Genomic DNA, 230,686 nt, shown 5'->3' with positions numbered 1-230,686 from the left:
CAACTGGCGTCTTGGCTTGCAGCGACGGTATCTGAAATAACGATGAGCAAATTAGAAAAAAACATCATTTGGGGCATGGGCCTGATTGCTGCATTTGGTGCGCCAATTTTTCTCCCCTTCATGACAACCCAAATCGCCTTTTTATGGATGATGGTGGTGTTTGCCCTTTGCTGGGACATCATGGGCGGCCAGATGGGATATAATTCCTTCGGCAATATCTTTTTCTTTGGCATCGGTGCCTATGTGTGTGCCGTGATCCAGCGCGATTCTGGCCTTGATTGGTATGTCGCTTTCTTCTTGGGCTTTGGCGCAGCCGCCATCTTGGGTGTACTCTGTGCCGCCATTTTGGGGGCTGGCATTCTAGGGTTGCGCGGCCAGTATTTTGCCATTTGTACCCTTGGTCTTGGCATTGCAGGCGGCGAAATAGCATCGGGTTGGGATTACATCGGTGCCGGATCAGGCTTGTCTCCGCCATTATTTCCGGGCGCATTGGGTATGCGAGAGATGTTCTTTAATTATCTGTTTCTGACCTTGGCGCTGGTGTGTTTTTTCACGCTTAAACGGGTTTATTCTGGCCGGTTCGGCCTGGCCATCAATGCTATCCGTGACGATGAAGACAAGGCCGAAGCCATGGGGCTTCGAACCACACGCTACAAGATCGTCGCTTGGTGTATATCGGCATTCTTTGTTGCCATGTGTGGCGCGGCGGCGGGCAACATGATTGGCTTCATTGATCCCCGTGACGTTGCTTTTGCCGGTGTCACCTTTGGCGTCTGGATGGTTTTAATGGCAATCCTTGGCGGCAAGGGCACGTTATGGGGGCCGGTGCTTGGCGCTTTGGTATTCCACATTACCCAGGAATTATTCTGGACCTATTTATTGGGGTGGCAACGGGTTGCCCTTGGGCTTTTGATTGTTGTGATCGTCGTTTTCTTTCCAACGGGTATTCTGGGCTGGTTGCGTGAACGGCGCACCATGTCCACTTCGGGGGGATCGGAACAATGACCGCACTTCTGGAGGTCAGGGGGGTATCAAAACGGTTTGGCGGCGTTGTTGCCAATGCCAATGTCTCCCTCAATGTGCCCGAAGGTGCCATTATTGGATTAATCGGCCCCAATGGGTCTGGTAAGACAACCCTGTTTTCTTCCATTGTTGGTCAGCACGCCATTGATAGCGGGTCTATTCTTTTTCAGGGCAATGAAATTTCCAAATTACGAGTATCAGAAATTGCGCGCAGCGGTCTGTTGCGAACCTTTCAGCAAACGCGCATTTATGGCCAGATGGATTGCATGCGTAACATGCTGATCAGTACCCCCGATACAAGTGCGGGCCTGCTTTCAATGCTGTCACGCCACAGTGCCGAAGAACAAGAAGAAGCAGAACGGTTGCTGGATTTTGTTGGCCTTTATGAAAAGCGTTTTTTGATGGCCGGCGATCTTTCTTTTGGCCAGCAAAAGCTTTTGGAATTTGCCATGGCCTTGATGAACAAACCAAAGATTCTATTGCTCGATGAACCCACCGCTGGCATCAACCCAACCCTGATCAATGGCTTAATCGATCGATTGAAACGCGCCAACAAAGAAATCGGCATTACTTTGTTTGTTATTGAACACAACATGCGCGTGATCATGAATTTGGCGGATCATATTTATTGTCTGGCCCATGGCGAAATTCTGGCAGACGGCAGCCCTGAGGCAATCAAAGATGACCGCCGCGTCATCGAAGCCTATCTGGGGGCATCTTGATGACAGATGACAAAAAACCTGGCATCCGGGGTTACGGCGAAGGCACAGCTGATGTTGTGATGTCTGTCGATGATGTCACCCGTGAAGCCCAGCGCCTGAAAGAAACCGTACCACCCGAAAAGATATCCAGCCTTAGTAATGACGTGCCTTTTGTGAAGATTGAAAATCTTGTTGCCGGATATGGCGAAATGGAAATCCTGTACGGATTTTCGCTTTCTGTAGCCAAAAGCCAATCGCTTTGTTTGATTGGCCCCAATGGTGCGGGCAAATCGACGGTGCTCCATTCTATCTTTGGCTTCACCCGAATTTGGTCTGGTTCCATCATGGTGGACGGTCGTGATGTAACCAGCCTTACTCCCAGTCAGAAATTAAAAGCCGCTGGCATTGCCTACATTCTTCAGGACAATTCTGTTTTTCCTGACATGACCGTCACTGAAAACCTTTTGATGGGTGGTTTTTTGCTGAACGACCGCGCCGCAGCCAAACAAGCAGCGGAACGTGTCTTTGATAAATACCCGCGTCTGGCAGAACGCCGCAACCAAAGGGCAGGGGTGTTATCAGGAGGGGAACGCAGGCTTTTGGAAATATCACGCGCGTTGATGATGAACCCCGATGTTCTATTGGTTGATGAACCCAGTATCGGGCTGGAGCCGCGCTTTATTGATATGGTTTTTGAAATTCTGGATGATCTTCAGAAACAAGAAGGCAAGACCATCATCATGGTCGAACAGAACGCCAAAAAGGGTCTCGAATTTGCCGATATTGGCTACGTTCTGGTCTCAGGCGAGTTGGCCATGGCAGATAAGGGCGATGCGCTTTTAGAAAGCGATGATGTCGGGCGGTTGTTCCTCGGCGGCTGAGCTACAGGTAATAGAATACCAACATCACACACAGCATAATAGCGATCCACAGAACCATGGACCCAATAGGCCAGGTGCGTGCCAGCGTGCCCTGGGGGCCGTGGTGTCGGTGAACGGAAGTGATGAAGCGCTGTAAGCGCACTTGTGCACGCATTAACGTGCGCAGATGCAAGTGGGTAATGATCCCCGACGCCCATGTTAATAAAGCGGGCAGGGCGCGCCGATAAATCCAGTCGCTGTCAATGTTTGTGGATTTGAGTTCCGGCGGATAAAGGCCGTGACGCATAAGTACCGAAAATGCGAGTGCTGAGAACATTAGTAGCTGCAATTGGGTGATCACATGGGTCGTTGTATAGGGCTCAAAACCAACCTGATTGGGCAAGATGGCGTAAAGTGCAGCCGGATAGACACCAATCGCAATACATAGAAAGGCTGCAATTCCCATGGCGATGAGCATATTCCTCGGGGCCTCTTTACAGCGGATGCCTGAATCATGAGCAAAGAAAGCAAAGAAGGGAATTTTGATTCCTGAATGATGGAATACGCCAGCAGAGGCAAACAATAGTACAAGCCAGGTGATCCAATGACCTTCATCTGCAGCAGCGGCAATAATAAGGGACTTGGAGATAAAGCCCGAAAACAGCGGGAAGGCTGAAATGGAAGCGGCGCCAACAATGCAAAAGCTCGCCGTCCAAGGCATTGACTTCCATAGGCCACCCAGTTCGGATCCTTTTGCCGTGCCGGTTCTATATAGAACCGCCCCCATGCTCATGAACAACAGCCCCTTGTAAAGAATATGACAGAAAGCATGGGCTACAGTGCCATTAAGTGCCATGGGCGTACCAATGCCAATACCGACGACCATGAATCCCAGTTGGTTGTTGAGGCTATAGGCCAGCACGCGCCTGAGGTCATTTTCGATCACCGCGTAGAAGATCGGGAAGGCTGCCATGGTGGCGCCAATCACAATCAATATATCTGTGCCTGGGAAGCCACGTGCCAGTGCATAAATAGCCAGTTTGGTGGTGAAGGCCGACAGGACCACAGTGCCAACCACGGTAGCTTCTGGGTAGGCGTCCTGTAGCCAATTGTGGAGTAAGGGAAATGCGCATTTGATTCCAAAGGCAATAAAGATCAGTGCCGTTGGGAAGCTGACAAGGCCGAGATTATCAAAGGCAATCGAGCCAGTGGCCTGATAATGCAAGATCACGCCAGCTAACAGAATGACGCCGGAACCAATTTGGATTACCAAATAGCGCATGCCAGCCCGAAAGGCGCGCTCATTACGGCTTGCCCAGATCAGAAAAACAGAGGCAATAGCGGTGAGTTCCCAAAAGATGAACAGCGAAATCAGATCGCCGACGAACACAGCGCCCACCCCCGCACCTGCATAGATCAAGCTGGACACTTGTTGAACCGGGTCTGGTTCATGCCAGCCATAAATAACGTTGAGAGTGGTAGCAATTAGAAAAATCAGGCCAAAAATGAAGGAAAGGCTATCAACTCTCAGGAATACGAGTGTATGGCCAAACATATCGACTTGGGCTTGGTTGCCATCAGGCAACAGCAGCAGGTGGATAAGGGACAGCACCGGTAGTGCGAGCATGAAATAGGGGCGCAGGCGCAACTTTAGGAACGGGATCACCAACGCACCTATGATTAAAATCAGGCCGGGTGGGAGATCAGCGATCATAGTAATTCTCATCCTGTTTCAGAACCTTGCGGAGCTCTTTTGCACCGAGAACGAGTCCGACGCAGACAATGAAACCATAGAGTCCATAAAAGGCCGGGAAACCTTCGACCTTAAAAACTATGTGCTTGTGGTACAGAAAATCGGTTAAGGCCAGGAGCCCGCAAATGACCCAAACACCACGATAGATGCGGGTGATGTTTTCTTTGCGTTCGAACCAGCTAGGTTGTTCTTTGCCGTTGGTCATCGTTTCATCCTTAAGGCCGCACCATAGGCTCGAGCAACCGATAGAGCTTGTCTGCATAAAAGAACAGGGCTAAACAACCTGCCGCTGTGAGCATGGGCGGGATGACGCAAAACAGAGGTGCTTCCCTAATGCTGCCGAGACCTGTGCCCTGGGCTTCAAATTCTTTGTTGCTGATAAAGAAGCCACGTCCAATGATGGGCAACAGGTAGGCCACATTCAGCAACGAGCTTAACATCAAGATGCCAATCAGGATGTATTGATCCGTATCAGCGGCACCCATCATCAGATACCACTTTGACCATGAACCGCCCATGGGGGGCAGGCCAATAATGGAAAGTGCCCCGATTAAAAATGCCCCATAGGTGAAGGGCATGATCCTTCCAAGGCCATCCATATCTGAAATTTCGGTTTTGTGAACGGCGGTGTAAATGGCACCGGCACAGAAAAACAGCGTGATTTTGCCCATGGCGTGCATGGCGATGTGCATGGACCCACCAATGACTCCCATGGACGTTGCCATGGCAGCCCCCAGCGTTACATAGGCCAACTGGCTGATGGTTGAATAGGCCAGCCTTGCTTTCAAATTGTTCTTTGTTAACGCAATGACAGACGCCGTAACCAGCGTAAAGGCCGCCACCCAGATCAGCCATTGTGACGCACCGGTCTTTGACAAGGTATCAATGCCAAAGATGTAGACGGCCACTTTCATGACCGTAAAGACACCGGCCTTCACCACGGCCACGGCATGAAGCAGCGCGCTGACAGGGGTTGGGGCAACCATGGCTGCGGGCAGCCAGCGATGGAAAGGCATGAGTGCTGCCTTGCCAATGCCAAACATATAGAGCCCAAGAAGGATGGGCATCACGCTTGCCGATACATGGCCGTTGATAATGCCGCCCTTGGTGAAATCAAGGGTGCCGGTCGCCAACCATGTCCAGATGATGGCTGTCATCTGCAGGCCAATGGAAGTGCCAATCAAAAGCCCTAGATAAATGCGCCCGCTGCGTCGTGCTTCGTCGTTGCCTTTGTGGGTGACAAGCGGATAGGTGGAGATGGTCAGGACTTCGTAGAAAATAAACAGGGTGAACATATTGGCCGCAAAGGCAATGCCGATAGCCGAAAAAATGGCAATGGCAAAACAGACATAAAACCGTGTTTGATTTTGTTCATTGTTGGCGCGCATGTAGCCGATGGAATAGATCGAATTAACAATCCACAATCCTGATGCAATCAGCGCAAACATCATCCCCAGCGGTTCAATGCGAAGGGCGATGTTTAACCCGGGCATCACCTGGCCCAACGTTAACGCCATTTCATGGCCGGCCAAAAAGGGCTGTAAAATCCACAACACATCGATAAACAACAACACGGCTGTTACCAGTGTGATGGATTCCCGAATATTTTGGCGTTTGCCATTGAAGGCAATCAGCACAGCGCCAGCCATGGGAATAGCCAAAGAAAGCATCAGGGCAAGGGAGATGGTCATGATCCAACCTTCAGCAAAATACGTGCTGCTTGTCCGGCAACGGATGTGGTCAGACTGGCATCAATTCCGAAATAAACATTGGCGCCGATCAGTGTCCATGTTGGGATCAACATAGAAAGTGGGGCTTCTTCAACGTTACTGCCCTCAGGGGCTTCCTCAAAGTAAGCGGCTTCGACGACGCGCCAGATATAGATGACCGCCAATAGGGAGCTCGCGACAATCGCAACCGCAATGGGCCAATATCCAGCTTCCAGTGCTGCGACGATTAAATACCATTTGCTGATAAACCCGACTGTTAGCGGCACCCCAATTAAGCTTAAACCACCGACAACAAAGGCTGCCATGGTCCAGGGCATCTGGCGGCCAAGACCCCGCATGCTATCGATGCTGGCGGTGCCAAGGCGCAACACAATGGCACCCAGCGCCATAAACAGGGCACCCTTCATCAACGCGTGATTAAACAGGTGAATGATGGTGGCTGTCAGACCAGCAACGGATGCAAAACTGATGCCCAGCACCATGTAGCCCAATTGTCCTAAGGACGAATACGCCAGCATCCGTTTGATATCGACCTGAAAGATGGCGACGGTGGATGCTGCAAACATGGCAATGATGGCCAGAGGCATCAACAAATAGGTGAGCGTTGGACCAAGAATGGGGAAATCGGCACCAAAAACGGTAAACAGGAAACGCAGCAACAAGTAGGCCGCAGCCTTTGTTGCCGTTGCTGCCAGAAAGACGGTCACCGCCGATGGCGCATAGGCATAGGCATTGGGCAACCACAAATGCAGCGGGAACATCGCCAGTTTCAGGCCAAGCCCGGTAACGATGAAGGCAAAGGCCACAACCACTGTCCGGTTTGAGCCAATAGCAGGAATCTTCTGGGCCAGATCAGCCATGTTCAGAGTTCCGGTCATCATATAAAGAAGCCCGACACCGATCACAAAGAAGGTGGCCCCGATGGTCCCCATGACCAGATAATTATAAGACGCGGTCAGCGCACGGCGGTCTTGTTTTGCCCCAAGGGCAACCAGCACATAGGTGGAAAGGGATGATATTTCCAGAAACACAAAAATATTAAAGGCATCGCCCGTGATCACCATGCCCAGCAATCCGGTGAAGCATAAAAGGTAGCAGGTATAAAACAGGGATTGGTTGTGTGGCTCAATTTCATTGGCAACACTGACCCGGGCGTAGGGCAGGACAATGGTACCAATGGCAGAGATGATCACCAGCACAAAGGCGTTAACGGCATCAATTCTGTATTCAATGCCAAAGGGTGCCGCCCAGTTACCAAGCGCGTACGAAATGACGCCCTGATCCAGGGTTTGTGCCAAAAGGGTGATGGAAATGGCAAGCGTAATGATGCTGACGATCAGCGTCAGATACCAAACAATGGCCGCGCGGCGAAAAAACACACTGATGGGCGCGGCCAGCAAGGGCACAACAATTTGGAGAATGGGAAGATGGGCTGAAATCACGGCTTGGAATCCCCGCTTGGTTTGCCAAATTCCATTTCTTCATCGGCTTTCTGAATTTCGTCTTCTTCGATGGTGTCGTAGGACTGTTTGATCCGCACCACCAAAGCCAACCCCAATGCCGTGGTGGCAATGCCAACGACAATGGCTGTCAGGATCAAGACATGGGGCAGGGGGTTTGAAAACACTTCTGGTTTTCCGGTCAAGATTGGGGCCGTGCCACCAGAAACCTTGCCCATAGAGATATAGAGGAGAAAAACTGAGGTCTGGAAGATGTTGAGCCCGACGATCTTTTTGACAAGATTGCCGCGTGACACAACAATATACAGGCCCATCATCATCAAAATGATGACCATCCAGTAATTGAATAACCCAAGGACGTCGTTCCAGTTCATCACCATTCCTCATCGCTAATGGGAGGAATTTGTCCTGAGAAGACGTAATAGGTCGAAACCATGACGGCTGCGACCGTCATGCCAACCCCGAATTCAACCAGTAGAATGCCAAGATGCTGGCCGGCAACAGCAGTGGAGCCCAGGACGCTGTAATTGAGATAGTTTTGGCCAAAAAACAGGCTGATTACTCCAACGCCGCCATAAAGAAGGACGCCGGCAGCCAACATAATTCGGATGACCCGTCCGGGAACGACCCGCCTGGCTGTTTCAAGACCAAAGACAAGGGCGTAAATGATAAAGGCCGCTGCAAAAATGACCCCTGCCTGAAAGCCCCCACCAGGGCCATAGTCACCATGGAATTGAACATAAAGGGCAAACAATAAAATTGGGCCAATCAGAAGCTTCGTCACCAGGCGCAACACTAGATGATGTTCCATTGTCTGGATCGTGTTGCCATCTGGTTCGCGGATAAAGGCGCCTATCAGAAGCAAAACACCAATGCCTGCGGTAAAGATCACGGTTACTTCGCCCAGCGTATCAAAACCACGGTAGCTGGCCAAAATTGCGGTGACAATATTAGGCATGCCAATTTCGCTGCCGGTATCATTGATATATTTAGGGGCGACATGGTGATGGATGGGGGCTGATGGGTCCCCGAAACGGGGCATATCCAGCGTGCCATAAACCAGAGCAATTCCTGTCAGAAATACAACAACAAGGGGCAGCAGACTGGTGTGGGTTGGCTCTTTTTCATGGCGCGTGGTCAGGGCCAGGGTCGCCAGCATCAAGACTGTTGAGATGCCCGCACCCACGGCTGCTTCTGTAAAGGCGACATCGACAGCATCGAGATGAACCAAAAGGGCCGCTGACACCAGTGAATAGACACTGGACAACATCACCACGGCAAACAGGGCGCGCAGCCGCAAAATAGCAAAGGCGGTTAGTCCCAGAAACAGCAAAAGTGCAATGTTAATGGCGTTTTCTATGACCCGTCTCCATCTGGCCCATCATCGGGGGCTACCTGTGGGTTCAGGCCCGCCGTAAAGGCCGCATTGGCAATGGCATGGCTGGATGACGGGCTGGTGATCAACAGGAATGCCCCGATCAGGAACAGTTTAACCGTCACCAGTGTGAAGCCCGCCTGCAACATTAAGCCAAGCAAGATAAGGTCTGCGCCCAATGTATCTGTGATGCCGGCCCCATGCATCCGGGTATAAAAATCGGGTAGACGGATGAGCCCCGTGGCGCCGATCAGGACAAAAAATGCCCCGCCCATCAAAAGTGCCCAGCTAAAGCTATCGATGATGAGCTGGATCATTGATCGTCCCCTGAAGAAACAGAGGGTGGTTCAATGTGATCCCCCAGGGTGCGGTATCTAAAGAATTTCAAGACAGCGATGGTGCCAATGAAATTCAACAGGGCATAGAGCAAGGATATGTCGAGAAAATCCGGGCGTTCGGTCAGAAAACCCATAACCCCGATCAAAAGCACTGTTTTTGTCCCGAATGAATTTGCGGCCAATACCCGGTCATACAGGGTGGGGCCGGCATAAAGCCGTGCCATGGCCAGTACCATGGCTATGATTAAAGCAATTGCGGCGGCGGCGAACATGCTCATCGTGTTTCGATCGCATCAACGCGGCGGTCCATATCGCCATCCGCAAGGCCAGCGGCTGCATCGCGGGTAATGGCATGGACCAGAATTTCGTGGGGTTCGACTTCTACAGAAATGGTGCCGGGTGTCAGGGTGATAGAATTGGCATAGATCACCTTTCCCATGTCGGTGCTCTGCGTTGCAGGGACACGCACCATGACAGGGCTGATAGGCAATTTAGGGGCTAAAATGATGCGGGCGACATCAATGTTGGCTTTGAATATTTCTTTTCCCAACCAAGCCGTATAAGCGAACCATCCAAAACTGATGTGAAGGGGAACGGCTTCGTGATCAATGAAGTCAAGGCGCATGCCAATCATGACAATAACCACGCAGGATGCGACCCCAAACCCGAGAATCAGGGGGGTATAGTGTCCTGATAACAAAAGCCACAGGACAAACATAGAAAGCCCCAGGCCAATTGCATGCGTGATAGAGGTGCCGTTTTTCACCGGTTTTTGATGCCTTCACCTGTTTTTGTGCCATTTTTTGATTGTTGGCACCTGAATAGGGGATACAAATTTGCCCGTCCCCAGTCAAGCCCCGTGGCAGCCTTTACTTTAAGGGCCCAATATTGGCGTTGTCCGAGTGCATCACCGGGTTTCAAAAAGTTAAATAATTAACGGTTTCGCCTCTCAATGTGGCTTGATTTATAAACCTATGGTGGAAGGTTTGTCAGTTCTGAAAAAAGATGCTAACGTTTCGCAACTAGTTAGTCAGTAGGGAGGCCAGTTAGACAATGAGTGATAGTCATGTCGATCAAGAGCCCTGTGAAGAACGCGAAATAAGTGGCGTCATAAAGTGGCTCAATGTTGTTAAAGGATTTGGTTTTGTAACCGTAGCAGACAGTATGGCGGATGCTTTTCTCCACCTTTCTGTATTACGTGATGCGGGTTATGAAAACCTTCTTCCCGGGACCACCGTGCAAGTTCTTATTGAGGACCGTGCCAAGGGGTTGCAAGTCACCAAAATTCTGGAAGTTGACGAAAGCACGGCTGTCGCCGAGGACCCAAATGCGATTGAACAACCAGATTTAGGCCCAGGCGATGATTTTACCGATGCAACGGTCAAATGGTTCAACGCAGATAAAGGGTATGGGTTTGTTTGCCAAAATGGAGTCGAACGCGATGTTTTTGTCCATATGGTAACCTTGCGCCGTTCCGGTCTGGGAGAACTTGAAGAGGGCCAAAATGTCAGGGTTCGTGTTGCCGATGGTCCTAAAGGACCACAAGCGACCGAAATACAGGCCGGCTAAACAGGGGGCATTCTGCGGGGATGCCGTTATTGCATGCCAATGGTTGTTGGCGTGCGGGGTTTTTTATTAATTTTATTGCCCATCAATCCGCTCTATTCTTTCCAAATGATTTTTCGTGCCAAACCCTTTTTTCGCCGTTTGTTGGTTGCACTCATTGCGCCATGCGTGATGTTTGCTGCATTGGCTGTTGTCGATAATAACAAGTCTTTAGGGCAAGGCTTTGATACGGCCCCCCTTTGGGTGCGCTCTGATGGGAAACAACACCGCTTCACCGTCGAAATAGCAAAAAGTGAGCCCCAAAGACGCCAAGGGTTGATGTTTCGACGCTCTCTTGCACCTGATCGTGGGATGTTGTTCATTTATGGCCGTGAACAAATGATCAATATGTGGATGGCGAATACGCTGATCCCCTTGGATATGCTTTTTATTAACGACTCCGGGGTTATCACACATATCCATGAACGTGCGGTCCCTGGCTCAAAGCGCATCATTTCATCAAGCAGACAAGCCAGTTATGTATTGGAACTGATCGGTGGGTCTGCATCGCGTCTTGGCTTTAAACCGGGTGACAGGGTTATAGTCAAAGTCGCTGGTACAAAGGCGCCCAATGGCGTTAGATAAATATGCAGGCAACTGTCGTGGCAATGGGTGGGGTATAAATTATGTCTTTTAATCTTTCTGGCAAACGCGTCTGGGTCGCGGGGCATACCGGCATGGCGGGTTCGGCAATTATGCGCGGCCTGCAATCAGAACCCTGTGAGATATTGACCGTTGGTCATGACAAACTGGATCTGCGCAGGCAAGCCGATGTTGAAACATGGATGGCACACAATAAACCAGATGCTATTTTTGTTGCAGCGGGCAGGGTTGGCGGCATTCATGCCAATTCGACCTATCCGGCAGATTTTCTTTATGACAATCTTGCGATGGAAATGAACGTCATTCACGGTGCCAAAAGCATTGGTGTTGAAAAACTTCTTTTTCTGGGTTCAAGCTGCATTTATCCCCGCGAAGCGCCTCAGCCTATACAAGAAGAATCGCTGCTGACGGGTCCGCTGGAATCGACAAACCAATGGTATGCCATCGCCAAGATTGCAGGCATAAAATTATGCCAGGCCTACCGCCAACAATTCGAATGCGATTTCATCACGGTGATGCCGACTAATTTATTCGGTATCGGGGATAATTTTCATCCTTCCAACAGCCATGTTGCTGCAGCCCTGTTGCATCGTTTCCATGAGGCAAAACTGGCAAACGATGCCACGGTTTCTGTCTGGGGATCAGGCACGCCGCGGCGCGAATTCTTATGGGCGGATGATTTGGCCGATGCCTGTATTTTCTTGATGAAAAATTATTCCGGTGATGTGCACCTCAATATTGGTCAGGGACGCGATGTTACAATTCGTGAATTTTCTGAAATGATTGCGGCCGTTGTTGGCTTTAAGGGAAACCTAGAATTTGATGCTACCCGGCCCGACGGGTCGCCTCAAAAGCTTCTGGATGTTTCTCGACTGACAGCTTTGGGGTGGACAGCACCGACGTCCCTTAAGGACGGTTTGGAAAAATACTACGGGTGGTATCTTGAAAATGAACACGTGCTTCGTGAAAGATAATTCTGGGATAAATTAGATGACAAAACGCGCATTGATCACGGGTATCACAGGCCAAGACGGGGCTTATTTGGCGGAATTTCTTTTGGCCAAAGGCTACGAAGTTTGGGGCATTAAACGGCGTTCATCTTCATTTAATACGGCAAGGGTGGATCACCTTTACCTTGACCCGCATCAGGATTCCCAGAATTTTCGCATGGTCTACGGTGATATGACCGATGCAACCAATTTGATCCGTGTTGTTCAGGAAACGGAACCCGACGAAATTTATAATTTGGCAGCCCAAAGTCATGTTCAAGTTAGTTTTGAAACCCCTGAATACACGGCCAATGCCGATGGGTTAGGCGCGCTCCGACTGCTGGAAGCCATGCGCATATTGAAGCTGGAAGAAAAGACCCGTTTTTATCAGGCATCAACCTCTGAACTTTATGGGCAGGTTTAGGAAACCCCGCAAAGTGAAACCACCCCGTTCCGGCCGCGTTCCCCTTATGGATCAGCTAAACTTTATGCTTATTGGACAACGGTGAATTATCGCGAAGCCTATGGCATGCATGCATCCAACGGCATTTTGTTTAATCACGAAAGTCCGATCCGGGGTGAAACATTCGTAACCCGCAAAATCACCCGCGCCGTTGCGGCCATGTCTTTGGGGATGCAAGATACCCTTTATTTGGGGAATATGGACGCGACCCGCGATTGGGGGCATGCCCGTGATTATGTCGAAGGCATGTGGCAGATGGTTCAACAAGATGTTGCCGATGATTATGTGTTGGCAACAGGCGAAACACATTCTGTTCGAGAATTTGTAGAGTGTGCATTTTTAGAAATTGATCGCAAAATTGAATGGCAGGGAAAAGGGGTTGATGAAACCGGTGTCGATGCCGCAACCGGCGATGTCCTGGTTCGTATTGATCAGCGTTATTTCCGCCCAACAGAGGTTGAATCCTTGCTTGGGGACCCCAGCAAGGCCAAGAAAATTCTTGGTTGGCAACACAAGACGACTTTTTCTGAATTGGTGAAGGAAATGGTGGCCGGGGATTTAGAAATAGTGGCCATGGAACAAAACCGAATTGATCGGGCGGATTAGAGATGCCGAACATTCTGGTTACAGGTGGTGCTGGCTATGTCGGGAGCCATGCCTGTAAAGCGCTTGCCAAAGCCGGGTTCACCCCTGTTTGCTATGATAATCTTAGCCGGGGTCACCGCTGGGCCGTCAAATGGGGGCCATTGGAAGAAGGCGATATCTTAGATGGTGATCGGTTGCGCGATGTTATCGGGCGCCATGACCCGGTGGCCGTATTACATTTTGCAGCCTTTGCGTATGTTGGCGAATCAGTATCGCAGCCTGACCTTTATTATCGCAATAATGTTGGGGGCTCCATGAGCCTGCTTGGTGCGGTTAAGGATACGGGCATTGATAAGTTTGTTTTTTCCAGTACCTGCGCCATTTTTGGCGAGCCCGAGACGGTTCCCATAACCGAAGATCACCCAAAAGCGCCCATTAATCCCTATGGGCGCAGCAAATTGATGATCGAAGACATGCTTGGTGATTACGGTGCTGCCTTTGGTTTGCGATCGGTCAGCCTACGGTATTTTAATGCTGCAGGTGCCGATGGGGACGGGGAAATAGGCGAGGCCCATGACCCTGAAAGCCACCTTATTCCTCTGATATTTGATGCCGCATCTCAAAAGTCTGATGGCATTTCAGTCTTTGGTGATGATTACGACACCCCCGATGGCACCTGTATCCGCGATTATATTCACGTCACTGACTTGGCCGATGCCCATGTTTTGGCCCTTAAAAAGCTTCTTTCAGGATTTGAAGGGGGTGTTTTTAACCTAGGTACCGGGCAGGGTTATTCCGTGCGTGAAGTGATCGACAAAACAGGTGAAGTGACGGGATGTGACATTCCCCTAACCCATGCGCCGCGCCGCGCCGGTGATCCTCCTCGGTTGGTTGCTGATTGCAGCCTTGCCCGCAAGGTTCTGGGCTGGGAACCCGCTCGACAGGATATAGGCACAATCATAGAAGATGCCTGGCGTTGGTATCGAAACAGGCCCTAAACGCCGCGCTTGAAGAGAAATAACGAATTATTTTGGAATATCCAGAGCCTTGTACTGTACAGGCTTCCATTCTTTGATATAACCCCTCGATGCAACTCAGAAATTGGCAACAAGAAATCATCGACACCTTTCCGTCGATCGTTCAAAAAAACCGTCGGTTTATCCTAAAAGCGCCCACCGGTGCCGGGAAGACCGTGCTTGCTAGTGAAATCATCGAGCGGTTTTACAAGAACAAGAAGATTATCGTGCTTTGCCACCGGCTTGTTCTACTGGAACAGCTGGAAGCCGCATTGCGCAAGAAGCATAAAGTCAGAAAGCTGACAGTTTCAGATAAAGGCCCCGCCTTTAAAGATTATGACATTTTGCTTTCAACTAATATGCGGGCAAAAGACGTTTTGTCGGATGCTGTGCCAAAGGCCGATCTTATTATCGTCGATGAAGCCCACCGGGTATCGCCAAATGGCAGGGGCTACAAACGCATTATCGATGATTTCAAAGAAAACGGTAAACCAGAAGCCCAGTTCATGGGGTTAACGGCTTCGCCGGAGCGTCGCACGGGTGATCAGCGGGACCAGCTCAATTTGGCCTTCGATGCCATTATTGATTGCGCCAATATTGAAAACCTGATCGAAGAAGGCGTTTTGGTGCAGCCAGTTTACCGCCCGCATTTTGTCCACGACCTTAATTTGAAGGGCATTGATATCAGTTCAGGTGACTTTCCAGTCGCAAAACTGGCCCCGGCAATTATCAAATCTTCAATGATTGATTATGCCACCTGGAGCTACATGGAAGAGCGCGAGAAGCTCGGCATCCCGCCTGTATCTGCCTGGTTCTGTGCAGATGTCAGTGTTGCCGAGGCAACGCTTAACTGCATTCAAAAACTGGGCATCAATGCGGCCATCGTTACGGCCCAGACCCCGATCAAACAGCGAATGAAATTACTGAAGCAACACGAAGATGGTGAGGTCGAAGCCATGGTGTCTGTTGGCGTGCTTGCTGAAGGCTGGGACAATCCCCATTGCAATATTATCGTTCACCTGCGTCCGACCTTATCAAAGGTTTTGTGGGGACAATCGGTGGGCCGTGGGTTGCGGTCAGCACCCGGAAAAGACAAATGCGTTGTTATTGATGTCAGCTCCAATTGGAGCACATTTGGGCCGGTAGAAAAGCTGGAATGGAGTCTCTGGAGCCACCGGGGGTCTTATCTTCAATTCATGAACCGTTTCAACTGGATTGGCCAACAGCAAGATGATGAAGACGCCAAAGAAATTTATCTGCTGTGCAACAACAAACTGCCATCTGGTACACGGTGTTCACATATTTATAAAAAGAATGCCTATGAAGATGACACCTGTCCGGTTTGCGGTACCTATGCCGCCATCGATATTTACAAGGAACAAAAGCTCGATAGTCTGTTAAATGAAAACGGGCTGCATCGTTTGTTCTTTGAACGGGTGCCAAGGGTTTTCGATGAAATGGACCTGTCGGTTTGGACACGTCTTGGTGGCACAGCATGGAAATCGGCCAATGCAAAAGAACAGGTCTTTCTTGCGTTCTGTATGGCATTTGTAGAAGTCTCTGGCGATCCGACGCAATCTGAATCAGATTATTGGGATGAAGCCCTGGCGGCCGAAGCGCGCATTCGTGGCTATTTAGTCAAAAACAAAATCCAGATTGTTAAACAACCCGATTTTGATCTTTCCCTGATTGCCGATGGCATGTTGGCCGGTAGAATCATCCGAACCTTGCAGGCCCATTACGGCATATCACTTTGTGGCACGGTTTTTCAAACCCACAGCCTGGATGAAAGCGAACGCAAATATCAAAAGGCCATCAAAATTGCTGAACGGTTGGCAATTCTTGGCTGTTCAGTTCAGGATAATTTGCCCTATTTCAATGCCGCCGATCATTTGAAATCATTGGCGTCGGTATCGTCTTAGCCCCAAGTTTTTTTAACTTATTCAAAATGATTATGATGATATGCCAATCACCCCTGATTCGCAGTCATAGCGGTCACTTTTGACCACATACTCATTTTTATGCTTAACGATGGGCTTTATATATGATGAGGTTGAATCTTGTACGATAGATGAGGTGAGTTTTTGTGAAATTATCAAGAGGACTGATCGCCTTACTGTTCGCTGCTTTTTTTCCCTTCAAAGCTTTAGCCCTGGATAAAAAAGTCACATTGCAATTGCAGTGGGATCATCAGTACCAGTTCGCAGGTTACTATGCCGCACTTTGGAAAGGATATTATGCCAAACAGGGGTTGGATGTAACCATCCGTTCAGCATTTGAGCCCGGTGGCAAATTTCACAAATCAGCCAAGGAAGTTTCAAACAGGCGTGCAGATTTCGGGGTTGGCGCGATTGATATTCTGAAAGCCCGGGATGCCGGAAGCCCACTTGTTATTCTATCGTCTGTTTTTCAGCATAGCCCCGTCGCATTTTATTCCCGTGTCCAAACCGGGGTTCAATCTGTCTCAGATTTGTTGCGATACCGCATTGCAACCCGGGGAAAAACTGGCCGCGCCTATCCTGAACTGATGGCGATGCTGCGGGCAGAAAACATCAACACCACATTCATCAACACGCAGCCAATCCGTAACAAACTGGGTCTTAGAGATCTCGCATTGGGGCATGCAGATATTGCAGCCGGATTTACAATTTCAGCAGGCTGGTTGGCCAAGGAGTTGGGGCTAAAATTAACAATGCTGCGTCCCTCAACCTATGGTGTTGATTTCTATGGCGGGTCAATTTTTACCCACGAAGATTTGATCAAAGAAAGTCCAGGTGTTGTTGATGGGTTTATCCGTGCCAGCTTGCAAGGTTGGAAATATGCACTTCAGAATTCAGATGAAATTGCTGTTCGAATTGCCGGAAAATTGCGCCGTAAAATCCCCCTTAAAGATGCTGTCGGATTTAATCTTGCTCAGGTAGGACCGGTAGAAAACCTTATCAAACAAAATGTCATTACGCTTGGCCACACCAATCCTGCACGCTGGAGCAGGATGCACAAGGCCCTTAAAGATTCTGGTTTGGTGAAAAATTCTTTCGATGCCAATGCGGCAATTTATGATCCTAACAAGTATGCCCAGGATCGTTTGCAGAAGGCGTTCACAATAAGTATTGGGATGTTGTTGATTCTTCTCGTTTTAGGGTTTGGCATCTGGATTTATACACAGCGAAAAAATGCCCGATTAATGAAAGAACAATCAGAACTGCTGGAGGCAACATTTGAAAATATGAACCAGGGAATTGCTGTTTATGATGCTGATACCAGGCTGGTTGCATTCAACAAGAAAATGGATGAATTCTATGGCTTCCCACCCGGAGTTTTTAAAGTTGGGATCAAACATGAAGATATCATTCGGTACCGTGCTGAATCTGGATATTACGGGGATGCAGATGTACAGGAAGCCACAAAGCAAGCAATTTTACGGTCTAAAAATAATGCTGAACGAAGGATTGAAGTCCAATCGCATTTCGGGAAGACTTTTATCTATCATCGCCGCCCAATGCCCAATGGGGGGTACATGAATACATTCGAGGATGTTACGGAACAAAAACAGACAGAAGAAAACCTTCGCCAAGCCAGTAAAATGGAAGCCGTTGGCCAGTTAACCGGGGGCATTGCCCATGATTTTAATAATTTACTCGCCGTCAGCATTGGCAATCTGGAACTTGCCGATGAAATTGCAGAGTCCGGGGGGGATGTTCGCCCATATTTAAAAACAATTATGCGTGCCAGTGAACGGGGCGCATCTCTTACCAATCAGCTGTTGGCATTTTCACGAAAACAGACATTGAAGACAGAGGCGATCGATGCCGGTGCATTGATTGATAACATGCAGGGCTTGTTGCGTAGTGCCCTTGGGGAAACAATTGAAATTATGATCGCAAACGATAGCAATCTTTGTCAGTGTCTGGTTGATCCTGTCCTGTTCGAAAATGTTATCTTGAACCTTGCCATCAATGCCCGGGATGCAATGCCGGGCGGGGGGACATTGAGCTTACATACCAGCAACGCAACCCTGGTTGCCGATGATGCATCAATGGAGGCTGAGGTTACCCCAGGTGACTATGTCATGGTTATGGTGACCGACACGGGCAAGGGAATGCCAGCTGATGTGGCAGAGCACGCGTTTGATCCCTTTTTTACAACAAAAGAGGTGGGCGAGGGGAGTGGTCTTGGCCTTTCCATGGTTTATGGCTTTATCAAGCAATCAGGGGGGCACGTGGTATTGCATTCTGTGGAATCCGAAGGGACGACCATAAAAATATACCTGCCACAAACAGAACAAATTTCATTAAACGGATTGCCCACTCCGGAAAAAATGCCCAAAGGGCGTGGAGAAACCATCTTGGTTGTTGAAGATGACCCAGACGTTCGGGCTATGACGGTCAATATTTTACACAGTTTGGGCTATCAAACGATGGAAGCATCAGATGGCAATACTGCCCTTCAAGTATTTAAGAAAATGGACCCAGAAAGTCTTTTGATCACAGATGTTGTTCTGTCAGGTGGGATGAGCGGGCCGGAAATTGTTGCTGAAGCTAAAAAGCTAAACCCGAATATCAGGGTGCTCTACACTTCGGGGTACAGCAATCTTGCAAACATCGATCAGAAATTTTTTGATAAAGATGTGGAATTTCTTCAAAAACCCTTTCCCAAGGTAAAACTTGCCCAAAAAATTCGTATGATACTGAACAAGCCTGTACAGTAATTGCGCAATTAAATGAAGCAGGAATCAGTTCATGCCCGATGATGTCATTATCGCCCGTGCACTCCATGTGCTTGGTGTTGTGTTGTGGATTGGCGGGGTCGGTTTTGTGACCACTGTTTTATTGCCATCTATCCGGCGCAACATCGAAACCGGGAACCCGGTGGATTTATTTGAAATCATAGAGGGCCGGTTCGCGTGGCAAGCCCGGGGGACGACTTTGCTGGTCGGCCTGACCGGGTTTTACATGGTCCACACCATGGATTTGGCATCAAGGTTTTCGACGCTCGATTATTGGTGGATGCATGCCATGGTGTTTGTATGGCTGGTTTTCTCATTCATGTTGTTTATTGCCGAGCCGCTGTTTTTGCACCGGTTCTTCATGGCCCGTGCCCAAAGCCATCCCATTGAAACCTTTCGCATGATCCAGCGTCTGCATTGGGTTTTGCTGATCATCAGCTTAGGCACAGTTCTGGGTGCGACCATTGGCGGGCATGGCGGGTAGCACGTTAATTTGCCAATGCCTGACCGGCCACCCAGCCGCTAGACCATGCCCATTGAAAATTATATCCCCCAAGCCACCCTGTCACATCGACCGCTTCACCAATAATGTAAAGCCCGGGCACCGCATTGGCTTCCATGGTTTTTGATGAGAGCGCAGCCGTATCAATGCCGCCGACCGTGACTTCTGCCTTGGCGTAGCCTTCTGACCCGGAGGGTTCCAAAAGCCATTGGTTGATGGTTAGGCCAAGATGGTTCAGGTCCCGGTCTGCAATCTCGCCAATCATTCTGGGTGTTTCATATTCAGGAAGGTGTGCCATGGATATGGCATGGGCGAGCCGGGTTGGAAGATGGGCCGTTAAAACAGTCTTTGGCTCTGATTTCGGGTTTGATTTTTTCTGCGCCAGCAAAAACGTTGATGCATCAATTCCAGGCAACAGATCGATGTGTAATGGGTCACCTATTCGCCAATAGTTTGATGCCTGAAGGATTGCCGGGCCAGATAACCCACGATGGGTGAACAGCATGTTTTCCTGAAATGCAGTTTCCCCAACGCGTGCGATCACATTCAAAGCGATCCCGCTAAGCGGCGTCATCAGTTGAAGGTCTTGATCGCTGAATGTCAGTGGCACCAGTCCGGGATAGGTCTGGGTCTGGGATAGTTTAAACTGCTTTGCGATTTTATGGGTGAAACCGGTCGCGCCCATTTTAGGAATGGATAACCCACCGGTTGCCAGCACGCAGGATCGGGCCGAAAAGGTGCCGTAATTGGTGGTAATTTGAAAGCGATCAGACTTTGTGATGTCGGTGATGACATGGTTCAAACGAAGATCAACGGAGGCCGCCTTGCATTCACCCAAAAGCATTTGAAGGATCAATTTTGCAGATCCATCGCAAAACAATTGGCCCAGTGTCTTCTCATGGTATGCAATTTTGTGTTTTTGAACCAAGTCTATGAAATCATATTGGGTGTATTGGGCCAATGCAGATTTGCAAAAGTGCGGGTTTTTTGAAAGAAACCGGTCCGGGGTACTCTCAAGATTGGTAAAATTACATCGCCCGCCACCCGATATTAGAATTTTTTTACCCGGTGTGTCTGCATGATCCAGAACCAAAACCCGCAAGCCCCTGGCACCTGCCGTCATGGCACAAAATAGCCCGGCCGCCCCGGCGCCAATAATAATTGCATCAAAGTCTGTATTCGATTTTGTGTTCACTTTATCAATCCAAATAATATCTGCGATGGGTTCTTATACGTGTTGGTTTGAATTTACACCCGTCCATAACCACCCAAACATGCAATCTTGTTGCATTTTAAATAAAACAAACCCAGAATTAACCCTAATGGATACGTTCTTGAATTGCTGGAACGCTTTTTAAAAAAATTAAAAAAAGGGGGTAGGGCAATGTCATCAATAGGAAAAACAACAACACTTTTATCTGGTTTAGCAATCGGCCTGGCAATCAGCGCGGTGCCAGTTTCTGGCGCAAGTGCTGCTGATTTTTATAAGGGTAAACGCATCAGCGTGGTTGTGGGGTCATCACCGGGTGGGGGGTTTGATACCTATGCCCGGTTGGTTGCAAAGCACATGGGCGATCATTTGCCCGGAAACCCCAAATTTATTGTTCGCAATATGCCGGGGGCTGGTTCCATCATTTCGGCCAATTATGTTTACAATGTCGCCCCACAAGACGGCACGGTTCTAGGCGCCCCACAACGCGGCGCGCCGTTTGAGCAAATTCTTGGTAACAAGGGACCAAAATTTGATCCCATCAAGTTCCAGTGGATTGGCAGCCTTAATAATGAAGCGGGGATTGTCAAAACATGGCACTCCAGCCCTGTCAAAACCATGGAAGATGCCTTTAAAACGTCGGTAATCATGGGATCATCCGGTCCCAATGATTCAGAGGTTTATCCGGCCCTGATGAACAACACCATTGGCACCAAATTCAAAATCATTTCAGGCTACCCATCTTCAACAGCCATTGATTTGGCCATTGAACGGGGTGAGGTTTCTGGCGAATCCCATTCGTTTTCGTCTGCCATTCAGGGCCATCCTGACTGGAAGCAGAAGTATAATTTCCTGGTTCAATTATCCCTGAAAAAACATCCAAAAATCCCCAATGTTCCGATGATTTTTGACTATCTTGATGCCAAACATGTGGTGCCCGGTGTCACGGTCGAAGAAGCCAAAACCTATTGGCGGTTGATGTTGACCCAAAAGGTCATGGGCAGGCCCTATGTCATGGGCCCGGGCGTACCAGCAAAGCGGGTTAAGCTCGTGCGTACCGCGTTTAATGCCATGGTCAAGGACACGTCATTCCTTGCCAGTGCCAAAAAACAAAACCGCGACATTGTTGTGGTCACGGGCGAAGAAATTCAGGACATGATCAAAACGGTTGCCGCCGCCCCCAGACACATCATCAACAAGCTTAAGGGGTTCATTCGCTACAAGGGCAAAAAGGTCAAAGTGACCATCAAACTTGCCAAGCACACCGGAAAGGTGACCAAGACCAAACGCGGTGGCCGCCGGATTTACATTATGTACAAGGGCAAAGAAGTGAAGGCCAAGGTTTCTGGGTCCCGTACAAAGGTCACGCTCAATGGCAAAAAAGCCAAACGCAAAGCTATCAAACCCGGCATGACGTGTACCTTTACCTATCTCAAGGCTGGTACTGAGGCGCAATCTGTGGCGTGTAAATAGCGTTCCAACACATAGAATATGGGGCAGGGATAGCGATATCCCTGCCTTTTTCTTGGTCTTTATCCTAGATGCTTGGGCCTTTGGCCAACCGGGGCATAAGCTGTTCCCAGTTTTCACCGCCGGCAATCAAGCACGCCGTGCCGTTGGGCATGGTCAGGATCATCGTCCAGGTCGATCCCTCATGGGAACGGAGCAGTTCCATAACCCCGCCATTGCTGGCAAGGCCCATGGCCACGGGGGATTCTTTGAATTTATGGGATAACTGGCTGAGAACCTTGTTTCGGGCGTCACATGCTGAATTGGCCGCTTTTGGTTCCATCGTGGGCAGCAAAAATAGCCCGCCGATGATAATGGCCATCAAAATTTTGGTGTTCATTCTGTTCAACATGATACGACCTCCCGGCCTTGCTTTCAGAACTTCCTGTTCATGAACATGCAAAGGCCACCGTATCTACATATTTTCGGGGATCGGGCTTAAAAATAGTTTAACAAAACGCCCTTTTTTGGGGTATTTAATAACTTAAGAACCCATCATATCCAATTGATATTTATGAATTAAATATAATTTAATTATAATAGGGTCGTTTCCGCCTTGCAGGGGCGGTGCTTCATGCCTAGATTGCGCGCATTCGGGGAGTAGCGCAGCCTGGTAGCGCACCTGCTTTGGGAGCAGGGGGTCGGAGGTTCGAATCCTCTCTCCCCGACCAAGTTTACTTGATAAAGATGATGATGCCGAGCACCAGGGCGGCAATCCAGAGCGTTTCTGAGATCATCATCGCCACAGGTTTCCACCCCACACTGGCCAGTTCGCGGAAGGATGTTTTCATCCCCAACGCAGATATGGCGGTCACCAGACACCAGCTTGAGGTTGTCGTGGCGGCCTGTTTGATGGATTCCGGAATAACCACAAAGCTGTTCAAGGCCACCAGCACACAAAAGGCGATGAGAAAGAACGGCAAAATGGTGGTCCGTTTCGTTTCTTCGCCTTGGCGGCGTTTCATATAAACAAACGACAAAAGCACCACAACGGGGACCAATAACCCGACCCTGAGCAATTTAACGTAGGTCGATACCTCTCCCGTTTCATTCGAGATGATATAGCCTGCCCCTACCACCTGGGCCACATCATGGATGGTGCCACCAATAAACACGCCGGCTTCTGTATGGGTGAGCTCCAGCCATGCCGCGAGAGACGGGTAGAGAACCATGGCAATGGTCGATAGCGATGTCACCCCAATCACCGTCAAAACAGTGTCGCGTTCTTTCTTGATGTATTTGGGCAAGGTAGAAGAAATCGCCAGTGCAGCAGAGGCCCCGCAGATGGCCACGGCACCGCCGGTTAACAGGCCAAATTCAGTCCCCAGCTTCATTTTTTTGGAAATCAGAAAGCCCAAACCCATTGTTGTCATCACGCCAATGACCACGGTTGCAACCGGCATAAACCCAAGATCAACAATTTGCGCCCCGGATATGCGCAACCCCAGCAAAGCAACGCCGATGCGCAATACCGTTCGTGAGGAAAAATTAATCCCCGGACGACAGCGTTCATTTTCAGACAAAAAGGCAAGAGCAATGCCAAGCAAAAGCGCAAATAGCATGACCGGGGCATTATAATTAGTAGATAGCCAAGAGGCCGCAATGGCAATGGTGCCCGCAGCAAGGACACCTGGGTAGGTGGAATAAACAAGCCCACCAACGCGGGTTTTCATAAACCAATTCGTTGGCCCCGCTTCAGGGGTGGCTTCAACGCCCTCCATACTGTCCAGCGACTGGTAATGGCTCAACCGGTTTTTAAACGATTGGTCTTCATCTAATTCCATTGGTGATCTCAAGCCCTGAACACGGCCATATAGGAAGGGTTTCGGTAACGTGTGCCATGGTAGCCTGAAAATCTATATTTGGTAGCCCTTTTAAATTCCCTGACTTGACGGAATATCATCCGCCCTTTACCTATATCTCGAAGAATCACCCTGTTTTCTATTGGATATGACAATGCCTGATGCCCGTATATATCAACCCAGCCGTACTGCGATGCAGCAGGGCTTGGCCAAAACAAAATATTGGCTGTTGGAATTTGCGCCATCTGGTCGGCGCGAACAGGACCAATTGATGGGGTGGACGTCATCGGATGATGCCCGCGCCCAGTTGCGCATGAAATTTGATACCTGCGAAGAAGCCGTGGCCTATGCCACCCGTAACGATATCGCCTATAAATTGGTCGAACCCCAACAGCGAAGACCGCGCATTAAAAGCTACGCTGATAATTTTCGGTTTGACCGGGTCATTTAATCCGACCCTTACCCCGATACCCCTCAGTTATGGTATGCGCCCTTAGCTCAGCTGGATAGAGCAACGGCTTTCTAAGCCGTGGGTCGGAGGTTCGAATCCTCCAGGGCGCACCAAACCTCTTTCAAAACCGCAGACAGCCTGTAACCCTGAATTCCTTGAGTTGCAGACATCTTTAAGCACGCCTCTTCGTGGCATCAGGGGGCAAAAAAACTGTTCTTCTCATTTGTGCTTGGGTAAAGTTTATCTAAGAACCAAACCACTTCGGTAGCAATCAAATGACAAGCCTGCTTGACCACGTCACTAAAAAGCGAACCATACCCCTATCTGACCACCACTGAAGCGCTGGAACCCAGCTATTACGAAACCCTGGCTGCCCGTTTTCCTTCATACTCTGATATCCTCAGCATGAAAGGATACAAAGATCCCAAGCAAATAATTGGGAGAAGCAACATTCTGCTGCACATGGGGGGAATCCGCGCTTTTGAAGACAACACGCTGATAGATCCCGTGTGGCAGGAATTCTTGCGTGTACACTACTCCTACGACTTCTTTCGCCAAATCATTGACCTTCTCGGCGACGGCATTCGCCAGAGCTATCCGGATATGGAACAGCGATTGGGGAAAAACCTTGAAGAACTGACGTTTCAGCACCGAGACATCGAGGACAAGGGCGCCGATTTATGGGTAGACATCCAATTCTCCATCAATACACCCGTCCGGGAACCGTCGCGCGTGCGGGCACGTCATGTTGATGATCCGAACAAGCTGTTCGTGGGACTTTTTTACTTGCCTACGCCCGAAGACGATTCCATAGGCGGGGACCTCGAAATTTGCCGCTGGCGGGGTGAGCCTCTGTTTAAAAATCCCTATGTTCCGGGGCAGGGGATAGCCAACACGCATATCCATGATGAACAGTCCGATCTGGTTAACACTGTAGAATATAGTGCCAATACGCTGGCTATGTTCGTCAACTCGCCAATGGCGATACATGGGGTAACCGAACGCCAGCCGACCCCCCATATCAGGCGCTACATCAACATTATCGCCGGGTTCAACGAGCCCCTCTATGACTTCGATCAGTATCAGGAGAAGCTCAAGCCTTGGGCGCTGACCATGGGGGGCACCGGTAGAAAGTGAACCGGATAAATCCCTGTTTTTTTATATACAATTTGAAATGTAATTGAGGCGTAACTGCTTCGTGGTTTTTGTTGTCTTTGATACGCTAGGTGCCCTTATTCAGGAATTGGATTGGAGCGCACATGACACCCCAAGAACTTGTCGAGACCCTTGCATCCCATGAAGAATGGCTCAATGGCGTGAGTGGAGCCAAGCGCGCGGATTTGTCTGTAGCATCCTTAGAGGGGCTGGATTTCAACACCATTAATCTACATTCGGCCAAGCTGGCCGGTGCCTTGATGAATGGATGTGACATTTCCAATTCCAATCTTTCCAGTGTTGATGCGTTTGGCGCGGACTTTCATGGCGCGGATTTAACCAACAGCAAATGCCACCGTGCCGATTTTCGGGGTGTAAATTTCAAGGGTGCCAATTTACAAGGTGCCAATCTACGCGAAGCCGATATTCGCCGGGGCTACCTGATGAATGTCGAAGGCCAGGATGTTACATCCCAGCCCGCAGACCTGAGCAATGCAGACCTGCAAAAGGTTACCCTGTGTGATTCCCAGGCATCTGGTGCGGTTTTTGAATCTGCAAACATGATGGATGCCGATTGCAGTGGCGCATTTATGGATCATTGCGATTTTTCCAATGCCCAGTTGGGCAATGTTAAATTTGATAATGCCAATCTTAAAAATGCGAATTTCAGAAAGGCTGATCTTAGGGGGGTCAGTTTCAAAAATGCAGACCTGACCGGCAGCAATCTTGAAGGCCATGATTTGTCCAATATTGATTTCACCGGGGCCGAGGTTCAAAACGTAAAAGTGGATGAAGGCCAAATCTTTTTCCGCAATGACGGTGACCCGCCAGCACCTGTAAACAATGAAGAATTAATCACCTACGCGTTGCATGATCACCGCATCTGGATGGACAGTGACGGCAGGTTGGGCAAACGGTGCGAACTACAAAATGCCGAAATGTCTGGTTACAATTTAAAAGGAGCCAATCTGGATGGCGCAAATTTACGCGGCATTAATTTACAAGGTGCAAACCTGAATGGTGCGCAGCTATCCATGGCCGATCTTTCCGGTGCTGATCTCAGGGGATGTGACCTTCGGGATGCAGTGATGAGCGGCATCAATTTACGCGGTGCCATCATGACCAATGCCACGCTTACCGGGGCCAGCCTGGTGCCGGTGCAACTGGTTCAAAATGATGGCAATCTTTCCGGGCGTTCCTGGCCAGCAAATTTATCCTCAGCAGACCTAAGTGAAGCCAACCTTACCGATGCTGATCTTTCTTATGCCAATCTGAATGATGCCAATTTTACGAAGGCCAACCTGATTGGGTCCAACCTTATGGAAGCCAGGACTGAGTCGACCATCTGGACCGGTGCCAAACTTTCCGGTGCCGCCGTGCCCATTGGGATCAAAGATAAAGAACAATCCAGCAGACATGGATAAAGGACATTTTATTCAAGTTTGATTTGATGACGCTGTCAAACCACTGAAGCATCCTTAAAATCATACCATAATATTCAACGATAATAATTCAGGGAATACACATGACACCGCAGGAACTCGTGACCATTCTTAAATCCCATAGAAAATGGTTGAAAGGGATTACGGGTTCCAGGCGCGCAGACCTTACAATGGCAACCCTAGAAGGCCTTGATTTCAACACGTCCAACATGGGGTCTGCCAAACTGGTTGGTGCCTTGATGGATGGGTGTGACATTTCCAATTCCGATCTCAGCAATGCCGATGCGTTCAGTGCTTCTTTTCGTAGCGCAGACATGACCAACAGCAAATGTATTCGTGCTGATTTCAGGGGGGCTGATTTCAAGGGTGCCAATTTGCAAGGTGCGAATTTACGCGAAGCTGATATCCGCCGGGGCAGTCTGATGAATGCCGATGGGGACAAGGCAAAATCCCAAAATGCAAATCTCATCGGGGCAGATTTACAAAAGGTCACCCTGTGTGATGCCATGGCAACTGGCGCAGACTTCACGGACGCAAACCTGATGGATGCAAATTGTGAGGGCGCGTTGCTGGATCATTGTAATTTCAGTAACGCCCGCATGGGCAATAGTATGTTTAATAATGCCAACCTTAATAATTCTGACTTTGATCGGGCCGATATAAGGGGTGCCAGTTTTCGAAATGCCGATATGTCTGGTTGCAACCTTGAAGGTCATGATCTGAGCACGGTTGATTTAACCGGGGCCAATTTGGCCAATGCCAGGATTGATAAGGGACAAGAAATAACCGATGCATCCGAAGAAGAAGAATCTACCGGAAATCAAGATGAAGCGATAAACCTCTCGCTTCATGATCACCGTATCTGGATGGACAGTGATGGCCGTGCGGGAAAACGGTGCGAACTACAAAATGCCGATATGTCTTATTATGATTTGAAATCAGCACTGCTTGATGGTGCAAACCTGCGCGGGGTTAATCTGCAAGGTGCAGACCTTCGGGGGGCACATTTAATCATGGCTGATCTTTCCGGGGCTGATCTTCGCGATTGTGATTTTTCAGGTGCCGTTCTGGATGGCATTAATTTGCGCGGCGCAATCATGTCGGAAACGTTGTTGGTTGGTGCCAACATCATCCCTGTCCAGTTAATTGGCGATGATGGCAAATACTCTGGCCGTGTTTGGCCCGCCAATCTGTCATCCGTGGAACTCACCGGGGCCGATTTGACAGGGGTTGATCTTACCGGTGCCAACCTTAATGACGCCAATTTTACCAAAGCAAACCTGACCAGCGCCATCCTGACCGACGCCAGAACAGATTCAACCACCTGGAACGGTGCTGTGTTCACCAGTGCTGTGCTGCCAATTGGCATGGTTCACCCCCCCCACGCACTCACGGGCTAAGCCGGGCGATAGCCGCTTTGAATACAGAAGGATGGGATGCTTGATTGGGTTGCTTGCTCAACGCTACAATCCATCCCATGAGTGTTCCCACAATCGATAAATCATCTTTCAAGACCATCTTGATCTATACCGGCATGGATACTGTGGGCGATGGATTGGTCAAGCTGCCCTTTGTCCGCGAATTGCGCTGCCGGTTTCCGGATGCCCATATCACATGGTGTGCGGGCATCGGCCCATGTTCTTACGCGGGTGCTTTGGCACCACTGGTGACCGGCCTGATTGATCGGGTGATTGAGAATGCCCGCATTGGTACGGGGGTTTTACAATTCCTGATTCCCACCAGACCGCTATCAGGTGAAAGCTTTGACCTGATCATCGATACCCAACGCGCAATGATCAGAACCTTGATTTTGAAACGTATCCGCCATGGGGTGTTTATCTCTGGCACATCCAATGACCGGTTTTCAGATATGGCACCGGTTTCTTCTACATCGCGCGCCGTAAACTTTGTTAAAGGCCTGATCGGCCTTCTGGACCGGGTTACCCCCGAAACAAAAGACACCGCAGCCCTGCCGGAATTAGGGGCAGATGCAGCCCGTGATGCATTGGCTGCTAACTTGTTGCCAGCAGGGCCAGATTATGTGGGATTTGCACCGGGCGCTGGGGACAAGGCAAAAATTTGGCCACTGGATCGTTTTATGACCGTGGCCTGTGATCAGGTTGAAAAGGGGCGGGTGGCGGTTTTCTTTCTTGGCCCCGATGAAGAAACATGGATCGAACAAATCAAGGCCCGCGTCCCTGACGCGCTGTTTCCGGAGTCTGAAATCCAAAATGATGCGCTGGGAGGGCCACTGTTGGCCATCGCCCTTGCTAAACGTCTAAAGGCTGCTGTTTCCAATGATTCAGGGACCGGTCATATGCTGGCTGCGGGCGGTGTTCCGCTGGTGTCTTTGTTTTCAAAGCACAACCCAGCCAAATATGCGCCCACAGTGGACCGGTTGGCGATTATCGATTCAAAAGATTTCGGAGGCGTTGATCCAGCCTTGATTGCCGTGCCCACCGTGCTCGATGCTCTGGAACATTTGCTGTCCGGCGGCACGCATTTTTCAACCGGTTAATAGCCCTCAGACTTATCGACAACCCGGGCCAATGGCTTGCCCGCGCGCATATCCTTGATGGCATCAATGATCACCTGGGCCCCATAGACCGCGCGCCCGGCACAGGCATAATGGGGGGTCAATGTGATCTTTGGATGATCCCAAAACGGGTGATCATCAGCAGGGGGTTCCACTTCCAAAACATCCAATGCAGCGCCAGAAAGCGCGCCTGAATCAATGGCCTCCATCAATGCAGTTTCATCCAGCAATGTGCCGCGCCCGGCATTGATGACGTAAGCCCCCTTTGGCAAAAGCGCCAATCGTTCCCGGTTCAAAAGCTTAAACGTGCCTTTGGTATTGGGCAGAATAGAAATGACAATGTCTGAACGTTTGAGAAAATCTTCAAATGCTTCCGGTCCGGCAAAGCTTTCAATACCCGGAATATCCTTTTTGGATCGTGCCCACCCAGCCACATCATAGCGAAGGTCAACCAATGTCCGGGCCACGGTGCCGCCAAGATTACCAAGTCCCATAACACCAATGCGCACATCTTCGGGTGGCAGATATTTCAGATGTTCCCAAACTTTGGCGGTCTGATTTTCTTCATACTGGGCAAAATGACGGTGATGGCGAAGCACATGATGCAACGCCCAGCCGGTCATGGTTGCCGCGCGTTCGGGGTTGGCGGCACGGATGACAGGAATATCGGCGGGCAGGGACTTGTTTTTCAAAATTCGTTCAACCCCAACGGCCGTGCCTGCAACAAATTTCAGGTTGGGAAATTGCGCAAAGGCATCATCGGGCAATTCATTGGCCAAAACGTATTTGACCTCTTCTGGATCACCGATATCAGGCCAAATGCGACAATCCAGATCGGGGATTGCTGCTGTTATGGTTTTAATCCAGTTTTCTGCCGCATCCCGTCCGGGCTTGATCAGTAAGGCCATGCTTGCTCCCTGTTTTATTGTTTTTAGCCGCTGGTGCTGCGGTCAATTGCGACGGATTTTATCAAAACATAGACCACTTGTCCCACTGTCAAAGATAGCTCGCTCGTTGAGCGCCGGGTAATTCTGGCCCAAAGGTCAGCGCCGATATCGATCATAATATCGCTGTGGGCATCGCCTTGGGGGGAAATGGCCATGATTTTACCGGCCAAAACATTCAAAATGCTGAGGTCTTTTGGCTTTGATGTGGCAAGGGCGACGTCTCTGGCCCGAATGCGAAGCCGGATGCGATCATCGGGGCTGCATTGGAATTGGGGGACATATAGCTGTCCGCCTGAAACCTTGCCATCTTTGCCCTCAACATTGAGGATCGTCAGCCCATCGTAGCTGTCTGCGGTCTCAACCCGGGCTTCAATCACCGATCCGGGCTCAATCCCATTGTTTGCCCTATCCCCATGAACGATGGTTTCGCTGTTCAGGGTTTCCACGGCAGGGCCGGCGCGCACAACGGAGCCCCGGTTTAACACCACCACATCATCGGCAAGGCGCAGGATTTCATCAATGCTGTGACTGACATAGATCATGGGAATGGAGAGTTCATCGCGCAGACGTTCAATGAAGGGCAGGATTTCTGCCTTTCGGGCACTGTCCAAAGACGCCAATGGCTCATCGAGAATTAACAATCTGGGGCTGGTTAGCACGGCCCGGCCAAAGGCAATGCGTTGTTTTTCACCCCCCGAAAGCGCTTTGACCGGCCGGTTCAGCAAATCTTTGATATCCAGAATATCCACAACCTGATCCAGTTTGACGTGGCGCTGTTCTTTTGGGGTGCGGGAAAGCCCGTAATTCAGGTTGCCTGCGACGCTTAAATGCGGAAACAGACGCGAATCCTGAAACACCGTGCCAATGCGCCGCTGTTCAGGGGGCACCCGGGTGTTGCTTTTGGAATCATACAACACGGTGCCATCAAACTTGAAATGGCCCTCATCTGGATCAATTAATCCCGCAAGACAGGATGCCAACGTGCTTTTCCCGGCCCCTGAAGGCCCAAACAGAGCTGTCACCTGACCCGCACCGGCAAACAAACGCGCATCAAGGGTGAAATCCCCCAGGGTCTTTTTGAAATGGGCCTCCAACATCCCTAGCCCCCCATCCGTTTTCGGATACGCCGTGCGGTCACTTCCGATGCGATCAGGGCGGCAAAGGCCAAAACGATGGAAATGACCACCAATCGAAGGGCAGCATCTTCGCTGCCGGGGACCTGGGTCAATCCAAACAATGCCAAGGGCAAGGTTCGGGTTTCGCCCGGAATGTTGGAAACAAAGGTAATGGTTGCGCCAAATTCACCAAGGCTTCGAGCAAAAGCCAAAACCATGCCCGTCAAAATACCCGGCCAGGCAAGGGGCAGGGTGATCGTCATGAACGTATTGAAGGGACCGGCACCAAGGGTGCGTGCGGCCGCTTCAAGACCGGGGTCAACGGCCTCAATCGAAAGCCGGATGGCGCGCACCATTAAGGGAAACCCCATGATCGCCGATGCCACAACGGCACCTTTCCATGTAAAGGCGACCGTAATTCCGAACGTGTCATACAACCAGCTACCAACGGGCCCTTGCTGGCCCAACACTAAAAGCAACCCATAACCAACCACCACAGGCGGCAAAACAAGCGGCAGATGAACAATGCCATCCAGCAACGCGCACCCCGGAAAATCTAGCCGCGCCAAAACCCATGCAACAAGAATGCCCGCCGGCAGGCTGAAAGCAACACACCAAAGTGCTACGCGCAGGCTTAATTTCAAGGCTTCCAGTTCAGCCGCGCTCAGGGCAAAGATATCCATGGATTTATTTTACCTGAAAACCCGCGTTGGTGAAAATTTGCTTCGCCGCAGCACCTTTAAGCCATTTTAAAAAGCGCAAAGCTGCCGCATTGTTTGCAGCCCTTTGAAGCAATGCAATTTCGTAATGAATGGGCGGATGATCATGCGTATCAAACCGAACTGCTGCGCGCAGCTTCGGGTTTCCCTTGATGTCACTGGCATATAAAATGCCGGCTACGGCTTCGCCGCGCTCGACAATCACCCGGGTCCTTGCCGCATCGCTCAGTCGCAAAACCCTGTCTTTAACCCCATTCCAAACACCAAGTTTTTTTAATGCCGCACGACCATAGGTCCCAAGGGGCACATGATCGGGATCGGCCATGGCAAGGCGGCCCATTCCGAGCGCCCGGATAAAATCACCCCCCACCAGAGATAGTTTTAACGTGCTTTTACGCAGAACCGCGATCACAAGATGGTTTTCCAGAAACACCCGTCGGCTTGGCCTGTTGATGCGTCCCCGTTTGGTCAGCCAATTCATCCAGTGTTGATTGGCAGACAAAAAGATATGCCCGGGCATGCCAGAATCGATATGGCGGGCCAAGGCACCGCTTGATGCAAAAATCGGCACTATTTTTATGGCGTTTGATTTTGAATAAACTGCTGCCACCCTGGTCAGTGCCGAAATGGTCGAAGCGGCCGCAAACACACGGATGCTTTTTGTGTCCTCTGCCTTTGCAGCATTAGGGAAAAGGCAAAGGACAGAAAAAAGCACAAGGGTAACCACACCTCGGGGGCGCCCCATGGCTTTAGTCATTCTGTTTGCTGTCTTTGGCGCCATACAGAGTGGCCGGGTCTTTGGAAACGGGGTGTATGTCTGAAATGATCCCGTCTCTTGGGGCGCGGAAAAAACAATTGTGCCGTCCGGTGTGACAAGCAACGCCTAATTGATCAACCGCAAGCAAGACCGTGTCGCCGTCACAATCAATCCGAAAATCGTGCATTTTTTGCACCTGACCAGAGCTTTCACCTTTTTGCCAGAGCTTGCCCCGAGACCGGGACCAGTAATGGGCTAACCCCGTATCCAGTGAGGCCTCAACCGCTTCACGGTTCATCCAGGCCATCATCAACACCTCACCGGTATTGAATTGCTGGGCAATGGCTGGCACCAGACCACGATCATCGAAAGTTATGGCTTCGATGATTGCATCTTTTGCGCCCGACAAATCCCGGACTTCTGTTTCTTTATCTGGCGTCATTTGATCATGCCTATAAGGGTTCCCCCTTGTTAGAACAGTGCTTTAGGGGGTCTGTCAATATATGCAATCAGGCCTTGAACTGGCTTAGGCGCGGTTCAGACGTGCAAAACCGCAATCCAGGTCCTCAATCAGGTCATCGGGATCTTCCAGACCCGCATGAAGCCGGAGCAGGGTGCCATCGGCCTGCCATGGTGACGCCGTGCGAATGGTTTCCGGGTTTGCCGGCAGGATTAAGCTTTCAAAGCCGCCCCAGCTATAGCCCATTTTGAACAGCGCCATATTATCCAGCATGGCAGCCAACGCCTTTTTGCGGTGATGTTTGGCCAACACGATGGAAAAAAGGCCCGATGCGCCCGTAAAATCACGCAGCCAGAGCTTATGCCCGGGGCAATCGGTAAAGGCAGGATGGAGTATGCGCGAGACTTCTGGTCGGCGTTTAAGCCAATGGGCAAGCTTTAGGCCGGTTTCCTGATGCCGATCAAGACGAACCGCAAGGGTGCGGATGCCGCGCAACGCCAAATAACAATCATCGGGTGACGGCGCACCACTGGTCATCGTCACGGATGCTTTGATGCGTTTGTATAGTGTTTCTGAATTGGTGGTCACAGACCCAATCATGGCATCGGAATGGCCAACAAGATATTTGGTGCCAGCCTGAATGGAAACATCCACCCCATGATCAAAGGGTGCAAAATAAATCGGCGTGGCCCAACTGTTATCCATCATCACCACGGCCTTTGCCGCGTGTGCGGCCTTTGCAATGGCCGGAATGTCAGACACTTCAAAGGTGAGGGAGCCGGGCGCTTCGGTGAAGACAACTTTGGTGTTTTTCTGGATAAAACCCTTGATTTTAGTGCCAATCAGGGGGTCGTAATAGGTGGTCTCAACCCCAAACCCCTTTAAAATGGTGTCGCAAAATTTGCGTGTTGGGCTGTAGGCGGAATCTGGCACCAAAACATGATCGCCGGTGCGAACGAATGCCATCAAAGCCCCCGTAATGGCTGCTAATCCGGAATTCGTGGCGATGCTTCGGTGCCCCCCTTCCAATTCAGCCACGGCTTGTTCGAAAGCAAAAGAGGTTGGGGTGCCATGGCGACCGTAATAGACATGATCAAAGGGTTCTTTGGAAATGCGTTCCAGGTCAGCCAGCGTTGGAAACAGCACGGTCGATGCGTGATAAACTGGCGGATTAACAACGCCAAAATTGGCGGTTGAATCGCGCCCGACCTGCGTTACCGCAGTTGCAGGGTTCACCCTTTTTTTTGAGGCACGCTTCTTTTTTGCAACGGGTCGCTTTTTTTTGTCTTGGGCCACAGGTCCTTACAGCCTCATTTAATTGATAAGATACACAATACAAGACATTGTTTTTATTACTTATCAAGCCATTCTGGAATGGGAAGATTACGTTCTTTCAGGAAGGCTGGATTAAACAATTTTGACATGTAGCGCTGCCCAAAATCTGCTAGCACCGTCACGATTGTATGGCCCGGGCCCATTTCCTTGGCCATTTGAATGGCACCGCCAACATTGATCCCGGTGCTGCCACCCAGGCAAAGCCCTTCATGCTTTAAAAGATCAAACACAATGGGCAACGCTTCTTCGTCCGTGACCCGGTAAGCCGTATCGATGGGTGCGCCTTCCAGATTGCCCGTAACGCGTCCTTGGCCAATGCCTTCGGTGATAGAGGTGCCTTCGGACAGCAATTCGCCGTTTTTGAACCATTCATACATGGCCGCACCGCCCGGATCAGCAGCGGCAATCTGGATATTGGGATTGCGCTCCTTCAGAGCCATGGCAACACCTGCCAACGTGCCGCCGGTGCCAATGGCGCAGGTAAAGCCATCGACTTTGCCATCGGTTTGTTCCCAAATTTCAGGCCCTGTGCCCTGAATATGGGCTTCACGGTTGGCAACATTATCGAATTGGTTGGCCCAAACGGCGCCATTTTCTTCCGAATTATTCAATTCATCGGCCAAACGCTGGGATACTTTGACGTAATTGTTGGGATCAGAATAGGGAACGGCTGGAACTTCCACTAATTGCGCCCCACAAAGGCGCAACATGTCCTTTTTTTCCTGACTTTGGGTGTCGGCAATGACAATAACGGAGCGATACCCACGGGCATTGCCCACCAGCGTCAGCCCAATGCCGGTATTACCAGCCGTGCCTTCGACCACAACACCGCCCGGTTTCAACGCACCGCGCTTTTCTGCATCATTGATAATGTACAACGCTGCCCGATCTTTGACCGAGCCACCGGGGTTGAGAAATTCTGCCTTGCCCAGAATTTCACAGCCCGTTTCATCTGACGCCTTGTTGAGCCGGATAAGGGGGTTATTACCAATGGTTTCTAAAAACCCGTCACGAATGTCCATGAAATTTTTCCGTTCTGCCCTGTGTCTGTATTGTTTTTATAACTTTTTGTAGCTGCCCCCGACAAACCAATCAAGGCGAATCAAGGGTCCCGTTAAGGCCGCCATCGCGCAAGCACGGCCTTGTGGTTCAATGCCAGCCATTGCAAGGCTATCAAAGTCATGGAATTGTTGATTTTTCCATCCTTCAAAAGCGTCATGGCATCTAAAAAGGGTAGGGGAAATACGCGGATATCCTCGTTTTCATGGTCCAGACCAAACACGCCTTCTTCTTTTGGGCTATCAACCCTCGCAAGAAAGACTTCCACCGTTTCCGATGTGCCGCCGGGGGATGCCAAATAGCGCACCATTGGCCATAATTCTAATGCTTCAAGGCCTGCTTCTTCCTTGGTTTCCCGCATTGCCACCTGTTCATTGGTTTCACCGTCTTCGATGATACCAGCAACAATTTCCGTCAACCACGGATTTTGGCCTGCCGCATAGGCGCCAACGCGAAATTGTTCCTGTAACACAACCATGTCGTTGATGGGATCGAACGGTAAAACCGCAACGGCGTGGCCGCGTTCAAACACTTCACGCATGATCTGTTCGCTCATGCCACCCTTGTGCAAGCGATGGCTCAGCCGATAGCGTTCAACCTGAAAATAACCGTCATAAACAGTTTCTTTCTGCGCGACGACGACATCCTCATCTTTGGTCATTTAATATCCGATTCAAGTACTTTTCGTACCGTCCCAAGACGACCAACCACCCAAAACCAGACCAGAACACATAACAAGCCACCACCCGCCACAGGCCAACGCAACCCGGTCCATTCGGCGATCCAACCCATGGCCAATCCACCAATGGCAGGGCCACCCCGGAAAATAATGCCATAAACTGCAATCACACGCCCGCGCATTTCGCGTTTTACCGATGTTTGAACCAGGGTCAAAACCCCCACGGCCGATGTCGACAACCCGGCACCCACAAAGATCAACACGAAGGTTGCTATATAAAAATTATCAATAGAGGCAAAGGCGATTAATCCTACCCCCACCAGCATGGACGCAGCCATAGAAACGGTCGCCAAACCCTTGGTGGTGGACCGCATCGCAAGATACAAAGCTCCCGAAAACGCCCCCACTGCCGTGGCGGAGGTCATCATGGACAATGCCTCTGGTCCGCGACCAAACACCTGATCGGCAAACCCCGGCAACAGGTCCATGAAAGCCCGGGTACCAAAGGAGCTGGCGATTAAAACGATTAACAATGGCCCGATGCCCGGATGGGTGATGGCATAGGTCAACCCTTCCCAGGTTTCTGACAGGATGTGTTTTTTCTTTCGCGGTGCCAGCGCTTCATCACGAAGGGTCACGAAATGAAGGATGAAAGCAAACAAAAGATACGAAAAAACATTGACCAAAATGGCATAGCCGACGGAGGCCACCATGACGATCAGGCCAAACACAGCAGGACCGATAAATCGCGCCATATTGAAACAAATGGAATTGAGCGGTGTTGCCCGGGGAATATCCTTTTCCGGCACCAAAAGCGGCACAATGGCAAGGCGCACGGTTTGGTTGAAGGCATGGACCGTGCCCAAATAAACCGTGGCCACCAGCAATATCCAGATGTTCAACGCATCCGTAAAATAAAGCGCGGCCAAAGTGGCGGGCTGAACAACCGATGCCCATAGTGTCATCTTGGTCAGGCGCAATCGATCCATACGATCGGCCAGCGCACCCCCAATGGGGCTGATTAGAATAGTCGGTGCCAGATCGGCAAACAGGATGACACCAAGCCAGAATGGGGATTTGGTCAATTCCCATGCCAACCAGCCCACGGCCAGACGTTGGGACCAATCCCCGATCTGTGAAAGAACATTGCCCAACATGTAGATGGCATAATTGCGATTGCCGAAAACCTTGAGGGCTTCGGTTAAAGATAAACTGCTCATATAAACCTTCAAAATTTGCCGAGAATAAAGGCAAAGATGCCCTAACAGGCCTAAGTTATAGGGCGCAATGCGTGTCTTTTCCAACCTTATCAATGCAAGACAAGCACACCGGAACCAATGATCTGCTAATGTTTTCAGGATTTTAAATAATTTGGGATGGGCGCAATGGCAATAACCAGCGAACGCGTTGAATTTTTGGGCCATGATGGCAAAAGCCAGCTGGCCGCAAGACTGGACAGCCCCGATACCGGGGTCCGGGCCACAGCCCTGTTTGCCCATTGTTTTACCTGTTCCAAAGACATTCACGCGGCAACACGGATCGCTGCGGCGCTGACGGAGCATGGCTTTGCCGTGCTGCGATTTGATTTTACCGGGCTTGGGGCATCAGAGGGCGAATTTGCCAACACAAATTTCTCATCAAACGTTGGCGATCTGATCGCAGCGGCTCAGTTTATGGAAAAGACCCTTGGTCATGGGCCAGAAGTCCTTGTCGGCCATTCCTTAGGCGGGGCAGCCGTGCTAGCCGCTGCCCACAGCATTCCATCTGCCCGCGCCGTTGCGACCATTGGCGCACCGGCAGATCCCGGACACGTTGCCCATCTGTTTGATGACCAAACAGATAAAATCGTGGCCGAGGGTGAGGCCCGGGTTAAAATTGGGGGCAGGGGTTTCACCATCCAAAAGCAATTTCTGGATGATATTGCAGAACAGAAAGTTCATGAAAACCTGTCAGATTTAGGCAAAGCATTGCTGATTTTTCATGCCCCGGGGGACGCAACCGTTGGCATTGATAATGCGGCAACCATTTTTGGAGCTGCCAAACACCCCAAAAGCTTCGTCTCCCTTGATGATGCCGATCATCTAGTGTCCCGCCCCGAAGATGCCACGTATGTTGCCAATGTCCTCAGTGCCTGGGCCGGGCGCTACATCACTGAGCCATCAACAGACGATGCCCCCATCAAAACAGACAGTGCCGTTTTGGTGACAGAAATAAACAAAAATGGTTTGGCCCAATCTATCACCGCCGGAAACCATAGCTTGATTGCTGATGAGCCTGAAAAGCTTGGGGGCACCGATAAAGGGTTTGGGCCTTATGATCTCTTGTTGTCAGGCCTTGGGGCTTGCACCGCCATGACATTACGCATGTATGCAAATCACAAGGGATGGCCGCTCGAAGGCGTTTCTGTGGCGCTCGATCATGGCAGGGTTCATCGCGATGATTGTGACCAAACAGATGGCGGGGACGGCAAAATCTATCGCATTGTGCGCAAAATCACCCTGACCGGCAGCCTTGATGGCGAACAGCGCATAAGATTGCTGGAAATTGCCGATAAATGTCCTGTTCACAAAACCCTTTCGGGTCCTTTGGAGATTGTCACCCTTGATGCACAAAAAACACCATAAAAACCGTGCGTAAGGGCGTTTCCTGCGCTAAATTGCGCGCCTTCTAGAGAAAATTTCAAAAAGTGAGCAATCGATATGTCCGACAATGCCAGTGATAATTTCAAGGTCAACGTTCCCTTTGATGATCTGCGTGGGTGGATTGAAGAAGCCGATAAATTAGGCGAGCTGAAGGTCGGGCAAAATTATACCTGGGAAGATGACATCGGCATGGCCGCAGAATTGCTGCAGCATGATGAAAATGCCCCGGTGGCTTTGTTTGAAAAGATTCCGGGCGTCGAAGACGGCATGCGTGTGCTGACCAATTTCTTTGGGGCCAGCCGCAAGAACATGACCCTGGGCCTGCCGACAGACCTTGATAAGGTTGGCCTGTCCGAAGCCTTTCTGACCCATTTCAGGGAAATCGCCAAAAAGCCGTTGGCCCCCGAAGAAGTCACCGAAGGCCCGATATTGGAAAACATTTTAGAAGGTGATGACATCGACATCACCAAATTCCCAACCCCGGTTTGGCACGACCGCGATGAAGGGCGGCGCTACATTGGCACCGGGTCTTTCAATGTCACCCGCGACCCAGACGAAGACTGGATCAATGTCGGCACGTACCGCGTGATGATCCAGAATAAAAAACAAGTTGGGTTCTATATTTCACCGGGCAAACATGGCCGCATTCATCGCGATAAATACGAAGCCCGTGGCGAAGCCATGCCGGTTTGTATCGTTGTCGGCGGTGATCCATTGACCTTCCTGATGGGGTGTACTGAAATCCCTTATGGGGTGTGCGAATTTGATATTGCCGGCGCCTATCGCGGCCGCCCCATGAAAGTGATCAAGGGCAAACACACAGGTCTTCCTTTCCCCGCCAGTGCCGAAATGGTCATCGAAGGGTTTGTCCAGCCCGGCAACCGCGCACCCGAAGGCCCGTTTGGTGAATGGACTGGTTATTATGGATCAAAGATGCGGGCCGAACCTGTTCTCGACATCAAAGCCATCTATCACCGCAATGATCCGATCATTTTAGGCTGCCCCCCGCAACGCCCCCCGGAAGAACAGGCCCGCTATCGCGCCGTCATGCGCTCGGCCATTTTGAAAGACGAAATGCAAAAAGCCGGTGTCCCCGATGTGGTTGCCACCTGGTGCCATGAAGCGGGCGGTTCGCGTCAATTGACCGCCGTTGCCATCAAGCAACGCTATCCCGGCCATGCCCGCCAGGCGGGCCATGTTGCGGCCCAGTGCCGATCAGGCGCATATGCCGGTAAATATGTCATGGTGGTCGATGAAGATGTCGATATTGCCAATCTGGAAGAACTGATGTGGGCGGTCACCAGCCGGAGCAATCCTGCAGAATCCATCGATATCATCCACAATGCCTGGTCCACCCCGTTGGACCCGTGCATTTCACCCCAAGATAAAGCAATCGGCAATTACACCAATTCACGCTGCATCATCGATGCCTGCCGGCCGTTCCATTGGAAAGACGATTACCCAATCGTCAACATGCCCTTGCCCGAAACTGCCATTAAAACCAAAGAAATGTTTTCCTGGCTCCTGAAAGAAGGCAGAGAAAAGTCCAAGGCCTAAGCCGGGTCAAATAGAGTTTAAAAGCGGGGGCAGGGGTGCCCCCGTTTTTTATGGCCCGTGATGGGTGGCCAGCGGGCTGGTGTCGACCATATTCATGACCTGGTGCAGCAATTGATCGGTAAGTTCTGCCCGGATGGCTTGATGGTCTGGATCATCAAACAGGTTGATCTGTTCCAGGGGATCATTTTCCAGATCGTATAATTCGCCAAGCCCCGATGCGCCAATTTCACCATCATCATAGACCGTAAAGCGCCAGCGCCTGCCCATCAGGGTGCGCGCCCGGAAGCCATCCCCCAGCCCCATATAGCCGTAGCGTTGATGTTCTTCGATGATCACCGGGGTATCGGGGTCGCGGGCATCAGGGTTCATCAGATCGCGCCCCTGATTGCCATTTTGTGGTGCCAATCCGGCACGGGCCAAGACGGTGGCGGCAATATCCACGGTGCCTGACAGGTCTTCGCGGACCGAACCTGCATCTTCGGTTTTTGGATCGGCCATGATAAAGGGCACCCGCACCAAACCCTGATAATGCAGGGCGGCTTTCAAAAGCAATTGGTGGTCGCCTAGGAAATCACCGTGATCGGTGGTGAAAATAACAACCGTATCTTCATCCATGCCAAGCTCTGTTAGCTTTGTCAAAATACGGCCGATGCAATCATCAACCATGGTCACTTGGCCATAATTTAGCGCCATAGCTTCACGGGCGTCGGTTTCATTAATACCAATGGCGCGTTGCCCATCCCGGTTGTCCTTGCCGTCATCACGCAATTTATGAATGGCCGCCAAATGGCTGGGCAATTCGTGATTGGAATAAAAGCTTTTGGGCAATGGCATGTCCTGGGGATCATACATGTCCCAATATTTACCGGGCGGTGTAAATGGATGATGGGGATCGGGGAAGGAGCATTGAATAAAGAACGGCTTGGCGTCTTTGTCTTTTGCGTGTTCGTCTAGATAATCGCAGGTACGTTCCGCCACATATGACGTTGGGTAAAGTTCTTCGGGGATCGCCGTGCGCCAGGCTTGGGGGGCGGAATAGGTATTGCCCGGCAATTGATTATCGGGCCCCCGCAATGATTTGGACCCCGGATGGCGTTCCTCCAGCCAACGGCCATAATGGCCGACGACTTTATCGCCATGGCCGACGCAAAGTTCGACATGTTGAAAACCGTAATAGGGCAGGTCCAATTCGTGATCAGGATCGGCCCAGCTCGATGTCAATTCCTGGGTGTAGCTGCCTTGGGACAGAATGGTTTTATCGGCTTCGCGTAAATCTGCCGGCGGCATCACCAGATCGGGATCGACATTGGGCATGCCAAGGGTGGGCTTTTTGGGTGACATGCTTTGTAAATGACATTTCCCAATCAACGCCGTGTCCCAACCGGCAGCTGCCAAAATATCGACAAAGGTGGTGGCAGATAACGACAAGGGAATGCCGTTATGGCGCGACCCATGGAGCGACGGCATGCGCCCGGTCATCAAGGTGCCCCGATTGGGCATACAGATGGGGGTGGCGACATAAAAATGATCAAACCGGGCACCGCGCGCCGCGATTGAATCGATGTTGGGGGTTTTGACAATATCATTGCCGTAACACGCCAATTGGTCGGCACGATGCTGGTCCGAAATGAACAGGATAAAATTCGGGGATTTTGCCACGGTGAAATTATTCCTTTTTTGCTTTTGACCCTTCAGGGATTTTGATCTTGTCTGGATTTTTGAGGGCATAGTCGTTTTCACCCACGGTTTCGCCCTCTACCCCAAAGCGCGGGTTGCCTGCGGTCTCTGCCCGGCCGCCCAAAAGGATCAAGTATTCATCGCCCGTGTTATCGAGCTGATAATGATGGCCCTTTGGGATCAATGCCAATTGGCCGGGGCCAATGGCATGAGAGGTATCATCTGGAAAATGAAAGGTGCATTCACCCTGAACACAATAAAAGGTCTGATCCGCCGTGTGGCTGTGCATGGGGCCTTTGGTGCCGGGGTAATCGCCATGAACCCAGGTGTGATAATGATCAGAACTGAACAGTACTTTTTTGGAATGACCGACCTCAAGCTCAGGCGCTTCAAGTAAATCCATGAATTCTACTGCCATTTTAAGCCCTCCCATGGCCCCCAAAAGGGCAGGTTGTCCAATTGGAAAATTTATCATAGGATGCCTCGTTTCTTGGGCTACGTCCACTGACGGTATCCATTTAAAGTATAAAAAACTTGGGAGAACTTCATGACTTTTTCTATTAACAAAGCCAGCAGGTTTGCACTGCTGAGCGGTGCCGCACTTGCACTGTCACTGAACAGTGGCGTGGTTAATGCAGCACCAATTTACAAAGGCAAAGATGTCGAACTGACCATCGGGGCCAATCCCGGCGGCGGCTATGACAGCTATGCCCGTGTAACCGCACGTTTCATTGCCAAGAACATTCCTGGCGAACCAACCATCATCCCCCGTAACCGGCCCGGAGCCGGCAGCCGCAAAGCGCTCAATTGGTTCTTCACTGCAGCGCCCAGGAACGGCACTGTGTTTGGTGCATTTTTCCCATCATCCCTGATTGACCCCTTGATGCGGCCTAAACGGTCTAAATATGACATCACCAAGTTGAATTTCCTTGGTTCCGTTAACAAGACCGCGCGCCAGTGTGTTGCCCGCAAAGATTCAAAGGTTCACACCTTTACCGATTTGCTGAAACATGAACTTCTTGTTGGTGCGACGGCCCGCGGTGGGTCAACACGCGATTACGCCATCGTGCTGAACAAATTGTTTGGCACAAAGTTCAAGGTGATCTCTGGCTATAAGGGTTCCAAGGGCATCGTGCTTTCGATTGAGCGCGGAGAAACTCAGGGACTTTGCGGCTATGCATGGTCCAGCCTGAAAAAAGCCAAGCCTACTTGGGCCAAGGGTGAATTCATTGATGTTGTCGTGCAGTTGACCATGGAGCCTCATGCGGCCATGACCAAGCTTGGCGCACCAATGATCTGGGACTTCGTCAAAACCGATCGCCAACGCAAGATCCTGGAATTCATGATCAAGCAGCAAGAATTTGGCCGGCCCTATGCCATGCCTCCCGGAACACCGATGGCAAACGTCAAAATCTTCCGCAAGGCAATCATGAAAACCTGGAACAGTGCTGAATTCAAGGCCGGTGCCGCTCGTGCCCGTCTCGACGTCAATCCTATTTCAGCAAAACAGGTTAGCAAATTGGTCAACGAACTCTTTGCCACCCCGAAAAACCTTTTGAAGGAAATCGGGCAGATGACAAAGAAGCCAAAGCGTAAAAAGAAGAAGAAAAAGAACTAGGCTTTATGCCAGTTTAATTTTTTAAAACCCCCGGCTTCGGTCGGGGGTTTTTTTATGCCTGCATCTATGCCCGGGATCATTGTTGATGGCATCCCCTGCCTGTAAGATGATGGCTGGTTTATTATTTTAACAAGGGGTGCATGCATGTCTGATATCGATCTTTCCGGAAAGGTTGCCATTGTTACTGGCGGCGGGCGTGGCATGGGCCGTTCCATGGCCATTGCGCTGGCCAAAGCAGGGGCGGGCGTCACCATCATGGTCGCCCGCGAAGCAGCAGAGCTGGAAGCCGTCGCCCAAACCATTCGCGATGAAGCAGGGGCCGATCATGTCCATGCCATTGTTGCCGATGTCACAGACGAAGCAGCCTGCATTCGGGCGCGTGATGAAACCCTGGAAAAATTTGGCGGCTTGCATGTGTTGATCAACAATGCGGCCCGGGGACATAAATTTATTCATGATGCCAATCCCGGTGTGCCGATGGATTTCTGGGTGGCAAACAGCGATGCATGGCGCCTGATGACGGACACCAATATCAACGGGCCATTCTTGATGGCCAAGACCGTCACGCCGCATTTTCTGGAACAGGGTTATGGCCGTATCATCAATATTGGTGCCACAGAAAACACCATGGTCAAGGGGCGGAATTCGCCTTATGGGCTGAGCAAGGCAGCGCTCGAATCAGAAACCGCAAGCTGGGCGTGGGATCTGGAAAATTCTGGCAAGAACGTCACCTGCAACAGCCTGTCGCCGGGCGGTGCCACGCTAACGGGGATGATCTATGAAGATTATGGGGATCGAAAATTGATAGACCCAGACGTTATGGGCCCACCGGCTGTGTGGCTGGCATCCAATGATTCTGATGGGTTCAATGGACGCCGTATTCTGGCCAAAGGCTGGGATGGAAGCATCGATCCTAAAATAGCTGCCGAAGGTGCGGCCATTGGGCCAGCCTTTAACATGGCCTCCGGTGACGGTGGTACCCAGCGCTAAACAGGGTTTATACCCATAAAAAAACCCCGGCGGCACAGCGTGCCAGCCGGGGTTTAATGTGAACGCTTGAGACTTAGCGTTTGATGTCGAGCCCGTAGAGATCGATGCAATTCTGGCTCAACACGTTTTTCAGTTTATCCGGCGCAAGATCGCCAACCTGGCGGGCGATGAAGGCACGGGAATTTGGCCAGGTCATGTTGGAATGGGGGTAATCACTGGACCACATGCAATTCTTGTCACCCCAATAATTGAGCGCCTGTCCGCCAACATAATCATCCATGAACGTCAGATGCATGTTGTCTTTGAAGATTTCACTGGGCAGACGGCTGATCTGGAAGTCCTTGTTGCCTTCCTTCAGATTACGCATGTAGTAGTAATCCCACTGCTGGAAGACAAACGGTGCCCAGCCAATTTCGCCTTCGACAATCACCGTCTTCAGTTTCGGGTGACGTTCAAAAACACCGGAAAAGATCATGTCGTAAACTGTGGTGAAAATATCGTGGGTTTTGGTGTTCACAGAACCGCGCAAACGATCCAGACCTTCGCGTTTGAAGCGGAAATAATTGAACCCGGTCAAGATATGAAAATGGATTGGCTGGCCCAATTCAGCAGCAGCCGCCCAAAGCTTTTCATAATGCGGCGATGTCAGCGGCAGATCGGGGTGGGGCACCTGCCAGATAAGGCCGCCAAGCAGCCCCATATCGTTGCAGCGGTGCATTTCAGCAATGGCAACATCAATGTCGTAGGTCGGCAGACAAGGAATGGCAAATAACTTACCCGGTGCCGTTTTACAGAAATCTGCAATCCAGTCGTTATAAACCCGGAAACCGGCTTCTTGTTCCCGTTGTTCCTGAGAAAACAGGCCAAGGGTAAAGGTTGGGTACAACACTTCGGCGGCAAGCCCATCAAGTTCCATATCCGTGATCCGAACTTTGGGATCAATCCCACCTTTGGGCCGGGTATCCTGCATGATCTTGGGCCGTTTAATGGCATCCCTGATCTCAGCTGGCAATTCAGCGAACATGTCGACGGGTTCATCGACATGGCCATCAGCCGAAACGATGAATTCAGGTAGCTTCTCTGCAGCTTTCCTCATTTCATCTGTGGCGTAACGCGCAGACATATCATCTAGAACTGAATTCATTGGGTCTTCTCCTTTTGGGCTATCGTGCGGGTTAAATCATGCACGATTTATTATTCAAACCTGTTGGTTTTATTATAAATCATGTCATTGTCCGGGTCAAAACCCTTAGATTTATAATTGTTCTTTTCAGGCCAGCAAAATATCTGTGAAAACGAAGCCATCCCGTTCAACCGTTTCGCCGGTTTGTGTGCTGATTTCATTCGAAAACATCGGCCCATTGGTAACAACGGTATGAAATTCACCATTTTCACCACAAGGATCAACGCCTTGGGGCAGGGCCGCCAAAAGGGCATGATCAAAGGTAGCACCGGCAAATTCCAATGGCATAACGCGGGGATCAAGGCAGGCAATTGTGGCCTCCATGCCAGAAGCAATCATTTCCCGGGCAAGATCGGGGGTATTTGAGGTCCATAGCGGGAAAATTGCACCCATCCCAACCGCCAACAGGCGCGTTTCTCGCCACTGTCGCAGGTCTTCAAGGAACAAATCGCCAAAAATAACACCCGTAACGCCATTTTCGCGATGCAATGCCAGCGCATCCGCCATGGCGCGCTCATAAATGTCATTGGGACACGGTGCAGGAATACGGACCTTGGTCAGTGGCAGGCCCACGCGCTTTGCCTGTAGATCAAGAATTTCTTCACGGACCCCATGCATAGACACACGATTGTAGGTATCCGTGACCGTGGTCAGAAGCCCTGTGATCTCCACTTGATCATCCAACCGTGCCCTATGCAGGGCATAGGCACTGTCCTTACCGCTGGACCACGCCATAAGGGCCTTTGGTTTTACTTTATTTTGTGTCGTCACTTTCCCATCGCTTCCCTGGAATGATATAAGCACATAGATAAATATAAAAAATGAAACGTGACCAAACCGGGGGAAAACATCAATGACAGATTTCACTTTATTAAACTATGCAGGCGAAAATGGCGCGCCCATTCCGGCCATCTTGGTCGGCGACCAGGTCCTTGGCATTCAGGCGGCCCTGGATGGGGCAGGGATGGACGAAGCAACAGCCGGGTTCAATGCCACCACCACGAAGGATGTGTTGTGGCAATGGGAAGCTGCATACCCTGTCCTTGGCGAATTGGCAGCAACCCATGAAAATGACCCAGCCGGTGTTTTGGCAAAGGCCGCACAGCCACTTGATCAGGTCCGTCTGTTAGCACCCATTCTTTATCCCGACGCCATTTTTTGTGCCTTCGCCAATTTTACTGATCACATGAAAGAAATGTCGGATCGCTCGCCGCCGGATAAAAACGAAGTCAACCCGATGCATTTTGTAAAACTGGGTGCCCATTGCGTTGTCGGACCAGAAGCAGAGGTCAAGCTGCCAAAACATTCACAAAAAGTGGATTGGGAAGCAGAACTGGCCGTGGTCATTGGCAAACCGGCACGCAATGTTGCGGCCAAAGACGCCATGGATTATGTCGCAGGGTTCACCATCATGAACGATCTGTCGCTCCGTGACTGTGGGTCGCGCAAGGACTGGAATGTCCGCCATGATTTTCTGTCTGGAAAAACCTTTGACACCGGCGCTCCGATGGGACCTTGGATAACACCAAAAGAACAGATCAAGGATGTCTACAACCTGACCATGAAACAATGGATTGATGGCACATTGCGCCAGAATTCTGACACCAGCTATATGCATTTCACCATCGAAGAACAGATCGAATGTCTATCGCATAAATTTACGCTGCGCCCGGGCGATGTCATTGCCACAGGGTCACCATCGGGCAATGGCCGGCCGCTGGATATTTATCTTGAACCGGGCCAAGACCTAAAAATTGAAATCCAAGACCTTGGCATTTTGCATAATCCTATTATCCAGGGCGAGTAGGGGATAAACACTTTTCTCATAAAGAAAAAAGGCCCGCTCAACTGAGCGGGCCTTTTTAACGATTAAACTTCTAACAAATTATTAGATAGCCTTTGCTTCATCAAGGTAAGACTTGATATCGCCACGCAGCTTTTCTGCATGGGATGACACTTCGTTAGAGGCTTCCAACACCTGTCCAGCAGCATGGCCTGTTTCACCGGCGGCCTGGGTCACGCCGCCAATGTTGGTTGACACTTCCTGGGTGCCTGTGGCCGCTTCTTGAACATTGCGGGCAATTTCCTGGGTGGCCGCACCTTGTTCCTCAACCGCAGAAGCAATGCCGGTAGAAATTTCATTGAGTTCAGTGATCACGTTGGTGATCTCTTCAATGGATGTCACGGACACATTGGTTGCCGCCTGAACGGCAGTAACCTGTGCCGATATTTCTTCGGTAGCCTGTGCCGTTTGCGTGGCCAAACTTTTCACTTCTGATGCGACAACTGCAAATCCTTTGCCGGCTTCACCCGCACGGGCCGCCTCGATGGTGGCGTTGAGCGCCAGAAGGTTGGTCTGGCTGGCAATGTCATTGATCAGTTTGATCACATCACCAATCTTTTGGGCTGTGGTTGCCAGTTCCTTGATCTGTCCATTGGTTTCCGCCGCCTTGGCCGCCGCTTCCTGAGAAATTTGGGAGCTTTTGGACACTTGAGCAGAAATCTCGGAAATCGACGAAGAAAGCTCTTCAGTCGAGCTGGCCACAGTTTGGACGTTGCTGGTGGTTTGTTCCGCAGCCGCTGCGACAACGGCCGATTGATTGTTCGTTTCTTCAGCCGTCGACGACATGGATTCTGCGGAAGAACGAAGTTCGGTCGCAGATGCCACAACAGATTCAAGAACAGTCGTGACCTGCATATCAAACGCTGCGTTTAATTTTTCAAGCGCTTCGGCACGCTTGGCTTTTTCAGCAGCTTCCTCTGCTTCTCTTGAACGAATCGCATCATCTGCCTTGCGTTTCTGTGCAGCACGATCTTCTTCTTCCAAACGCGCTGCTTCTTCGGCTGCACGTTCATCAGCCGCACGTTTTTCTGCTGCTGTGCGTTGCTCTTCTTCCGAACGCTTTTGTTCGGCAGCCATTTCTTCGTTCTTGATCATGTTTTCCTTAAACACCTGAACAGCAGCAGCAATCTCGCCGATTTCATCTGTACGATCTGTGCCTGGAATTTCCACAGTTTTATCACCACCGGCTAACAAACCCATGGCAGATGTCATAGAAGCAATGTGGGGAACAATAGAGCGCATGGTCAGGATGGTAACGGCAATACCGGCAGCTATACCCAAAAACAATAGAACCCATTCAATAAATTTGAGTGACGCTATTTCATCATTGACCAAGATGGCATCATTGTCGGCCAATCTTTTTTGGTTCACCACCATGCCGCTTATGCGCGACCCGTCTGCTTCCTTTGGACCGGCAATAATGGTGAGCAGTTTACCCGCGCGCGGGGCTGCTTCGGAAACCAATAAATAATTTGCCATGTTCCATTTTTTCGAACCACGAATGGCAAACATCCGAGGGGGCATGGTTGCAAACCCTGCACGGGCTTTGCTCATTTTTTTGAAATTAGATTTCTGGCTTGCGGTCATGACCCCTTGCACTTTTTCAAGAGATGCAAACCGCGCCTTGTTTTTAGCCCATGCTTTGGTGAAGCCGTTCTTGAACTTAACGTCACCCGATAACAAATAAGCTCGAATATTGGCAAGACCAATAGCCATGGAGCCCCGGAAATCAGCCATCAAACCAAAAAGCTTTTTTCGGTCACTTGATGCAGGTAGTTTAACTTCTTCATCGATCATGGCCGTGATGGATTTCAGCACGATGCCGGCAACCGGTGCCGCATCTTTGAACAAAATCTTGTTCGCAGGCTGTTCATCAATCGTATGAGCGATATTTTCCACTTTTTGCTGGGCTATTTTAAACTCAGCAAGAATGCTTTTAAACTCTCCCCATTTGGCCCTATTTGCGGGGTTTGTCCAGGTGGCAGACAATTTGTCCATATCGTTTGAGACTTTGGCAATATCATCCCAGACCACCTTACGACTGACCTTGAACACTTTGTTCCCGGTCAACATCCAACCCCGAAGGGCCGCTAAAGACGAGTTGATATTGTTCAACATCTTGGAACTGGCCGCTGATGTCGGCATACGCAGCTCAACAATACGGTTCATGCCCGTATTAATGATACTCAATTCCCATAATGTGATCATGACCGCGAGGGCAAGGACCGTTACAATTGCTGCAAAACCCATGGTTAGTCGACCACCGATCTTTAGGTTCATAAGCTTGTTCATATTCAGGCCCTTTAATTGGTCAATCATTGTCGATGCTCCTGATCCCTAATGGTTCAAAATATTTTGATATGTTTCCTCTTTTATATTTGTCTCTCATTTTCCTAAATTTTTAATTAATTTTCCCCGCCTAAGGCATTGAAATATTTCATGTATCGTATTGATACTTAGTCGCAACAATGTGGTGCGTTTCAAAAGAAAAAAGGTATTTAAAAAGCAGAAACAAAAAAGGATTAAGGAATAAAAAAAAGGCCGCTGAATTAATCAGCGGCCTTTAAAGAACTTAGTGAAAAAAACTTATTTAGTGCATTCAACCCGGCCGGCAGTTGATTTGTTGCCTTCGTACCAAATTTTGCAAACCATGCCTTTTTTGACTTTTTTGCTTTTGGCTTTTTTGCCGTTGATCTTAATCTTGGTATAGCGCTTCTTCATTTTGCTTTTGTAGGTCTTTTTCTTGCCCGCAATTTTGAAGGTAAACTTGCCACGGTTTTTGATCTTGGTGATGGTGCCCGTAACGATCTTCCAGTTAACCGTACGGCTTTCCAGCTTTTCTTTGCTGTTGATGATTGCGCGTACCATTTTCAGGACTTTGGGTGGGGTCGCGTAGACCTGTTTCACCAATTTCGCTGCGGCTTTACCAGACAAGGGGGAAATTGCCAGATGCATCGTTTTTGCATCTTTCAACAATTTAGGATCGCTCAAAGCGGCCATAAATGCCGCTTGAAGAACCTTTACCCGGTCTGCAGGAACCCCTTCACGCATGAAGAAAGGCCGGCCCATTTCATTAGGCGTGGTGAACATGCGAAGCATTTGGCGTTCTTCTTCGTTCTTCGCAAAATCCATGATGAACGGCACGTTGGGAAGATCGGGGTGCTTTTTATTGGCAAGCTGCACCAACAGATTGATCTTCTTGTTTTTGACCCAACGGTAATAGCGCGACACAATGGATGCCCAACCAAGACCACAACGGCCCGTCACTTCACCCCGTTCCATGGCCAGATGAACTTCCGTTGATCCGGGATAGCCCAAAATCACCTTGATCTTGCTGCCGGCAACCTTGTTCAACACACGGGCCATCAACGTATCTGTTGCATTAGGCCCCGAAGAACCAATCACCATGCCTTTGGTCCCGGTCTCGCTCAGGTTTTTGATGCCAGAAGCGCGCCAGCTAACGCAAAGGGATACTTCGCTGTTGGCACTGCCCAGCCAAACCATCTTGGTTGGGTCCACCTTGATAGATTTGTGGGCTTTGCCACGCATCAGAGCATCGAAATGGGCATTACGGCCGATGATGCCAATGGTCGCACCATCAGCAGGGGCGACATTAACGATATAAGCCAAAGCACGACGGCCCGATGCACCCGGTAGGTTTCTCGGAACAAATTCCGGATTGCCTGGAACATGGCGGCTAATATGTTTCGCAATCAGGCGACCATATTGGTTGTAACCACCCCCGACCGAAGAGCCGATGACCATGGTACCCTTTTTATTTTTATAAAAATCTTTAACCGCATCCGCATTAGCAGGCGTTCCACCCGCAAAGCTTGATGCCAATCCAAAGCCCAGAGCCAAAAGCCCAAGACGCAATTGTTTTGAAAACTGCATTTACCTCTCCCTATGTTAAGAGGGCGGGCCACCGGATGTTTAGAAACTACGGTTTTGTATAAAGCTCCCGGCCAACTCATTCTAAAATCTCTGCAATGTGCACGGCTATTATCGGCCTATTTGGATATTTTGTCACTTCAAACGTACAAAAAATAAAGGGTTCGGCCAAAAAAGACCGAACCCTTTATCTTGAAGTGGCTCCCCGGGCCGGACTCGAACCAGCGACATGGTGGTTAACAGCCACCCGCTCTACCAACTGAGCTACCGGGGAATAAACACATTGTATAACTGCGCGGCCTTATACCAAAAGCCCTGAGCTGATGCTAGTCCAAACGTCGTCATCGGCACAAACATCGTCAAAACATGTCAATATCTTACGCTTAACAAGTCTCAACTTGTTTAATTTTTCAAAAAGCCCGGGCTTTATATCCGGCTTTTTTTATATGTCAGAGCGGGGGGAATTGGAGGCCGGAGCCGGAATCGAACCGGCGTAACAGGATTTGCAATCCCGTGCATCACCACTATGCTATCCGGCCGCCTGATAGACCGTACGTTGCCAAAAAGGGCAGGCAACAATTGGGCCCAGAGATATAGGGCCCGGCCTGTTTATGGTCAAGCCCCGTAAGTCACCCGACACTGGCCAAGCACAGATAAGACGCAACATTTCATCAACCATTTCATTGTATTCACGTGTGTTGCCAAGTATATAGGCCGGGGTGGGGTTTGTGGCCCCTTAAGATTAATGCTGCTGATTGGAAGACTGGGTCTCACATGATAAATTTTGATGTTGCCCGCCAAAACATGGTTGAAAATCAGTTACGCCCCAACGGGATAACTGATGAACGTGTGCTTACCGCGATGGGTTGCGTTGCGCGTGAATGTTTTATCCAACCATCCCATCAGGGCATTGCCTATGTGGACGAAGACATTTCCCTTGGGCAGGGCAGATATTTGATGGAACCCATGGTTATGGCCCGGCTGCTCCAGGCAGCAAATATTGGCCCCGATGATGTTATTTTGGATATTGGCTGTGGATCCGGATACACAGCGGCTGTCTGTGCCAACCTTGGTGCCACGGTCGTGGCCCTGGAATGCGATCCCACCCTTGGGGCCAATGCCACCCGCATCATGGAAGAAAAAGAAATAGACAACGTTGTTGTCATCGAATCCCCACTAAATGAGGGCTTTGCGGCACAGGCACCCTATGACGTGATTATATTCAGCGGTGCGGTCCCGGAAATTCCTCCGGCAATTTTAAATCAATTGTCTGATGGCGGCCGGCTTGCAGCAATTGTGTCAAAGTCTCAGGGTTTGGGACATGGCACTTTGGCGCAAAATGAAAATGGAACCATCGGACAGCGTGTTTTGTTCGATTCAGCTCTGCCCCTTTTGCCAGATTTTGAACCCAAACCCAGTTTTGTTTTTTAGGTGAGTTGATGAATGCATGTGATCGTTTTGCGGGCAGCCTTCTGATAGCCGGACTTATTTGGGCGAGCCCCATCTCCAATGCCGGGGCTGAAACCATTATTGAATCTCTGGCCAAGGCCTATGCCACCAACCCTGAACTCCTGAGCCAACGCGCAGCGCTTCGCGCCGTTGATGAAGAAATTCCCCAGGCTTTAGCCAATTGGAAACCGACCATCGAGATTACCGGTGAAACCGGCGTTGAACAGGTTGATTCGAACACATCGACGGCAACCCGCCACCCAAAAACAGGGACGCTGTCCATCACCCAACCCCTGTTTCGTGGCTTTCGCACCCTAAGTGAGACCCGCCGTGCCAAAGCGCGGGTTGCATCGCAACAGGCCAATCTCCATGCCACAGAACAAAGCCTTTTGATCAAAGCGGTCGGGGCTTATATGAATGTTGTTCGTGATAAAGCCGTTTTGGAATTGAACCAGCGGAATGAACGCCGGGTTGCCCGCCAGTTACAGGCTGCCAAGGATCGCTTTCAGGTAGGCGAAATCACCCAAACTGACGTTGCCCAAGCCGAAGCGCGCCATGCAGGTGCGAAGGCCGACCTGATTAGGGCTCAAGGCACCTATGTCAGTGTTATTGCCAATTATAAAAGAATTATCGGTGATGCGCCGGGCACTTTGAAACAGCCGACCCTTAAACTTGAGCTGCCAAGCAATTCAGAAGAAGCCATAAGCCTTGCAGAAAATATCAATCCAAACGTCATCCAGGCCCATTACAATGTCTTGTCGGCCGAACACAATATTGGCTTGATCAGAGGCGAATTATTTCCGGAACTGGAACTGGAAGGTACGTACACCAAAGAAGAAAACACATCCTCTTCTGTCACAAAGCGCGATACAGCCGAGCTGATGGCAAAATTGACCATTCCCCTGTATCAGGCGGGGGATGTCTATTCGCGGTTACGGGCATCCAAGGAAACCGCCATCCAGCGTCGGGAAGAACTGGACAATGCCAAACGCGTTGCCATTGAAGGTGCGGCCACTTCATGGATCAAGCTGCAAACGGCACGGGCGATTGTCGACTCTTTCCGGGCCGAGGTGCGCGCCAACAAAATTGCGCTGGACGGCGTGCAACGCGAAGCACTGGTCGGTTCGCGCACCGTGCTTGATGTTCTTGATGCAGAACAAGAGCTGCTGGATTCAAGGGTCAGCCTGGTGCGATCAGAACGCGAAGAACTGGTTGCCCGGTTCGAGCTGAAACAATCCGTCGGAACGTTGACCGCAGAAAATCTTCAGCTTCCCGTTACGTTCAATGGTGAAAAAAAAGGAAAATAGGAAAATGCTGGTTTAATGCCTGAAAATCGCCTGAATGATTGGGGTTTTTCAGAATTTCCGGCATCATTTTGGAAATAAAATGACATATCAAATGGTTGATGCGCCTAAATGTTTACGATCCTTTTATTATTTTGTTACATTGCTTTAGGGGCATTAACCATAATACCTTCACAAAAGGACACTCTACGCCACGTTTCAATTGATCTTCGATTGATGTGTGGCAGCGACCGGACTGGAATATGAGCGAAAAGGAAACAGATCAAGAGCCGACGATGGAGGAAATCCTTGCCTCCATCCGCCGCATCATTTCTGAAAATGATGAAGAAGGTGGAGAAGGCGAAGCGGCTCCTGAAGGCGAGGGCGAAGCAGCTGTAAAAGCAGAGGCCGCACCCGAAGACGCTGAAGCTGCGCCTGAGGCTGAAGCTGCCCCTGAACCCGAAGCCGCCGAACCAGCAGAGGAAGCCGCCCCTGAGCCAGAGCCAGAACCCGAAGTTGCTGAAGCAGCACCGGAAGCAGCCCCAGAGGCCGCAGAAGAAGAAGTTCTTGAATTAACAGACGTTGTTGAAGAAGAACCAGAAGCAGCAGCGGAAGAAGAAACACCAGAGCCGGAACCTGAACCAGAAGCAGTCGCTCCTGAACCTGCGCCTGAACCAGCACCAGCACCGGTCCCTGATCAGCTTGAAGCCGGCATTATATCGATATCGGCGGCAACGGCTGTGGCTTCGACCTCAGCCCTTGGCCAATTGGCCCAAGCCCTTGACCAGGAACCCCAGACCACGGGCAATATGGGCATCACGGGTCGTGGAAATACCCTTGAGGACCTTGTCCGTGACATGCTAAGGCCCCTGTTGAAGGATTGGCTTGATGCTAATCTGCCGGAATTGGTGGATCATCTTGTCAAAAAAGAAATCCAGCGGATGGTCAACCGGGCTGAAGACACGTAAAATCAGCCCCTTTGCACCACCCGTCCGAGGTGGTGTTTATTAATTTTTAAAAAGACTGGAACCCCCAGCAATGCTGGAAAAAACTTATCGGCCAAACGAGGTCGAGGCACGACATTACGCACAGTGGGAAAAATCCGGCGCCTTTGCTGCCAACGGTTCCGCGTCTGGCGATCCCTATACCATCATGATGCCGCCTCCCAATGTGACGGGCAGCTTGCACATTGGCCATGCACTGACCTTTACGCTGCAGGATATTCTAACCCGCTACAATCGCATGCGTGGGCGCGACACGCTGTGGCAGCCCGGCACCGATCATGCGGGGATTGCCACCCAAATGGTGGTGGAACGCCAATTGGAAGAAAACGGTATTTCCCGCCACGATTTAGGGCGCGGTGGCTTTGTCGACAAAGTCTGGGAATGGAAGGCCCAATCGGGCAATACCATCACAGAACAATTGCGCCGTCTGGGCGCATCGCCTGACTGGGCACGGGAACGCTTTACCCTTGATGATGGCCTGTCAGAAGCCGTGCGTGAAGTCTTCGTAAAACTTCATCAAGAAGGGCTGATTTATCGCGATAAACGTTTGGTCAATTGGGATACCAAACTTGGCACCGCTGTCAGCGATCTAGAGGTTCAGCAAGTCGAGACAAATGGCCATCTATGGCACTTTAAATACCCCGTAGAAGGCATTGATAATAAACATATAACCATTGCCACAACTCGGCCTGAAACCATGCTGGGTGACAGCGGCATTGCGGTTCATCCCGATGATGATCGGTACAAGGATTTAATCGGCAAAAACGCCATTTTGCCCATTGTTGGCCGGACCATTAAAATTGTTGGCGATGACTATGCCGATCCGGAAACTGGCTCTGGTGCCGTCAAAATCACCCCGGCCCATGATTTCAACGATTTTGAGGTCGGCAAGCGTCATGATTTGGAACGGATCAACATCCTTGATGCCAATGGCTGTCTCAACGATGGCGTCCCCGAAGCTTACCGGGGCATGGACTGCTTTGAAGCCCGCAAAAAAATCGTCGCTGAAATGGAACGCCTTGGTTTGGTTGAAAAAATCGAAGACCACCAACATGCGGTGCCCCATGGGGATCGGTCTGGAACCGTGTTGGAGCCGTGGTTGACCGATCAATGGTTTGTCGATGCTGAAACCCTGGCCGGACCTGCCATCAAGGCGGTCGAAGACGAAAAAATGCGGTTTGTGCCAAAACATTGGGAAAACACGTATTTTGAATGGATGCGCAACATCCAGCCCTGGTGCATTTCCCGCCAAATTTGGTGGGGACATCAAATCCCGGCATGGTATGGCCCGGACGGCACCGTTTTTGTGGCCAAAGACGAAGCAGGTGCCCAAACCCAGGCAGATGCGCATTATGGAACCCAAACCCCCATCATTCGTGATCCTGATGTGCTTGATACATGGTTTTCATCCGCCCTTTGGCCCTTTTCTACGCTGGGCTGGCCGGAAAAAACAGATGCGCTGGAACGCTATTATCCAACAGACGTTTTGGTAACAGGGTTCGACATTATCTTTTTCTGGGTTGCCCGCATGGTGATGATGGGCCTGCACTTCATGGACGAGGTCCCGTTCAAGGATGTCTACATCCATGCCCTGGTGCGTGATGACAAGGGCCAAAAAATGTCAAAATCAAAGGGCAATGTCGTTGATCCGCTGGAACTGATCGATCAATACGGCTGTGATTCCTTGCGCTTTACCATGTGCGCCATGGCGGCACAGGGGACAGACATCAACCTGTCAGAGGCAAGGGTTGAAGGATACCGGAATTTCACCACCAAACTTTGGAATGCCGCCCGTTTTGCAGAAATGAACGAATGCCGCCCCATTGATGGCTTCGATCCGGGGTCCGTCACCCAACCGGTTAACCGCTGGATCATCACGGAATTGATGGACCGCGAAAAAGACATTTCAGGCACGATTGAAGCTTACCGGTTCAACGAAACTGCGAATGCGCTCTATCATTTCACCTGGGGCAGCTTTTGTGACTGGTATCTTGAATTGATCAAACCCGTGCTGATTGGCGATGACGAAGCCGCCAAAGCGGAAACCCGCGCCACCTGCGCCTGGGTTCTGGATCAAATTCTGAAAATGCTGCACCCCGTTATGCCCTTTGTCACAGAGGAACTCTGGGAAAAACTGGGGACCAACCGGCAATCTGCCCTGATATCGGCCGACTGGCCCGAATTTCAAGACTCATGGCGTGATCCTGTTGCGAATGATTCAATCAATTGGCTGATAAAGCTGGTTTCTGAAATTCGCACCGTTCGGTCTGAAATGAACGTGCCCGCAAAAGCCAAAATTCCCCTGCTGGTCAAAGATGCCAATGGGACCACCCTTGAACGCCTCAACACCCACGAAACCGCCATCTGCCAATTGGCGCGTATTGAAACGATTGATGCGCTTGATGGGGACGTTCCCAAAGGGGCCCTGCAATCTGTTCTGGACGAAGCAACCCTTATCCTGCCCATTGCCGGCATCATTGATCTTGATGGGGAAGGGGACCGGTTAAAGAAGGAAATCGCCAAGGCCGAACAAGAAATGGCGCTGGTTGAGAAGAAACTCGCCAATAAAGGCTTCGTTGAAAAAGCCCCGGAAGCGGTGGTTGCAGAAAACCGCGAGCGTCTGGCTGAATATACCGCCCAGAAAGAAAAGCTGACCGAAGCGCTGGTTCGCCTGAAATCACTTTAAAGTCGTTATTTGCGCATGTTTTTGCGTGACAGGTTTCCCAATCAGGCGTAGCGTTTTGACCATAGAAGCGGGGGTTAACCCGCGTCGGTCGCGGGGAGACCTAAAAGCATCCAGTTTGCTTTGTTTTCAGTTTTTTATTTCACGACCTCTCTGATGAACCGTTAAAATTGACTCAAAAATTGGGTTATGGGGCTGCGCTTGCGTGGCGGAGACAAACATTCAGATGAGGCATTCAAACATGGTGGCATTTACCCTGAACGGCAGAAAGGTATCGGTTAAAACCGAACCTGAAACGCCGCTGCTTTGGGCAATCCGTGAACACCTGCAACTAACCGGCACAAAATACGGTTGTGGTGCAGGTCTCTGCGGGGCTTGTACGGTTCACGTCAATGGCAAGGCGGTTCGCTCTTGTCAGACGGAGGTTTCTTCTATCGCTGGAAAGCGCGTCGTGACCATTGAGGGATTATCTGAAACATCGGACCATCCTTTGCAAAAGGCATGGGTCGCCGAAGAAGTTCCCCAGTGTGGCTACTGTCAATCGGGCCAGATCATGAAGGCCGCAGAGCTTTTGGCCAGCAACGCCAAGCCCAGCCGCGCCGAGATCATTGCCCATATGGATGGCAACATCTGTCGTTGTGGCACCTATACACGCATCATCAGCGCCATCGAGCGCGCATCGAAGGGGGCCTAGATTATGACCGACACATTAATCAAAAAATCCGCCCTTAAAAATGCCCTCCCTGAACTGAACCGCCGTGGTTTCATGAAAGGCGCCAGCGGGCTTAGCTTCGCACTTGCCTTTGGTGCCGGTGGCACGGCGCACTTGCTAACCCCGACAGAAGCCAAGGCTATCCCCGGGCATCTGGATATTTCCGCATGGGTTCGCATTTCGCCTGACAACACCATCACCATCAAAACGCCTGGTGCCGAAATGGGCCAAGGGTCCATGACCAGCGTGCCGTTGATGCTGGCCGAAGAAATGGATGCCAATTGGGATCATGTTTTCCTTGAATGGGCTCCGGCCAATCCAAGGGTCTATGGCTATTCCCGCATGCGACGGGGAAAAATTCAATATGGCATGACCATTGTCGGGTCACGGGCCGTGATGATGTATCACAAGCCCATGCGCATTGCCGGTGCTCAGGTTCGCAAGGTTCTGATGGACAGTGCCGCCAAAGAATGGGGCGTGCCTGTGTCACAGGTTCGCACAGAGCCCAATCTGGTGATCGGGCCTAAGAAAGAACATCGTCTGACCTATGGCCAAATCGCAGCCTTTGCCAAACCACCAAGGCAAATGCCAAAGATTTCAAAATCAGACTTGAAGAAAAAGAGCGACTTCCGCCTGATCGGTAAATCTGTGCCCCGTCGCGACACACCGGAAAAGGTCAATGGCACCGCACAATACGCCATCGATGTTCAGGTTCCGGGAATGGTTTACGCATCAACGGTGCATTCACCCATTCAAGGGGGCCGGCCAAAAAGTTGGAACGAAGCCGCACTTAAAAAATTGCCGGGCTTTATCCGCACGGTGAAACTGAAAGAAGGCGTCGCAGTCATTGCTGATAATTATGAACATGTGCTCGCTGCCCGGGTTGCCATTGAGATCAAATGGTCAAAGGAAAAGGCAAAGGGTTACGATTCAGAATCCACCCTTGAAAAGGATTACGCTAAAAAATTAATGAGCTCTAAAACCAAGAGCAAAAAAATCGTGTCCAAAGGCAAAGATAGTGCAACGTTCAAAAATGCGGCCAAAACCTACAGCGCTGATTTCCGTAGCGATTACGGCTATCACGCCCAGATGGAACCGCTTAACGCCGTTGCCCATGTTCAAGGCGACCGGGTTGAAATTTGGGAAGGCACCCAGGGACCAGGACGGTCTGTTTCGGCCATTGCGCGGGCCTTAAAATTCAAGAAACACCAAGTCACCCACCACCAGCAATATATGGGTGGCGGTTTTGGGCGACGCTCCAAGGGCGATTACACCATTGAAGCGGCACTGATTTCCAAAGCCATCAAAAAACCGGTCAAGATGATCTGGACCCGGGAAGAGGACATCAATTACGGCATGTTCCGGCCCCAGTCCTTTCAGCATCTTGAAGCGGCACTTGATGGATCAGGAAATCTGGTTGGCTGGCGGCACGGGATCATCGGTGATGGTCGCAGGCTGCTTTCCGGTGGTGCTAAAATTAGCAAGTACTACAAAGTCCCGAACCAATTGGTCACCGAAAAATCCAGTGGCAAACACGGCATCCGCACCAAACATTGGCGCGCCGTGGCCCATGTCTTCAACGTCTATGCCATCGAATCATTAATCGATCAAATTGCTGTTGGCCAAGGCGTTGACCCGCTGGAATATCGCCTCAAACATGTGCCCGTCAATAAAAAGGCCCGGAGTGTTTTGGAGAAAGTCGGCAAGATGTCTGACTGGAAAGCCAAACGCCCCAAAGGACGTGCCATCGGCCTTTCCATGACGGAACGTTCTGGATCACTGGGCGCACAGGTTGCGGAAATTTCCGTTGATCGGAAATCAGGCAAGATCAAGGTCCACAAGGTTTGGTCGGCCGTTGATGGCGGGGTTGTGGTTCAGCCAGATGCAGCCACCCGCAACATCGAAAGTGGCGTAATGTACGCCATGTCTTCTTTGTTGAAGGAACGGGCCACCATCAAAAATGGCACTGTTGAACAGTCCAATTTCAACGATTATCACGTGTTGCGCATGTCTGATGCGCCAGAAGAACTGCACGTGGAATTCCTGGATCGCGACACCAAACCCACAGGCCTTGGCGAAATCGGGGGTCCCGGAATGGGGGCTGCCATCGCCAATGCGTTCTTTGCACTGACTGGAAAGCGGCTTAATCATATGCCGTTTACAGAAGAACGGGTATTGGCTGCCTTAAAAAGTTAGAGGAAACGCCAAAATAATGGCAAAAGGGTCGCAGATTAATCTGCGGCCCTTTTTTTATTCTGACTTTTTTATATGCTATGAACCAACACCTAACGTTTTGCTTAAAGAGGATTTCCCATGCCTGATGATACCAACCCGCGCTTCGACAAAAACAAACTGCCCTCGCGCCATGTGACCGAAGGCCCAGAACACGCACCACACCGGTCGTATTATTACGCCATGGGGTTATCGGAAAAAGAAATCCACCAGCCATTCGTTGGTGTTGCCACCTGCTGGAACGAAGCAGCCCCTTGCAATATATCGCTGTCGCGCCAGGCACAGGCCGTTAAACGCGGCGTCGCCGGCGAAGGCGGCACCCCGCGTGAATTCACGACCATCACCGTCACCGACGGCATCGCCATGGGCCATGAAGGGATGAAATCATCTCTGGTGTCCCGTGACGTGATTGCAGACTCGGTCGAACTAACCATGCGTGGGCATTCTTATGACGCATTGGTTGGTCTTGCAGGGTGCGATAAATCCCTGCCCGGCATGATGATGGTGATGTTGCGCCTGAACGTGCCCGCCGTATTCATGTATGGCGGCACCATTTTGCCCGGTAAATTCAAGGGCAATGATGTCACCGTGGTCGATGTCTTTGAAGGGGTCGGCCAACACGCCGCTGGCAACATGTCTGATGAAGACCTCCATGAACTTGAATGCGTTGCCTGCCCATCTGCCGGGTCTTGTGGGGGTCAGTTCACGGCCAACACCATGGCCTGTGTTTCCGAAGCCATTGGTCTGGCCTTGCCGGGATCAGCGGGCGCACCCGCACCGTATGAAAGCAGGGATGAATATGCCGAAGCATCGGGCAAGATGGTGATGGAACTTTTGGAACGCAACCTTCGCCCGCGCGATATTGTCACCCGCGCAGCACTGGAAAATGCTGCAAAGGTCGTCGCCGCCACTGGGGGGTCCACCAATGCCGGGTTACATCTGCCCGCCATGGCCCACGAAGTGGGGATTGAATTCAACCTTGATGATGTCACCAAAATCTTCAAAGAAACCCCCTACATTGCCGATTTGAAACCGGGCGGGCGTTACGTTGCCAAAGACCTGTTCGATGTCGGCGGCGTGCCTGTGGTCATAAAAACCTTACTCGATGCTGGCATCCTTGATGGCAGTTGCATGACTGTCACGGGAAAGACCTTGGCCGAAAATCATGCGGACGTCGAATTCCCTACAGATCAAGATGTGATCTATCCAGCCACCAGCCCCATCACACCAACCGGTGGGGTGGTCGGGCTAAAGGGCTCCCTTGCGCCTGATGGTGCCATCGTAAAAGTAGCCGGCATGAAGACCCACGTCTTTGAAGGCCCTGCGCGGTGCTTTGATTGTGAAGAAGATACCTTTGCCGCCGTGGTCGAAGGCCGCATCCAGGACGGCGACGTGATCGTCATCCGATACGAAGGCCCAATAGGGGGCCCCGGCATGCGTGAAATGCTTTCCACGACTGCTGCGCTTTATGGTCGCGGGATGGGCGAAAAAGTCGCACTCATCACCGATGGTCGCTTTTCCGGAGGCACCCGGGGTTTTTGTATCGGCCATGTCGGGCCTGAAGCCGCCGTTGGCGGCCCCATTGGCCTGTTGGAAGACGGCGATATCATTTCCATCAATGCCGATATCGGAACCCTTGATGTCCAGCTGTCTGAAGCCGAACTGGCGGAACGCCGCAAAAAATGGAAGCCACGGGTGAACAATCATCAATCCGGCGCGTTATGGAAATATGCCCAACTGGTTGGCCCTGCACACGAAGGGGCCGTAACCCATCCGGGTGCAGAAAAAGAAACTCATGTTTACGCAGATATTTAAGGGGGAGCGCCAAATTGTCCGCATCACTTTTATCAACGCTTGAGAACTATGGCCGCTATAACCGAATGGCCAATGAGCTGCTCTATGAATACTGCTCTACCATTCCAGAAGATGTTCTGAACAAGGAACGTCCCAACACAAAACACAGCATCTTTGGCATTCTGAATTATGCCATGGTTGTTGATCGCGACTGGATGAACCGGTTTCGCGGTGATAACATTGAAAATGTCGCCCGCGATGAAATCCTTTATTCAGACTTTAAAACGCTAAAACATGCGCGCGCCGAAGAAGACGAAAGAATTGAAGACTTCGTCCAGAACATCACAATCGTCTTTCTGTCTGCACAGTTCCAATACAAGGATTCCGAAGGACAGTTCCGTCGTGATGCATCCGATCATCTGGTGCTTCATATGTTCAATCACCAAACCTATCATCGGGGCCGGGTGGCACAAATATTATCAGAAATGGATGAGGGCGCTCCGGTGCTCGATTACCATATTTTGTTAAACGGCCGACGGCGGGACTAGCACCACATACTGGTTTATTTGGGCGTGAGTTCACAAATATTATTTGGGCGTGAGTTCACACCACACAGGCGTATGATCCGATGCCCGTTCCAGACCACGGGGTTTTTTGTCGATATCGCATGCGGTTAACAAATCGGTTGCTTGCGGGCTTAGCAACAAGTGGTCGATGCGAATACCATAATCCTTCTGCCACGCACCCCTTTGGTAATCCCAAAACGAATAACGCCCCAATTCTGAATGCAGGGCACGGAAGGCTTCTGTGTAGCCAAGGTTCAAAATGGACCGAAATTTTTGTCGGGTCTCCATCCTGAACAAGGCATCATCGCGCCACGCTTCTGGGTCCCACACATCGGCATCTTCCGGGATGATATTATAATCACCCGCCAACACGACCACTTCTTCATCCGCCAACAAATTTTTGGCATGGGTTTGCAACCGATCCATCCAGGCCAGTTTGTAATCGTATTTTTCAGTATCCACCGGATTGCCATTGGGCAAATAAATGGACCCCACACGCAAAACGCATCCATCAACGTCCGTGACAGCCTCAACGTATCGGGCCTGTTCGTCCTGATCATCGCCGGGCAATTCCGTGATCACATCTTCCAGCTGGGTTTTAGAAAGGATGGCAACGCCGTTATAGGTTTTCTGACCCGCAACGGCGACCGAATAGCCTGCATCTTCAATTTCCATGCGCGGAAAATTGTCTTCAATGCATTTCAGTTCTTGTAACAACAAAATATCGGGCTCAGCCGTCTTCAACCAATCGAGAACATGGGGGAGGCGAACCTTGATGGAATTAACATTCCAGGTGGCGATCTTGACCAAAAAACAACTCCGAATTTGATACCAAAAAAAAGGGCCTGCACATGCAGACCCGTCACTGTAGCAAGCCAGCCCCGATCAGCCCACGGAAAAGGAATTCCCGCAGCCACACGATGAAACAGCATTGGGATTGTGTACCTTGAATGCCGCCCCAACCATTTCTTCCAGATAATCTATTTCTGAGCCGCTCAAGAACCCAAGAGAGGTTTTATCAACAACCAAGGTGATGCCGTCTTTTTCAATGATGATGTCATCTGCTTTGGCACCATCATCGAATGAAAATTCATAGGCAAAACCGGAACAACCGCCACCATCAACCGCAACCCGCAATACGCGGCCCACATGTTCTGGTTCAACAAGCAGCTCTTTGATGCGTTTTACGGCACCCGCACTGACGACTACAGACTCAGGATTGCCCGTTGGATTGCCAGATGAATGAGAGGTTGGTTCCATTTTGATCTCCGTTCTAATCCTTTATCTAATAATCATTCGCAATTTGTCAATTAACAATTTTTGGCAAGCTTGGTTTTTCCCGGTTTTCTCCCATTGCGCCGACGCACTCAGCGTGTGAAATTAAGGAAAACACGTGGCGCGTAAAAAAATGCTAAAAATTGTGCCCAGAGGATAAATGGCAACAAAACCCGACCCAAAATCGAAATCAGCATCCTTTGGCCCCCCCTTTGGGCCAAGACTTGCTGAATACGCCTGCGATCCAGCCCAAAGCAGGGGGCGGCTCCATTCAGAACCCCCCAGTTCCGGGCGTTCCGAATTTCAGCGCGATCGCGACCGCGTCATCCATTCCACCGCATTTCGCCGCCTCAAGCATAAAACCCAGGTTTTCGTGTATCACATCGGGGATCATTACCGGACCCGGTTGACCCATTCTCTGGAAGTCAGCCAAATCGCGCGCTCTATTGCCCGCGCATTGGGGCTCAACGAAGATTTGGCCGAAGCCTTGGCGCTGGCCCATGATTTAGGCCACACCCCCTTTGGCCATGCCGGGGAAGATGCCCTGAATTCGGCCATGAAGGACTATGGCGGGTTCGATCACAACGCGCACACGTTAAAGATTTTGACCCAACTTGAATGCCGCTATGCAGAATTTGATGGCATCAACCTGACCTGGGAAACCCTGGAAGGGGTCGTCAAACATAACGGGCCGCTGGTTGTGTCCCATGACCCGGAACATGAAGTCATCAGTGATGCCATCCTTGGGTTTGATGCCAAATTCCCGCTGGATCTCCATACCTTTGCCAGCGCAGAAGCACAAGCTGCCTCCCTTGCCGATGATATCGCCTATAACAACCATGACATTGACGATGGCTTGCGCGCCGGATTATTCACAACCGAAGACATGGCCGACACCCCCTTGGCCGGGCCGATTTTCAAAAAAGTTTCAGAAAAATGGCCGGGGCTAGAGCAAACACGGTTGATCCATGAAGCAGTGCGCCGCCTGATCAACGCGATGGTATCAGACCTGATCGTTGAATCCAGACACAGGATCGAGGCCGCCCAGCCCCGTTCGGCTGATGAAATTCGCAATTTGGATCATCCTGTCATTGCTTTTTCCGCCCCAATGGCTGAAAACGACCGGGCGCTGAAGAAATTCCTGTTTCAGCGCATGTATCGCCATGAAAGCGTCAACAAAATGACCGAAGCCGGGGCCAAAATCATCCGTGACCTGTTTGACCTCTACCTTAGCAATCCTGATCAATTGCCTGAGGAATGGCGCACATCAGGGAAACAAGAGAGCGCCCGGGTGGTCGGGGATTACATTGCCGGAATGACTGACCGATACGCCATCAGTGAACATGACCGCCTGATCGGCGGCGTTGATATGAAGAATTAAAAATGAATTTATTCAGTAACTTCCAGTGTGAAATTATCAAAGTAGTTAAAGACCTGTCAGAAGAAGGTCTGCTGCCCGATGGCATCGCGCAAGACCCTGTTTGCGCACGCGTTACATGCGAACCCCCGCGCGATCCTGCCCATGGTGATATTTCAACCAATGCGGCCATGGTTTTGTCAAAAGTGGCTAAAATGAAACCGCGCGATGTGGCAGAATTGCTGGCAGGTCGCCTTGGCACCCACACATCGGTCACAGAGGTCAGTGTTGCAGGGCCCGGTTTCATCAATATGCGCCTTGATCGCGAATTCTGGATGGGTCGTCTGCGCGATGTGCTTGAAAAGGGCATAACGTACGGCGATTCCAATCTGGGGGACGGCAAAAAAATCAATATCGAATACGTTTCTGCCAATCCCACCGGCCCCATGCATGTGGGCCATGCCCGAGGCGCCGTGGTGGGCGATGTATTGGCATCGTTGTTGGAAAAGACCGGGTTTGATGTTTGCCGCGAATATTACATCAACGATGCAGGCGCACAGGTTGATCAATTGGCGCGCTCAGTCCATTTGCGTTATCGCGAGGCAAATGGCGAAGCCATCGGAGCAATACCCGAAGGCCTGTATCCCGGTGACTACCTGAAAGACGTTGGCGCAGCCTTGGCTGCGAAATACGGCGATCAATGGATGGAAGGGGATGAAGCCACATGGCTTGCCGATATCCGCACCTTTGCCATTGATGCCATGATGGACCTGATCAGAGACGATCTTGCCAGTCTGGGGGTAAACCACGCCGTCTTTTCATCAGAAAAGGCTTTGGTGGATGGGGGCAGGGTGGATGAATCCTTCGCTTTGCTGGAAGGAAAAGACCTGATCTATACCGGTGTTCTGGAACCGCCAAAGGGCATGAAAACGGATGATTGGGAACCAAGGCCACAGGTTCTGTTCAAATCCAGCGAATTTGGCGACGATATTGACCGGCCGCTTAAGAAATCCGATGGGGGCTGGACCTATTTTGCATCAGACACCGCCTATCATCTGGATAAATTCCGCCGTGGGTTCGATACCATGATCGATGTCTGGGGGGCAGATCACGGTGGCTACGTCAAACGGATGGCGTCATCGGTGAAGGCATTGACCGATGGCCAAGGTGCACTGGATGTCAAACTGTGCCAATTGGTGCATCTTCTGGACGGCGGCGAACCGGTTAAAATGTCCAAGCGCGCGGGCACCTTTGTCACCCTTCGCGAAGTGGTCGATGCAGTGGGGTGCGATGTGGTTCGCTTCATCATGCTCACCCGGTCAAACGATGTGACCCTGGATTTTGACCTGCAAAAAGTAACCGAACAAACCCGCGACAATCCCGTTTTCTATGTTCAATATGCCCATGCCCGGGCATTTTCTATCCTGCGCAACGCCTTGGAAGCCTTCCCCGATCTTGACACCAGTGTTAAGGCCTTGAGCCAGGGATCATTTGATGCGTTGGTCGATGATTCTGAAATTGCCCTGATCAAACTGATGGCAACCTGGCCACGGATCGTTGAAAGTGCCGCCCAATCCCATGAACCCCACCGTGTGGCATATTATCTTCAGGAACTTGCCGCTGCATTTCACGGGCTTTGGAATCAAGGCAACACGGATGCGGAACGCCGATTTATTGTCGATGACAAAGAGACAACCCTGGCAAGGCTTGCGCTGGTTCGTGCCATGGCCCTTGTCATTGCATCGGGGCTTAAGGTATTTGGAGTAAACCCTGTCGAGGAGATGCGCTGATGAGTGACAACAACGCTGGTGGGTCAGAAAGCCCTGAACCCACTCGAAACGCGCTAAATTTGGAGACCATCAACGTGCCACCTGAATCAGATAGAGAACAATCAAGTTCGCAGCCTGCACCACTGCGCAACAAAATGCTGGGCATTGCAGCCGCTGTTGCCGCCGTTACCGGCTTTGCAGGCATTGCTTGGTATGCCACCAATCAAGGGCAAAAAGATTCAGCAACGACCGTGCCCATCATTCAGGCCGATAAAGCCGCGATCAAAATTCGCCCGGAAAAACCCGGGGGCTTAAAAATTCCCAATCGTGACAAACAGGTCTTTGCCCGGATCAACCCCGATGGTGCGACTAAAAATGTGGAGCGCTTGATGCCGCCCCCTGAAAAACCGATGGCGAAACCCGCCGCACCGGCACCTGCCATGGCCGAAACAGAATCCACCCCACCGGTTGGACCTTTGGTGCCAGAAAAGCCTGAGATGCGCCCAAAGCCAGCCGCGCCGCAAAAAGCACCAGAGATCAAAGCCAGCCCCGCCCCTGCGCCAAAGACCGTGGTTAAGGTAGCCGCCAAACCTGTTAAGCCTGCTGTCAAAAAATTGGCCCTGAAAAAGCCTGCCAAACCTGCCGCCAAGACAAAGATTATGCCAAAGGGCGCGTTTCAAATTCAGTTGAGTGCCGTTCGTTCCAGCAAGGGTGCAAAGGCCCTCGCAAAACGCACCCGCACGGCCCACAATAAAATTCTGGGCAATGTGAAAATTTTTATTGTTCGCGCCAACCTTGGCAAACGCGGCACCTATTACCGTTTGCGTGCAGGGCCTTTCTCAACGCGTGCAAAGGCCGCCGCCGTTTGCGGCAAACTTGCTGCCCGTAAAGCAAGTTGCATCGTCGTTAAACCCTGATGCTTGGCTGATCTATGCCCCGCGCTGCAATCCTTGGTCTTTCAGGACTTGATCTCACAGAGGCAGAAAGAGACTTCTTTCACCACGCCGATCCTTTGGGATTCATTCTGTTCGCGCGCAATTGCGAAACACCTGACCAAATCAGGTCTCTTGTCGTCAGTTTGCGCGAAGCCGTGGGCAGGGATGATGCGCCGGTCCTGATTGATCAAGAGGGTGGGGCCGTCGCACGGCTTCGCCCGCCCCATTGGCGCGAAGCACCACCTGCAGAAAAGTTTGGAGCACTTTGGGATAAAAACCCGGCCGATGCACAACATGCAGCCCGGCTAAATGCCCAATTGATCGGGATGGAACTGATTGATCTTGGAATCACGGTTGATTGCGCCCCGGTACTGGACATTCCGGTTAAAAATGCCGATGCCATCATTGGCAATCGCGCATTTGGTTCAGAGCCAGAGCGGGTTTGCGCCCTTGGCGCTGCATTCTGCCTTGGCCTGATGGATGTCGGTGTCTTGCCAATCATCAAACACATCCCCGGCCATGGCCGAGCCACCAATGACAGCCACAAGGCATTGCCTTTGGTTGACACCGAGCGGGCGGTTTTACAACAAAGCGATTTTATTCCGTTTGCAGCCATTGCCAGGGCTGCGGGGAAAGAGGGCATTCCAATGCCTTGGGCCATGACGGCCCATGTGGTTTTCACAGACATAGACCCCGACCATCCAGCAACCCTTTCAAAAACGGTTATTGAGACCGTGATCAGAGGGGATATCGGGTTCGGTGGCATCTTAATTTCCGATGATCTATCCATGAATGCCCTGTCAGGCCCCATGGGACAGCGCGCCATTGATGCCATTCAGGCTGGTTGCGATCTAAACCTGCATTGCAACGGAGACATGATGGAAATGGTGGCGGTGGTAACCAACACGCCGGAAATCAGCACGGCCACTGCGGAAAAGCTGGCCCAATCTTCTGGCATCATGGGGCAACCGCCAGTTGGGTGCGAGCTTGAGGGCGTGGAAGCGGAACTGAACGATATGCTTGAAACGCTGGGAGAAGACCAATGATGGGTGGCCACTGGGATCAGGCATTGTACACAGCCTCTATCTGGATTTTGCCCCTTTTGCTGGCCATTACCCTGCATGAAGCCGCCCATGGCTATGCCGCACTACGTTTGGGCGACGATACCGCGCTCCGTGAAGGACGGATTAGCCTCAATCCACTGCGCCATGTTGATCCATTCGGCACGGTTCTGATCCCCGCCTTGCTTCTGATATCAAGCGCGCCCTTCCTGTTTGGCTATGCCAAGCCCGTTCCCGTGAATTTTTCCAGGCTGAACCGCCCGCGAACTGACATGGTATGGGTTGCCGCTGCCGGACCTGCCACAAATTTTGCGCTAGCCATTATCTCGGCACTTTTGATGCATCTTATCTTTTTGGTGCCTGCATCCGCTGCACCCTGGATCGCTGACAACTTATTAAATTCCTTTTATATCAATATTATAATTGCCATCTTTAATCTTATACCTTTACCACCACTGGATGGGGGAAGGATCGCAGTTGGAATCCTTCCTGACCCGATTGCCATGCCGCTGGCACGGCTGGAACGGTTTGGCATGATGATCTTGATTGGTGCCTTGTTTCTTCTGCCCTATATCGGACGAACGCTGGGTATTAATCTCAATATTTTTCCATGGCTGATTGGCACGCCGGTGCAGTTTTTTATGAAGCTGATCGGCACCATGACGGGGCATGGCTAAGACCTGACACGGGGCCGGTTTACGGTTAATATAACACCATGAATGAACCAGAAAATTTCAAAGAAGTCCCAGATTCAAAAGATTCAATGCCGGCACCGGATGCCGTTATTGGACTGGAGGGCCAATTACTTTTGGACCTTGATGGTTTTGAAGGCCCCATTGACCTGCTTTTGACCCTGGCCCGGGACCAAAAAGTCGACATCACCAAAATTTCAATTCTGGCCCTTGCGGATCAATATCTGGCGTTTATAGCCCATGCCCAACGGATCAGCCTGGAAGTGGCCGCAGACTACCTTGTGACAGCGGCGTGGCTTGCTTACCTCAAATCCAGACTTCTGCTTCCCGTCGACAATACGGAAGAACAGCCAACAGGGCAGCAAATGGCCGATGCACTGGCATTTCAGCTGCGTCGACTGGAATCCATGCAAAAGGCCGGGGTTGGGTTATTTGACAGGTCCTTGATGGGGCGCGATGTATTTGCCCATGGCATGACGGAACGCACCGATGTGGTCACTGAGGCCATCTATGAACCCAGCCTTTATGAACTCTTGCGCTGTTATGGCCAGATACAAAGCCGTGAAACCGATTCAGTCCTGCACATAACCCCTCAGGAATTATATTCCGTAGAACAAGCCGTTGACCGCCTGCGGTCACTTTTGGGGCAAATGCCAGATTGGGGAAGCCTTTCAACGTTCCTTCCCGAAAATCTGAAGGACGGCATTCTCATGCGCTCAGCCCTTGCATCAACCTTTGCAGCCACCCTGGAACTGGTACGACAAGGCCATGCCGAACTGCGCCAAGACGGTGCCTTCAGGCCCATTTATATCCGCGCCCGAAACCGCGAAGATTAATAAACAGGAACAAATGCGTCCATGAACGAAATTGAAGAACAAAATAGAGAAGCAGATAACGCTGGCCCTGAAACACCAGAAGGTCCTGATGGGGCCGGGGCAGGGGCAGGGGAGGCATCTTCTGCAGGCGAACCCGATTCCCAACATTTGCGGTTGCTAGAAGCCATCATTTTTGCATCCCCCGAACCCTTGCCCGAAAAGACAATGGCCGACAGGATGCCTGACGGCGCCGATATTCAAGGACTTTTGGCCGCCTTAAAAGATCACTATGAAAATCATGGGTTCAATTTAGCCGAAGCGGGTGGGCGCTGGTTTTTCCGCACAGCAACAGATCTTGCCGATCAACTGCGCGTTTACAAATCTGTATCCCGCCGGCTTTCACGCGCAGCCATGGAAACCCTTGCCATCATTGCCTATCACCAGCCGGTAACCCGTGCAGAAATTGAAGAAACCCGGGGCGTTAGCCTATCAAGGGGCACGTTGGATGCGCTTCTTGAAGCGGGTTGGATTGGCCCAAAGGGGAAACGCCGCACCGCTGGACGGCCAACAACCTGGGGCACGTCGCCCACATTCTTGGTTGAATTCGGCATTGAATCCATTGCTGACCTACCCGGGTTGGAAGACCTCAAAGCGGCCGGGCTTTTGGACAAACGACCCTCTATGCAAATCACGGATATGCAACCCACCGCCTTTAATGAGGGTGACGATATTGATTCTGAGCCTGAAGATGAGAATGATGAAGCGGATGAATTGATTGCCCTTGAGGATGATCTTGTCAACTCCCCGGAAGAAGACACCCCGCAAGACGAAGATACCCCTGAAAACAATCCCGATACCATCAACCCGCCAGACTAAGGCCACGTTCCATTACCTTAAATCAAATCTTGTAATATCATAACGGAGTACTTATAAACGCTATTGATAATTATTATCATCTAATGATATTCAGAATAGAAAGAAGGAAATAGGAAGATGCATAAAAGTATTGTGTTCGGAAAAATCCAAAATCTAGACAGGTTCATAAAAAAGAACCCCATAAAAAATCTAGGGATAGCAATCGGTTTGGTGGTTGGGTTTGCAACAATGACGGCCCAGCCAGTGACGGCAGCGGAACAGGTCAACATTTACACATCAAGACATTACAAAGCGGATCAAGATCTTTTTAAGGCCTTTGAAAAAGAAACCGGAATCAAGGTCAACACCGTGCAGGGAAAAGATAACGCCCTGTTTCAGCGCCTAAAGCGGGAAGGCCGCAATTCACCCGCCGATCTTTTGGTCACCGTCGATGCAGGCAATCTTGGACGCGCCCAAAAAGCCAACTTGTTTCAACCCATACGTTCCGAAAAAATCTATAAAGCGGTCCCCAAACGATTACGTGACCCCAAAGGCCATTGGGTTGGCCTGACAATCAGGGCGCGGGTCATTATGTACCACCTTGATCGGGTTAAACCGTCTGCGCTTTCGACCTATGAAGGCCTCAAAGATAAAAAATGGAAAGGCCGCATCCTGATCCGGTCGTCCAACAACATCTACAACCAATCCCTGGTCGCATCCTTGATCGCCACAATGGGCAAGGAAAAAACGCTGGCTTGGGCAAAAGGATTTACAGCAAATTTTGCACGCAAACCTAAAGGCGGTGACCGCGACCAAATCCGTGGCGTCGGTGCGGGCGTTGCAGATATTGCTATTTCCAACACCTATTATCTTGGGCGATTAACAGCCTCTAAAAAAGCCAAAGACAAAGCACTGGTTGCAAAGATTGGGGTGTTTTTTCCAAATCAGGGTGCGGGAAGAGGGGCGCATATCAACATATCCGGTGTTGGCATTACACGACATGCGAAAAATGTAAAAAACGCCACCCGGTTGATTGAATTTCTGTTGCGTAAAAAATCACAGAAAAAATATGCCAATGCGAATTATGAATATCCGGTTCGCGCAGACATTCCATTATCTGGCATTGTGAAAGCCTGGGGGGCCTTTAAGGCCGACCACATAAACGTTGTGAATTTTGCACGTTACAATGCCGATGCTGTCCGCATCATGGATAAAGCGGGTTGGCGCTAGGGATAAGGCCGGAGGAGCCACACACTGAGCACGCATATACCCATTCCCGGTGATTCGCCGCCGGACCTGAAAGAGGCAAGGCCCCGCACTGGATTTACGGTTCGGGGCATGAACCGCTGGACCGTCATCACAATCGCCATTGCGGCCTTGTTTGCCGTGCCTGTTCTGGTGATCCTTGCCCATATATTTGTGCCCGCTGGTGACGTCTGGAAACATCTGGCATCAACCTTACTTGCCTCTTATGTAACCAATTCACTGCTGTTGATGATCGGTGTTGGCACCGGGACCTTGATCATTGGTGTGGGCACAGCGTGGCTGGTCACCATGTGCCGGTTCCCAGGCGCAAAGCTGTTTGAATGGTGTCTTTTGTTGCCCATGGCCATGCCTGCCTATGTCATTGCCTATACCTATACCGGGCTTCTTGATGCGGCAGGCCCGGTCCAGGAAACAATCCGCGCGCTTTCAGGGCTTGAAATAGGGCAATACTGGTTCCCGGAAATCCGCAACCTGCCGGGCGCCATGACCATGATGACCCTGGTGCTTTACCCCTATGTTTATCTGTTGTCGCGTGCGGCATTTCTGGAGCAATCGATTTGTGTTCTGGAAGTATCGCGCACGCTGGGGCGCACCCCATGGCAGGGGTTCCGGTCCGTCGCCTTACCGCTGGCACGGCCCGCCATTGCAACGGGCGTGGTATTGGCACTGATGGAAACCCTGAATGATTTTGGAACCGTGCAATATTTTGCGGTGGACACCTTTACCACGGGCATTTTTCGAACCTGGTATGGATTGGGTGAACCCGCCGCCGCCGCACAATTGGCGGCCATGCTGATGATTTTTGTTTTGCTGTTGATCCTTGGCGAACGATTATCACGGGGACAGGGCCGAACCCATCACACAACCCAACGCTATCGCTCTATTTCGGGTTATCAATTGCGCGGATTACGCAAAGGGCTCGCCATCACAGCTTGTATTTTGCCGGTTCTTTTGGGCTTTTTCATTCCTGCTGGCACCCTTCTTTCATGGTCGCTGGAAACGGCCGACACCATGGTTGATCGTCACTTTTTTGAACTGGCCTTTAACAGCTTCACCCTTGCCGCAACGGCGGCTGTGTTGGCTGCCGCCATTGCAACGGTCATGGCCTATGGATTACGCCTAAGGCCCACGCCCCTAACCAAAGCTGCTGCACGCCTTGCCAGTATGGGGTACGCCATCCCGGGTGCTGTTATCGCGGTTGGCATCTTGATCCCATTTTCATGGTTGGACGGAACCATCAATGACTGGTCCCGTGCGACGCTGAACGTTGAACCGGGCCTGATTTTTTCAGGGACCATTGTTGCGGTTATTTTTGCGTATCTGGTTCGGTTCCTTGCCGTTTCATTTAACGCCGTAGAAGCATCGCTGGCTAAAATCACGCCGAACATGGATGACGCCGCACGAACCCTTGGCAAAAAACCCGGACAGATTTTATTGCGCACACATTTTCCAATCATGTCTGGCACCTTGCTAACAGCCGGGCTTTTGGTTTTTGTCGACGTTATGAAAGAATTGCCTGCAACCTTGATTTTAAGGCCCTTTAATTTTGATACTTTAGCCATTCGAACATATCAGTTAGCCTCTGACGAAAGGCTAGCCGATGCTTCCAGTGCGGCCCTTGCCATTGTCGTTGTTGGTATTATTCCGGTCGTTTTGTTAAGCCTTGCCATTGCACGATCCAGGCCCGGATCAAGCCGTATCGGTTCGCCCACCGAGAGTAGGGAGTAGTATACGTTGCCTGATACTTTTTTAATGCTGGAGCACATATCACACGCCTTTGAAGACGGTGAACTTGTCCTCAACGATATCAGCCTGAAGATGAACCGGGGCGAAGTCATGGCCTTGATTGGCCCGTCGGGGTGCGGCAAGACGACAACCCTTCGCCTGATTGCCGGTTTAGAAGAATTGCAAGTCGGGCGCATCACCATGGATGAAACGGTTCTTGCTGGCGGAGACGCAGAAATCCCCCCTGAAAACAGAGGCATTGGGCTGGTGTTTCAGGACTACGCCTTGTTTCCACATCTCAACGTTTACAAAAACGTGGTGTTTGGGATTGAAAACCGTCCCAAAGGGGAGCAAAAGCGCCGCACCATGGAAGTTCTGGAACAAGTCGGCATGGCCAAATATGCCGATGTCTATCCTCATCAATTATCTGGTGGCCAGCAGCAGCGGGTCGCCCTGGCCCGTGCTTTGGCCCCGAGCCCGAAACTGGTGCTTTTGGATGAACCTTTTTCCGGCCTTGATCCTGATCTTCGCGGCGTCATTCGCAACGACACCTTGCGCATTCTGAGCGAGCAGGGGACAGCAGCCATTCTTGTCACCCATGATCCAGAAGAAGCCATGTATCTTTGTGATCACATTGCCTTGATGAACAAGGGTGAAATCGTCCAATCAGGAAACCCTGAAGAATTATATTGCAAGCCCAACAGCCCCTTTGCGGTCCGGTTTTTTGCATCCAGCAACGTCTTCAGCGGGGTGGTTGAAAAAGGCCATGTTGAAACGCCCTTTGGCCCGATCCCCGCACCGGGGCTTCCCGACAACGCCCCGGCAGAGGTCTTTATCCGGCCCGAAAGCCTTCGCTTCGATGCGAAAGGCGGCATTGGCAAGGCGGAGGCTTGCGTCAAAGGCTCCCGGTTTTTGCGACGTTCAATCCTGACAACCCTTGATTTTGGGGATTTCAGGGGCACAAACATTCAGCTTCGATCCCGCACCGCCGGGCATTATATCCCCGAAACAGGGTCCCATATCACGGTGACACTGGACCCCGATCAAACCTTTGTTTTCCCGGGGCTGAGCAATTCAGACAGTGGCAGGTTAAATGACGGGGGTTCTATCCGCACCAATTTCAGTGATACCGGGGCCGATAACAGCCGCCCCTAAGGGTTCTGTTGCCCTCCGTTGCCCTGCCTCCATCTTTCTGCCATTATCCGTGCCAATTGAAGGCATCCATAAACGGAGTAGCACCATGAGCATTGGCGTCTGGCAGGTCGTAATTATTTTGGCCATTGTCCTTATCATTTTTGGCGCAGGCAAATTGCCCCATGTTATGGGTGATGTTGCCAAGGGCATCAAAAATTTCAAATCTGGCATGGCTGATGAAGACGGGGACAAAAAAGACCTTGAAGGAAGTAAATCTTCCGGCACGGCCACATCTTCGGCTAAATCTGAAAAAGCCGAAGTCGAAAACAAAAAAGGTTAAGCTCATCGGTGGTGTTTAACCACCCTGAGCGGGTAAGCGCACATGTTTGATATCGGCTGGGTAGAGATGATGGTCGTCATTATCGTGATGGTCGTTGTCATCGGACCAAAAGACCTGCCCGGGGTCTTGCACACCATCGGGAAATGGATTTCCCAAATGCGGGCCATGGGCCGACACTTTCAGGAAAACATCGAAGAAATGGCACGCGATTCTGGCGTTGATGGCGTTCGCGATGAGATGAATGCCCTTCGTGATTTCAGAATGGATGAAGAAATCGAAAAAGCCATCGACCCTAAAGGGGAACTGGCCGATGGCATTAACGCCGATGCCCAAACAGACAAAGATGATGTCGAAGCAATCGCAGGTCCTTCAGAAAAATCACAAGATGCCCCCGCGCCAAAAAAAGACAAAACCGGCACACCTGAGGAAAAAGCTTAAGTGAACACCATCCATCCAGATCAGCCAGATCCCCTGAAAGCGCAAAAGATGGCGTTGCTGGATCACCTGTTGGAATTGCGCAACCGGTTGATCTATTCATTCGCAGCCCTGCTTGTGGCCTTTCTTGCGTGCTACGCCTTTGCCGATGAAATTTTTGCCTTTCTGGTTCGCCCCTTAGCCGATGTTTACAACGGTGAACCGGGGCGGCGCATGATCTTTACCGGCCTGACGGAGACGTTTTTCACTTATGTCAAAGTGTCGCTGTGGGCGGGTGCATTCCTGTCCTTTCCTTTTATTTCCATGCAGCTTTGGATGTTCATCGCACCGGGGCTGTATCGGAATGAAAAGAAAGCCTTCCTGCCATTTTTAGCCGCAACACCCATTTTATTCTTTATGGGCGGCGCGCTTGTTTACTATTTCATCTTTCCGCTGGCCTGGGCATTTTTCGTCAGTTTTGAGACACCCGGTGGGCCGGGCCAATTGCCGATACAGCTGGAAGCCCGGGTTGCTGAATATCTGGCATTGGTGATGAAACTGATCTTTGCCTTTGGCATTTGTTTCCAGCTTCCCGTTGCCCTGACATTGATGGGCCGGGCCGGGCTGGTTACGGCAGAAACGCTGGCCGCCAAACGTAAATACGCCCTTGTCATTACCTTTGTTGTTGCCGCCGTCCTGACCCCACCGGATGTTATCTCTCAAGTGGGGCTGGCGTTGCCCATCATCGTGCTTTATGAAATTTCAATTATCGCCGTCAGAATTGCCCAAAGCCGTGCCCAAAAAATGGATGATGACTGGGATGATGAGGGTGATAATGATGACGAAGATGACGATGACGATAATAAATAGGCACCTGTAATGTTTGATATACGCTGGATTCGTAAAAACCCTGATGCCTTTGATCAAGGCATGGCGCGCCGTGGGCTGGAACCGCAAGCCCAAGCCCTGATCGCGCTGGATGCAGCCCGGCGCGAAGCCACGGGCATGGCTCAGGAAATCCAGACCCGGCGCAATGCTCTTTCTAAACAAATCGGTGCCTTGAAATCAAAAGGCGAAGATGCTGCTGACATCATCGCCCAGGTGGCCAAGGACAAAGACGCCCTGACTGAGGCCGAAGCCGACGTCATCGAAGCTGGCGCTATCTTGAAAGATGCCCTTTCGATCATTCCCAACCTGCCCGCCGATGACACGCCCGATGGTGCGGATGAAAGCGACAATGTCGAAATTCGCAAAATCGGCGACGTGCCCACATTGGATTTTGACCCCAAAGAACATTTTGAACTCGGCACCAATTTAGGATTGATGGATTTTGAACAGGCTGCGCGCATGTCTGGATCGCGCTTTGTTGTCCTGAAAGGTGCCTTGGCACGGCTTGAACGCGCCCTTGGGGCGTTCATGCTCGACATACAAACGTCCGAAAATGGCTATACCGAAATCGCACCACCATTTTTGGTCCGCGATGAAGCATTGTTCGGGACCGGCCAATTGCCAAAATTTGCCGATGACCTTTTTTCCACAACTACCGGGCATTGGCTGATCCCAACGGCAGAGGTTCCGCTTACCAATTTGGTACGTGAAGATATTCTGGGTGAAGATGCGCTGCCCATGCGGGTTACCGCGCTGACACCATGTTTCAGATCAGAAGCAGGGGCTTCGGGCAAAGACACCCACGGCATGATCCGCCAGCACCAATTTGACAAGGTGGAACTGGTGTCCATTGTTCGACCTGACCAATCCATGGATGAACATGAACGCATGACCGGTGCTGCCGAAGACATTTTAAAGCGCCTGAACCTGGCCTACCGGGTTGTCACCCTGGCAACGGGCGATCTTGGGTTTTCGGCACGCAAGACCTATGACATTGAAGTTTGGCTGCCGGGCCAAAATGCCTATCGTGAAATCTCTAGCTGTTCCAATTGCGGGGATTTTCAGGCCCGGCGCATGAACACCCGGTTCCGGCCTGATGGCGACAAGAAAAGCCCCCAGTTTGTGCATACCCTGAATGGTTCCGGGTTGGCCGTTGGCCGCACGCTGATTGCCGTCATGGAAAATGGACAAACCGCAGATGGCACCATCAACGTGCCCGAAGCCCTTTGGCCCTATATGGGTGGCATCCAGGAAATCAAACTGGGCGATGGCTGAACCCCGCCAAATCAGATTGATCATGGAATTGCGCGCCGAAGGCGTGAAAGACCCAGACGTGCTGGGTGCCATTGAACGGGTGGCCCGTGAAAAATTTGTGCCTGATCAATTTGCCGATCGTGCCTATGAAAATACAGCCCTTCCCATTGGCGAAGGCCAGACCATCAGCCAACCGCTGATTGTTGGCCTAATGACCCAGGCTCTGGAAGTCGGCAAGCGGATGAAGGTTCTGGAGATCGGCACGGGGTGTGGTTATCAAGCAGCTGTCTTGTCTCAGCTGTGTCGCCGCATCTATTCGATTGAACGCCACAAAACATTGTTGGCCGAAACCACCCGCAGGCTGACCCAATTGAATTACACCAATATCACCACCATGGCCGGTGACGGTTCCAAAGGCTGGCCTGCTCAAGCCCCCTTTGATCGCATCATTGTCACGGCCGCTGCCAAGGATGAAGCCCCCAAGGCCTTTTTCGACCAACTGGCCCCCGATGGCATCTTGATCATTCCCATCGGATCATCACCCATTGATCAACAGCTTTGGAAATTTCGCAAAAATGCAGAAGGTGAGATTAGCCAGGAAAGCATTTGCCCCGTACGCTTTGTGCCACTGGTCAGTGCGGCCAACACGTGAATAACAGAGCAGGGCACAGAGCTTGGCATTGAGATTAGTCAAAAGCTCTATTAGGCTCTGGCATGGGTAAAATTTATAAAACCATTATTCCCCTGATTTTGATTGCGGCCCTTGGTGGGTGCTTTGCGCGCACATCACCGCCAGCCCCTGTGTCGAACAAAGCCTCCAACTATTATGGGACGCAGCCCCAAAACAAAATGACCCGCACCCAACAAGTACCTGCTGGGGGGTCCATCACCACATCTCGCCGCACCACCATCCGGGTTAAAAAGGGCGAAAGCCTGTATAAAATTTCACGCAGAGAAAAAGTTCCCCTGCGGGCCCTAATTGAGGCCAATCATCTGTCACCACCCTATGGCTTAAGCGCTGGCACGAGACTGCGTATTCCCGCCATTCGGGTTTATGTCGTGGCAAGGGGCGATACGGTCTATGCCATTGCCCGGCGTTTTGGCCCCAATGCCCCCAATGCCAGCGCCCATGCCATTATCCGTGAAAATGGCCTGAAGCCTCCGGCCTATGCGTTAGAGGTAAATCAAAAACTGATTTTGCCGTGGGTCCAGAAACGCCGCGCAAATTTAAAGCGCAAGACCATCACCGCCCAAGCGTTCCCCAAAGCTGCAAAACACGCAAAAGCCACCAACAGAACCGCATCCAAGCCACGTAAAAAAACACGGACCCGCCTGAGGGCGCCACCACCGCGATCTTCACGGGTCTTTCGCTGGCCTTTGCGGGGGCGGATTTTATCGCGCTTCGGGGGCAAAGGCGGTGGGCTTTACAATGATGGGATCAATATCGCCGCACGCAGGGGCACCCCGGTTCATGCCGTCGAAAATGGCGTTGTTGCCTATGTCGGCAATGAATTGCGCGGCTATGGCAACCTTTTGTTGGTGCGCCATTCCGGGGGATGGGTTTCGGCCTACGCCCATAATGGGAAACTATTGGTGAAAAAGGGCCAGGTCGTGCGCCGGGGCCAAGCCATTGCACGGGTCGGGCAAAGTGGCACAGTCAGCCAGCCACAATTGCATTTTGAATTGCGTCGTGGGCGTCGTGCCGTCAATCCCAAACGATACCTTGCGACCAGAAGCTAGATCGTTTTTTGGCCAAGCCGGCCAGCCACATCCTGAATATATTGCCATGCAACCCGGCCCGAACGCGCGCCCCGGGTCACCGACCATTCATTGGCGCCAGCCAGCAGGTCTGCTTTTTTGATCTTGAGCCGGAAATGCTTTGCGTAGGCTTCAACAATGGCAAAATACGTGTCCTGATCGCACACATGGAACCCAAGCCACAATCCAAACCGATCTGAAAGGGACACCTTTTCCTCAACCGCTTCGGATGGATTGATCGCCGTAGAGCGTTCGTTTTCGATCATATCGCGCGGCATCAAGTGGCGGCGGTTCGACGTCGCATAAAACAGGACATTTTCAGGGCGTCCTTCAATCCCGCCCTCTAAGGCCGCCTTCAGGGATTTAAACGTGGCATCCTGACCATCAAAAGAAAGATCATCACAGAAAACCAGATAACGCCGCTTTTCAGCTCTAAGCATCCGCAAAAGCTTTGGCAGGGCCGCGATATCTTCGCGATGAATTTCAACCAGTCCCAAGCGGGAATTTTGTTGTTTTCGATTAAGTTTGTCATTGACTGCGCCGTGGACCGCCTTGACCAAAGAGCTTTTGCCCATGCCACGCGCGCCCCATAACAGGGCATTGTTGGCAGGCAGGCCCTTTGCAAAGCGTAACGTGTTGGTCAAAAGGGTTTCGCGCTGTTGGTCAATGCCTTTCAAAAGGTCAATGTCCACCCGAGCAAGGGTCGCTATGGGCTGCAAATTTCCGTCATCTGCGTTCCAGACAAACCCGTCAATGCACCCATCTCGGTTATTTTCAGGACCAAGGCCCATTTTCTTTGCCGGGGCCAAACGCTCCAACGCTTCAACAACGCGCAGCAAGAGGGGTTCCATATCATCACAAGACATTGTCAAAAGCCTATATTTTCGCCGATTTTTTCAGCCATATCATACAATTCGGCGCAGGATGGCGCGGCTTTCACATTGGATCAAGGATTTATCGGAAAAATTAGCCCAATTAAGCCACATCGCAGGTTTGCAACTGGCCACGGTATGTCTATATTCCGCCTGACTTATTGCTTCGCTGCCCTGAAGGGCGGTTCACTTTTATGGGGGAGACCCGTTTTATGTTTATTTCACCAGCCTATGCCGCAGGCGCCTCTGGCCCGGGTGCATTCGATATTATGTCGCTTTTGCCCCTGATCCTGATCTTTGTTGTTTTTTACTTCCTGTTGATTCGCCCTCAGCAGAAGAAAGCAAAAGAACACCGTGAAATGCTGACCGCGCTGCGTCGGGGTGACAAGATCGTCACCAATGGCGGCATCATTGGCCAGATCACCAAAGTGGTGAATGAAAACGAACTGGAACTTGAAATTTCCGATGGTGTTCGTGTTCGCTCCGCGCGTGGCATGGTTGCCAGCATTTATGCCCGGACCGAAGCCCCCGATGACGATGACGACGGGGACGATGGCAAAAAATAGTAAGCCTCTCTAATGGCCATGTCCGGCCAGCACCTTACAAAACTGCTACGGTTATCCTATGACTCATTTCGCTAGATGGAAAATCATCCTTATTGTGCTGATCTGCGCGTTCGGCAGTCTGCTGGCGACGCCAAATCTGTTTACAAAACAGGATCTGGTGCATTTCCCAAGCTGGATGCCAAAAGACAAACTGAACCTGGGCCTTGATCTAAGGGGTGGGTCTCATCTGTTGCTGGAAGTTGATCTTAAATCCATCTTTCGCGAACGCATGTCTAATCTGGTTCAATCCATCCGCACAGAATTGCGCAAGGATCGGATCGGCTATAGCAGAATTGGTGTTAGCGGAGATGCCGCCAGTGTCACCATCCGCAAGCCAGACGAAAAGTCTAAAAATGGCAGGGACGGGGAGACCAATCTGGACCGGGCGCGCAAAATCATTCGGCGCATCGAACAAGGCACAACGGTCGATAGTGAGTCTAGTGGGAAGCTAACCATCCGCTATACCGTTGAAGCATTGCGCGAACGGCGCAATCAGGCGCTCAACCAATCCATTGAAATTGTGCGTCGCCGGGTCGATGAATATGGCACGTCTGAACCGACCATCCAGCGCCAGGGGCTTGACCGTATTTTGGTGCAGCTTCCGGGCGTCGATGATCCGGAAAGGATTAAAAGGCTGATCGGGCGTACGGCAAAGATGACCTTTCATCTTGTCGATGACCGGTATCCTCCTGGTGGGCCAATGCCATCGGTCGCACCGCCTGGAACCTTTTTTGCCAAATTGTTCGAACGCGAAAGCGGCGAAGGCGTCAATTACCTTTTGAAAAAACGGATCATGGTCGGTGGCGACACATTGGTGGATTCCCAGCCGTCTTATGATCAGGGTTCTCCGGTCGTCAGTTTCCGGTTTGATTCCGTTGGTGCGCGAAAATTTGGCAACGTGACGAAGAATAACGTGGGCAAACCCTTTGCCATTGTTCTGGATGGAAAAATCATCAGCGCGCCGGTTATCCGTGAACCCATTCTTGGTGGCAGCGGACAAATCAGCGGCGGCTTCACATCCGATGAAGTAACCGATTTGTCCCTGTTGCTTCGTGCCGGTGCCTTGCCAGCACCCATGGCCATCTTGGAAGAACGCACCGTTGGGCCGGACCTTGGTGCTGACTCGGTTGCTTCGGGCGAAATTGCCTGCCTGATCGGCTTTATTCTGGTGCTGGTTTTCATGATCCTTGCCTATGCCATCTTTGGTGTATTTGCCAATATCGCGCTTTTGTTGAACATGTTGCTAATTGTCGGTGTTCTATCGCTGCTTCAGGCAACCCTGACCCTGCCGGGCATTGCGGGCATTGTGCTAACCGTTGGTATGGCGGTGGATGCCAATGTTCTGATCTTTGAACGCATCCGCGAAGAAGTTCGGGGGGGACGATCGCCCTTATCAGCTGTTGATGCCGGTTATCGCCGGGCCATCACCACCATTATCGATGCCAACCTGACCACATTGATCGCGGCCATCATCTTGTTTGAATTTGGTTCCGGTCCTGTGCGCGGGTTTGCCGTCACCTTGGCCGTGGGCATCATGACATCCATGTTCACCGCCATCATGGTGACCCGTCTTATTATCATCACCTGGCTCCGCCGTCGGCGGAACCAGACCCTGCCGATCTAGGAGCACCCATGGCGTTTCTTCCCCTTCGACTGGTCCCCGCTAACACCAAGCTGGATTTCATCGGCAAACGCACCATCGCGTTTGGGTTTTCCATTGTCTTGATGATTCTTTCAATCGGCTTTTTTGCTGTCAAAGGGCTCAATTACGGGATCGACTTCAAGGGTGGCATCTTGATGGAAGTTCGCACCCCCGTTGCACACGACATTGATAACCTGCGCGATCGCTTGAAAGGCCTTAATTTGGGCGAAGTGGCGCTGCAGGAATTTGGCGAACCAACGGATGTGTTGATCCGGGTTGAACGCCAAGATGGTGGCGAAAAGGCACAACAAGTCGCTGTTGAAAGAGTCAAAAAAGCACTGGGAAAAAGCGTCACCAGTTACCGGCGGACAGAATTTGTCGGGCCAAAAGTAGGCGGTGAACTGGTCCAGGCCGGAATTTTGGCCGTGGTGCTATCGCTGTTCGCGATCATGGTCTATGTCTGGTTTCGGTTCGAATGGCAGTTTTCTATCGGGGCCATAACCGCATTAACCCATGATGTGATCGCCACCATTGGAATCTTTTCTGTATTGGGGCTGGAATTTAATCTGGCCACGGTGGCCGCCATTTTGACCATTGCCGGGTATTCCATCAACGATACCGTGGTGGTGTTTGACCGTATTCGTGAAAATCTTCGAAAATTCAAAAGCATGGAAATTGATGCACTGCTCAATCTTTCCATCAACGACACCTTGTCGCGCACCTTGTTGACCTCCATCACCACCTTATTGGCATTGGTCGCCATTTATTTCTTTGGGGGTGCTGTCATTCATGACTTTGCCTTTGCATTGATTTGGGGTGTTTTGATCGGAACATATTCTTCGATTTATGTCGCATCACCCGTCGTCATGCGGTTGAATATCCGCGAGACCATTTCCCAAGGTTCTGTTGGGAACGAAGACTAATCATCTGGCTCTTAGGAGACCATTATGGAAGTCGGTTCTCTAACCTCTAACAACAAAACCGTCATACAGGCTTATGGCGACATGGGCTTTCGTGTCTCTGGCACCCAATACAAGGGAGGCATCATCACGCTGTCCAATCAGGTGATTGCTCTTGGCGTTGACACGTTCGATGCGCTTGAAGCCAACCATTTTTCCCCCATTATCAAAGCAGCAACCGACATTGAAATCTTGCTTGTGGGCTGTGGGGCCAGGGCAGGGGTTCTGAATCAAACCATCAAGGACCACCTGTCGCGGGCCTATATAAGCGTTGAAACGATGGATACAGGGGCAGCATGCCGAACCGTCAACGTGCTGCAAAGCGAAGACCGATTGGTCGGTGCCTTATTAATACCGGTTGAATGAAAAGCACCTATATAAAAAAAACGGGGTGCCCGAAAGCACCCCGCCTTTAAATCATATGCACATACAGGTCAGGTCAGGTGGACCGCGACCATGGCGTATGACATGGGAACTGAAAGCATTGTGTTGGTTCGCGAGAACAGCATCGCTGTTCGCGCCGCCGCCGGTTTTTCTTCCGCCGGCACATCAACCATCCCCAGTGCTTTTTGCTGGTTTGGCCAAATGATGAACCACACGTTGAAGGCCATGACAATGCCCATCCACATGCCAATGCCGATGCTCAAATGCGCCGCACTCTTGGATGTGAACCCAAGGGCCAATGCATCAGAAATATAGCCCAACTGCCATGCCTGAATTAGGCCCCAGACAATCGTGAACAATGCTGCCCAGCGGAACCAGAACAATGCCGCAGGGGCAATAACCTTGCCAATGGCTGGTTTTTGTTCATCAGGAATCTTTGGCATGTTCGGAATTTGAACAAAGTTGAAATACCAAAGAAGACCAATCCACATAACCCCACTCAAGACGTGGAACCAGCGGACCAAAAATACTGCGTAAGGATCTGTTAAAAAGCCCATTGCTGCTTCCCCCTTCTAAAATGTGTATTTAACGATTAAGGCCATGACGATGGTCAAGGCGATCCCGAGAAGGATCGTATTTTGCAAACTTTCAAGAGGATTCTTCATCCCATTCCCCTGCGTTGTTACGTTGTTATAATTAGGTAATTCGCAAAGCCACTCTAAACCAGCACATGGCGGTAACGCAATACTGAGAGATTAATAGCCATTAGCACCACACGCCCCGACAAAATCCCCGGACGAAAATTATGGCGCGGCGAATTTTAGATAAAGACGGGGCACCCATCAAAACATCGTTGGAAGCATAGGCATGGGCCAGCGCTACTGATTGCATTTCCAAAAGGGCGATGGCAATGCGAAGTCGTCTTGTTGGCATCATCGGACAAAGCGGGCCTGAGGACTTTAACAAATCCTGCACCTGTGCTGCCCCCCGGGCGAATACCATTTTTAATGCAGCAGTTGATGTGGTGTCGCCCAAGGCTTCCACCTTTGTATGCGCATCGCGGAACCAGCGTTCGGGCAAATACACCCGCCCCAGCCAGACAAAGTGGCTTCGGGCATTTTCCATGCTGGTCATCAGCTGGATCGCAATCCCAAACCGTTCTGCACGTTGAATGGTCGCTTCATCGGCCCCCAACAACCCAAACCCAAGACGCGCCTGGGGGGCCGCCCAAAAACGGCACCAAATCAGGGTATCAGACCAATCTGGATAGCGGGTTTTGGTGATGTCCTGGCCCGCAGCTTGTAACATCTGCCATGCGGGGCGCACATCCAGCCCCCGGGCCGTCAACAGGGCTTTCAGCGCCATCGCCGCCGTAACGGCATCATCAGAAGTGTTTGGGGCATTTGTCGCATCTTCAAACACATCAGCCACGGCCTTCAGACGCGCTTCTTTTGCCGATGCGTCTAGCGCCGGATGATCTGCCACGGCCCGAAGGGCGCGGGCGTAATTGGCAATCACCAAAAAATCACACTTCTGGTCTGCGTCCAGAAACCGCGATGCCATTAGATTGGGTTCTGTAAATGAAGCGGGTAACAACCCAGGGGCTGCCCGGGTGTTCATCCTTTCAGCCAAGCCGAAAAATCACTGCGTCCCTGAAGGGCACGCAGTTCACGGCGCGCTTTTTTGCCCCGTATGCGTTTTCCCTTTTCATCCCTTGGGTCCATTTCCGGGAACAACCCGAAATTGGCATTCATGGGTTGGAAATCTTTTCCTTCACGGCCAATAGGGGTGTGGGCCCCGGTGATGTGGTTAAGCAAGGCGCCGTGGGACGTGGTGGCCGGCGGTGGGGCCATGGTGGTGCCAAGGGCCTCTGCTGCTGCAAAACGGCCAGCCAAAATGCCCATGGCAGCGGATTCAACGTAGCCTTCAACCCCGGTGATCTGGCCTGCAAACCGAATACGGGGTTCTTTTTTCAAACGCATTTCACCATCAAGCAACACCGGGGAATGGAGAAACGTGTTGCGATGGATGCCGCCCAAGCGCGCAAAGCGTGCATTTTCAAGGCCCGGAATGGAGCGGAAAATGCGGGTTTGTTCGCCGTGTTTTAACTTTGTCTGGAAACCAACCATATTAAACAGGGTCGCTTGTGTGTTATCTTGGCGCAGCTGGATGATGGCATAAGGCTTGTTTGCGCCCGGTTCAGTGTGGGGATTGGTCAATCCCACGGGCTTCATTGGCCCAAACGAAAGCGTTTCAATGCCACGTTCTGCCATCACCTCAATCGGCAGACACCCTTCAAAATAGGGGGTGTCCTTTTCCCAGTCTTTGAACGGCATTTTTTCAGCCGCAATCAACGCATCGATAAAGGCGTAATACTGCGCCTTTTCCATGGGGCAATTGACGTATGAATCCTTTTCGCCGCCGGGGCCTTCCTTGTCATAGCGCGACTGCATCCAGGCAACATCGAAATCAATGGAATCGTGATAAATAATGGGCGCAATGGCATCAAAAAAGGCCAGATGTTCTTCGCCCGTGCGTTCCCCAATGGCATCGGCCAGTGCGGGCGATGTCAAAGGCCCGGTGGCAATGATCACACTTTCCCAATCATCGGGCGGCCAGATGGAAAGCTCTGTGCGCTCAATCGTGATCAGGGGCTCTGCCTCAATCGATGCGGTTACGGCCTTTGAAAATGCGTCACGATCGGCCGCCAAAGCGCCACCAGCGGGGACTTTATGGGCATCGGCCGATTGCATGACCAGCGATCCTGCATCGCGCATTTCAGCATGGAGCAAGCCAACGGCATTGGTGGTGGCATCGTCAGACCGGAACGAATTGGAACAGACCAATTCGGCAAAATCACCGGTCTGGTGCACGTCTGTGCCAACAACCGGACGCATTTCATGCAAGATCACCGGAACACCGGCCCGGGCAACCGCCCAGGCGGCCTCAGAACCCGCAAGGCCGGCACCAATAACGTGAATAGGGTGAATAGGCATGAGGGGTGCTTTTCCGTTAGGCCAATTTGGGCGTTAAAATAGGACCAAGATATTGCCCGGTGTAACTTTTCTTGACCAAAACCACGTCTTCGGGCGTGCCCGCAGCCACGACCTGACCCCCGCCATCGCCGCCTTCAGGGCCCAAATCAATAATCCAGTCGGCTGTTTTGATCACTTCCAGATTATGTTCGATCACCACCACAGAATTGCCCTGATCAACAAGGTGATGCAGCACTTCCAGCAGTTTTTTCACATCTTCGAAATGCAGCCCGGTGGTGGGTTCATCCAGAATATAAAGGGTGCGCCCGGTCGATCGCTTTGCCAGCTCTTTCGCCAATTTAATGCGCTGGGCCTCGCCGCCCGACAAAGTATTCGCCTGTTGGCCAATGTGAATGTAGCCAAGACCCACCTTTTCCAAGGTCACCAGCTTATTTCGAATGGCCGGAACCGCCTTGAAAAAGACCGCACCTTCCTCAACCGTCATATCAAGAACACCTGCTATTGTTTTGTTTTTATACCTTATTTCAAGTGTTTCACGATTATAGCGAAGACCCAGACAGGAATCGCATTGCACATACACATCTGGCAGAAAATGCATCTCGATCTTGATCATCCCATCACCCTGACAGGTTTCACAGCGCCCACCCTTGACGTTGAAGGAAAAGCGCCCGGGCTTGTAGCCCCGCGCCTTGGCTTCTGGCAGGCCCGCAAACCAATCCCGGATGGGCGTGAATGCGCCGGTATAGGTTGCCGGGTTGGACCGTGGCGTGCGGCCAATGGGGCTTTGATCGATATCAATGATTTTATCAACGAATTCAAGACCATCAATCCGGTCATGATCGCCGGGCAGGGTGCGGGCACGCATCAACCGTCTGGCTGCCGCTTTGTACAGGGTTTCCACCACCAGCGATGATTTACCACCCCCTGAAACCCCGGTCACACAGGTCAGGATTGCCAAGGGGATTTCAACATCGATATTGGCAAGATTATTGGCCCTCGCACCCCGGATGGTAATTTTTTGCCTGTTTTCGGCCTTACCCCGGCCTTTTCGGCGCATTTGGGGCACATCAATGCGGCGTCTGCCTGTCAGATACTGCGCGGTCAGGCTGTCTTCGCTCTTGAACACCTGTTTTGGCGTACCTGCGGCCACCACTTGGCCACCATGGACACCGGCACCGGGCCCCATATCAATCAGGTAATCAGCAGCGCGGATGGCTTCTTCGTCATGTTCCACTACCAAAACCGTGTTGCCCAGATCCCGAAGGCGCTTCAGGGTTTCCAAAAGCCGCGCATTATCGCGCTGGTGCAAACCAATGGACGGTTCATCAAGCACATACAAAACACCCGTAAGCCCCGATCCAATTTGCGATGCCAGCCGGATGCGTTGGCTTTCACCCCCGGAAAGGGTTGCAGACCCTCGTGAAATGGTCAGGTATTGCAGCCCAACATCGACCAAGAAGCCGAGGCGATCCCTGATTTCCCTAAGCACCCGTTCGGCAATTTCGCGCTTTTGCGGGCTCAATTCATCGGCAACGGTTGAAAACCATGCGGCTGCCGCCTTCACAGACAGGGCCGTTACCTCGCCAATATGACGCCCAGCAATTTTCACACACAGCGCTTCGGGCTTTAACCGGTGGCCTTCACAGACTTCACACGGATGAGAGGTCTGATACCGCGACATTTCATCGCGCATCCACGATGAATCGGCCTCGAAAAAGCGGCGCTCAAGATTGGGAATAACGCCTTCAAAGGGTTTGGTGACGTCATAGGTCTTGAACCCGTCATCGTATTTCATGGTCACGGGGTCATCGCCGGAACCTGTCAAAATGATGTCGCGGAAGCGCTGATGCAGTTCATTGAAGGGCACGGTGGTCGAAAACTTGAATTGTGCGGCCAACGAATCAAGGGTTTGGGTGTAATACCGCGACGATGACTTGGCCCAGGGCGCAATGGCCCCATCGCGCAGGCTTACATCACCATCTGGCACCACCAATTGAGGATCGAAATAAAGCTTCACCCCCAAACCATCACAAGCAGGACAGGCACCATGGGGATTGTTAAAGGAAAACAACCGGGGCTCAATTTCATCCAGCGAAAATCCGGAAACCGGGCAGGCAAACCGGGCAGAGAAGGTCTTGCGCTCGCCATTCTCGGCATCCATGGCATAAACCAGCCCGTCGGACAGCCCCAGTGCTACCTCCAGGCTATCAGGCAGCCGATTACCGAGGCTCTTGGAGATCACCAAACGGTCCACCACCACATCAATATCGTGGGTCACGGTTTTCTTTAGCTGGGGCGCATCATCAATTTCATAAATTTCGCCGTCAATTTGTACGCGCTGAAAGCCGCGCTTTTGCATTTCCTGCAGTTCCCGGCGGTATTCCCCTTTGCGGCCCCTGACAATGGGTGCCAACAGGTAAATCCGCTTGCCATCACCCATGGCCAGAATGCCATCCACCATCTGGGAAACGGTTTGGCTCTCGATAGGCAGGCCGGTCGCAGGAGAGTAGGGCGTGCCAACCCTTGCATACAGAAGGCGCAGATAATCATAAACTTCCGTCACCGTGCCGACCGTAGAACGGGGATTGCGCGATGTGGTCTTTTGTTCAATGGAAATCGCCGGGGACAAGCCTTCGATGGTGTCATAATCGGGCTTAGACATTAATTCCAGAAATTGCCGCGCATAGGCGGACAGGCTTTCCACATAACGGCGCTGGCCTTCGGCATAAATGGTGTCAAAGGCCAACGATGACTTGCCAGAACCCGAAAGCCCGGTGATCACCGTCAGTTGATCGCGGGGAATATCCACATCAATCCCGGCTAGATTATGTTCCCGGGCCCCCCGGACGCTGATGCGGGGGCCATCAAAGCCACCCACAATGACAGAAGATGCCACAGAATCGGTCTTCTTGGTTTTAGGCTTGGTTTCAGGCCGTGGTTTCGGGCGTGCCTTCGCACTGGCCTTTGGGGCCGTTTTTTTCGGGCGCTTTCGCCCGGTGCTGATATTTTTTTTGACGGATGCCATGGGTTCTTTGGGTGAGATCACTACGGAAGGCTGTTTTTGCATGAAAAAAAAGAAATGCCCAACAGAATTGTTACAAAATTGCTGTCCAGACGATCGTTTATCGCTGTCAGGGCGATCGTTTTCGGTTACTCTGCAACCAGCATTAAACACATTATCTAACAAGGGAGAAGTCATCCAATGGCTGGTAGCGTTAACAAGGTCATTCTGGTGGGAAACCTGGGCCGGGACCCTGAAGTTCGTTCAACCCAGGACGGCAACAAAATCGTCCAGCTTTCATTGGCCACCTCTGAAAACTGGAAAGATCGCACCACGGGTGAGCGCCGTGAAAAAACGGAATGGCACCGGGTGGTCATTTTCAACGAACATCTTGCCGGTATTGCTGAACAATACCTGCGCAAGGGCGCCAAACTTTATATCGAAGGCCAATTGCAGACCCGCAAATGGCAGGATAAAGAAGGCGTCGATAAATACACCACAGAAATTGTCCTCAACAAATTCCGTGGCGAATTGACCATGCTGGATTCCCGAGGCGAAGGCGGTGGCGATTATGCCAGTGGTGGTGCTGTTGGTGCCAGTGCTGGTGCCGGTGCAGCCAGTGGCGGTGCAAGCATTGGCGGCGCTCAGGATGCGCCCATGGGTGGCCCTGATCTCGACGACGAAATCCCGTTCTAGAAACCTGTTTTCTTCTCTGGTTTAGAACCCGTTACAGGGCACCAAATGGTGCCCTGTAACCCTTTCACAAAAAACAGGTTTTTCGACACTATCTTGTTGTTGTTGGACGTCCGATAAGCTATATTTAGCGGTATTAACGACCCCTGTACGGGGACCATTTTTCCCCTGTACATACCCTTACTCGGACCTGTTTACTTGACCGAAATTCCACCACCCGAAGACACCCCCGAAGAACCCCCGGAAAACGGGCCAGAAGACAGCGCGCCGCCGCCTTTGCCGCCCGGAATTCCCTTCATCACCATCGAAGATGAGATGAAGAAATCGTATCTCGATTACGCCATGAGCGTAATCGTTTCGCGAGCGCTTCCTGACGTGCGCGATGGTCTGAAACCGGTTCACCGGCGCATTCTGTTTTCGATGAAGGAACAGGGTTACGACTGGAACAAACCCTTCCGTAAATCGGCGCGCATCGTTGGTGATGTCATGGGTAAAGATCACCCCCATGGCGATTCTGCCATTTACGATGCCATGGTTCGCATGGCTCAGAGCTTTTCCATGCGTCTGCCTCTGATCCATGGTCAGGGGAACTTTGGTTCCATGGATGGCGATCCCGCTGCTGCCATGCGCTATACCGAAGCGCGTCTTCACAAGGTTGCCCACCTGCTGCTGGAAGGCATCGATCAAGACACCGTTAATTTTCAAGAAAATTACGATGCGACCACCCGCGAACCTATGGTTTTACCAGCCCGGTTTCCAAACCTGTTGGTCAATGGGGCAGGCGGCATCGCGGTTGGCATGGCAACCAACATTCCGCCGCAAAATCTTGGCGAATTAATTGATGCCTGCTTCTTGTTACTGGATGATCCAGAGACCACCATTGAACAATTGATTGAATGTGTGCCCGGGCCGGACTTTCCAACCGGTGGGATCATTCATGGCAGTGCCGGCATTCGTTCTGCCTATCATACCGGGCGCGGTTCTGTGGTCATCCGTGGACGCACGCATATCGAAGAATTGGGCCGTGACCGCGAAGCCATCATCATCACGGAAATTCCGTATCAGGTTAATAAATCCCGCATGATTGAACACATCGCCAATGTGGTTCGTGAAAAACGGGTTGAAGGCATTTCTGAACTACGCGATGAATCAGACCGTGACGGGGTTCGTGTCGTCATTGAACTGCGCCGCGAGGCCATGTCTGAGATCGTCCTGAACCAGCTTTACCGTTACACGCCGCTTCAGACCTCATTCGGTGTCAACATGTTGGCCTTGAATGGCGGCCGACCAGAAATGATGAACCTCAAGCAAATCCTTGAAGCCTTCATCGATTTCCGCGAAGAGGTGATTACCAGACGCACGGCCTTTGAACTGGGCAAGGCCCGGGACCGTGCCCATATCTTGGTCGGCTTGGCCATTGCGGTTGCCAATCTTGATGATGCCATTGCTATGATCCGGGCCGCTAAAGATCCCCAGACGGCACGTGAAAACCTGATGGCGAAACCCTGGCCCGCAAAAGACGTGGCACCACTGATTGAACTCATTGATGAACCCGGCAGGGAAGTCGTAGATGGTCATTACCAATTATCCGAAGCCCATGCCCGCGCCATTCTGGAATTAAGACTGCACCGGTTAACCGGTTTGGAACGCGATAAAATCGCCGAAGAACTGATCGACGTTTGCGACCAGATCAAGGAATTCCTAACAATCCTTAGCTCACGGGAAAAACTGCGGTCCATCCTTCGCGATGAACTGGTCGAGGTAAAAGAAGAATTTGCAAACCCAAGACGCACCACCTTGGAAGAATCGAGCGCCGAAGTTGATATCGAAGACCTGATCCAGCGCGAAGAAATGGTCGTCACCGTTTCGCATAAGGGATACATAAAACGCGTCCCCCTTAACGCCTACCGTGCCCAGCGTCGTGGTGGCAAAGGCCGTTCAGGCATGAACACCCGGGACGAAGATTTTGTTGCCCAGGTCTTTGTGGTCAACACCCATACGCCGGTGTTGTTCTTTTCATCACGGGGCATCGTTTACAAAGAAAAAGTCTATCGCTTGCCCATTGGCTCACCCCAATCCATTGGCAAGGCCATGATCAACCTGTTCCCCCTGCAAGAAGGTGAAACCATCACCACCTTGATGCCGTTGCCCGAAGATGAGGAAACATGGAGTGATTTGCATGTCATGTTCTCAACCGCATCGGGCAATGTCCGTCGCAATCGGCTTTCCGATTTCAGCAACGTGATGTCGAATGGCAAAATTGCCATGAAGCTTGATGAAGGGGATCAACTGATCGGGGTTCAAACCTGCACCGAAGACGCCGACGTGCTTCTGGCAACCCTGCATGGAAAATGCATTCGCTTTCCAGCAACAGAGGTCCGTGTCTTTACCGGCCGCAATTCCACCGGCAACAGGGGCATTCGTCTGGATAAGGACGATTCTGTCATTTCAATGTCTATCCTGCGCCACCTCATTATTGAAACCGATGAACGCACGGCCTATTTACGCCAGGCTGGCGCCTTGCGTCGCGGGGCCAATGGGAATGGTAACGGCAATCATGACACCGAAGAAGACAAAGGCGTCAAAGTCGAAGTGGTGGCAGAAAATGCAGCCGCAACCCAGGACACCATCAGCCAAGTTCGATTTGATGAATTATTTGCCGCAGAACAGTTCCTGTTGACCATTGCCGATTCCGGGTTTGGCAAACGCAGTTCAGCGTTCGAATACCGGATCACGCGGCGTGGGGGCAAAGGCATTGAACTGATGAAGTTTGGCGCCGGTGACAATCATGTTGCCGCCGCATTCCCTGTCATGGACGATGACCAGATTATGCTGGTCACCGATGGCGGAAAATTAATTCGCACCCCCGTCACCGATATCCGCATTGCCGGCCGGTCAACCCGGGGAGTCACGCTGTTCCGCATCAACGATGATGAACGGGTCGTTTCCATTGCCCATATGGTTGATGTCGATGATGATGAAGACCTGCCAGAAGATATGGACGAAGATGGCACCGAAGGTGATGTCGCCACAGATGGCATAGAAGGCACCGAAGAAGGCGGGGAGGGCAGCGCACCCGAGCCAACCAGCAATGGTCTTGATCCTTCGCCAGATTTAGATGCAGAATCTGATCAAGCAGAGGAGCCGTCCGATGACTAATCCCAAAAGGGGCATTTATCCCGGTTCGTTTGATCCCATTACGTTGGGGCATCTGGATATTATCCGTCGCGCAACCCGGGCCGTAGACCACCTTATCATTGGGGTTGCTGCGAATGATGGCAAGAACCCGGTTTTTTCTGTTGAAGAACGCGTTGCTCTGGTCGAAGCAGACATTGCAACACTTGATACCACTGCCACCATCGAAGTCATCGCCTTTGACGGCTTGCTGGTTTCACTGGCCGAAGAAAATGGCGCATCACTGATCATCCGGGGACTTCGAGCCGTTTCAGATTTCGAATACGAATTCCAGATGGTTGGTATGAATTCTCGTCTCAACCCCGATGTAGAAACCGTCTTTTTGATGGCATCAGACCGCCACCAATTTATATCGTCACGGTTCGTCAAAGAAATCTGTCGCTTGGGCGGGGATATTTCCCAGTTTGTATCCGAAAATGTCTCCCAAACCTTGAAAGCGCATTACGAAAATTCCTGAATGCGGCGCACAGGTTCACCAAGACAGTATTCCCGGCTTCCAAATTCCATTACACTTTCTAAAAAGCCATAATGGCTAAATTCAGGGAGGATTGATGATGACCACCGGACGCTTGCGCTATCTTGCCTATCTGTCTGAAGACCCAGACCGCATGGCGGATTTTTACACCCGTCATCTGGCGCTGGAAGAATTGGGTCGATCCAATAGCGGGGATATATCGCTGACCGATGGGTCCTTTAACATCACCTTTTTAAAGGCGCGTGACGATCTGGATGAAATGGATAAAACCATTGGTCTTCACCATATCGGCCTGGAAGTGGACGATATGGACAAAGTCATCACCAAATATCTCGACCGCACACCGCGCGGCGAAGTGATTGAGGAACAAGGCGGGCTACATTTTGGCGAGGTCCGCATTTTTGATCCTGAATGCCATGCCATCAGCCTTTCTGAATCAAATTTTGGGATTGGCCGCGAAGAAACACGCATTCCACGGATGGCCCATATTGCCTTAAATGCCCTGGACCCAACCAACATTCTTGATTTCTACGTTGATATGTTCAATTTCCGCGAACTGGACACGTCCCGCGAACGACGCCAGCAGGGGCGCAAAAACCGGTTTGCAGCTGATGGATTTACCAATTTTGCAATCCATCCCTATTACAACATAACCCTGGAAGGCCATGAAGAACGCTTTGGCATGAACCACATCGGTTTTCTGGTTTCCGATATGGATGAAAAACTGGCTAACTTTAAAAAGGAAATTCCCGTGGCCCCAAGGCCAGATTCAAGGCCATATGCGGAACACCGGATCCGTGATCTGGAAGCCAATGGGGTGGACCTTTCCATGGCAAAAGGCTGGGAAGTTGACCTTGGAAAGTGGGAAAATGGCGTTTAAGGCGATTTATGCCAATTATTTCGGAATAATGGCCAACCCACGCTTTTCAGACCGCCTCTGTCATGCTAAACCGCAGCCCGGAGATTGTGGGCCGGTAGCTCAGGGGTAGAGCATCCGCCTTTTAAGCGGATGGCCGTGGGTTCGATCCCCACCCGGCCCACCACTTTCCGAAAGCCAAATACAGGCGTGCCCAAATTGGGTGCGCCTGTGGCTTTTTGGGCCACCCGATTTATCACGCTTTGAAAGTTTCAGGCTGTGTTTGAGGGGCAGGCTTGTGTCGATGCCTACAGTAATTCCTCTGCTGCCCCAGACGGGCGCGATGGGCGGGACAGGATATAGCTCGCGGCCGGCACCATGATCCCGGCCAACAAGGCGGGCAGGGCCCAGTCATTGGCCACAAAAAAAGCAACAAATATCCAACTGGCACTCATCATTGTCACTGCCGTGGCCTTGGCCTGAGGCGGGATGACACGATGGGCATGCCAATCGCGCAACGGACGCCCAAGATAGCGGTGGCTGTAAAGCCAGCTATGAAAGCGGGTTGAACTCTTTGAAAATGCCCAAAGGGCCATCAGCAAAAAAACCGTTGTTGGCATCACCGGTAAAAACACGCCAATAATCCCAAGACCAACATTGAGCCACCCAAATGCCAACAAGGCATAACGTACAGGGCCACAGACGTAGGATCCCGATGCCTCGGATATCTCTCGGGCTGCTGTTTCCTTGACGTGGCTGCTGATGACATTTTCCATGAAAAAACCTTAGGCTAAAGCGGTGAAAGAGCTGTTAACCGGCGTTCAATTAATCGACATGCTCGACATGGCCGTAAGACGCACCTGACCCAGGAATTGTTCATCTGATTCGGCATGCATCGACAACATGAATTCTTCACCCGGGGCCAATTTCAAAGCAAGTTGGCGCGCAGCGTCCATACTGGCGGCGCTGATGGTCTTGGTCAAGACCCCGGCCTTGCCATCCCCTGCTTGATAGACATAACAGGCAATCCAGCTGGTGTTGTCAGGGCTTGCAGCGGGGGAAGTTTGTGGTTGTCTGGCGGTTGCTTTTTTAGCAGCAGGCTTTTTTCTAGCCTTCTTTTTGGCGGGAACAGCCTTTTTGGCAGAAACCTTCTTTTTAGCGGAAGACGCTTTATTGGCAGGAGCCTTCTTTTTAGCGGAAGACGCTTTTTTGGCAGGAGCCTTCTTTTTGGCAGGCGCCGTTTTTTTAGAGGCGGCCTTCTTGCGCATCGCGGGTTTCATCATCGCGGGCTGTGGCGCTGACTTTTTTTCTAATGGGGAAACGGTTGCCATCGTTGTCTAATCCAATTGAAGGGGATTGAGACGGCCCGGTTGGGCTTCTTCATAGCAAGCAACATCCCCAATGGTGCGATAGCAGAAGTTATGGACCGTTCGTTCCTCGTGACAGGTGACTTTCTTGGGCCCGAGTGGATCTTCTATATTGATGGCGCTCTTGCAAATATGAAGAACCGACACTTTTCGGCCCTTGTTATCAACCTCGGTCGTTTTCATAACCGTTGGCGTGCTAGCACAAGCAGCTAACATCAGCGCCAAAGTCGTGAAAACCAGTCCATTGGTTAATGGTTTAAAATATTGCATTGGGCCTCTCATGGCTCAAATATCGGGTTATTTAGTAAAATTTATGTTAAAATGACTGTTGTAGCCCCAAAACGACCACCAAACATGGTGATTAAAAAAGGCTGATTTCTGCATATTTTTATTCAAAAACATGCTTTATAGACCCACAGATTCTGCCCAAAAATAGCTGCCCCCTGGAGTTAGCCTTTAATGATCCAAAACAGGACAAGACGTCCCAGAAAATCCCACGCCCGTTTCCGTCTGGGCCAACCCATCCAGCACAAGCTTTTTAATTATAGGGGCGTTGTTGTTGATGTGGATCCCAGTTATCAGGGCACGGCCGAATGGTATGACCAAATGGCGCGATCCAATCCACCTAAAGACGCACCGTGGTACCACGTCCTGGTTGATGGGGCTGAGCACTGGGGCTACGTTGCCGAACGCAATCTTCAAGCCGATTTAACCGGAGAACCCATTGACCATCCGGATATTGACGACATATTCAGGGATTTCACCAATGGAACCTATTCCCGGCGCGAAAGCCTGAATTAAAGCCATAATCTTGCCTTTTAAATAACCCAGTATTTTGACGATGGGTATTTGATGATTCCCGTCTCCCGTCTCCCATATTGACCCATGAGCAACCATGACTGAACAAACGCCCAATTCCACTGGTTCACAAGAACCCCCCGTGACAGAGCCACCAAAGGTGACTTTAAAATCACGCGTTCTCCACCGTCTGCGCAACTACATGATTGCCGGCTTATTGGTAACAGCCCCCATTGGCCTGACCGTTTATATGGCCTGGCTTTTCATTTCCTGGATCGATAATAAAGTGATGCCGATGATTCCGGCGCTGTATCATTCAGAAACCTATCTTCCGTTCTCTATTCCAGGGCTTGGCCTGTTTATCGTGCTGATCGGATTGATCCTGATTGGCGCGCTGACGGCCAGCTTGCTGGGGCGGACATTTTTGCGCCTGTCTGAACGGATCATGCACCGCATGCCCATCGTACGGGGCCTCTATGGAACACTGAAACAGGTGTTTGAAACCATTTTGAGCCACCAATCAGATGCCTTTCGCCAGGTGGTTCTGGTCGAATACCCCCGGCGCGGTATCTGGACCATTGGCTTCCTTACCGGTGAGACATTGGGTGAAGTGCAAAATATAACCAAGGACCGTGTTTTAAATATTTTCATACCAACGACCCCCAACCCGACCTCTGGCTTTTTGCTATTTATTCCCGAAGAAGATGTCATTGAACTTTCTATGGGCGTGGAAGAGGGCATCAAGATGGTGATGTCTGGCGGCATCGTCACGCCCATGGATCGCCGGTCAGAAAGTGACAGAAAAAAACCCAAGGTTTAAGAAAAACCCTCGTTAATTACCCGGAACGCGCATAGGTGACCGCCGCATCGCGTTCAAACAGATACAGCAAAACACGCAAGGCCTCGCCGCGGGGTGTTTTCAGGGCAGGGTCTTTTTCAAGAATAAGCTGGGCATCCCCATACGCCATTTCCATCAAGGCACCATGGGTCACCAGATCGGCAATGCGGAAACCGGGCATGCCCGATTGACGCGTCCCCAGAATTTCCCCTGCACCGCGCAACCGCAAATCTTCTTCGGCAATCCGAAAACCGTCTTCTGTTTCCCTTAGAATTTCCAGCCGTTCGCGCGCCGTTTTTGACAATTGTGTCCCATAGAGCAAAAGGCAGGTGGAACGATCCGTGCCCCGCCCAATACGACCCCGAAGTTGGTGCAGCTGTGCCAGACCAAACCGTTCCGCATGCTCTATCACCATCACGGTTGCCGCTGGAATATCCACCCCAACCTCAATCACCGTGGTTGCCACCAGAATTTTTGTCTCACCACTGGCAAAGCGGGCCATGGCGGCATCCTTTTCAGGCCCCTTCATGCGCCCGTGGATCAAGCCAACCTGATCGGGAAAAATCCGCTCCAGATTGCCAAACCGCTCTTCCGCAGCGGCCATATCCAGAACTTCTGATTCTTCCACCAAAGGGCAAACCCAGAAAACCTGCTGGCCCCCTTCATCTGCTTCGTCTTTTGCAGCCCCAATCGCCCTGCCCACCGCAGCAACGACATTATCAAGACGGCCCAAGGGCAATATTCTTGTATCCACTGGCTTTCTGCCTGCAGGCTTTTCCAACAATCTGGATATATCCAAATCACCATAGGCCATGAGGGTCAGGGTCCGTGGGATAGGGGTCGCCGTCATGACCAGAACATCACAGCCTTGGCCCTTGGCCGCCAGATCAAGGCGTTGAGCCACACCAAAGCGGTGTTGTTCATCCACCACAGCCAAAACAAGACGGGCAAAGACAACATCGGGCTGGATCAAAGCATGGGTGCCGATCAAGGCATCAATACGTCCAGCACCCAAATCTTCCAGCAAACCGTCCCGCGCGGCCCCTTTATTGCGACCGGTCAGAATTTCCACCCGCCGCCCGGCCGCCTCAAACAGGGGTTTAAGCGTTGCGTAATGCTGGCGGGCAAGAATTTCTGTTGGCGCCATCAGGGCCGCCTGACACCCCGCATCAACAGATTCCAGCATGGCCAAAGCGGCGACCACGGTCTTGCCACTGCCCACATCGCCTTGCAACAGGCGCAGCATGCGGTTTTTGGATGCCATATCGCCCAGAATTTCTGCCAACGCCGTTTCCTGACACGCCGTTAAATCAAAGGGCAGGACTTTCATCGCTTCGCCGCGCAAGCGCGCTTCACCATTTTTACTGGCGGTGGATTTTCCGCCAAGGCTTCGCATATGCAGCCGCACCAGCGCCATGGCCAGCTGGCTCGCCAGCAATTCATCATAGGCAAGGCGCGTGCGCGGATGCGCGTCAGCTTCCAAATCAGCGGCCTGTTCAGGCCCATGGGCACCTTTCAGGGCTTCTGCCCATTCCGGCCAATCTTCACGCTCACACAGTGCCGGGTCCAGCCATTCTGGCAATTCTGGTAGGTCTTCCAGGGCCGCCTTCATCGCCCGGGTCAGAATTTTCGGCGATAACCCCTGGGTCATGGGGTAAACCGCTTCGATGGCCATCAGATCATCGGGGGCATCGGGATCAACAATATGATCGGGATGGGTCATCTGGACGCCGCCCCGAAACCGCTCAACCTTGCCCGAAATCAACCGTTCTTCGCCTATAGGGAGCGTTTTGGTCAACCAATCGGGGCGCGCATGAAAGAACACCAGTTCCAATGTTTCCGTGTCATCGGAACAGATCACCCGATAAGGCTGCCTGCGGTTTGAGGACGGCTGGTGGCGATTAACCTGAACCCGAAGGGTAACAACCCGGCCTTCGGGCGCATCTTTTACCTTTGGCTGAAAACTGCGATCAATCAAGGCGCTGGGCAGATGCCAAAGCAAATCCACAACATTGGCCCCACCGGTAAGGTGTTCCACCAGTTTGGCATTACGCGGCCCAATGCCCGGCAGGGAAATGGCTGGTTTAAAAAGGGAATATAGAATTTTAGGCCGCATAGGGTGATCTGGTTCCAATTCAGAGTTTCGGGCTGACAATACCCTCGCAATTGGCTATATCCTACGCAGCCGGTCGCCCTCTGTCACCGTTACAGGACGAGCCGGGTTTTGTGCTGTCTGTATACAAGATTTGAAAGCTTTTGCTGGAAGCAGGGTTGAACATATGCCTGAAAAGATTGAGATCAAACGCAAACGCCTGCTCTATCAGGCCCAACATCGTGGCACCCAGGAAGGGGACCTGATTATGGGTGGCTTTGCGGAACGCTACATCAATCAATTGGATGCGCCAGATTTGGATGCTTTTGAAGCACTGGTCAATGAACCCGATGCTGAAATCATGGACTGGATCAGTGCCAGAGCAGACATCCCCAAAGCCCATAAAGGGCCTGTCATTGACATGATAATTAACTTTAAAATAGCTATATCAAGCAATTGAATAATAAAGATAATATAAACCAGACCATCACCGTTTCTGCAGCACCCGGGGCCGTCGATGCTTTTTGGTTGGCTAAACGATTCCGAAGCGGGGCAACGGGCACATTGTTGCACATCGCAACCGATGATCAGGCCATGGCGCATATGGCACAGGCGCTTGATCTTTTGGTGCCGGGTATTGAAATCCTGACCTTTCCTGCATGGGATTGCCTGCCCTATGACCGCGTTGGCCCAAATGGAGCCATTACGGCGCGACGCATTGATACCTTGTGGCGTTTGGCCACAAGCACCGACGAAAATCATCCGGGATCACGGGTGATCATCACAACCATCAACGCCATTTCCCAAAAAGTCAGTCCACCGGATACCTACCAAACCGGCATTTTAGAAATTTGCGTGGGCGAAAGTCTGGATGTCGATGCCTTGATCGCTTTCACCAGCGATCAAGGCTATGGACGCGCCGAAGTCGTTATGGAACCAGGCGAATTTGCCATTCGGGGCGGCATTATTGATATCTATCCCCCGGGCCAGAATGGCCCTGTGCGGTTGGATCTTTTTGGCGATGAAGTTGAAAAAATTCGCAAATTTGATCCCTTAAGCCAAATTTCCGAAGGCAACGTCGAATCGATCATCTTAAAACCGGTCAGCGAGGTGTTGTTAACCAACGAGGCCATTACGCGCTTCAGAACCCATTATCGTGAACGGTTTGGCTCCCCGAAAGGCAATGACAGCTTGTACGAGTCCATCTCTGAGGGCAGACGCATCGCTGGCATGGAACACTGGCTGCCCCTGTTTCAAGACCGTTTAAGCACCTTGTTCGATTATTTGCCCAATGCCACCCTTAGTCTGGGTGCGGGCGCACAAGATGCGCTGGACCTTCGTCTGGAACAGATTGCCGATTATTTTGCTGCCCGCAATGACATTGCAGGGGCATCGAGTACGGGTAACCCCGGAATGGCCATGGAGGATGCGGCCTACAATCCGCTTCCGCCTGATTGCCTGTATCTGGACCGGGACCAATGGGACACAACCCTTCAATCGCGCGATACGATTGCGTTCGATTCTTTTGTAACCGGGGCTCAAAAATCTGGCGATATTGATGCCGGCGCACGGTTGATGAGGAATTTTTCCGCCGAAGCGCGGTCAAGTGCCGGCAACGCTTTTGATCTGGTGGTTTCCTATGCCCGCGATGGGCTGAACAAGGGCCAACAGGTCGTCTTTGCCTGTGCCAGTATTGGCTCCGTCACCAGAATCAGGCGCTTGCTAACCGAACACGGGCTTCAAGGCATCACAGTGTGTGTGGATTGGTCCGATGTAGAGGCTTTATCGCCCGGCACGGCAGCTTTGATCTGTCTTGATCTGGAACAGGGATTTTCATCGCCGGATTTATTGGTCATCACCGAACCCGATATGCTGGGCCAAAAACTAGCCCGTGCCCGAACGCAACCCCGCAATCGTGCGGCTGAGACCTTCATCGCCGAACTTTCCACCCTGACCGAAGGCGATTTGGTCGTCCATCTGGAACACGGAATTGGGCGCTATGATGGTCTGGAAACCATCGAGATTCCAAATGCCGATGGGCGTCGTCCGGTCGCCCATGACTGCCTGCGCCTGTTCTATGGGGGCGGCGACAAACTGTATGTGCCGGTTGAAAACATTGAAACCCTGACCCGATATGGCGAAGACCAGGGCAGGGTGTCCCTTGATCGACTGGGGGGTGCCGCCTGGCAGGCCAAGAAATCACGCCTTAAAACCCGCATCCGGGAAATGGCTGGTGAATTGCTCAAGGTTGCTGCAGCACGCGCGCTGATCTCAGCCCGCCCCATGACAGCGCCGGAGGGGGCGTTTGAAGAATTTTCTGCACGCTTCCCTTATACCGAAACCGAAGACCAGATGAATGCCATCACCGATACACTGGCCGATATGGCCGGTGAAAAACCCATGGACCGTCTTATTTGCGGCGATGTCGGGTTCGGCAAAACCGAAGTGGCCTTGCGCGCTGCTTTCGTCGCAGCGCTGAGTGGTGCCCAGGTTTCAATTGTGGTGCCGACAACCCTGTTGGCGCGCCAACATTTTGAAAGCTTCAAGGCTCGTTTTGAGGGTTTTCCCATAGAGATTGCCCAGCTTTCGCGGCTGGTTTCCCCCAAAGACACCGAAACCATCAAAAAACGGCTCGAAGCGGGCACCATTGATATCGTTATCGGCACCCATACCTTGCTGTCTGAAAATATGCGTTTTGCCGATCTTGGGCTTTTGGTCATCGATGAAGAACAGCATTTTGGCGTCGCCCATAAAGAACGGCTGAAGAAACTTCGCGCCGATGTTCATGTCCTGACCCTGACAGCAACCCCCATTCCCCGCACCCTGCAGCTGGCCATGACGGGGGTGAAGGAAATGAGCATCATCGCCACGCCACCTGTGGACCGCCTGGCTGTCAGAACCTTCATTTCACCCTTTGACCCTTTGGTCATTGGCGAGGCCATTCGCCGTGAATTGCACCGTGGCGGGCAGTGTTTTTACGTTTGCCCGCGCATCGGCGATATTGGCGCCATTGTTGCCCAACTGAATGAAATTGCGCCCAAAGCACGGATTACCACCGTCCATGGCCAGATGCCTGCGTCGGACATGGAACAAACCATGGGGGATTTTTATGACAAAAAATTCGACATTCTTATTTCAACCAACATCATCGAATCCGGGATTGATCTGCCCAACGTCAACACCATTATCATTCACCGTTCCGATATGTTTGGCCTGGGCCAGCTGTATCAATTGCGGGGACGGGTCGGGCGGTCCAGAACCCGTGCCTATGCCTATCTGACCCTGCCTCAGCGACGGGTGTTAAGCCCGGGCGCCATCAAACGATTACAAGTGATGCAAACCCTCGACAGTCTGGGGGCTGGCTTTAGTCTGGCCAGCCACGATCTGGACATCCGGGGGGCAGGCAATCTTTTGGGCGAAGAACAATCAGGCCATATCCGCGAAGTTGGAGTCGAGCTGTATCAGCAAATGCTGGAAGAAACCGTTGCCGAACTGAAGGGCGATGATTTAAACGAGCATGAATGGTCCCCTGAAATCAACATCGACATCCCGGTTTTGATCCCCGAGTCCTATGTCACCGATCTTGGATTAAGGCTTGGCCTGTACAGGCGCATGGGCAGATTATCATCCAGAGAAGAAATGGATGCCTTTGCAGCAGAGATGATCGATCGGTTTGGCCCTCTGCCGACTGAGGTGGAAAACCTGATGACCGTGGTCGGCCTGAAACAGGCATGCCGGGCTGCCGGGGTTGCGAAACTGGATGCGGGCAGCCGGGGCTGTCTGGTTTCCTTCCACAATGACCGCTTTGATAATCCAGCGGGTCTGGTCGAAATGATGACCCATCAGGCGAAATCCATGAAACTTCGCACTGATCATACCTTGGTCATTCGCCGCGAATGGCCCAGCCCGGAAGATCGCATTGAAGGCCTGACAAAAGAAATCAACACCTTGGCTAATTTGGCTGCAGCCGGAAAGCCACGAGCAGACCAACCCAGTTAAAAATTTTCAAGAATATTGGTTGGCCAATTCAATGGCACGGGCAAGAACTTCCGGCGATTGCGCACCGGAAATGGAAAGACGTTCATCAAAAACGTAAAAGGGGACACCGCTAATCCCCCGTGCCCGGGCTGCAGCATCCTCACGGCGAACATCATCTGCATCTTCTGAACTGGCCAAATAATCTGCCACCGATAAAATCTCTGGCGCCGTATCTATTAATTCGATCCCGCAGGTCTGCCCGATATCTGACAAGACCCCATGATCTCCAATATCACGGCCTTCGAGGAAATAAGCAGAAAACAATCCTTCTGCAACGCTTGACCCACGGCCAGATCGCGATGCAAGGCGCATTAACCGGTGGGCATCAAGGGTGTTTGGGGTGCGCTTGATACGATCAAACGCAAAGGCGATGCCTTCGCGAATTCCCTCTGAATGGATGGTGCCATAAACCGATTGGGCCCGGACAGGTGAGCCAAATTTAGCGCTGAGATACGCCTTCCGGTCCATGCCGCCTGCGGCCATTGTAGGATTTAACTGAAACACCTGCCATCGCACTGCCAGCCCATCTTTGCCATCACAAAGACCGGCCATGCCCAACGCTGTTGCCAGCCTTTGGTGGCCAATAAAACACCACGGACAAACGGGGTCAGAATAGACGTCAATAAACATGGCTGATCTCAGGTTAAAAAAGGCGCGCTTTCTTGATACCTGATCACACTAGAAAATCATCTATAGAAAATCATCTATAAAAAATATCTTCCTTAATTATATATTTATAATGAATTATATAAAACTGTATCGAATATAAAGGCTGCATTAAGGAATCAAGCCTCATTTAGGGGCAGTTTTAATATCCGAAACCGTATTCAGTAGATAGCATTTTGTAAGGAGTTCGAAAAAAATGGCCTTGGGGGGATTAGCCCAAACACTAAGCAGTCACGCAGACTTTCTTTTGGGAAAGCCTGAAGGCATTCGTGCTGATTTATCAGGTGCGGATATATCCGGTCTTGATCTTAATAGTGTAAATCTTCAGAAAATTATCGGCGCTGCAGCCAATTTCAATCGATCTATCCTGAGCAATGCGGATATATCCAATGCTGATCTATTCAGGGCAGATTTTCAATTTTGCAATCTGTCACGGGCCAATCTGGAACGATCAGACCTGAAAGGGGCAAACCTTCATGGGGCCAAGCTAACGGATGCAAACCTGATGGATGCGGACCTTCGTGCAGGGAAATTTCTTGAAAATGAAAGCACAGACCCCAGAACCGACCTGACGTTCGCCCGTCTTGATGGGGCAAAATTGAACAATGCGAATCTGTCTGAAGCGAAAATGGGTTCAATGTCTGCAAAGGGTGCGAATTTTTCCAACGTAGAAATGATCGAAGCCGATCTACAAGAGGCCAATCTTGCAGATGCGGATCTGTCCGATGCTGATTTTTCTGGCGCAAATCTAGCCGGGGCGAATCTAAGTGGGGCCAATCTTGCCAATGCTATTTTTGAAGGTGCTGATTTAAGCGGTGCACAGGTTGATGATCCAGACCAGATGGCCGCTCATTTCTCCGGCATTAATTTAGATGACACTGTTCAGCGTAGAAAACTTGAAGACTTGCCTGCCGATATTCAAGCAATTCTGAAAGACCACGAAGAATGGATCAACAGCAACGGCCAACAAGGCCATCGCGCAGACCTGCATGGGCTGGACCTGCATAATGCCGATTTCAAACGCCTGAATTTTAATGGCGCCAATCTTTCCAGGGCAAACCTCAGCGGTGCCATACTTTCATACTGCCATTTTCTGCTCACCGATCTTTCAGGTGCAGATATTTCCAATGCCGATCTATTTATGGCCGATCTTATGGGGGCCAATTTAAAGGGTGCCAACCTGCAACGGGCCAGCCTGCGCCGTGCCAATCTTGGCCCAGCCACCATCTGGCAACCCGGTGATGGTGAAACGTCGCGCATGTGGGCCGTTAATTTGGAAGAGGCAAATCTCCGTTATGCGGACCTCAGCTACGCCAATTTAAAAGAAGCCAATCTTAATGGCGCTGATCTTGTTGGAGCGGACTTGTCTGAAGCAGATATGGAGGCCGCCGACACCGAAAGCAGCAACATCGATCAGGCCATCACCGACTGACACCTGCTTATCCTCCAAGCAACACTTCATTTGCCATCATGATGCCCGCAAGCGAAGTATCCGGCGCCAAAGTAACAAGGTGGGCTGGACATATTTTACAATCGCTGCTGCCAAAACCTGAAACGGGAATTTTGCTCCCGACACATGCCAAAACCCGTTCCAAAAGGTCACATTCCGTTTGGTCATTGCTATGCGAGCTGTGAGCTGCCACCAGCACAGCAATGATTTCACCGGGGATTGTTAGCTGGTCAACGTGCCAGCGCACTTTTTTTTCATGCATCAAATGTCGCCCAACCCTTGCCCGAATGCCGCCCGGCCCTCGGGCACTGCCACAATAAATATGGCATCCAGGCGGAATCTTAATGGATGGCATGCTGGGCAAAAGCAGAGACACAGGGGTCTCTATCTTTATTGCCAATGCATAGGCACCGGGGCCAATGGGTAGATCATCTCTTGAAATCATGAGATATATCCTACACCTTAAAAGCTTAAGGGGGCTTCCCAGGCAGCCCGTATCATGATTCAATCTGGGCCTCAGCTCAGTATTATAGGGATTTCCCGCGTGCCAAATTCTGAAATCAAGGTCAGTGGAGCAGGGGCTCAGCTCAGCTCAATCATTGTTATCGCTTTGGCCTTGCAGATGGCATGGCCTAATTCTGCCATCGGGCAAGTCCCCAAGCCAGACATTACAGATGTTGCGCAAGACATTGAACAGAATGAAAAACCCGCCGTTAATCCGGGCGGGCTTAGACCTGAAGTACAATTTGATGTCCTTAAGCATCAGTTGGACAAGGCCATTGCTGACAACAATCACCATAACGTCATCGCATTCATATCAAAATTGCGGGAAACCGGACTGCCTTTGGGAGACACACTCAAGTTCCAGGAAGGGCATGCCTATTTCCAGACCAAACAATGGAAAAAAGCACGCGTTCCTTTGGTTGATTACCTCAACACGGCCGGGCGCAAGGGTGCCCATTACAAAGCGGCCATTGCCTTGTTTGTCGCACTGGAAAGCAAACGCACGCAAACAGCCGCCCAAAAAGGCACGTTGAAAAAAATGCAGGTTCTATGGGGCAAAGCCCTAGGGGCCTATGAAAAGAACATCGATTCCCGCAACCTTTGGCTAGGGGCCGTCAAAACACTTGGCGGAGCCAAAGATGACATTGCCTGGGCACTGGCACGAGATGCCAAAGGCGGGTTTGTTATTGCCGGGGCATATCAGCGCGGAAGCAGCCCTGAAAAAGAGGCCGCAAAAACAGATAAAAATGATAAAAATAAGAAGAAACCCAAAATCGGCGGGCATATCCCCTGGCTTACCGGGGTGGACCCAAAAGGGCGTATGGCATGGTTCAGCCCCCTTGGCGGGCCATCCAAAGATGGCTCACTCCGATCTGCAGAGATAATTTCCAAGGACAAAACCAGTGCTGATGGCTTTCTTCTGGGTGGCATCCACAAAGGGTTCCAGATTGCGCTGCGCACAGATGCCAAGGGAAGGCCGGTTAACAATCATGAAGGAAAACCGTGGATCACTGCCTTTGCAAAATCCGATGATGGCGCGGGAGGCATCGTGCGCCGGACGAATGCTGGCAACATCCTGACCATTGGCACAGAGATCATCGGTGGCACCAAGCAATCGCCGAAGAAAAAAGAAGCCGCGAAGAAAAGGGCACCAGGCCCAAGGCTTCCCTTTGTTCTGCGCATCACGCCTGATGGCAAAACCATTCGCAAGGATGTTTACGGCCATGACCGAGCGCCGCGTTGGCATGAAATTACCGACGCAACCGTTCTTGGCAATGATGATGTCATTTTAGTTGGCATCGCACGCAGCAGTGCCCGCGCCACCCGAACGGATGGCTATATCCTTCGCATTGATGCGAAGGGTAAAGAAAAATGGTCCAAACGCATAAAAGCCACAGGTGCCGGAAGCCTGCGGATTTCGACGGTATCCGCAGCGCCAGACGGCGGCATCGTTGCCGCAGGGCACGAGGGAAACAGACTGCTGATTTTAAAACTGGACAAACAGGGCAACCTTCAATGGCGGCGATCACGGGTTGCGAAAAACCCGGCACCCGTTAAGGCCAAAGAATTTTGTTCGGCCCATGCTAAACGCGTCTTGCGGGAAAGCTTTTCCAAAAGCGCCACCCCTCCAAATGCAGAAAAAATTTCTGCGGTCCAAAATTTCGCATGTAAAACCAAAAAGCCCTTTGCATCCGTTGCCGCCATCATCGCCCGTAAGGGCGGGCATCTTGTTCTTGGCTTTCAGGGATGGGGAAATCGCAAAAATACCGATATCCTTCTTCTGGCAATCGATTTCTCTGGCAAACAAAAATGGCAACGCGTTTACGGCCATGATGGTTTTGATCTTGCCACTGCCGGGCTGGAAACCAGTGATGGTGGCTTTATCATCACCGGCGCCACGGATTCCACGGGCAATGGGGGGCGTGATTTCCTTTTATTCAAAGTCAGCAAAACCGGCGCACTGGCACCATGGAAAGCCCTGGGTCCGCCAGCAAAACGAAAAGCCCCGCCACGGCCACCAAAAAAACCGGATTTCCTGAAGCGCGCCATCTCTGGGTTGAAAACGCCGCCAAAAGAAGAACCCAAAACAGAAGAGCCGAAAAAAATAAAGGTTTCCATCAAAGCGAACACGGTTGTAAAAAAAGCACCCAAGCCCAAAAAGGTTGAGGCAGAGGAACCCATTCAAACGGAAGACGAACCCGAATTTAAAGACATTGAAACCGGAACTGACTTTACAAACACAGAACCATCAACATCGGACGAACCACCACCAACGACCCTTGGCAGCATATTTTCAATCCTCGATGATGATGATGAAAAGAAGAAGAAAAAGAAAACCAGCGAGGAAGAATAGCCCAATGACGAATTCACCACCGACGCCTCCCAGAGTAGGGACAGAGGAAACAGCCCCCCCTGAGGGTAAATTTATGGTCGATCCCTATCTTGACTGGAGCAAACAGGAAGGGGTTCCCATTTATGAGGATTTTGGTTTTGACCTCCAGGCCCTGGAAACCCGTCCATGGCCAAGGTTCGGGCTTAATGGCTGCATCGCCCATGTAAAAGGACGCGGCGATTTCATGACCGTCTTTGTCCTTGAAATCCCTGCGGGCGGGTCTTCAACCCCCATCAAGCATCTTTACGAAGAAGCGGTTTATGTGCTTTCAGGTCACGGTTCCACAACGGTCACCGATAGTGCCGGCAAACAGCACAATTTTGAATGGGGCCCCAACAGCGTCTTTGCGCCACCTCTGAACGCGACCTATCAACATTTCAATGGCTCAGGCCGTGAACCGGCAAGGATTGCCGTGTCGTCCAATCTGCCTGCCGTTTTGAACCTGTTTCACAGCGAAAGTTTTGTGTTTGATAATCCCGTTCCTTTTCCAGAGAGAGAGGGCGCATCAAGCCATTTCACGGGTGACGGCGATTTTGTGCCCGTGCGCGCTGGAAAACACATGTGGGAAACCAATTTCATTCCAGATAGCACCGACCTGCAACTCGAAAAATGGGCCGCCCGTGGTGCGGGTGGATCACACATCCAATTGATTTTGGCCGATGGTATTTTGCATGCCCATATTTCTGAAATGCCAGTAGGGACCTATAAAAAAGCCCACCGTCATGGCCCCGATGTCCATGTCTATTGTGTGGCAGGGGATGGCTATTCACTACTTTGGTATGAAGGCGAAGATGATTTTACGCGCGTTGACTGGAGCCATGGCTGGGTCTTTGCTCCCCCTGACATGATGTTCCACCAACATTTCAACACAGGGACTGACCCTGTTCGCTATCTTGCTATCGGGCATGGAAGCGTGCGCTATCCCTTTACCCAGAATATGTGGAAAATTTACCAAGGCATCGATAAGGATGTGAAACAAGGCGGCAACCAGATCGAATACGAAGATCAAAACCCGCGCATTCACAAAATTTATACCGAAGCGCTGGCAAAAAGCGGCATCACCCCAAAAATGGACCCCTTCATCAAACCGTAAAGGATGTTATGTCGCACCTTTGGCAAAAGCAGGGGAGCGCCCAGTCCAAATTCCAAGGCCTGAAAGCGCGACAACACCAATCACGCCCATCACGTAAAACGAATTTTCAATCCCGATAAATTCGGCCATTGCCCCCATGAAGAGGGGAACCAAAGCACCGCCAAATTTGTTGAATAGGGTGCGCATGGCAACAACACGCCCCTGAACATTGGGGGAAACCGCCTGAAGGGCAATGCTGAGCATCAATGGGAAATTCAAACCCTGGCCAATGCCACGGAAGCAAATGGCGATCGACAGCATCCAAAATGTTGCCAGCAACGGGGTAACGGCGATAGCGACTACGGCCAACATCGTCATGGCGATCAACAATTTGTGGGGGGCAAAAACCCGCGTCAATGGCCCAATCGTAAGGGCCGCCACCGCAGAGACACCATTGCTCATGCCAATCAAAAGCCCAATGGTGCCTGCGGTAAATCCGATCTCTTTCAGCCATACCCCATAAAATGAAGATTGAACCCCGGAACCGGCTTGGCGCATAAACGTGGCACATATCACCAGTGCCACCGCAGGCAGCAGCAAAAGCCGCAAGGTGGTGACGTAATCAGACATTTTTGGAAGGATGCTGGCTTTGTGTTTGGCTTCTTCAATGGCTTCTAGGTCCGGGGTTGCATCCGCCTTATCAGACGCATGAAACGGCTTGTTGGGCAAGAACCACGCTAAAACAACACCTGCGGCCACCCAAAGACCGGCAAACCCGAACCCGGCGACTGGCCCAAAGAGTTCCCACGAGAACCCAACCAAAACCGGCGCACAGAATCCACCCAGACGGGTTGATGCGGTCATGCGCCCAGCATAAACGGGTTTGCCACCCAAAAGATGCCCAACCAGCATCTGGGCACCGATCCAGTTGGTTGTTTCGGCATACCCTGAAATCATCTGCAACAAGATGGCGGCCCAGATCATGGGAAAGGCAGGATAGAATGAAAGCAGCACCGCACTGATGGCACCCATAACCACAATCACGCCGCGTGGCCCAAATCGGTCCAACAAGGCGCCAGAGTGTATGGAAAAAGCCACCACCAGGATTTGGCGGCTGGAAATAATCAACCCAATCAGAATGGGGGATGCATTCAGTTCCAGTGCCCAAAGCGGCATAATCACTGAAATCATCGGAAACTGGCTGCCCGCAAAGAAAGCTACGGCATAAACCATGGCTTGAATGCGGCCTGGAATTGGCTTTTCTTCGGTGGAACGCAAGTTGGAAGCCCTTAAGGGATAAATATTGCCCATTGTTTGGGCGGGGATGGATACAATATGCGTTTATCGGCCAAATGTGGGCAAAAAAATGCACCAAAAGTCTGACTTTGAAGCTTTTTATCAATCTGCTAAAATTGCCTCACAAGAACCAGAAAAACCGGGGGAATCACATCATAAGCGCATCTGAAGAAACACAGGAAATGACCGAATTTGTCGCATTCTGGAACGAAGTTCTGGTTCCAAAATTCGTCAAATACCGCCATATCCTCGTTGGTGGTTTGAGCCATCACAGTGAAAAGATATTTCCCACCCTTCGTGTCAAAGACGGCGACAAGGTTTTGGATGTTGGCTGCGGCTTTGGCGACACCGCCATACAATTTGGCACAATTGTCGGACCAAAAGGGACTGTTCTGGGCATTGATTGTTGTGATGGCTTCACCAATATTGCCAGTGATGATGCCAAAGCAGCCGGGGCTGACAATGTTAAATTTCAGGTGGCCGATGCCCAAAGTCATCAATTCGATTCTGATTATGATTTTTGTTTTTCACGGTTTGGAACGCAGTTTTTTGAAAACCCGGTTGCTGGCCTGCGCAACATGCGCGCCAGCCTGAAACCGGGCGGCATTATGACCATGATCGTGTGGCGCACGGCTGCGGATAACCCGTGGCTTGGTTTGCCCAAAGATATAATCTTGAAAATCCTGCCCGCACCCGGTGATGACGGGCGGTCTTGCGGGCCGGGGCCATTTTCCATGGCCGATCAGGAAATGGTCACCAAACAGCTTGAGGTCTCGGGTTATACCGATATCGAATTCAAGCGCGTCGATGCGCCCTTGATGGTTGGCAATTCACTGGATGATGCCATTGCATTCCAGTTGGCCGTCGGCCCCGCAGGCGAGGTTTACCGCGAAGCCGGTGATGAAGCCATTGAACGCCACGATGAAATTGATGCAGCATTCAAGGCAGAGCTGGTCAAATATCAAACCTCTGAAGGGATTGTTCTGGATTCCAGTTCCTGGGTCATCAGCGCGGTCAATCCCGGCTGATTGCGTCTATCGCTTCATTTCAATGACGTCAAAACCACGGGCTTTATCGGTGGTGTAAATCAGGCCGCGATCATCCATTTGCACATCATTGGTCAAAGGTGATGCCTGATTTTTACCCGGCGGCGGGATGAAGAACCCGGCTTCGGTGATATTTTCCGGATCGGAAAAATCAAGGATGCGCAACCCTGCCGCAAACCAGGTGACATAAGCCAGCGTATCATCAATGGTTTCGCGCAACTGATGCGCTCCAAACCGAATCCCATCCCCATGGTAGGGCGATGCTTCCTCAGCAACATGATAGGTGCTCAGCAGTTTCATTTCAGAGCGATCGGTTACATCAAAAACATAGAACGGTGCATGGGGTTTGCCATCATCATCGCCGCGATTGGTCCGTTCTTCATCGGTGGCCAATGCAATGTTCCGTCCGCCAACGGGGAAGGGGACACGCAACAACGTGTGGCTGGGTTCCAATGCCGGGGGATGCACATCATAGGTCGCCATTGTTTTGGGCTTTGTGATGTCGCTGATATCAATGGTGCCGAAACCTGATCCCCAAAAGCCTGCATAAAGTTCGTCTTCGAAACGTAGGGCGTGATGCAGGCGATGTTCCTTACCCTTGGGGTGTGGGGTTTCACCACCGGCCGTGTTTTGGCCCGGCATCCACCAATGGGACACCAAATCCGGAGAGGCGGGATTTTTAAAATCATAAATGGCCAGAATATTGCCGGTGAAGCCTTCAACCTCGGTCGACAGATACAGATAGTTTTCATCCATATCAAAACGATGCACACCCTTGCCAAAGGTTTTCAAAAAGGTGATCAGCTTTGGGTTGGCTTTATCGGAAATGTCATAGATGCGCACACCGCCATCTTCATAGCCTTCGCGGATGGTGCCTTTCCATTCACTGTTGACCACCATGATGTCATCAATGACGCGCACCTTGTGGGAATGGGATTGATCGTTTTCCAACATTACGGTCGAAATAATTTTGGGATCACGAGGGTCTGAAATATCAACGATAGACGTGCCTTCTGGCCCATACATATAGCCAAGATAGGCGTATTGCCCCTGAATGCTGACCTGGCCCGCACCCGTCACATCAATCTTTGAAAGATGGGTGATATTCGATGATGCATAGGCCCCGCTGCCGGTAGCCGTTTTGTCCATGTCGATTGCTTCAGACATTGTTGGTCCCCCTATTATTTTATGTGTTATCTGTATTTATCCTATCAGCCCTTGAAAACAGGGAAAAGCGTTTAACGCACCAGCAAATCCGTCAATTCCCGAACATGGCCAAGACCATCCAAATTGGTAACCTGTTTAACGATTGCCTCAGCTTGTTTTGTTGGAAAGCGAGCAAATTCCGCACATTCGCGGAACTTGTCTGCCACGGCCATGTAATCCATGGGAAATGCCGGACTGCCCCTGCCAAAATCAGATCGCCCGGTGATTTCGCGGCCATCAACCAGGGTGATATCGATGATGGTGGTCATCTTGTCATAGCCTGCGGCTTCTGCTTCGGGGTGAACCCCGAAATCCACCTTTTCGATCATTGCTTTCACATCCGCACGGTGAACCGCATCGACGGTGAATTCATTTAAGCCCCCGCGACGTTCCAGCAAAAGAATGGCCATACAAAATTCCATGGAGAATTTCGCCTGAAGTTCATCATTTGGGCGGTGATGAATTAACGCATTGGGCATGTTCTGGTTGGTGCCCACCTTTACCGATGCCACCTGTTCTGGGCGAATATCGTGTTCCAGAATCAGTTCCATCATTTTTGTCATCCCCGGATGGGTCAAAGACCCCGAAGGATGGGGCTTGATGGAAATGCCCGGTTCAGAAAACGTCCAGGGATGGCCCAGTTTGTTCTGAATGGCGGTTTCATCAAACCCACCGCCGGCGGCCCTGAAAAAGCCACGGGGGGCTTCTAAAATAATATCCGTTGCGGTCCAGCCATTGGCTGCAAATTCTGCGGCAACAACGCCACTTTCCGATGAACGCCCCGCATGGAACGGCTTGGTCATGGTGCCAAAATTTTCCCGAAGCCCCGCAGATTGACTGCCCGCAATTGAAAGAGACTGCCGGACCTGTTCTTTTGATTGCCCCATTAATTTGGCAACCCCCGCAGCGGCCGCAAAAGTGCCACACGTTGCTGTGGAATGAAATCCTTCCTGATAATGGCGGGGGTTAATCGCTTCCGCTATTTTGCATTCAACCTCAACCCCCAAATGATACGCCAGCATCAAAGCTGGGCCGTCCGCATCCATCTGTTCCGCCACGGCCAATGCCGCAGGCAACGCCGGTGCGGTGGGGTGGGTCAGCAATCCATAAACACGGTCTTTGGCAACGGCCAATTGGGTGTCGTCATAATCTTCGGCATGGATGGCAACGCCATTGGCAAAGGCGGCAAACCGGGGCGCGGTTCGCATGGCAGTGCCAATCACCAAAGATGAACCGGAACACCCAAGACCACCTAGATGCGCTTGGACAATTTTTCCACTCTCAACGCTAGACCCAGCAATTGCCAACCCCAAGCCATCAAGGATGTGTTTTTTGCCCAGCTCAACCACATCACCCGGCAGGTCTTTGTATTCAGTTCCTGTGATAAAACCGGCAACCGCTTCGGTGATGGGCGGAAGAACATTTTTGTCAGTCATTTGCTACCCTTTGGTCTTTTAGATGCATTTCGTTGACGCTCAAGATAAACCACAGAATAACCTATTGCCCCAATTTATGGTAGGCTGGAGCGTATAGATAATCTGTCAAAAGGGTGACCCGCGTATGGCCATTTCCATTCATCCCCATGATGCCGCCCTGGGTGCGGAAGTGTCCGGCATTGATTGTGCAAAGCCACTTGATGGGGATGCAATAAAAACAATCAAGGCCGCTTGGGATAAGTACCTTGTTTTAATCCTGCGTGATCAGAAACTGGATGACCCGGCACTTTTGGCTTTCAGCAAAAATTTTGGTCTTCTTGATCCGCCCGGCCCCAATCCATATGGCGAGGTTTTTTTACCCGATTTCCCTGAAATCAACGTCATTTCCAATGTCATCGAAAACGACCGGCCCATCGGCAATTTAGGCGATGGCGAAGCCGTGTGGCATGCCGACATGACCTACATCGCTTCGCCGCCAAAAGCGGCCATCCTTCATGCACTGGAAATTCCAAATGTTGGGGGCGACACCTATTTTGCCAATATGTTTGCGGCCTACGACGCACTGAGCCCAAAATTGCAGGATCAAATAGAGGGGCTGACTGCCATTCATGACGCCGCCCATAACAGTGCCGGAATGATGCGCACCGGGTACACCACCCCAGATGATATACGCGACACCCCCGGTGCCCATCACCCGCTGGTGCGACTGGACCCGGAAACAGGGCGGCGCTGTCTGTTTTTGGGCCGCCGTCCCCATGCCTATATCAACGGCCTGTCGGTGCCAGATAGCGAAACATTGCTTGATGCCCTTTGGGAACATGTCAGCCGGCCGGAATTCGCCATGGGCCATCAATGGCGGGCAGGGGATTTGCTGATGTGGCTGAACCTTGGGATTTTACACCGGCGCGACAGCTTTGATGCCGGGGCCCGGCGCATCATACATCGCACCCAGATCAAGGGTGATGAACAGATCAGGTCAGGAAACGCCCACCATTAACGTGAATGACTTGGCCGGTAATATAGGCCGATGCTGGCATGCACAGGTGGCGCACCATATCAGCGATTTCTTCGGGCAGCCCCATGCGCGGAACAAGCGCGCCGGAACGCACATCTAGATTACTGGCCGTGCCCGCACTGGCTCCCCGAACGGTATCGATCACGCCTGGAACGACGCAATTAGCCGTAATGCCGTGGCCGCCCAATTCTGCGGCCATGGCACGGGTCAAGCCAACGACCCCCATTTTGGCCGCAATCACATGGGGGCGTTCCTTGGCACCTAGATGCGCACTTAACCCACCCAGATTAACAATCCGCCCATTGCCTGCTTCTATCATGTGGGGGGCTGCTGTGCGGGACGTCAAAAAAGCCGCATCAAGAATCACGCTTGTCACCTTGCGCCATTGCTCAAGCGTAATATCAAGAAAGGGCGTGTGTGCACGAAGGGCTGCGTTATTAACAACGATGTTAAGACCCCCGAATTGATCCACCGCCGTCTGCACAAGACGCGCAACATCGTCTTCATTGGTAACATCGGCCATGCAGGCCAAGGCCTTGCCCCCGGCAGTCTCAATCATGCCAACTGTTTCACCAACCCCATCAATGTCTGTCTGGCCATTGACGACCACGGCGGCACCTTCACTGGCGAGTGCCAGAGCGATGGCCCGGCCAATATTGCGGGCAGCGCCTGTTACAATTGCCACCTGTCCATCGAGAGGACGTGCTTGATCACTTGTCACGATAAATATCCTTTAAAAATTACTGGTGTTATCAGTCGCCACGGTCCAGCGGGGTTTTGCCAATCTTACTTCGAAGATAGCCAAGACCGCGCATAAATTGTCCCCAAAATAATCCCAAAATAGTCAGCGCAAAAAAGCCAACCGCAAAGGGGCGTTCAAAGAACATCAGCCAATTGTTGTCAAAAATGATCATCGATTGAGACAGGGATTCTTCGATCAATTTCCCAAGAATCAACCCCATCACAAAGGGGGCAGGGCCAAAGCCATGGCGCAGCATGACAAAGCCAATAAGGCCCGCAATTAACATCACCCAAACATCAAACAGCGATGATGACCCTGCATAGGCACCGATCAGCGAGAAAACGAACACCGATGGCCACAGGATGGTTCTGGGAATCATGGTGATCCGGGCAAAGAATTTTGCACCCGCCAGACCAATGCCCAAGAACATGATATTCGCAAGCATCATGGCACCGAAAATGGCGTAGATAAAATGCGGGGTTTCATTCATCAAATGGGGCCCTGGGCGAAGCCCATGCATGATCAATGCGGCCAAAATGATGGCCGTGGTCCCACTACCGGGAATGCCCAGCGCCAGTGTCGGCACCATGGCCCCACCGGCTGCGGCATTGTTGGCAGCCTCAGGCCCGGCAATGCCTTCAATGGCACCTTTGCCAAATTCTTCCTTGTTTTTGGAAAACCGTTTGGCTTCGTTATAGCCCATGATGGCAGCAATGGTTGAGCCTTCGGCGGGCAGGATGCCGATGAACGTGCCAATGCCACAGCTGCGCAGGATGGTCATACGGACCTTTTTCAAATCTGCACGGCTGGGCAGGCGAACCACGACAGAGGTAATGCGTTCAAGGACGACATTGGCCGCCGTCGATTGGGTCAATAATTCTCCCATGGCAAACAAACCAATCAAGACCGGTACGAAATGCACCCCATCGGTCAGGTCAGCAACGCCAAAGGTAAAGCGTTCCACCCCGGTGGTGAGATGAATCCCGATGGTCCCGATTAAAACGCCCGCAAGGCCAGAGATCAAATTGCGCGTTGAAGATTTACCGCTGATTGATGCCAGCATGGAAAGGGCAAAAACAGCCAGCGCAAAATAATCAGCCGGCTGAAATTGATTGGCAATCTTTGCCAAAAGCGGTGTTGCCAGCAAGAAAATAACCAGGCTGAAAACCCCGCCACAAACGGAACTGACGGCCGCCATGCCAAGTGCTCGGCCGGCTTCGCCGCGTTTTGCCATTGGATAGCCATCAAAGGCCGTGGCAACTGCCGGTGGTGCGCCCGGCGCGTTGATCAAAATCGCTGTAATGGAGCCCCCAAAGGTGCCCGCACAATAAAGCGATGCCAACATGGCAATGGCCGGAATGGGTTCAAGGCCAATGGTAAATGGCAATAACAATGCCACCGCCATGGGGGAACTTAACCCCGGCAACGCCCCAATAACGACACCAACCAAAACGCCAATAAAAATTAGCATAATGTTAAACGGATCAAGAAAAATCAGGCTAAGGCCATTCAACAGCGGTTCCATTGGGTTTCCTAAAAACTAATGCCGTACAGGCCGGGCTGGAAATAAACCCTGAGCACTTGCGTGAAAATAAAGGCGATGATCAGGGGAAAAATGATTGCGTAAGGAACCAGAATTTTCCAGCGCCGTTCCCCCCACAAAAGGGGCAGGGCAGCACAAACGAAAATCATGGCAAAGAATGTTCCCACCACATAGACCGAGGCCACCACAACAGACAACAACCCGATGGTAATGAGCACCATGGATGGAATGCGGTGCAACCGGTCTGAATCCAGCCGTTCTTTGCCACCTTTGATGAACCGGTGTTCAAAAGGCAAAGACACGCTGAGCACAACAATGGACCACAGCAAAAGGCGGGGGAACCATTCAGGGGGAATGTTCTGGGTTAGAAGCGGTGAGACTTCTTCGAATTGCGTGGTCAGATAATAAAAAATGCCACAGATGATCAAGATCACAACGGTGAGCTTTAAATCCAACATATGCACAAGCGCCGAAGGGGAACGGGGAGTCTCTCCCGTTCCCGATTCAACGCTTGAACTATTCTCGTCTTGGCGAGTCACAACTTTGTTCTACGTCGCCAAATTATTTTTTCTTTTTCTTGAGCAAGCCAAGTTCTTTCAAAGCAGAATACGCATTATTATATTCGCTCTTGATATGCGCATTCCAGATCTTTGGCCCTGCAACACTCGCTTTAACCGACAGACCTGAATTGTTCAGATAAGCAGCAAAGACTTTATGCTTCATGGCTTTGATCATTCCCTTTGAAAGAATCTTGATGGCAGATTTTGGTGTGCCTTTCAAAACCCAATACCCGCGTGTGGTCGAGCCTTTTACCTTGAAACCATTTTCAAAAGTGGTGGGGACCTTTGGGTATCCGCCGAGACGTTTTTCTGACATCACAGCAAGCGCCTTGAAGGTGCCATCGTTAACCCGGTCGCCAACTTCGCTGACATTTGGAAGGGTTGCATCGATGCCGCCTGAAACAAGCGCCTGAACCATTTTGCCACCAGACCCGAAAGGCACGACTTTGTATTTGATGCCGGCTGCCTTGGCGAAGGTGGCAAGTGCTATATGTTCGGTACCACCGATTTGGGCAACGCCCCAGTTAAGGGCTTTCTTCTTTGAAGCCTTAATCAGATCAGAAAGGTTTTTGATTTTGCCTTTGCCTGAAACAACAATAAAGGTCGGATCATCCATTGCGCGGGCAATGCCTTCGACATCGCCAATCTTCAAAGGTGATTTGCCACGGGCGATTGTATAGAGATGGCTTTGGGTCAGCGCCAGAATGGTGCAGCCATCTTTGGGACGCGACAAGGCATATTGATGCGCCTTGGCACCAGAACCGCCGCGTTTGGAAACGATCTGGATGTCCTTTTTCAAATAACGCCGTGCACGAATGGACACCATGCGCGCGGTAACATCCGTACCACCGCCATAAGATGAATGAATAACCAGCTGAATGGACTTGCAAGGCAGTTTATCGGCAGCAACTGCAGCACCGATGCCACCCACAAGGGCAACACCCGCCAAAGATAAAAATGTGCGATTTAAAATATTCATAAGCCTCTCCCGTTTTTATAGTGATCATCAATGGATCACTTTTTTAAATTATGGGCTGGGAAATTCATTCCCTGAAACAAGATATGAACTTCCTGTACAGTCGGCATCATAGGCTGAAGTTCAACAGAACTGCAACTGCGAGCGAATATAAATTAGCACTATTAAAACTGGCGTATATCGGGGAAAATCGATGCAATCAGGCTCGTAAATAATAAAAAGGGCAGTAGCCATGGAGAATCCGACCAACCCCGTTGGCGACATCATGAAGCGCCTGTCCAGTTATATGGCAACCGTGTCCTCAACGGCGCTGGCAGAAGATGTTGTAGAAAAAACCAAACATCACATCTTGGACACCATGGCCGCCATGATTTCCGGGTCACGGTTAAAACCCGGCCGCCTTGCCATCGATTATGTACGCGAAGAAGGGGGGACGCCTCAGGCCTTGATTCCCGGCACCGATGTGAAAACCAGCGCTGTCAATGCTGCCCTTGCTGGTGGCATTTGCGCCCATGCCGATGAAACCGATGATTCCCATCCCCGCAGTTTCTGTCATCCCGGCTGTGCCGTGGTTCCCGCAGCCCTTGCCATGGCCATGCGTAAAAATTCAAGCGGCACTGAAATGCTGCGCGCCGTCACCTTTGGCTATGATATGGCTGCACGCATTGGTTTGGCACTGGACCCCTTGCGGTTTTACGGTGAACACCATCGTTCAACCCATTCATTCGGTGCCTTGTTTGGCGCAGCAGGTGCCGCTGGAGTTTTAGCCAAACTGAATGCGGATCAATGCCGTTGGCTGATTTCTTATACAACGCAACAGGCATCTGGCATCGCAACCTGGCCCAGAGACGAAGAACATATTGAAAAGGCCTTTGATTTTGGTGGCATGGGGGCGCGCAACGGGGTTGCAGGGGCCACCATGGTCGCTGCCGGGTTTACCGGCGTTGAAGATGTGTTTTCAGGACCCCGCAACTTTTTCGAAGCCTTAGGCGGAAACGCCGAAGAAATGTCATTGGATTTGGGAACGCGTTTTGAAATTATGGATACCCATATTAAAAAATGGTCCATCGGATCACCCGTCCAGGCGCCGCTGGCAGCACTGGAACACTTGATGGGGAAACATCATTTTGGTCCAGATGACATCGCAACGATTGAGGCCCATGTCCCGGCCATGGAGGCCGACATCACAGACAACCGCGCCATGCCCGATATCTGCCTGCAATACCTGTTTGCCGTGATGGTCATTGATGGCCGCGTTGGGTTTGAAAATTCCCATGATTACGCACGCATGGATGCCCCAGATGTGATGGCATTGAGAGGCCGCATTCAGATTATCCCAGCCCAAGACCTGCCAAGGCGCGAAGGCCGCACTGTCGTTCTAACCAAGGATGGACAACGCATGGAACACCATGTGCCCCATGTTCGCGGCACAACGATCAATCCAATGGACCGAAGCGAAGTCATGGACAAGGCCCTCGACCTCATCAATCCCATCCTGGGGGATACCAAGGCAGGCGCACTTGCCAATAAAATTATGACCCTTGAAACCTGTCCCGACATATCTGATCTGGGACCTTTAATGACAGAGACATAAAAGCAGCTTTATTTCCCTTGCGGGACAGGCAACCATTTGTTTCATTGCTTGCTACAATTTCACCCATTTAAACAGGGCACATCATGAATAAAAAAACCGAAAACACCCACGTCACAGCCGATGCCTGTGCCTTTATCGAAAGCGCACGGTTTGAAGATATTCCCGATGATGCCATCCATGTCGCGACGCGCTGTGTGCTGGATGGGCTGGGCCTGTTTGTCGCCGGAACGGCAGAGCATTCGGTTCAGATTTTGGCCGATGTTGCCGTTGATCAAGGCGGGCGCGCCGATGCGCTGGTTCTGGGAAAGGGCGATGCACGGGCACCGGCACCTCTGGCTGCCCGGGTGTTGGCCACCGCCGGTCATGCCCATGACTGGGATGACAGCCAGGTGTCGCGGGACCCGCGCCATATTTATGGATTGCTGACCCACCCAACCATTCCGCCCTTGACCGCATCCCTGATCATGGCGCAACGCATTGGCAATATCAGCGGTCGTGATTTTCTGACCGCCTTTGTGACCGGGGTTGAGGTTGAAAGCAAAATTTCTGAATGGCTGCTGACCGATCATTACCGCAAAGGGTTTCATTCATCGGCCACCGTTGGCACCTTTGGCGCGGCGGCGGCGGCGGCAAAATTATTGGGTTTAAAGGGCGATCAATTACGCCATGCCATCGGCATGGCCGCCAGTTTTGCAGCGGGGCTTCGCTGTAATTTCGGCACCATGACCAAACCCTTGCATGTTGGCCGCGCCGCAGAAAATGGAATCACCGCAGCCCTTTTGGCCGAACGGGGCTTTGATGCAGATCCCGAAGCACTGGATGGGCCATGGGGTTTCGCACAAGTCACCACCGGGGGGTTTTATCCAGAAAAACTATCTCAGGGTTTTGGCAAAACATGGTCCATCATTGATCCGGGTGTTTCCATCAAGCCATACCCATCGGGTATTGTGACCCACCAATCCATGGATGCCATGGCCCGTCTTGTGAAGGCCAATGACGTGAAGCCAGACCAGGTTGAAAGCATCCGCTTTTTTGCAGGTTCCAATATCCTAGACCCCATTCGCTATCCGATTGCCGCCAATCATCTTCAAGCAAAATTTTCAATGGCCGGTTTGTTGGCCATGGTTGTCATTGCCCGACGCGCCGGGCGGGCAGAATTTACAGACGAATTTGTTGGCGGCACGCAAATGCAAGACATGCAACGGCGCATCACCTGCGAACTGGACCCCGAAATCGAAGCCAAAGGCATGGATGTCATTCGTTCCCGAATTGAGATCACCACCAAATCCGGGGACTGTTTTGTGGAACATGCCGATGAACGCTATCGCGGCGGCCCAGATTTTCCGATGACCGACGCAGAATTAGAAGAAAAAACCGCAGCCTGCGTCGCCGGCATCTTTGACGACAACCAAAAAGACACCCTGATCAAAGCAGCCTGGGGCATCAAAGACGCATCCGATGCAGCGATGCTTGCCGATGTCATAAAGCTGGATCAATAAACCATGACCAGTGTTTCAGAAAAATTTGGCGAATGGCTTGAAGGCCTTGAAGCAGCATCCATTCCCGAAGCCCCAACCAACGGTGCCATCGATACCTTGATCGACACCGCTGGTCTGTCTTTTGCCGCACGCGATACCGATTACATGCAGGCATTGGTTAAAGGATGGGAATCAGGTGAGGGCAAAGCAACCGTTCTGGGACACGCAGGGGGATTTGATGCCATCACCGCCGCCATGATAAACGGCACCGCCGCCCATGGCGAAGATTTTGATAATTCATACGAAGGCTGCCCTGTGCATTCCGGGGCCGTGATCGTGCCCGCCGTATTAGCCATCGCCGAAGCACGGGGCTTAACCGGTGAGCGCGCCTTTACAGGGATTGTGGCAGGCATTGAAATAATGTGCCGCATGGGCCAGATCACAGGCACCGGTGCCCATAAGGCAGGGTTTCACCCAACGGCCATCATTGGCACCATGGCAGCAGCCGGGGCCGTTGGCGTCGCCCTTGGCCAAAACCGCGACCAAATTGCCAATGGCTTTGGCTTGGCCGGTTCCATGGCCGCTGGAATCATTGAATATCTGGCAGATGGGTCCTGGACCAAACGCATGCATGCTGGATGGGCGGCACAGTCGGGCATTCGCGCCGCCACCATGGCTGAGGCCGGGTTTATAGGCCCCAAAACCGTCTTTGAAGGCACCCACGGCTTTTACACGGCATTCGCACCCTCTATCGAGCCCGATTTTGACGTGCTGGTGTCTGATCTGGGCCAGCGCTGGGAGGCGGCAAACCTTTCTTTCAAGCCCTATGCCTGCGGCACGATGTGCCAACCCTATGTCGATTGTGCCATTCGCATGCGCGATCAAATCACCGATATCGATGCCATTGCCTCAATTTCATGCAAAGTAGGTGAGGGCACCGTTCACCGCCTGTGGGCACCACTTGAATTAAAGCAAAACCCGCCCACGGGGTATGGGGCAAAGTTTTCAGGGCCTTATTGTCTGGCCATTGGATTGATCGATGGCGATGCCGGGTTGGCACAATTTTCGGAAGAAAAAATTCACGGCAAACAGGTTTTGGAACTGGCTTCAAAAATTGCGTACGACGTTGATCCTGATAACGAATACCCCGCAAATTACACCGGGCACATGGAAATAACCCTGAAAGACGGTACTACCATGACCGAATTCCAGCCCTACTTGCGCGGGGGCACCAAAGAACCGCTGGGCAGAGACGCGATCATCGATAAATGCCATGCCAACCTTTCCTTTGGTGGCATGGCCAATGATCGAATTTCAGGCTTCATCGAAACCTTTGAAACCCTGGCCCTACAATCTGATCTTTCAGCCCTACGGGCGTTTCGGGGCTAATTTTGGGCTAAAGGGGTTACCGCTATGGCCCGGAATCGCTTGTCCTCAATGGATTTGCATTTCGAACCATCGATCCTTCTGGTGCCGTCATCGCTTAAAACCTGAATTCCGGCCCCAATACCTGCCTTTGTGACATAAAGCGCTTCAGGGTTAAGGTCCCCAAAATCGACACCGCTATCTATGGGGTCAAACCCGTCTTTCAGGGTGAACAACCGAGATTTTTCGCCCCCATCACGGGGGCCAGCAATGATCCATAGGGTATCACCGACCCGATCCATGCTGCGAATGCCCAGACCGCCCAAAGACAGCTCCCGGACCGCGCCAATGATGGGCTTTTTTCCAAAAATAATGCCGTCAGGGTTCTTTAAGGCAACAACCAAGGCCTTACCACCGGGCAACGGGTTTCTGAACCCAATCAGCAACCCGCCGTCTTTTGAAGCGGCCAAGCCTTCAATGTTGAGCCCCCCATGGTCTTTTGGGGCAATCTGTGCGGCATATGCCAGATCATATTTTTTCAAACGCGGTTCTGCTGCCAGATCATCGAGAAGATCAACATAAACCTGTCCCTGGGGCGTGATCACTGGGTGGCCGTCTTTAAATCCCAAATTTGTTGCAAAAAACCGATGCCGTCCGGGGCGATCCTTGCCATTCTTGTTGGCACCATGGGATGTGATCCAGTATGCCCGATTGCCAATTCTGGCTGCCCCCTCAAGGTCCATTTCCGGGCGTTTGTGGTTGGCTTTCGCAAAATCGTCCAAATTGTAAGCCAAGACCGATTTCACCACCCCGCGTTTGTAAACCCGCAGGGTGTTTTCTTCATCATTGGCCACAACGAAATGGTCCATCCCCATCGCAATCGCCGCCGATGCGTCACAGATTTCATGGTATTCACCCTGTTTCATGACAGATGACGCCAAAAGCGCCCCCGGGCATAACAAGACCACAACCAAAAACATGGCCAAAACCATGGCCAGTTTCCGGGCTGAGTTGCTAACATAAGAAAACATAATGATCTGAATATCAGGGTTCTGATAAATTCGGGTTAAAAAAAGGGGCCAATGGCAGACAATAACAAAAAACTCGACCCAACAGGCCTGAACTGTGATTTCATCACAGGCCCCGTTGCACACCGGTTTAAATACGGTGGCGGGCGTGGACAGGCCTTGGCACGCGCGGTTGGGCTGAAAGATGGCAAAACGCCCAAAATTGTCGATGCTACGGCCGGGTTAGGCCATGATGGCTTTTTACTGGCATCCCTTGGTGCCAAGGTCACCTTGATTGAACGCTCGGACCAGATGCATGCACTGCTCGTTGCGGGGATGGCCGAGGCTGCCTTGGCTGGTGGCCCTGTTGCAGACGTGATTGCGCGGATGACTCTGATCAAAGGGGATGCCAAAGACCTTTTGGCAGATATGGCGCCCGAAGTCATTCTTGTGGACCCCATGCATCCACCCCGAAAAAAATCGGCACTGGTTAAGAAAGAAATGGTCTTGTTGCGCCAAATCGTTGGCAATGATGAAGACAGCATTGAATTGATGAAGGCGGCCCTTAATGCCGCCAAAAATCGCGTTGTTCTGAAATGGCCCCGCAGCGCGGATCCAATGCCTGAAATCCCCCCCCCATCGCATCAAATTTTAGGAAAATCCACCCGTTATGATGTGTTTATGAAGCCTTGAAACCTTGATCACAAGGCCAATGCATGGTCTAAAACTGACCATAAGATACATTTATAAAATCTGTTTTCTTGGAAAAGTTACCTTAATGGCCCCCAGTAAAAAGACCCCAACGGATTGTCATCCCCTTAATCGTACCCAGACAGATGATACCAAAAGGACATCAGGGGGCACCCTGCCATCCCCGGTCGGGAGACGCATAAGCGATCATCTTTTACATGGCATTCTGGATAACGTCGTTGATGGTGTCATCACCATTGATGAACAGGGGATGGTTCAATCGTTTAATGCATCGTCTGAAGAAATGTTCGGCTACCAATCCGAAGACGTGATTGGCAATAACGTGGCCATGTTAATGGAACACGATCATGCATCCCAACATGATGGTTATTTGAATAATTACCTGAAAACGGGCATCGGTAAAATCCTTGGTGTTGGTTCCCGTGAAGTCATGGGTAAGCGAAAAAATGGATCGCTTTTTCCCATCGATCTTGCTGTCAGTGAAATGCAATTGCAAGATAGGCACCTGTTTATTGGCACCATTCGTGACATTACGCGACGCAAAGAAAAAGAACGCGTTTATTCAGATAAGGCCATCCTTCTGGAAACCGCGCTTGAAAACATGGGCCACGGTTTTTGTATCTATGATGCAGACCTGAAGCTTCAGTCCTTTAACCAAAAATACATTGATCTTTATAAATTTCCCCCTGATTTTATTCAGACCGGGACGGACCTTGAAACAGTGGTGCGCCATCACGGGGAAAATGGATTATTGGGTGATGATCCGGAGCAGATAGAAGCCACCGTGCAAGAGCGCTTGAAAAGCGTCCGAATGGACTTGGTCAAAAACGTTGAAAATTCCCTCCCCGACGGCACCCATTATATATATTCCAGAACCCCCATGCCCGGTGGGGGCTTCATTGCAACCTTCACCGACATCACCGAACGCAAACAGGCAGAACAGAAAGCAGCAGAAAGCGCTGCGTTGTCACGCGCGGCTATTGGCAATATGGCTCAGGCATTTTGCATCTTTGATGGCAATGGTTATTTGATAAATCACAATGAACAATTCACCAAATTATTCGATTTACCCCCTGATTTGCTGGTCTCAGGAATCACCTTTGAAGACATCGGTCGCTTCCGTGCAGAACGTGGCGATTATGGTGAAGGGGATGTGGATACTTTAACAAAAGAGGCCATGACCAGATTTGCCAACCCCAACATGCGCACCCGGGAGCACACACAACTCAATGGGGTTGTTTATGTCCACCATCGTGAGCCAATGCCAGGGGGAGGCTGGGTTCAAACCTATACAGACATAACAGAGCGAAAGAAAATAGAGCAAGCGTTGCAGGAAAGTGAAGAACGATTCCGCAGTGCATTCCAAAATTCTTCCGTTGGGATGATGGTCAGGAACCCAGATGACAGAACCATTATCACCAATGATGCCATGTATAAAATCACCGGCTATTCCCACGATGAAATGGAAACATTAAATCTTCGAAAAATCCTGCACCCCGATGATCAGGCTATAAATGAACGCCTCCGCAATAAACTTATAAGCGGGGAGCTAGACAGCATCCAATAAACCAGACGCATCATTCGCAAGGATGGGGCCATTGCCTGGGTCAATAATGAAATGTCCGCCGTAAGAAGTGACAATGGCCAATTGGAACACTTGATCAGTTTGTTTCAAGATATCACTGAGCGCAAAATTGCGGAACAGGCATTACAGGAAAGTGAAGAACGCATCCGAAGGGTTTTTGAAAAATCCGGCGTTGGCATCATGATCAGAACCCGTCGGGATCGATCCCTTGCTATTAATGATGCGGCTTTGAATATGTTGGGCTATTCCGTAGCCGAAATGGAATCCACTCACCTGAGGGACATTACACTTCCTGAAGACCGGGAAAAACATAATGATGAACGCGATTTGCTTTTGGCCGGCAAGATGGATACGCGACAAGTTATCAAACGCTACATCCAAAAATCCGGAAAAATCATTTGGCTGGTCACGGATGCCATGGCCGTAAGAGACAGCGAAGGCACTTTGATCGAAACCGTCAATCTGTTCCAGGACATTACCGCCAGCAAATTGGCGGAACAGGAATCAGAAGAAAAATCACAACTCATCAATGTCACCTTCGAAAGCATGATCCAGGGTGTCGCTGTTTTTGATAAAAACCATGATTTGATCGCCTTCAATCCTCAGTATTGCGAAATACTGGGGCTTCCTGCTGACTTCCTCAGCATCGGTATGGACCGTCGGGAAATTCTTCTAAAGCGGATGGAACTGGGACACTTTGAAGATGAATTTAAAGAACAATTGGTGGAAGAAAGGCTGAATGCCCCTGTGCTGAAAAGCAGCGTTGAACGAACCCTTCCCAATGGGCGCACCTTTACCTTTAACCGGATGCCCAGAACCGGTGGTGGATATATTGCTACAGTAACAGACACCACCGATCAACGCGCAGCAGAGCGGCAACTGCAGCAAGCCCAGAAGATGGAAACGGTCGGGCAACTGACGGGGGGCATCGCCCATGATTTCAACAATCTTTTGGCGGTCAGCATTGGCAACATCGAATTGGCAGAGGAAGCCGCCCAGAACGGAAATGATGTTCTCCCGTACCTTGCCACGGTTATGCGTGCCAGTGAACGCGGCGCGGCATTGACCAATCAACTGTTGGCATTTTCCCGCAAACAAACACTCTTCCCAAAAATCATCATGGCCGGACAACTGCTGGGTGGCATGACCAGACTGCTGCACAGCGCATTGGGGGCAACAGTCGAGATTAAGGTTTTGGGGAATGATGATCTATGGCACTGCAAAGTGGACCCCCATCAATTGGAAAGTGCCATCCTGAACCTTGCTCTTAATGCACGCGACGCCATGACCGATGGCGGAACGCTTACCATCGAATTTCAAAATATTACCCTTGATGATGATATGGCTGCACCAGAAACTGAATTAAAGGCAGGGGAATACGTGATGGTCTCGGTCAATGATACCGGACACGGGATGTCGAAGGACGTCCTTGATCATGTCTTCGATCCATTTTTTACCACCAAAGAAATTGGCAAGGGCAGTGGGCTTGGCCTGTCTATGGTCTATGGCTTCGTCAATCAATCTGGTGGCCATGTGAACATTGATAGCGAGATTGGCAAGGGAACGACCATAAAATTATATTTGCCACGGTGTTATCCGCCGGAACAACCAGTGACCGCACCAGATAAAATTGATCTTCCCGTTGCCAATGGCGAAACCATTTTGGTCGTCGAAGACGATGACGATATCCGGGCAATTGCCGCCACCCTGTTAGAAAGCCTGAACTATAAAATACTTATGGCGCCAGATGGAAATGCCGCCCTGTCCATACTAAAGACAGTGCCCAGGGTTGACCTGTTATTTACCGATGTGATTTTGCCAAGCGGGACAAGCGGCCCGAAAATTGCTGCCGAAGCAAAGAAACAGAACCCCGCCGTCAAGGTGCTTTACACCTCAGGCTATTCCCAACTTGCGGCCCTTGATCAAATCGAACTTGGTGAGAACAAATTAATCGAAAAACCATACCGAAAGTCAGACCTTGCTCGAATGGTTCGCCAAGTCCTCGATCAGGACTAAAATCAGGCACTGGCTGAAAAAATGGCGGTCGGGGAGGGATTCGAACCCTCGAAACGCTTGCACGTTTGCTGGTTTTCAAGACCAGTGCATTCAACCACTCTGCCACCCGACCAACCTGATGGGCGATATAGCACACCGTTGGGGGACATAGGGGTAAAAATCTCTCTTAAACCAACTCAAAACGAGTATAAAAAGCGTCATTATTGAGATATGAGCAGATCGATCTTTGGCATTGCTTATTTAATTACATATTTTATAATGTGAAATATTATATTTAACTTTTTTTTTGTGTATTTATCGCGTCATGCAGCATGTTATTTATTTAAAGGGTATACCTTGGTAAAAATTCAAATCTTGATAAGGGCAACATTGGTTGCAGCCTTACTATGGGTAGGCGCATCAATGCAGGTTCAGGCGAATGGGACTTATGGCCATAAAATCCGGCCATTGGTCGATGCTGCCTGGATCAAGGCCAATACGAAGAAACCCGGCATCCGCATGCTCGATATTCGCATCGGCGCACAGAAGTCTTATGAAAATGGGCATATCCCCGGTTCCGTCTATACCGATTACCTGAAAAATCGCTGGCGCATCAAAAATGCGGCTGGCGTCCCCGGCATGTTGCCCGATATCAAATCACTGGAAACCGTGATCGGAACATTGGGCATTGATAACAATACCCATGTTGTTTTGATCCCAGCTGGCGACGATGCACTGGAAATGGGTGGGGCAACGCGGCTCTATTGGATATTCAAGCTCTTGGGCCATGACAAGGTATCGATCCTGAACGGTGGCCTGAAGGCCTATGTCAAGGCAGGCTATGACATGGACTGGGATATCGAAACCCCGGACCATAAAATATTCAAGGCACATTACAGGCCTGAACTATTGGCGACGAAAGCAGATGTTGTTGCCGCGCGAAAACAGGGCATTCCCCTTGTCGATAATCGGCCTATACAAGAATATAGGGGCATGTGGAAAAATCCCCAAATCACAAAGCCCGGCACCATAAAAGGGGCCCGCCATGTGCCAGCGACAAAAATAACCATCAAAAATGGTGGGTATTTCCAAAACCGGGCGGCATTAAAAAAGCTGTACCAAAAAGCCGGTGTGAAGACAGACGGTGCGCAAATCGTCTTTTGCAATACAGGCCACTGGGCATCCATCGGCTGGTTCGTCGCCTCTGAAATTTTAGGCAATAAATCAGTGCGCCTTTACGATGGTTCTCTGGCCGAATGGAGCCGAGACAAAACCCCAAATGGTGAAAAAAATGTCTGGGGATATCAAACGTGGAAAGCGCGTCTTTGCAAAATGCAAAGCCTGCCATATCACGAAGAAAGATGAAGGCAACAGTGCCGGGCCTAATCTTTATGGCATGTTCGGCAGGCAGGCGGGCAGGGCAGAAGATTTTCGGTATTCCCCTGCCATGAAAAAATCAAACCTGATCTGGACAGAAGCAAATGTGCAAAAATTTATTGCCGGTCCTCTTTTGATGATGCCCGGCACCCGCATGGATTTTCGCGGCATTTCCAGTGCTGAAGATCGCGATGCCCTGATCGCCTATTTGCGGTCTGTCACCACAGGTCAATAACCGGTGCAATAATGGCAATAGCTTTTTAAATCGGGCAGGAGATTGTAAGATGTCTCCAAGTCACACCCCTTTTAAGGAGCATTCAAGCGTGAGCACAGATAACTGGATGGAAACCAACCGCGCCGTCGTCTTTCCCTGGCATTGCGATCATTTTGGACACATGAACGTGCGCTGGTATGCGCCGATTTTTGATGATGCCGGGTTTCATCTCTGGACCCGGTTGGGTTTCACCCATGAAGCCATGAAGGAAAGCGGCATTGTGTCCGTGGTGGCCCGGGCCTGCACCGATTTCATCCACGAAACCCGCGCCGGTGACATGCTGAAGGTCAAAAGTGGCTTCACCAAGGTTGGCAACAAAAGCTTCACCTATATCCAGCATCTGGAACATGCCGAAACCGGTGTTCTTTGCGCAAAGCAAGAAGCGGTGGAGGTGTTCTTTGATTTGAACACGCGCCAAGCCGTCCCCATGCCCGAAGACATCCGGGAAAAGATGTCTAATACTTTGGTCGATGTAACCTAGAAGGGGTTTACGCCTCGCAGGCTTCAAACCGACTGCGTTGCCAGGGAATGATCGTTGGGCTGCGTTGGCCTTCGCGGCAATAGGGCTCCAATGCCGCCGTCGCTTCGGCATCGGCAACAGAATCTGCGCGAATGATGATGATGCCACCGCCATAGCGTTTGCCGGTTTCATCCTTTGTGGCCCCAGACCCCATCAACCGGCCCTTGTCTGCCAAATCCTGAAGATAGGCATGATGGGCTTCGGCCAGTGCCTCTGCATTGAGGTTGGTCGCAGCGGGGTTATCCAGAATTTTTGACATAAAGACATAAAATTGTTCGACTCTTCGTTCTGCCATGGTTTGGGCCTCCTCAGTTTATTTTTTATTGGCTATTATTTTACGACACGCGCGAATGCGTGACAAGACGCCCCCACAGGTGCCCCTCGTGCCTTGCTCTTGTCGTTTTTGCGTGGGATAAGGGCAGATCACCCACGAATGATCCAAGGTGGATACATGCCCAAGATTCTTACCGCTGTTTTTGCCCTGTTGGCCCTTTTACTGGTCCCCCATACGCTGCGCGCAGAAGTGCCTTTTGATGACTGGCTGAAAGGCGTTCATGCAGAGGCCGTGCAACGGGGCATTTCCAAAGCAACCCTGGATGCCGCATTGACTGGCCTTATCCCGATCAAGCGGGTGATTCAGCTGGATCGGAAACAACCGGAATTCACCCAAACGTTCCACCAATACCTGAATGCACGGGTTAGCAAATGGCGCGTCAACACCGGCCGGGCACGGTATGGCAAACATGCAACCCTTTTGAAAGAGGTCGGAAAAGTCTATGGCGTCCAGCCGCGTTTCGTGGTTGCCCTTTGGGGCATTGAAACCAGCTTTGGGCGTGCCATGGGGTCTTTTTCTGTTGTACGCGCGCTGGCGACGCTGGCCCATGATGGCAGGCGATCCAGATATTTTCGAAAAGAACTGTTTAACGCGCTGACCATCATTGATGAGGGCCATATCAGTGCTAAAAAAATGAAAGGCTCCTGGGCCGGGGCCATGGGCCAAAACCAGTTTATGCCGTCCAGTTTTCTGGCCTATGCGGTGGATTACAACAAAGATGGCAAGCGCGACATCTGGGGAACCATTGATGATGTGTTCGCATCCGCTGCCAATTACCTGAAACGGGCAGGCTGGCGCGCGGACCAAACCTGGGGGCGGGAAGTGCGTCTTCCGGCAGGATTTGAAAAAAACATTCCAGCCTTGATGAACATCAAACGAAAACGGGGTTGTCGGGCATTGAAAAAACTATCGGCCCGCAAAACCCTTCCCCAATGGCAGGCCATGGGAATTCGTCGCATGGATGGCCGTGATTTGCCCGCCCGGAACCTGAAGGCCTCTCTGGTGTTGCCCGATGGGCCGCCATACAGCGAAAAAAGCACCGCATTTCTGGTTTACAGGAATTTCAGGGCCACTTTGCGGTGGAATTGCTCGATTGCCTTTGCCGCAGCTGTCGGGACCCTTGCCGATCGCATAAGAGGTCGATAAACTCCCATATTTATGACCTTCGGCCAAAGCAACCACAATATGATGCGTTTTGCCCACCAATTGAGCCTTTTGTTTGTTACTGCATTCGTGCTTGGAGCATGTGCGGAGACCCAACTTGTCGTCCATGCGGCAAAAACCTGGGGCCGCGACAAAAGCAAGGATGCTGCTGTCAAATACAAGATTGGCAATCCCTACCAGATCAAAGGGGTCTGGTATTATCCAGCGGTCAATTACAGCTATGTCGAAACCGGGATTGCGTCCTGGTATGGCCCCAACTTCAACAAACGCCCCACGGCCAACGGCGAATTATTCGATATGAACAAGGTTTCCGCTGCCCACAGAACCCTTCCTTTGCCAAGCATGGTTCAGGTTACCAATCTGGAAAATGGCCGTTCCATCCGGGTTCGGGTTAATGATCGGGGGCCCTTTGCCCATAGCCGCATTATTGATATGTCGCGGCGCGGCGCACAGCTTCTGGGCTTTTCACGCAAAGGAACAACCAGGGTTCGGGTTCGGGTTCTCGCCGATGAAAGCCGCCAAATGGCAGCCCTTTCCGGCGCGAGACAGCTTGCCCGGGCAGGGGACATCCGGACCATGCCAAAACCCGATTCATCCGATACCCCCCCCGTTGTCCCAGCCCCCAGAGGGGTTGTTACCAAAGAGGCATTGGAAGGGGCCCCCAAACCAACCACTGTCAAACTGGCCCGGGCTGGAAAGCCAAAGCCCGGATCGTGGCAAATTCAGCGGCCAAAGAAGCTGCCCTCTGAGACAAAGGTCATTCAGGGGCCCGTTGAAAAGACGACCATGTATATTCAGGCGGGCGCCTTTACAGAATTTTTCAATGCCAACCGCCTGAAACGTCGCCTTTCTTCCTTTGGCAACACGGTCATTACCGGGGTCGTGCTTGGGGATCAAAATCTTTATCGGGTCAGGGTTGGCCCCATCGATAACCTTGCCAAGGCCGATGGCCTTTTGGAGAAAATTATCAATACCGGGGTTCCCGGAGCCAGAATCACCCTTGAACGTTAAAAGGCGTCATAATTTCGGCCCTTTTGAGGGTCATGTTTCTTGCAAAATTTGCTACAAACAAGACACCGATTCGCACACTGTCCGAAGGATAAGCCCCCGAATGAAGCCCCCCGCTAAACATTGGCCCATGGCCCTCTGTCTCATTGCTGCCCTTGCTTTGCTGATCCTCCCCATTGGCAATGGGGCCACAGGAGCCAGAGAAGCAAGTGCGGCAACGATCAAAACGCTGGCCAAACAGGCCATCTTGCTTGATGCCGAAACCGGGACGGTCTTGTTACAAAAAAATGCCGATCAACGGGTACCGCCATCTTCCATGAGCAAGATGATGACAGTTTACATGCTGTTTGAAAGACTCAAAGAAGGGTCGCTCAACATGGACGACACTTTTCTGATCAGCAAAAAAGCCTGGAAAAAAGGCGGTTCAAAAATGTGGGTAGAAGTGGGCAAACGCATCCGCATCCGTGATTTGTTGCGGGGCATTATTGTTCAATCAGGGAACGATGCCTCCATCGCCGTTGCCGAGGGACTGGCGGGGGATGAAACCAGTTTTGCCGAATTGGTCAATGCAAAGGCCGCCGAAATTGGCCTGAACAACAGCACCTTCAAGAATGCTTCGGGCTGGCCAGAAGAAGGCCACATGATGACGGTTCGCGATATTGCCAAACTTTCCCTTTTGACCATCAACAATTTTCCAGAGCTTTATAAAATCTATTCAGAAAAATCCTTCCGTTACCACAACATCCGCCAACCCAATCGTAACCCCATCTTGTTTGGTACCGATGGCGGCGATGGGTTGAAGACCGGCCACACAGAAGCGGCAGGGTACGGGCTTGCAGGATCGGCCATCCGCAAGGGACAACGCCTGATTTTGGTGGTGAACGGTCTGCCCAGTCAAAGATCGCGGACCGTAGAATCCCGCCGTCTAATCGAATGGGGGTTTCGTGAATTCCGCAATTTCACCCTGTTTGCCAAAGGCGAAGCGGTTGAACAGGCCGCAGTTTGGTTGGGCAAAGACAAAACGGTGCCTTTGGTGCTGGATGAAAAGCTGACCATCACCCTGCCACGGCGCGCGCGCTATAACGCAAAGGTAAAAGTCGTCTATACTGGCCCCATTGCGGCACCCATCAAAAAGGGCACCGTGATTGCCAAACTGGTGATCAGTGCCCCCAATGTTCCGGTGACAGAATTTCCGCTCAAAGCCGGGCGTACCGTTGAACGTCTTGGTTTTGCCGGGCGCATTTCCGCCAGCCTGCGTCATCTTCTGTGGGGCAACCTGAAATAAGAGGGCCTGTTTGTGGGAAACGGAAAATTCATCACCCTGGAAGGCGGAGAAGGCAGCGGCAAATCGACCCAGGTGGGATTGCTTGCCCGTTTTCTGGAATCCCGCGACATCACCGTCACGCTCACCCGGGAACCCGGTGGATCAGATGGGGCCGAACAAATCCGCAGCCTTCTGGTTGAAGGCGAACCCGGGCGCTGGTCGCCATTAAGCGAAGCCATGCTCCATTCCGCAGCCCGTGCTGACCATGTCGAACGCCTGATCGCGCCCGCATTGGCGCGCGGAGACTGGGTTATCTGTGACCGGTTCATCGATTCAACCATGGCCTATCAAGGCTTTGGGCACGGGCTTGATTTTAAAACCATTGAGGCCCTCAATGAATATTCATGTGGCACCATCCGCCCCGATATCACCTTGATCCTTGATCTGGCGGTCGAAGACGGGCTGGCCCGAGCCAAAAGTCGCCAGCACAATGATACAGAAGACCGATATGAGCGCATGGAGATCGACTTCCACAGGCGCTTGCGTGACGGCTATCTGGAAATTGCCAAAAGCAATCCTGATCGGTGCGTTATCATCGATGCCACCAAAGACGTCGAAGCCGTGTCTGAAGCCATCCAACAGGCAATTTTGGCAAAGGGTCTGTGATGGCAAAAAGGCCCAAAAAAGAAGTCCCCGATGTTGATGACACGCCCCTATACCCCGACCCCAGAAACAACCCGGACCTGATTGGCTTTGAAGCCATTGAACGACAGATCGCAGACACCGTCGAAGCAGGGCGCATCCACCATGCGTGGCTGATCAGCGGCCCAAAGGGCATTGGCAAAGCAACGCTTGCCTATCGGTTCGCCCGCCATCTTCTGGCCCAAACCGGCGCTGGCATGGAAATGGCGGGAGCACAGGGCGCTTCAGGGGCTGCGGGGGCAGGGGATCCAAACGAAGGCATGAGTCTGTTTGGTGAATTGCCGACAGAAACCACAGAAGCCGCCAATGTCGCTGAGGCAGAACCAGATTCCGGGTTTGAAAAAGCAGGCGGTGATCTATGGCTTGATCCCGCCACCACCTTGTTCCGGCGCATCGCTGCCAATGGCCATGCCGATTTTATGACGGTGGAACGCGGCTATGACGAAAAGACCAAAAAAAGACGCACAGCCATTATCATCGATGATATCCGCCGGGTTTCAGATTTTCTGTCCCTGACCGCCGCCGAAGGCGGGTGGCGGGTGGTCATTGTCGATGGTGCCGAAGACATGAATCGCAATGCCGCCAACGCCTTGCTAAAAACCCTCGAAGAACCGCCCAAAAAAGTCATTTTGTTGCTGATCAGCCATGCCCCGGGCAGGCTTTTGCCAACCATCCGTTCCCGGTGCCGCAAACTGGCACTGAACCCCCTTGATGATGCCCACGTGGTAGAGCTGATCGGCCGTTACCGGCCAGATATCAGCAATTCTGATGCTCAATTATTGGGAACCATCGCTGAAGGGTCCATCGGCAGGGCTTTGCAATTGGCCGATGCCGGGGGCGTGGCGCTTTATGGGGAACTGGTAAACCTGTTATCAGGCCTGCCGGACCTTGATGGCCCCCGTTTGCACACCGCCACTGAGCTTATCGCCAGAACCCGTGGGGAAAGTGGCGGATTTGAAGCCTTTGACGTCTTTACAGACCTTCTGGGGTGGTGGATCACCCAATTGGTTCGAATGCGCGCAGTCGGTTCCCCCCCTCAAGGTCTTGTTTCCGGTGAAGCCGAGATTATGGCGCGTCTTGGGGCAACAGGCAGCCTTGATCAATGGGTCGAGGTATGGGAAAAGATCACCCACCTGTTTTCCCGTGCGGGTGCCGTTAATCTTGACCGCAAACAGGTGCTGCTCAACGCATTCTTTGCCATAAGCAAAATCGCCTGAAACGACCCATATTTGACACCGGAAACCTGGAGAAAAACCCCATGGGGGAGCCTTTTTACGTCACGACACCCATCTATTACGTCAATGACGTGCCCCATATCGGCCATGCCTATACGACATTGGCATGCGACGTTCTGGCCCGGTTCATGCGCCTTGATGGGCGCGATGTTTATTTCCTGACAGGCACCGATGAACATGGCCAAAAGGTAGAAGAGGCCGCAGCCGCCGCAGGCATTGCCCCAAAAGACTTTGTTGATGGTAATTCCGCCCGTTTCCGCGAACTGGCACAGGCGATGAACATCAGCAACGATGATTTTATCCGCACCACGGAACAACGCCACTACGATTCGGTTCAACACCTGTGGCAAAGGCTGCGGGAACGCGACGAAATTTATCTGGGCTCCTATGCGGGGTGGTATTCAGTTCGTGATGAAGCCTATTACACCGAAACAGAGCTGCAAAAAGGCCCCGATGGTGAAAAAATCGCGCCAACCGGTGCCCCGGTCACCTGGATGGAAGAACCCAGCTATTTCTTCAAGCTTTCCGCGTGGCAGGACCGGTTGCTGGCCTTTTATGACGAAAACCCTGATTTCATCGGCCCCAAAAGCCGCCGAAACGAAGTGATCAGCTTTGTATCCGGTGGGCTTAATGATTTATCGGTATCACGCACCAGTTTCAAATGGGGCGTGCCCGTACCCGATGATCCCGATCACGTTATGTATGTGTGGCTGGATGCGCTGACCAACTACATGACAGGCGTTGGGTACCCAGATACAAATTCTGATTTATATTCAAGGTTTTGGGCATCATCTCTTCACATGGTGGGTAAAGATATTTTACGGTTCCATGCGGTCTATTGGCCAGCCTTTTTAATGGCCGCAGAGGTCACACCCCCCCGACGGGTCTTTGCCCATGGCTGGTGGACCAATGAAGGTCAGAAAATTTCCAAATCCACAGGTAATGTCATCGACCCCCACAGCTTGATCGACACCTACGGGCTGGATGCGGTGCGTTATTTCCTGTTGCGCGAAGTGCCTTTTGGCAATGACGGGGATTTTTCCCACACCGCCATGATCAATCGCATGAACGGCGAACTTGCCAATGATTACGGCAATCTGGCCCAACGTGTGCTGTCCATGGTCCATAAAAACTGTGAAGGCGTCGTGCCAGAGCCAGGCGAGCTCACCGAAGCCGACCGGGAATTTCTCGATGATGGCGTCATCAAATTGATCGATGGCATGCGCAAAGACATGGAACGCCAGGCGTTCAACGAAATTCTGGAGAATATCTGGGTTTGCATCCGCGCCGCCAATGCCTATGTCGATACCCAGGCACCCTGGAAATTGCGCAAAGAAGACCCCCCACGTATGAACACCGTGTTGTACGTTTTGGCCGAAGCCATTCGCCATTTGGCCCTGGCAACGCTGCCTTTCATGCCCGAGAGCTCTGACAAACTGCTGGATCAGCTATGTATTGCCAAGGATGCCCGCGATTTTAACCATTGGGGTAGGGATCATGCCCTGGCCCCGGGCACGACATTGCCCAAGCCCGAAGGCGTTTTCCCACGTTTTATCGCCCCAGAAGAAGATTCCTAAAGCCCCGATCCACCCATTCCTGACACTTGACTCCCTATGACACAGAATGGGACCCTTTTGGTCCTGACAACACGTCAGTGGTGGCTCCTCTGAAAGGGGCTGTCAAATACAACAGGGAGGAAAAAATGATCAAAAAGATATTCGCCGCAGGCCTTACCGTACTCGGCATTGCTTGCTTGGCCCCGGCCCCGGTACACGCTGCGGGCGACATGACTTTTTATAAAGGCAAAACAATCCGCGTCCTGATCGGCTATTCAGCCGGTGGCGGCTATGATGCCTATGCGCGTCTTGTCTCACGCAATATGGCCCGCTATATCCCCGGTAACCCAACGGTCGTCCCCCAGCAAATGCCGGGCGCGGGCAGCCTTGTTGCAGCCGGCTATCTCTATCATAAGGCCAAGCGCGATGGCACGGTCATGGCCACCATCAGCCAGAATGCCGCCATTTCCAAAATTCTTGAACCCAAGCGCGTTAAACTTGATCCGGGCAAGCTGACCTGGATTGGCAATGCCAATGAGGGCAACAACATCATCATGATGTGGCACACAGCAAAGGTCAAAAGCTGGAAAGACCTCAAGAAACGCGAATACATCATCGGCGGCGTTGGCACCCGGGGCACATCGGTTCAATACCCCCGCGCCATGAACAATGTTCTCGGCACCAAATTCAAGATCATCCACGGTTTCCGGGGTGGTTCACGCATCAACCTCGCCATGGAACGGGGCGAAGTGGAAGGCCGTGGCTCCAATGCCTGGACATCCCTGAAGGCCCGCACACCGCGCTACCTGAAGGAAAAGCTTGTCACCGTGGTCGTACAAATGGGTCTGACCAAAGAAAAAGACCTTGATGTGCCATTGCTGCACACCCTTGCACCAAACGAAGCGGGACGCCAAGTCCTCCGCCTGTTGTCATCGGGTGTCCGTGTTGGCCGCCCGCTGGTTTCCACACCGGGCTTGCCCGTTTCCAGGGTCCAAACCTTGCGTTCGGCATTCAATGCCACAATGGACGACAAGCAATTTCTGGCCGAAGCCAAACGCGCCAAGCTGGATGTCAATCCGGTGTCTGGCATCGAAGTCCAGAAGCTTATTTTAGAAACCCTACAGGCGCCGATGGAAATCGTTAAACTAACCCGCGCCGCACTGAGCAAGGGCAAGCTTTTCAAGTGCAAAGCCATTGTTAAAAACAAGAAGCTTTGCAAATCCAAGAAAAAGAAAAAGAAGAAGAAAAAATCCTAAATCTCATTTGGGATCAGAACAGAGAAGGGTCGCACAACAATAAGTGCGGCCCTTTTCTTATGAATTAGGTAAACTCCCCCATGATCATCGACAGCCACTGCCATTTGGACTTTCCCGACTTTAACGACGACCGCGACGCCATCATTGCGCGGGCGCGGGCGGCGGGCATTGGCGGCATGGTCAGCATCTGCACAAAATTCGCTGATTTCCCGGCAATTTTAGATATCGCAAACACCCATGATGGCATCTGGTGTTCTGTTGGCGTCCATCCCCACGAAGCAGAAGGGGCCAAGGGCCTGACCGCTGAGAACATCATGGCCGAGACCGATCACGCCAAGGTCATTGCCATCGGGGAAGCCGGGCTTGATTTTTATTATGAACACAGCCCACGCCCGGAACAGGAACAGGTCTTTCGAGCCCATATTGAAGCTGCCCGCCAAACGGGCCTGCCCATCATCATCCATACCCGGGATGCCGATGATGAAACCGTTCAAATCATTTCGGAAGAACAAGAACGCGGTGCTTTCCCGGGCTTGATCCATTGCTTTAGTGCAAACCGGGCCGTGGCTGAAACCGCGCTTCGCTATGGCATGTACATTTCATTTTCCGGCATTGTGACGTTCAAGAATGCCGAAAATGTTCGCGACGTGGCCAAAATCGTTCCCCATGATCGATTGTTGGTGGAAACTGATGCGCCTTATCTTTCCCCGGTGCCGGTTCGGGGGAAACGGTGTGAACCTGCCTTTACCGCGCACACGGCAGCCTTTTTGGGAGATTTTCTAGGGCTTAGTCAAAAAGAAATTGCCGATGTTACCACCGACAATTTCTTTAGGTTATTTCCAAAGGCCGACCGGGCCGATATAGCTGTCTAAATCGGGTCTGTGACCATCACGTTTAGCAATGCCTGGCGCTTTTCAACGGTCACGGCCTTGTGGGCGCGTTCAACCGCACCCATGACCTTTGCCGGGTCGGTGACTTGTTCGCCATAACCGCCGGAAACCTCGACCAATTTTTCGTAATGCTGTTCGACGGTGAAATGGGCCAGCGGCATCTGGTTGGCCTTTGAGGCATAACCATCAGGCACCATACGCAGGGTGGCACCGCGAACGGCCTGCCATTTCTGATTGTTCATCACCACCGACAGGATCGGCAATTTCTGTTCTGCGGCCACATAATGGGCAGAAACCGGCACGTTAAACATATACGCGCCATCGCCATGAACGCCGATGACCAATTTATCGCGGTCGGCCAATTTGTAACCCAGCGCCACGCCCATGCCATGACCAAGCCCCGAAGAGGCACCGGCATTCATAAGGTGCAGGGGTTTTTCAATGGGCAAATATTGCGGTGGCAATTTTGATTCCTGGGAGAAGATGGTGTCAGAATCACTCACTTGGGCAATACAATGGGACAACCACGCCGGATGGACCGGGGTCTGATTCTTGACGTCTTCCAATTTTTGGGCCCAATTATCTTCCAGCTTCTGATGCTTGGCGGTCACCACTTTGCGTCGGGCCTCGATCACATCTTTTGCGTCTTTCGAAGGCTCGCCCATGGCATTGGCCAGCGCCAACAGGCCAAGGTCTGTGCCACAAGCCAGAGAAATATCACTTCTGATATGGCGCACCGGGAACATCGAATACATCGGATCATTGGCCATCTGGATGACCTTACAGTCTTCGTTTGGCTGCACTTTGGCCGGCAACCAGGGTACGGCGCAATCGATCACCAAAATGGCATCGGCGGCTTCTACGTAAGGGATCGGGTTGCCACCGGCATACATGGGATGGCGGTTGGGCATGGCAATGAAGCGGTTGCCAAATTCGACCACGGGGATGGCGTATTTATCGGCCAAAGCCACCAATGCGGGCATCACGCCGGGGTTACGGCCGCCCCAATTGGTGATGATCACCGGGTTTTTCGCCTTCGACAGGATCGATGCTGCTTCGTCCAAGGATTTAGGATTGGGAAGCGATGATTCCGTGGGCTGGACCCGGCCCGGGGTTTCATAGGTGTATTCTTTCATTTTAATGGCCAGCACTTCGCGGGGCAGGGATAGGTAAACCGGGCCCTTGGGGTCGCTCATGGACATGGTCAGCATACGATCAACGATGGTTTCGATCTGTTCACCATTGCGCAGTTCGTAATCCCATTTGGCGGCTTCGCGCGTCATGCCGTTTTGGTCATACATTTCCTGGGTCCAATGGATGACATTGTCCCGATGGCCATCAAGCTGGTCTTCATTGGTGGGCGTGCGCCCGGCGGTAAACAGCATCGGGATATTGCCCCGCGATGCATTCAACAACCCGTTCATACCATTGGCAGTGCCAACATTGACATGCATCATGGTCAGCTGGGGCTTGCCGGTGGCCAGATAATAGCCAATGGCCATATGCTGGGCGGTGTTTTCATGGGGAACCGTGATGGGTTCCGGATGGGGAAGCCCCAAGGTCTGCGCCTTGGACAGGGATTCGATCAGCGGTGCGAAATCGGTACCGGCATTGCCAAACAAGTAATCAACACCGCGATCAGCAAGGATCGCCAGATAGGCATCGGCAACGGTGACGTCTTTGAGTGTTTTTGTAGGCATTCTGGTCTCCCGATAGAATTAACCCGGCTTTTCCGCCGGGGATGGTGTTGGCAGACAATCTAAACCGTCCGCTGCCATATTGAAAGGGGTGCAATGGCCCACCCAGTTGCTAAACTGCCCCATCAACAACGAGTTTCAACCTATGGACAATGACATGGTGGCTTTTACAACGGGTGTTACATGCGCGTAACCATCCTTGGCTGTGGTGGCGCATCTGGCGTGCCCATGATCGGCAATATTTGGGGCGATTGTGACCCCAAAAACCCCAAAAACATCCGCCGCCGGTCATCAATCTTGGTGGAACAAGGCGACACCACGCTTTTGGTCGATACCGGGCCTGATTTACGGCTCCAGCTTCTCGATGCCGGGATTGGCCGCCTTGATAGCGTGCTCTATACCCACACCCATGCCGATCACACCCATGGGATTGATGAATTGCGCGCCCTTAACCGCATTCAACGCTCAGGAATAGACGCCTGGGCAACAGAAACAGACTTAAAGCATCTAATTAGTAAGTATGATTATATATTTGATTCTGAAGATAATTTCAAAGATGGCATAAACTTTTACAAACCCAGCCTAACGCCAAAACAATTCACCCACGGCGAACCCTTCACCATTGGCGATATCACCGTTTTGCCCTATGCCCAGGATCATGGCTTCATGGAATCCACCGGCTTTCGCTTTGGCGATATTGCCTACACCACCGATGCCGTTGAACTGCCTGATGAAAGCTTTGAAGCCCTGAAAGGCATCAAAACCTGGATTGTGTGCTGTCTTCAGGACAAGCCGCACCCAACCCATGCCCATTTCGACCGTATTATGGGCTGGATCGACAGAGTGGGGCCCAAACAAGCCATCTTGACCCATCTTTCCCATCGCCTTGATTACGGTGATCTTACCCAACGGCTATCTGGCACCAATGCCAAACCCGCCCATGATGGTTTAACCATAGAAGGGGCCGATACATGATTGGGTTTGGCATGTTTATCTTTTCATCCCAGGCGCAATACACATTCCAGTACTTCTTACGTAACCATTTTGAACCCCTTGAAACAACAGCATTAAATACAATTGGCTCAAACGCTTATCCTTAACACTTATATTTTCCATAATATACATTATACGATTACTTGATGGTTATACAAATGGTTGAAAACGATCCACAGAATGAATTATCCCCTATCGAAAAACTGATCGATGTGATGGCAAAATTGCGTGATCGTGAAAACGGTTGCCCGTGGGATATTGAACAGACGTTTGAGACGATCGCGCCTTACACCATCGAAGAAGCCTATGAGGTGTTCGATGCGATACAGGCTGGCGATCAAGCGGCGCTGAAAACTGAACTGGGCGATTTGTTGTTCCAGGTGATCTATTACGCCCAAATGTCGCGCGAAAATGGTGGTTATGATTTTGACGATATCGCCAATGCCGAGTCACAAAAAATGATCAGCCGCCATCCGCACGTCTTTGGTGATGCCCATGTGCCCGATGCCGATGCACAGACATTGGCTTGGGAAGCGCAAAAAGCAGCAGAACGCGGAAATTCTGGCGATAAAAGCGCCCTGTCAGGGGTGGCAAAGGCCCTGCCCGCCCTAATTCGCGCCGAAAAACTGGCCAAACGGGCCGCCCGGGTGGGCTTTGATTGGGAAAATACAGCCCAAGTGATTGAGAAAATTCACGAAGAACTGGCAGAGACCGAAGCAGAGATCAATTCAGATGCCCCAAAGGCAAAGATAGAGGGTGAAATCGGTGATTTATTGTTCGCCGTGGCCAATCTGGCTCGTAAAACCGGCATTGACCCCGAAGCGGCGCTCCGCACCACCAATGACAAATTCATCCGCCGTTTTGCCCACATAGAGGCCGAATTAAAAAAGCGCGGCAAAACCCCCGAACAATCCGATCTCGCCGAAATGGACGCGCTCTGGAACGAAGCAAAGGAGAAAGAAGGCAATCGTTAAGGTTGGCAAGACCGTAAAGACAGCCACACCAGCACGACATTTTGATCTGGATTAAATTTTGGATACAATGGGTGTATAGGCGGGTGTATAGGCGGGTGTATAGGCAACAATCAAGGGGCCGGTTAGATGAAGATATTTTTATATTTGGTGCTGCTCATCGCATTTTTACCGCAGGCGAATGCCAGAGATAAAAATGATGGGCCTCAGTTATATTTATACCCTGTAAAAGATAAAACGGGCACGCTCATCAAAGTGGGCCATTTCGTTGCACGCAACGATATGAAACGCGCAATCGGCAAGGCCTTCACGAAACAATTGGACGGGGGAAAAGGCAATAAAGTTGGCGGGTTTAAGAAGATCAGGCAAGGTCATTGCTATGCAATCATCGCCCGATCGGCCAAAAATCAATCCCGTAGCAGTAAATATGGCATCAAAACCGACAAGACTATGGAAGCCCTCAAAAAGAGAACAAGAAAGGGCATAAAAAAGGGCCGCAAAGTCATCGAAATTGCCTGCAACAAGGGCCATCAGAAAGAGACCAATGTCAGTAGTCTTGAGTTTAAAGCCAGCACCTGCCCTGCCGGTTCTCCAAAGGCTTTTAGTCGCTACTGGGTAAAGGAAAGAGTCCCCGGAATATTCCAAATATACGGGACAAGAACAAGGTACACGTTCAATATGCGTCACCCTAGTCCCCAAAAAATAAAAGCTGGAAATGTGAAATTAGAAGCAGCGATCATGAGCATTTGTGGCGATCGCCCCGGCATGAAGCGGAGAGCATCTCTTTATGAGAGACTCAAAAAAGAATTTTATGGATATGCAAACACGCGTACGCAGGCATACCGCGAAGAATGTGCCAGGGGGCCACGCTACCCGCTATCGACGGTGGAAATAAGGCCCGGAGGCACGAGATATACCCACAAAGAAATGGAAACAAGGCGCAGAATAAAAATAGCACACGATAGAAAATGCGCTAAATCCAAAAACGGGGGCTCTGGTAAGGGCGGTTGAGCTTCCGATTTCACCAATTAAATGTTGCGCGGGCCTTATTCTTTATTTAACCGCGCAATCAAACTGGACGTATCCCAACGCGCGCCACCCATTTTTTGCACTTCGGCGTAGAAACCATCAATCATTTCTGTGGTGGTCAGCACTGCGCCATTGCCTTTGGCTTCTTCACGACAGATGGCCAAATCCTTGCGCATCCAATCGACGGCAAAGCCGAAATCAAACTCGCCCTGCACCATGGTTTTGGCGCGGTTTTCCATTTGCCAGGACGATGCCGCCCCTTTGGAGATCACATCGATCACCCGGTCCATATCAAGGCCCGCGCGCGCGCCAAAGTTCAGGCCTTCGGCCAATCCCTGAACCACCCCGGCAACGCATATCTGGTTGACCATTTTGGTCAATTGTCCGCTGCCTGCCGGGCCCATTAAAGTCACAGCCTGCGCATAGGTTTCCATCACGGGTTTTGCGGTTTCAAACACGGCCCCATCGCCGCCGGTCATGATGGTGAGGGTGCCATTGATGGCCCCTGCTTCGCCGCCTGAAACCGGCGCATCCAGAAAGCCAAAGCCCGCAACCGATGCCGCCTTTTCCAGTTCGCGGGCCACGTGGGCCGATGCTGTGGTATGGTCAACAAAGATTGCACCCGGTTTTAAGCCGCCAAATGCGCCCGATGGGCCAAGGGTGACGTCACGCAGATCATCATCATTGCCGACACAGGCAAACACGATGTCTGCCCCCTGCCCGGCTTCTTCGGGGGTTTCGGCCGATGATCCGCCGTATTCATCAACCCAGGCTTTGGCCTTTGATGCGGTGCGGTTATAGACCGTCACGTCATAGCCCGCCTTTGCCAGATGGCCAGCCATGGGCCCGCCCATAACGCCAAGGCCAATAAAGGATAATTTAAAATTCTGGGTCGCCATCTCAAACCTTCCCTGTTTTTATTCAGGTTTTATTCTAGACAAAAAGAAAGGGCCGCGTAATGCGGCCCTTTCCCCTACTCGTACTAATACTCGGACTATTACTGATACTGGTACTGATACTGGTCGCCCGAATACTGATACTGAGAACTTGGTTGGATAAGCAGACTAGAAGCCGCCCATGCCACCCATGCCACCCATGCCGCCCATGTCAGGCATCGCAGGTGCTGCACCGGCGGCGCCGCCCTTTTCAGGCTTATCGGCAACCATGGCTTCGGTGGTGATCAACAGACCTGCAACAGACGCCGCGTCCTGCAATGCAGTACGGACAACCTTTTTAGGATCGATGATGCCGGCCTTGACCAGATCTTCGTAAACACCGGTTTGAGCATTGAAGCCCTTGGTGTCGCCCTTGGCTTCCAAGAGCTTGCCAACAACAACGCCGCCATCGGCACCGGCATTTTCAGCAATCTGCTTGGCAGGTGCCTGAATGGCACGACGCACGATTTCAACGCCGACCTGCTGGTCGTCATTTTGGGTCTTGGTCTTGTCCAGGGATTTGATGGCATACAACAATGCGGCACCACCACCTGGGACAACGCCTTCTTCGACCGCCGCACGGGTGGCGTTCAGTGCATCATCAACGCGATCTTTGCGTTCTTTGACTTCGATTTCCGTTGCACCACCAACCTTGATCACGGCAACACCACCGGCCAGCTTGGCCAGACGTTCTTGCAGTTTTTCACGATCATAATCGGAAGTGGTTTCTTCGGACTGTGCGCGGATCTGGCCACAACGATCCTGGATCGCCTTTTTCTTGCCAGTGCCATCAATGACAACACATTCTTCCTTGGAGATGGAAACACGCTTGGCAGAACCGAGCATATCCATCGTTGCACTTTCAAGCTTGATGCCGAGGTCTTCACTGATAACCTGACCACCGGTCAGAATAGCAATGTCCTGCAACATGGCTTTACGACGATCGCCAAAGCCCGGGGCTTTAACCGCAGCAACCTTCAGGCCGCCACGAAGCTTGTTGACCACGAGGGTCGCAAGGGCTTCGCCTTCGATGTCTTCAGCAATGATCAGAAGCGGCTTGCCGGACTGAACAACCTTTTCCAAAAGCGGCAACATGGCCTGCAAGCTGGAAAGCTTTGATTCGTGAAGCAGGATAACGGGATCATCCATTTCACAGATCATCTTTTCAGCATTGGTGATGAAGTAAGGGGAAAGATACCCACGATCAAACTGCATGCCTTCAACGACTTCCAGTTCGGTCTGCAGACCCTTGGCTTCTTCAACGGTGATAACGCCTTCTTTGCCAACCCGGTCCATTGCCTGAGCAATCATGGCACCGATGTCGGTTTCGCCATTGGACGAAATGGTTCCGACCTGAGCAATTTCTGCGTTGGTCTTGATGGGCTTTGCACGCTTTTCAAGATCGGCAACCACGGTCTTGACTGCTTCGTCAATGCCGCGCTTCACGTCCATGGGGTTCATGCCAGCAGCAACGGATTTAACGCCTTCACGCACAATGGCCTGGGCCAGAACGGTTGCTGTGGTGGTGCCGTCGCCGGCTTCGTCATTGGTGCGTGAAGCAACTTCACGAACCATTTGTGCGCCCATGTTTTCAAACTTGTCGGAAAGTTCGATTTCTTTGGCAACCGTCACACCATCTTTGGTGATCCGTGGTGCGCCAAAAGATTTATCGATGACAACGTTGCGACCCTTGGGGCCGAGGGTGACTTTGACGGCATCCGCCAACACATCAATACCGCGCAGCATTGCGTCACGGGCTTCGGTTGAAAATTTGACCTCTTTAGCCATGTTTTGATTACTCCCTTTAGAGACTGTCGTGATTTAAGTGATTGAACTAAATTCAGATAGTGAAGAAACGTGGGATGCCTATTCGAGCACGCCCATAACGTCGCTTTCTTTCATGATCAAAAGATCCTTACCGTCGACCTTGATCTCGGTGCCGGACCACTTGCCATAAAGGACGCGATCGCCCTTCTTCAGGTCAAGGGCGTGAACGTTGCCTTCTTCGTCGCGGTAGCCCGCACCAACGGCAACAATTTTGCCCTCAGATGGCTTTTCCTGAGCGGTGTCAGGGATGATGATGCCGCCTGCGGTTTTTTGTTCCGCATCCAGCGCCTGGACAATAACGCGATCATGCAATGGCCTGATGTTCATGTATAAATTCCTCCTGTCTAAAAAATAAGACTGCTAATGGTTGATGTTAAATACGGGGTCTTGATTGCAATTAGCAGCAATCCGAACCCGGTAAATGATTGTGATCCTTGACGGCTGCCTTGGCGGCCGGTTTGGCCTTGGCGTGAATCTTGGCCGTGGCCCCCAGAACACCCAGAATATCGTTTTCTTTCATGATCATCAGCTCTTTGCCTTCGATCATAACTTCGGTGCCAGACCATTTGGCATAAAGGACGCGGTCGCCCTTTTTGACGGAAAGCCCAACAGGCTTGCCCGTTTTCTTGCTAAGCAGGCCGGGGCCAGTAGAGATAACTTTACCTTCAGATGGCTTTTCCTGTGCCGTATCTGGAATAATGATGCCGCCTGCGGTCTTTTCTTCTGCGTCTAGCGGCGAAACTACAACGCGATCATGCATGGGCCTGAATTTCATGCCATCCCCCTGGAATTAAGTGTTAAATACCAATGTGTTACGAGGCTTCCGCGGATGCTGTCTAGCACTCCACCCCGTAGAGTGCCAAAGATATAGGGATGCCCCTCCCCCATGTCAACTCCACCCCCCCAAAAAACCCCGAATTAAACCTAAAATGCGGTCTATTTGGGGAATCTGGCGAGGAAAAATGTAGCTTGTTTGGGGGTGATTACCATCATAGGGTGTAAACTTACGATTGGGAGGGATGGAAATGGCTGAAGATAATACTCAAGAGGCCCAAGAAACAGATGGGCCAAAGAAAGCAAGCGATCAAATCGTTTTACAATGGCAGTCTATTATCGCGACACAAATGCATTTCAACGACATGATCTTGCGAACAAGAGCAATTGGCTCCAGCATGGTTCTGGCCGTTTACGGGTATGCTTTTCTTACTTTGGTTCAACAACCCGCACCATATTTATCAATATTTTGCCTAAGTATTCATGTCAGTTTTTTATTATCTGTTTTGCATTGCTGATGCTCCTAGGCATCTTCCTGATGGATGTCACTTATTACTACAGATTGCTATTAGGGATGGTCAAAATCGGAATAGATTTTGAAAGAACAAACCGCTCCATCCTCGATCAGACAACACAACTTGGAACAATAGTCAGTGCAAAATGGGCCCATTTTGTAGTGTCAGTCTTTTATCTAATCCCACTAATTATTGGCATCTCCTCCCTTTTCTATATAGCCACAAAATAACTGAGAGGAATATCGATGTTTAGGCTCGTTATATGTGACCTTGATAACACGCTCTATGATTGGCTCTCTTATTTCGTACCGTCTTTTTATGCAATGGTTGATTCAGTTATAAAAACCACGGATTGGGACAGGGAAAAACTATTAGATGAATTTCGAATGATTCATCAGAAACATCATGATTCCGAGCACCCATTCGCACTGTTAGAAACAGAATCTGTCCTTCAAATGTTTCAAGGCAAAGACCCTAAAATATCTAAGGAATATTTTGATTCTGCTTTCCACGCCTTTAATTCTATGCGGAAGAAAGAACTCAAAACATACCCCGAAGTTCATGAAACCCTAAACGCCCTCAAGGAAATGGATATTTGTTTAGTCGCACATACTGATGCAAAACTCCACGCATGTGTGGATAGGCTCCAACGCTTAGATTTAACACAATATTTTGACTTAATATTTTGTCGAAAACGTGCCGATAGTGACCACCCAGATGGTTTGTCAGAAAAGGAACGGCTAAAGGGCTACCCCATAGAAAAAATTACGGAGCTTCCTCATGAACGAAGGAAACCAGACCCAAATATTTTAAAAGAAATTTGTGAAACAATGAACGTCAGCCCACAAGAAACAGCATATGTAGGTGACAGCATTGCCCACGATATAATGATGGCAAATGACGCTGGAATTTTCTCGATTTTTGCCAAGTATGGAACTAAGCGAGATAATGATGAGTGGGATAAATTAGTTAGGGTCTCCCATTGGACGCCAGAAGATGTTCAACGAGAAAAAGAACTTCGGGAAACTGCAGAAAACGTAAAAGCAAATTTTACAGCCAACACTATTTCTGAAATTCTAATTCCTATCAACCGTGCAAATTAGTTTTAGCAATCCTTAGCGCGGGCGTGCTCATACCGGGCGGCGTTTTCGGGGTCTAGGGCGACGCGGATTTTGGTGGTGCCGGTTTCGTCGTCGGTGCGCTCTAGCACTTCGCCGTGGGCGTAGAGCCAGGCGAGGTTGGCACCCTCAGATGCGGCCAAGGTGTAGTCATAGATGCGGCGTTTGGCGGCAAAGAAGCCATCGATGGCGGCTGTAAAGCCATCCATGCCGTCGCCCGTGATGGCAGATAAGGCCACGGTGTCATCATGGTGTTCTGCTGAGGTTTCAATGCGGGCTTTGTCGTCTGCGCCCAACAGATCGGTTTTGTTCAAAACCTCAATCACATTGTCATCGGTTTTGGGCGATAAGCCCAGTTCGGTCAAAACATGGAACACGTCGCGCTTTTGGGCTTCGGAATCAGCATGGGAAATATCGCGAACATGGATCACCAGATCGGCCGACAAGACTTCTTCGAGCGTGGCCCGAAAGGCCGCCACCAAATCTGTGGGCAGGTCAGACACAAAGCCAACGGTGTCAGACAAGATGATCTTTCTGCCAGATTCCAGCGTCACCCCCCGCATGGTCGGGTCCAGGGTGGCAAATAACAGGTCTTCGGCGAAGACTTCGGATTTGGTAATCCGGTTAAACAGCGTTGATTTCCCGGCATTGGTATAGCCAACCAAGGCCACCACCGGAAACGGCACCCGTTTACGCGCGGCCCGGTGCAGGCCACGGGTGCGGGCGACTTTTTTCAGGTCCCCTTTGATCTTTGCAATGCGGCTGTCGATCTGGCGACGATCAGACTCGATCTGGGTTTCACCGGGACCGCCCAAAAAGCCCACGCCGCCGCGTTGGCGTTCCAAATGGGTCCATGACCGCACAAGACGCGAGCGTTGATAGGTAAGCGCTGCCAGTTCCACCTGCAAGCGGCCTTCGCGGGTGCGCGCACGTTCGCCAAAGATTTCGAGGATTAAACCGGTTCGGTCAATGACCTTGCATTTCCATTCGGTTTCCAGATTGCGCTGCTGGACCGGGGTCAGGGTGCCATCGAACACCACAACCTTGACCTCTTCGGTCTCGAACAGCGGTTTCAGGGAATCAATGGCACCGGCACCCAAAAACGTTGGTGCCCGGGGGCGGTTAACGCGAACACAGTCGGAAAACACAATTTCCAGATGGATGGCTTCGGCCAAGCCAATGGCTTCTTCTAAACGCGATTCCTGGGAACGACCACGCCCAGCCAGCCCAGACCCGGGGCCGCTGACCACGGGCACGATAACGGCTGCGCGCCCGGCAACGCCATCGGCACCATGATCGGACTCGCCAATAGGGCCGCCGGAAAAGGCCGCCTTTTTGGGTGTGCGCTGCGCATCATACGGGGGCTTAGGAGACAAATTTCCCCCGGGATTTAAAGACGAAACGCAACAAACCGCTTTGTTTATTCATCTTCGGAAGCGGAATCCCCTGCACCACCTTCTTCTTCGTCCCAAAGCTGGATTGGGCCAGAAGGCATCACGGTGGAAATCGCATGCTTATAAACAAGTTGGGAATGAGTATCGCGGCGCAGCAAGACCGAAAAATTATCAAACCATGTAATAATGCCCTGCAATTTCACGCCATTGACGAGGAAAACAGTGACGGGTGCTTTGTCTTTGCGAACGCTGTTCAGAAAGACATCCTGAAGATTCTGGGATTTATCTGCGGCCATTTTTAAATTCCTTTGGTTCGATTGTTTTTGAGATGGGCACCAGGCCGAACCTTCTCCGGTGTCCCCGTACTTAACGTCCATAGCTTAACCATTAAACTTGGCCATTGGATATGGGGGCTTTTACCTTATCCACAAGTTCTTTCAACTGCCCCATGTCATTTATTTTGCAATTAGGGCCGATAAATTGGGCCATATTGTGATCGATGAGCTCTTTTTCGGTGTCTGGGCCCATGACAATCAACGCCGTCATGCCTGCATTGGCCGCACATTCCACATCAATGGCACCGTCCCCCACAAACCAAACGTCCGATCCCGGCCCGAAACCAGCACCTTTTAGGGCCATATGCACCGGGGCCGGGTCTGGTTTATCGGCAGGCGCGTCGGTGGCACCGATAATGTGGGAAAAACAATCCCCCCAGCCAAGTGCCGCCACTTCGGCACGGAGGTAATCGCCGGATTTATTGCTGACCACGCCCATATAGAGCCCGGTTTCCTTTAAGGCCCGCAAAGCCTGTTCAGCGCAGGGTTTCGCTTCTAAATGTTGCAGATGAACCGCTTTGAAGTGATCGTAGAAAATTTTGCGGGCATCTTTCCAGTCATCGCCAAAATAGTCCGGAAAACTATCGCGCAGCGACTTGCGCAGCCGGGCCTTGCTTTGATCCAATGTCCAGGTTTCCAGCCCATAGGCCGAAAACGCCGCATTCAGGGCATCATGAATGGCGGCCCAGTTATCGACCAAGGTGTTATCCCAATCGAACAGAATGGCCCGTGGATTTGTCGGATATTCAGGGGTTTTGGTGCTCACGCCGGTTCTCCGGCACCCAGATATTCGTCATAGGTTGCCAGCAATTTCAGGGTAAAAGGCCCCGGTACCCCCTTGATTGCCACGTCATCAATGGCATTGACCGGCAAAATGTTGAAACTGGTCGCGGTCAGGAAGACTTCCGCCGCACTTTGGGCTTCGGCCACGGTAAAAGAACGCTCAACACACTTAAGCGATGCTTTTTTGGCCAGCGCCATCACCGTGCGCCGGGTCACCCCATCCAAAATGGCACCATCTGCTGCCCGGGTGATCAATTCGCCATCTTTGGTGACGATCCAGATGTTGGATGCACTGCCTTCCGTGATCAGGCCATCGTCGCCAACCTGAATGGCTTCATGGGCCCCTTTGGACCGCGCTTCTTGTTTAGCCAATACATTAGGTAAAAGCGATATCGACTTGATATCACATCGTTTCCACCGAATATCAGGAACGGTAATCACGGCGCAGCCATCGCGCATCAGCGCGGCCGGTGCGCCCCGTCTGGTGCGTGCAGTCACCACCAAAGCGGTGCCCGGATTGGTCGGAAAAGCATGATCGCGGGGCGCTGACCCCCGGGTCACCTGAAGATAGATCATGCCGTTTTTGATATGATTGCGACGCAAGACCTGTCCGATGACCACCCGCAATGCCCCATCCGTCATAGGCGGATCAATGGACAATTCCCCCAAAGACCGTTCAAGACGGGCCAGATGCAGGTCTTCGTCAACCAGCGATCCTTGATGGACGGCGATCACTTCGTAAACCCCATCGGCAAATTGATAGCCACGGTCTTCGATGTGAACGCTCGCATATCCATGGGGCAAATAACGGCCATTAACATAGGCAATACGCGACATTTAGGTCTCCGGGCTGCTTTCTAGAAAAATTCGAGGCCGACCGCAAACATGCGTTCTACTTTGCGCACGGCTTCGGTTACGGCAAAAATAATGACCCGGTCATTGGCTTTGATGACGGTATCGCCCCGGGGCAGGATCACCACACCATCGCGCAAGATAGCACCAAAGATAACGCCGGCGGGCAGCTTCACATCGCGAATGGCAGAACCCACCAGACCCGATGTTTCCAGGGCCTCGGCTTCCATCACCTCGCCAAACCCTTCATGGACGGCGTGGGCCGCACGAATACGGCCCCGGCGAATGTGCTGCAAAATCGTCGAAACGGTGATGGCCCGAGGGCTCACCACCACATCAATGCCCAGACTGGTCACAAGGGATGGATAGTTGGGGTTGTTGATCAAGGCCATGGCCTTGCCCGCGCCATACCGTTTGGCCAAAAGGGACGCCAAAATATTCACTTCATCATCATTGGTGACGGCAATCACCGCTTCTGCATTGGCAACATTGGCTTCATTCAGGATTACGGGATCAAGAGCATCGCCATTAATCACGACGGTCTTGTCGACCTCACTGGCGGCGACTTCAGCGCGCGCGGCCTTGTATTCAATGATTTTCGCGGTGACGCCCGGATGATGCTGTTCTATTTCGCGGGCAAGATGGGTTCCGATGTTGCCCCCGCCCAGAATGATAATCCGCCGGGCTTCGGCTTCTTCATGGCCAAACGCCGCCATCACACGCCCGATATGGTTGGTATCGGCGATAAAATAAACCTCATCGCCCGGCAACATATGATCCGATGATTCAGGCACAAACCCCACGCCATCGCGGATAATGCCCACAACAATCGTGTTCAGACCGGGAAACAATTCCTGAAGTTGGCGCAAGGGGGTGTGAATGATGGGGCAATCATCATCACAACGCACCCCGATCAACTGCACCAGACCATCGGCCAGATTAATGGTATCGAACGCACCGGGGACATGCAGCCTGCGGGAAATGGCGCGGCTAACCTCAATTTCCGGGGAAATAATCACATCGATGGGCATATGGTCGCGACTGAACAATTCTGCCCAGATCGGCAGAAGATAGCTTTGGTTGCGCACCCGGGCGATTTTAGTCGGCACATCAAACAGGGAATGGGCCACCTGACAGGCAACCATGTTGACTTCGTCTGCATAGGTGACGGCAACAATCATGTCGGCATCTTCGATGCCTGCAGCTTCCAGCACGTCTGGATGGGAGGCGAACCCCTCCATTGCCTTCACATCCATGGAATCGCCGATTTTGCGAACCAGTTCTGGTGAAGAATCGATCACCGTGACGTCGTTATCTTCAGCCACAAGATGGCGCACAATGGAAGTGCCAACCTGTCCTGCGCCACAAACAATAACTTTCATGGGCTTATTACCCCCCGGCAAATGCCTTTAAAATCATTCATGCCCCGGACCTTTCCCGGCCCGAATTTTCCACAACAATACCAAGCATTTTGATTTTGCGGTGAAGGGCAGTTCTCTCCATACCAATAAATTCAGCAGTTTTGGAAACATTTCCACCAAAGCGGTCAATCTGGGCCTCCAGATATTCCCGTTCAAATTTTTCCCGCGCGGCCCGAAGATCAAGGCCCATCAACTGTTCCCTGCCATCGCGGCCCGGCGTTGCAGGGCCAACACCAACAATTTCCGGGGGCAACATATCGGCCTTAATCGGGCCTTCTTCATTGCTTGGGGCCATAATCAACAACCGCTCTACAACGTTGCGCAGCTGGCGCACATTGCCGGGCCAGTCATGGGATTGCAGCGCGCCCAGCGCATCATTGCCTAGACTGCGCGCCGCCAACCCCGATGTTTGGGCTGAACGGGACATAAAATATTTGATCAATTCAGGAATGTCTTCGCGCCGATCTTTCAACGGCGGCACGGCAATGGGCACCACAGCCAGGCGATAATATAAATCTTCGCGAAAACGGGCATTGGCAATTTCAGATTCAAGATCGCGGCTGGTCGCGGCAACAACCCGCACGTCAACTTCGATCAAGACAGACCCGCCAACACGTTCAAAGGTCTGTTCCTGCAACACCCGAACAATTTTTCCCTGTGTTTCTAGGGGCATGTCCCCCACTTCATCCAGAAACAAGGTGCCCTTGTTGGCATTCTCGAACACCCCCAGATGACGATCCGTCCCATCAATGCCTTCGGCACCAAACAGTTCTGTCTCTAATCTATCTGGATGCATGGATGCACAATTAACGGCAACAAAGGGGCCGCCTGCACGCTGGGATTCGCCATGAATCGCACGGGCAACCAGTTCTTTGCCAACCCCGGCTGGCCCTGTGATCAGAACCCGGCTGGCGGTTGGGGCAACCTTGTTGATGGCAGAACGCACCATGCGCATGGCAGGAGAACTTCCGATCATATCTGGATCATCTGCACGCATGCGCAATTCCAGATTTTCACGGCGAAGCTGTGCTGCTTCGATAGCGCGGGCCGCCAAGAGGATCAGGCGGTCTGATTTGAATGGCTTTTCAATATAGTCATAAGCCCCTTGCTTGATGGCCATGACAGCGGATTCGATGTTTCCATGACCAGACATAATCACCACGGGAATGTCTGGATATTGGGCTTTGATGATGCCCAACAGTTCAATGCCGTCGATTTTGCTGCCCTGTAACCACACATCAAGAACGATTAACGAAGGCCTGGATTGATCGATTAGACGAAGGGCTTCTTCTGCACCGGGGGCCTCGCGGGTTGTATAGCCTTCATCCACAAGCACACCTGCAGTCAAAAGCCGGATGTCATTTTCGTCATCGACGATCAGGATATCATGGGTAACATCAGTCATTGCTTATCCCTGGAACTTCTTTTTCTACAGAACCATCATTTGGCTCTTTCGTCGCAAAGATCAGGCTAACCTTGGCACCACCACCGGGGCGGTCTTCAAGAACCAGCGCCCCCCCATGATCCTCCATGATCTTTTGAACAATGGCAAGACCAAGGCCGGTACCTTCAGCCCGTGTTGTCACGTATGGATCGGTCAGGTCACGGCCAATATCACGCGGCAACCCAAGACCGTTATCGGCAACCGTGATGATGATGCGATCACCGTCTTCTTTCAGGCTCAGCCAAATATCACCATCGGTTTTCTGCGCATCCAAAAGACGGGTGGTAACGGAATCCGCAGCGTTCTGAAAAAGATTGATCAAGGCCTGACCCAATTGACGATCATCACAAAGGATTTCAAAACGAGGCTGGGAAATATCTTCATGATAGGTGATTTCCGGGTTGGCCCCACGCTGCAAAAACAAGACACGCTGAATGATGGGAAGCAGGTCATGGTTTTCAAGGGCCGGGGCCGGCATCCGAGCAAACAAAGAAAATTCGCCAATCATTTCACCAATATCCCCAACTTGGCGAATAATGGTATCGATGCATTCGTCAAAGGTCTTGGGGTCTGATTTAATCTCATCAGAATAGCGCCGCCGCAGCCTTTCTGCCGCCAACTGAATTGGGGTCAGGGGATTTTTGATTTCATGGGCAAGTCGCCTTGCCACATCTGACCATGCTGCTTTGCGCTGGGCTGAAATCAATTCAGTGATATTATCAAAGGTCACAACGAACCCGCTGGATTCGCTATCAGACCGTTCGGCAATAATGCGCACCAAAAGTGTTCTGGGGCGGCCCTGGTGATGAATTTCAATTTCCGCTTCATACTTTTGACCCGGCAATTTTCTTGCCCGCTCGATAATCTCTGCCATTTCCGGAAGCAGGGTGATCATCGGCTGGCCCACCGCATGTTCCAGATCAGTGTCCATCAAATCCGATGCTGTTTGATTAGGAAAATTGATACATCCCTTTCCATCAAGACCGATAACACCGGCACTAACACCGGAAAAGACTGCTTCAATAAAGCGTCGACGGGCATCAATTTGGCGATTGGCTTCGACCAATTCTTCCCGTTGATTTCCCAACTGATCCGTCATGCGGTTAAAGGCCCTTGCCAAAGAAGCCAGCTCGTCTTCTCCGATTTCATCAACCCGCGCGGAAAGGTCGCCTGCACGAATGCGGTCCGCAGCAGTAATCAGGCCTGATATTGGTCTTGCCAGTTTGTTTGCGAAACTAAGCCCCACCCAAGCTGAAACAAATAACAAAAGCAGTGCCACCACCACAAAGATCAAGGCAAAAAGAAACTCAAGATCTTGGCGCACTTGCTCAAGAGAATTATAGGCATTGGCTGCTGTTTTGGTTTTCTCAATCCTATCCAACACCTTGGCATCAACAAAACGCCCCACCATAAGAAACGCGTCACTAGAGGGCGAAAGGGCAACCATGGCCCGAATTCGGTCATCATCATCCCCTGCCAGATAAACCACACGCCCTTTTCGCGCCTGTTCTATGGCAATGATCGGGGTCCGCTCAAAAGCAAGAGAGAAGCTGACACTTGAACGACCCAGAATGCGACCAACATCATCAAAAATCACGGCTTCTGAAAGGGATCGCAACTGAACCTGCAATTCGATCACACGATTAAGCGCCCGCTTATCGGTACTTAATTCTGGCCATTGACGATTCAGGTCATTGGCAAATGCTAAAACATCCCCACCAATATTTCGTCGATGTTCTTTCAGATACGATTCCGCCACCGCCAAAGACTGGGTCACAGCCGTGCGCACCTGATCATTAAACCAGTTTTGAATCCCGAAGTTAAAAACAAGTGCCGAAAAAATAGCAACGACAACGGCAGGTGTCAGGGCAACCAAACCAAACAACGTGACAAGACGAACATGAAGTCCGGAACCCGCAGCCCCCCGGCGGTGTTCCAGCCACACCTGTACCATGCGTCTGCCCACAAGAATTCCAAGGGCCAAAAGCAGTCCAAAATCAAGATAGAGCAATCCAACAACAAGATCGGTTGACCGTGGCCCAGCACCGGGGGGATGCGCAAAAACACCATAGGTCGCCACCCCGGATGCAGCAGCTGCAACCGCCAGCGCCACGGCAAGCTTCTCCGTCAGGCCAACACGGCTGGCCCAACGCGACAACTGCCCAAATTTTTGGGGAAGGATATGGTTTATGTTGTCAGACATAAGAACAAAATTGCCCGGACCAAATTGCGATCAACTCTAATTTGGGCGTCATTTTACGCCCCTCACCACCTGGATATCCAATTCACGAAGCTTCTTGCGCAACGTATTCCGATTAAGACCCAACAGTTCCGCTGCTTTAATCTGGTTTCCTCTGGTGGCATCCAGACAAATGCTCAAAAGTGGTTTTTCCACTTCCTTAATGATGCGCTCATAAAGACCCGGAGGGGGCAAGCGATCCTTGTGGGCCGAAAAGTAATCCCTGATATGGCGCTCAACGGAACCGCTCAGGCTTTCATTTTCCTGAGGGCTTGTTTCCAAAGTTGCGCCACTGACATCAGACAGTTCCGCCTCAATCACATCGGCACCGATCACTTCCTGGGAATACAATGCAGCAAGACGACGCACCATATTTTCCAGTTCCCGGACATTGCCCGGCCAGCGATAATCCCGAAGCCGGTCCAGTGCCATTTCATCCAACCGCTTCACGGGCAACCCTTCGGCTTCGGCCTGTTTCAGGAAATGGCGCACCAGGGCCGGAACATCCTCTGTCCTTTCGCGCAAAGGCGGCAGACGGATCGGCACCACGTTAAGGCGGTAAAACAAATCTTCCCGGAACAAACCCTGAGACACCAAACGACGAAGATTGTGATGGGTGGCTGCAATGATCCGGACATTGGTGCGGATAGCCGTGCGCCCACCAACGGTGGTGTATTCACCTTCTTGCAACACCCGAAGCAAACGGGTTTGGGCTTCCAGTGGCATATCGCCAATTTCATCAAGGAACAATGTCCCGCCTTCGGCCTGTTCAAACCGCCCACCATGACGTTGGTTTGCCCCGGTAAAAGCGCCGCGTTCATGACCAAACAGATCACTTTCAATCAATTCGCGGGGAATGGCCGCCATGTTAATGGCAACGAATGCACGGTCACGGCGGGCACCATAATCATGCAAGGCGCGGGCCACCAATTCCTTGCCCGTCCCCGATTCGCCTGAAATCATGACCGTCAAATCTGTGCTCACAAGTCTGGCCAGTGTCCGATAAATTTCCTGCATGGCAGGGGATGTGCCGATCAAGGGCAGCTGTTCTTCTTCCTCATCCGCGCTAGATTTATCCTTTGGCATGGCTTTGGGTTGAGACAGGGCTTTTTTGACAACAGCAACCAGTTCGTTCAGATCAAAGGGTTTGGGCAAATAATCAAATGCACCCCGCTGGGCCGCCTTGACTGCCGTCAGCAAGGTGTTTTGCGCGCTCATCACAACGATGCGAAGTTCGGGGCGGATTTTGCGAATACGGGGCAACAGGTCCAGACCATTTTCATCCGGCAAGACCACATCGGTAATCACCATGTCGCCTTCCCCATCTGCAACCCAGTTCCATAACGTCGATGCATTTGATGTTGCCCGAACCAGATACCCACTGCGCGTTAGCGCCTGGCTGACCACGGTTCGGATTGCTTGATCGTCATCCGCAACAAGGATTGTCATTTCCGTCATTCTTTATTCTCCGTTTCCCGAAATGCCGGGAGATACACCTTGAAAATTGTTTCACCGGGTTCGCTTACAAATTCAATCATCCCGCCAAGATCGCCAATAATTTTTGCAACCAGTGCCAGCCCCAACCCCGTGCCTGTGGGTTTTGTCGTCACAAACGCATCGAACAGATGTGTCCTGAGATCATCTGAAATGCCGCCGCCATTGTCTCCAACCGTAATGACCAGGGGCAACTGGGTTCGCATGTCTGAACCCGGGCGCTGCATCTTGAGCCCATGCTGATAGGCACTTGTCAGGGTAATTTCACCACCGTCATCCGGGGCCGCTTCTGCTGCATTCTTGACCAGATTGAGAAACACCTGAACCAACTGATCCCGATCACCGGCCACCATTGGCAAAGACGGATCATAGTGTTCGCGAAACCGAACCTCACGTGCAAAGCCACTTTCTGCAAGGCGGCGCACATGTTCCAGAACCTGATGGATATTGATGGGCTGGCGCTCGATCTGGGGCTGTTCGGAAAATGCCTCCATGCTATCGACCAGCGCACAAATGCGATCTGTTTCATCACAGATCAAATGGGTCAGGCTGCGGTCATCTTCATTTGCACCCTGTTCAAGAAGCTGGGCCGCGCCCCGGATTCCGGAAAGGGGGTTCTTCACCTCATGGGCAAGAACCGCTGCCATCCCGGTCAAGGAACGCGCCGCAGACCGGCTGTTAATCTCATCGGTCATTTTTGAAGCAATGGTCCGGTCATGAAATGACACGATGACAGAATCCAGCGTATCAACGATGGGGGCAACCTGAATGGTGACCAGCCGCGGCCCCGTGCGTAGCGTTTCCAGTGTGACGCCATATTCAGACAGGCTTGCCCCCTGAACAAGAACTTGCCGGATCATGGAAAACAGGGGGCTGTCTTGGGAAATCATATCCGCCAGCACCCGATTACATAGCCACGATTGGGATGCTTCAAAAAACTGTTCGGCGGCGATGTTCACATAGCGAATAACACCAGCTTCATTCACAACCAAAACCGGGTCCGCCAAAGAATTCAGCACCGCTTCAAACGATGCCTCATCGGCAACCGATTTATTTCCTGTATCTTCCGCTTTTACCGTCATGCCACAGCCATGGTTTGGTCTTCATCACAATTCGTCATATCTTCACCCACAGCACGATCAAAAAACTCGCGCACGCAATCCAGAACCTGTTGGGGTTCTTCCATACGAAAAACCTCGGCGCGAAACTGCGCACTGTCCCGGATGCCCTGGCTATACCAGCCCAGATGCTTGCGCGCCTGGCGAAGCCCTAGATGGTTGCCGTGATGGGAAAGCATGTCTTTGAAATGGGTCAACGCGATCTCGCCGCGTTGTGCCATGGAAGGATCGGGGATACGGGTGCCATCGGCCAGAAACCGCGCAACCTGATTTAGGAACCATGGCCGACCATAGGCACCGCGGCCAATCATCACGCCATCGGCACCTGAGCGTGCCATCGCGCGCGACGCATCCTCGACCGTGCGAATATCACCATTGACCACCACCGGCAAAGAAACCGCTGCCTTAACCTGGCGCACGAATTCCCAATCGGCCTGGCCTTTGTAAAACTGGCACCGGGTGCGGCCATGGACCGTGATCATGCGCACCCCTGCTTGTTCCGCAATTTTGGCGATGGTGGCGGCATTTCGGTTGGTGTCATCCCAACCCGTCCTGATTTTAAGGGTCACGGGAAGCGAGACCGCCTTAACCGTGGCATCCAAAATCTCACCAACCAGCGCCTCGTCGCGCATCAAGGCCGAGCCTGCCTGTTTGTTCACAACATTTTTGGCCGGGCACCCCATATTGATATCAATGATGGCCGCCCCCCGGTCTTCATTAAGCTTGGCTGCTTCTGCCATGGTTTCGGGATCACAGCCGGCCAGTTGCACCGCCATGGGAAATTCTTCCGCTTCGGTGCTGCCCATTTTGAGTGACTGCGCCGTTGCATGCACCATGGCTTTGCTGGCGATCATTTCAGAGACCACCATCCCTGCCCCCGCGCGCTTTACCAGACGACGAAATGGCAGGTCCGTGACACCCGACATGGGCGCCAACAAAACCGGGCTTTCCAGACAAATGGATCCAATGGAAATGGTCATTTTTTAAGCAATGCTTCCGTGTGATTAAACAGGGGGCATGTGATCAAACAAGGGGCATATGATGAATTTGAGGGCAACTTAGTCCTGAATTTGGACAGTCACAAGGAAATACCGGCCAACAATCGGGCCCAAGACCGGGGTAAATCACCCCAGAATAATGTCGCTCACCAGCTTCACACCGGGATAGCCAAGGGTCAAAAACAGATATGCCAGCAACAAATAGCGTGCGGCCCGCTGACCTGCCAGGCCCATGATCCTGCTCACCAATAAAAGCCCGACAATGACGGCAAACGCCAACACGGAAAACAGAATCTTGTGGTTAAACACAAGAACTACCCCATTTTCCATGTATTCCGTGACCATGCCCGTGACCAGGCCAAGCCCCAGCACCATCGCCGAAATCCAAAGCAACCGCCGCTGCAACCGTTCGCCATCCGCAGCGGAAGGCAGCACGGCTGTCAAAAAGGTTGGTTTTCTGGCCTTTAAGGCACGTTCCTGCATATAAACCGCAAACGCCGCCGTTGCCGCCAACGTGACCAGCGCATAGGTCGCCACAGAAATGCCGATATGTAGATTAAGCCATGCTGCCGGCACTGCGGGCGTTGCCGGGGAAAGCCCCCTTGAAAGTTCATGGCCTGTCAGGCCCCAAATGGTTGCCAGCACCCCAAGACAGATGAGGTAGCTGCCAAACAGAGGCAACAGCCTTGCACAGGTGGCACTCGCCATCGAAATCATCGCAAAAAAGCTCAGCGCACCGGCGATTGTGACCCAAAGGGTGGGTGCCAGACCGGTTTGCCAGCCAAGGCCAAAAATGCTCCAAACCCAGGCGTATGTGCCGGCTATCCCCACCAGCACCACCGTCCAGAACCCCAAATCACGGACATCGGTGTCTGCGCCCGGCTTGCACAAAAAGCCCAATAAGGCCATGGGGATCAGGGCCACCAGGGCCGCAATATTAAAAACAACCATATTCATAGCTTTCGGAGTACATCACCCAAGGTTTGGCTGCAAGGTTCTTGCGTTCTTCCCCCTTGGCAGAAAGCAAATGGACGGATACCCTCCAAGCGCATGAAAAGCCTTCAATTTTATCTTATGAGCACCCATGACTGACTCCATTGCGCTTATTGTCGCCGCAGGACGTGGCAAAAGAATGGCTGGCCGCGTTGATGATCCTGCCAAACAGTATATGAGGCTGGGCACAATGACGGTGCTGGCCCAATCGATCGCTGCTTTTCAGTCCCATCCCCGCATTACCGCCGTCAGGGTGGTGATTCACGCCGATGATCGTGATCTTTACGATAAGGCCATCTTTGATTTGGTTTCGGGAGAAAAAGACCTTCTGGAACCGGTGATCGGCGGGGCCACCCGGCAAGATTCCGTTCGTTTGGGGCTTGAAAGCATCAAGGATTCCGGGTTTGACACGGTTCTCATTCATGATGGGGCAAGGCCATTGGTTGATTCTGCCACCATTGGCCGGGTGCTGGATGCACTGGAAACCACCCATGCCCATGGGGCAATCCCCGCAATGGCCATCAACGATAGCCTGAAACAGGCCAACAATGGCGTCATTACGGGGAAACATGTGGACCGCGAAGGCCTGTATCGCGCCCAAACGCCCCAAGGGTTTGCTTTTGACAAAATATTAGCCGCCCATCAAACGGCAGCATCGACCAGCAGCACCTTTACCGATGATGCCGGCGTCGCCGCCGCTGCGGGTATCGAGGTCTCAATCGTTGCAGGCACGGATGATAATTTTAAAATTACCACGGCCGAAGATCTGGCCCGCGCCGAACATTTACTGGCCGGCATGGGAGAAACCCGCCATGGATCAGGGTTTGATGTCCATGCCTTTGATCCAGACAAGCCAGGCCCGGTTCGGCTGTGTGGCATTGATGTGCCCTTCGATAAATCCCTTTCCGGCCATTCTGATGCCGACGTTGCCCTTCATGCCCTGACCGATGCCCTGCTGGGTGCTGTGGGGGGCGGCGACATTGGGGCCCATTTCCCCCCATCAGACCCACGCTGGAAAGATGCGGATTCATCTATTTTCCTGAAACGCGCATCGGAAATTGTCACCATTCGTGGCGGGACCATCATCAACGCAGACATCACCATCATCTGCGAAGCCCCAAAAATTGCCCCCTGGGGGGCCAAAATGTCAGAAAAAATCGCTGAAATCATTGGCCTTGATCCCAAACGCATCAGCATCAAAGCCACCACCACCGAACGGTTGGGCACCGTCGGTGAAGGCCAGGGCATCGCCGCTCAGGCCATAGCCACCATTGCTATTCCAAAGCCAAAGCCATGAACGACCAATCCCAAACCTTGCCCAATGGGCTTTCTTTCTGGGACCCGGCAGCGCTGATCAGCACGTGGTTTGGCTGCGGTTTGTTGCCAAAGGCACCGGGCACCTGGGGATCGCTGGCGGCATTGCCGCTGGCCTGGGTGATTGCTGATAAATTCGGGGCTTATGCCTTGATTGGTGCCGGTATTGCGGCCTTTCTATTGGGGCTTTGGAGTTGCCAAAAATATCTGGAACATGCCCGGGAAAAAGACCCGGGCTCTATTGTGATCGATGAAGTTGCCGGGGTGATGCTGTCGCTGGTTCCAGCCGTTTTGCCCCAAGGCCCCGATATCATCGCATTCGGACTTGGGTTTATCCTGTTTCGTATCTTCGATATCATGAAGCCATGGCCTGTAAACTGGCTTGAAAACAAATTCGAAGGCGCCCTTGGGGTGATGCTGGATGATGTGGGTGCTGCCCTTTATGCGGGCATCTGTATTTCAATTTATTTGCTTATATCATAGGGTGGTAATGTACTTTTCTGACAAATCACTTGAACTAGCAAATGCCCTGATTATGCACGCCGCCAGCCGCGGATTGCGCATTAGTTGTGCCGAATCATGTACTGGTGGCCTGATCGGTGGGGCCATCACCGAAGTCCCCGGTGCATCGGATGTATTCGAAGGCGGATTCATCACCTATGCCAACAGTGCCAAATCCGCCATATTAGGAGTCCCTATCCAGCTTATGGATGATGTCGGTGCGGTCAGCGAAGCAGTTGCCAGGGCCATGGCTGAGGGCGCACTTATGGCGGCAAATGCCGATTTGGCCGTTTCCACAACTGGCATCGCCGGGCCGGGTGGTGGCACCGATGATAAACCGGTTGGCCTAGTTCACATCGCAGCAGCTGCAACGGGACGAGGCACCTTGCATATCCGCCGCGTCTTTAAAGGTGATCGCCAAAGTGTACGGGAACAAACCGTTGAAACCGCCCTTGCGCTTCTTCTGGAACAGGCAGAAACTCCGCCGGTCAAAAACCAACCCTGAGAAAACCCCTTATGAATATTGAAAACCCCTTATGAATATTGAAAACCCCTACTACCAGATCACTTTGCGTAACGTTATAGGCATCACCCTGTTCTCGGTGCTGATCTTTGTCATCGCTGGCGTTATTCTGGTGCAACTTGATCCAACCATTTTCACCCCTGGACGCGCGCTTGGGGATCGGATGCTGTGGGTTACGTTTTTGGCCACAGGCTCCGTTATTGGTGCCACGGCTTATGTTGTTGGGGTCCGAACACCAATGGTTTGGGGCGTGGTCGGCCTGATCCGCCCCGATGCCCGATGGATTTTAATCGGGGTTGCCACAGCGGCCGCGCTGTTTTTTGTCGGTGAACGCATGGATGCCCTTTTGGGCTTTGGCATCATTGAAAACACCCGGGCCAATTACGCAGACAGCATGACCACGCCGATGGGCGTATTCCTCTTGATCGCTGTGATGGGCTTTATCCTGCCCATTCCCCTTGAGATCTATTTCCGGGGAATTTTGTTCAATTATCTGGGCCGGCTCTTGGGCTTTGAAGGTGCTGTTGGGTTTTCGGCGCTTATTTACGGGCTGACCTATTTCAACCCAGCCATTCCCATCTATATGGCCTATGGCATCATCCATGGTGCTGTGTTGGCCATTTTGTATGCCCGTTCTGGCTCGCTCTGGACCGCCATTGCTGCCAATGGGGCGCTGGCATCATTGATCCTTGCCAAAATCGCCTGGGGCTAAGGGGCATTCATCCATGAAAACCCGCGCTGCTGTCGCCTTTCAATCCGGAACGCCACTTGAAATTGTCGAGGTTGATCTGGATGGCCCAAGGGCCGGTGAGGTTTTGGTGGAAATCAAGGCAACGGGGATTTGCCACACCGATGCCTTCACCCTGTCGGGCAACGATCCCGAAGGCTTGTTTCCAGCCATTCTTGGCCATGAAGGGGCCGGTGTTGTGGTTGAGACCGGCAAAGGTGTCGCCAGCCTTGCTGAGGGGGATCACGTTATCCCGCTTTACACCCCACAATGCGGCGAGTGCGAGTACTGCCTGAACCCAAAAACCAATCTGTGTCAGGCCATCCGCACCACCCAGGGCCAGGGCATGATGCCCGATGGTTCATCGCGGTTTTCCTATAAAGGCAAACCGCTGCACCATTATATGGGCACATCGACCTTTTCCAATTTCACGGTCGTGCCTGAAATCGCGCTGGCCAAGGTGCGCAAAGACGCCCCCTTTGACAAGATTTGCTACATCGGCTGCGGCGTGACCACGGGCATCGGCGCCGTGACCAACACAGCCAAGGTGGAAAAAGGCTCAAACTGCGTTGTGTTTGGTCTGGGCGGTATCGGGCTTAACGTCATTCAGGGCCTACGCATGGTTGGGGCCAACAAGATTGTCGGCGTTGACACCAACGATGCCAAAAAAGCCTGGGGTGAAAAATTCGGCATGACCGATTTCGTCAATCCCACCACTATCAAAGGCGACCTGGTCGAGCATCTGGTTGAATTGACCGGCGGCGGGGCTGATTACAGCTTTGAATGCATTGGCAACACAAACACCATGCGCATCGCCCTTGAATGCTGTCACAAGGGTTGGGGTGAATCGATCATCATCGGCGTTGCCGGCTCAGGTCAGGAAATAGCCACCCGCCCCTTCCAGCTGGTCACCGGCCGGTCATGGCGTGGCACGGCCTTTGGTGGCGCGAGCGGGCGCAGTGATGTGCCGGGCATTGTTGATCTTTATATGGATGGCAAGATCGAAATTGATTCCATGATCACCCATACTCTGGCGCTGGATGACATCAATAAGGGCTTTGATTTGATGCACGATGGCACCTCAATCCGGTCTGTCGTGGTTTACTAGAAATTTGTAGCCCAGCCGGGAAGATAGCCGCCACGTTCAGCCGCGATCCAGATCAGGCGCAAGGCCAATCCTGTCATCAAAACCTGAAACAAAAGCCGAAAGCTGCGCTCCCCCATATGATCAAGGGTGATCCGCCCGACCCAATTGCCCATATTCGCGGTCACAATCATGGCGGCCATCAAGGGGATATAGCTGCCGACCGCCACCCCAAGCGCGCCAAAGGCCACGACCTTGGTGCTATGGACCAAGATCATCAGGGCCGCCACCGTTGCCGCGTGATTGCGCCGATCCGGGCTGGCATGGGCAACAAACGGCGCGATCAAAGTGCCTGTGGCGGACACAAACATGCCCAAAAAGGTTGCGCCAAAGCCCAGAAAACCAAAACGGGATTTTTCCTTGCCCATGGTGCCAACGATGGGCACCCAGGTCACAATCAGGATAAAAATGCCCAATATGCCCTGTAAAGCGACCGTTGGCAGAGCGACAAAAAGCTGTGCCCCGGCGGTCGCGCCAACAATCGCCCCGATCAAAAAGGGCAACATGGTGTCTTTCAACACATAGCGCCACATCATGATCGCGCGCCCGACCCCAACGCCCAACTGAACAACCGTATGAACCGGAATCAAGACGGCTGGTGGGAAAATCAACGCCATGATGCCCAGCAAAATCAGCCCGCCTGCGGTGCCCGCAACAACGCCAACAAAGGCCGTAAAGAACGACGCCGTGGACAGGCCGAGCATTATCCAGCCGTTAACATCGGCCATGCCAAATATTGGGGAATCCATGGGAAGTAACCGTTATGAATTGTTGTCAGGATCATTTTCTGGGGCGCTTGTACCATAAAGATCGTTGGCGCGGGTCTCAAAAGCGCCAACCATGCGCTGTGCTGCTTCTGAAAAGAATTTGCCCATCATCGTTTCCATTATCTTGGACTTGAATTCAAAATCCACCATGAAGTCGATTTCCGTACCTTGTTCATGGGTTTGAAACACCCAATGGTTTTGCATATGGCGCATGGGGCCTTCCAGATAATCCACGTCTATCCGAGGCGACGTATCATTTGATCCATCATCGAGGGTCACCCGAGAGCTGAACTTTTCCCGGAATGCAGAAAACCCCACCACCAGGTCGGCGCAAATCACGCTGCCCTCTTTCGATGTAATGCGGGCCGCAATGCACCACGGCAAAAAATCGGGGTAGCGTTCAATATCAGAAACAAGATCAAAAAGTTGTTTGGGCGTTTGGGAAAGGACGCGTTTTTCCGCGTGACGGGGCATATTAACTGCCCTTGGAACCCGCGAGCTTTGCTTCACGGGCAGCCCGCAACCGGGTGAAATCATCACCGGCAAAATAGCTCGACCGCGTCAGGGGTGAGCTTGAAACCAAAGAGAACCCTTTTCCATTGGCAATTTTTTCATAATCGCTGAATTCATCGGGGGTAACAAAGCGTTCCACCGCAACATGGCGCGGGGTCGGCTGCAGGTATTGGCCGATGGTCAGGAAATCCACATTGGCACTCCGCAGGTCATCCATCACCTGATGGACTTCCTGTTTTTCTTCGCCAAAGCCAACCATGATGCCCGATTTGGTAAACATCGATGCATCCAGTTCCTTGACCCGGTCCAACAATTTCAGGGAATGGAAATACCGCGCACCCGGCCGGATTGGGGCATAGAGCCTGGGCACCGTTTCAAGATTGTGATTAAACACATCGGGCTTCGCTGCCACCACGGCCTCAATGGCACCGGGTTTGCGCAGAAAATCTGGCGTTAAAACCTCAATCGTTGTCTTGGGCGAAGAAGCGCGAATGGCGGTGATGCATTTCACGAATTGATCGGCCCCGCCATCGTCTAAATCATCGCGATCAACCGACGTGATCACCACATGAGACAGGCCTAATTCGCCAACGGCCTCTGCCACATGATTGGGCTCACCGGCGTCCACAACATTGGGCTTGCCGGTTTTGACATTACAAAACGCACAGGCCCGTGTGCAGGTGTCGCCCAGGATCATCACCGTGGCGTGACCCTTGGCCCAGCATTGCCCGATATTGGGGCACGCCGCTTCTTCGCACACCGTATTCAACGACAGCTTGCGCATAAGTTTGCGGGTTTCATTATATTCCGGCGACGTGGGTGCCTTCACCCTGATCCAGTCAGGCTTTGGCTTGCGCAGCGTGTTTTCTTTCAGATTTTGAATTTTGTCAGACATGGTTTCCCGGAAACCTTACATATGGATGACGCGGCCATGCGCATCAAGAACCGATTCGTGCATCATTTCAGAAAGCGTCGGATGGGGGAAGACCGTGCGCATTAATTCCGCTTCGGTGGTTTCCAACGTCCGCGCCAGTGCAAAGCCCTGAATCAGTTCCGTTACCTCAGCCCCGATCATATGCGCGCCCAGCAAGGCCCCGGTTTTCGCATCAAACACGGTCTTGATCATGCCGTCGGTTTCACCCAAGGCGATGGCCTTGCCATTGCCCATAAACGGGAAACGCCCGACCTTGACCTCAAAGCCCTGATCACGGGCAGCAGCTTCGGTCAGGCCAACGCTGGCAACCTGTGGCCGACAATACGTGCAGCCCGGAATGTTGCTGGTATCCAGCGGATGGGCGTCTTCATAGTTTGCAATATGTTCAACGCAGGCCACCCCTTCGTGGCTGGCTTTATGGGCCAACCACGGCGGGCCTGCCACATCACCGATGGCATAGACCCCGGGTTCTGCGGTGGCGCCCCATTTATCAATTGCAATATGGCCTTTTTCAATCCGCGCGCGGGTTTTCTCAAGGCCCAGGTTTTCGACATTGCCGGTAATCCCAACGGCCAAAATAACCCGGTCGAAGGTTGCTTTGACCGATTTCTCACCTTTGGCTTCAAAGGTTGCCGTGGCTTTACCCTTGGTCACTTTCAAGGCCTTGACCGTTGTACTGGTCAGGATGGTCATGCCCTGTTTCTTGAACGATTTTTCGGCCATGGCAGAAATGTCAGAATCTTCTACGGGCAAGACACGGTCCATGACTTCAACCACCGTCACGTCTGCACCCAGATCATTGTAGAAACTGGCAAATTCAATGCCGATGGCACCAGACCCGATAACCAACAATTTCTTTGGCATGGTTTTAGGCACCATGGCTTCTTTATACGTCACCACGGTTTTGCCATCAGGCTCTAACCCCGGCAGGGTCCGTGCCCGCGCACCGGTGGCCAAAATAACGTTTTTGGCGGTCAAATTTATTGCGTCATCATTTTCTTTAGCGACTTCAACCGCCACCTTGCGCAAACCACCTGCGGCCAGACCGTCAAGGCGCGCCGTGCCATCGAACACAGCAATCTTGTTCTTTTTCATCAAGCTGGAAATGCCTTTGGACAAACGATTGGCAACGCCGCGTGAACGCGCCACAACTTTTTCAAGATCAACGCCTGAGAACTTTGCCTTGATGCCAAATTCTCCGGCACGATCAACCAGATGTGCAACTTCGGCCGTGCGCAACAAGGCCTTGGTGGGAATACAGCCCCAATTGAGACAGATGCCGCCCATGTGTTCACGTTCTACCACGCACACCGATTGGCCCAATTGGGCAGCCCGGATAGCCGCAACATAGCCGCCGGGGCCACCACCGATAACGATTAGATCAAATGAAGTTTCCGCCACTGGGGGCTCCTCAGGTTAGAGAATCAGGCGTATGGGATGTTCAATAAATTCTTTGAACGCGCCAAGAAATTCTGCGCCAACCGCGCCATCAACGGCACGGTGATCACAAGACAAAGTGCAGGTCATCAGGGTTGCCGTGCCAATTTCGCCGTCCTTTGCCACAACCCGTTCTTCCCCGGCACCAACGGCCAGAATGCAGGCTTGTGGCGGGTTGATGATGGCGCAAAAATCACGAATGCCATACATACCCATATTGGAAATGGTAAAGGTGCCGCCCATGAATTCTTCGGGCAGCAATTTGCCATCTCTGGCGCGGCCCGCAAGATCTTTAACCTCACCGGAAATGGCAGCAATGCCTTTTTTGTTTGCTGATTTAACAATGGGGGTAATCAATCCGCCATCGGTCGAAACCGCAACAGAGATATCGGCGGCTGAATAATAATTCATGCCATCATCCCCCCAGGATGCATTGGCTGCTGGCACTTTGATCAGCGCCAGTGCAACGGCGCGTATCACAAAATCATTGACCGAAACGCGAATGCCTTCATCGCTATCGTTGATTTCTTTGCGCAATGCCAAAAGCGCATCAATGTCGCAATCGACGCTGGCATAAAAATGGGGGACCGTCTGTTTCGACAAGGTCAACCGTTCGGCGATAATTTTGCGCATCTGGTTTAACGGTTCTGTGCGCGCAACGGCTGGCGGGAACGCTTGTCCGGAACCTGCAAAAATGCCGCCAGAGCCACCACCGGCTGGCGCATTTTCCACATCAACGCGGATGATGCGCCCATGGGGCCCGGTGCCAGAAATGCGTGCCAGATCAATGCCTGCTTCACGGGCCATCCTGCGCGCAAGCGGGGACGCAATCACACGCCCTCCCGTTGCAACCGGTTTTGGTGCGGGTGCGACAGGTTTTGGTTTTGGAGCCGCAACTGGTGCGGGTGCGGCCTGTGCAACAGGTGCTGCGGCCACAGGTGCAGGGGCTGCAGGGGCTGCAGGGGCTGCAACAGGGGCAGCGGCGGCATTCTTAACCGCGGCCTCAATGGCTTTGGCATCATCACCTTCTTCTGCCAACACGGCGATGACGGTTCTGACCGCAACATGTTCGGTGCCTTCGGCCACAATAATTTTGGCCAACGTGCCTTCATCGGATGCTTCGACTTCCATCGCCGCCTTATCGGTTTCGATTTCCGCAATCACATCACCCGGGCGAACGCTATCGCCTTCCTTCTTGATCCATTTTGCAATTTTACCCTCTGTCATGGTGGGTGAAAGTGCGGGCATGTTTATGATAATGGCCATGATTTTTCCCCTTAATCCCGGTACATGACTGCGCGCACACCGGCAATCACTTCTTCGATACCGGGAAGGGCCAATGCCTCCAGGTTTGCGGCATAAGGCAGCGGCACATCTGCGGCGCAAACCCGATACAGTGGCGCATCCAGATCATCAAAGGCCGTTTCCATAACGCGCGCAGCAATTTCAGAACCGATGCCGGCATAAGGCCAGCCTTCTTCAACGGCCACAACCCGGTTGGTCTTGGCGATGGATTTGGCAATGGTTTCCGTATCCAGTGGGCGCAAAGAACGAAGATCGATCACTTCGGCCTCTATGCCTTCTGCGGAAAGTTGCGCGGCGGCCTCTAATGAGAACTGCACCATGCGCGAGAAGGTAACAATGGTGACATCACTGCCTTCACGAACCACCCGCGCCTTGCCAATGGGCACCACAAAATCAGGGTCGACCGGAACATCATCGGTGCGGCCATATAGGATTTCATTTTCAAGAAAAATAACCGGATTGGGATCGCGGATGGCTGCCTTTAAAAGCCCCTTCGCATCATCGGCAGAAAACGGTGACAAAACCTTGACGCCAGGAATATGGGAGAACCAACTGGCAAAACATTGCGAATGCTGCGCACCAACGCGGGATGCGGACCCATTGGCACCGCGAAACACCATGGAACAATCCATCTGGCCACCAGACATGTAACGGGTTTTGGCGGCTGAATTAATGATCTGATCCATTGCCTGCATGGAAAAGTTAAAGGTCATGAATTCAACAATCGGCTTCAAGCCGGCAAATGCAGAACCAACACCTAGACCAGTAAAGCCTTGTTCGGTGATCGGCGTATCGACCACGCGCAAAGGCCCGAATTCATCCAGCAATCCCTGGCTGACTTTATAGGCACCTTGATATTCGGCAACTTCTTCGCCCATCAAAAACACGGCATCATCGCGGCGCATTTCTTCGGCCATGGCATCGCGCAATGCTTCGCGCACGGTAATGTTGGTGGTGTTTGCATAGAAAGCAGGGTCGACATCAGATGGCGGCAACACGATCGGTGCCGCAGGTGCGACAACAGACGCTGGTGCGGCGGCGGGTGCAGCGGGTGCGGCTTCAGCATCTGTGGCTTCCGTCGCTTCTGCTGCTTCTGCCGGTTTTGCTTCTGTCGCATCAACCCGGGCCACGTCTTCGCCTTCTTCGGCTAAAACGGCAATGGGTGTGTTGACGGCAACATGTTCGGTGCCTTCTGCTATCAGAATCTGGGCAATGATGCCCTCTTCCGATGCTTCGACTTCCATTGCGGCCTTATCGGTTTCGATCTCGGCAAGAAGGTCACCGGGGCGCACGGCATCCCCTTCTTTCTTAAGCCATTTGGAAATTTTGCCTTCCGTCATTGTCGGCGATAAGGCGGGCATCAAAATTTGACTAGACATCGATTAAACCTCCGCCAGAACGTCAGTGTAGAGTTCTTCAGGCGCCGGTTCAGTATCTGCAATGGCAAAATCAGCAGCTTCAGTGACCATCTTTTTAACCTTCGCATCAATTTTTTTGAGGTCGTCCGCCTTCACCAGTTTTTGGGCAAACATAAGGTCTGACAAGTGATCAATCGGGTCTCTTTCTTCGCGCATTTTTTGTACTTCTTCCCGTGTCCGGTAGCGTGCAGGGTCCGACATGGAATGGCCACCATAGCGATAGGTTTCCATCTGCAAAATATACGGCCCCTTTCCTGCGCGGCAATGGGCCACGGCCACGGCACCGGCTTCTTGGACCGCCAAAACATCCATGCCATCAACCTTGCGGCCGGGGATACCAAAAGGCTCCCCTCGGCGATAAAAATCCGGGCTGGCTGAGGCGCGGGCAACAGAGGTGCCCATGCCGTATTGGTTGTTTTCAACAATGAAGATAACCGGCAACTTCCAAAGGGCTGCCATATTATAACTTTCCCAGACTTGTCCCTGATTGGATGCACCATCCCCATAATAGGTCAGCGACACCGCATCATTGCCCCGATACCGGTTGGCAAAGGCAAGGCCAGTGCCGATGGGAACGCCAGCGCCAACAATACCGTGGCCGCCATAGAAATTCTTTTCCTTTGAAAACATGTGCATGGAGCCACCCTTGCCGCGAGAATAACCGCCTTGTCTGCCGGTTAATTCTGCCATCACCCCTTTGGGTTCCATGCCACACGCCAACATATGACCGTGATCACGATAGGTGGTTATCACCGAATCATCTGACTTAAGGTTAGCCTGCATGCCAACCACCACGGCCTCTTGACCAATATAAAGATGACAGAAGCCTGCAATCAGCCCTTGGCCATAAAGCTGGCCTGCCTTTTCCTCAAAGCGACGGATCAAAAGCATGCGTTCATAAAATGCCAGCATTTCAACCTTCCCTGCACTGGATTTGCGTGCAGGAGATTTGGTTTTCACTTTTGCAGCGCCAGCAGATGCTTTGCTGGCTTTGGGCTTTTTAGGGGCTTTGGGCTTTTTCTTGCCAGATGATTTAGAAGCGGCGCGGACCATGATGTTATCTGCCTTAATCGTTTCACTGGTTTGCTCACTGGATTTACAGGGCGCGAGCCATTCGCCAAATCAGCGGGTCGCGACCGGGACAAACCCTACACCTAATGTAGTGATAACAAGAAGAATAAAATATCATTAGAATTCAATGGGATAGAGATAATTAACTTGATTATAGTTAATTGTAGAAATAAACTACTGTTATGGTGCTGGGCAAGCAAGATTCGAAAAGCGCGCCCCAAATTTAAGACACAAAAAGCCATACCGCATTTACAAATCTGGATTAGACGTAAAAAAGGCACAAAACGTGCCTACAACTTTTTCTGATATGGCCCTGAAATGAAGATAAAATCAGTAAACGAATGAAATCCGGCTTGGCTTTATGGACTGGACCGGGGCCGGAGTCGATGGCGACAAGGTTGAAGCCTTTGCTTCGGGAATAAAGACGGAAAACCCTGCGGGTTTCGATTTGCGCCCTGTGATCGGGTTCAAAGCAGCCGTGGCACCATGATGGACAACGCGGTGGCGGTACAAATTGGCCGGAAGGGATGTCAAATCATCGGATAAAATGATGATGTCATCGGGATGCGCATACCCCAGAATTGCCCGGGTGCGCTCATCCAAAAGATCCCGATCAAGGCTGTTGGATTGAAGCAACCGAACACGGCGCAACAAAACCTGGCGTTTTGCCGATAATTTATCAAATTCCAGTTGAGAATCCTGGACTTGCTGAACCAAATTCAGCCAGGCAATCAGGCCACGGTCCCCCTGGACCGCATGATAGGAAAAATAGGCAAACAGGGTTGCTGCCAAAACAGGGCCGACAATATGTCGGGCGCGGGTTTTTATTTCACCTAGAAACGTCATGGCGTTAGGGAATCACACCCGATTCCACCGCGTCAACAAAAAAATCAACTGAATCTGTAGGTTATCAGAAAATCTTAGGTTTAGGAATCAGAGTCAGGTGCCAACCAACAGCAAAAAAGAGTCTTATTTGAGTGACTTAAGCGCATTGCGCCCGGCATAGCGGCCAACCGGTTCTAATTCTTCTTCAATTCGGATTAGCTGATTATATTTGGCAAGCCGGTCAGAACGCGACAGCGACCCGGTCTTGATCTGCCCGCAATTGGTGGCCACGGCCAGATCAGCAATGGTTGAATCCTCTGTTTCCCCTGAACGATGGGACATCACGGCCCGGTACCCAGCCTTATGTGCCATTTCTACGGCTTCCAGCGTTTCAGACAAGGTACCGATCTGGTTGACCTTGACCAAAATGGCATTGGCAATGCCATCATCAATGCCGCGTTTCAGCCGGATGGGATTGGTCACGAACAAATCATCGCCCACCAATTGACAGCTATCGCCGATTTTTTTGGTCAATTGTGCCCAACCATCCCAATCATCTTCGGCCATGCCGTCTTCGATGGAACAAATGGGATAGCGCTTTGCAAGATCTGCCAGATAATCAACCATGCCTGCAGAATCAAAGGTCTTACCCTCGCCCGCCAGAACATATTTGCCGTCTTTGTAAAATTCCGTGGATGCCGCATCCAGAGCCAGCAAGACTTCATCGCCTGCCTTGAACCCTGCTGAACCGATTGCGGTCATAATGAACTCAAGGGCTTCATCGGCACTGGCAAGTCCCGGGGCAAAGCCCCCTTCATCCCCAACGCTTGTGGAATGGCCGGCCTTTTTAAGCTGTGACGCCAAGGCGTGGAAAATTTCCGATCCCCAACGCACCGCATCCGCCATGGTCGTCGCCCCTACGGGCATGATCATGAATTCCTGAATATCGATAGGATTGTCGGCATGTTCGCCACCATTGATGATGTTCATCATCGGCACCGGCAACGTGCGGGCATGAACCCCACCCACATAGGCATAAAATGGTAGTTCCGCCTCTTCTGCGGCTGCCTTTGCTGTGGCCAGAGAAATACCAAGAATGGCATTGGCCCCCAGACGGGATTTATTCGGCGTGCCATCCAGCTCAATCATGGCCGAATCAATGGCCAACTGGTCTTCGGCATCCATGCCACATAAGGCATCGAAAATTTCACCGTTTACGGCCTCTACTGCCTTTTGCACACCTTTGCCGCCATAGCGGGTTTTGTCATTATCACGCAGTTCCACTGCTTCGTGAGCGCCTGTGGATGCCCCGGAAGGGACTGCCGCACGCCCCAGCGCCCCGGTGCCAAGAACAACATCGACCTCTACCGTGGGATTGCCCCGGGAATCGAGAATTTCACGCGCATAAATTTCAGCAATTTCAGTCATTCACTTAAGGCTCCGGATTACGGTTTGTTCAATGCCGCTTCGTTATGGCATCGATTTCCATCAAATTTTCGATCAAATCAGGCATATCCGACAAAGGCACCATGTTTGGGCCATCGGATGGGGCAGTGTCCGGGTTTTCATGGGTTTCCATAAACACACCGGCAACGCCCACAGCAATGGCAGCACGGGCCAAAACCGGCACAAACCGCCGGTCGCCGCCCGACGTCGTTCCCTGACCGCCGGGTTGTTGCACCGAATGGGTAGCATCAAAAATAATCGGACAGCCGGTTTCTGCCATGATCGGCAGGGAACGCATATCGGATACCAACGTGTTGTACCCAAAACTGGCACCCCGTTCGCACAGCATGACCTTGTCATTGCCCGCATCGGCCAATTTGGCGGCAACGTTTTTCATATCCCACGGGGCCAAAAACTGGCCTTTTTTCACGTTGACCGCACACCCCGTCGCGGCTGCCGCCACCAATAAATCGGTCTGGCGGCTTAAAAAAGCAGGGATTTGCAAAACATCCACGGCCTCAGCCACCACAGCGCACTGGTCCGGTTCATGAACATCGGTCAAAACCGGGCACCCGAAACGATTGCGCACCTCAGCCAAAATCGGCAACGCCGCATCCAGCCCAATGCCCCGGTCACTGGTGTGGGATGTCCGATTGGCCTTATCGAAGGATGACTTGTAAACAAAGCCGATGCCCAACCGTTTGGTCAATTCTGAAAGCGCACCTGCCATTTCCATGGCGTGATCCATCGATTCGATGGCACAAGGCCCCGCAATCAGCACAAATGGCAGATCATTTCCAAAGACGACATCGCCGACACCAACATGATTTTGTGCATTCTGAGCCATAAACCTGCCTAGACCAGACGCGATTGAAGCACCGCCGCCTCGATAAAGGACGCAAACAACGGATGGGGCTCAAACGGTCTCGATTTTAATTCCGGATGGAACTGTACACCGATAAACCACGGATGATCCTTCAATTCGACAATTTCAGGAAGCACCCCATCGGGCGACAAACCAGAAAAGAGCAACCCTGCTGCTTCCAGCTGGTCGCGATAATTAATATTGACCTCATAGCGGTGACGATGGCGTTCCTGAATGTGTTCTTGCTTATAGATAGAACCCACCTTGCTGTTGGACATGACGTTGCAGTCATAGGCCCCAAGACGCATGGTGCCCCCCAGGTTATCAACCGCAGAACGCTTCTCTACTGTTTCACCCTTGTTCCATTCGGTCATCAACCCCACCAGAGGTTCTGCCGTTTCGCCAAATTCGGTTGACCCCGCACCTTTGATTCCCGCCAATGAACGGGCCACTTCGATCACCGCCATCTGCATGCCAAAGCAAATTCCGAAATAGGGCACATTATGTTCCCGGGCAAACTTCGCTGCGGCTACTTTGCCTTCTGCACCGCGTTCACCAAAACCACCGGGCACCAAAATGCCATGAACCCCTTCCAGCTTTTCCAGGGTCCCGTCTTCTTCGAAGATTTCTGATTCAATCCATTCCAACTTGACCTTGACCTTGTTGGCAATGCCACCGTGGGTCAACGCCTCAGCCAGAGACTTATAGGCATCCAAAAGATTGGTGTATTTGCCAACAACCGCGATCCGCACCTCACCTTCTGGCTTTCGGATACGATCAATAATGCTCAACCAACGCCCAAGGTCAGGTTCGCTGGCTTCTTCCATCCCGAAATGCCGCAACACAACATGATCAAACCCCTGTTCATGATAGCTGACAGGCACCTGATAAATGGTGTCCACATCCAACGCCTCTACCACCGCATCGGGACGCACGTTACAGAACTGGGCAATTTTACGCCGTTCTTCCGGTGGGATGGGCCGATCAGACCGACACAACAAAACATCTGGCTGAATGCCAACCGATAACAGCTCTTTCACCGAATGCTGGGTCGGTTTGGTCTTCAGCTCGCCCGCTGTCGGAATATAGGGCAACAAGGTCAGGTGCACATACATGGCGCGATCAGCACCGACTTGATTGCGAAATTGTCGAATGGCTTCAAGGAAGGGCAGCCCTTCGATATCGCCGACCGTGCCACCAATTTCACACAACAAGAAGTCCGCATCCCCACAATCGGCGGCGATAAATTCCTGGATGGCATCGGTAACATGGGGAATCACCTGAACCGTCGCGCCCAGATAATCGCCATGGCGTTCCCGTGAAATCACCGTTGAATAAATGCGCCCCGTGGTGACATTGTCAGCTTGAAGCGCGGAAACACCGGTAAACCGTTCATAATGGCCAAGGTCCAGATCGGTTTCGGCACCATCATCGGTCACGAAAACTTCGCCGTGCTGGGTGGGCGACATGGTGCCGGGATCAACGTTGAGATAGGGGTCGAGCTTACGCAGGCGTACTTTGTAGCCTCTGGCCTGGAGAAGTGCTCCCAAGGCTGCGGATGCGAGTCCCTTGCCAAGAGAAGAAACCACACCGCCAGTGATAAAGATAAACCGCGTCATGGCTTGCAAGAATACAGCATTGCTTCACGCCAACCCATTTAAAATTTAAGTGCTTTTGAAAATAAATTTGTTGCCAAAATCACAAACTCTGTAAACGAAATAAAACAGACCCTAAAAAAGAAAGGGCGACTTGTTCATTGTCGCCCCTAAACCCTGCATCTGCAGTTTGCCCTAGCGCCCGAGAGGCGCGCCAGGCTTTGCAGGCACGACAGGGGCTCCGGGTTTTACAGGAGCACCGGGTTGCGCCAAGGGGCCTTGATCAAGAACCGAGCTCGGTTTGCGGCTGTGGCCCGACATAATGGCAAGGATCAAAGACGTTGCCATGAACGATGCAGCAAGGACCGCCGTTGCCCGGGTCAAAAGATTTGCCTGAGCACGGCTCGACATCATGCCGCCGCCAGCACCGCCGCCGCCCGATGAGCCACCAATGCCCAACGCACCGCCTTCAGAGCGCTGCAAAAGAATGCACACAACCATTGCAATGGCCAAAAACAGATGAATGGTAAGAATAATGGTTGTCATGGTGCCCCAATGGTTGCAAATGCCGAGCGAAACAGGGTCGAAATTCGGCCAGAACATACGGCTTTCGGATGATGATTAAAAGGTTAAATGCACAAAACCCGACATATGGCCCTAATCAAACACCTAAAATCAGGCTATTGGCCCTAAATTAGCTATTTATTGCCTCGGCAATGGCAATAAAATTCCCTGCATTCAGGCTGGCACCGCCCACCAACGCCCCATTCACATTGGCAACCGATAACAATTCTTGTGCATTTTCAGGCTTAACCGATCCCCCATAGAGCAGTCGCACCATTTTTTCTTGACCAATTTTTCCTTTTAATTCGCCACGAATATGGGCATGCGCCTCGACCACTTCGGCCACCGATGGCGTTCGCCCGGTACCGATGGCCCAAACCGGTTCATAGGCAATGACTGTGTTGGCAGCCATTGCACCTTTGGGCACAGAACCTGCTATTTGTTGACTAAGCACAGAAAGGGTGTCGCCTTGATCGCGTTCCGCCTCGGTTTCACCAATACAAATAACGGCAATTAACCCGGCATCCTGGGTGGCTTTTGCCTTGGCACAAACCACATCATCGCCCTCACCATGATCCGCTCGGCGTTCTGAATGACCGACAATAATATAACCGGCCCCGGCGTCTGCCAACATGCCAACCGAAAGGTCCCCCGTATGGGCGCCCGATGCATTGGCGTGACAATCCTGCGCACCGGCACCAATGGCGCTCCCTGAAACGGCACCTGCCACCAAAGACAATATGACGGCGGGGGGGCATAAAAGCAGGTCACACCCCAGCGTTTTCCCTTTGATTCCAGCGGCCACGGCGGATGCCAGCGCCACACCATCGGCCCCGCCAGCATTCATCTTCCAGTTTCCGGCAATTAACGGCCTGGGCCCGGTGTCAAATTCAGTTTCGGTCACGTGTTCTTCCCCTCATATAAGCAAACAGCGATAGGGAGGTTTATCATGCCCCTGTCGGCTCGAAAAGGCCTCCCCCACCTTAATAATTCCGGTGTTGCAGCCCCCATAAGCCGCTTCTATGATGCCGACCTTACATTCCAGCTATCCGACCACCCATCTGGTCCGGCTGGTGCGCTTTTGGTTTCAACGGCTTATCGGACATTGTTAAGACATGCTTCAGGCACTTCGTGAACGGGCCAGTTCTTGGGTCATTAAAATCCTGCTGGGCCTTTTGGTACTCAGCTTCGCCATTTGGGGAATCAACGACATCTTTCTGGGTGAACGTGATCCAGCGGTCGCAGAAATTGCTGATGTTAAAATTCCCAAATCCAGAGCAGAGGAAGCCATCCGGGAAGAGATCAACCGGCTTCGCCCTTTGTTCGGCCGCCAACTTGATCGGGATCAGTCATTTCGTCGGGGCATCAACATACAGGTTATTACCCGTCTTGTAGACGAGGCCGCAGTGAACCTTGGTGCAAATAAACTTGGCATTGTCGTGTCCGACCAAATGGCCAACCGCGCCATCCGAATGGACCGGACTTTTTACAACGGCCAAAATCAATTTGACCGAAGCATTTTTGCGCAAGCCCTGCGCCAAGCCAGTGTGTCAGAAGGACGCTACGTTTCTAACCTGAAGCAAGGCCTGGCAACTTCACAGCTTTCCCAGGCCATTGCCAGCAACATCCCCCTGCCCCGTGCCCTGCTTGCCCCCATGGTCCGGTTTCGGTCAGAGCGTCGCACTGCACAATCCATATTGGTCCCGTTGCCCAAAACAGACACCATCAAAACCCCCGCCAATGGGGAAATAAATGCGTTTTATAAAGCCCACCCCGCGCGGTTCACTGCACCGGAATACCGCGGTGCCAGCTTCATTCATCTTGACCCAAAAGTGCTGGCCAATGAAGTCCAGATTGCCCAAGCGCGCATTAAACAAAGTTACGATGAACGCATCGAAGAATTCACCACCCGCGCACGGCGCAAAATTAGCCAAATTGTTTTCACCACGGAAGCCGCTGCAAAAACCGCCGCCGCCAATATCCGCAAGCGTGGAAAATTTTCCAAATCTGCAAAGGAAAATGGCAAAACCATCAAAGCGATTGATCTTGGCTGGATTGAAAAGAAAGACCTTTTCAGTGAACTTGCAAACCCGGTTTTTGACTTAAGCAAAGGGGCTACCAGTGCGCCGATTAAAACAGCGCTTGGCTGGCATATTGTAAAGGTCGCGGACGTTCAAAAAGGTCACATCAAGCCACTTTCAGAAGTGCGCAAGGCCCTAAAAGCCGATTTGGCCACACGGGAAGCCATTGATGGTATTTTTGCCTTGGCCAACAAACTGGAAGATTCCCTGGCCGGTGGGGCCACCATCTCCGAAGCCGCATCACGGCTTAATGTTAAAGCACATAATATCAATGCCGTTGATTCCAGTGGCCTTGACCCCAATGGCACCCCCATTGCCGGCCTGCCTAAATCAGGTGATTTTCTGCGCATGGTTTTCCAAACCCAAAGCGGCGATGACAGCCCGTTGTCGGAAACCGAAGGGGGTGGGTTTTACATTCTTCATGTCGACAAGGTCATCTCACCCGCAATCAGCCCGCTTGAAAAAATTCGCAAGGACGTTATTGCTGCCTGGAAGTCCCAACAACGGGCCAAAATAGCAGAGGTACGGGCAAAAAAGATTCTTGATGCCCTTAAAAATGGCAAAAAACTAAAAGCCCTTGCCCGGGGCCAAAAGGCAAAGGTCACAACATCAAAACCATTCACCCGTCTGACCCACGATGCTGAAAGTGGATTGCCCAGCGCATTAATGGTGAAATTGTTTACCATCAAAAAAGGTGAACCTGCCATGGCCATGGCATCGAATGGATACGTGGTTGCTGTTCTTTCCGGTATTCGCAACCCGGATGCAAAAGAAAAAACAGAGACCGAAAACCGGACCCGTGATGAAATTCAAAGGGGCATCGCAACCGACCTGTTCGATCAGCTGGTGTCTGCCTTGAAACAACGCGTCACCATAAAAACCTACCCTGAACGTCTGCAAAACCGGCCCTGATCCCATGGATATGATGCCTGACTTTAGCGCTTTCAAAAGCACGTATGATGCCGGAAAAGCGCAAATGGTGTGGACGCGGCTGATCGCCGACATGGAAACCCCCGTATCAGCCTTTCTAAAGATTGCCCATGGAGAACCCATGAGTTTTCTTTTTGAATCGATAGAGGGTGGAGCGGCCAGGGGTCGTTATTCCTTTATCGGGTTAAAGCCCGATCTGATCTGGCGCTGTTTCCGTGATCGATGTGAAATCAACCGCTTCGCCCTTGAAGACCGCGAAGATTTCTTTCCCCTTGATGCCCCACCGCTGGAGTCTCTCAAGGGCCTGATCGACGAATGTGCCATGGACATCCCCGATTCTCTGCCGCCTATGGCAACGGGCTTGTTTGGCTATATGGGATACGACACCGTCCGCTTGATGGAACGCCTGCCCGACGATAACCCCGATGTTTTAGGGGTTCCCGATGGCATGTTTCTTCGCCCAACCATCATGGCTGTTTTTGATAACGTTGAAGATGTCATCACCCTGATCACGCCCGTCTGGCCCAATCAAGGTAATGCGAAAGCCGCCTTTGATGCAGCTGAATCCAGACTTTCAGAAATCCAGATAGCGCTCAATCGCGCCATTGATCCAGCAGTGCTCGAAAGCGCGCTTGATACGCCACTTGCTGATCCTGTACCTGTCTCCAATACCACCCAGGCGGGCTATCACCACATGGTCGAAACAGCGAAGGAATATATCCTTGCCGGTGATATCTTCCAGATGGTGCCCTCACAACGGTTTGCGGTGCCCTTTAATCTGCCGCCCTTTGCCTTGTATCGCACCTTGCGGCGGCTTAATCCTTCGCCATTCCTGTTCTTTCTGAATTTTGACGATTTTTCCGTCGTCGGCTCAAGCCCGGAAATTTTGGTGCGCCTGCGCGATGATACCGTCACCATTCGCCCCATTGCCGGCACCCGGCCCCGGGGTGCGGACCGCGCCGAAGATCTGGATTTGGAAAAAGACCTTCTGGCTGATCCCAAGGAAATATCAGAACACCTGATGTTGCTTGATCTTGGCCGCAACGATGTTGGCCGTGTTGCCAAAACCGGCACCGTGACGGTCACCGAACAGATGGTCATTGAGCGCTATTCCCATGTCATGCACATCGTTTCCAATGTAGAAGGTAAAATCAAGGACGGCTTGGACGGTCTGGATTCTTTAATTGCCGGTTTTCCCGCAGGGACGGTTTCCGGTGCCCCAAAGGTTCGCGCGATGGAAATCATTGATGAGCTGGAATGTTCAAGGCGCGGTATTTATGGAGGCTCCGTTGGATATTTTGCCGCCAATGGCGCCATGGACCATTGCATTGCACTGCGAACCGCTGTGGTGAAGGACGACGTTATGTATGTTCAGGCTGGCGGCGGCGTGGTTGCAGATTCAGACCCAGAAGCCGAATATCAGGAAAGCTGTAACAAGGCCCGCGCCCTGATCCGGGCAGCCGAAGAAGCCGTCAACACGGCACGCGACACAAAAAAATCCCGTTAAAAAAAACTGGAATGCTGATTACTTTTGGTTGGCACTTTTGCCAAGCTGGCGCTTGAGAAGAATCTTTGAAAGTGGCACCAGTTGAATGCCCCTAGCGCGCAATTCCGGGGCCCATTTTTCCAATGCTCGAAACGTTTCCCTGTGGGGATGGCCAATCGCAATTGCCGATCCTTCACGACGGGCCACGGCCTCCAGCAACCGAAGATTGCTCACCACATTCTCATAACCGGGGCTGTGTTCGTCATCCAGAAAGATATGACGCGACACAACCGGCAAATTAATTTTCGCAGCAACTTTTGCAGCGATGGTTTTGCCCGATGTGCGTGAATCAAGAAACATCAGTTCGCGTCGTTTCAGTTCATCCATCACCACCGAAATGGCACGGCGATCCGATGTGAATCGACTGCCCATGTGATTGTTCACGCCGATGTAACCGGTAAATTGTGACAATGCCCAATCAAGGCGCTTTCGAATTTCATCATCCCCAAGTCCGACCAACAGCGGGTTCGTCCCGGGGTTTTGAGTTTTGCTACTGGGTTCCATTGGAACATGAACCAATATTTCATGGCCCCGTTCACGCGCCACAGCCGTCAGATTACGAAGACTTTTGCCATAGGGAAGAAAAGAAAGCGTTACCGCATTGGGCAACGCAATGGCCTGTTCGGTCCGTTTTCCGTTCAGACCCAAATCATCAATAACCACAGCAACCAGGGGCAGGCCCTGAATAACATGAAACTTGGCGGCATACCGCTGCCATGCAGGTTTTGGCTTTGGACGAACAAATGCCTTTGCCAACGGCTTAAGGCGGACTACGCCTTCTTCATCTTCGGGCAACGGCAACGGCGGCGGTCCTTCTATGCCCGGGCCAATTTTCACACGTGGGTAATTGCGCCTGAGCCGACGCATTTCATCTGCATCATGTTGGCGTTTTGGGGTCAATATTGTTGGTTCAGCAGTAGCGACAGATTCTTTTTTTCCAAGATTAAATTTGTAAGAAAGGGCAATGCCCCCGGCTATCCCAATGATCAGGGTCAAAACACCAATGGCTGCGTATATAAAAACACGCGGGCCCGCCCACCAAGGGGTTTCCTCTTCGGTCTCTTCGCCCGATTCAACCTCATCGGATTCCAGGTCATCATCTGGTGGGTTTTGTTTGGGTGGTATGGCCACGTGAACCTGTTCCTTATTAAAAAAGTGTTCTTAAACCCTAAAGCTTTACTTTGCCAAGACGAAGGGCATTGGCAATCACAGAAACTGAACTGAGGCTCATTGCCGCACCCGCAATCATTGGGGATAACACAAGCCCGAAAAACGGGAAGAGCACCCCTGCCGCTACTGGAATGCCCAGCGTGTTATAGGCAAATGCAAAAAACAAATTTTGGCGAATGTTTCCCATGGTGGCGCGCGACAACCGCCTTGCCCGAACAATGCCCCGCAAATCACCCTTTACCAATGTCACCCCCGCACTTTCCATAGCAACATCCGTGCCTGTGCCCATGGCGATGCCAACATGGGCTTGGGCCAGCGCTGGCGCATCATTGACACCATCACCGGCCATGGCAACGGTTCGCCCGTCATTTTGAAGTGATTGGATGATGGCACCCTTTTCTTCCGGCAACACATCGGCATGAAAAACTTTTATTCCCAATGTGTCCGCAACCGCTTTAGCCGTGCCCGGGTTGTCTCCGGTCAGCATGACCACGGCCACACCATCTTTCATCAAAAGCGATAATGCCTCCTGCGTGGTTGCCTTGATCGGATCATTCACAGCCAAAAAACCAGCCATTTCATTGCCCGATGCCGCAAACATCACCGTGTTGCCCTCAATTTGTAGCGCACTGGCTTGATCTACTATTTCGTCACTGACCAAAACCCCGATCTCAGCCATCAAGGCAACATTACCAAAGCCGACCTGAACACCGTCCACCGTTCCGATCACGCCTTTGCCAATCACGGCTTTAAAGTCGCTCACGGGGCTTAAAGAAAGGTCTTTGGCCATGGCACCTGCAACGATGGCTTCGGCCAATGGGTGTTCGCTGGCGCGTTCTAATGATGCCACTTGGGTCAGCAACGCGTTCTGATCCGCCCCATGAACAGCTTCAACCATCACCAATTTTGGCTTGCCTTCGGTCAGGGTCCCGGTCTTGTCCACCACCAGGGTGTCCACACGTTCCATAATTTCCAACGCTTCGGCATCACGAAACAAAACCCCGGCCTGTGCCCCGCGCCCGGTGCCCACCATGATGGACATCGGGGTCGCAAGACCCAATGCACAGGGACAGGCGATAATTAACACTGCCACCGCATTCACAACCCCAAAGGCAAGCGCGGGCGGCGGCCCAAACACAGCCCAAACAATAAAGGTGATCACTGCAATTCCCAAAACCACCGGCACAAACCAACCGGCGACCACATCGGCCAAACGCTGGATCGGTGCGCGGGAACGCTGGGCATTGGCAACCATTTCCACGATCCGTGCCAACAAGGTATCGGCGCCGACTTTTTCGGCCCGCATGATAAAGCCGCCATTGCCGTTCAGGGTTGCTCCCGTCACCCGGTCACCCGATGATTTTTCCACCGGTATTGGCTCGCCAGTCATCATGGATTCGTCTACGGCGCTGGCCCCTTCCATGATGATCCCATCAACGGGAATTTTTTCTCCCGGGCGCACCCGCAAATGATCCCCGATGGTCACCATCTCTAAGGGAATATCTTTTTCGCTGCCATCGTCACCAATGATCCGGGCCGTCCCCGGTGCCATGTCCAAAAGTGCACTTATGGCCTGGGATGTTCTCGCCCGTGCCTTTAATTCCAGCACTTGCCCCAGCAAAACCAATGTGACAATGACCGCAGCTGCTTCAAAATAAACATCAACGCCGCCACCATGGCCCCGGAAAGAAACAGGGAAAATTTCCGGTGCAATCACGGCAACGGTTGAAAAGGTGAAGGCAACCCCTGTGCCCATCGCAACCAGCGTGAACATGTTGAGATGACGCGTCACAATGGAATTCCAGCCGCGCACAAAAAAGGGCGCACCCCCCCATAATAAAACCGGGCTCGCCAATGCAAACTGGGCCCAACGGTCAATGTTCGGTGACATCAATCCGTCTTTGGGCCACCCCGGCATCATCTCTCCCATCGCAAGAATCAAAAGCGGTAGCGTAAAAGCAACCGATCCCCAGAATCGCCGGGTCATATCCACCTGTTCCGCAGATGGGCCATCGTCTACAGCACCGACAACCGCTTCCAGTGCCATCCCACATTTGGGACAATCGCCCGGTTCATCCTCAATCACATCTGGATGCATAGGACAGGTATAGACCGTCTTCCCAGACGCTACCGGTGAGGCCAGTTCCAAGGCCATCCCGCAATGGGGACAAGCCCCGGGTTTGGCGGAAGAAACAGAGGGACACATGGGGCAGATATAAGCCCCTGATTCAGAGAACCCAGCCCCCCCACCTGCATCTTCATGGCAGCTGGATTCTGTATCAGGCGGCGTTTCGTGATTGCAACAATCGTTCATAAGGCTCTCTAATGACATCCCGTGGTAATTGGTCAAGATACAATCTTGAACGGCCTTGCTTTCTTCAAACCAATCAAGCTGCTATAAAAAGAAAACATGGCCTCTAAATAACATTAGACAATAAAGATAACATTTTGAAATGCATCTATTAATAGATAATTACGATAGCTTTACCTACAATCTGGTCCACTATCTGGGCGAGCTTGGGGCTGAGATCATTGTGCGCCGCAATGATGCGATTTCGGTCGATGAAGCCATTGCGCAAGGCAAAGAGGGAATCATCATCTCACCGGGCCCATGTGATCCGGGCCGCGCAGGCATTTGTCTTGATCTTATCAAATCCGGGGCCGGCAAAGTACCTATGTTCGGGGTTTGTCTTGGCTACCAATGCATCGCCCAAGCCTTCGGCGGCGTTGTCAAACGTGCAGACACCCCCATGCATGGCAAGGTCACCCCGATCACCCATACCGCTTGTGGCGTTTTCGAAGGCCTTCCCTCGCCCTTCAATGCCACGCGCTATCATTCCCTGATTGTCGAACGTGAAACCCTGCCTGATTGTCTTGAAATCACCGCAGAATCCGAAGACGGCATTATCATGGGGCTTCAGCACAAGGAATTGCCCATCCATGGGGTGCAGTTTCATCCAGAAAGCATCGCATCAGAACATGGACACGCGTTGCTGAAAAACTTTCTCACGATGACAAAAAAGGGAGGGATAGCGGCATGAATGCTGAGACAACAAACCCTGCATTCAAGGGGTTCATTGCACAGGTCGCCGATGGTGGAAAACTAACCCGGGCGCAATCAGAAGAAGCCTTTGAAATCATCATGTCGGGCGAGGCAACGCCGTCACAGATGGGCGCCTTTTTAATGGCGTTGCGGGTACGTGGCGAAACCATTGATGAGATCACCGGGGCGGCAACCGTCATGCGCGCCAAGGCATTGGCAATCAAAGCACCCGATGATGCCATCGACACCTGCGGCACAGGCGGGGACGCCAGCGGCACCTATAATATTTCAACCGGTGCGGCCATGGTTGTTGCAGCCGCAGGCGTGCCTGTCGCCAAGCACGGCAACCGTGCGCTCAGTTCCAAATCCGGTTCTGCCGATGTGTTGGCTGCCCTTGGGGTGAACATTGACTGTGATATGGCTTTGGTTGAAGAAGCAATTTCCACCATCAACGTCGGCTTCCTGATGGCACCGCGCCACCATGCTGCCATGCGTCATGTCGGGCCAACGCGGGTCGAGCTGGGCACACGAACCATCTTTAATTTGCTGGGCCCACTGTCCAACCCTGCGGGCACCAAACGTCAATTAATTGGTGTGTTCCAACGCCAATGGACGGAACCCATGGCAACGGTTCTTGGCCAATTGGGAACAGAGCGTGCATGGGTCGTTCATGGGTCTGATGGGTTGGATGAAATCACCACCACCGGGGCCACATATGTTTCCGAAATCAAAGACGGCCATGTTACAAATTTTGAAATTACCCCCGAAGATGCGGGCCTTGACCGGGCAGACCCGGCAGACCTGAAAGGCGGTGATGCTAAGACCAACGCAAAGGCCATCACGGATATATATAGCGGTGAAAAAAATGCCTATCGCGACATCGTTGTTTTAAATGCCGGGGCCGCACTGGTGGTTGCCAACAAGGCCCCGGATTTAAAAGCGGGCGTTGCCATGGCATCTGATCTGATTGATCAAGGCAAGGCAGCCGAGACCCTGGCCCAACTTGTTGCCATTTCCAACCGCGGATAAGGATCAGCTTCGTGTCGGATATCCTTGCTAAAATTTGCGAAGAAAAGCGCCGCGAGGTTTCATCACGGGCTGGCACCATTCAGGCCTCCGTTCTGGCCGATGCGGCGAAGGCTGCCCCACCCGTCCGGGGCTTTAAGAACGCCCTGGCAGAACGCGCCAATGCGGGCAAATATGGCTTGATCGCAGAGATAAAAAAAGCCAGCCCATCGGCAGGGCTTATCAGGGAAGATTTTGATCCAGCCACTTTGGCAAAGGCATACGAAGACGGCGGGGCCACCTGTCTTTCGGTGCTGACCGACACGCCGTATTTTCAAGGGCGCGATGATTACCTGATTGCCGCGCGCAACGCCTGTTCATTGCCGGTTTTGCGCAAGGATTTCATGATTGACCCCTATCAGGTTACCGAAGCACGGGCCATTGGTGCCGATTGTATCTTGCTGATTATGGCTGTGCTTGATGATGGTTTGGCCCGTGAAATGGCCGATGCCGCAGCCAGTTTTGATATGGATGTTCTGGTCGAAGTTCATGATGAAGCAGAACTGGAACGCGCAGCCCTGCTGGGCACCGGATTGATCGGCATTAACAACCGCAATTTGCGCACGCTTAAAACGGATATTGCGGTGACGGAACAGCTGGCCCCGCTGGCCCCCAAAGATGCGATTTTGGTATCTGAAAGCGGTATCCGGACTGCGGATGATCTATCGCGCATGGCAGCCGCTTGTGCCGGTGGCCCCAGATGTTTTCTGGTCGGTGAATCCCTGATGCGCCAAGTTGACGTAACCCAAGCCACCCGCGAATTGCTTTCACAAAAATCTTCGCTGCAAAAGGATTCTGATCATGGCTGATTTCACCCATTTGGATGAAAAGGGCAACGCCCGTATGGTCGATGTTGGCGCAAAAGAAATCACCGAACGCACCGCCACGGCAAAGGGCCGGATTGAGGTTTCGCCTGAGACCCTTGTTAAAATTCGCGATGGCGTGGTTGCCAAAGGCGATGTGCTTTCCGTCGCACGGCTCGCCGGGATTATGGGTGCCAAAAAAACCCCGGACCTGATTCCGCTCTGCCATCCTTTGGCGCTGACATCCATCCTTGTGGATTTAGAAGTGGGCGATGAAGGCGACAATGCCATTTTGATCACCGCCACCTGCAAACTAAGCGGCAAAACCGGGGTCGAGATGGAGGCACTTACCGCCGTGTCCATCGCAGCACTTACGGTCTATGACATGTGCAAGGCGGCGGACCGCACCATGCGCATCACCAACATTCATTTGGTGCATAAAGACGGTGGAAAATCCGGCGCCTTCACGGCACCCGGAGCATAACGTGGCTGATCTTATTTCCGTAGAACAGGCCCGAACCAAAATCATCGATGCGTTCAAGCCGCTGGCATGTGAAACCGTGGCTTTAAACGATGCCCATGGACGCGTGCTTGGTGAAACCATTGCCGCCAGACGCACGCAACCCCCGGTCGCCGTCTCAGCCATGGATGGCTATGCCGTGCGCGCCTGCGATGTCGCCACCACCCCCATATCGCTGAGCGTGATTGGCGAAGCCCCGGCAGGCGGTGCCTTTGACGGATTGGTTGGGCCCGGTCAGGCGGTGCGCATCTTTACCGGCGGGCCAGTGCCCAAAGGGGCCGATGCCATTGTGTTGCAAGAAGACACCGACATGGGCCCTGAAACCGTAGAGATCAAAGAAGCTCCCCCTTTGGGTCAGCACATCCGATGCGCCGGGATCGATTTTTCTGAAGGCGACGAACTAATCAATGCGGGCACGTATTTGACCGCGCGTCATATTGGTCTGGCCGCCGCCATGAATTATCCAGACCTACCCGTCACCCGCAAACCGGTGATCGCCCTTCTGGCAACGGGGGATGAAATTGTGCGCCCCGGTGACCCCATTGGCCCCAACCAGATCGTCAGTTCCAATGGCCCAGCGCTTTCCGCCCTGATCAAGGCCCAGGGTGGTGAACCCAAAGACCTTGGCATTGCGCGAGACACCGAAGATTCTATCCGTACCCTGATCAAGGGGGCCGTCGGCACAGATCTTTTGATCACCATGGGCGGGGTTTCTGTTGGGGATAAGGATTTGGTGCGAAAAGTCCTCAGCGAAGAAGGCATGGAAATAAATTTTTGGCGCATTGCCATGAAACCGGGCAAACCCTTGATGTTTGGCCAGTTGGGGGATGTGCCCGTGTTGGGCTTGCCCGGCAATCCGGTATCTTCGCTTGTGTGTGCCATTTTATATTTAAAGCCAGCCATTGACCACATGCTGGGCAGGCCCAAATCTGCCATGCAGATGACCCGGGCCATTTTAGGGGCTGATTTAGCGGCCAATAATTTTCGGGAAGATTTTATGCGGGCATCCCTTGATCTCGATGTTGATGGCAATGCGTGCGCAAGCCCCTTTAATCTTCAGGATTCGTCCCAAATGGCGACCTTGGCCCGGGCTGGGTGCCTGATCCACCGCCCGGCCAACGCACCCCCGGCAAAGGCCGGCGATGCGGTCAATGTCATTGCTCTATCTGGAAGTTGACCCAATTCGGTCTTGACGTCTAAAAAGAACTAAACTAGAACATGTGTTGATGTTTTTGTTTTGTTCTATATCTTGTGGTTTCATAAAACTGGCCCCCACAGGCTGGAAAAAATGGGCCCCGGAAATGAGGCGTGATGCTTACCAAAAAACAACATGAACTTCTGATTTTCATTAATGCCCGGCTTCAACAAACCGGCATTTGCCCCTCTTTCGATGAAATGAAAGACGCGCTGGCGCTTAAATCAAAATCTGGTATCCACCGGTTGATTTCCGGGCTTGAGGAACGCGGTTTTATCCGTCGTCTCGCCCATCGTGCCCGGGCACTGGAAATTCTTCGCCTGCCCGAAGGTGCGGCCATGGGCAGTGCCACAGATGGCAATGATGATGGTGATAATGATCAGGATTTCGACCCCAATGTCATCAAGGGCAATTTCAAAAGCAATCCAAAACCAGCAAACCGGCTAGACGGTGGTGAAACGGTTGAACTGCCCCTGCACGGGCGCATTGCCGCTGGCACCCCCATAGAAGCCCTGCGCGACCCCACCAATTCTATTGGTGTGCCCGCAGACATGGTTGGCAGAGGCGATCATTACGCGTTGGAGGTTGAAGGCGATTCCATGATTGAAGCGGGCATCCTGGATGGCGACATCGCCGTGATCCGGCAATCAGACACGGCCAATAACGGTGCCATCGTGGTGGCATTGGTCGAAGGGCACGAAGTCACCCTGAAAAGGCTGCGCCGCAAGGGGCCATCCATTGCTCTGGAGCCCGCCAATGCCGCGTATGAAACCCGCATCTTCGGCCCCGATCAGGTCGCTGTACAAGGCACCCTCGTCGGCATTATCCGCACATATCACTAAAGCTTATTTTTTCGGGGCTTTCCGGGTGCGCCTTTTGGGTTTCTGCACCCATGGCCGCGCGCCCCGCATGGCTGCCACAGTTTCTACCCGCACCATCCCTGCTTCATCGATCCAAATGGCATGCGCGCCTTCGCGCCACAAATCAAACCGGTCAATCACGCGCACCGGACCCCTGCATTTTGTCCGGCCAAGCGGCTGCAAGGACACCACCACATCAGAACGGGGGCAATCCTCACTGGCCGCAGCGGGACTGTAAATCAAGCTGATCTCTCGGCCTCGGACCTGAAAGACACAGCCAAGGGCATCACATTTAAGGGCACGCACGGTATCGGTGCGCTGATGATTATGGCGTTTATTTTTTCCACGTTTGTTTTTGGGGCGTGTTTTTGCAAGGGCAAGACGTTCACCATTGCCTGATCGGCGCAGCCAGATTTCACGCTGGAATTTTGATCCTTTTTCGCCCCCGAACAACAATTCACCCGAACCATCATAAACAGCAAAGCTTTTGCCATTGCCCGCCACCAAAACATCTGGCGGCTGGTAAACCGCCAAAGACACCATGCCCACAAGGATCACGACAGGGCCTGCCAATCGCCATCGGCCGCGCCACAAACACAGCCACAACCCGCCAATCGCCACCGATGCAATCCCCCAAGGTGGCATGGCGGATACCCAGATGGATGCCCCGGGACGGGTTGATACAAAACGGGCAATGGCCAGCACCCCATCAACCCCCCACCCCATGGGGACCAATGCCAAATGCTCTAGCCCAAAGGGGGTTAAAATATAGGCCACAACGGCCCAGGGCATTATCCAGAATGCCGTCACCGGCACCGCACCCAGATTGGCGATCAAGCCAAAACTGGCAAACCGGTTAAAGTGATAGAGCGCAAAAGGTGCCGTTGCCATGCCAGCGACCAGTGTTGTCAGCAACACCCCCGCCCCATAGATCATGATGCGCCGCGAAATTCCACCATGGCCCCGTAAAATTACCAACGGGTGGCGCGCGCTCTCGTACACCGCAATCAAGGCGACAACGGCAGCAAACGACATTTGAAAGCTGGGTCCCATAAGGCTATCGGGGGCAACCGCAAGAACGACCACCGCCGCCCATGCCACAAGGCGCATGGAAATGGCCGCCCGATCCACCATCACCGCCGTCAGAACCAGCCCGGTCATTAAAAATGCCCGCTGGGTGGGCACCGTTGCACCGGTCAGAAGCAAATACGCCCCTGCCCCCAAAAGTGCCGCCCCTGCCGCCCATTTTTTGATCGGGTGGTTTAGGGCCGCACCGGGGATAAGAACCAACAAAGCCCGCAGGCTGAAAAAAAGGATGCCCGTCACAAGACCGATATGCAGGCCTGAAATTGCTAACAAATGTGCCAATCCGGCCGCACGCATATATTCCATGGCGGGTGGCGGGATATTGCCTCTTTCCCCGGTCATTAAGGCCGCCGCAATGCCACCCGATGCCCCGGGAAGGACCTTGGTAATTTTTTCAAAAAGGTGCCGGCGCAGACCAGCAATAAAATGTCCAAACCCTTTCGCCACTTTGCCATAAACACCGTCGGTTTCACTGGCAGCGACAGTGATCCGGGTGGGCTTTGAAACCGCAAACCCAACACCCCCCAATCCCCGGAACCATGCCAATCGTGCAAAATCAAACGCGCCCGGTGCAGCGGGGCCAGGGGGCGGCGACATCATGGCCCTGATCCGCACGCGGTCGCCTTGGGCTAGGTTCAGGTTCCATTTCCCCCGAAGGCGCAGGCGCACCCGTTTTGGGGTTGCCGCTGGCGAAAGCCGGTCAATGACCAATTGATCGAGCGTCATGCGCGCACCCTTGAGCCCCGGTTCAAGGGCCATCACGCGCCCCACCACAAAAACGGGACCAATGCGTTTTGCAAGGACTGGCGCCGATGCCCACAGGCTATGCCCCTTGGCCAGAGACAAACCGGTGGCAAGAAGGGTAAACACCATGGAAAAGATCGCCAAAAAGCCAAACCAACGGCTTTTTTCCCAAAACCGGCGTCCAAGCGCCATACCGACAAGCCCAAGCCCCACAGCCACCAGACCCGGGATAAGGGGTGGTTCAAAGGGGAGCAGGAAATAGACGGCAACCCCAAACCCCAGCCCCACGGGGAACCACAGGAGCCAACGGTCGGCCTCCTGCACGAAGGCATTGTTCAAGGCCTGAAAGAGTGGCCTTGCCCTTAAAAATTCAGTAAAACGCTGTGCCATAGGGGGCCAGAACTCCGACGGGCAAACTTCCTAAATGAATCACGCCAAGGAATGTGCTAAACCCGGGCACCGAATAAGAGATTAACAAGGCTAAGCCATCGCGTCATGACTGAAACAACAAATATCGTTACCCGTTTTGCCCCCAGCCCAACCGGATTCCTTCATATCGGAGGGGTTCGTACGGCATTGTTCAATTGGCTGTTTGCACGCCACCATCAGGGCCGCTATCTGCTGCGCATCGAAGATACCGACCGCAAGCGTTCCACCGAAGAAGCCATTGGTGCCATTTTGGATGGGCTTGAATGGATGGGCCTATCAGGCGATGAAGAACCCTTTTTCCAATCCCAACATGCCACGCGCCATAGTGAGGTTGCCAAAAGCCTTCTGGAGGCGGGCAAGGCTTATAATTGCTATGCAACGCCAGAAGAGCTTTCTGAAATGCGTGAAACTGCAAAAGCTGAGGGTCGTTCCATGCGCTACGACGGGCGCTGGCGGGATCGCGATCCAGCGGATGCGCCTTCGGGGGTTGATCCCGTGGTCCGCCTTCGGGCACCCCAGGACGGCGAAACCATCATTGCCGATCTGGTTCAAGGGGACGTTCGGGTTGCCAATGGGGAACTGGACGATATGGTCCTGCTGCGGTCTGATGGCACGCCCACCTATATGCTGTCTGTGGTGGTTGATGACCATGATATGGGCATCACCCATGTCATTCGGGGCGATGATCACCTGACCAACAGTTTTCGCCAAGCGCAGCTTTATCAATTGATGGGTTGGAAAATCCCCGAATTTGGGCATATGCCCCTGCTCCACGGTGCCGATGGTGCCAAACTATCAAAACGTCATGGTGCCCTTGGGGTAGAGGCTTACCGGGACATGGGGTTCCTGAACGAGGCCATGTTTAACTACCTGTTGCGCCTTGGCTGGGGCCATGGTGACGATGAGATTATATCCCGCGAAGAAGCCATCGAGTGGTTCACCCTTGAAGGCGTTGGCAAAAGCCCCGCGCGGTTTGATATGGAAAAGCTGACCAGCCTGAATGCCCATTATATTCGCGAAGCCGATGATGGGCGTTTGGTCGACCTGATCTGCCCGTTGATTTCCGACATTACCGAAACATCCATTGATGACTTGGGCCGTGCCAGATTGATGCATGGACTGGTCGGCCTGAAACCCAGAGCCACCACCCTGCCCGAATTGGCCGAAAAGGCATCTTTTTATGTCGCACCCCGTCCATTAAAAATGACCAAAAAAGCCGCCAAACAGATCAATGCGGACGCCATTGGCCGGCTTGAAGCACTCATAAAAACCCTGGAAGGTCTGGATGACTGGAAAATGGATGTTCTGGAAGAAGCCATTCGCGGCTTTGTTGAGGCAACAGATATCCAGCTGGGCAACATTGCCCAACCCCTGCGGGCCGCCACAACCGGGCGCACAGATTCACCCGGATTATTCGAGGTTTTAGAGGTTTTGGGGCGCGAAGAGACACTTTTGCGCATCCAGGACGTCACTGATTCCTGATGATTGGCAAAATGGGGCCGAAACACTGTCTTTGACAATTCGGCCCTGCTCAATTGATAATTAACCAAGTGCACTATATGCTGGCCGCCGATTGAGCAAAAACAGTAAGTAAAACCGGGGAAAAATGAAAATGGCGAAACCTACGGGTTCCAAAACCAAGAAAAAAGCCAAAAAGGCACCTGCATCGAAGGGGAAGCGCGAAACCGTCACCCTGACCGATAACACCAATGGCAATACGACAGAGTTGCCATTGCTGAAAGGCAAGATTGGCCCCAAAGTTATCGACATTCGCCCGCTCTATGCGAATACCGGGTATTTCACCTATGACCCGGGCTTTACCGCAACGGGTTCCACGGAATCAGCCATTACCTATATTGATGGCGACAAGGGTGTCTTGCTTCATCGTGGGTATTCTATTGAAGATCTCGCTGAAAAAAGCGACTTCATGGAAGTTTGCTATCTTCTTTTGAATGGTGAACTGCCATCGAGGCCTGAGAAAAAAGATTTTGAACACACCATCACCATGCACACCATGGTCCATGAACAGCTCAACTATTTTTTCCGGGGTTTCCGACGCGATGCCCATCCCATGGCCATCATGTGCGGTGTTGTGGGGGCGCTTTCCGCTTTCTATCATGATTCCACAGATATCAACGATCCCCACCAGCGCATGGTGGCGTCCTATCGTTTGATCGCAAAAATGCCGACCATTGCGGCGATGGCCTATAAATTTTCCATCGGCCAACCCTTTATGTATCCGCGCAATGATCTGAAATATGCCGAAAACTTTCTCTATATGATGTTTGGTGTTCCGTGTGAAGAATACGTCACCAATCCGGTTCTGGCCGATGCCATGGACCGCATTTTCATTCTTCATGCCGATCATGAACAGAATGCATCAACATCCACTGTGCGTCTTGCCGGGTCCACCGGGGCCAACCCGTTTGCCTGTATTGCAGCAGGCATCGCATCTCTTTGGGGGCCAGCACATGGCGGTGCCAATGAAGCGGTTCTGAAAATGCTGGGTGAAATTGGCAGCACGAAAAACATCAAGCCGTATTTGGCAAAGGTCAAAGACAAATCTGATCCCACCATGTTGATGGGCTTTGGGCACCGGGTTTATAAAAATTATGACCCACGGGCCATGGTGCTTCAAAAATCCTGTCACAAGGTTCTTCGTGAACTGAAGATCAAGGATGAACCCTTGCTCGATCTTGCGATGGAGCTGGAACAGATCGCGCTGAACGATTCCTATTTCGTTGATCGCAAACTGTACCCCAACGTCGATTTTTATTCAGGCATCATTTTGAAAGCCATGGGCTTTCCGGTTTCCATGTTTACGGTTCTGTTTGCCGTCGCCCGGACCGTTGGCTGGATCGCACAATGGGGTGAACTGATCGAAGACCCGGTTCAAAAAATCGGTCGTCCCCGCCAGCTCTATACAGGCAAAGGACGGCGCAAGTTCGTTCCGATTTCAAAGCGATAAGATTGAGCGCGCCCTACAAGCTATTTAGAGGGCGTTCTTTTTTTCCAGAATTTTGAGGATGACTCCGGCTGCGGTTTCACTGGATGGTGCCAGATGGCGGCCCAGTTTATCGCCAACCTCGGCCAGCGCATCACGTTGGGCACGAAGCGCATCCGCGTCACAAAGCAAATCCCCCAATGCCTTGGCTATTTTTGGTCCCGTGCAGTTTTCCTGAATAAATTCAGGCGATACTTCGCGACCCAAAACCATGTTCACAATGGAAACATACTTCACCTTTGTCATCATGCGGATGAGCAGGGCCGATAGAGGGGCCACCCGATAGGCAATCACCATGGGAACACCCGCCATGGCCAATTCACTGGTCACCGTTCCCGATGCCGCAAGTGCCACATTTGATGCTGCAAAGACATCGCGTTTCGCATTGATGGTTTCGGTCACGATAACGGGAACCGGCCAATCAGAAACGGCTGCTTTTACCTCATCTGCAACGGTCCCAACCGTTGGCACCACAACAGCCAGATCGGGGACACGGCGCTTGATGATATCGACGGCCTGTTTGAAAATGGGCAGCAAAGACCGCACTTCTGAAAGGCGGCTGCCGGGGAGGACGGATAGCACCAATTGATCACGGCCAAGCCCGTGCTTTTTTCGAAACCCAGGCCCATCACCTTGATCCAAATTCATTTCCACCACCGGGTTCCCAACAAAGGTACAATCAAGCCCCCATTTTTCAAAATATGGGGCCTCGAATGGCAAAATTGTCAGCAAGTGTTCCAGAAACCCAGAGATCATTTTCGCGCGTTTTGGCCGCCACGCCCAAACCGTTGGAGCCACATAATGCACATGCAGAATATTGGTGCGGGAAAGCTTGTTTCCCAAACGAAAGGAAAATTCTGGCGAATCGATTGTGATAACAACATCGGGCTTCAAGGCCTTGATCCGCTCTGCGCTTTGATTAATACGGCGCAAAACGTTTGGAATATGGGGAATGATTTCAAAAATGCCCGCAATTGCAATTTCTTCCATTGGGAAAAAACTATCGAACCCCTTATCCCCACCGGCTGCTATCATTTCCCCACCCCCAACACCAGAAAATCGGACCCGACCATCAAGTCGGTCCGCCAGGGCTTTCATCAGCAACCCCGCCATGTGATCGCCAGAATGCTCGCCCGCAACCAGACACACATGGGGGAAATCATCGGCCACACCACAATCGGGGTCGATTCCCGGGGTGGCTTCGGTCATTTTTCGAAACTCAGGGCAACGATGAATAAACCTGCATCATCGGCCACGGATCGGGTTTCATCACGATCAAGAATGAATGTGGAACCCGCTTCGACAGCGATGCCGCTAAGCCCTGCCTCTATGGCTGCCTTGATGGTCCCAAGCCCGATGGTTGGCAAATCAACCCGGCGTTCTTGGCCCGGTTTTTTGACCTTCACCAAAACGCCCCCCGGTCCTTCGCGATGGAGTGATGCCGTGCGCGAAATCAAGGCATCGGTCCCTTCGGCTGCTTCTACACCCAATATAAATCCTTGCTGCACGACAACGGCCTGGCCGATATCAAGGCCACCGATTGCGCGCGCAACGTCAAGGCCCCGCGCGATATCTTTATCGCCCTCAGCATCTGGGCGATGTTTGCCAAACACACCTTCTGGGGCCAGCACCCCTTCTAAAAGGTCATCCGCACCAATCACCCGAAGGCCCTCACCTTCAAGTTCACGCACCAATATGGAAAGCAAGCGATCATCACCAAGGGCCGCCATACCGGCTTTGGCCAGAAGTTTTGTCGCGCGCCCATCAAGGCCAAGGCCCATAAGGGATGGTCGGGTAACACCACCAGCAAAAACGACATCTTCAACATTTGCAGCCTTTAAGGCATCAATGGCACTACCGATTGCGCCAATTTTAACCCAGGCATGTTCAACATTATCGGTGAAATTTGGGTCTGTTTGTCCTTCAAGGCCCAGCACAAAAGCGGGCCGTCCTTCGGCGCGGATGGCGTCAAGAATCAAGACGGGTAATACGCCCCGTCCCGCGATAATGCCGGTTTTAGGCAGCACGTTTTGTTTGCGGTTGGCAAACCGCACGAGAAGAATCGGCCTGAATGAAGTGAACAATTTCCATTACAGCGGCATGATCTTTAAACATTTCTGAAACGTCTGTCAGGCGTTCTGTCATATTCCCCTCTTCGGCAAACATAAGGCGGTAAGCGGCGCGCAATGCATGAATGTCTTCCCGTGAAAAGCCCCGGCGCTTGAGCCCGACAAGATTAAGGCCACTTAAAAATGCGCGATTGCCAAGGACAGAGCCATAGGGGATGACATCATTTTCAACCCCCGAAAGACCCCCAACCATGGCATGGTGACCAATGCGCACAAACTGGTGAACCCCACAAATACCGCCAAGAACAGCGAAATCACCAATGCTGACATGCCCGCCCAGGGTGGCATTGTTTGCCATAATGACATGATTGCCCACTTGGCAATCATGGGCGATATGTGCACCCACCATAATCAGACATTTATCACCGACCCGCGTTTCCAACCCCCCACCCTCGGTTCCGGGATGAATGGTTACATGTTCACGAATAACCGTTTCCGACCCAATCACAGTGCTGGATTTTTCGCCATGAAATTTCAAATCCTGAGGCGGTGCGCCAACCACACAAAATGGAAATAATTCGCTTTTGGCCCCAATGGAAGTATCGCCTTCAACCACCACATGGGACCTCAACACGACCCCATCACCAAGATGAACCCCGGCACCAACGGTACAATAAGGCCCAATTTTAACATTGCTACCCACTTTTGCAGCGGGATCAATGATTGCCGTTGGATGAATTTGCGTATTTTTAATTTCTGTCATGGGATCAATCATCCATAATCATAGCTGAATAATTTGCTTCTGCAGCGACCGCGCCATTAACCCGCGCTTTGGCAGAAAACTTCCAGACATTGCCGCGATTTCTTATCTTTTCCACATGGATTTTTATGGTGTCACCGGGGGTCACGGGTTTACGAAACCGCGCATTTTCCACGGTCATAAAATAAACCAGCTTGCCCGCCGCACTTGGCCCCAGAGTCTCGACCACCAAAACGGCCGCCGTCTGGGCCATGGCTTCGATAATCAAAACGCCTGGAAAGACCGGACGCGTGGGGAAATGCCCCTGAAAAATGGGTTCATTGATGCTGACGTTCTTGATCCCAACCGCGCTTGTATCGGGGATAATATCCACAACGCGATCAATCATCAAAAAGGGATATCGATGAGGGATTCTCTCCATAATGCCGGAGATATCCACAGAGCTGCCCTCAGTTTCTTTATCTTCTGCCATGATTAAACTTTACCCGTCTTTTTTGCGGCCAACCGTTTAAGGGTTGCCATTTGACGCCAAAACTCACGTTGCGGCATGGCTGGCGTCCCCATAAGAACCGATCCAGCAGGGACATCAGAAATGACCCCTGCCTGTCCGCCAATACGGACACCATCACCAATGTTTAAGTGTCCTATAATGGCAACCTGTCCACCGAGTACCACATTATCGCCAAGGGTTGTACTCCCTGCTATCCCGGCTTGGGCAACGATAACGCAATTATTTCCTATTTTTACGTTATGCGCAATTTGAACCAGATTATCAATGATACACCCATCACCAATCTCTGTGTCAGGGCCACTGCCCCGGTCAATGCAAGTGTTGGCACCAATTTCAACGTCACTGCCAATCATCACACGGCCTAGTTGGGGGATTTTTAGATGTCCATCCGGCCCTGATGCATAACCAAAGCCATCTTCACCGATGCGTGCCCCGCCAGCAACGCGCAGCCGGTCACCTGCAATACAAAAACGGACAGAAGCCGATGGGCCGATCACAGAACCGTCGCCCAATTGAACCCCAGTGCCAACATAGGCATTGGCACCGATCCGGCAATTCTTGCCAATCTTTGCCCTTGCACCGATCACGGCACCCGGTTCAATTTCTGTTTCCGAACCAATATGGGCGGTAGAATCGACGTGTGCCATAGGAGAAATTCCCACACCCGTTGCCAAATCAGCAGGATAAAAAGCCTGCGCAATCAGGGCGTATCCACGGTAAGGGTCTTCACAGATTAAAAGGGCCATACCATCAGGAGCCTGATCGACAAATTTTTGGCTGACGATACAGGCACTGGCAGCCGATGTGGCAAAACTGTCCTGATAGGCAGGATTATCAAGAAAGCTGATATCCCCGGCCCCGGCACGATCAAGGGGGGCCACGTCCTTAATTTCCATCAAAGGGTCAGCTGAACCAGCAATTTCTGCAACGGAAATTTTTGCCAGTTCAGAAAGATGAAAAGGACCAGAGGCCTTAAAAAAATCAATATCCGCCATTGTGACCCCGGCTATTTTCCTGTTTTTCCAATAACAACCTTTGGAAGCCTGACATTAAGGCGCTTTATCGCGTCATCCGTTATCTCATACTGGGCAGCTGTAAAAAAGGTCTGTCGCGTGTCAAATATAACGGCGATTTTTCCTTTTTTAACAATCACTTTTAGAACCTTCTGCAGCTCCCTCTCAAAAATTTTCCAGGCATCAGCCACGGCCTTTTTAAGGGCCCGTTTTCTGTTCTGAAACTTGCGTTGGGCGATCGTAAATTTCTTTTTAAAAGCCACTTCCCGTTGACGGATGGCATCCGGGCTCAAAAGGGAAAGCTGCCGCTTAAGAGCTTCACGTGCCGCAAAAAGTTCCTTTTCCTCCTTTGAGGCAAGCTTCAGAAGCTTTTTCCGGCGTGCATTAAATTGCTTTGAAATTGATTTTCCCGCCTTCGAACGCAATCGAACTTTGACAATATCCAAAAAAGCCATTCCTGAGGCCCCAGCTTCTGTGCCGCCCTTTTTTTCCTGAGCTGACGTCAATGTTGACGTGCCCATTAATATTAGAAGGCAGAGCAATACAGGCCATGAATTACGAATCATCATCATCTAAAACCCGGTTCCCAACTGGAAGCTGAATTTTTCTTCCTTGTCAAAATCTGCCTTTAAAACAGGCACGGCATAATTAAAGCGAATAACCCCAAGCGGTGTTTTAATGCCAATTCCGGCACCCAGCGAGGCACGCATCATATCATCTTCGTGAATACCAGACCCGGATTCTGTTGAATCGCGCAATGTGCCAACATCAGAAAATACGAAACCACGGGCCTTATAAACATCTGAATTGCCAATGGGAAAGGCCAATTCAGCCGTCGCCGTAACATAGCCGACCCCACCCAAGGCATCCCCACTATCGTCATCTCGAGGGCCGATACCACCCTGGGCGAACCCCCTGAAGGAATCACCGCCAAGGAAAAAACGATCATCGATTCGAACATCCTCGCCAAGGCCCAAAATATATCCCACTTCCCCGCTAAGACGAAAAACCCAATCATCAAGGATCGTGATAAAATTATCCCCGGACAAGGTTGATCGCAAATAACGCGTACCCCCCCCAAGGCCCGCAAGATCATTGCTCAAACGAACAACAAAGCCTTCAGTGGGGTCAAGCTTGTTGTCACGTGCATCGTAACTAAGCGTCTGTCCAATCGATGACGAGATTGATTGGCCCTCCTGTCGTTTGACCGACAGGGAGGCATCATCATCGACACTGCTGACTTCCTTGTTTTCAAACCGATAACGCAAGCTATGATTCAGGTGTTCGTTGTAAGCAAATCCTGCGCGAAGCCCAAAACCAATCTTGTTTTGTTCAAAGGTAATGCTATCCGTTTTCTTTGTAACAACATTAAACAAATCGAACCCTGCAGAAAAATTGCGGTCCATAAAATAGGGTTCCGTGAAACCAATGGAATAGTTTTGGGTTTTTTCACCAAGAGAGGTTTGAATTTTAAGGTGTTGGCCCTTGCCAAGAAGGTTGTTCTCCGACAATTGAACCTGAGCGATCAAGCCAGAAGTTGACGACACCCCCGCACCAACTGAAAAAGTACCTGTTGATTGTTCTTCCACGGCCACATCAAGGACCGTCTTGTCCTTAACGGATCCGGGTTTTTGGGTAACCGTTGCTTTTTTAAAATAGCCAAGCCCGTTAATTCTCTGCCGTGAACGCCGCATCTTGGAACGGTTAAAAGCATCGCCCTCAGCCAGACGAAATTCCCGGCGAATCACCTTATCCATGGTTCTAACATTGCCATGAATATCGATGCGCTCGACAAACACATGATTACCTTCATTAATATCGAAGGTGACCGTCACGGTACGTTTTTCTCTATCACGCTTGATTTTGGGCCGGATATCAATAAAGGCAAATCCCAAATTACCAACGGCATCAACCAGATTGTTTACAGAGTCTTCCACCTTTTTTCCGTCATACCAGTCCCCTGTTTGAAAGGTCGTAACACCCTTTAATTTGGAAACATCCAGCCCCTTTAATTTCGAGTTGATCGTCACCTCACCAAAACGATATCTGTTCCCTTCTTCCAGCGTGAAGGTCAGGAAAAAGTTTTCCTGATCCTGACTTAATTCAGCACTGGATGACAAAAGTGCAAAATCAGCATACCCACGCCTGTGGTAATATCTGCGCAGCATTTCGCCATCAAATGTTACCCGGTTTGGATCATAGACATCACTGGCGGTCAAAAAACTGTACCAATGGGATTCTCCGCTCAGGACAACAGTTTTCAATCGTGAATCTGAAAACGCCTTGTTACCAATGAAGCTGATCTTGCGAATAAGGGTCGGCTCGCCTTCATCAATTTCGAAAATTAAATCAACCCGGTTTTGAGACTGTTGAATGACCTTCGGTACAACCTTCACCGCAAAACGCCCCTGGGCACGGTAAATATTGATAATCCGATCAACATCGCTCTGCACCCTGGTCCGGGTATAAACGACACGGGGACGCAGCTGTACTTCCTTGCGCAGCCGTTCATCCTCAGTCACATCATTGCCTTCAAATGCAAGACGACTGATAACCGGATTTTCGGAAACCTTAACAATCAACACAATGCCATCTCGACGAATTGAAACATCCCTGAACAGCCCCGTAACAAACAGGCTCTTCAGTGATTCATCAATCAACGCAGCATCAAAGGGGTCGCCTGCACGAATGCGCATGTAGGATTTGACCGTTTCGGGTTCAATACGCTGAATGCCTTCAACCCGTATCTCAGAGATGGTGCTGACATTCTGGGCCATTGCCTGGAAAAAGGGCGCGGTTCCCAATAGACATAAAAAGAATGCCGCCGCAAATATTGGCCTTGCAACAAGACAAATTATTTTAACTGGCCCCAACCGCATCAAGAAAACAATCCCTCAACAAAGTTTGTTAAAACTTTAAAACGTGAAAGATCTTGGTAGGTAACAAAAACAAACAGCGCCAAAATCATCGCCAGGCCAAATCGAAACCCGTATTCCATAATCCGATCACTCACCGGCGAGCCTCGAACAGCCTCGATGCCATAAAAGATCAGATGCCCCCCATCCAGCATTGGAATGGGAAACAAATTAATCAGACCAAGGTTGATAGATAACACCGCCAGAAACCAGAACACGCTGGTCAAGCCCAGTTCGGCAACTTGTCCAGACATCTGGGCGATGCGAATTGGTCCACCTAGATCCTCTGCTGAGCGTTGCCCCATGACGATTTGCCCCACGGCATCCATGGTAAATGTGGAAATGCGCCAGGTTTCACCAACAGCGCGCCACGCCGATTGGAACACACCGTGGCGAACAGATTTGGTTCCAGCGCGGCTGATGCCAATAAGGCCAATTTCGCTTTTATTTCCGAAACGATCCACCAATTGACGGCGTTTTGGAACAATCAAAACGGTTATTTCTTTTCCCGCGCGGTTGATAACCATTGAGAGTTTCTTATCAGGCGCCATGCGAACCACACGCTGAACATCTTCAAATCGTTCAATTGCCTGACCATCAATTGAACTGATTTTGTCCCCTGCTTTCAAACCAGCGGCTTCGGCCACGCCACCCACCTGAACCTTGCCAATATCGGCAGGCGTGTAGGGCTGGCCTATTGTTGAAAACATGACCGTCAGAATAAGAATCGCCAGAACGAAGTTGGCAATGGGTCCCGCGGCAACGATTGCGGCGCGCTGGCCCACCCGTTTGCAATGAAACGAAACTTCTTTTTCAGCAGGTGTAAGATCTTTTTCGTCTTCATCCTCGGCGCCACTGGCAGTTTCACCAAACATTTTCACATACCCACCCAGGGGCAACAGGCATACTTTCCACCGGGTCCCGCTTTTTGCGGTCCAACCGAATAGTTCAGGGCCGAAACCAACAGAAAACATCTCAACCCTCACGCCATGATATCTGGCCAGTGCGAAGTGCCCCAATTCATGAAAAAATACAATAACCGTCAGAATAAAAAGAAAAGACGCGCCATTGGTCCAAATCAAATTCAATAATTCCATGAAGTCCTAAGCCCTTTGCAATACCCGAAATTGGGAAAAAACGAAATCAACTGCCTACACAAACTACCTGCCCTTAAGCGCCAAATTTTGTCGCAACCTGTATTGCTACTTTACGGGCTTCCCGATCAGCAGTGATCACCCCTTCAACGCTCAAAACATCTCCCAGAGTATAGGCATCCAGGGTTTCTGTTACGACTGCCATAATATCGAGAAAACCTAGTTTCCCAGCCAAAAATTCCTGCACCGCCACCTCATTCGCTGCGTTGAGGACTGTAGGGGCCGCCCCCCCTGTTTTCAAGGCTTCTCTTGCAAGATTGAGGGCTGGAAACCTGCTGGAATCAGGGCTTTCGAAGGTCAAATTTCCGATTTCCGCAAGATCTAGCCTGGCCACTGGAGAATCTTGTCGGCCAGGCCAGGCCAGAGCATAGGCTATTGGGGTCCGCATATCAGGCACTCCCAGCTGTGCAAGGACAGAACCATCGGTGTAGCCAACAAGAGAATGCACCACAGATTGGGGGTGAACCAGCACCTCTATACGGCCTTCAGGAACGGGAAACAGATAGCTGGCTTCGATCAGTTCCAGCCCTTTGTTCATCATCGTTGCCGAATCTACGGAGATTTTCGCACCCATATCCCAATTGGGGTGGGCAACGGCCTGGGCTGGGGTCACGACGGCCATGCGTGATGTATCCATTTCCCAAAAGGGGCCGCCAGATGCCGTCAGAATGATGCGATCAATGCAGTCAATGTTATCAAAATCAAAAACCTGAAAAATGGCGCTGTGCTCAGAATCCACGGGGATAAGGGTCGCACCACTTTTTTTCACCTCTGCCAGCATCACCGCACCCGCACAGACAAGGCATTCCTTGTTCGCAAGGGCAATGGTTGCCCCACGTCGAACGGCAGCAAGGGTTGGGGCCAGTCCTGCGGCGCCAACAATGGATGCCATGACCCAATCTGCCGGTAATGATGCGGCCTCTACCAGCGCATCAGAACCAGAGGCAACCGCGATATTGGTGCCTGCAAGTGCCGATTTCAACGTATTGAAATGTGCATCATCGGCGATCACGGCCATTTGAGGCTGAAATTCCAGCGCCTGAGCAATTAAAAGATCAACATTACTGCGCGCGGTCAGAGCCTCTATTTCATAAGCTTTACGATTCCGTTTGATGAGGTCAATGGTATTACACCCGACCGATCCCGTTGAGCCCAGAATGGAAATGCGCCGTGATTCTGTGTTCTGATTTGGGTTCGTTACAGCCATTGAAAAACACCATTCCCACCAAGAAAGAGGCTCACCCACTGCATCAGTGCCACCAGTGGAAGGGCAACAAGCAATCCGTCAATTCGATCAAACAACCCACCATGCCCGGGTATAATAGCGCCAGAATCCTTTACATCATAATGCCGCTTGATGGCGGATTCAAACAGATCCCCCCCCTGTGAAAGGGCTGCAAACAAGCCAGATTGCCAGATTATCTGCCAGGGATCAGCAAAGCCCGTCCACACGGCCACGCTGGCTGCAACAATTGATGCCGCCAACATGCCACCCAAAAGCCCCGCCCAGGTTTTATTGGGGCTGATCCTTGGTGCCAATTTTGGGCCGCCAATCAATTTTCCCGCCGCATAAGCCCCGGTATCGGTTAACCATACAACGCTAAGAATCCAGAACATGACGTTGCGACCCTCTCCCGATCCAGCGGTGACAAGCCACCATGCAGAAATCAGCGGAATACAAATATAGGGCACCCCAAAACCTGATATCAGACGATCAAGGGCAAGCTGGCTTCGGTCAAGAAAGCCAACCACACCACCCACCACCACGGACAGAATAAGCGCGTAAGCCAAATGGCCATTCATTGCAGCACCCATCACAATGACGGTCCCTGTAATCAAGGCAACGACAGAAGATACTGCTAGGCGGCCACCAGAAACCAGATGCGCCCATTCTTTGGCCATTAAAACAGCCAGAACCGACAACAAGACGGTGAACCAAATGCCGCCATAGTAAATGGCCCCAAGAACCACAGGCATCAAAATGAGCGCGGACAGAACGCGGGTCAATAGAGCGGAAAATTTGTTTTTAGGCACCAGCATTTCCAAACCGTCGATCACGGCGGTTAAACTCATTGACGGCCTGTTCCAGATCATTCTTTGAAAAATCAGGCCACAATGTTTCCAGAAAAACAAATTCTGTATATGCACATTGCCACAATAAAAAATTTGAAATTCTCTGCTCTCCCGATGTTCTGATCAAAACGTCGGGGTCAGGAATATCTTTTGTATAAAGACAGTCTGAAAAATATTCTTCGGTAATTTCATCCAGCTTTACAGTGCCGGCCATTGCCCCCGAAACCAGATTCCGCACTGCCTGGGTGATGTCAGAACGTCCCCCATAGTTAAGGGCGATGGTCAGGTGCAGTTTGGTATTACCCTGCGTTAAGGCTTCACCATCCTCGATCAAGCTTCTGATTTCATCAGAAAAGGCCGTGCGGTCTCCGATCACCCTGAAACGGACATTGTTCTTATGCAGATCGGCAACTTCACTTCGCAAATAGCGAACCAGAAGTTTCATTAAATCAGAAATTTCGTTTTCAGGCCGGCTCCAGTTTTCAGACGAAAAACCGAACAGGGTAATGTAAGCAATCCCTTGTTCCAACGCCCCCTTCACAGTTTGGCGTACGGCTTCTGCACCTTGGCGATGCCCCATGGTCCTGGGCAGGTTCCGCGCTTTGGCCCAACGCCCATTCCCATCCATGATGATGGCAACGTGACGCGGGGGGGACTTGGCATCCCCACTGTCATGGCTCTCTTGGGTATCCGTTGACATGACTTAAATCTGCCTGATTTCTTTTTCCTTATCAGAAAGCAACACATCAATTTTTTTTATGAAACCATCTGTCAATTCCTGAATTTCTGCGGACCAGGCATGTTGTTCATCTTTGGAAAGATCACCATCTTTTTTAACATGATCCATACCATCGCGGCGAACGTTACGAACAGAAACCCGCGCTTGTTCCGTAAACCGATGCGCCACTTTGACCATTTCTTCGCGCCGTTCAGCACTCAAATCAGGGATTGGCACCCGGATAACCTGTCCTTCTGCCGATGGATTAAGGCCAAGGTCTGATTCCCGAATGGCCTTTTCCGTGGGCGCCGCATTGGCCTTGTCCCAGACATTAACGAGCAAGAGCCTAGCTTCGGGCACACTTACCGTCGCCACCTGTGCTAGCGGCATATCAGAGCCATAAGCAGACACAACAATTCGATCGAGAAGACTGGTTGATGCCCGTCCTGTTCTCAATCCACCGAATTCTTCGCCCAGCACGGTAACCGCGCCTTCCATCCGACGCTTTATGCCTGCGATATCTGGTTCAGCCATTGTTCAATCCCCCTGTTCACTGTCACGATCATCAATCACCGTAAATTCACCCCGACCATGAACCACATCATCAAGAGCGCCCTGATTGTGTAACGAAAAGACCAAAATCGGAATTTTATTCTCCCGCGCCAGTGCAATTGCTGACGTATCCATAACCTTCAGGTCCTGGCTGATCACGTCGTGATAACTGAGCCGTTCAAAACGTTGTGCATTAGGGTCTGTTTTGGGATCGGCTGAATAAACGCCATCCACCTGAGTCGCTTTCAACAGTGCATCACAATCAAGCTCTGCGGCACGCAGCGCTGCGGCTGTATCGGTGGTGAAATAAGGGTTGCCACTGCCAGCGGCACAAATTACGACCCGGCCCTTTTCCAAATGCCGGATGGCGCGCCTTCGTATATAAGGCTCGCACACATTCCGCATGGGAATGGCCGATAAGACCCGGGTTGGAATATTTTCATTCTCAAGCATGTTTTGAAGGGCAATGGCATTGATCACGGTCGCCAACATGCCCATAAAATCGGCACTGCCCCGCTCTATCCCTTGGCTGGCACCGGCAAGGCCACGAAAGATATTGCCCCCACCAACAACCAGTCCGATTTCGATGCCGCGCGCATGAACAGTCGAAATTTCTTTGGCAATACGATTGAGCGTATTGGCTTCAAGACCGAATTCCTGTTCCCCCATCAGGGCTTCGCCTGATAGCTTTAAAAGAATACGCTTAAATGCTGGATCCTCAGGCATGGGTTCCCCCCCTATCACCTCGGCCCCTGTTCAGCCACCTAGCTGGGCAGCAACCTCAGCAGCAAAATCCGTTTCATCCCGCTCGATGCCTTCGCCAAGCGCATAACGCACGAACCCAGCAACTTTAACCGGTACGCCAATATCCTTGGCGGCTTCTTCCAGAACCTTGCTGACCCGGGTTTCGCCATCAACCACAAAAACCTGTTCGCCAAGAACAACCTCTTCATAGTATTTGCGCAAGCGGCCCTCTACCATCTTGGCAATAATTTCATCGGGTTTTCCTGATGCTTTTGCCTGATCGGAAAGAATGGCGCGTTCACGTTCCACAAGGTCGGCATCAAGATCATCAACCGAAATAGACTGAGGATTGGCTGCCGCCACATGCATGGCCAGCTGCTTTCCCAGCGTTTCCAGTTTGGCTTTGTCGCCACTGGATTCCAGCGCAACAATAACGGCGATTTTGCCAAGCCCCGGGGCAACGGCCCCATGAACATACTGGCTGATGACACCATCACTGACCTTTAAACCGGCACTCCGACGAAGATGCATATTTTCACCGATGGTCGACACCATATCGGTAACCATATCAGCAACAGATTTTCCACTGCCTTGATAATCAGCCTTAGAAAGCGCATCAAAATCACCGTCACAGGCAACGGCTGCAGCCGCCACGTTGTTCACAAAGGTTTGAAATTCTTCATTGCGCGCCACGAAATCAGTTTCGGAATTAACCTCCACCACCACGCCTGAATTGCCATCAGCAACGGCTGCAACAAGACCTTCGGCTGCAACCCGGCCCGCCTTCTTTGAAGCCGCAGCGAGACCTTTTTTGCGCAGCCAGTCGACACTGGCCTCAATATTCCCGTCGGATTCTGTCAGTGCCTTTTTGCAATCCATCATCCCTGCGCCACTTTTTTCGCGCAGTTCTTTAACAAGTGCCGCTGTAATTTCAGCCATTTGTTCAGTCCTTACATTTTAATCCGTTGAAAACCGGCACGCTTGTTTGCGTACAGATTAAGCCTTGTCGCCTTCAGGTGCAGGTGCAGCAGCAGCTTCAGCCGGTGCTGCAACAGCAGCTTCTGCTGGCGCTGCGGCTTCTACCGCTGCGGCAACATCAGCCAGCGCTTCAACCGGGGCTTCATCAGCCGCACCGACATCAACGCCGCTGGCGGTCATTTCTTCCTGAATGCCGTCAAGAACAGCACCAGAAATCAGATCGCAATAAAGGCTGATCACGCGGATCGCATCGTCATTGCCAGGAATCGGATAATCAATCCCATCAGGATTGGAATTACTGTCAACGATGGCCGCAATGGGAATGCCAAGCTTGCGGGCTTCGGCAATGGCGATTTCTTCCTTGTTGGTATCAATAACGAACAAGATATTGGGCAATGCACCCATATCTTTGATGCCGCCAAGTGCCCGATCCAGTTTTTGCTGTTCACGGGTCAGCTGCAAAAGTTCTTTCTTGGTCAAACCCGTTGCAGATTCATCCGCAAGCTGTGCTTCCAGCACCTTCAGGCGCTTGACCGAACCGGTTACTGTGCCCCAGTTGGTCATGGTGCCACCCAACCAACGATGGTTGATGTAATACTGACCACAACGCTCTGCTGCTTCGGCAACCTTCAGGGTCGCTTGGCGCTTTGTGCCAACAAAAAGAACGCGTCCGCCATTGGAAACAATATCACGCACAGCCTGCATGGCGGCGTATAGCATGGGGACGGTTTGCTGAAGATCAATAATGTGAACGCCATTGCGTTCACCAAAAATATAGGTACCCATCTTGGGGTTCCAACGGCCGGTGCGATGACCGAAATGAACGCCTGCTTCTAAAAGCTGGCGCATCGTAAAGGTAGGTAGTGCCATGTTATTTCTCCGGTTAAGCCTCCGCAGGGTGCGAGCCCAGAAAATCTGGGCACCGGACGGGTGGCTCGACCGGAACCAACCAAACCCCACGTGTGAATTTGAACGGCGTCTAGATACCGCCCAAAGGACCGTTTTGCAAGGGAATTAAAGGAGAAAACTGGGAAATCTGGATTAAATTTCACGAATTTCGGTAATTCCCGCCACAGCCTTCAAATCATGGATGGCAGTGGGTGGGATGGCATAACGGCCTTTAACCTCAATTTCGACCTCATGGCCCGGGGAAAGCCCCAAAATCAGGCTAACTTCGCCCTTTCCGGGCGGCGCATCTGCGATCATTTTCTTAACCGGTTCCAAGGCCCCCACATCAGAAATAGCAACCCGCAATCCCGGCGCGCTGTTGGCCACGGCCACATCCAGAGATTCAATTCCCATTGCCAGCAGGCGAATGCCATCCCCTTCACGCTTTGCTTCAGCAGAAATCAGGATATTTCCACCGCCTTCAAGAAGGTCACGGGCATGGGAAAGAACTTCTGAAAACACCGTAATTTCAAACATATCCGATGGATCAGACATCTGAATAAAGGCAAACCGGTTGCCCCGGGCAGAGGTGCGTTCCTTTTTAGAAATAACCGTCCCCGCCATTTTGATGCGGGCATCTTTACCGGGTGATACCTTATCTGGCAATTGCGCGGCGGACACCACATGGAGTCGTTCCAGCCTGGGCCCATAGGAATCCAAAGGATGCGCAGACAGATAAAAGCCGATGGCTTCAAATTCATTCTGAAGACGATCCATTTCAGGCCAGGCGGGTGTCTCAACAAACGTAATTTCCGTATCCGTTCCAGCCCCTTTACCACCGAACAGACTGCCCTGCCCGCTTGCCCGTTCATTGGCCAATGCATGGGCCCGCTGGGTCATGACCTCAACATTGGCCTTGACCTGTGCCCGGTTGGCATTGAGTTGATCAAATGCCCCGGCCTTGGCCAGGTTTTCCAATTGGCGTTTGTTCACCACTTTCAAATCACACCGGCCTGAAAAATCGAGCAGGTCTTTAAACGGACCATTTTCTTTGCGCTCTGAAACCAAAAGGCTCATCGCTTGTTGGCCCACGCCTTTGACCGCTGCCAGCGCGTAACGGATGACCTTTTTGCCATCGACCGCATCAACCGTAAACACATCACCAGACCCATTAACATCAGGGGGCAATAAACTGATTCCCAAACGGTCAAGTTCTGAACGGAAGATGTTCAGCTTGTCCGTATTGCCCATATCCAAGGTCATGGAGGCTGCAAAAAATTCTACCGGATAATTGGCCTTGAACCATGCTGTCTGATAGGCAATCAGGGCATAGGCCGCCGCGTGGGATTTGTTAAAACCATAACCAGCAAACTTATCGACCTGTTCGAAAATATGTTCGGCCGTCTTTTTATTGACAGCCTTGGCAACCGCACCATCGACAAAATGGCGGCGCTGTTCATCCATTTCTGATTTAATTTTCTTACCCATGGCACGGCGCAAAATGTCTGCACCGCCCAAGGAATAGCCCGACAGTTCCTGGGCAACCTGCATGACCTGTTCCTGATAAATCATGATGCCGAAGGTTTCTTTCAAAATGCCTTCAAGGCACGGATGCAGGTAGTCTGGTTTTTCACGGCCATGCTTACACGCAATATAGGTCGGGATATTGTCCATCGGTCCCGGTCGATACAAGGCCACCAAGGCGATGATGTCTTCAAAGCAATCAGGCTGCAGGTTGCGCAGAACATCGCGCATGCCAGAACTTTCAAGCTGGAACACACCCGTTGTGTCCCCGCTTGCCATCATTTCATAACTGCCCGCATCATCGAGTGGCAGGGTGGCAATATCGATGTCCACGCCTTCCACCTCTTTGACCAAAGCCTGGGCCCGGGACAAAACGGTCAGGGTTTTAAGGCCCAGAAAATCGAACTTCACCAAGCCTGCGGCTTCGGCGTATTTCATGGAAAACTGTGTTACCGGCATGTCAGAACGGGGATCACGATAAAGCGGTGCCAGTTCACTTAACGGGCGCGCGGCAATAACCACGCCCGCCGCATGGGTTGATGCATGCCGGTAAAGGCCTTCCAGATGAAGGGCGATATCCATTAGACGTGCCACCGTTTCATCTTCGGCGCGCATCTGCTGTAACAAAGGTTCCCCCTTGATGGCCTCAGCCAGCGTTACCGGGCTGGCCGGATTATTGGGGACCAGTTTACAAATGCGATCGACCTGCCCATAGGCCATGCCTAAAACCCGCCCCACATCACGCAACACAATGCGCGATTGAAGCTTTCCGAAAGTGATGATCTGGGCCACATGATCGGAACCGTATTTATCCTGCACATAACGAATAACTTCATCGCGGCGGTCCTGACAAAAATCGATGTCGAAATCAGGCATGGAAATACGTTCGGGATTCAAAAACCGTTCAAACAGCAATCCAAACTGCAGAGGATCAAGATCGGTAATCGAAAGCGACCATGCCACCACAGAACCAGCCCCCGAACCACGCCCCGGCCCCACTGGAATTCCCTGGTCTTTGGCCCAACGGATAAAGTCTGAAACAATCAGGAAGTACCCCGGGAACCCCATTTCTTCGATAACGCCCAGTTCATAATCAAGGCGTTCTTCGTAAGGGCGAACCAAAAGCTTGCGCGCTTCATCGTCGGCGGCTTCGACCAGCATTGGTTCAAGACGAACCTTCAATCCCGCACTGGCCTGAGCGCGAAGTTCTTCTTTTTCTGACTTTCCACTTTCCATGGGGAACGGTGGCAAAATAGGATCGCGCTCAGGCGATGCATAGGCACACCGCTTGGCGATCACCAAGGTGTTCTCGATGGCTTCGGGAAGATCACTGAACAGCGTCTTCATTTCCGCAGGCGTGCGCAGCCGGTGGTTTGGCGTCAGACGCCGTCGGTTATCATCTGCAACCTGCGCCCCTTCGGCAATGGCAAGAAGGGCATCGTGGGCTTCATACATCTCTTCCTCAATGAAGAAGGCTTCATTGGTGGCAACAAGGGGCAGATCAAACCGGTACGCAAGATCGATCATTACTGTTTCGATCTTTTCTTCATCCCCCATGGCATGGCGCATGATTTCGATATAAAGCCGGTCTGGAAACAGACCCATCAATTGTTTCAGGGCAGCCTCGGCCTCAGGCGGCCTGTTTTCCAACAAGGCCCGGCCAACCGCACCTTCGGGGCCTGCGGTTAAGGCGATCAACCCATCGGTTTTACCAACCAAAGCCGAAAGGGGCAGCTGCGGGGTAAGGCCTGCTTCTGTTTCCAGATGAGAACGGCTGACAATATTCAAAAGATTCCCGTAACCGGTTTCATTTTGAACCAAAAGCACCAGTTTGTCGGGCTCTGGCTGAAGCCCACCTCCCACGTTTCCAGCAACTGGGCCGGTTTCAGGTTCATCCCTGGAAACGCAGAATTCACAGCCAACAATGGGCTGCACCCCTGCCTTGATCATGGCAGATGAAAATTCGAGGGCCCCAAACAGGTTTCGGGTATCGGTGATGGCCACCGCAGGCATTGCATGGGTTGTGCAATACGCAGACAATTCAGGAATCCGGACAGCGCCTTCCAACAGGGAATAGGCGGAATGAACCCGAAGATGAACAAAATCCGCATGTGCCATGATGTGTGATGCTTCCAAACAGCCTTAACCGGGTGCCAAGCATGGATTAATCCACATCCCACCCCCACTGGCAACCAAATCTGGGGATAAATTGGGGATAAGACACATAATCTTGTGGATAAGCAAACAATCCGGGGCTGATCAGGTTTCGATCAGTTTGCCGTCTTCAATGGCAATGGTGCGGTCCATGCGTGCGGCCAGCTCTGTATTATGGGTGGCAATCAAAGCTGCACGCCCGGTTCCCTTCACCACCGTTAACAACAGATCAAAGACTTGTTGGGCCGTGCCCGGATCAAGGTTTCCGGTCGGTTCATCGGCCAAAAGCAACGAAGGCGCATTGGTCAGTGCCCGGGCAATAGCCACGCGCTGTTGTTCGCCGCCTGAAAGTTCCGAGGGCCGGTGCAGTGCGCGCGCTTCAAGACCAACGAGGCCCAGCAATTCACGCGCACGGGCCAAAGCATCTGCACGGGCTTTCCCCGCAATCATGCCCGGCAACATGATGTTTTCTTCTGCGGAAAATTCCGGCAACAAATGGTGAAATTGATAAACAAACCCAAGGTGGCGCGCCCGCAACTGTGTGCGCGCGGCCTCGGAAAGTGTTGTGACATCAACACCTGCCAAGCTGATCTCACCGGAATCGGCTTTTTCCAAAAGACCGGCAATGTGCAGCAAGGTTGATTTTCCGGAACCTGACACCCCCGTCAGCGCGATAATTTCGCCGGGTTGAATTTCCAGATCAACACCGGTCAACACTTCCAAACGCGCATCCCCTTCACGGAATCCACGCTTGATGCCAGAAAGCTTCAGGGCTGCATCACTCATATCGTAATGCCTCCACCGGATCGAGCTTTGCCGCCCGCCATGCCGGATACAACGTGGCAAGGAAGGACAGCGCCAAGGACATCAAGACCACGGCGATTACTTCGGACGAATCTATTTTGGCGGGCAGACGCGATAGAAAGTATATTTCTGCCGAAAATAATTCTGTGCCGCTAAGCCCTTCGATCCAGCCCCGGATGGTTTCGATGTTCTTTGCAAAGGCAAGGCCAAGACCAAAGCCGATGGCGGTGCCAACCACGCCCACCGATGCGCCGGTCATAAAGAAGACCCGCATAATCGCCCCCCGGCTGGCACCCATGGTGCGCAAGATTGCGATGTCGCGGCCCTTGTCCTTGACCAACATAATCATCCCGGAAATCACATTAAAGGCCGCCACCAGAATGATCAGGGTCAGGATCAAAAACATGACATTGCGTTCAACCTGAATGGCAGTGAAGAAACTGGCATTGCTCTGTTGCCAATCCCTGATGCGGATATTGGGACCAAGGGCATTTTTGATCTTTGCCCGAAACGCGCCAACCTGATCTGGATTATCAACCATCACTTCGATGTTTGATGCCCGGCCGACACGTCTGAAAAATATTTGTGCAGCCGCCAACGGCATATAGACAAAATTGGAATCATATTCATACATGCCCACTTCAAACATGCCGACCACACGATATGCTTTCATCCGTGGCATGGTGCCAAATGCGGTGACGTTGCCACTGGGCGCAACCAAGGTGATTTTATCACCGACCAACAACCCAAATCGTGATGCAAATCTGGACCCCACCAAGACCGTATCGCGGCCTTTGAAATCAGACATTTTACCGGCCTTCAGGTTGCCCGCAATGATGGGCCGTAATGCAAGATCAGAGGGACGCATGCCCTGAACAACCACACCGGCTGCGCGCCGGCGGTGCGTTGCCATGGCTTGGCCCGATAACAATGGCACCGCTGCCTTGACGCCCTGGATTTTTTTAATTCTGGCCACCACCGCATCATCGCCCCCTTGAAGTGACGATGACGCATGGACGGTCAAATGCCCGCCAACGCCCAGAATTCTGGTTAGCAATTCCTGACGAAACCCGTTCATGACCGCCATGACGATAATCAAGGTCGCAACGCCCAGCGAAATACCGGCAAGGGAAAACCCAACGATCACGGAAATAAATCCCTCTCGGCGTCGGGCCCGAAGGTATCGAAGGGCCAGCAATCGTTCAAAGGGCGCGAAAGCCATGATGATCCTCAGCCGCCCTTTTTCGTGGAAATGGCGTCAATCAACCGTGCCACAGCATTTTCAAGGGATGTTTCTTCATCCACGGTGCCATCGCGACGCTTTACTTCGACCCGGTCTTCTTTCAATCCTCTGGGCCCAATCACCAGCCGCCAAGGCAGGCCGATTAAATCCGCATCGGCAAATTTCACCCCGGGCCGGCCATCGCGATCATCGTACAAAACCTCTACCCCGGCTTTGCCAAGGCTTTCATAAACCCCGTCACACGCCGTATCGCATTGGGCGTCGCCCGCACGAAGGTTGATCAAGTGAACCTGAAAGGGTGCCACCGCATCGGGCCATAAGATGCCATTTTCATCATGGTTGGCCTCGATGATTGCACCCACCAGACGCGAAACACCAATGCCATAGGAGCCCATTTCGACGGGAATATTTTTGCCATCTGGGCCAACGACTTCGGCCCCCATTGGGATAGAATATTTGGTCCCGAAATAAAACACCTGGCCGACCTCAATGCCCCGGCCGTGGTAGCGACGTTTTTCTGGCACGTCTTTTTCAAACACTTCCCCATCATGTTTTTCTTCTGTTCGGGCATAAAGGGCCGTGAAACGATCAATCACCGCACCCAGTGCATCATCATCGCCGTAATCAATATCGGTTTCCAAAACATCCACATCCAGAACGTCAGAATCGCAATAGACCTCGCTTTCGCCTGTATCGGCCAAAACAATAAATTCATGGCTGAGATCACCACCGATCGGGCCGGTATCGGCCTCCATGGGAATGGCCTTTAATCCCATACGCGCAAACGTCCGAAGATAGGATACGAACATCTGGCGATAGGAACGCACCGCACTGTCATAATCCAGATCGAACGAATAACAATCCTTCATCAAAAATTCGCGGCCCCGCATGACCCCGAAACGCGGGCGCACTTCATCGCGGAATTTCCACTGGATATGATACAAAAGCTTCGGCAGGTCTTTGTAACTGCGCAAGGAGCCGGCAAAAATCTCGGTGATCATTTCTTCGTTGGTTGGACCAAACAACAATTCACGATCGTGACGATCGGTGATGCGCAACATTTCCGGGCCGTAATCATCATATCGCCCGGACCGTTGCCAAATTTCTGCGGGCTGGATGGTTGGCATCAGCATTTCCTGAGCACCGGCACGGTCCTGTTCTTCGCGAACAATTTGGCTGACCTTTTCCAGAACCCTTTGCCCCAGGGGCAGCCATGAATATATCCCCGCTGAAGACTGGCGCACCATACCGGCACGCAACATCAGACGATGGGAAACAATCTCTGCTTCCTTGGGGTTTTCTTTTAGGGTGGGCATAAAATATTTTGAAAGACGCATAATTTTTGTCGGGGCTCCTCAACACTGCCCGCGCATTGTGCTACGGGCGCACCGACTTTAGGCAATGGCCCCCAAAACTGCAATAAAATGAAAGACTAGCGGTTTTTTCCCATAACCCGCTGACAGGCCCGCGCCAGGGCATGGGTCGCATCGGAAGATAATGGGCGACCATTAAACATGGCTCGACCATCCTTAACCTGAACCTTGGCGTTGCCAACATTCATATTGTCAGAGAGATATTCAGACGGAAGCCCAAAACGGGATGCCAGATCTACCGTAATGGGAATTTTGACCATTTTTGGCAAATTTATGGGTGGTCCACTGTTAAGGTCTGCGGACACCACCGCTTTGCCATCAACATCAACGCCGGGGACATAATTGACACCAACATTAGGCTTGTGAGCCACCAACCCGGAACAATCAGATGCGGTAACGGTGATTGTCGCTCCCCGGGACATGGGTGCCCCGATAGAGAGCAACATAAATGCGACAATCGTCATAACCGTTATGACCAAGCCCATGTAAAAAGTCGTTTGGGTGCGTTTTGCGTTCATCCCCCATGTTGGTCTTGGCTCAGTTAAAAGAATCATAACTCTTTGGGAATTATTAGGAATTCATGGTTAAAGATAAAGTCTGTTTGTAACCACGACGACCAGGCGGAAAGCCAAATTTCGTCGAGGATATGGTTAATGGTTGAAAAAAGAAAATCACCAAAGAAACGGGCACCTGTGAAATCCAGGGCAAAATCAGGCACAAAATCAGCCCGGCCTGAAAAAACGCTTTGTGCGCATTTTGGCCTGACCAAAAAAGAAATTGCGAGCCGCGTTGATTATTTCGGTTTGGATGGACGCCAATTTCAGAAAGACATCAATGAACTGCACCAGATCATTGACCCGGTCATTGATGAAATCGTTGGTGATTTTTATCAGCACCTGAAGCGCTTTCCCATTGCCCATCGGTTTCTAGCACCCAAGGGCATGACGCGGCGCTTACTGAAAACCCTGACCGACTATCTATTGACCCTGGGCGGGGATATTCACAGCACCGCCTATATCGACAGTCGTCTTAAAGTCGGGATCATCCATGAAAAAATTGGCCTTGATCAAAAATGGTACCTTGGGGCCTATGGCAATTTGTCTGCCATCATCACCAAACATCTCGCCATTGAAATGGCAGAACATCCCAAAATGAACCTCCCACGCCTTGTTGCCACCATGGACAAGGTTTTGATGTTTGATGCATCGCTTGGCATTGACACTTATCATTTTGAATCCCTTTCCACCTCACGAACCCTTTTGAACCAAGTGCAGGCAGCAGAAGCCAAATTAAAAGAAGCCTCCCGCCACGATACACTGACAGGTGTTTATAACCGGGCGGCCTTCCTGAGTTTGTTGGACAATGAGATGCAACGGTTCCACCGTTACGATCGGCCCATCACGGTTTTGTTCATTGATTTTGACCATTTTAAAAATATCAATGACACCCAGGGCCATGCTTTCGGGGACACTGTTTTAATGTCCGCCGTCAAGGTCATCCAGGGGTCCATTCGCGGGCCAGATTTTGTCGGGCGTTATGGTGGCGAAGAACTGGTCGTAACCTTGGTCGAATGCGGCAAGGAAGAAGGCCAAAAAATTGCCGAACGCATCCGCGAAAACATCGCGAACCACAAATTTCAAAAACGAAATTCCAAAATCAGTAAAAAAGTGACCGTTTCCATTGGTCTGTATGCACCGACACGGCGCCAAAAAAATGTTGGAAATATTCTCCGTCATGCCGACCGTGCCATGTATGTCGCAAAAGCCAAGGGCCGAAACCGGGTCGTGACCTACAAAACCGGCATCAGCGCCAAGACCCCCTAACCGATTACCAGCCGCCTTCGGGTGCCGCGCACATCCATGGCGGGGAAAGTTTCGCAATGGTTTTTGCAATTGGGCAGTCTGCATCATGGGCACCGGGAAGATAGCCCGTGCTCATCATGAATTCATTGACCACTTCTGGCCCCATAAAAACAAATGTCTTGCGCATCAATTTCACCCATTCAGGCAATGTCAAAGGGTGATGGGCATCAAGCCAGGGTTTGAATCCCCCATGGGTTTCCTTAATCACACACAGGCGACGGGCATTTTCAATCACCGCGTCGATCTTTCGACGATTGCGAATAATGCCCGCATTCCCCATAAGCCTGGAAATATCCAGGTTCCCATACGCAGCAACCCGGGCCAAATCAAACCCTTCGAAGGCATCAAAAAGGGCTTCGCGTTTTTTTAAAATCAAAAGCCATGAAAGGCCTGCTTGATTGATTTCCAATGCCATCCGTTCGAACAAAACAGCATCTTTTGAAACAGGGCGACCATATTCATCGTCATGATGGGGGCCGTGAATGGGATGACCATTAGAGGTTTCACAATAGCTCATGACAATCCCATAACCCGCTTAGCGAAGCGAGATAAGGTTTGAGTCAATCACCCAATAAATTACCCCCCAGACCACTGTGGCGATCCCCGTGGTAACGGCTGCTTTAATCCACATTCTGGGTTTTTCAGGCGCACTGTCGGCATGGCCCAGTTCCGGATTATCCGACGCCCGATTGCCAAAGGGCAGTGTTGTAAACAACACCATCCACCACACGATCACGTAAACCATGATACCCGTAAACCAGTTCATGGAGGCACTCCCATCCGTTATCCGTTGTCTTATTATAGGCGAAAAATGTGAACCTCAATGCCCGGCTTTTTACCAAGATTGCGTTTGATGGCGCGCCGGGCTGCACGACGAACCTGTTCGGCAATGGCATCGTCCCTATGATCAACCCGTTTCCGACTTGATTTTTTACCCGGTTTCTTGCCCAACTTCTCCAGTGCCTGTTCAATTTCGAAAGCCATGTCATCGGCGGTATTGGATTCTTCTTTTTGGGTGCCCAAACCGCGTAGCGTGATCGAAGGCGCGCTGACAAGCCGGTCTTTGTGGTCCAACGCCACGGTAACAAATGCCATGCCCCCAAAGGTCATGCGGCGGCGTTCCCGGAACACGTCCTCATCGACCACAACCAAACGATTGCCATCAATACCCAGACGCCCCGTTGGGACCTGGCCAACAATTTCTGCATTCCCCGGCGCCAATTTCAGCGCATTGCCGTTGGACACCACGAAAGATTGTTTAACGCCCAGTTCGCGCGCCAAGCCTGCATGTTCCATCAGGTGGCGCGACTCCCCATGCATGGGAACGCTTATTTCAGGGCGCACCCATTCATATAATTTTGCCAGCTCGTCTCGGGCGGGATGGCCAGAAACATGGATCGGCGCATTCCGAGACGTCACAATCTCTGCTCCCATCCGGGCCAGCCGGTTCTGCATGGCATAAATGCCCCGTTCATTGCCGGGGATATTGCGCGAAGAAAAAAGAACGGTGTCGCCGGGTTCGAGCACGACCGGATGATCGCCTTCAGAAATGCGAGCCAGCGCAGACCCCCGTTCCCCCTGAGAGCCAGTGCAAATCAACAGAACCTTGGATGGCGGCAAAAATCCGGCATCATGTTCTGTCAAAAATGGTGGCACATCGGCGATGTAGCCACAATCGCGGGCAATTTCCGTGTATTTCCAAAGCGAGCGCCCCACAAGGGCAACATCACGGCCATTGGCCCGCGCCGCATGAGAAATAGATTCAACCCGCGCCATGTTGGATGCAAAACACGCGACCGCAACCCGGCCTTTATCTTTATATTGCCCGATAACATCGACCAGAGCCTCTCTAACCTGACCTTCGGAGCCGGAATCGCCTTCGACAAAAACATTGGTTGAATCGCAAACCATGGCAAGAACGCCCTTGTCCCCCAATTTGCGAAAGGTTGTTTCATCGGCCACGTCGCCAATCAATGGATCGGGGTCCAGTTTCCAGTCACCGGTATGGATCAAGGTCCCAAACGGGGTCTCGATCGACAGGGCATTGGGTTCCAAAATCGAATGGGTCACCGTAATCAGGCTGATTTTAAACGGCCCCAGTTCAATGGATGATTTTAAGGCCATTTCTTTGAGCGGCACTTGGCTTTCAAGGCCAGCTTCGGCAATTTTTGTGCGCACCAAACCACACGTAAAGGCCGTCGCGTAAACGGGACATTCAAGCCGGGGCCAAAGATGGGCCGTGGCACCTTGGTGATCTTCATGGGCATGGGTCAAAACAATGCCCAACAGATCGTCTTTCACCGTTTCAAGAAAGGCCGGGTCCGCCATCATGACATCAATGCCCGGCGTCGTTTCATTGCCAAACGTAATGCCGCATTCAACAGCGATCCATTTTCCCTGACAGCCATAGAGATAGAAATTCATGCCAATTTCACCGGCACCGCCAATGGGAAGATAGACCAATCCGTCGCGGGCGGCCTCTATAACAAGGTTTTCACTGTTCATGAAGCAGCCCCGTTCATCTGATGAAGCAGAACAAGGCCATGGAGCGTCAGATCAGGGTCTGTCACATCGATGACATCGGTGCCATCTGCAAACAACGGCGCAAGGCCCCCGGTGGCGATCACCTTGAAGGGCACGCCTTGCCCATAAGATGCCCTGATGCGTGTAACGATTCCTTCAATCAAACCCATATACCCCCAATAAATTCCAGACTGCATGGCAGAAACTGTCCCCGTCCCAATCACCCGGTCCGGCTTTACCACTTCAATTTTCGGCAACAATGCAGCACCGTCACCCAAGGCCTTAACCGCAAGGTTGATGCCCGGGGCAATAATGCCGCCTGCATAATTGCCATCACTCGTCACCACATCAAAAGTCGTTGCTGTGCCAAAATCCAACACAATCAATGGCCCCGAATGACCGGCACCATAGATGACATGGGCCGCAACCGCATTCACCAATCGGTCTGCACCCACTTCTGATGGGTTATCAATTTCAACCTTGATGCCAAGTTCAACCCCTGCACTGCCGATCACCACCGGTTCAACGCCTGATACGGCCCGGGCAAACGATTTGAGACCCGGTTCTGCACCGGGAACCACGGATGCCATGACCACGCCTGTGATTGACCCGGCATCCAATCCGGCATCCCGCATCTCATGGGTGAGCCGCGTTTGATAATCATCCAGTATCAGGCCAGCATCGGTTTCCATGCGAAAAATATGGCAAAACTTGCCCGTCGGTGCCGCGCCATCATACAGGCCCATCACCGTGTTCGTGTTTCCGCAATCAATTGCCAACAACATTGCCCAAAGGCCTTTCAAACATTGGGGGGGAAGAAAACATCCCCCGCCGTGAACTTTTTGACTACCCCGCCACCCAGGTCAAGGATAAGTGCGCCTTCTTTGTCTAAATCCTTGCATAAACCATCAAATTGCTGGTTTTCCAATCGAACGGTGATTGGTTCGCCAATCCCGGTGGCCCGGGCCAACCAATCAACCCGCAAAGGTGCAAACCCACAATCCTGCCAGCTTTTGTAGCGCGCAAGAAATGCATCTGCAAACCCTCCCAAAAAGGATTCTGGTGAAACGGTTTGGCCTGTCTCTGCCAAAAGCGACGTTGCCGGGTACGGTGTATCGTCTGGATGACAGATCAGATTGATACCAACCCCCAAAACCAGTGTTGCTGGGTCATCCGTTGCTTCGATCAACAGGCCCGAAATCTTTGCCTTTGATACCAGAACATCGTTGGGCCATTTCACATGCGCAACCTTGTCTGGACCAAGATAGGCCCCAAGGGCATCAGAAACCGCCAAAGAAGCAGCACAGCCAATGGCTGCGGCTGCCTTCACGCCGCCCGTTGGCTTCAAGATGATGGAGATATAAAGATTGCCCACAGGGCTGTCCCATTGACGCCCGCGCCGTCCGCGCCCTGCGGTTTGGCGATCGGCCACAACCAGAATGCCGGCTTCGGCCCCGGCATTTGCCATGGCTTTAGCCTCATCATTGGTGCTGGCAAGCTCTGGGTGATGAATGGGCTTAAAAAAATTGGGAAGGTGCGAAAGGTTCTTCATGGCGGTGCCGCCGAAACTGCGGGTCAGCCCGGGAACAATGACTTGGCAGCGTACCCTGCGGCTTCCAGAAACGGTGCCGGAAGCAGGAAGAAAAACCCTGTAAAGATGCCCGTGCCCGCTAGAACCAGACCAACTTCGCGCCCAGGGCTGCGATCAAGGGCTTCGGCCGGTTCATCGAAATACATGATTTTGACAATGCGCAGATAATAAAAGGCCGCAACAACCGAGGTCAGGATGCCAACAACGGCCAACCCGTACAGGCCAACCTCAACGGCTGCAAAGAAGACATAGAGTTTTCCAAAGAACCCGGCCAGCGGTGGAATGCCCGCCATTGAAAACATGAATGCCGCCAATGCCAGCGCCATCAGCGGGCGCGACCGCGATAACCCGGCCAGATCATCAATGCTTTCAACCATGGCCCCACGAACGCGCATAGAAAGAATGCAGGCAAAGGTGCCAACGGTCATGGCCAGATAAATTGCCAGATAAATCAACACACCACGGATTCCGGTTTCTGTTCCCGAAGCAACCCCAACCAGCATGTAACCAACATTGGAAATCGATGAATAGGCCATCAGGCGCTTTATGTTGCGCTGGTTGATGGCCGCAAAGGCACCCAACACCATAGACAGGATGGCGATCAGAATGATCACCTGTTGCCAATAGACAACCATGGGACCAAACGCATCCATTAACACGCGAATAAACAGGGCCATTGCGGCAATTTTTGGCCCGACAGCAAAGAATGCGGTAACCGATGTAGGCGCGCCTTCGTAAACATCCGGTGTCCACATATGAAAGGGCACCGCGGAAATTTTGAAAGCCAGCCCACACAGGATAAAGATCAGCCCAACCAGAACGCCTGTGCCCGGGTGTGTGGTCACTGCTTTTGCAATACCGTCAAATGCCGTGGTCCCGGCAAACCCGTAAACCAGTGACGCGCCATAGAGCAACATGCCCGAAGACAATGCGCCCAATACAAAATATTTCAGACCCGCTTCGGTGGAACGCAATGAATCACGGCGAAAGGCCGCCATCACATACAGCGCCAAAGATTGTAATTCCAACCCGATATACAGCGCGATCAAATCATTGGCTGAGACCATCATCATCATGCCAAGGGTCGCAAACAGGATCAGCACCGGATATTCAAACCGGTTCATGTCTTCTTTTTCGACATAGGCCAGCGATAACATCAACGTCAGGCCCGTGCCAACAAGAATAAGAACCTTGGTAAAGCGCGCGAATGAATCAGCGACAAACAAACCATTAAAGGCACTTTCAGGCCCCGATGCGGTGCCCGCCACGACGGCAATGGCCACAA

At 51.8% G+C, this 230,686-nt stretch carries 208 protein-coding genes, 6 tRNA genes and 2 pseudogenes (2 of these 216 only partly in view); 106 read left to right on the top strand and 110 right to left on the bottom strand.

Annotated elements, in window-relative coordinates; all coding sequences use genetic code 11:
- The 4 genes in view from HOJ08_09630 to HOJ08_09615 are tightly spaced (at most 2 nt apart) and all read left to right on the top strand, a layout consistent with a single transcriptional unit that may run on beyond the window.
- Positions 1 to 40: the 3' end of a branched-chain amino acid ABC transporter permease gene (locus HOJ08_09630; GenBank protein ID MBT5673689.1), read on the top strand. It extends 860 nt beyond the left edge of the window; only the last 40 of its 900 coding nucleotides appear in the window; its start codon lies beyond the left edge, outside the window; the stop codon is at positions 38 to 40.
- Positions 41 to 42: 2 nt separating this feature from the next.
- Positions 43 to 1,005: a branched-chain amino acid ABC transporter permease gene (locus HOJ08_09625; GenBank protein ID MBT5673688.1), complete on the top strand. Its 963-nt coding sequence runs from the start codon at positions 43 to 45 to the stop codon at positions 1,003 to 1,005.
- A complete protein-coding gene (locus HOJ08_09620) occupies positions 1,002 to 1,745 on the top strand; it encodes an ABC transporter ATP-binding protein (protein ID MBT5673687.1) in 744 nt (247 codons plus the stop codon). The genes HOJ08_09625 and HOJ08_09620 overlap by 4 nt, the downstream gene beginning before the upstream one ends.
- Positions 1,745 to 2,605, top strand: coding sequence for an ABC transporter ATP-binding protein (locus tag HOJ08_09615; protein ID MBT5673686.1), 861 nt, complete (start codon positions 1,745 to 1,747; stop codon positions 2,603 to 2,605). Before HOJ08_09620 ends, HOJ08_09615 begins: the two co-directional genes overlap by 1 nt.
- A gap of 1 nt (position 2,606) precedes the next feature.
- On the opposite strand, the gene HOJ08_09610 is transcribed toward HOJ08_09615, so the two are convergent.
- From HOJ08_09610 to HOJ08_09570, 9 genes are read right to left on the bottom strand one after another with little or no spacing between them, the layout of a single operon-like run.
- Complete coding sequence (locus HOJ08_09610; GenBank protein MBT5673685.1) at positions 2,607 to 4,298, bottom strand: Na(+)/H(+) antiporter subunit D; 1,692 nt, start codon at positions 4,296 to 4,298, stop codon at positions 2,607 to 2,609.
- Positions 4,288 to 4,542, bottom strand: coding sequence for a hypothetical protein (locus HOJ08_09605; protein ID MBT5673684.1), 255 nt, complete (start codon positions 4,540 to 4,542; stop codon positions 4,288 to 4,290). Before HOJ08_09605 ends, HOJ08_09610 begins: the two co-directional genes overlap by 11 nt.
- A gap of 10 nt (positions 4,543 to 4,552) precedes the next feature.
- A complete protein-coding gene (locus tag HOJ08_09600) occupies positions 4,553 to 6,028 on the bottom strand; it encodes a monovalent cation/H+ antiporter subunit D family protein (protein MBT5673683.1) in 1,476 nt (491 codons plus the stop codon).
- On the bottom strand, positions 6,025 to 7,506 hold the full coding sequence (locus HOJ08_09595) for a monovalent cation/H+ antiporter subunit D family protein (GenBank protein MBT5673682.1): 1,482 nt from the start codon (positions 7,504 to 7,506) through the stop codon (positions 6,025 to 6,027). Before HOJ08_09595 ends, HOJ08_09600 begins: the two co-directional genes overlap by 4 nt.
- Positions 7,506 to 7,901, bottom strand: coding sequence for a cation:proton antiporter subunit C (locus HOJ08_09590; protein MBT5673681.1), 396 nt, complete (start codon positions 7,899 to 7,901; stop codon positions 7,506 to 7,508). The genes HOJ08_09595 and HOJ08_09590 overlap by 1 nt, the downstream gene beginning before the upstream one ends.
- Complete coding sequence (locus HOJ08_09585; protein MBT5673680.1) at positions 7,901 to 8,887, bottom strand: DUF4040 domain-containing protein; 987 nt, start codon at positions 8,885 to 8,887, stop codon at positions 7,901 to 7,903. The genes HOJ08_09590 and HOJ08_09585 overlap by 1 nt, the downstream gene beginning before the upstream one ends.
- Positions 8,884 to 9,219 carry a monovalent cation/H(+) antiporter subunit G gene (locus HOJ08_09580; GenBank protein MBT5673679.1) on the bottom strand — a complete coding sequence of 112 codons (336 nt, stop codon included), beginning with the start codon at positions 9,217 to 9,219 and terminating at the stop codon, positions 8,884 to 8,886. The genes HOJ08_09585 and HOJ08_09580 overlap by 4 nt, the downstream gene beginning before the upstream one ends.
- A complete protein-coding gene (locus HOJ08_09575) occupies positions 9,216 to 9,512 on the bottom strand; it encodes a pH regulation protein F (GenBank protein MBT5673678.1) in 297 nt (98 codons plus the stop codon). The genes HOJ08_09580 and HOJ08_09575 overlap by 4 nt, the downstream gene beginning before the upstream one ends.
- Positions 9,513 to 9,514: 2 nt before the next feature.
- On the bottom strand, positions 9,515 to 9,958 hold the full coding sequence (locus tag HOJ08_09570) for a Na+/H+ antiporter subunit E (GenBank protein ID MBT5673677.1): 444 nt from the start codon (positions 9,956 to 9,958) through the stop codon (positions 9,515 to 9,517).
- Positions 9,959 to 10,293: 335 nt separating this feature from the next.
- Here HOJ08_09570 and HOJ08_09565 point away from each other — a divergent pair, with 335 nt between their 5' ends.
- The 8 genes and pseudogenes from HOJ08_09565 (at position 10,294) to HOJ08_09530 (ending at position 19,711) form a co-directional block, all read left to right on the top strand.
- Positions 10,294 to 10,809: a cold shock domain-containing protein gene (locus HOJ08_09565; GenBank protein MBT5673676.1), complete on the top strand. Its 516-nt coding sequence runs from the start codon at positions 10,294 to 10,296 to the stop codon at positions 10,807 to 10,809.
- Between the two features lie 168 nt (positions 10,810 to 10,977).
- Positions 10,978 to 11,430 carry a DUF192 domain-containing protein gene (locus HOJ08_09560; GenBank protein MBT5673675.1) on the top strand — a complete coding sequence of 151 codons (453 nt, stop codon included), beginning with the start codon at positions 10,978 to 10,980 and terminating at the stop codon, positions 11,428 to 11,430.
- A gap of 41 nt (positions 11,431 to 11,471) precedes the next feature.
- On the top strand, positions 11,472 to 12,422 hold the full coding sequence (locus HOJ08_09555) for a GDP-L-fucose synthase (GenBank protein ID MBT5673674.1): 951 nt from the start codon (positions 11,472 to 11,474) through the stop codon (positions 12,420 to 12,422).
- A gap of 16 nt (positions 12,423 to 12,438) precedes the next feature.
- Positions 12,439 to 13,506: pseudogene (gene gmd / locus HOJ08_09550) on the top strand (GDP-mannose 4,6-dehydratase).
- Positions 13,507 to 13,508: 2 nt separating this feature from the next.
- The gene (galE, locus tag HOJ08_09545; GenBank protein MBT5673673.1) at positions 13,509 to 14,483 is read left to right on the top strand and encodes a UDP-glucose 4-epimerase GalE; all 975 of its coding nucleotides are present in this window, start codon (positions 13,509 to 13,511) and stop codon (positions 14,481 to 14,483) included.
- Positions 14,484 to 14,572: 89 nt separating this feature from the next.
- Positions 14,573 to 16,423 (top strand): DEAD/DEAH box helicase, encoded by a 1,851-nt coding sequence (locus tag HOJ08_09540; GenBank protein MBT5673672.1) that lies wholly within the window; start codon positions 14,573 to 14,575, stop codon positions 16,421 to 16,423.
- Between the two features lie 164 nt (positions 16,424 to 16,587).
- Positions 16,588 to 19,209: an ABC transporter substrate-binding protein gene (locus HOJ08_09535; protein MBT5673671.1), complete on the top strand. Its 2,622-nt coding sequence runs from the start codon at positions 16,588 to 16,590 to the stop codon at positions 19,207 to 19,209.
- Positions 19,210 to 19,240: 31 nt separating this feature from the next.
- Positions 19,241 to 19,711, top strand: a complete 471-nt coding sequence (locus HOJ08_09530) for a hypothetical protein (protein ID MBT5673670.1) — start codon at positions 19,241 to 19,243, stop codon at positions 19,709 to 19,711.
- Between the two features lie 4 nt (positions 19,712 to 19,715).
- Here HOJ08_09530 and HOJ08_09525 read toward each other — a convergent pair whose 3' ends face one another.
- Positions 19,716 to 20,924 (bottom strand): NAD(P)/FAD-dependent oxidoreductase, encoded by a 1,209-nt coding sequence (locus tag HOJ08_09525; GenBank protein ID MBT5673669.1) that lies wholly within the window; start codon positions 20,922 to 20,924, stop codon positions 19,716 to 19,718.
- 189 nt (positions 20,925 to 21,113) lie between these two features.
- On the opposite strand from HOJ08_09525, the gene HOJ08_09520 reads away from it, so the two are divergent.
- Positions 21,114 to 22,412 (top strand): hypothetical protein, encoded by a 1,299-nt coding sequence (locus tag HOJ08_09520; protein ID MBT5673668.1) that lies wholly within the window; start codon positions 21,114 to 21,116, stop codon positions 22,410 to 22,412.
- Positions 22,413 to 22,476: 64 nt separating this feature from the next.
- Here the strand turns inward: HOJ08_09520 and HOJ08_09515 are convergent, their stop codons facing one another.
- Positions 22,477 to 22,800 carry a hypothetical protein gene (locus tag HOJ08_09515; GenBank protein MBT5673667.1) on the bottom strand — a complete coding sequence of 108 codons (324 nt, stop codon included), beginning with the start codon at positions 22,798 to 22,800 and terminating at the stop codon, positions 22,477 to 22,479.
- A gap of 242 nt (positions 22,801 to 23,042) precedes the next feature.
- Between HOJ08_09515 and HOJ08_09510 the strand changes: the two genes are divergently transcribed.
- Positions 23,043 to 23,119: transfer RNA gene (locus HOJ08_09510), tRNA-Pro, on the top strand.
- A 3-nt stretch (positions 23,120 to 23,122) separates the two neighbouring features.
- Here HOJ08_09510 and HOJ08_09505 read toward each other — a convergent pair.
- Positions 23,123 to 24,121 (bottom strand): putative sulfate exporter family transporter, encoded by a 999-nt coding sequence (locus tag HOJ08_09505; GenBank protein ID MBT5673666.1) that lies wholly within the window; start codon positions 24,119 to 24,121, stop codon positions 23,123 to 23,125.
- A 283-nt stretch (positions 24,122 to 24,404) separates the two neighbouring features.
- On the opposite strand from HOJ08_09505, the gene HOJ08_09500 reads away from it, so the two are divergent.
- The 6 genes from HOJ08_09500 to HOJ08_09475 all read left to right on the top strand — a co-directional run bounded on the left by HOJ08_09500 (position 24,405) and on the right by HOJ08_09475 (position 29,816).
- Positions 24,405 to 24,701 (top strand): ETC complex I subunit, encoded by a 297-nt coding sequence (locus HOJ08_09500; protein MBT5673665.1) that lies wholly within the window; start codon positions 24,405 to 24,407, stop codon positions 24,699 to 24,701.
- A gap of 36 nt (positions 24,702 to 24,737) precedes the next feature.
- Positions 24,738 to 24,814, top strand: a tRNA-Arg gene (locus HOJ08_09495).
- A 175-nt stretch (positions 24,815 to 24,989) separates the two neighbouring features.
- Positions 24,990 to 25,838 carry a hypothetical protein gene (locus HOJ08_09490; GenBank protein MBT5673664.1) on the top strand — a complete coding sequence of 283 codons (849 nt, stop codon included), beginning with the start codon at positions 24,990 to 24,992 and terminating at the stop codon, positions 25,836 to 25,838.
- A 122-nt stretch (positions 25,839 to 25,960) separates the two neighbouring features.
- The gene (locus HOJ08_09485; GenBank protein MBT5673663.1) at positions 25,961 to 27,280 is read left to right on the top strand and encodes a pentapeptide repeat-containing protein; all 1,320 of its coding nucleotides are present in this window, start codon (positions 25,961 to 25,963) and stop codon (positions 27,278 to 27,280) included.
- Between the two features lie 101 nt (positions 27,281 to 27,381).
- A complete protein-coding gene (locus tag HOJ08_09480; GenBank protein MBT5673662.1) occupies positions 27,382 to 28,698 on the top strand; it encodes a pentapeptide repeat-containing protein in 1,317 nt (438 codons plus the stop codon).
- A gap of 77 nt (positions 28,699 to 28,775) precedes the next feature.
- Positions 28,776 to 29,816, top strand: a complete 1,041-nt coding sequence (locus HOJ08_09475; protein ID MBT5673661.1) for a glycosyltransferase family 9 protein — start codon at positions 28,776 to 28,778, stop codon at positions 29,814 to 29,816.
- On the opposite strand, the gene HOJ08_09470 is transcribed toward HOJ08_09475, so the two are convergent.
- The 9 genes from HOJ08_09470 to HOJ08_09430 form a co-directional block, all read right to left on the bottom strand.
- Positions 29,813 to 30,742 (bottom strand): glyoxylate/hydroxypyruvate reductase A, encoded by a 930-nt coding sequence (locus HOJ08_09470; GenBank protein MBT5673660.1) that lies wholly within the window; start codon positions 30,740 to 30,742, stop codon positions 29,813 to 29,815. The two genes, HOJ08_09475 and HOJ08_09470, sit on opposite strands and share 4 nt — an antisense overlap.
- 23 nt (positions 30,743 to 30,765) lie before the next feature.
- Positions 30,766 to 31,878, bottom strand: a complete 1,113-nt coding sequence (gene modC, locus HOJ08_09465) for a molybdenum ABC transporter ATP-binding protein (GenBank protein ID MBT5673659.1) — start codon at positions 31,876 to 31,878, stop codon at positions 30,766 to 30,768.
- Between the two features lie 2 nt (positions 31,879 to 31,880).
- Positions 31,881 to 32,573 carry a molybdate ABC transporter permease subunit gene (gene modB, locus HOJ08_09460; GenBank protein ID MBT5673658.1) on the bottom strand — a complete coding sequence of 231 codons (693 nt, stop codon included), beginning with the start codon at positions 32,571 to 32,573 and terminating at the stop codon, positions 31,881 to 31,883.
- Positions 32,574 to 32,583: 10 nt separating this feature from the next.
- The gene (modA, locus tag HOJ08_09455) at positions 32,584 to 33,372 is read right to left on the bottom strand and encodes a molybdate ABC transporter substrate-binding protein (protein MBT5673657.1); all 789 of its coding nucleotides are present in this window, start codon (positions 33,370 to 33,372) and stop codon (positions 32,584 to 32,586) included.
- Positions 33,365 to 33,814 (bottom strand): phosphoribosyl-AMP cyclohydrolase, encoded by a 450-nt coding sequence (gene hisI / locus HOJ08_09450; GenBank protein ID MBT5673656.1) that lies wholly within the window; start codon positions 33,812 to 33,814, stop codon positions 33,365 to 33,367. The genes modA and hisI overlap by 8 nt, the downstream gene beginning before the upstream one ends.
- A gap of 84 nt (positions 33,815 to 33,898) precedes the next feature.
- The gene (gene metC / locus HOJ08_09445; protein MBT5673655.1) at positions 33,899 to 35,068 is read right to left on the bottom strand and encodes a cystathionine beta-lyase; all 1,170 of its coding nucleotides are present in this window, start codon (positions 35,066 to 35,068) and stop codon (positions 33,899 to 33,901) included.
- Between the two features lie 116 nt (positions 35,069 to 35,184).
- A complete protein-coding gene (locus HOJ08_09440; protein MBT5673654.1) occupies positions 35,185 to 36,189 on the bottom strand; it encodes a cysteine synthase A in 1,005 nt (334 codons plus the stop codon).
- A 92-nt stretch (positions 36,190 to 36,281) separates the two neighbouring features.
- Positions 36,282 to 36,887 (bottom strand): NUDIX domain-containing protein, encoded by a 606-nt coding sequence (locus HOJ08_09435; GenBank protein ID MBT5673653.1) that lies wholly within the window; start codon positions 36,885 to 36,887, stop codon positions 36,282 to 36,284.
- Positions 36,884 to 38,125 (bottom strand): MFS transporter, encoded by a 1,242-nt coding sequence (locus HOJ08_09430; GenBank protein MBT5673652.1) that lies wholly within the window; start codon positions 38,123 to 38,125, stop codon positions 36,884 to 36,886. The genes HOJ08_09435 and HOJ08_09430 overlap by 4 nt, the downstream gene beginning before the upstream one ends.
- 165 nt (positions 38,126 to 38,290) lie before the next feature.
- On the opposite strand from HOJ08_09430, the gene HOJ08_09425 reads away from it, so the two are divergent.
- Together HOJ08_09425 and HOJ08_09420 are read left to right on the top strand one after the other, a co-directional pair.
- Positions 38,291 to 39,529 (top strand): alpha/beta fold hydrolase, encoded by a 1,239-nt coding sequence (locus HOJ08_09425; GenBank protein MBT5673651.1) that lies wholly within the window; start codon positions 38,291 to 38,293, stop codon positions 39,527 to 39,529.
- 75 nt (positions 39,530 to 39,604) lie between these two features.
- A complete protein-coding gene (locus HOJ08_09420; protein MBT5673650.1) occupies positions 39,605 to 41,104 on the top strand; it encodes a UbiD family decarboxylase in 1,500 nt (499 codons plus the stop codon).
- 48 nt (positions 41,105 to 41,152) lie between these two features.
- On the opposite strand, the gene HOJ08_09415 is transcribed toward HOJ08_09420, so the two are convergent.
- The gene (locus tag HOJ08_09415) at positions 41,153 to 42,832 is read right to left on the bottom strand and encodes a sulfatase-like hydrolase/transferase (protein MBT5673649.1); all 1,680 of its coding nucleotides are present in this window, start codon (positions 42,830 to 42,832) and stop codon (positions 41,153 to 41,155) included.
- Positions 42,771 to 43,199: a cupin domain-containing protein gene (locus HOJ08_09410; protein MBT5673648.1), complete on the bottom strand. Its 429-nt coding sequence runs from the start codon at positions 43,197 to 43,199 to the stop codon at positions 42,771 to 42,773. The genes HOJ08_09415 and HOJ08_09410 overlap by 62 nt, the downstream gene beginning before the upstream one ends.
- 129 nt (positions 43,200 to 43,328) lie before the next feature.
- On the opposite strand from HOJ08_09410, the gene HOJ08_09405 reads away from it, so the two are divergent.
- Together HOJ08_09405 and HOJ08_09400 are read left to right on the top strand one after the other, a co-directional pair.
- Entirely contained in the window at positions 43,329 to 44,399 is a 1,071-nt protein-coding gene (locus HOJ08_09405) for a hypothetical protein (GenBank protein ID MBT5673647.1), read from the top strand.
- 144 nt (positions 44,400 to 44,543) lie between these two features.
- A complete protein-coding gene (locus HOJ08_09400) occupies positions 44,544 to 45,389 on the top strand; it encodes an SDR family oxidoreductase (GenBank protein MBT5673646.1) in 846 nt (281 codons plus the stop codon).
- Positions 45,390 to 45,462: 73 nt separating this feature from the next.
- On the opposite strand, the gene HOJ08_09395 is transcribed toward HOJ08_09400, so the two are convergent.
- Positions 45,463 to 46,533, bottom strand: a complete 1,071-nt coding sequence (locus HOJ08_09395; protein MBT5673645.1) for an amidohydrolase family protein — start codon at positions 46,531 to 46,533, stop codon at positions 45,463 to 45,465.
- A 126-nt stretch (positions 46,534 to 46,659) separates the two neighbouring features.
- Complete coding sequence (locus tag HOJ08_09390) at positions 46,660 to 47,307, bottom strand: adenine nucleotide alpha hydrolase (GenBank protein MBT5673644.1); 648 nt, start codon at positions 47,305 to 47,307, stop codon at positions 46,660 to 46,662.
- 118 nt (positions 47,308 to 47,425) lie between these two features.
- On the opposite strand from HOJ08_09390, the gene HOJ08_09385 reads away from it, so the two are divergent.
- Complete coding sequence (locus HOJ08_09385) at positions 47,426 to 48,379, top strand: fumarylacetoacetate hydrolase family protein (protein ID MBT5673643.1); 954 nt, start codon at positions 47,426 to 47,428, stop codon at positions 48,377 to 48,379.
- Between the two features lie 81 nt (positions 48,380 to 48,460).
- Here the strand turns inward: HOJ08_09385 and HOJ08_09380 are convergent, their stop codons facing one another.
- The 4 genes from HOJ08_09380 to HOJ08_09365 form a co-directional block, all read right to left on the bottom strand.
- A complete protein-coding gene (locus HOJ08_09380; GenBank protein MBT5673642.1) occupies positions 48,461 to 50,734 on the bottom strand; it encodes a methyl-accepting chemotaxis protein in 2,274 nt (757 codons plus the stop codon).
- Positions 50,735 to 51,001: 267 nt separating this feature from the next.
- On the bottom strand, positions 51,002 to 52,309 hold the full coding sequence (locus tag HOJ08_09375) for a hypothetical protein (GenBank protein MBT5673641.1): 1,308 nt from the start codon (positions 52,307 to 52,309) through the stop codon (positions 51,002 to 51,004).
- A gap of 195 nt (positions 52,310 to 52,504) precedes the next feature.
- Positions 52,505 to 52,580: transfer RNA gene (locus HOJ08_09370), tRNA-Asn, on the bottom strand.
- Positions 52,581 to 52,771: 191 nt separating this feature from the next.
- Positions 52,772 to 52,845: transfer RNA gene (locus tag HOJ08_09365), tRNA-Cys, on the bottom strand.
- 238 nt (positions 52,846 to 53,083) lie between these two features.
- Between HOJ08_09365 and HOJ08_09360 the strand changes: the two genes are divergently transcribed.
- The 8 genes from HOJ08_09360 (at position 53,084) to HOJ08_09325 (ending at position 64,011) form a co-directional block, all read left to right on the top strand.
- A complete protein-coding gene (locus HOJ08_09360; GenBank protein MBT5673640.1) occupies positions 53,084 to 53,737 on the top strand; it encodes a protein-L-isoaspartate O-methyltransferase in 654 nt (217 codons plus the stop codon).
- A gap of 8 nt (positions 53,738 to 53,745) precedes the next feature.
- Positions 53,746 to 55,062 carry a TolC family outer membrane protein gene (locus HOJ08_09355; protein ID MBT5673639.1) on the top strand — a complete coding sequence of 439 codons (1,317 nt, stop codon included), beginning with the start codon at positions 53,746 to 53,748 and terminating at the stop codon, positions 55,060 to 55,062.
- 239 nt (positions 55,063 to 55,301) lie between these two features.
- On the top strand, positions 55,302 to 56,006 hold the full coding sequence (locus tag HOJ08_09350; GenBank protein ID MBT5673638.1) for a DUF2497 domain-containing protein: 705 nt from the start codon (positions 55,302 to 55,304) through the stop codon (positions 56,004 to 56,006).
- A 70-nt stretch (positions 56,007 to 56,076) separates the two neighbouring features.
- Positions 56,077 to 58,728 carry a valine--tRNA ligase gene (locus HOJ08_09345; protein ID MBT5673637.1) on the top strand — a complete coding sequence of 884 codons (2,652 nt, stop codon included), beginning with the start codon at positions 56,077 to 56,079 and terminating at the stop codon, positions 58,726 to 58,728.
- Positions 58,729 to 58,966: 238 nt separating this feature from the next.
- A complete protein-coding gene (locus HOJ08_09340; GenBank protein ID MBT5673636.1) occupies positions 58,967 to 59,419 on the top strand; it encodes a (2Fe-2S)-binding protein in 453 nt (150 codons plus the stop codon).
- A 3-nt stretch (positions 59,420 to 59,422) separates the two neighbouring features.
- Entirely contained in the window at positions 59,423 to 61,633 is a 2,211-nt protein-coding gene (locus tag HOJ08_09335) for a xanthine dehydrogenase family protein molybdopterin-binding subunit (protein MBT5673635.1), read from the top strand.
- A gap of 117 nt (positions 61,634 to 61,750) precedes the next feature.
- Positions 61,751 to 63,484: a dihydroxy-acid dehydratase gene (gene ilvD, locus HOJ08_09330; GenBank protein MBT5673634.1), complete on the top strand. Its 1,734-nt coding sequence runs from the start codon at positions 61,751 to 61,753 to the stop codon at positions 63,482 to 63,484.
- 14 nt (positions 63,485 to 63,498) lie between these two features.
- Positions 63,499 to 64,011, top strand: coding sequence for a damage-inducible protein DinB (locus HOJ08_09325; GenBank protein ID MBT5673633.1), 513 nt, complete (start codon positions 63,499 to 63,501; stop codon positions 64,009 to 64,011).
- Positions 64,012 to 64,050: 39 nt separating this feature from the next.
- Here the strand turns inward: HOJ08_09325 and xth are convergent, their stop codons facing one another.
- Together xth and erpA are read right to left on the bottom strand one after the other, a co-directional pair.
- Positions 64,051 to 64,839, bottom strand: a complete 789-nt coding sequence (gene xth / locus HOJ08_09320; protein MBT5673632.1) for an exodeoxyribonuclease III — start codon at positions 64,837 to 64,839, stop codon at positions 64,051 to 64,053.
- A 75-nt stretch (positions 64,840 to 64,914) separates the two neighbouring features.
- A complete protein-coding gene (gene erpA, locus HOJ08_09315; protein ID MBT5673631.1) occupies positions 64,915 to 65,289 on the bottom strand; it encodes an iron-sulfur cluster insertion protein ErpA in 375 nt (124 codons plus the stop codon).
- Between the two features lie 175 nt (positions 65,290 to 65,464).
- Between erpA and HOJ08_09310 the strand changes: the two genes are divergently transcribed.
- The 16 genes from HOJ08_09310 to HOJ08_09235 all read left to right on the top strand — a co-directional run bounded on the left by HOJ08_09310 (position 65,465) and on the right by HOJ08_09235 (position 81,549).
- Entirely contained in the window at positions 65,465 to 66,685 is a 1,221-nt protein-coding gene (locus HOJ08_09310; GenBank protein ID MBT5673630.1) for a deoxyguanosinetriphosphate triphosphohydrolase, read from the top strand.
- A gap of 2 nt (positions 66,686 to 66,687) precedes the next feature.
- Positions 66,688 to 68,451 (top strand): arginine--tRNA ligase, encoded by a 1,764-nt coding sequence (locus tag HOJ08_09305; protein ID MBT5673629.1) that lies wholly within the window; start codon positions 66,688 to 66,690, stop codon positions 68,449 to 68,451.
- Complete coding sequence (locus HOJ08_09300) at positions 68,451 to 69,347, top strand: hypothetical protein (GenBank protein MBT5673628.1); 897 nt, start codon at positions 68,451 to 68,453, stop codon at positions 69,345 to 69,347. The genes HOJ08_09305 and HOJ08_09300 overlap by 1 nt, the downstream gene beginning before the upstream one ends.
- A gap of 14 nt (positions 69,348 to 69,361) precedes the next feature.
- Positions 69,362 to 70,411, top strand: a complete 1,050-nt coding sequence (gene nagZ / locus HOJ08_09295; protein MBT5673627.1) for a beta-N-acetylhexosaminidase — start codon at positions 69,362 to 69,364, stop codon at positions 70,409 to 70,411.
- On the top strand, positions 70,408 to 71,103 hold the full coding sequence (locus tag HOJ08_09290) for a site-2 protease family protein (GenBank protein MBT5673626.1): 696 nt from the start codon (positions 70,408 to 70,410) through the stop codon (positions 71,101 to 71,103). Before nagZ ends, HOJ08_09290 begins: the two co-directional genes overlap by 4 nt.
- Before the next feature lie 38 nt (positions 71,104 to 71,141).
- On the top strand, positions 71,142 to 71,954 hold the full coding sequence (locus HOJ08_09285; GenBank protein MBT5673625.1) for a segregation/condensation protein A: 813 nt from the start codon (positions 71,142 to 71,144) through the stop codon (positions 71,952 to 71,954).
- Positions 71,955 to 71,975: 21 nt separating this feature from the next.
- Positions 71,976 to 72,809 (top strand): hypothetical protein, encoded by an 834-nt coding sequence (locus HOJ08_09280; GenBank protein MBT5673624.1) that lies wholly within the window; start codon positions 71,976 to 71,978, stop codon positions 72,807 to 72,809.
- 228 nt (positions 72,810 to 73,037) lie between these two features.
- Complete coding sequence (locus HOJ08_09275; GenBank protein MBT5673623.1) at positions 73,038 to 74,018, top strand: Fe(3+) ABC transporter substrate-binding protein; 981 nt, start codon at positions 73,038 to 73,040, stop codon at positions 74,016 to 74,018.
- A 108-nt stretch (positions 74,019 to 74,126) separates the two neighbouring features.
- Entirely contained in the window at positions 74,127 to 75,782 is a 1,656-nt protein-coding gene (locus HOJ08_09270) for an iron ABC transporter permease (protein ID MBT5673622.1), read from the top strand.
- Positions 75,783 to 75,806: 24 nt separating this feature from the next.
- Positions 75,807 to 76,934, top strand: coding sequence for an ABC transporter ATP-binding protein (locus HOJ08_09265; protein MBT5673621.1), 1,128 nt, complete (start codon positions 75,807 to 75,809; stop codon positions 76,932 to 76,934).
- 85 nt (positions 76,935 to 77,019) lie between these two features.
- Complete coding sequence (tatA, locus tag HOJ08_09260; GenBank protein MBT5673620.1) at positions 77,020 to 77,253, top strand: twin-arginine translocase TatA/TatE family subunit; 234 nt, start codon at positions 77,020 to 77,022, stop codon at positions 77,251 to 77,253.
- Between the two features lie 42 nt (positions 77,254 to 77,295).
- Positions 77,296 to 77,691: a twin-arginine translocase subunit TatB gene (gene tatB, locus HOJ08_09255; protein ID MBT5673619.1), complete on the top strand. Its 396-nt coding sequence runs from the start codon at positions 77,296 to 77,298 to the stop codon at positions 77,689 to 77,691.
- A 48-nt stretch (positions 77,692 to 77,739) separates the two neighbouring features.
- Positions 77,740 to 78,537 carry a twin-arginine translocase subunit TatC gene (tatC, locus tag HOJ08_09250; GenBank protein MBT5673618.1) on the top strand — a complete coding sequence of 266 codons (798 nt, stop codon included), beginning with the start codon at positions 77,740 to 77,742 and terminating at the stop codon, positions 78,535 to 78,537.
- 9 nt (positions 78,538 to 78,546) lie between these two features.
- Positions 78,547 to 79,830: a serine--tRNA ligase gene (serS, locus tag HOJ08_09245; GenBank protein ID MBT5673617.1), complete on the top strand. Its 1,284-nt coding sequence runs from the start codon at positions 78,547 to 78,549 to the stop codon at positions 79,828 to 79,830.
- Positions 79,823 to 80,461: a protein-L-isoaspartate(D-aspartate) O-methyltransferase gene (locus HOJ08_09240; GenBank protein ID MBT5673616.1), complete on the top strand. Its 639-nt coding sequence runs from the start codon at positions 79,823 to 79,825 to the stop codon at positions 80,459 to 80,461. Before serS ends, HOJ08_09240 begins: the two co-directional genes overlap by 8 nt.
- A 62-nt stretch (positions 80,462 to 80,523) precedes the next feature.
- Positions 80,524 to 81,549, top strand: a complete 1,026-nt coding sequence (locus HOJ08_09235) for a peptidoglycan DD-metalloendopeptidase family protein (GenBank protein MBT5673615.1) — start codon at positions 80,524 to 80,526, stop codon at positions 81,547 to 81,549.
- On the opposite strand, the gene HOJ08_09230 is transcribed toward HOJ08_09235, so the two are convergent.
- Entirely contained in the window at positions 81,546 to 82,433 is an 888-nt protein-coding gene (locus tag HOJ08_09230; protein ID MBT5673614.1) for an ATP-binding protein, read from the bottom strand. The two genes, HOJ08_09235 and HOJ08_09230, sit on opposite strands and share 4 nt — an antisense overlap.
- Before the next feature lie 218 nt (positions 82,434 to 82,651).
- On the opposite strand from HOJ08_09230, the gene yajC reads away from it, so the two are divergent.
- From yajC to HOJ08_09210, 4 genes are read left to right on the top strand one after another with little or no spacing between them, the layout of a single operon-like run.
- A complete protein-coding gene (gene yajC / locus HOJ08_09225; protein MBT5673613.1) occupies positions 82,652 to 83,005 on the top strand; it encodes a preprotein translocase subunit YajC in 354 nt (117 codons plus the stop codon).
- Positions 83,006 to 83,063: 58 nt separating this feature from the next.
- Positions 83,064 to 84,668: a protein translocase subunit SecD gene (gene secD, locus HOJ08_09220; protein ID MBT5673612.1), complete on the top strand. Its 1,605-nt coding sequence runs from the start codon at positions 83,064 to 83,066 to the stop codon at positions 84,666 to 84,668.
- Positions 84,669 to 84,676: 8 nt separating this feature from the next.
- A complete protein-coding gene (secF, locus tag HOJ08_09215) occupies positions 84,677 to 85,609 on the top strand; it encodes a protein translocase subunit SecF (protein MBT5673611.1) in 933 nt (310 codons plus the stop codon).
- A 24-nt stretch (positions 85,610 to 85,633) separates the two neighbouring features.
- The gene (locus tag HOJ08_09210; protein MBT5673610.1) at positions 85,634 to 86,011 is read left to right on the top strand and encodes a hypothetical protein; all 378 of its coding nucleotides are present in this window, start codon (positions 85,634 to 85,636) and stop codon (positions 86,009 to 86,011) included.
- Positions 86,012 to 86,079: 68 nt separating this feature from the next.
- Here HOJ08_09210 and HOJ08_09205 read toward each other — a convergent pair.
- The 4 genes and pseudogenes from HOJ08_09205 to uvrA form a co-directional block, all read right to left on the bottom strand.
- Positions 86,080 to 86,694 (bottom strand): annotated as a pseudogene (locus tag HOJ08_09205) (hypothetical protein).
- Between the two features lie 100 nt (positions 86,695 to 86,794).
- On the bottom strand, positions 86,795 to 87,592 hold the full coding sequence (locus HOJ08_09200) for a squalene/phytoene synthase family protein (protein MBT5673609.1): 798 nt from the start codon (positions 87,590 to 87,592) through the stop codon (positions 86,795 to 86,797).
- A 53-nt stretch (positions 87,593 to 87,645) separates the two neighbouring features.
- Complete coding sequence (gene trmFO, locus HOJ08_09195; protein ID MBT5673608.1) at positions 87,646 to 89,025, bottom strand: methylenetetrahydrofolate--tRNA-(uracil(54)-C(5))-methyltransferase (FADH(2)-oxidizing) TrmFO; 1,380 nt, start codon at positions 89,023 to 89,025, stop codon at positions 87,646 to 87,648.
- A gap of 16 nt (positions 89,026 to 89,041) precedes the next feature.
- Positions 89,042 to 92,050 (bottom strand): excinuclease ABC subunit UvrA, encoded by a 3,009-nt coding sequence (gene uvrA / locus HOJ08_09190; protein MBT5673607.1) that lies wholly within the window; start codon positions 92,048 to 92,050, stop codon positions 89,042 to 89,044.
- Positions 92,051 to 92,227: 177 nt separating this feature from the next.
- On the opposite strand from uvrA, the gene ssb reads away from it, so the two are divergent.
- The 5 genes from ssb (at position 92,228) to HOJ08_09165 (ending at position 97,432) form a co-directional block, all read left to right on the top strand.
- On the top strand, positions 92,228 to 92,722 hold the full coding sequence (ssb, locus tag HOJ08_09185; GenBank protein MBT5673606.1) for a single-stranded DNA-binding protein: 495 nt from the start codon (positions 92,228 to 92,230) through the stop codon (positions 92,720 to 92,722).
- A gap of 312 nt (positions 92,723 to 93,034) precedes the next feature.
- Positions 93,035 to 95,878 (top strand): DNA gyrase subunit A, encoded by a 2,844-nt coding sequence (gene gyrA, locus HOJ08_09180; protein ID MBT5673605.1) that lies wholly within the window; start codon positions 93,035 to 93,037, stop codon positions 95,876 to 95,878.
- Complete coding sequence (gene coaD, locus HOJ08_09175; protein ID MBT5673604.1) at positions 95,871 to 96,371, top strand: pantetheine-phosphate adenylyltransferase; 501 nt, start codon at positions 95,871 to 95,873, stop codon at positions 96,369 to 96,371. The genes gyrA and coaD overlap by 8 nt, the downstream gene beginning before the upstream one ends.
- A 94-nt stretch (positions 96,372 to 96,465) precedes the next feature.
- A complete protein-coding gene (locus HOJ08_09170; GenBank protein ID MBT5673603.1) occupies positions 96,466 to 97,269 on the top strand; it encodes a hypothetical protein in 804 nt (267 codons plus the stop codon).
- 88 nt (positions 97,270 to 97,357) lie between these two features.
- Positions 97,358 to 97,432 (top strand) — tRNA-Lys (locus HOJ08_09165).
- Positions 97,433 to 97,553: 121 nt separating this feature from the next.
- On the opposite strand, the gene HOJ08_09160 is transcribed toward HOJ08_09165, so the two are convergent.
- Both HOJ08_09160 and HOJ08_09155 read right to left on the bottom strand, forming a co-directional pair.
- Positions 97,554 to 98,021, bottom strand: coding sequence for a YbaN family protein (locus HOJ08_09160; protein ID MBT5673602.1), 468 nt, complete (start codon positions 98,019 to 98,021; stop codon positions 97,554 to 97,556).
- Between the two features lie 45 nt (positions 98,022 to 98,066).
- Positions 98,067 to 98,228 (bottom strand): hypothetical protein, encoded by a 162-nt coding sequence (locus HOJ08_09155; GenBank protein ID MBT5673601.1) that lies wholly within the window; start codon positions 98,226 to 98,228, stop codon positions 98,067 to 98,069.
- A 52-nt stretch (positions 98,229 to 98,280) separates the two neighbouring features.
- Between HOJ08_09155 and HOJ08_09150 the strand changes: the two genes are divergently transcribed.
- Positions 98,281 to 98,586, top strand: coding sequence for a hypothetical protein (locus HOJ08_09150; GenBank protein ID MBT5673600.1), 306 nt, complete (start codon positions 98,281 to 98,283; stop codon positions 98,584 to 98,586).
- Here the strand turns inward: HOJ08_09150 and HOJ08_09145 are convergent.
- The gene (locus HOJ08_09145; GenBank protein MBT5673599.1) at positions 98,583 to 98,795 is read right to left on the bottom strand and encodes a hypothetical protein; all 213 of its coding nucleotides are present in this window, start codon (positions 98,793 to 98,795) and stop codon (positions 98,583 to 98,585) included. The two genes, HOJ08_09150 and HOJ08_09145, sit on opposite strands and share 4 nt — an antisense overlap.
- 276 nt (positions 98,796 to 99,071) lie before the next feature.
- Between HOJ08_09145 and hspQ the strand changes: the two genes are divergently transcribed.
- Positions 99,072 to 99,413, top strand: a complete 342-nt coding sequence (gene hspQ / locus HOJ08_09140) for a heat shock protein HspQ (protein ID MBT5673598.1) — start codon at positions 99,072 to 99,074, stop codon at positions 99,411 to 99,413.
- A gap of 94 nt (positions 99,414 to 99,507) precedes the next feature.
- The gene (locus HOJ08_09135; protein MBT5673597.1) at positions 99,508 to 100,230 is read left to right on the top strand and encodes a DUF502 domain-containing protein; all 723 of its coding nucleotides are present in this window, start codon (positions 99,508 to 99,510) and stop codon (positions 100,228 to 100,230) included.
- A 16-nt stretch (positions 100,231 to 100,246) separates the two neighbouring features.
- On the opposite strand, the gene recG is transcribed toward HOJ08_09135, so the two are convergent.
- Positions 100,247 to 102,364 carry an ATP-dependent DNA helicase RecG gene (gene recG, locus HOJ08_09130; GenBank protein MBT5673596.1) on the bottom strand — a complete coding sequence of 706 codons (2,118 nt, stop codon included), beginning with the start codon at positions 102,362 to 102,364 and terminating at the stop codon, positions 100,247 to 100,249.
- A 163-nt stretch (positions 102,365 to 102,527) separates the two neighbouring features.
- On the opposite strand from recG, the gene HOJ08_09125 reads away from it, so the two are divergent.
- Positions 102,528 to 102,800 (top strand): succinate dehydrogenase assembly factor 2, encoded by a 273-nt coding sequence (locus HOJ08_09125; GenBank protein MBT5673595.1) that lies wholly within the window; start codon positions 102,528 to 102,530, stop codon positions 102,798 to 102,800.
- Positions 102,801 to 102,934: 134 nt separating this feature from the next.
- Positions 102,935 to 106,339 (top strand): transcription-repair coupling factor, encoded by a 3,405-nt coding sequence (mfd, locus tag HOJ08_09120; GenBank protein MBT5673594.1) that lies wholly within the window; start codon positions 102,935 to 102,937, stop codon positions 106,337 to 106,339.
- 6 nt (positions 106,340 to 106,345) lie between these two features.
- Here the strand turns inward: mfd and HOJ08_09115 are convergent, their stop codons facing one another.
- On the bottom strand, positions 106,346 to 107,008 hold the full coding sequence (locus HOJ08_09115) for a DsbA family oxidoreductase (GenBank protein MBT5673593.1): 663 nt from the start codon (positions 107,006 to 107,008) through the stop codon (positions 106,346 to 106,348).
- A 283-nt stretch (positions 107,009 to 107,291) separates the two neighbouring features.
- Here HOJ08_09115 and HOJ08_09110 point away from each other — a divergent pair, with 283 nt between their 5' ends.
- Positions 107,292 to 108,476 carry a pentapeptide repeat-containing protein gene (locus HOJ08_09110; protein ID MBT5673592.1) on the top strand — a complete coding sequence of 395 codons (1,185 nt, stop codon included), beginning with the start codon at positions 107,292 to 107,294 and terminating at the stop codon, positions 108,474 to 108,476.
- A gap of 7 nt (positions 108,477 to 108,483) precedes the next feature.
- Here the strand turns inward: HOJ08_09110 and HOJ08_09105 are convergent, their stop codons facing one another.
- Positions 108,484 to 108,939, bottom strand: a complete 456-nt coding sequence (locus tag HOJ08_09105) for a GIY-YIG nuclease family protein (protein MBT5673591.1) — start codon at positions 108,937 to 108,939, stop codon at positions 108,484 to 108,486.
- Between the two features lie 99 nt (positions 108,940 to 109,038).
- Between HOJ08_09105 and HOJ08_09100 the strand changes: the two genes are divergently transcribed.
- Together HOJ08_09100 and HOJ08_09095 are read left to right on the top strand one after the other, a co-directional pair.
- Positions 109,039 to 111,351 carry a hypothetical protein gene (locus HOJ08_09100; GenBank protein ID MBT5673590.1) on the top strand — a complete coding sequence of 771 codons (2,313 nt, stop codon included), beginning with the start codon at positions 109,039 to 109,041 and terminating at the stop codon, positions 111,349 to 111,351.
- A 73-nt stretch (positions 111,352 to 111,424) separates the two neighbouring features.
- Positions 111,425 to 112,483, top strand: coding sequence for a hypothetical protein (locus tag HOJ08_09095; GenBank protein ID MBT5673589.1), 1,059 nt, complete (start codon positions 111,425 to 111,427; stop codon positions 112,481 to 112,483).
- 6 nt (positions 112,484 to 112,489) lie between these two features.
- Here HOJ08_09095 and HOJ08_09090 read toward each other — a convergent pair whose 3' ends face one another.
- The gene (locus tag HOJ08_09090; protein MBT5673588.1) at positions 112,490 to 113,740 is read right to left on the bottom strand and encodes an MFS transporter; all 1,251 of its coding nucleotides are present in this window, start codon (positions 113,738 to 113,740) and stop codon (positions 112,490 to 112,492) included.
- 74 nt (positions 113,741 to 113,814) lie between these two features.
- Here HOJ08_09090 and HOJ08_09085 point away from each other — a divergent pair, with 74 nt between their 5' ends.
- Positions 113,815 to 114,786 (top strand): class I SAM-dependent methyltransferase, encoded by a 972-nt coding sequence (locus tag HOJ08_09085; GenBank protein MBT5673587.1) that lies wholly within the window; start codon positions 113,815 to 113,817, stop codon positions 114,784 to 114,786.
- A 6-nt stretch (positions 114,787 to 114,792) separates the two neighbouring features.
- On the opposite strand, the gene HOJ08_09080 is transcribed toward HOJ08_09085, so the two are convergent.
- Both HOJ08_09080 and HOJ08_09075 read right to left on the bottom strand, forming a co-directional pair.
- Positions 114,793 to 115,971, bottom strand: coding sequence for an RNA polymerase subunit sigma-70 (locus tag HOJ08_09080; protein ID MBT5673586.1), 1,179 nt, complete (start codon positions 115,969 to 115,971; stop codon positions 114,793 to 114,795).
- Between the two features lie 71 nt (positions 115,972 to 116,042).
- Positions 116,043 to 117,446, bottom strand: a complete 1,404-nt coding sequence (locus HOJ08_09075; protein MBT5673585.1) for an MmgE/PrpD family protein — start codon at positions 117,444 to 117,446, stop codon at positions 116,043 to 116,045.
- A 124-nt stretch (positions 117,447 to 117,570) separates the two neighbouring features.
- Here HOJ08_09075 and HOJ08_09070 point away from each other — a divergent pair, with 124 nt between their 5' ends.
- Positions 117,571 to 118,443, top strand: a complete 873-nt coding sequence (locus HOJ08_09070) for a TauD/TfdA family dioxygenase (protein ID MBT5673584.1) — start codon at positions 117,571 to 117,573, stop codon at positions 118,441 to 118,443.
- Here the strand turns inward: HOJ08_09070 and HOJ08_09065 are convergent.
- The 4 genes from HOJ08_09065 to HOJ08_09050 all read right to left on the bottom strand — a co-directional run bounded on the left by HOJ08_09065 (position 118,418) and on the right by HOJ08_09050 (position 122,285).
- A complete protein-coding gene (locus HOJ08_09065; protein MBT5673583.1) occupies positions 118,418 to 119,182 on the bottom strand; it encodes an SDR family oxidoreductase in 765 nt (254 codons plus the stop codon). The genes HOJ08_09070 and HOJ08_09065 overlap by 26 nt on opposite strands.
- A 31-nt stretch (positions 119,183 to 119,213) precedes the next feature.
- Positions 119,214 to 120,728 (bottom strand): C4-dicarboxylate ABC transporter permease, encoded by a 1,515-nt coding sequence (locus tag HOJ08_09060; GenBank protein ID MBT5673582.1) that lies wholly within the window; start codon positions 120,726 to 120,728, stop codon positions 119,214 to 119,216.
- An 8-nt stretch (positions 120,729 to 120,736) separates the two neighbouring features.
- The gene (locus HOJ08_09055; protein MBT5673581.1) at positions 120,737 to 121,204 is read right to left on the bottom strand and encodes a tripartite tricarboxylate transporter TctB family protein; all 468 of its coding nucleotides are present in this window, start codon (positions 121,202 to 121,204) and stop codon (positions 120,737 to 120,739) included.
- Positions 121,205 to 121,307: 103 nt separating this feature from the next.
- Complete coding sequence (locus HOJ08_09050) at positions 121,308 to 122,285, bottom strand: tripartite tricarboxylate transporter substrate binding protein (GenBank protein ID MBT5673580.1); 978 nt, start codon at positions 122,283 to 122,285, stop codon at positions 121,308 to 121,310.
- A 229-nt stretch (positions 122,286 to 122,514) separates the two neighbouring features.
- Here HOJ08_09050 and HOJ08_09045 point away from each other — a divergent pair, with 229 nt between their 5' ends.
- From HOJ08_09045 to HOJ08_09035, 3 genes are all read left to right on the top strand, one after another.
- The gene (locus HOJ08_09045; protein ID MBT5673579.1) at positions 122,515 to 123,876 is read left to right on the top strand and encodes an MmgE/PrpD family protein; all 1,362 of its coding nucleotides are present in this window, start codon (positions 122,515 to 122,517) and stop codon (positions 123,874 to 123,876) included.
- Between the two features lie 83 nt (positions 123,877 to 123,959).
- Positions 123,960 to 125,375, top strand: a complete 1,416-nt coding sequence (locus HOJ08_09040) for an MmgE/PrpD family protein (GenBank protein MBT5673578.1) — start codon at positions 123,960 to 123,962, stop codon at positions 125,373 to 125,375.
- Between the two features lie 3 nt (positions 125,376 to 125,378).
- Positions 125,379 to 126,743: an MmgE/PrpD family protein gene (locus HOJ08_09035; protein ID MBT5673577.1), complete on the top strand. Its 1,365-nt coding sequence runs from the start codon at positions 125,379 to 125,381 to the stop codon at positions 126,741 to 126,743.
- Here HOJ08_09035 and HOJ08_09030 read toward each other — a convergent pair.
- Positions 126,740 to 127,711 (bottom strand): DUF3616 domain-containing protein, encoded by a 972-nt coding sequence (locus HOJ08_09030; protein MBT5673576.1) that lies wholly within the window; start codon positions 127,709 to 127,711, stop codon positions 126,740 to 126,742. The two genes, HOJ08_09035 and HOJ08_09030, sit on opposite strands and share 4 nt — an antisense overlap.
- Positions 127,712 to 127,801: 90 nt before the next feature.
- Between HOJ08_09030 and HOJ08_09025 the strand changes: the two genes are divergently transcribed.
- The 3 genes from HOJ08_09025 to HOJ08_09015 all read left to right on the top strand — a co-directional run bounded on the left by HOJ08_09025 (position 127,802) and on the right by HOJ08_09015 (position 132,038).
- Positions 127,802 to 128,419 (top strand): class I SAM-dependent methyltransferase, encoded by a 618-nt coding sequence (locus HOJ08_09025; GenBank protein MBT5673575.1) that lies wholly within the window; start codon positions 127,802 to 127,804, stop codon positions 128,417 to 128,419.
- A gap of 85 nt (positions 128,420 to 128,504) precedes the next feature.
- Positions 128,505 to 130,004, top strand: coding sequence for a PAS domain S-box protein (locus HOJ08_09020; GenBank protein MBT5673574.1), 1,500 nt, complete (start codon positions 128,505 to 128,507; stop codon positions 130,002 to 130,004).
- A 51-nt stretch (positions 130,005 to 130,055) separates the two neighbouring features.
- Complete coding sequence (locus tag HOJ08_09015; GenBank protein MBT5673573.1) at positions 130,056 to 132,038, top strand: PAS domain S-box protein; 1,983 nt, start codon at positions 130,056 to 130,058, stop codon at positions 132,036 to 132,038.
- 22 nt (positions 132,039 to 132,060) lie between these two features.
- Here the strand turns inward: HOJ08_09015 and HOJ08_09010 are convergent.
- Positions 132,061 to 132,150 (bottom strand) — tRNA-Ser (locus HOJ08_09010).
- Positions 132,151 to 132,440: 290 nt separating this feature from the next.
- Between HOJ08_09010 and HOJ08_09005 the strand changes: the two genes are divergently transcribed.
- From HOJ08_09005 to HOJ08_08995, 3 genes are all read left to right on the top strand, one after another.
- A complete protein-coding gene (locus HOJ08_09005; GenBank protein ID MBT5673572.1) occupies positions 132,441 to 133,382 on the top strand; it encodes a sulfurtransferase in 942 nt (313 codons plus the stop codon).
- Complete coding sequence (locus HOJ08_09000) at positions 133,309 to 133,629, top strand: cytochrome c family protein (protein ID MBT5673571.1); 321 nt, start codon at positions 133,309 to 133,311, stop codon at positions 133,627 to 133,629. The genes HOJ08_09005 and HOJ08_09000 overlap by 74 nt, the downstream gene beginning before the upstream one ends.
- Positions 133,630 to 133,717: 88 nt before the next feature.
- Complete coding sequence (locus tag HOJ08_08995) at positions 133,718 to 134,149, top strand: acyl-CoA thioesterase (protein MBT5673570.1); 432 nt, start codon at positions 133,718 to 133,720, stop codon at positions 134,147 to 134,149.
- Between the two features lie 7 nt (positions 134,150 to 134,156).
- On the opposite strand, the gene HOJ08_08990 is transcribed toward HOJ08_08995, so the two are convergent.
- Positions 134,157 to 134,483: a hypothetical protein gene (locus HOJ08_08990; GenBank protein ID MBT5673569.1), complete on the bottom strand. Its 327-nt coding sequence runs from the start codon at positions 134,481 to 134,483 to the stop codon at positions 134,157 to 134,159.
- A 156-nt stretch (positions 134,484 to 134,639) separates the two neighbouring features.
- Between HOJ08_08990 and HOJ08_08985 the strand changes: the two genes are divergently transcribed.
- The 8 genes from HOJ08_08985 to HOJ08_08950 all read left to right on the top strand — a co-directional run bounded on the left by HOJ08_08985 (position 134,640) and on the right by HOJ08_08950 (position 143,579).
- Positions 134,640 to 135,668, top strand: a complete 1,029-nt coding sequence (locus tag HOJ08_08985; protein MBT5673568.1) for a lytic murein transglycosylase — start codon at positions 134,640 to 134,642, stop codon at positions 135,666 to 135,668.
- 12 nt (positions 135,669 to 135,680) lie between these two features.
- Positions 135,681 to 136,697, top strand: coding sequence for a septal ring lytic transglycosylase RlpA family protein (locus tag HOJ08_08980; GenBank protein MBT5673567.1), 1,017 nt, complete (start codon positions 135,681 to 135,683; stop codon positions 136,695 to 136,697).
- A 127-nt stretch (positions 136,698 to 136,824) separates the two neighbouring features.
- Positions 136,825 to 137,979, top strand: a complete 1,155-nt coding sequence (locus tag HOJ08_08975) for a D-alanyl-D-alanine carboxypeptidase (GenBank protein MBT5673566.1) — start codon at positions 136,825 to 136,827, stop codon at positions 137,977 to 137,979.
- Between the two features lie 12 nt (positions 137,980 to 137,991).
- On the top strand, positions 137,992 to 138,624 hold the full coding sequence (locus HOJ08_08970) for a dTMP kinase (GenBank protein ID MBT5673565.1): 633 nt from the start codon (positions 137,992 to 137,994) through the stop codon (positions 138,622 to 138,624).
- Positions 138,624 to 139,877 carry a DNA polymerase III subunit delta' gene (locus tag HOJ08_08965; protein MBT5673564.1) on the top strand — a complete coding sequence of 418 codons (1,254 nt, stop codon included), beginning with the start codon at positions 138,624 to 138,626 and terminating at the stop codon, positions 139,875 to 139,877. Before HOJ08_08970 ends, HOJ08_08965 begins: the two co-directional genes overlap by 1 nt.
- A 41-nt stretch (positions 139,878 to 139,918) precedes the next feature.
- Positions 139,919 to 141,472 (top strand): methionine--tRNA ligase, encoded by a 1,554-nt coding sequence (locus HOJ08_08960; protein MBT5673563.1) that lies wholly within the window; start codon positions 139,919 to 139,921, stop codon positions 141,470 to 141,472.
- A 125-nt stretch (positions 141,473 to 141,597) separates the two neighbouring features.
- A complete protein-coding gene (locus HOJ08_08955) occupies positions 141,598 to 142,707 on the top strand; it encodes a hypothetical protein (protein MBT5673562.1) in 1,110 nt (369 codons plus the stop codon).
- An 80-nt stretch (positions 142,708 to 142,787) separates the two neighbouring features.
- Positions 142,788 to 143,579 (top strand): TatD family hydrolase, encoded by a 792-nt coding sequence (locus HOJ08_08950; protein MBT5673561.1) that lies wholly within the window; start codon positions 142,788 to 142,790, stop codon positions 143,577 to 143,579.
- On the opposite strand, the gene HOJ08_08945 is transcribed toward HOJ08_08950, so the two are convergent.
- Positions 143,576 to 145,297 carry a thiamine pyrophosphate-requiring protein gene (locus HOJ08_08945; GenBank protein ID MBT5673560.1) on the bottom strand — a complete coding sequence of 574 codons (1,722 nt, stop codon included), beginning with the start codon at positions 145,295 to 145,297 and terminating at the stop codon, positions 143,576 to 143,578. The two genes, HOJ08_08950 and HOJ08_08945, sit on opposite strands and share 4 nt — an antisense overlap.
- 180 nt (positions 145,298 to 145,477) lie before the next feature.
- Here HOJ08_08945 and HOJ08_08940 point away from each other — a divergent pair, with 180 nt between their 5' ends.
- The 3 genes from HOJ08_08940 to HOJ08_08930 all read left to right on the top strand — a co-directional run bounded on the left by HOJ08_08940 (position 145,478) and on the right by HOJ08_08930 (position 148,269).
- Positions 145,478 to 146,269 carry an MBL fold metallo-hydrolase gene (locus HOJ08_08940; protein ID MBT5673559.1) on the top strand — a complete coding sequence of 264 codons (792 nt, stop codon included), beginning with the start codon at positions 145,478 to 145,480 and terminating at the stop codon, positions 146,267 to 146,269.
- A gap of 176 nt (positions 146,270 to 146,445) precedes the next feature.
- On the top strand, positions 146,446 to 147,261 hold the full coding sequence (gene mazG, locus HOJ08_08935; protein MBT5673558.1) for a nucleoside triphosphate pyrophosphohydrolase: 816 nt from the start codon (positions 146,446 to 146,448) through the stop codon (positions 147,259 to 147,261).
- A gap of 126 nt (positions 147,262 to 147,387) precedes the next feature.
- Positions 147,388 to 148,269, top strand: a complete 882-nt coding sequence (locus HOJ08_08930) for a hypothetical protein (protein ID MBT5673557.1) — start codon at positions 147,388 to 147,390, stop codon at positions 148,267 to 148,269.
- A 35-nt stretch (positions 148,270 to 148,304) separates the two neighbouring features.
- On the opposite strand, the gene HOJ08_08925 is transcribed toward HOJ08_08930, so the two are convergent.
- From HOJ08_08925 to HOJ08_08910, 4 genes are all read right to left on the bottom strand, one after another.
- A complete protein-coding gene (locus HOJ08_08925) occupies positions 148,305 to 149,186 on the bottom strand; it encodes an NAD(P)-dependent oxidoreductase (protein MBT5673556.1) in 882 nt (293 codons plus the stop codon).
- Between the two features lie 165 nt (positions 149,187 to 149,351).
- Entirely contained in the window at positions 149,352 to 151,010 is a 1,659-nt protein-coding gene (gene groL, locus HOJ08_08920) for a chaperonin GroEL (protein ID MBT5673555.1), read from the bottom strand.
- 78 nt (positions 151,011 to 151,088) lie between these two features.
- The gene (locus HOJ08_08915; protein MBT5673554.1) at positions 151,089 to 151,376 is read right to left on the bottom strand and encodes a co-chaperone GroES; all 288 of its coding nucleotides are present in this window, start codon (positions 151,374 to 151,376) and stop codon (positions 151,089 to 151,091) included.
- A gap of 70 nt (positions 151,377 to 151,446) precedes the next feature.
- Positions 151,447 to 151,824, bottom strand: a complete 378-nt coding sequence (locus HOJ08_08910; protein MBT5673553.1) for a co-chaperone GroES — start codon at positions 151,822 to 151,824, stop codon at positions 151,447 to 151,449.
- 250 nt (positions 151,825 to 152,074) lie between these two features.
- Between HOJ08_08910 and HOJ08_08905 the strand changes: the two genes are divergently transcribed.
- Positions 152,075 to 152,341, top strand: coding sequence for a hypothetical protein (locus tag HOJ08_08905; GenBank protein ID MBT5673552.1), 267 nt, complete (start codon positions 152,075 to 152,077; stop codon positions 152,339 to 152,341).
- A gap of 242 nt (positions 152,342 to 152,583) precedes the next feature.
- Positions 152,584 to 153,441 (top strand): HAD family hydrolase, encoded by an 858-nt coding sequence (locus HOJ08_08900; GenBank protein MBT5673551.1) that lies wholly within the window; start codon positions 152,584 to 152,586, stop codon positions 153,439 to 153,441.
- Positions 153,442 to 153,443: 2 nt separating this feature from the next.
- Here HOJ08_08900 and hflX read toward each other — a convergent pair whose 3' ends face one another.
- The 11 genes from hflX to ccsA form a co-directional block, all read right to left on the bottom strand.
- On the bottom strand, positions 153,444 to 154,715 hold the full coding sequence (gene hflX / locus HOJ08_08895; protein MBT5673550.1) for a GTPase HflX: 1,272 nt from the start codon (positions 154,713 to 154,715) through the stop codon (positions 153,444 to 153,446).
- Between the two features lie 161 nt (positions 154,716 to 154,876).
- Positions 154,877 to 155,146: an RNA chaperone Hfq gene (gene hfq, locus HOJ08_08890; GenBank protein MBT5673549.1), complete on the bottom strand. Its 270-nt coding sequence runs from the start codon at positions 155,144 to 155,146 to the stop codon at positions 154,877 to 154,879.
- Between the two features lie 91 nt (positions 155,147 to 155,237).
- Positions 155,238 to 155,951: an HAD family hydrolase gene (locus HOJ08_08885; protein ID MBT5673548.1), complete on the bottom strand. Its 714-nt coding sequence runs from the start codon at positions 155,949 to 155,951 to the stop codon at positions 155,238 to 155,240.
- Positions 155,948 to 156,805, bottom strand: a complete 858-nt coding sequence (locus tag HOJ08_08880) for a D-amino-acid transaminase (GenBank protein ID MBT5673547.1) — start codon at positions 156,803 to 156,805, stop codon at positions 155,948 to 155,950. The genes HOJ08_08885 and HOJ08_08880 overlap by 4 nt, the downstream gene beginning before the upstream one ends.
- Positions 156,806 to 156,825: 20 nt before the next feature.
- Complete coding sequence (trkA, locus tag HOJ08_08875) at positions 156,826 to 158,202, bottom strand: Trk system potassium transporter TrkA (GenBank protein ID MBT5673546.1); 1,377 nt, start codon at positions 158,200 to 158,202, stop codon at positions 156,826 to 156,828.
- 37 nt (positions 158,203 to 158,239) lie between these two features.
- Positions 158,240 to 159,646: a sigma-54-dependent Fis family transcriptional regulator gene (locus HOJ08_08870; GenBank protein ID MBT5673545.1), complete on the bottom strand. Its 1,407-nt coding sequence runs from the start codon at positions 159,644 to 159,646 to the stop codon at positions 158,240 to 158,242.
- Entirely contained in the window at positions 159,639 to 161,888 is a 2,250-nt protein-coding gene (locus HOJ08_08865; GenBank protein MBT5673544.1) for a PAS domain-containing sensor histidine kinase, read from the bottom strand. The genes HOJ08_08870 and HOJ08_08865 overlap by 8 nt, the downstream gene beginning before the upstream one ends.
- 48 nt (positions 161,889 to 161,936) lie before the next feature.
- A complete protein-coding gene (gene ntrC, locus HOJ08_08860) occupies positions 161,937 to 163,382 on the bottom strand; it encodes a nitrogen regulation protein NR(I) (GenBank protein MBT5673543.1) in 1,446 nt (481 codons plus the stop codon).
- Positions 163,379 to 164,500 (bottom strand): PAS domain-containing protein, encoded by a 1,122-nt coding sequence (locus HOJ08_08855; protein MBT5673542.1) that lies wholly within the window; start codon positions 164,498 to 164,500, stop codon positions 163,379 to 163,381. Before HOJ08_08855 ends, ntrC begins: the two co-directional genes overlap by 4 nt.
- A complete protein-coding gene (gene dusB, locus HOJ08_08850; GenBank protein MBT5673541.1) occupies positions 164,497 to 165,516 on the bottom strand; it encodes a tRNA dihydrouridine synthase DusB in 1,020 nt (339 codons plus the stop codon). Before dusB ends, HOJ08_08855 begins: the two co-directional genes overlap by 4 nt.
- Before the next feature lie 144 nt (positions 165,517 to 165,660).
- A complete protein-coding gene (gene ccsA / locus HOJ08_08845; GenBank protein MBT5673540.1) occupies positions 165,661 to 166,491 on the bottom strand; it encodes a cytochrome c biogenesis protein CcsA in 831 nt (276 codons plus the stop codon).
- 127 nt (positions 166,492 to 166,618) lie between these two features.
- Between ccsA and HOJ08_08840 the strand changes: the two genes are divergently transcribed.
- The 5 genes from HOJ08_08840 to HOJ08_08820 are packed head-to-tail and all read left to right on the top strand — an operon-like array spanning position 166,619 to position 170,700.
- Positions 166,619 to 167,824: a bifunctional 2-C-methyl-D-erythritol 4-phosphate cytidylyltransferase/2-C-methyl-D-erythritol 2,4-cyclodiphosphate synthase gene (locus tag HOJ08_08840; protein ID MBT5673539.1), complete on the top strand. Its 1,206-nt coding sequence runs from the start codon at positions 166,619 to 166,621 to the stop codon at positions 167,822 to 167,824.
- A complete protein-coding gene (locus tag HOJ08_08835) occupies positions 167,821 to 168,324 on the top strand; it encodes a phosphatidylglycerophosphatase A (protein ID MBT5673538.1) in 504 nt (167 codons plus the stop codon). The genes HOJ08_08840 and HOJ08_08835 overlap by 4 nt, the downstream gene beginning before the upstream one ends.
- Before the next feature lie 7 nt (positions 168,325 to 168,331).
- Positions 168,332 to 168,847 carry a CinA family protein gene (locus tag HOJ08_08830; GenBank protein ID MBT5673537.1) on the top strand — a complete coding sequence of 172 codons (516 nt, stop codon included), beginning with the start codon at positions 168,332 to 168,334 and terminating at the stop codon, positions 168,845 to 168,847.
- Between the two features lie 31 nt (positions 168,848 to 168,878).
- Positions 168,879 to 169,577 carry a CPBP family intramembrane metalloprotease gene (locus HOJ08_08825; GenBank protein MBT5673536.1) on the top strand — a complete coding sequence of 233 codons (699 nt, stop codon included), beginning with the start codon at positions 168,879 to 168,881 and terminating at the stop codon, positions 169,575 to 169,577.
- Positions 169,578 to 169,590: 13 nt separating this feature from the next.
- Positions 169,591 to 170,700, top strand: coding sequence for an S-(hydroxymethyl)glutathione dehydrogenase/class III alcohol dehydrogenase (locus tag HOJ08_08820; protein ID MBT5673535.1), 1,110 nt, complete (start codon positions 169,591 to 169,593; stop codon positions 170,698 to 170,700).
- Here HOJ08_08820 and HOJ08_08815 read toward each other — a convergent pair.
- The 13 genes from HOJ08_08815 to HOJ08_08755 all read right to left on the bottom strand — a co-directional run bounded on the left by HOJ08_08815 (position 170,697) and on the right by HOJ08_08755 (position 184,323).
- The gene (locus HOJ08_08815; GenBank protein MBT5673534.1) at positions 170,697 to 171,485 is read right to left on the bottom strand and encodes a sulfite exporter TauE/SafE family protein; all 789 of its coding nucleotides are present in this window, start codon (positions 171,483 to 171,485) and stop codon (positions 170,697 to 170,699) included. The two genes, HOJ08_08820 and HOJ08_08815, sit on opposite strands and share 4 nt — an antisense overlap.
- 12 nt (positions 171,486 to 171,497) lie before the next feature.
- A complete protein-coding gene (locus HOJ08_08810; protein MBT5673533.1) occupies positions 171,498 to 171,977 on the bottom strand; it encodes a type II toxin-antitoxin system RatA family toxin in 480 nt (159 codons plus the stop codon).
- Between the two features lies 1 nt (position 171,978).
- Positions 171,979 to 172,911 (bottom strand): lipoyl synthase, encoded by a 933-nt coding sequence (lipA, locus tag HOJ08_08805; GenBank protein MBT5673532.1) that lies wholly within the window; start codon positions 172,909 to 172,911, stop codon positions 171,979 to 171,981.
- Between the two features lie 15 nt (positions 172,912 to 172,926).
- A complete protein-coding gene (lpdA, locus tag HOJ08_08800; protein MBT5673531.1) occupies positions 172,927 to 174,351 on the bottom strand; it encodes a dihydrolipoyl dehydrogenase in 1,425 nt (474 codons plus the stop codon).
- Between the two features lie 15 nt (positions 174,352 to 174,366).
- On the bottom strand, positions 174,367 to 175,653 hold the full coding sequence (locus tag HOJ08_08795) for a pyruvate dehydrogenase complex dihydrolipoamide acetyltransferase (GenBank protein ID MBT5673530.1): 1,287 nt from the start codon (positions 175,651 to 175,653) through the stop codon (positions 174,367 to 174,369).
- An 11-nt stretch (positions 175,654 to 175,664) separates the two neighbouring features.
- The gene (locus tag HOJ08_08790) at positions 175,665 to 177,071 is read right to left on the bottom strand and encodes a pyruvate dehydrogenase complex E1 component subunit beta (protein MBT5673529.1); all 1,407 of its coding nucleotides are present in this window, start codon (positions 177,069 to 177,071) and stop codon (positions 175,665 to 175,667) included.
- A 3-nt stretch (positions 177,072 to 177,074) separates the two neighbouring features.
- Positions 177,075 to 178,070 (bottom strand): pyruvate dehydrogenase (acetyl-transferring) E1 component subunit alpha, encoded by a 996-nt coding sequence (gene pdhA, locus HOJ08_08785; GenBank protein ID MBT5673528.1) that lies wholly within the window; start codon positions 178,068 to 178,070, stop codon positions 177,075 to 177,077.
- 441 nt (positions 178,071 to 178,511) lie between these two features.
- A complete protein-coding gene (locus tag HOJ08_08780; protein MBT5673527.1) occupies positions 178,512 to 179,027 on the bottom strand; it encodes a septum formation initiator family protein in 516 nt (171 codons plus the stop codon).
- Positions 179,028 to 179,150: 123 nt separating this feature from the next.
- Positions 179,151 to 180,434: a phosphopyruvate hydratase gene (eno, locus tag HOJ08_08775; protein MBT5673526.1), complete on the bottom strand. Its 1,284-nt coding sequence runs from the start codon at positions 180,432 to 180,434 to the stop codon at positions 179,151 to 179,153.
- Between the two features lie 28 nt (positions 180,435 to 180,462).
- The gene (kdsA, locus tag HOJ08_08770) at positions 180,463 to 181,299 is read right to left on the bottom strand and encodes a 3-deoxy-8-phosphooctulonate synthase (protein MBT5673525.1); all 837 of its coding nucleotides are present in this window, start codon (positions 181,297 to 181,299) and stop codon (positions 180,463 to 180,465) included.
- Positions 181,300 to 181,307: 8 nt separating this feature from the next.
- On the bottom strand, positions 181,308 to 182,936 hold the full coding sequence (locus tag HOJ08_08765) for a CTP synthase (protein ID MBT5673524.1): 1,629 nt from the start codon (positions 182,934 to 182,936) through the stop codon (positions 181,308 to 181,310).
- A gap of 171 nt (positions 182,937 to 183,107) precedes the next feature.
- Positions 183,108 to 183,458, bottom strand: a complete 351-nt coding sequence (secG, locus tag HOJ08_08760) for a preprotein translocase subunit SecG (protein MBT5673523.1) — start codon at positions 183,456 to 183,458, stop codon at positions 183,108 to 183,110.
- A gap of 148 nt (positions 183,459 to 183,606) precedes the next feature.
- Positions 183,607 to 184,323: a triose-phosphate isomerase gene (locus HOJ08_08755; protein MBT5673522.1), complete on the bottom strand. Its 717-nt coding sequence runs from the start codon at positions 184,321 to 184,323 to the stop codon at positions 183,607 to 183,609.
- A gap of 268 nt (positions 184,324 to 184,591) precedes the next feature.
- On the opposite strand from HOJ08_08755, the gene HOJ08_08750 reads away from it, so the two are divergent.
- Both HOJ08_08750 and HOJ08_08745 read left to right on the top strand, forming a co-directional pair.
- A complete protein-coding gene (locus tag HOJ08_08750; protein ID MBT5673521.1) occupies positions 184,592 to 186,469 on the top strand; it encodes a hypothetical protein in 1,878 nt (625 codons plus the stop codon).
- Between the two features lie 4 nt (positions 186,470 to 186,473).
- Complete coding sequence (locus HOJ08_08745; protein ID MBT5673520.1) at positions 186,474 to 187,994, top strand: anthranilate synthase component I; 1,521 nt, start codon at positions 186,474 to 186,476, stop codon at positions 187,992 to 187,994.
- A gap of 18 nt (positions 187,995 to 188,012) precedes the next feature.
- Here the strand turns inward: HOJ08_08745 and HOJ08_08740 are convergent, their stop codons facing one another.
- Together HOJ08_08740 and HOJ08_08735 are read right to left on the bottom strand one after the other, a co-directional pair.
- Positions 188,013 to 189,164, bottom strand: a complete 1,152-nt coding sequence (locus tag HOJ08_08740) for a divergent polysaccharide deacetylase family protein (GenBank protein MBT5673519.1) — start codon at positions 189,162 to 189,164, stop codon at positions 188,013 to 188,015.
- A gap of 37 nt (positions 189,165 to 189,201) precedes the next feature.
- Complete coding sequence (locus HOJ08_08735; GenBank protein ID MBT5673518.1) at positions 189,202 to 191,535, bottom strand: copper-translocating P-type ATPase; 2,334 nt, start codon at positions 191,533 to 191,535, stop codon at positions 189,202 to 189,204.
- A gap of 121 nt (positions 191,536 to 191,656) precedes the next feature.
- On the opposite strand from HOJ08_08735, the gene HOJ08_08730 reads away from it, so the two are divergent.
- From HOJ08_08730 to lexA, 6 genes are all read left to right on the top strand, one after another.
- Complete coding sequence (locus tag HOJ08_08730; protein ID MBT5673517.1) at positions 191,657 to 192,244, top strand: aminodeoxychorismate/anthranilate synthase component II; 588 nt, start codon at positions 191,657 to 191,659, stop codon at positions 192,242 to 192,244.
- Positions 192,241 to 193,275, top strand: a complete 1,035-nt coding sequence (gene trpD, locus HOJ08_08725) for an anthranilate phosphoribosyltransferase (GenBank protein ID MBT5673516.1) — start codon at positions 192,241 to 192,243, stop codon at positions 193,273 to 193,275. Before HOJ08_08730 ends, trpD begins: the two co-directional genes overlap by 4 nt.
- An 11-nt stretch (positions 193,276 to 193,286) precedes the next feature.
- Positions 193,287 to 194,120, top strand: coding sequence for an indole-3-glycerol phosphate synthase TrpC (gene trpC / locus HOJ08_08720; protein ID MBT5673515.1), 834 nt, complete (start codon positions 193,287 to 193,289; stop codon positions 194,118 to 194,120).
- On the top strand, positions 194,113 to 194,598 hold the full coding sequence (gene moaC, locus HOJ08_08715; GenBank protein MBT5673514.1) for a cyclic pyranopterin monophosphate synthase MoaC: 486 nt from the start codon (positions 194,113 to 194,115) through the stop codon (positions 194,596 to 194,598). Before trpC ends, moaC begins: the two co-directional genes overlap by 8 nt.
- Positions 194,495 to 195,811 (top strand): molybdopterin molybdotransferase MoeA, encoded by a 1,317-nt coding sequence (locus HOJ08_08710; GenBank protein MBT5673513.1) that lies wholly within the window; start codon positions 194,495 to 194,497, stop codon positions 195,809 to 195,811. The genes moaC and HOJ08_08710 overlap by 104 nt, the downstream gene beginning before the upstream one ends.
- 134 nt (positions 195,812 to 195,945) lie before the next feature.
- Positions 195,946 to 196,671: a transcriptional repressor LexA gene (gene lexA, locus HOJ08_08705; GenBank protein MBT5673512.1), complete on the top strand. Its 726-nt coding sequence runs from the start codon at positions 195,946 to 195,948 to the stop codon at positions 196,669 to 196,671.
- 3 nt (positions 196,672 to 196,674) lie between these two features.
- On the opposite strand, the gene HOJ08_08700 is transcribed toward lexA, so the two are convergent.
- Positions 196,675 to 198,909 (bottom strand): DUF4131 domain-containing protein, encoded by a 2,235-nt coding sequence (locus HOJ08_08700; protein ID MBT5673511.1) that lies wholly within the window; start codon positions 198,907 to 198,909, stop codon positions 196,675 to 196,677.
- Positions 198,910 to 199,014: 105 nt separating this feature from the next.
- Here HOJ08_08700 and HOJ08_08695 point away from each other — a divergent pair, with 105 nt between their 5' ends.
- Positions 199,015 to 200,430: a glutamate--tRNA ligase gene (locus tag HOJ08_08695; GenBank protein ID MBT5673510.1), complete on the top strand. Its 1,416-nt coding sequence runs from the start codon at positions 199,015 to 199,017 to the stop codon at positions 200,428 to 200,430.
- A 124-nt stretch (positions 200,431 to 200,554) separates the two neighbouring features.
- The gene (gene gltA, locus HOJ08_08690) at positions 200,555 to 201,916 is read left to right on the top strand and encodes a citrate (Si)-synthase (protein ID MBT5673509.1); all 1,362 of its coding nucleotides are present in this window, start codon (positions 200,555 to 200,557) and stop codon (positions 201,914 to 201,916) included.
- Between the two features lie 24 nt (positions 201,917 to 201,940).
- On the opposite strand, the gene lpxB is transcribed toward gltA, so the two are convergent.
- From lpxB to HOJ08_08590, 20 genes are all read right to left on the bottom strand, one after another.
- Complete coding sequence (gene lpxB, locus HOJ08_08685; protein ID MBT5673508.1) at positions 201,941 to 203,161, bottom strand: lipid-A-disaccharide synthase; 1,221 nt, start codon at positions 203,159 to 203,161, stop codon at positions 201,941 to 201,943.
- Positions 203,158 to 203,979 carry a UDP-2,3-diacylglucosamine diphosphatase LpxI gene (lpxI, locus tag HOJ08_08680; GenBank protein MBT5673507.1) on the bottom strand — a complete coding sequence of 274 codons (822 nt, stop codon included), beginning with the start codon at positions 203,977 to 203,979 and terminating at the stop codon, positions 203,158 to 203,160. The genes lpxB and lpxI overlap by 4 nt, the downstream gene beginning before the upstream one ends.
- A complete protein-coding gene (lpxA, locus tag HOJ08_08675) occupies positions 203,969 to 204,784 on the bottom strand; it encodes an acyl-ACP--UDP-N-acetylglucosamine O-acyltransferase (protein MBT5673506.1) in 816 nt (271 codons plus the stop codon). The genes lpxI and lpxA overlap by 11 nt, the downstream gene beginning before the upstream one ends.
- 4 nt (positions 204,785 to 204,788) lie before the next feature.
- Complete coding sequence (gene fabZ / locus HOJ08_08670) at positions 204,789 to 205,253, bottom strand: 3-hydroxyacyl-ACP dehydratase FabZ (GenBank protein MBT5673505.1); 465 nt, start codon at positions 205,251 to 205,253, stop codon at positions 204,789 to 204,791.
- Positions 205,254 to 205,255: 2 nt separating this feature from the next.
- Positions 205,256 to 206,287: a UDP-3-O-(3-hydroxymyristoyl)glucosamine N-acyltransferase gene (gene lpxD / locus HOJ08_08665; GenBank protein MBT5673504.1), complete on the bottom strand. Its 1,032-nt coding sequence runs from the start codon at positions 206,285 to 206,287 to the stop codon at positions 205,256 to 205,258.
- An 11-nt stretch (positions 206,288 to 206,298) separates the two neighbouring features.
- Positions 206,299 to 206,877, bottom strand: coding sequence for an OmpH family outer membrane protein (locus tag HOJ08_08660; protein ID MBT5673503.1), 579 nt, complete (start codon positions 206,875 to 206,877; stop codon positions 206,299 to 206,301).
- Positions 206,878 to 209,082, bottom strand: coding sequence for an outer membrane protein assembly factor BamA (gene bamA, locus HOJ08_08655; protein ID MBT5673502.1), 2,205 nt, complete (start codon positions 209,080 to 209,082; stop codon positions 206,878 to 206,880).
- Between the two features lie 101 nt (positions 209,083 to 209,183).
- Positions 209,184 to 210,317, bottom strand: a complete 1,134-nt coding sequence (rseP, locus tag HOJ08_08650) for an RIP metalloprotease RseP (protein MBT5673501.1) — start codon at positions 210,315 to 210,317, stop codon at positions 209,184 to 209,186.
- Positions 210,318 to 210,390: 73 nt separating this feature from the next.
- A complete protein-coding gene (locus tag HOJ08_08645) occupies positions 210,391 to 211,581 on the bottom strand; it encodes a 1-deoxy-D-xylulose-5-phosphate reductoisomerase (GenBank protein ID MBT5673500.1) in 1,191 nt (396 codons plus the stop codon).
- The gene (locus HOJ08_08640; protein MBT5673499.1) at positions 211,572 to 212,447 is read right to left on the bottom strand and encodes a phosphatidate cytidylyltransferase; all 876 of its coding nucleotides are present in this window, start codon (positions 212,445 to 212,447) and stop codon (positions 211,572 to 211,574) included. Before HOJ08_08640 ends, HOJ08_08645 begins: the two co-directional genes overlap by 10 nt.
- Positions 212,401 to 213,147 carry an isoprenyl transferase gene (locus HOJ08_08635; protein ID MBT5673498.1) on the bottom strand — a complete coding sequence of 249 codons (747 nt, stop codon included), beginning with the start codon at positions 213,145 to 213,147 and terminating at the stop codon, positions 212,401 to 212,403. Before HOJ08_08635 ends, HOJ08_08640 begins: the two co-directional genes overlap by 47 nt.
- Positions 213,148 to 213,150: 3 nt before the next feature.
- Complete coding sequence (gene frr / locus HOJ08_08630) at positions 213,151 to 213,699, bottom strand: ribosome recycling factor (GenBank protein ID MBT5673497.1); 549 nt, start codon at positions 213,697 to 213,699, stop codon at positions 213,151 to 213,153.
- 3 nt (positions 213,700 to 213,702) lie between these two features.
- Positions 213,703 to 214,443: a UMP kinase gene (locus HOJ08_08625; GenBank protein ID MBT5673496.1), complete on the bottom strand. Its 741-nt coding sequence runs from the start codon at positions 214,441 to 214,443 to the stop codon at positions 213,703 to 213,705.
- A gap of 30 nt (positions 214,444 to 214,473) precedes the next feature.
- Complete coding sequence (locus HOJ08_08620) at positions 214,474 to 215,400, bottom strand: elongation factor Ts (GenBank protein ID MBT5673495.1); 927 nt, start codon at positions 215,398 to 215,400, stop codon at positions 214,474 to 214,476.
- A gap of 57 nt (positions 215,401 to 215,457) precedes the next feature.
- Positions 215,458 to 216,309 (bottom strand): 30S ribosomal protein S2, encoded by an 852-nt coding sequence (rpsB, locus tag HOJ08_08615; GenBank protein MBT5673494.1) that lies wholly within the window; start codon positions 216,307 to 216,309, stop codon positions 215,458 to 215,460.
- Positions 216,310 to 216,480: 171 nt separating this feature from the next.
- The gene (dnaE, locus tag HOJ08_08610) at positions 216,481 to 219,972 is read right to left on the bottom strand and encodes a DNA polymerase III subunit alpha (protein ID MBT5673493.1); all 3,492 of its coding nucleotides are present in this window, start codon (positions 219,970 to 219,972) and stop codon (positions 216,481 to 216,483) included.
- Positions 219,973 to 220,110: 138 nt separating this feature from the next.
- A complete protein-coding gene (locus HOJ08_08605; GenBank protein ID MBT5673492.1) occupies positions 220,111 to 220,791 on the bottom strand; it encodes an ABC transporter ATP-binding protein in 681 nt (226 codons plus the stop codon).
- Positions 220,784 to 222,031, bottom strand: coding sequence for a lipoprotein-releasing ABC transporter permease subunit (locus HOJ08_08600; protein ID MBT5673491.1), 1,248 nt, complete (start codon positions 222,029 to 222,031; stop codon positions 220,784 to 220,786). Before HOJ08_08600 ends, HOJ08_08605 begins: the two co-directional genes overlap by 8 nt.
- An 8-nt stretch (positions 222,032 to 222,039) precedes the next feature.
- Positions 222,040 to 223,389, bottom strand: a complete 1,350-nt coding sequence (locus HOJ08_08595; GenBank protein ID MBT5673490.1) for a proline--tRNA ligase — start codon at positions 223,387 to 223,389, stop codon at positions 222,040 to 222,042.
- 95 nt (positions 223,390 to 223,484) lie between these two features.
- Positions 223,485 to 223,943, bottom strand: a complete 459-nt coding sequence (locus tag HOJ08_08590; GenBank protein ID MBT5673489.1) for a hypothetical protein — start codon at positions 223,941 to 223,943, stop codon at positions 223,485 to 223,487.
- A gap of 135 nt (positions 223,944 to 224,078) precedes the next feature.
- On the opposite strand from HOJ08_08590, the gene HOJ08_08585 reads away from it, so the two are divergent.
- Positions 224,079 to 225,248 (top strand): diguanylate cyclase, encoded by a 1,170-nt coding sequence (locus HOJ08_08585; protein ID MBT5673488.1) that lies wholly within the window; start codon positions 224,079 to 224,081, stop codon positions 225,246 to 225,248.
- A 4-nt stretch (positions 225,249 to 225,252) separates the two neighbouring features.
- On the opposite strand, the gene HOJ08_08580 is transcribed toward HOJ08_08585, so the two are convergent.
- The 6 genes in view from HOJ08_08580 to nuoN are tightly spaced (at most 32 nt apart) and all read right to left on the bottom strand, a layout consistent with a single transcriptional unit that may run on beyond the window.
- Positions 225,253 to 225,804, bottom strand: a complete 552-nt coding sequence (locus HOJ08_08580; protein MBT5673487.1) for a DNA-3-methyladenine glycosylase I — start codon at positions 225,802 to 225,804, stop codon at positions 225,253 to 225,255.
- A gap of 18 nt (positions 225,805 to 225,822) precedes the next feature.
- On the bottom strand, positions 225,823 to 226,053 hold the full coding sequence (locus HOJ08_08575) for a DUF1467 family protein (protein MBT5673486.1): 231 nt from the start codon (positions 226,051 to 226,053) through the stop codon (positions 225,823 to 225,825).
- Positions 226,054 to 226,085: 32 nt separating this feature from the next.
- Complete coding sequence (locus tag HOJ08_08570; protein MBT5673485.1) at positions 226,086 to 227,792, bottom strand: ribonuclease J; 1,707 nt, start codon at positions 227,790 to 227,792, stop codon at positions 226,086 to 226,088.
- Entirely contained in the window at positions 227,789 to 228,595 is an 807-nt protein-coding gene (locus tag HOJ08_08565; protein MBT5673484.1) for a type III pantothenate kinase, read from the bottom strand. Before HOJ08_08565 ends, HOJ08_08570 begins: the two co-directional genes overlap by 4 nt.
- A gap of 14 nt (positions 228,596 to 228,609) precedes the next feature.
- On the bottom strand, positions 228,610 to 229,362 hold the full coding sequence (locus HOJ08_08560) for a biotin--[acetyl-CoA-carboxylase] ligase (GenBank protein MBT5673483.1): 753 nt from the start codon (positions 229,360 to 229,362) through the stop codon (positions 228,610 to 228,612).
- A gap of 23 nt (positions 229,363 to 229,385) precedes the next feature.
- Positions 229,386 to 230,686 carry the 3' portion of an NADH-quinone oxidoreductase subunit NuoN gene (nuoN, locus tag HOJ08_08555; GenBank protein MBT5673482.1) on the bottom strand. The gene runs 145 nt beyond the window's last position, so 1,301 of the gene's 1,446 nt are visible here — the last part of the coding sequence; its start codon lies beyond the right edge, outside the window — the gene reads right to left on this strand; the stop codon is at positions 229,386 to 229,388.

The sequence above is a fragment of the Rhodospirillales bacterium genome (genome assembly GCA_018666775.1).
In the GTDB taxonomy this organism is placed as follows: domain Bacteria; phylum Pseudomonadota; class Alphaproteobacteria; order SMXQ01; family SMXQ01; genus JABIXC01.
Note: the sequence above shows the minus strand (reverse complement) of the source record. Positions and strands in the feature narration are given on the sequence as shown.

Coding starts and splice junctions, on each gene's coding strand:
- HOJ08_09625 (MBT5673688.1), top strand. CDS start 43: ATGAGCAAATTAGAAAAAAACATCATTTGGGGCATGGGCCTGATTGCT.
- HOJ08_09620 (MBT5673687.1), top strand. CDS start 1,002: ATGACCGCACTTCTGGAGGTCAGGGGGGTATCAAAACGGTTTGGCGGC.
- HOJ08_09615 (MBT5673686.1), top strand. CDS start 1,745: ATGACAGATGACAAAAAACCTGGCATCCGGGGTTACGGCGAAGGCACA.
- HOJ08_09610 (MBT5673685.1), bottom strand. CDS start 4,298: ATGATCGCTGATCTCCCACCCGGCCTGATTTTAATCATAGGTGCGTTG.
- HOJ08_09605 (MBT5673684.1), bottom strand. CDS start 4,542: ATGACCAACGGCAAAGAACAACCTAGCTGGTTCGAACGCAAAGAAAAC.
- HOJ08_09600 (MBT5673683.1), bottom strand. CDS start 6,028: ATGACCATCTCCCTTGCCCTGATGCTTTCTTTGGCTATTCCCATGGCT.
- HOJ08_09590 (MBT5673681.1), bottom strand. CDS start 7,901: ATGAACTGGAACGACGTCCTTGGGTTATTCAATTACTGGATGGTCATC.
- HOJ08_09580 (MBT5673679.1), bottom strand. CDS start 9,219: ATGATCCAGCTCATCATCGATAGCTTTAGCTGGGCACTTTTGATGGGC.
- HOJ08_09575 (MBT5673678.1), bottom strand. CDS start 9,512: ATGTTCGCCGCCGCCGCAATTGCTTTAATCATAGCCATGGTACTGGCC.
- HOJ08_09570 (MBT5673677.1), bottom strand. CDS start 9,958: ATGTTTGTCCTGTGGCTTTTGTTATCAGGACACTATACCCCCCTGATT.
- HOJ08_09565 (MBT5673676.1), top strand. CDS start 10,294: ATGAGTGATAGTCATGTCGATCAAGAGCCCTGTGAAGAACGCGAAATA.
- HOJ08_09560 (MBT5673675.1), top strand. CDS start 10,978: ATGTTTGCTGCATTGGCTGTTGTCGATAATAACAAGTCTTTAGGGCAA.
- HOJ08_09555 (MBT5673674.1), top strand. CDS start 11,472: ATGTCTTTTAATCTTTCTGGCAAACGCGTCTGGGTCGCGGGGCATACC.
- galE (MBT5673673.1), top strand. CDS start 13,509: ATGCCGAACATTCTGGTTACAGGTGGTGCTGGCTATGTCGGGAGCCAT.
- HOJ08_09540 (MBT5673672.1), top strand. CDS start 14,573: ATGCAACTCAGAAATTGGCAACAAGAAATCATCGACACCTTTCCGTCG.
- HOJ08_09530 (MBT5673670.1), top strand. CDS start 19,241: ATGCCCGATGATGTCATTATCGCCCGTGCACTCCATGTGCTTGGTGTT.
- HOJ08_09520 (MBT5673668.1), top strand. CDS start 21,114: ATGTCATCAATAGGAAAAACAACAACACTTTTATCTGGTTTAGCAATC.
- HOJ08_09515 (MBT5673667.1), bottom strand. CDS start 22,800: ATGTTGAACAGAATGAACACCAAAATTTTGATGGCCATTATCATCGGC.
- HOJ08_09505 (MBT5673666.1), bottom strand. CDS start 24,121: ATGAAAACCCGCGTTGGTGGGCTTGTTTATTCCACCTACCCAGGTGTC.
- HOJ08_09500 (MBT5673665.1), top strand. CDS start 24,405: ATGCCTGATGCCCGTATATATCAACCCAGCCGTACTGCGATGCAGCAG.
- HOJ08_09485 (MBT5673663.1), top strand. CDS start 25,961: ATGACACCCCAAGAACTTGTCGAGACCCTTGCATCCCATGAAGAATGG.
- HOJ08_09480 (MBT5673662.1), top strand. CDS start 27,382: ATGACACCGCAGGAACTCGTGACCATTCTTAAATCCCATAGAAAATGG.
- HOJ08_09475 (MBT5673661.1), top strand. CDS start 28,776: ATGAGTGTTCCCACAATCGATAAATCATCTTTCAAGACCATCTTGATC.
- HOJ08_09470 (MBT5673660.1), bottom strand. CDS start 30,742: ATGGCCTTACTGATCAAGCCCGGACGGGATGCGGCAGAAAACTGGATT.
- modC (MBT5673659.1), bottom strand. CDS start 31,878: ATGTTGGAGGCCCATTTCAAAAAGACCCTGGGGGATTTCACCCTTGAT.
- modA (MBT5673657.1), bottom strand. CDS start 33,372: ATGACTAAAGCCATGGGGCGCCCCCGAGGTGTGGTTACCCTTGTGCTT.
- hisI (MBT5673656.1), bottom strand. CDS start 33,814: ATGACGCCAGATAAAGAAACAGAAGTCCGGGATTTGTCGGGCGCAAAA.
- HOJ08_09440 (MBT5673654.1), bottom strand. CDS start 36,189: ATGGACATTCGTGACGGGTTTTTAGAAACCATTGGTAATAACCCCCTT.
- HOJ08_09435 (MBT5673653.1), bottom strand. CDS start 36,887: ATGACCAAAGATGAGGATGTCGTCGTCGCGCAGAAAGAAACTGTTTAT.
- HOJ08_09430 (MBT5673652.1), bottom strand. CDS start 38,125: ATGAGCAGTTTATCTTTAACCGAAGCCCTCAAGGTTTTCGGCAATCGC.
- HOJ08_09425 (MBT5673651.1), top strand. CDS start 38,291: ATGGCAATAACCAGCGAACGCGTTGAATTTTTGGGCCATGATGGCAAA.
- HOJ08_09420 (MBT5673650.1), top strand. CDS start 39,605: ATGTCCGACAATGCCAGTGATAATTTCAAGGTCAACGTTCCCTTTGAT.
- HOJ08_09415 (MBT5673649.1), bottom strand. CDS start 42,832: ATGCCCTCAAAAATCCAGACAAGATCAAAATCCCTGAAGGGTCAAAAG.
- HOJ08_09410 (MBT5673648.1), bottom strand. CDS start 43,199: ATGGCAGTAGAATTCATGGATTTACTTGAAGCGCCTGAGCTTGAGGTC.
- HOJ08_09405 (MBT5673647.1), top strand. CDS start 43,329: ATGACTTTTTCTATTAACAAAGCCAGCAGGTTTGCACTGCTGAGCGGT.
- HOJ08_09400 (MBT5673646.1), top strand. CDS start 44,544: ATGTCTGATATCGATCTTTCCGGAAAGGTTGCCATTGTTACTGGCGGC.
- HOJ08_09395 (MBT5673645.1), bottom strand. CDS start 46,533: ATGAATTCAGTTCTAGATGATATGTCTGCGCGTTACGCCACAGATGAA.
- HOJ08_09390 (MBT5673644.1), bottom strand. CDS start 47,307: ATGGCGTGGTCCAGCGGTAAGGACAGTGCCTATGCCCTGCATAGGGCA.
- HOJ08_09385 (MBT5673643.1), top strand. CDS start 47,426: ATGACAGATTTCACTTTATTAAACTATGCAGGCGAAAATGGCGCGCCC.
- HOJ08_09380 (MBT5673642.1), bottom strand. CDS start 50,734: ATGATTGACCAATTAAAGGGCCTGAATATGAACAAGCTTATGAACCTA.
- HOJ08_09375 (MBT5673641.1), bottom strand. CDS start 52,309: ATGCAGTTTTCAAAACAATTGCGTCTTGGGCTTTTGGCTCTGGGCTTT.
- HOJ08_09355 (MBT5673639.1), top strand. CDS start 53,746: ATGAATGCATGTGATCGTTTTGCGGGCAGCCTTCTGATAGCCGGACTT.
- HOJ08_09350 (MBT5673638.1), top strand. CDS start 55,302: ATGAGCGAAAAGGAAACAGATCAAGAGCCGACGATGGAGGAAATCCTT.
- HOJ08_09345 (MBT5673637.1), top strand. CDS start 56,077: ATGCTGGAAAAAACTTATCGGCCAAACGAGGTCGAGGCACGACATTAC.
- HOJ08_09340 (MBT5673636.1), top strand. CDS start 58,967: ATGGTGGCATTTACCCTGAACGGCAGAAAGGTATCGGTTAAAACCGAA.
- HOJ08_09335 (MBT5673635.1), top strand. CDS start 59,423: ATGACCGACACATTAATCAAAAAATCCGCCCTTAAAAATGCCCTCCCT.
- ilvD (MBT5673634.1), top strand. CDS start 61,751: ATGCCTGATGATACCAACCCGCGCTTCGACAAAAACAAACTGCCCTCG.
- erpA (MBT5673631.1), bottom strand. CDS start 65,289: ATGGAACCAACCTCTCATTCATCTGGCAATCCAACGGGCAATCCTGAG.
- HOJ08_09310 (MBT5673630.1), top strand. CDS start 65,465: ATGGCAACAAAACCCGACCCAAAATCGAAATCAGCATCCTTTGGCCCC.
- HOJ08_09305 (MBT5673629.1), top strand. CDS start 66,688: ATGAATTTATTCAGTAACTTCCAGTGTGAAATTATCAAAGTAGTTAAA.
- HOJ08_09300 (MBT5673628.1), top strand. CDS start 68,451: ATGAGTGACAACAACGCTGGTGGGTCAGAAAGCCCTGAACCCACTCGA.
- nagZ (MBT5673627.1), top strand. CDS start 69,362: ATGCCCCGCGCTGCAATCCTTGGTCTTTCAGGACTTGATCTCACAGAG.
- HOJ08_09290 (MBT5673626.1), top strand. CDS start 70,408: ATGATGGGTGGCCACTGGGATCAGGCATTGTACACAGCCTCTATCTGG.
- HOJ08_09285 (MBT5673625.1), top strand. CDS start 71,142: ATGAATGAACCAGAAAATTTCAAAGAAGTCCCAGATTCAAAAGATTCA.
- HOJ08_09280 (MBT5673624.1), top strand. CDS start 71,976: ATGAACGAAATTGAAGAACAAAATAGAGAAGCAGATAACGCTGGCCCT.
- HOJ08_09275 (MBT5673623.1), top strand. CDS start 73,038: ATGACGGCCCAGCCAGTGACGGCAGCGGAACAGGTCAACATTTACACA.
- HOJ08_09270 (MBT5673622.1), top strand. CDS start 74,127: ATGAACCGCTGGACCGTCATCACAATCGCCATTGCGGCCTTGTTTGCC.
- HOJ08_09265 (MBT5673621.1), top strand. CDS start 75,807: ATGCTGGAGCACATATCACACGCCTTTGAAGACGGTGAACTTGTCCTC.
- tatA (MBT5673620.1), top strand. CDS start 77,020: ATGAGCATTGGCGTCTGGCAGGTCGTAATTATTTTGGCCATTGTCCTT.
- tatB (MBT5673619.1), top strand. CDS start 77,296: ATGTTTGATATCGGCTGGGTAGAGATGATGGTCGTCATTATCGTGATG.
- tatC (MBT5673618.1), top strand. CDS start 77,740: ATGGCGTTGCTGGATCACCTGTTGGAATTGCGCAACCGGTTGATCTAT.
- serS (MBT5673617.1), top strand. CDS start 78,547: ATGTTTGATATACGCTGGATTCGTAAAAACCCTGATGCCTTTGATCAA.
- HOJ08_09240 (MBT5673616.1), top strand. CDS start 79,823: ATGGCTGAACCCCGCCAAATCAGATTGATCATGGAATTGCGCGCCGAA.
- HOJ08_09235 (MBT5673615.1), top strand. CDS start 80,524: ATGGGTAAAATTTATAAAACCATTATTCCCCTGATTTTGATTGCGGCC.
- HOJ08_09230 (MBT5673614.1), bottom strand. CDS start 82,433: ATGTCTTGTGATGATATGGAACCCCTCTTGCTGCGCGTTGTTGAAGCG.
- yajC (MBT5673613.1), top strand. CDS start 82,652: ATGTTTATTTCACCAGCCTATGCCGCAGGCGCCTCTGGCCCGGGTGCA.
- secD (MBT5673612.1), top strand. CDS start 83,064: ATGACTCATTTCGCTAGATGGAAAATCATCCTTATTGTGCTGATCTGC.
- secF (MBT5673611.1), top strand. CDS start 84,677: ATGGCGTTTCTTCCCCTTCGACTGGTCCCCGCTAACACCAAGCTGGAT.
- HOJ08_09210 (MBT5673610.1), top strand. CDS start 85,634: ATGGAAGTCGGTTCTCTAACCTCTAACAACAAAACCGTCATACAGGCT.
- HOJ08_09200 (MBT5673609.1), bottom strand. CDS start 87,592: ATGGCATCGCGGTTTCTGGACGCAGACCAGAAGTGTGATTTTTTGGTG.
- trmFO (MBT5673608.1), bottom strand. CDS start 89,025: ATGCCTATTCACCCTATTCACGTTATTGGTGCCGGCCTTGCGGGTTCT.
- uvrA (MBT5673607.1), bottom strand. CDS start 92,050: ATGGCATCCGTCAAAAAAAATATCAGCACCGGGCGAAAGCGCCCGAAA.
- ssb (MBT5673606.1), top strand. CDS start 92,228: ATGGCTGGTAGCGTTAACAAGGTCATTCTGGTGGGAAACCTGGGCCGG.
- gyrA (MBT5673605.1), top strand. CDS start 93,035: ATGAAGAAATCGTATCTCGATTACGCCATGAGCGTAATCGTTTCGCGA.
- coaD (MBT5673604.1), top strand. CDS start 95,871: ATGACTAATCCCAAAAGGGGCATTTATCCCGGTTCGTTTGATCCCATT.
- HOJ08_09170 (MBT5673603.1), top strand. CDS start 96,466: ATGATGACCACCGGACGCTTGCGCTATCTTGCCTATCTGTCTGAAGAC.
- HOJ08_09160 (MBT5673602.1), bottom strand. CDS start 98,021: ATGGAAAATGTCATCAGCAGCCACGTCAAGGAAACAGCAGCCCGAGAG.
- HOJ08_09145 (MBT5673599.1), bottom strand. CDS start 98,795: ATGAAAACGACCGAGGTTGATAACAAGGGCCGAAAAGTGTCGGTTCTT.
- hspQ (MBT5673598.1), top strand. CDS start 99,072: ATGATCCAAAACAGGACAAGACGTCCCAGAAAATCCCACGCCCGTTTC.
- HOJ08_09135 (MBT5673597.1), top strand. CDS start 99,508: ATGACTGAACAAACGCCCAATTCCACTGGTTCACAAGAACCCCCCGTG.
- recG (MBT5673596.1), bottom strand. CDS start 102,364: ATGCGGCCTAAAATTCTATATTCCCTTTTTAAACCAGCCATTTCCCTG.
- HOJ08_09125 (MBT5673595.1), top strand. CDS start 102,528: ATGCCTGAAAAGATTGAGATCAAACGCAAACGCCTGCTCTATCAGGCC.
- mfd (MBT5673594.1), top strand. CDS start 102,935: ATGGCGCATATGGCACAGGCGCTTGATCTTTTGGTGCCGGGTATTGAA.
- HOJ08_09115 (MBT5673593.1), bottom strand. CDS start 107,008: ATGTTTATTGACGTCTATTCTGACCCCGTTTGTCCGTGGTGTTTTATT.
- HOJ08_09105 (MBT5673591.1), bottom strand. CDS start 108,939: ATGATTTCAAGAGATGATCTACCCATTGGCCCCGGTGCCTATGCATTG.
- HOJ08_09095 (MBT5673589.1), top strand. CDS start 111,425: ATGGTCGATCCCTATCTTGACTGGAGCAAACAGGAAGGGGTTCCCATT.
- HOJ08_09085 (MBT5673587.1), top strand. CDS start 113,815: ATGTGGGCAAAAAAATGCACCAAAAGTCTGACTTTGAAGCTTTTTATC.
- HOJ08_09080 (MBT5673586.1), bottom strand. CDS start 115,971: ATGTCTGAAGCAATCGACATGGACAAAACGGCTACCGGCAGCGGGGCC.
- HOJ08_09075 (MBT5673585.1), bottom strand. CDS start 117,446: ATGACTGACAAAAATGTTCTTCCGCCCATCACCGAAGCGGTTGCCGGT.
- HOJ08_09070 (MBT5673584.1), top strand. CDS start 117,571: ATGGCCATTTCCATTCATCCCCATGATGCCGCCCTGGGTGCGGAAGTG.
- HOJ08_09060 (MBT5673582.1), bottom strand. CDS start 120,728: ATGGAACCGCTGTTGAATGGCCTTAGCCTGATTTTTCTTGATCCGTTT.
- HOJ08_09055 (MBT5673581.1), bottom strand. CDS start 121,204: ATGTTGGATTTAAAGCTCACCGTTGTGATCTTGATCATCTGTGGCATT.
- HOJ08_09050 (MBT5673580.1), bottom strand. CDS start 122,285: ATGAATATTTTAAATCGCACATTTTTATCTTTGGCGGGTGTTGCCCTT.
- HOJ08_09045 (MBT5673579.1), top strand. CDS start 122,515: ATGGAGAATCCGACCAACCCCGTTGGCGACATCATGAAGCGCCTGTCC.
- HOJ08_09040 (MBT5673578.1), top strand. CDS start 123,960: ATGAATAAAAAAACCGAAAACACCCACGTCACAGCCGATGCCTGTGCC.
- HOJ08_09035 (MBT5673577.1), top strand. CDS start 125,379: ATGACCAGTGTTTCAGAAAAATTTGGCGAATGGCTTGAAGGCCTTGAA.
- HOJ08_09030 (MBT5673576.1), bottom strand. CDS start 127,711: ATGGTTTTGGCCATGTTTTTGGTTGTGGTCTTGTTATGCCCGGGGGCG.
- HOJ08_09025 (MBT5673575.1), top strand. CDS start 127,802: ATGGCAGACAATAACAAAAAACTCGACCCAACAGGCCTGAACTGTGAT.
- HOJ08_09020 (MBT5673574.1), top strand. CDS start 128,505: ATGGCCCCCAGTAAAAAGACCCCAACGGATTGTCATCCCCTTAATCGT.
- HOJ08_09015 (MBT5673573.1), top strand. CDS start 130,056: ATGTCCGCCGTAAGAAGTGACAATGGCCAATTGGAACACTTGATCAGT.
- HOJ08_09005 (MBT5673572.1), top strand. CDS start 132,441: ATGCAGGTTCAGGCGAATGGGACTTATGGCCATAAAATCCGGCCATTG.
- HOJ08_09000 (MBT5673571.1), top strand. CDS start 133,309: ATGTCTGGGGATATCAAACGTGGAAAGCGCGTCTTTGCAAAATGCAAA.
- HOJ08_08990 (MBT5673569.1), bottom strand. CDS start 134,483: ATGGCAGAACGAAGAGTCGAACAATTTTATGTCTTTATGTCAAAAATT.
- HOJ08_08985 (MBT5673568.1), top strand. CDS start 134,640: ATGCCCAAGATTCTTACCGCTGTTTTTGCCCTGTTGGCCCTTTTACTG.
- HOJ08_08980 (MBT5673567.1), top strand. CDS start 135,681: ATGACCTTCGGCCAAAGCAACCACAATATGATGCGTTTTGCCCACCAA.
- HOJ08_08975 (MBT5673566.1), top strand. CDS start 136,825: ATGGCCCTCTGTCTCATTGCTGCCCTTGCTTTGCTGATCCTCCCCATT.
- HOJ08_08965 (MBT5673564.1), top strand. CDS start 138,624: ATGGCAAAAAGGCCCAAAAAAGAAGTCCCCGATGTTGATGACACGCCC.
- HOJ08_08960 (MBT5673563.1), top strand. CDS start 139,919: ATGGGGGAGCCTTTTTACGTCACGACACCCATCTATTACGTCAATGAC.
- HOJ08_08955 (MBT5673562.1), top strand. CDS start 141,598: ATGATCAAAAAGATATTCGCCGCAGGCCTTACCGTACTCGGCATTGCT.
- HOJ08_08950 (MBT5673561.1), top strand. CDS start 142,788: ATGATCATCGACAGCCACTGCCATTTGGACTTTCCCGACTTTAACGAC.
- HOJ08_08945 (MBT5673560.1), bottom strand. CDS start 145,297: ATGCCTACAAAAACACTCAAAGACGTCACCGTTGCCGATGCCTATCTG.
- HOJ08_08940 (MBT5673559.1), top strand. CDS start 145,478: ATGCGCGTAACCATCCTTGGCTGTGGTGGCGCATCTGGCGTGCCCATG.
- mazG (MBT5673558.1), top strand. CDS start 146,446: ATGGTTGAAAACGATCCACAGAATGAATTATCCCCTATCGAAAAACTG.
- HOJ08_08930 (MBT5673557.1), top strand. CDS start 147,388: ATGAAGATATTTTTATATTTGGTGCTGCTCATCGCATTTTTACCGCAG.
- HOJ08_08925 (MBT5673556.1), bottom strand. CDS start 149,186: ATGGCGACCCAGAATTTTAAATTATCCTTTATTGGCCTTGGCGTTATG.
- groL (MBT5673555.1), bottom strand. CDS start 151,010: ATGGCTAAAGAGGTCAAATTTTCAACCGAAGCCCGTGACGCAATGCTG.
- HOJ08_08915 (MBT5673554.1), bottom strand. CDS start 151,376: ATGAACATCAGGCCATTGCATGATCGCGTTATTGTCCAGGCGCTGGAT.
- HOJ08_08910 (MBT5673553.1), bottom strand. CDS start 151,824: ATGAAATTCAGGCCCATGCATGATCGCGTTGTAGTTTCGCCGCTAGAC.
- HOJ08_08905 (MBT5673552.1), top strand. CDS start 152,075: ATGGCTGAAGATAATACTCAAGAGGCCCAAGAAACAGATGGGCCAAAG.
- HOJ08_08900 (MBT5673551.1), top strand. CDS start 152,584: ATGTTTAGGCTCGTTATATGTGACCTTGATAACACGCTCTATGATTGG.
- hfq (MBT5673549.1), bottom strand. CDS start 155,146: ATGGCCGCAGATAAATCCCAGAATCTTCAGGATGTCTTTCTGAACAGC.
- HOJ08_08880 (MBT5673547.1), bottom strand. CDS start 156,805: ATGTCGCGTATTGCCTATGTTAATGGCCGTTATTTGCCCCATGGATAT.
- trkA (MBT5673546.1), bottom strand. CDS start 158,202: ATGAAAGTTATTGTTTGTGGCGCAGGACAGGTTGGCACTTCCATTGTG.
- HOJ08_08870 (MBT5673545.1), bottom strand. CDS start 159,646: ATGACTGATGTTACCCATGATATCCTGATCGTCGATGACGAAAATGAC.
- HOJ08_08865 (MBT5673544.1), bottom strand. CDS start 161,888: ATGTCTGACAACATAAACCATATCCTTCCCCAAAAATTTGGGCAGTTG.
- ntrC (MBT5673543.1), bottom strand. CDS start 163,382: ATGACGGAAATGACAATCCTTGTTGCGGATGACGATCAAGCAATCCGA.
- HOJ08_08855 (MBT5673542.1), bottom strand. CDS start 164,500: ATGACGGTAAAAGCGGAAGATACAGGAAATAAATCGGTTGCCGATGAG.
- dusB (MBT5673541.1), bottom strand. CDS start 165,516: ATGACCATTTCCATTGGATCCATTTGTCTGGAAAGCCCGGTTTTGTTG.
- ccsA (MBT5673540.1), bottom strand. CDS start 166,491: ATGAATATGGTTGTTTTTAATATTGCGGCCCTGGTGGCCCTGATCCCC.
- HOJ08_08840 (MBT5673539.1), top strand. CDS start 166,619: ATGACTGACTCCATTGCGCTTATTGTCGCCGCAGGACGTGGCAAAAGA.
- HOJ08_08835 (MBT5673538.1), top strand. CDS start 167,821: ATGAACGACCAATCCCAAACCTTGCCCAATGGGCTTTCTTTCTGGGAC.
- HOJ08_08830 (MBT5673537.1), top strand. CDS start 168,332: ATGTACTTTTCTGACAAATCACTTGAACTAGCAAATGCCCTGATTATG.
- HOJ08_08825 (MBT5673536.1), top strand. CDS start 168,879: ATGAATATTGAAAACCCCTACTACCAGATCACTTTGCGTAACGTTATA.
- HOJ08_08820 (MBT5673535.1), top strand. CDS start 169,591: ATGAAAACCCGCGCTGCTGTCGCCTTTCAATCCGGAACGCCACTTGAA.
- HOJ08_08815 (MBT5673534.1), bottom strand. CDS start 171,485: ATGGATTCCCCAATATTTGGCATGGCCGATGTTAACGGCTGGATAATG.
- HOJ08_08810 (MBT5673533.1), bottom strand. CDS start 171,977: ATGCCCCGTCACGCGGAAAAACGCGTCCTTTCCCAAACGCCCAAACAA.
- lipA (MBT5673532.1), bottom strand. CDS start 172,911: ATGTCTGACAAAATTCAAAATCTGAAAGAAAACACGCTGCGCAAGCCA.
- HOJ08_08795 (MBT5673530.1), bottom strand. CDS start 175,653: ATGGCCATTATCATAAACATGCCCGCACTTTCACCCACCATGACAGAG.
- HOJ08_08790 (MBT5673529.1), bottom strand. CDS start 177,071: ATGTCTAGTCAAATTTTGATGCCCGCCTTATCGCCGACAATGACGGAA.
- HOJ08_08780 (MBT5673527.1), bottom strand. CDS start 179,027: ATGACGTTTCTAGGTGAAATAAAAACCCGCGCCCGACATATTGTCGGC.
- eno (MBT5673526.1), bottom strand. CDS start 180,434: ATGACTGAAATTGCTGAAATTTATGCGCGTGAAATTCTCGATTCCCGG.
- kdsA (MBT5673525.1), bottom strand. CDS start 181,299: ATGGCTCAGAATGCACAAAATCATGTTGGTGTCGGCGATGTCGTCTTT.
- HOJ08_08765 (MBT5673524.1), bottom strand. CDS start 182,936: ATGACGCGGTTTATCTTTATCACTGGCGGTGTGGTTTCTTCTCTTGGC.
- secG (MBT5673523.1), bottom strand. CDS start 183,458: ATGACAACCATTATTCTTACCATTCATCTGTTTTTGGCCATTGCAATG.
- HOJ08_08755 (MBT5673522.1), bottom strand. CDS start 184,323: ATGAATGCTGGCGGGGCCGATGGTGTGGCGCTGGCATCCGCCGTGGCC.
- HOJ08_08750 (MBT5673521.1), top strand. CDS start 184,592: ATGCTTCAGGCACTTCGTGAACGGGCCAGTTCTTGGGTCATTAAAATC.
- HOJ08_08745 (MBT5673520.1), top strand. CDS start 186,474: ATGGATATGATGCCTGACTTTAGCGCTTTCAAAAGCACGTATGATGCC.
- HOJ08_08735 (MBT5673518.1), bottom strand. CDS start 191,535: ATGTCATTAGAGAGCCTTATGAACGATTGTTGCAATCACGAAACGCCG.
- HOJ08_08730 (MBT5673517.1), top strand. CDS start 191,657: ATGCATCTATTAATAGATAATTACGATAGCTTTACCTACAATCTGGTC.
- trpD (MBT5673516.1), top strand. CDS start 192,241: ATGAATGCTGAGACAACAAACCCTGCATTCAAGGGGTTCATTGCACAG.
- moaC (MBT5673514.1), top strand. CDS start 194,113: ATGGCTGATTTCACCCATTTGGATGAAAAGGGCAACGCCCGTATGGTC.
- HOJ08_08710 (MBT5673513.1), top strand. CDS start 194,495: ATGACATGTGCAAGGCGGCGGACCGCACCATGCGCATCACCAACATTC.
- lexA (MBT5673512.1), top strand. CDS start 195,946: ATGCTTACCAAAAAACAACATGAACTTCTGATTTTCATTAATGCCCGG.
- HOJ08_08700 (MBT5673511.1), bottom strand. CDS start 198,909: ATGGCACAGCGTTTTACTGAATTTTTAAGGGCAAGGCCACTCTTTCAG.
- HOJ08_08695 (MBT5673510.1), top strand. CDS start 199,015: ATGACTGAAACAACAAATATCGTTACCCGTTTTGCCCCCAGCCCAACC.
- gltA (MBT5673509.1), top strand. CDS start 200,555: ATGAAAATGGCGAAACCTACGGGTTCCAAAACCAAGAAAAAAGCCAAA.
- lpxB (MBT5673508.1), bottom strand. CDS start 203,161: ATGACCGAAGCCACCCCGGGAATCGACCCCGATTGTGGTGTGGCCGAT.
- lpxA (MBT5673506.1), bottom strand. CDS start 204,784: ATGACAGAAATTAAAAATACGCAAATTCATCCAACGGCAATCATTGAT.
- fabZ (MBT5673505.1), bottom strand. CDS start 205,253: ATGGCAGAAGATAAAGAAACTGAGGGCAGCTCTGTGGATATCTCCGGC.
- lpxD (MBT5673504.1), bottom strand. CDS start 206,287: ATGGCGGATATTGATTTTTTTAAGGCCTCTGGTCCTTTTCATCTTTCT.
- HOJ08_08660 (MBT5673503.1), bottom strand. CDS start 206,877: ATGATGATGATTCGTAATTCATGGCCTGTATTGCTCTGCCTTCTAATA.
- bamA (MBT5673502.1), bottom strand. CDS start 209,082: ATGGCCCAGAATGTCAGCACCATCTCTGAGATACGGGTTGAAGGCATT.
- rseP (MBT5673501.1), bottom strand. CDS start 210,317: ATGGAATTATTGAATTTGATTTGGACCAATGGCGCGTCTTTTCTTTTT.
- HOJ08_08645 (MBT5673500.1), bottom strand. CDS start 211,581: ATGGCTGTAACGAACCCAAATCAGAACACAGAATCACGGCGCATTTCC.
- HOJ08_08640 (MBT5673499.1), bottom strand. CDS start 212,447: ATGAGTTTAACCGCCGTGATCGACGGTTTGGAAATGCTGGTGCCTAAA.
- HOJ08_08635 (MBT5673498.1), bottom strand. CDS start 213,147: ATGTCAACGGATACCCAAGAGAGCCATGACAGTGGGGATGCCAAGTCC.
- frr (MBT5673497.1), bottom strand. CDS start 213,699: ATGGCTGAACCAGATATCGCAGGCATAAAGCGTCGGATGGAAGGCGCG.
- HOJ08_08625 (MBT5673496.1), bottom strand. CDS start 214,443: ATGCCTGAGGATCCAGCATTTAAGCGTATTCTTTTAAAGCTATCAGGC.
- HOJ08_08620 (MBT5673495.1), bottom strand. CDS start 215,400: ATGGCTGAAATTACAGCGGCACTTGTTAAAGAACTGCGCGAAAAAAGT.
- rpsB (MBT5673494.1), bottom strand. CDS start 216,309: ATGGCACTACCTACCTTTACGATGCGCCAGCTTTTAGAAGCAGGCGTT.
- HOJ08_08605 (MBT5673492.1), bottom strand. CDS start 220,791: ATGAGTGATGCAGCCCTGAAGCTTTCTGGCATCAAGCGTGGATTCCGT.
- HOJ08_08600 (MBT5673491.1), bottom strand. CDS start 222,031: ATGGCTTTCGCGCCCTTTGAACGATTGCTGGCCCTTCGATACCTTCGG.
- HOJ08_08595 (MBT5673490.1), bottom strand. CDS start 223,389: ATGCGTCTTTCAAAATATTTTATGCCCACCCTAAAAGAAAACCCCAAG.
- HOJ08_08590 (MBT5673489.1), bottom strand. CDS start 223,943: ATGAACGCAAAACGCACCCAAACGACTTTTTACATGGGCTTGGTCATA.
- HOJ08_08585 (MBT5673488.1), top strand. CDS start 224,079: ATGGTTGAAAAAAGAAAATCACCAAAGAAACGGGCACCTGTGAAATCC.
- HOJ08_08580 (MBT5673487.1), bottom strand. CDS start 225,804: ATGAGCTATTGTGAAACCTCTAATGGTCATCCCATTCACGGCCCCCAT.
- HOJ08_08575 (MBT5673486.1), bottom strand. CDS start 226,053: ATGAACTGGTTTACGGGTATCATGGTTTACGTGATCGTGTGGTGGATG.
- HOJ08_08570 (MBT5673485.1), bottom strand. CDS start 227,792: ATGAACAGTGAAAACCTTGTTATAGAGGCCGCCCGCGACGGATTGGTC.
- HOJ08_08565 (MBT5673484.1), bottom strand. CDS start 228,595: ATGTTGTTGGCAATTGATTGCGGAAACACGAACACGGTGATGGGCCTG.
- HOJ08_08560 (MBT5673483.1), bottom strand. CDS start 229,362: ATGAAGAACCTTTCGCACCTTCCCAATTTTTTTAAGCCCATTCATCAC.